The organism is Streptomyces sp. NPDC104226 (assembly GCF_055584085.1).
In genome coordinates this window covers 111,509-332,117 of sequence record NZ_JBVJMS010000011.1, presented here as the reverse complement: position 1 = coordinate 332,117, position 220,609 = coordinate 111,509, and the positions used below count along the sequence as shown (strand labels likewise).

At 72.3% G+C, this 220,609-nt stretch carries 199 protein-coding genes, 2 tRNA genes and 1 pseudogene (1 of these 202 only partly in view); 77 read left to right on the top strand and 125 right to left on the bottom strand.

Features of this window, described 5'->3' with window-relative positions; genetic code table 11:
• Together ACZ60J_RS32070 and trpS are read left to right on the top strand one after the other, a co-directional pair.
• The coding region (locus ACZ60J_RS32070) for a hypothetical protein (RefSeq protein ID WP_469687265.1) at positions 1 to 187 on the top strand (187 nt) is incomplete at its 5' end.
• Positions 188 to 718: 531 nt separating this feature from the next.
• Complete coding sequence (gene trpS / locus ACZ60J_RS32065; protein ID WP_469687263.1) at positions 719 to 1,717, top strand: tryptophan--tRNA ligase; 999 nt, start codon at positions 719 to 721, stop codon at positions 1,715 to 1,717.
• Positions 1,718 to 1,785: 68 nt separating this feature from the next.
• Here trpS and proC read toward each other — a convergent pair whose 3' ends face one another.
• The 5 genes from proC to ACZ60J_RS32040 form a co-directional block, all read right to left on the bottom strand.
• A complete protein-coding gene (gene proC / locus ACZ60J_RS32060; protein WP_469687261.1) occupies positions 1,786 to 2,595 on the bottom strand; it encodes a pyrroline-5-carboxylate reductase in 810 nt (269 codons plus the stop codon).
• A gap of 78 nt (positions 2,596 to 2,673) precedes the next feature.
• The gene (locus ACZ60J_RS32055; RefSeq protein WP_469687259.1) at positions 2,674 to 3,411 is read right to left on the bottom strand and encodes an ABC transporter permease; all 738 of its coding nucleotides are present in this window, start codon (positions 3,409 to 3,411) and stop codon (positions 2,674 to 2,676) included.
• Positions 3,408 to 4,229, bottom strand: coding sequence for an ABC transporter ATP-binding protein (locus ACZ60J_RS32050; RefSeq protein WP_469687257.1), 822 nt, complete (start codon positions 4,227 to 4,229; stop codon positions 3,408 to 3,410). The genes ACZ60J_RS32055 and ACZ60J_RS32050 overlap by 4 nt, the downstream gene beginning before the upstream one ends.
• 57 nt (positions 4,230 to 4,286) lie before the next feature.
• A complete protein-coding gene (locus ACZ60J_RS32045) occupies positions 4,287 to 4,829 on the bottom strand; it encodes a hypothetical protein (RefSeq protein ID WP_469687255.1) in 543 nt (180 codons plus the stop codon).
• A 77-nt stretch (positions 4,830 to 4,906) separates the two neighbouring features.
• The gene (locus ACZ60J_RS32040) at positions 4,907 to 5,209 is read right to left on the bottom strand and encodes a peptidase (protein WP_469687254.1); all 303 of its coding nucleotides are present in this window, start codon (positions 5,207 to 5,209) and stop codon (positions 4,907 to 4,909) included.
• A gap of 107 nt (positions 5,210 to 5,316) precedes the next feature.
• Here ACZ60J_RS32040 and ACZ60J_RS32035 point away from each other — a divergent pair, with 107 nt between their 5' ends.
• A complete protein-coding gene (locus ACZ60J_RS32035) occupies positions 5,317 to 7,431 on the top strand; it encodes a serine/threonine-protein kinase (protein WP_469687252.1) in 2,115 nt (704 codons plus the stop codon).
• A 70-nt stretch (positions 7,432 to 7,501) separates the two neighbouring features.
• On the opposite strand, the gene ilvD is transcribed toward ACZ60J_RS32035, so the two are convergent.
• The 4 genes from ilvD to ACZ60J_RS32015 all read right to left on the bottom strand — a co-directional run bounded on the left by ilvD (position 7,502) and on the right by ACZ60J_RS32015 (position 12,369).
• A complete protein-coding gene (ilvD, locus tag ACZ60J_RS32030; RefSeq protein WP_469687251.1) occupies positions 7,502 to 9,355 on the bottom strand; it encodes a dihydroxy-acid dehydratase in 1,854 nt (617 codons plus the stop codon).
• A gap of 179 nt (positions 9,356 to 9,534) precedes the next feature.
• On the bottom strand, positions 9,535 to 10,170 hold the full coding sequence (locus tag ACZ60J_RS32025) for a TetR/AcrR family transcriptional regulator (RefSeq protein WP_469687249.1): 636 nt from the start codon (positions 10,168 to 10,170) through the stop codon (positions 9,535 to 9,537).
• The gene (locus ACZ60J_RS32020; protein ID WP_469687248.1) at positions 10,167 to 11,000 is read right to left on the bottom strand and encodes a sugar phosphate isomerase/epimerase family protein; all 834 of its coding nucleotides are present in this window, start codon (positions 10,998 to 11,000) and stop codon (positions 10,167 to 10,169) included. The genes ACZ60J_RS32025 and ACZ60J_RS32020 overlap by 4 nt, the downstream gene beginning before the upstream one ends.
• 421 nt (positions 11,001 to 11,421) lie before the next feature.
• Complete coding sequence (locus tag ACZ60J_RS32015; RefSeq protein ID WP_469687246.1) at positions 11,422 to 12,369, bottom strand: Ppx/GppA family phosphatase; 948 nt, start codon at positions 12,367 to 12,369, stop codon at positions 11,422 to 11,424.
• A 63-nt stretch (positions 12,370 to 12,432) separates the two neighbouring features.
• Here ACZ60J_RS32015 and ACZ60J_RS32010 point away from each other — a divergent pair, with 63 nt between their 5' ends.
• Positions 12,433 to 13,275, top strand: coding sequence for a DUF3109 family protein (locus ACZ60J_RS32010; RefSeq protein ID WP_469687244.1), 843 nt, complete (start codon positions 12,433 to 12,435; stop codon positions 13,273 to 13,275).
• A gap of 6 nt (positions 13,276 to 13,281) precedes the next feature.
• Here ACZ60J_RS32010 and ACZ60J_RS32005 read toward each other — a convergent pair whose 3' ends face one another.
• Complete coding sequence (locus ACZ60J_RS32005; RefSeq protein WP_469687242.1) at positions 13,282 to 15,063, bottom strand: BACON domain-containing protein; 1,782 nt, start codon at positions 15,061 to 15,063, stop codon at positions 13,282 to 13,284.
• 220 nt (positions 15,064 to 15,283) lie between these two features.
• Here ACZ60J_RS32005 and radA point away from each other — a divergent pair, with 220 nt between their 5' ends.
• Positions 15,284 to 16,699 (top strand): DNA repair protein RadA, encoded by a 1,416-nt coding sequence (gene radA / locus ACZ60J_RS32000; RefSeq protein ID WP_469687241.1) that lies wholly within the window; start codon positions 15,284 to 15,286, stop codon positions 16,697 to 16,699.
• Between the two features lie 155 nt (positions 16,700 to 16,854).
• A complete protein-coding gene (gene disA, locus ACZ60J_RS31995; RefSeq protein WP_469687239.1) occupies positions 16,855 to 17,979 on the top strand; it encodes a DNA integrity scanning diadenylate cyclase DisA in 1,125 nt (374 codons plus the stop codon).
• Between the two features lie 269 nt (positions 17,980 to 18,248).
• On the opposite strand, the gene ACZ60J_RS31990 is transcribed toward disA, so the two are convergent.
• Entirely contained in the window at positions 18,249 to 19,088 is an 840-nt protein-coding gene (locus tag ACZ60J_RS31990) for a hypothetical protein (RefSeq protein WP_469687237.1), read from the bottom strand.
• A gap of 158 nt (positions 19,089 to 19,246) precedes the next feature.
• On the opposite strand from ACZ60J_RS31990, the gene ACZ60J_RS31985 reads away from it, so the two are divergent.
• The 7 genes from ACZ60J_RS31985 to ACZ60J_RS31955 all read left to right on the top strand — a co-directional run bounded on the left by ACZ60J_RS31985 (position 19,247) and on the right by ACZ60J_RS31955 (position 25,863).
• A complete protein-coding gene (locus tag ACZ60J_RS31985; protein ID WP_469687235.1) occupies positions 19,247 to 19,855 on the top strand; it encodes a phosphatase PAP2 family protein in 609 nt (202 codons plus the stop codon).
• A gap of 95 nt (positions 19,856 to 19,950) precedes the next feature.
• On the top strand, positions 19,951 to 20,868 hold the full coding sequence (locus ACZ60J_RS31980; protein ID WP_469687234.1) for an HhH-GPD family protein: 918 nt from the start codon (positions 19,951 to 19,953) through the stop codon (positions 20,866 to 20,868).
• A gap of 181 nt (positions 20,869 to 21,049) precedes the next feature.
• A complete protein-coding gene (locus tag ACZ60J_RS31975; protein WP_385331266.1) occupies positions 21,050 to 21,610 on the top strand; it encodes a SigE family RNA polymerase sigma factor in 561 nt (186 codons plus the stop codon).
• A 38-nt stretch (positions 21,611 to 21,648) separates the two neighbouring features.
• Positions 21,649 to 22,305, top strand: a complete 657-nt coding sequence (locus tag ACZ60J_RS31970; RefSeq protein ID WP_469687231.1) for a hypothetical protein — start codon at positions 21,649 to 21,651, stop codon at positions 22,303 to 22,305.
• A gap of 32 nt (positions 22,306 to 22,337) precedes the next feature.
• Positions 22,338 to 23,042: a two-component system response regulator CseB gene (gene cseB, locus ACZ60J_RS31965; RefSeq protein ID WP_469687230.1), complete on the top strand. Its 705-nt coding sequence runs from the start codon at positions 22,338 to 22,340 to the stop codon at positions 23,040 to 23,042.
• 64 nt (positions 23,043 to 23,106) lie between these two features.
• A complete protein-coding gene (gene cseC, locus ACZ60J_RS31960) occupies positions 23,107 to 24,420 on the top strand; it encodes a two-component system sensor histidine kinase CseC (protein WP_469687228.1) in 1,314 nt (437 codons plus the stop codon).
• Positions 24,421 to 24,504: 84 nt separating this feature from the next.
• A complete protein-coding gene (locus ACZ60J_RS31955) occupies positions 24,505 to 25,863 on the top strand; it encodes a LamG-like jellyroll fold domain-containing protein (RefSeq protein WP_469687226.1) in 1,359 nt (452 codons plus the stop codon).
• 23 nt (positions 25,864 to 25,886) lie between these two features.
• Here the strand turns inward: ACZ60J_RS31955 and ACZ60J_RS31950 are convergent, their stop codons facing one another.
• A complete protein-coding gene (locus ACZ60J_RS31950) occupies positions 25,887 to 26,501 on the bottom strand; it encodes a M23 family metallopeptidase (RefSeq protein WP_469687224.1) in 615 nt (204 codons plus the stop codon).
• Positions 26,502 to 26,882: 381 nt separating this feature from the next.
• Between ACZ60J_RS31950 and ACZ60J_RS31945 the strand changes: the two genes are divergently transcribed.
• Positions 26,883 to 29,873: an NACHT domain-containing protein gene (locus ACZ60J_RS31945; protein ID WP_469687222.1), complete on the top strand. Its 2,991-nt coding sequence runs from the start codon at positions 26,883 to 26,885 to the stop codon at positions 29,871 to 29,873.
• 85 nt (positions 29,874 to 29,958) lie between these two features.
• Here ACZ60J_RS31945 and ACZ60J_RS31940 read toward each other — a convergent pair whose 3' ends face one another.
• Positions 29,959 to 32,484 (bottom strand): ATP-dependent Clp protease ATP-binding subunit, encoded by a 2,526-nt coding sequence (locus tag ACZ60J_RS31940; RefSeq protein ID WP_469687220.1) that lies wholly within the window; start codon positions 32,482 to 32,484, stop codon positions 29,959 to 29,961.
• 487 nt (positions 32,485 to 32,971) lie between these two features.
• Here ACZ60J_RS31940 and ACZ60J_RS31935 point away from each other — a divergent pair, with 487 nt between their 5' ends.
• Positions 32,972 to 33,607 (top strand): SCO3374 family protein, encoded by a 636-nt coding sequence (locus ACZ60J_RS31935; protein WP_469687218.1) that lies wholly within the window; start codon positions 32,972 to 32,974, stop codon positions 33,605 to 33,607.
• Here the strand turns inward: ACZ60J_RS31935 and ACZ60J_RS31930 are convergent.
• The 11 genes from ACZ60J_RS31930 to ACZ60J_RS31880 form a co-directional block, all read right to left on the bottom strand.
• On the bottom strand, positions 33,589 to 33,927 hold the full coding sequence (locus ACZ60J_RS31930; protein ID WP_469687216.1) for a histone-like nucleoid-structuring protein Lsr2: 339 nt from the start codon (positions 33,925 to 33,927) through the stop codon (positions 33,589 to 33,591). The two genes, ACZ60J_RS31935 and ACZ60J_RS31930, sit on opposite strands and share 19 nt — an antisense overlap.
• Before the next feature lie 166 nt (positions 33,928 to 34,093).
• The gene (locus ACZ60J_RS31925; RefSeq protein ID WP_356514724.1) at positions 34,094 to 34,624 is read right to left on the bottom strand and encodes an amino-acid N-acetyltransferase; all 531 of its coding nucleotides are present in this window, start codon (positions 34,622 to 34,624) and stop codon (positions 34,094 to 34,096) included.
• Between the two features lie 9 nt (positions 34,625 to 34,633).
• The gene (locus ACZ60J_RS31920) at positions 34,634 to 35,089 is read right to left on the bottom strand and encodes a BlaI/MecI/CopY family transcriptional regulator (RefSeq protein WP_469687214.1); all 456 of its coding nucleotides are present in this window, start codon (positions 35,087 to 35,089) and stop codon (positions 34,634 to 34,636) included.
• Positions 35,090 to 35,202: 113 nt separating this feature from the next.
• Complete coding sequence (locus ACZ60J_RS31915; protein WP_250752807.1) at positions 35,203 to 35,376, bottom strand: hypothetical protein; 174 nt, start codon at positions 35,374 to 35,376, stop codon at positions 35,203 to 35,205.
• A gap of 13 nt (positions 35,377 to 35,389) precedes the next feature.
• Complete coding sequence (locus tag ACZ60J_RS31910; protein ID WP_469687212.1) at positions 35,390 to 36,028, bottom strand: hypothetical protein; 639 nt, start codon at positions 36,026 to 36,028, stop codon at positions 35,390 to 35,392.
• A gap of 48 nt (positions 36,029 to 36,076) precedes the next feature.
• Positions 36,077 to 36,286, bottom strand: coding sequence for a DUF397 domain-containing protein (locus ACZ60J_RS31905; protein WP_469687210.1), 210 nt, complete (start codon positions 36,284 to 36,286; stop codon positions 36,077 to 36,079).
• Between the two features lie 215 nt (positions 36,287 to 36,501).
• A complete protein-coding gene (locus ACZ60J_RS31900; protein WP_469687208.1) occupies positions 36,502 to 37,311 on the bottom strand; it encodes a type III pantothenate kinase in 810 nt (269 codons plus the stop codon).
• Positions 37,312 to 37,314: 3 nt separating this feature from the next.
• Positions 37,315 to 38,271, bottom strand: a complete 957-nt coding sequence (nadC, locus tag ACZ60J_RS31895; RefSeq protein ID WP_469687292.1) for a carboxylating nicotinate-nucleotide diphosphorylase — start codon at positions 38,269 to 38,271, stop codon at positions 37,315 to 37,317.
• A gap of 44 nt (positions 38,272 to 38,315) precedes the next feature.
• Complete coding sequence (locus ACZ60J_RS31890; protein WP_469687206.1) at positions 38,316 to 40,103, bottom strand: L-aspartate oxidase; 1,788 nt, start codon at positions 40,101 to 40,103, stop codon at positions 38,316 to 38,318.
• The gene (gene panC, locus ACZ60J_RS31885) at positions 40,100 to 41,122 is read right to left on the bottom strand and encodes a pantoate--beta-alanine ligase (protein WP_469687204.1); all 1,023 of its coding nucleotides are present in this window, start codon (positions 41,120 to 41,122) and stop codon (positions 40,100 to 40,102) included. Before panC ends, ACZ60J_RS31890 begins: the two co-directional genes overlap by 4 nt.
• Positions 41,119 to 42,129, bottom strand: a complete 1,011-nt coding sequence (locus ACZ60J_RS31880; RefSeq protein WP_469687202.1) for a Rossmann-like and DUF2520 domain-containing protein — start codon at positions 42,127 to 42,129, stop codon at positions 41,119 to 41,121. The genes panC and ACZ60J_RS31880 overlap by 4 nt, the downstream gene beginning before the upstream one ends.
• 479 nt (positions 42,130 to 42,608) lie before the next feature.
• Here ACZ60J_RS31880 and ACZ60J_RS31875 point away from each other — a divergent pair, with 479 nt between their 5' ends.
• The 3 genes from ACZ60J_RS31875 (at position 42,609) to ACZ60J_RS31865 (ending at position 47,506) form a co-directional block, all read left to right on the top strand.
• The gene (locus ACZ60J_RS31875; protein WP_469687290.1) at positions 42,609 to 43,703 is read left to right on the top strand and encodes a threonine aldolase family protein; all 1,095 of its coding nucleotides are present in this window, start codon (positions 42,609 to 42,611) and stop codon (positions 43,701 to 43,703) included.
• 786 nt (positions 43,704 to 44,489) lie between these two features.
• On the top strand, positions 44,490 to 45,614 hold the full coding sequence (locus tag ACZ60J_RS31870) for a DUF5937 family protein (RefSeq protein WP_469687201.1): 1,125 nt from the start codon (positions 44,490 to 44,492) through the stop codon (positions 45,612 to 45,614).
• 341 nt (positions 45,615 to 45,955) lie between these two features.
• A complete protein-coding gene (locus tag ACZ60J_RS31865) occupies positions 45,956 to 47,506 on the top strand; it encodes a M28 family metallopeptidase (RefSeq protein WP_469687200.1) in 1,551 nt (516 codons plus the stop codon).
• A gap of 77 nt (positions 47,507 to 47,583) precedes the next feature.
• Here ACZ60J_RS31865 and ACZ60J_RS31860 read toward each other — a convergent pair whose 3' ends face one another.
• On the bottom strand, positions 47,584 to 48,606 hold the full coding sequence (locus tag ACZ60J_RS31860; protein WP_469687199.1) for an SAM-dependent methyltransferase: 1,023 nt from the start codon (positions 48,604 to 48,606) through the stop codon (positions 47,584 to 47,586).
• A 106-nt stretch (positions 48,607 to 48,712) separates the two neighbouring features.
• Here ACZ60J_RS31860 and ACZ60J_RS31855 point away from each other — a divergent pair, with 106 nt between their 5' ends.
• A complete protein-coding gene (locus ACZ60J_RS31855; protein ID WP_469687197.1) occupies positions 48,713 to 49,915 on the top strand; it encodes a sensor histidine kinase in 1,203 nt (400 codons plus the stop codon).
• 2 nt (positions 49,916 to 49,917) lie between these two features.
• Entirely contained in the window at positions 49,918 to 50,622 is a 705-nt protein-coding gene (locus ACZ60J_RS31850) for a response regulator (protein ID WP_469687195.1), read from the top strand.
• Between the two features lie 47 nt (positions 50,623 to 50,669).
• On the opposite strand, the gene ACZ60J_RS31845 is transcribed toward ACZ60J_RS31850, so the two are convergent.
• Both ACZ60J_RS31845 and ACZ60J_RS31840 read right to left on the bottom strand, forming a co-directional pair.
• The gene (locus ACZ60J_RS31845; RefSeq protein WP_469687193.1) at positions 50,670 to 52,148 is read right to left on the bottom strand and encodes a PH domain-containing protein; all 1,479 of its coding nucleotides are present in this window, start codon (positions 52,146 to 52,148) and stop codon (positions 50,670 to 50,672) included.
• 152 nt (positions 52,149 to 52,300) lie between these two features.
• The gene (locus ACZ60J_RS31840; RefSeq protein ID WP_469687191.1) at positions 52,301 to 52,792 is read right to left on the bottom strand and encodes a PH domain-containing protein; all 492 of its coding nucleotides are present in this window, start codon (positions 52,790 to 52,792) and stop codon (positions 52,301 to 52,303) included.
• 100 nt (positions 52,793 to 52,892) lie between these two features.
• Between ACZ60J_RS31840 and ACZ60J_RS31835 the strand changes: the two genes are divergently transcribed.
• From ACZ60J_RS31835 to ACZ60J_RS31820, 4 genes are all read left to right on the top strand, one after another.
• Complete coding sequence (locus ACZ60J_RS31835; RefSeq protein WP_469687190.1) at positions 52,893 to 54,035, top strand: NADH-quinone oxidoreductase subunit D; 1,143 nt, start codon at positions 52,893 to 52,895, stop codon at positions 54,033 to 54,035.
• Positions 54,032 to 54,901, top strand: a complete 870-nt coding sequence (locus ACZ60J_RS31830; RefSeq protein WP_469687188.1) for an arylamine N-acetyltransferase family protein — start codon at positions 54,032 to 54,034, stop codon at positions 54,899 to 54,901. The genes ACZ60J_RS31835 and ACZ60J_RS31830 overlap by 4 nt, the downstream gene beginning before the upstream one ends.
• A gap of 65 nt (positions 54,902 to 54,966) precedes the next feature.
• Positions 54,967 to 55,191: a hypothetical protein gene (locus ACZ60J_RS31825; RefSeq protein WP_469687187.1), complete on the top strand. Its 225-nt coding sequence runs from the start codon at positions 54,967 to 54,969 to the stop codon at positions 55,189 to 55,191.
• 249 nt (positions 55,192 to 55,440) lie between these two features.
• On the top strand, positions 55,441 to 56,688 hold the full coding sequence (locus tag ACZ60J_RS31820; protein WP_469687185.1) for an alpha/beta hydrolase: 1,248 nt from the start codon (positions 55,441 to 55,443) through the stop codon (positions 56,686 to 56,688).
• Between the two features lie 12 nt (positions 56,689 to 56,700).
• On the opposite strand, the gene ACZ60J_RS31815 is transcribed toward ACZ60J_RS31820, so the two are convergent.
• The 4 genes from ACZ60J_RS31815 to ACZ60J_RS31800 form a co-directional block, all read right to left on the bottom strand.
• Positions 56,701 to 57,807 (bottom strand): hypothetical protein, encoded by a 1,107-nt coding sequence (locus ACZ60J_RS31815; protein ID WP_469687183.1) that lies wholly within the window; start codon positions 57,805 to 57,807, stop codon positions 56,701 to 56,703.
• 97 nt (positions 57,808 to 57,904) lie between these two features.
• Positions 57,905 to 58,897: an ABC transporter substrate-binding protein gene (locus tag ACZ60J_RS31810; protein WP_469687181.1), complete on the bottom strand. Its 993-nt coding sequence runs from the start codon at positions 58,895 to 58,897 to the stop codon at positions 57,905 to 57,907.
• A gap of 49 nt (positions 58,898 to 58,946) precedes the next feature.
• Positions 58,947 to 59,612, bottom strand: coding sequence for an ABC transporter permease (locus tag ACZ60J_RS31805; protein ID WP_469687179.1), 666 nt, complete (start codon positions 59,610 to 59,612; stop codon positions 58,947 to 58,949).
• Positions 59,612 to 60,346, bottom strand: a complete 735-nt coding sequence (locus ACZ60J_RS31800; protein ID WP_469687177.1) for an ABC transporter permease — start codon at positions 60,344 to 60,346, stop codon at positions 59,612 to 59,614. Before ACZ60J_RS31800 ends, ACZ60J_RS31805 begins: the two co-directional genes overlap by 1 nt.
• A 133-nt stretch (positions 60,347 to 60,479) precedes the next feature.
• On the opposite strand from ACZ60J_RS31800, the gene ACZ60J_RS31795 reads away from it, so the two are divergent.
• A complete protein-coding gene (locus ACZ60J_RS31795) occupies positions 60,480 to 61,460 on the top strand; it encodes an ABC transporter ATP-binding protein (RefSeq protein ID WP_469687176.1) in 981 nt (326 codons plus the stop codon).
• Positions 61,461 to 61,518: 58 nt separating this feature from the next.
• On the opposite strand, the gene ACZ60J_RS31790 is transcribed toward ACZ60J_RS31795, so the two are convergent.
• Positions 61,519 to 62,625 (bottom strand): alpha/beta hydrolase, encoded by a 1,107-nt coding sequence (locus tag ACZ60J_RS31790; protein ID WP_469687174.1) that lies wholly within the window; start codon positions 62,623 to 62,625, stop codon positions 61,519 to 61,521.
• A gap of 153 nt (positions 62,626 to 62,778) precedes the next feature.
• Here ACZ60J_RS31790 and ACZ60J_RS31785 point away from each other — a divergent pair, with 153 nt between their 5' ends.
• The 6 genes from ACZ60J_RS31785 to ACZ60J_RS31760 all read left to right on the top strand — a co-directional run bounded on the left by ACZ60J_RS31785 (position 62,779) and on the right by ACZ60J_RS31760 (position 67,669).
• On the top strand, positions 62,779 to 64,629 hold the full coding sequence (locus ACZ60J_RS31785; RefSeq protein ID WP_469687172.1) for a phosphatidylglycerol lysyltransferase domain-containing protein: 1,851 nt from the start codon (positions 62,779 to 62,781) through the stop codon (positions 64,627 to 64,629).
• Between the two features lie 26 nt (positions 64,630 to 64,655).
• On the top strand, positions 64,656 to 65,561 hold the full coding sequence (gene folP / locus ACZ60J_RS31780; protein ID WP_469687170.1) for a dihydropteroate synthase: 906 nt from the start codon (positions 64,656 to 64,658) through the stop codon (positions 65,559 to 65,561).
• Positions 65,558 to 66,001, top strand: a complete 444-nt coding sequence (locus ACZ60J_RS31775) for a nuclear transport factor 2 family protein (protein WP_469687168.1) — start codon at positions 65,558 to 65,560, stop codon at positions 65,999 to 66,001. Before folP ends, ACZ60J_RS31775 begins: the two co-directional genes overlap by 4 nt.
• Before the next feature lie 141 nt (positions 66,002 to 66,142).
• The gene (folB, locus tag ACZ60J_RS31770; RefSeq protein ID WP_469687167.1) at positions 66,143 to 66,502 is read left to right on the top strand and encodes a dihydroneopterin aldolase; all 360 of its coding nucleotides are present in this window, start codon (positions 66,143 to 66,145) and stop codon (positions 66,500 to 66,502) included.
• An 8-nt stretch (positions 66,503 to 66,510) separates the two neighbouring features.
• Positions 66,511 to 67,107 carry a 2-amino-4-hydroxy-6-hydroxymethyldihydropteridine diphosphokinase gene (folK, locus tag ACZ60J_RS31765; protein ID WP_469687288.1) on the top strand — a complete coding sequence of 199 codons (597 nt, stop codon included), beginning with the start codon at positions 66,511 to 66,513 and terminating at the stop codon, positions 67,105 to 67,107.
• Between the two features lie 76 nt (positions 67,108 to 67,183).
• A complete protein-coding gene (locus ACZ60J_RS31760) occupies positions 67,184 to 67,669 on the top strand; it encodes a DUF3180 domain-containing protein (protein WP_469687165.1) in 486 nt (161 codons plus the stop codon).
• A 35-nt stretch (positions 67,670 to 67,704) separates the two neighbouring features.
• On the opposite strand, the gene folE is transcribed toward ACZ60J_RS31760, so the two are convergent.
• From folE to dacB, 6 genes are all read right to left on the bottom strand, one after another.
• On the bottom strand, positions 67,705 to 68,313 hold the full coding sequence (folE, locus tag ACZ60J_RS31755; protein WP_469687164.1) for a GTP cyclohydrolase I FolE: 609 nt from the start codon (positions 68,311 to 68,313) through the stop codon (positions 67,705 to 67,707).
• A 94-nt stretch (positions 68,314 to 68,407) separates the two neighbouring features.
• Complete coding sequence (ftsH, locus tag ACZ60J_RS31750; protein ID WP_469687163.1) at positions 68,408 to 70,435, bottom strand: ATP-dependent zinc metalloprotease FtsH; 2,028 nt, start codon at positions 70,433 to 70,435, stop codon at positions 68,408 to 68,410.
• A 182-nt stretch (positions 70,436 to 70,617) separates the two neighbouring features.
• Positions 70,618 to 71,178, bottom strand: a complete 561-nt coding sequence (hpt, locus tag ACZ60J_RS31745; RefSeq protein ID WP_030158549.1) for a hypoxanthine phosphoribosyltransferase — start codon at positions 71,176 to 71,178, stop codon at positions 70,618 to 70,620.
• Between the two features lie 66 nt (positions 71,179 to 71,244).
• Positions 71,245 to 72,369: a tRNA lysidine(34) synthetase TilS gene (gene tilS, locus ACZ60J_RS31740; protein ID WP_469687161.1), complete on the bottom strand. Its 1,125-nt coding sequence runs from the start codon at positions 72,367 to 72,369 to the stop codon at positions 71,245 to 71,247.
• 233 nt (positions 72,370 to 72,602) lie between these two features.
• On the bottom strand, positions 72,603 to 73,754 hold the full coding sequence (locus ACZ60J_RS31735; RefSeq protein ID WP_469687159.1) for a zinc-dependent metalloprotease: 1,152 nt from the start codon (positions 73,752 to 73,754) through the stop codon (positions 72,603 to 72,605).
• Between the two features lie 57 nt (positions 73,755 to 73,811).
• Positions 73,812 to 75,314, bottom strand: coding sequence for a D-alanyl-D-alanine carboxypeptidase/D-alanyl-D-alanine endopeptidase (dacB, locus tag ACZ60J_RS31730; protein WP_469687157.1), 1,503 nt, complete (start codon positions 75,312 to 75,314; stop codon positions 73,812 to 73,814).
• A gap of 133 nt (positions 75,315 to 75,447) precedes the next feature.
• On the opposite strand from dacB, the gene ACZ60J_RS31725 reads away from it, so the two are divergent.
• Both ACZ60J_RS31725 and ACZ60J_RS31720 read left to right on the top strand, forming a co-directional pair.
• Entirely contained in the window at positions 75,448 to 75,942 is a 495-nt protein-coding gene (locus ACZ60J_RS31725) for an inorganic diphosphatase (RefSeq protein WP_266960167.1), read from the top strand.
• 193 nt (positions 75,943 to 76,135) lie between these two features.
• Positions 76,136 to 77,797 carry a threonine/serine exporter family protein gene (locus ACZ60J_RS31720; RefSeq protein WP_469687155.1) on the top strand — a complete coding sequence of 554 codons (1,662 nt, stop codon included), beginning with the start codon at positions 76,136 to 76,138 and terminating at the stop codon, positions 77,795 to 77,797.
• 103 nt (positions 77,798 to 77,900) lie between these two features.
• Here ACZ60J_RS31720 and ACZ60J_RS31715 read toward each other — a convergent pair whose 3' ends face one another.
• The 7 genes and pseudogenes from ACZ60J_RS31715 to ACZ60J_RS31685 form a co-directional block, all read right to left on the bottom strand.
• The gene (locus ACZ60J_RS31715; RefSeq protein ID WP_469687154.1) at positions 77,901 to 78,605 is read right to left on the bottom strand and encodes a DedA family protein; all 705 of its coding nucleotides are present in this window, start codon (positions 78,603 to 78,605) and stop codon (positions 77,901 to 77,903) included.
• An 80-nt stretch (positions 78,606 to 78,685) separates the two neighbouring features.
• On the bottom strand, positions 78,686 to 79,438 hold the full coding sequence (locus tag ACZ60J_RS31710; RefSeq protein ID WP_469687152.1) for a MerR family transcriptional regulator: 753 nt from the start codon (positions 79,436 to 79,438) through the stop codon (positions 78,686 to 78,688).
• A gap of 82 nt (positions 79,439 to 79,520) precedes the next feature.
• A complete protein-coding gene (locus ACZ60J_RS31705) occupies positions 79,521 to 80,120 on the bottom strand; it encodes a PadR family transcriptional regulator (RefSeq protein ID WP_469687150.1) in 600 nt (199 codons plus the stop codon).
• A gap of 226 nt (positions 80,121 to 80,346) precedes the next feature.
• A complete protein-coding gene (locus ACZ60J_RS31700; protein WP_469687148.1) occupies positions 80,347 to 80,850 on the bottom strand; it encodes a DinB family protein in 504 nt (167 codons plus the stop codon).
• Between the two features lie 108 nt (positions 80,851 to 80,958).
• Positions 80,959 to 83,031: pseudogene (gene mrdA, locus ACZ60J_RS31695) on the bottom strand (penicillin-binding protein 2); the annotation flags it as partial.
• A 52-nt stretch (positions 83,032 to 83,083) separates the two neighbouring features.
• A complete protein-coding gene (locus ACZ60J_RS31690) occupies positions 83,084 to 84,541 on the bottom strand; it encodes an aldehyde dehydrogenase family protein (protein WP_469687146.1) in 1,458 nt (485 codons plus the stop codon).
• A 101-nt stretch (positions 84,542 to 84,642) separates the two neighbouring features.
• On the bottom strand, positions 84,643 to 85,503 hold the full coding sequence (locus ACZ60J_RS31685; protein WP_405491550.1) for a helix-turn-helix domain-containing protein: 861 nt from the start codon (positions 85,501 to 85,503) through the stop codon (positions 84,643 to 84,645).
• A gap of 328 nt (positions 85,504 to 85,831) precedes the next feature.
• Between ACZ60J_RS31685 and ACZ60J_RS31680 the strand changes: the two genes are divergently transcribed.
• Complete coding sequence (locus ACZ60J_RS31680; RefSeq protein ID WP_469687144.1) at positions 85,832 to 86,320, top strand: ATP-binding protein; 489 nt, start codon at positions 85,832 to 85,834, stop codon at positions 86,318 to 86,320.
• 134 nt (positions 86,321 to 86,454) lie between these two features.
• Here the strand turns inward: ACZ60J_RS31680 and ACZ60J_RS31675 are convergent, their stop codons facing one another.
• Together ACZ60J_RS31675 and ACZ60J_RS31670 are read right to left on the bottom strand one after the other, a co-directional pair.
• Positions 86,455 to 86,691, bottom strand: coding sequence for a DUF397 domain-containing protein (locus tag ACZ60J_RS31675; RefSeq protein WP_328300083.1), 237 nt, complete (start codon positions 86,689 to 86,691; stop codon positions 86,455 to 86,457).
• A gap of 104 nt (positions 86,692 to 86,795) precedes the next feature.
• On the bottom strand, positions 86,796 to 88,877 hold the full coding sequence (locus ACZ60J_RS31670; protein ID WP_469687142.1) for an FUSC family protein: 2,082 nt from the start codon (positions 88,875 to 88,877) through the stop codon (positions 86,796 to 86,798).
• A 488-nt stretch (positions 88,878 to 89,365) separates the two neighbouring features.
• On the opposite strand from ACZ60J_RS31670, the gene tatA reads away from it, so the two are divergent.
• A complete protein-coding gene (gene tatA / locus ACZ60J_RS31665) occupies positions 89,366 to 89,563 on the top strand; it encodes a Sec-independent protein translocase subunit TatA (RefSeq protein ID WP_469687140.1) in 198 nt (65 codons plus the stop codon).
• A 44-nt stretch (positions 89,564 to 89,607) separates the two neighbouring features.
• Here the strand turns inward: tatA and ACZ60J_RS31660 are convergent, their stop codons facing one another.
• Positions 89,608 to 90,786, bottom strand: coding sequence for a DUF2786 domain-containing protein (locus ACZ60J_RS31660; RefSeq protein ID WP_469687139.1), 1,179 nt, complete (start codon positions 90,784 to 90,786; stop codon positions 89,608 to 89,610).
• A 298-nt stretch (positions 90,787 to 91,084) separates the two neighbouring features.
• Between ACZ60J_RS31660 and ACZ60J_RS31655 the strand changes: the two genes are divergently transcribed.
• Positions 91,085 to 92,743 carry a bifunctional 3'-5' exonuclease/DNA polymerase gene (locus tag ACZ60J_RS31655; protein ID WP_469687137.1) on the top strand — a complete coding sequence of 553 codons (1,659 nt, stop codon included), beginning with the start codon at positions 91,085 to 91,087 and terminating at the stop codon, positions 92,741 to 92,743.
• A gap of 81 nt (positions 92,744 to 92,824) precedes the next feature.
• On the opposite strand, the gene ACZ60J_RS31650 is transcribed toward ACZ60J_RS31655, so the two are convergent.
• The 3 genes from ACZ60J_RS31650 to ACZ60J_RS31640 form a co-directional block, all read right to left on the bottom strand.
• A complete protein-coding gene (locus ACZ60J_RS31650; protein WP_469687135.1) occupies positions 92,825 to 94,111 on the bottom strand; it encodes a hypothetical protein in 1,287 nt (428 codons plus the stop codon).
• Between the two features lie 99 nt (positions 94,112 to 94,210).
• Complete coding sequence (locus ACZ60J_RS31645) at positions 94,211 to 94,720, bottom strand: SigE family RNA polymerase sigma factor (RefSeq protein ID WP_469687133.1); 510 nt, start codon at positions 94,718 to 94,720, stop codon at positions 94,211 to 94,213.
• A gap of 76 nt (positions 94,721 to 94,796) precedes the next feature.
• Complete coding sequence (locus tag ACZ60J_RS31640; protein ID WP_469687132.1) at positions 94,797 to 95,375, bottom strand: GNAT family N-acetyltransferase; 579 nt, start codon at positions 95,373 to 95,375, stop codon at positions 94,797 to 94,799.
• A gap of 159 nt (positions 95,376 to 95,534) precedes the next feature.
• Between ACZ60J_RS31640 and ACZ60J_RS31635 the strand changes: the two genes are divergently transcribed.
• Both ACZ60J_RS31635 and ACZ60J_RS31630 read left to right on the top strand, forming a co-directional pair.
• Positions 95,535 to 96,452, top strand: coding sequence for a YhjD/YihY/BrkB family envelope integrity protein (locus tag ACZ60J_RS31635; protein ID WP_469687130.1), 918 nt, complete (start codon positions 95,535 to 95,537; stop codon positions 96,450 to 96,452).
• 38 nt (positions 96,453 to 96,490) lie between these two features.
• The gene (locus ACZ60J_RS31630; RefSeq protein WP_469687129.1) at positions 96,491 to 97,786 is read left to right on the top strand and encodes an LPXTG cell wall anchor domain-containing protein; all 1,296 of its coding nucleotides are present in this window, start codon (positions 96,491 to 96,493) and stop codon (positions 97,784 to 97,786) included.
• Here ACZ60J_RS31630 and ACZ60J_RS31625 read toward each other — a convergent pair.
• Both ACZ60J_RS31625 and ACZ60J_RS31620 read right to left on the bottom strand, forming a co-directional pair.
• On the bottom strand, positions 97,770 to 98,930 hold the full coding sequence (locus ACZ60J_RS31625; protein WP_469687286.1) for a serine hydrolase domain-containing protein: 1,161 nt from the start codon (positions 98,928 to 98,930) through the stop codon (positions 97,770 to 97,772). The genes ACZ60J_RS31630 and ACZ60J_RS31625 overlap by 17 nt on opposite strands.
• Before the next feature lie 131 nt (positions 98,931 to 99,061).
• The gene (locus ACZ60J_RS31620) at positions 99,062 to 99,751 is read right to left on the bottom strand and encodes a TetR/AcrR family transcriptional regulator (RefSeq protein WP_469687127.1); all 690 of its coding nucleotides are present in this window, start codon (positions 99,749 to 99,751) and stop codon (positions 99,062 to 99,064) included.
• A gap of 112 nt (positions 99,752 to 99,863) precedes the next feature.
• On the opposite strand from ACZ60J_RS31620, the gene ACZ60J_RS31615 reads away from it, so the two are divergent.
• The 7 genes from ACZ60J_RS31615 to ACZ60J_RS31585 all read left to right on the top strand — a co-directional run bounded on the left by ACZ60J_RS31615 (position 99,864) and on the right by ACZ60J_RS31585 (position 107,356).
• Positions 99,864 to 100,490, top strand: coding sequence for an NADPH-dependent FMN reductase (locus tag ACZ60J_RS31615; protein ID WP_469687125.1), 627 nt, complete (start codon positions 99,864 to 99,866; stop codon positions 100,488 to 100,490).
• Between the two features lie 14 nt (positions 100,491 to 100,504).
• Complete coding sequence (locus tag ACZ60J_RS31610) at positions 100,505 to 101,983, top strand: DHA2 family efflux MFS transporter permease subunit (RefSeq protein ID WP_469687123.1); 1,479 nt, start codon at positions 100,505 to 100,507, stop codon at positions 101,981 to 101,983.
• A 387-nt stretch (positions 101,984 to 102,370) separates the two neighbouring features.
• Positions 102,371 to 102,778, top strand: a complete 408-nt coding sequence (locus ACZ60J_RS31605) for a cobalamin B12-binding domain-containing protein (RefSeq protein ID WP_469687122.1) — start codon at positions 102,371 to 102,373, stop codon at positions 102,776 to 102,778.
• The gene (locus tag ACZ60J_RS31600) at positions 102,775 to 104,190 is read left to right on the top strand and encodes a methylaspartate mutase (protein WP_469687120.1); all 1,416 of its coding nucleotides are present in this window, start codon (positions 102,775 to 102,777) and stop codon (positions 104,188 to 104,190) included. Before ACZ60J_RS31605 ends, ACZ60J_RS31600 begins: the two co-directional genes overlap by 4 nt.
• Positions 104,191 to 104,202: 12 nt before the next feature.
• Complete coding sequence (locus ACZ60J_RS31595; RefSeq protein WP_469687118.1) at positions 104,203 to 105,234, top strand: DMT family transporter; 1,032 nt, start codon at positions 104,203 to 104,205, stop codon at positions 105,232 to 105,234.
• Positions 105,231 to 106,250 (top strand): aspartate-semialdehyde dehydrogenase, encoded by a 1,020-nt coding sequence (locus tag ACZ60J_RS31590; RefSeq protein WP_469687116.1) that lies wholly within the window; start codon positions 105,231 to 105,233, stop codon positions 106,248 to 106,250. The genes ACZ60J_RS31595 and ACZ60J_RS31590 overlap by 4 nt, the downstream gene beginning before the upstream one ends.
• Positions 106,247 to 107,356 (top strand): amino acid kinase family protein, encoded by a 1,110-nt coding sequence (locus tag ACZ60J_RS31585; RefSeq protein WP_469687114.1) that lies wholly within the window; start codon positions 106,247 to 106,249, stop codon positions 107,354 to 107,356. The genes ACZ60J_RS31590 and ACZ60J_RS31585 overlap by 4 nt, the downstream gene beginning before the upstream one ends.
• Positions 107,357 to 107,412: 56 nt before the next feature.
• Here ACZ60J_RS31585 and ACZ60J_RS31580 read toward each other — a convergent pair.
• From ACZ60J_RS31580 to bldG, 11 genes are all read right to left on the bottom strand, one after another.
• Positions 107,413 to 107,486: transfer RNA gene (locus ACZ60J_RS31580), tRNA-Thr, on the bottom strand.
• 117 nt (positions 107,487 to 107,603) lie between these two features.
• Entirely contained in the window at positions 107,604 to 109,175 is a 1,572-nt protein-coding gene (locus ACZ60J_RS31575; protein WP_469687112.1) for an alpha/beta hydrolase, read from the bottom strand.
• A gap of 173 nt (positions 109,176 to 109,348) precedes the next feature.
• Complete coding sequence (locus ACZ60J_RS31570) at positions 109,349 to 110,560, bottom strand: DNA polymerase III subunit delta' (protein WP_469687110.1); 1,212 nt, start codon at positions 110,558 to 110,560, stop codon at positions 109,349 to 109,351.
• 103 nt (positions 110,561 to 110,663) lie between these two features.
• Positions 110,664 to 114,017, bottom strand: a complete 3,354-nt coding sequence (gene tmk, locus ACZ60J_RS31565) for a dTMP kinase (protein ID WP_469687109.1) — start codon at positions 114,015 to 114,017, stop codon at positions 110,664 to 110,666.
• Between the two features lie 190 nt (positions 114,018 to 114,207).
• Positions 114,208 to 117,042 carry a type I DNA topoisomerase gene (gene topA / locus ACZ60J_RS31560; RefSeq protein ID WP_469687107.1) on the bottom strand — a complete coding sequence of 945 codons (2,835 nt, stop codon included), beginning with the start codon at positions 117,040 to 117,042 and terminating at the stop codon, positions 114,208 to 114,210.
• Between the two features lie 367 nt (positions 117,043 to 117,409).
• Positions 117,410 to 117,607 (bottom strand): hypothetical protein, encoded by a 198-nt coding sequence (locus ACZ60J_RS31555; RefSeq protein WP_469687105.1) that lies wholly within the window; start codon positions 117,605 to 117,607, stop codon positions 117,410 to 117,412.
• Between the two features lie 138 nt (positions 117,608 to 117,745).
• A complete protein-coding gene (locus tag ACZ60J_RS31550; protein ID WP_469687103.1) occupies positions 117,746 to 119,293 on the bottom strand; it encodes a DUF7059 domain-containing protein in 1,548 nt (515 codons plus the stop codon).
• A 310-nt stretch (positions 119,294 to 119,603) separates the two neighbouring features.
• Positions 119,604 to 120,170 carry a small secreted protein gene (locus ACZ60J_RS31545; protein WP_469687101.1) on the bottom strand — a complete coding sequence of 189 codons (567 nt, stop codon included), beginning with the start codon at positions 120,168 to 120,170 and terminating at the stop codon, positions 119,604 to 119,606.
• Positions 120,171 to 120,341: 171 nt separating this feature from the next.
• The gene (locus tag ACZ60J_RS31540) at positions 120,342 to 122,753 is read right to left on the bottom strand and encodes a sodium-translocating pyrophosphatase (protein WP_469687100.1); all 2,412 of its coding nucleotides are present in this window, start codon (positions 122,751 to 122,753) and stop codon (positions 120,342 to 120,344) included.
• 567 nt (positions 122,754 to 123,320) lie between these two features.
• Positions 123,321 to 123,761, bottom strand: a complete 441-nt coding sequence (locus tag ACZ60J_RS31535) for an ATP-binding protein (protein ID WP_469687098.1) — start codon at positions 123,759 to 123,761, stop codon at positions 123,321 to 123,323.
• 101 nt (positions 123,762 to 123,862) lie between these two features.
• A complete protein-coding gene (gene bldG / locus ACZ60J_RS31530) occupies positions 123,863 to 124,204 on the bottom strand; it encodes an anti-sigma factor antagonist BldG (protein ID WP_243339893.1) in 342 nt (113 codons plus the stop codon).
• A gap of 81 nt (positions 124,205 to 124,285) precedes the next feature.
• Here bldG and ACZ60J_RS31525 point away from each other — a divergent pair, with 81 nt between their 5' ends.
• A complete protein-coding gene (locus ACZ60J_RS31525; protein ID WP_469687096.1) occupies positions 124,286 to 126,757 on the top strand; it encodes a DEAD/DEAH box helicase in 2,472 nt (823 codons plus the stop codon).
• 324 nt (positions 126,758 to 127,081) lie between these two features.
• On the opposite strand, the gene ACZ60J_RS31520 is transcribed toward ACZ60J_RS31525, so the two are convergent.
• The 7 genes from ACZ60J_RS31520 to ssd form a co-directional block, all read right to left on the bottom strand.
• On the bottom strand, positions 127,082 to 127,474 hold the full coding sequence (locus ACZ60J_RS31520; RefSeq protein WP_469687094.1) for an Rv3654c family TadE-like protein: 393 nt from the start codon (positions 127,472 to 127,474) through the stop codon (positions 127,082 to 127,084).
• Positions 127,471 to 127,824, bottom strand: coding sequence for a TadE family type IV pilus minor pilin (locus ACZ60J_RS31515; RefSeq protein ID WP_469687093.1), 354 nt, complete (start codon positions 127,822 to 127,824; stop codon positions 127,471 to 127,473). The genes ACZ60J_RS31520 and ACZ60J_RS31515 overlap by 4 nt, the downstream gene beginning before the upstream one ends.
• Positions 127,811 to 128,002 (bottom strand): DUF4244 domain-containing protein, encoded by a 192-nt coding sequence (locus ACZ60J_RS31510; RefSeq protein ID WP_469687285.1) that lies wholly within the window; start codon positions 128,000 to 128,002, stop codon positions 127,811 to 127,813. Before ACZ60J_RS31510 ends, ACZ60J_RS31515 begins: the two co-directional genes overlap by 14 nt.
• A gap of 163 nt (positions 128,003 to 128,165) precedes the next feature.
• The gene (locus ACZ60J_RS31505; protein ID WP_469687091.1) at positions 128,166 to 128,942 is read right to left on the bottom strand and encodes a type II secretion system F family protein; all 777 of its coding nucleotides are present in this window, start codon (positions 128,940 to 128,942) and stop codon (positions 128,166 to 128,168) included.
• A complete protein-coding gene (locus ACZ60J_RS31500) occupies positions 128,942 to 129,826 on the bottom strand; it encodes a type II secretion system F family protein (protein ID WP_469687090.1) in 885 nt (294 codons plus the stop codon). The genes ACZ60J_RS31505 and ACZ60J_RS31500 overlap by 1 nt, the downstream gene beginning before the upstream one ends.
• A complete protein-coding gene (locus ACZ60J_RS31495) occupies positions 129,823 to 130,971 on the bottom strand; it encodes a TadA family conjugal transfer-associated ATPase (RefSeq protein WP_469687088.1) in 1,149 nt (382 codons plus the stop codon). Before ACZ60J_RS31495 ends, ACZ60J_RS31500 begins: the two co-directional genes overlap by 4 nt.
• Positions 130,968 to 132,194, bottom strand: a complete 1,227-nt coding sequence (gene ssd / locus ACZ60J_RS31490; protein WP_469687283.1) for a septum site-determining protein Ssd — start codon at positions 132,192 to 132,194, stop codon at positions 130,968 to 130,970. The genes ACZ60J_RS31495 and ssd overlap by 4 nt, the downstream gene beginning before the upstream one ends.
• A 491-nt stretch (positions 132,195 to 132,685) precedes the next feature.
• On the opposite strand from ssd, the gene ACZ60J_RS31485 reads away from it, so the two are divergent.
• Positions 132,686 to 133,555, top strand: a complete 870-nt coding sequence (locus tag ACZ60J_RS31485; RefSeq protein WP_469687086.1) for an HAD family hydrolase — start codon at positions 132,686 to 132,688, stop codon at positions 133,553 to 133,555.
• A gap of 449 nt (positions 133,556 to 134,004) precedes the next feature.
• On the opposite strand, the gene ACZ60J_RS31480 is transcribed toward ACZ60J_RS31485, so the two are convergent.
• On the bottom strand, positions 134,005 to 134,865 hold the full coding sequence (locus ACZ60J_RS31480) for a Fic family protein (RefSeq protein ID WP_469687084.1): 861 nt from the start codon (positions 134,863 to 134,865) through the stop codon (positions 134,005 to 134,007).
• Positions 134,866 to 134,974: 109 nt separating this feature from the next.
• Here ACZ60J_RS31480 and ACZ60J_RS31475 point away from each other — a divergent pair, with 109 nt between their 5' ends.
• Positions 134,975 to 135,985 carry an ATP-binding protein gene (locus ACZ60J_RS31475; protein WP_469687083.1) on the top strand — a complete coding sequence of 337 codons (1,011 nt, stop codon included), beginning with the start codon at positions 134,975 to 134,977 and terminating at the stop codon, positions 135,983 to 135,985.
• Here the strand turns inward: ACZ60J_RS31475 and ACZ60J_RS31470 are convergent.
• Positions 135,939 to 137,288 carry a polysaccharide deacetylase family protein gene (locus ACZ60J_RS31470; RefSeq protein ID WP_469687082.1) on the bottom strand — a complete coding sequence of 450 codons (1,350 nt, stop codon included), beginning with the start codon at positions 137,286 to 137,288 and terminating at the stop codon, positions 135,939 to 135,941. The genes ACZ60J_RS31475 and ACZ60J_RS31470 overlap by 47 nt on opposite strands.
• 246 nt (positions 137,289 to 137,534) lie before the next feature.
• Between ACZ60J_RS31470 and ACZ60J_RS31465 the strand changes: the two genes are divergently transcribed.
• From ACZ60J_RS31465 to ACZ60J_RS31445, 5 genes are all read left to right on the top strand, one after another.
• Positions 137,535 to 139,925, top strand: a complete 2,391-nt coding sequence (locus ACZ60J_RS31465) for a SulP family inorganic anion transporter (RefSeq protein ID WP_469687081.1) — start codon at positions 137,535 to 137,537, stop codon at positions 139,923 to 139,925.
• Between the two features lie 264 nt (positions 139,926 to 140,189).
• The gene (gene acs, locus ACZ60J_RS31460) at positions 140,190 to 142,145 is read left to right on the top strand and encodes an acetate--CoA ligase (protein ID WP_469687079.1); all 1,956 of its coding nucleotides are present in this window, start codon (positions 140,190 to 140,192) and stop codon (positions 142,143 to 142,145) included.
• Positions 142,146 to 142,362: 217 nt separating this feature from the next.
• Positions 142,363 to 143,796, top strand: coding sequence for a Na+/H+ antiporter NhaA (nhaA, locus tag ACZ60J_RS31455; protein WP_469687281.1), 1,434 nt, complete (start codon positions 142,363 to 142,365; stop codon positions 143,794 to 143,796).
• A gap of 57 nt (positions 143,797 to 143,853) precedes the next feature.
• On the top strand, positions 143,854 to 144,312 hold the full coding sequence (locus tag ACZ60J_RS31450; RefSeq protein WP_469687078.1) for a phage holin family protein: 459 nt from the start codon (positions 143,854 to 143,856) through the stop codon (positions 144,310 to 144,312).
• The gene (locus ACZ60J_RS31445) at positions 144,309 to 145,277 is read left to right on the top strand and encodes an alpha/beta fold hydrolase (RefSeq protein WP_469687076.1); all 969 of its coding nucleotides are present in this window, start codon (positions 144,309 to 144,311) and stop codon (positions 145,275 to 145,277) included. The genes ACZ60J_RS31450 and ACZ60J_RS31445 overlap by 4 nt, the downstream gene beginning before the upstream one ends.
• Positions 145,278 to 145,679: 402 nt before the next feature.
• On the opposite strand, the gene ACZ60J_RS31440 is transcribed toward ACZ60J_RS31445, so the two are convergent.
• From ACZ60J_RS31440 to nth, 3 genes are all read right to left on the bottom strand, one after another.
• Complete coding sequence (locus tag ACZ60J_RS31440) at positions 145,680 to 146,882, bottom strand: MarP family serine protease (RefSeq protein ID WP_469687074.1); 1,203 nt, start codon at positions 146,880 to 146,882, stop codon at positions 145,680 to 145,682.
• Positions 146,883 to 146,895: 13 nt separating this feature from the next.
• Positions 146,896 to 147,657, bottom strand: a complete 762-nt coding sequence (locus tag ACZ60J_RS31435) for an NUDIX hydrolase (RefSeq protein ID WP_469687073.1) — start codon at positions 147,655 to 147,657, stop codon at positions 146,896 to 146,898.
• Between the two features lie 95 nt (positions 147,658 to 147,752).
• Complete coding sequence (gene nth, locus ACZ60J_RS31430) at positions 147,753 to 148,547, bottom strand: endonuclease III (protein WP_469687071.1); 795 nt, start codon at positions 148,545 to 148,547, stop codon at positions 147,753 to 147,755.
• A 398-nt stretch (positions 148,548 to 148,945) separates the two neighbouring features.
• Between nth and ACZ60J_RS31425 the strand changes: the two genes are divergently transcribed.
• Positions 148,946 to 149,620 (top strand): Crp/Fnr family transcriptional regulator, encoded by a 675-nt coding sequence (locus ACZ60J_RS31425; protein WP_003981529.1) that lies wholly within the window; start codon positions 148,946 to 148,948, stop codon positions 149,618 to 149,620.
• A 140-nt stretch (positions 149,621 to 149,760) separates the two neighbouring features.
• Positions 149,761 to 150,618, top strand: a complete 858-nt coding sequence (locus ACZ60J_RS31420) for a nucleotidyltransferase domain-containing protein (protein ID WP_469687069.1) — start codon at positions 149,761 to 149,763, stop codon at positions 150,616 to 150,618.
• 19 nt (positions 150,619 to 150,637) lie between these two features.
• On the opposite strand, the gene ACZ60J_RS31415 is transcribed toward ACZ60J_RS31420, so the two are convergent.
• From ACZ60J_RS31415 to ACZ60J_RS31395, 5 genes are all read right to left on the bottom strand, one after another.
• On the bottom strand, positions 150,638 to 150,916 hold the full coding sequence (locus ACZ60J_RS31415; RefSeq protein ID WP_469687067.1) for a hypothetical protein: 279 nt from the start codon (positions 150,914 to 150,916) through the stop codon (positions 150,638 to 150,640).
• A complete protein-coding gene (locus tag ACZ60J_RS31410; RefSeq protein WP_469687065.1) occupies positions 150,913 to 151,758 on the bottom strand; it encodes an MBL fold metallo-hydrolase in 846 nt (281 codons plus the stop codon). Before ACZ60J_RS31410 ends, ACZ60J_RS31415 begins: the two co-directional genes overlap by 4 nt.
• Positions 151,755 to 152,711: an NUDIX hydrolase gene (locus tag ACZ60J_RS31405; protein ID WP_469687063.1), complete on the bottom strand. Its 957-nt coding sequence runs from the start codon at positions 152,709 to 152,711 to the stop codon at positions 151,755 to 151,757. The genes ACZ60J_RS31410 and ACZ60J_RS31405 overlap by 4 nt, the downstream gene beginning before the upstream one ends.
• Positions 152,712 to 153,031: 320 nt before the next feature.
• Complete coding sequence (locus ACZ60J_RS31400; protein ID WP_469687061.1) at positions 153,032 to 153,505, bottom strand: RidA family protein; 474 nt, start codon at positions 153,503 to 153,505, stop codon at positions 153,032 to 153,034.
• Complete coding sequence (locus tag ACZ60J_RS31395) at positions 153,502 to 153,666, bottom strand: DUF4177 domain-containing protein (protein WP_112447450.1); 165 nt, start codon at positions 153,664 to 153,666, stop codon at positions 153,502 to 153,504. The genes ACZ60J_RS31400 and ACZ60J_RS31395 overlap by 4 nt, the downstream gene beginning before the upstream one ends.
• 76 nt (positions 153,667 to 153,742) lie before the next feature.
• Between ACZ60J_RS31395 and bagA the strand changes: the two genes are divergently transcribed.
• Positions 153,743 to 154,720, top strand: coding sequence for an ATPase BagA (gene bagA, locus ACZ60J_RS31390; protein WP_469687059.1), 978 nt, complete (start codon positions 153,743 to 153,745; stop codon positions 154,718 to 154,720).
• Positions 154,717 to 156,069 carry an ATPase BagB gene (gene bagB, locus ACZ60J_RS31385; RefSeq protein WP_469687057.1) on the top strand — a complete coding sequence of 451 codons (1,353 nt, stop codon included), beginning with the start codon at positions 154,717 to 154,719 and terminating at the stop codon, positions 156,067 to 156,069. The genes bagA and bagB overlap by 4 nt, the downstream gene beginning before the upstream one ends.
• A 28-nt stretch (positions 156,070 to 156,097) precedes the next feature.
• Here bagB and ACZ60J_RS31380 read toward each other — a convergent pair whose 3' ends face one another.
• A complete protein-coding gene (locus tag ACZ60J_RS31380; protein WP_250745358.1) occupies positions 156,098 to 156,448 on the bottom strand; it encodes a WhiB family transcriptional regulator in 351 nt (116 codons plus the stop codon).
• A gap of 386 nt (positions 156,449 to 156,834) precedes the next feature.
• Here ACZ60J_RS31380 and ACZ60J_RS31375 point away from each other — a divergent pair, with 386 nt between their 5' ends.
• Entirely contained in the window at positions 156,835 to 159,099 is a 2,265-nt protein-coding gene (locus ACZ60J_RS31375; RefSeq protein ID WP_469687055.1) for a transglycosylase domain-containing protein, read from the top strand.
• A gap of 90 nt (positions 159,100 to 159,189) precedes the next feature.
• Here ACZ60J_RS31375 and ACZ60J_RS31370 read toward each other — a convergent pair whose 3' ends face one another.
• On the bottom strand, positions 159,190 to 159,654 hold the full coding sequence (locus tag ACZ60J_RS31370) for a GatB/YqeY domain-containing protein (RefSeq protein ID WP_469687053.1): 465 nt from the start codon (positions 159,652 to 159,654) through the stop codon (positions 159,190 to 159,192).
• Between the two features lie 79 nt (positions 159,655 to 159,733).
• Here ACZ60J_RS31370 and ACZ60J_RS31365 point away from each other — a divergent pair, with 79 nt between their 5' ends.
• The 3 genes from ACZ60J_RS31365 (at position 159,734) to ACZ60J_RS31355 (ending at position 161,503) form a co-directional block, all read left to right on the top strand.
• Positions 159,734 to 160,672 (top strand): metallophosphoesterase, encoded by a 939-nt coding sequence (locus tag ACZ60J_RS31365; RefSeq protein ID WP_469687051.1) that lies wholly within the window; start codon positions 159,734 to 159,736, stop codon positions 160,670 to 160,672.
• Positions 160,673 to 160,708: 36 nt separating this feature from the next.
• Positions 160,709 to 161,389 carry a Pr6Pr family membrane protein gene (locus ACZ60J_RS31360; RefSeq protein ID WP_469687049.1) on the top strand — a complete coding sequence of 227 codons (681 nt, stop codon included), beginning with the start codon at positions 160,709 to 160,711 and terminating at the stop codon, positions 161,387 to 161,389.
• A 40-nt stretch (positions 161,390 to 161,429) separates the two neighbouring features.
• Positions 161,430 to 161,503 (top strand) — tRNA-Pro (locus ACZ60J_RS31355).
• A 77-nt stretch (positions 161,504 to 161,580) separates the two neighbouring features.
• On the opposite strand, the gene ACZ60J_RS31350 is transcribed toward ACZ60J_RS31355, so the two are convergent.
• The 15 genes from ACZ60J_RS31350 to ACZ60J_RS31280 form a co-directional block, all read right to left on the bottom strand.
• Positions 161,581 to 162,747: a site-specific integrase gene (locus tag ACZ60J_RS31350; RefSeq protein WP_469687047.1), complete on the bottom strand. Its 1,167-nt coding sequence runs from the start codon at positions 162,745 to 162,747 to the stop codon at positions 161,581 to 161,583.
• Complete coding sequence (locus ACZ60J_RS31345; protein WP_469687045.1) at positions 162,744 to 162,956, bottom strand: helix-turn-helix domain-containing protein; 213 nt, start codon at positions 162,954 to 162,956, stop codon at positions 162,744 to 162,746. The genes ACZ60J_RS31350 and ACZ60J_RS31345 overlap by 4 nt, the downstream gene beginning before the upstream one ends.
• 503 nt (positions 162,957 to 163,459) lie before the next feature.
• Positions 163,460 to 164,935, bottom strand: coding sequence for an ATP-binding protein (locus tag ACZ60J_RS31340; protein ID WP_469687043.1), 1,476 nt, complete (start codon positions 164,933 to 164,935; stop codon positions 163,460 to 163,462).
• Positions 164,935 to 165,780, bottom strand: a complete 846-nt coding sequence (locus ACZ60J_RS31335) for a bifunctional DNA primase/polymerase (protein WP_469687041.1) — start codon at positions 165,778 to 165,780, stop codon at positions 164,935 to 164,937. The genes ACZ60J_RS31340 and ACZ60J_RS31335 overlap by 1 nt, the downstream gene beginning before the upstream one ends.
• Complete coding sequence (locus ACZ60J_RS31330; protein ID WP_469687039.1) at positions 165,777 to 166,505, bottom strand: DNA methylase; 729 nt, start codon at positions 166,503 to 166,505, stop codon at positions 165,777 to 165,779. Before ACZ60J_RS31330 ends, ACZ60J_RS31335 begins: the two co-directional genes overlap by 4 nt.
• Before the next feature lie 291 nt (positions 166,506 to 166,796).
• The gene (locus tag ACZ60J_RS31325) at positions 166,797 to 168,917 is read right to left on the bottom strand and encodes an FtsK/SpoIIIE domain-containing protein (RefSeq protein WP_469687037.1); all 2,121 of its coding nucleotides are present in this window, start codon (positions 168,915 to 168,917) and stop codon (positions 166,797 to 166,799) included.
• Between the two features lie 99 nt (positions 168,918 to 169,016).
• Complete coding sequence (locus ACZ60J_RS31320; RefSeq protein WP_469687035.1) at positions 169,017 to 169,262, bottom strand: DUF6257 family protein; 246 nt, start codon at positions 169,260 to 169,262, stop codon at positions 169,017 to 169,019.
• 77 nt (positions 169,263 to 169,339) lie between these two features.
• Positions 169,340 to 169,723 carry a DUF6251 family protein gene (locus ACZ60J_RS31315; RefSeq protein WP_469687033.1) on the bottom strand — a complete coding sequence of 128 codons (384 nt, stop codon included), beginning with the start codon at positions 169,721 to 169,723 and terminating at the stop codon, positions 169,340 to 169,342.
• Positions 169,720 to 169,974 carry a hypothetical protein gene (locus tag ACZ60J_RS31310; protein WP_469687031.1) on the bottom strand — a complete coding sequence of 85 codons (255 nt, stop codon included), beginning with the start codon at positions 169,972 to 169,974 and terminating at the stop codon, positions 169,720 to 169,722. Before ACZ60J_RS31310 ends, ACZ60J_RS31315 begins: the two co-directional genes overlap by 4 nt.
• Before the next feature lie 20 nt (positions 169,975 to 169,994).
• Entirely contained in the window at positions 169,995 to 170,387 is a 393-nt protein-coding gene (locus ACZ60J_RS31305) for a DUF3307 domain-containing protein (RefSeq protein WP_469687029.1), read from the bottom strand.
• A gap of 70 nt (positions 170,388 to 170,457) precedes the next feature.
• Positions 170,458 to 170,694 (bottom strand): hypothetical protein, encoded by a 237-nt coding sequence (locus ACZ60J_RS31300; protein ID WP_469687027.1) that lies wholly within the window; start codon positions 170,692 to 170,694, stop codon positions 170,458 to 170,460.
• Between the two features lie 11 nt (positions 170,695 to 170,705).
• Positions 170,706 to 171,074 (bottom strand): RRQRL motif-containing zinc-binding protein, encoded by a 369-nt coding sequence (locus ACZ60J_RS31295; RefSeq protein WP_469687025.1) that lies wholly within the window; start codon positions 171,072 to 171,074, stop codon positions 170,706 to 170,708.
• On the bottom strand, positions 171,071 to 172,153 hold the full coding sequence (locus tag ACZ60J_RS31290) for a conjugal transfer protein (protein ID WP_469687023.1): 1,083 nt from the start codon (positions 172,151 to 172,153) through the stop codon (positions 171,071 to 171,073). The genes ACZ60J_RS31295 and ACZ60J_RS31290 overlap by 4 nt, the downstream gene beginning before the upstream one ends.
• Complete coding sequence (locus ACZ60J_RS31285) at positions 172,150 to 172,644, bottom strand: hypothetical protein (protein WP_469687021.1); 495 nt, start codon at positions 172,642 to 172,644, stop codon at positions 172,150 to 172,152. Before ACZ60J_RS31285 ends, ACZ60J_RS31290 begins: the two co-directional genes overlap by 4 nt.
• A 98-nt stretch (positions 172,645 to 172,742) precedes the next feature.
• Complete coding sequence (locus ACZ60J_RS31280; RefSeq protein WP_469687019.1) at positions 172,743 to 173,009, bottom strand: DUF6284 family protein; 267 nt, start codon at positions 173,007 to 173,009, stop codon at positions 172,743 to 172,745.
• A 621-nt stretch (positions 173,010 to 173,630) separates the two neighbouring features.
• Between ACZ60J_RS31280 and ACZ60J_RS31275 the strand changes: the two genes are divergently transcribed.
• Complete coding sequence (locus ACZ60J_RS31275; RefSeq protein ID WP_469687017.1) at positions 173,631 to 174,059, top strand: GntR family transcriptional regulator; 429 nt, start codon at positions 173,631 to 173,633, stop codon at positions 174,057 to 174,059.
• Here ACZ60J_RS31275 and ACZ60J_RS31270 read toward each other — a convergent pair.
• Both ACZ60J_RS31270 and ACZ60J_RS31265 read right to left on the bottom strand, forming a co-directional pair.
• The gene (locus ACZ60J_RS31270) at positions 174,056 to 175,000 is read right to left on the bottom strand and encodes an NAD-dependent epimerase/dehydratase family protein (protein ID WP_469687015.1); all 945 of its coding nucleotides are present in this window, start codon (positions 174,998 to 175,000) and stop codon (positions 174,056 to 174,058) included. The genes ACZ60J_RS31275 and ACZ60J_RS31270 overlap by 4 nt on opposite strands.
• 11 nt (positions 175,001 to 175,011) lie before the next feature.
• Positions 175,012 to 176,418, bottom strand: a complete 1,407-nt coding sequence (locus ACZ60J_RS31265) for a helix-turn-helix domain-containing protein (RefSeq protein WP_469687013.1) — start codon at positions 176,416 to 176,418, stop codon at positions 175,012 to 175,014.
• Positions 176,419 to 176,929: 511 nt separating this feature from the next.
• Between ACZ60J_RS31265 and ACZ60J_RS31260 the strand changes: the two genes are divergently transcribed.
• A complete protein-coding gene (locus ACZ60J_RS31260) occupies positions 176,930 to 177,916 on the top strand; it encodes a GTP pyrophosphokinase (protein ID WP_469687011.1) in 987 nt (328 codons plus the stop codon).
• 314 nt (positions 177,917 to 178,230) lie between these two features.
• Positions 178,231 to 179,718: a SulP family inorganic anion transporter gene (locus tag ACZ60J_RS31255; protein WP_469687009.1), complete on the top strand. Its 1,488-nt coding sequence runs from the start codon at positions 178,231 to 178,233 to the stop codon at positions 179,716 to 179,718.
• A 10-nt stretch (positions 179,719 to 179,728) separates the two neighbouring features.
• On the opposite strand, the gene ACZ60J_RS31250 is transcribed toward ACZ60J_RS31255, so the two are convergent.
• From ACZ60J_RS31250 to ACZ60J_RS31225, 6 genes are all read right to left on the bottom strand, one after another.
• Positions 179,729 to 180,145: an SRPBCC family protein gene (locus tag ACZ60J_RS31250; protein WP_469687007.1), complete on the bottom strand. Its 417-nt coding sequence runs from the start codon at positions 180,143 to 180,145 to the stop codon at positions 179,729 to 179,731.
• A 115-nt stretch (positions 180,146 to 180,260) separates the two neighbouring features.
• Positions 180,261 to 181,784 (bottom strand): flotillin family protein, encoded by a 1,524-nt coding sequence (locus tag ACZ60J_RS31245; RefSeq protein WP_469687005.1) that lies wholly within the window; start codon positions 181,782 to 181,784, stop codon positions 180,261 to 180,263.
• A 143-nt stretch (positions 181,785 to 181,927) separates the two neighbouring features.
• Entirely contained in the window at positions 181,928 to 182,437 is a 510-nt protein-coding gene (locus ACZ60J_RS31240; protein WP_469687003.1) for a hypothetical protein, read from the bottom strand.
• A gap of 147 nt (positions 182,438 to 182,584) precedes the next feature.
• A complete protein-coding gene (locus ACZ60J_RS31235; RefSeq protein WP_469687001.1) occupies positions 182,585 to 183,637 on the bottom strand; it encodes a PucR family transcriptional regulator in 1,053 nt (350 codons plus the stop codon).
• A 63-nt stretch (positions 183,638 to 183,700) separates the two neighbouring features.
• Positions 183,701 to 184,237: a DM13 domain-containing protein gene (locus tag ACZ60J_RS31230; RefSeq protein ID WP_469687280.1), complete on the bottom strand. Its 537-nt coding sequence runs from the start codon at positions 184,235 to 184,237 to the stop codon at positions 183,701 to 183,703.
• A 179-nt stretch (positions 184,238 to 184,416) separates the two neighbouring features.
• Positions 184,417 to 185,874, bottom strand: coding sequence for a vanadium-dependent haloperoxidase (locus ACZ60J_RS31225; RefSeq protein WP_469686999.1), 1,458 nt, complete (start codon positions 185,872 to 185,874; stop codon positions 184,417 to 184,419).
• A gap of 280 nt (positions 185,875 to 186,154) precedes the next feature.
• On the opposite strand from ACZ60J_RS31225, the gene ACZ60J_RS31220 reads away from it, so the two are divergent.
• From ACZ60J_RS31220 to ACZ60J_RS31210, 3 genes are read left to right on the top strand one after another with little or no spacing between them, the layout of a single operon-like run.
• Complete coding sequence (locus ACZ60J_RS31220) at positions 186,155 to 186,778, top strand: metal ABC transporter ATP-binding protein (protein WP_469686997.1); 624 nt, start codon at positions 186,155 to 186,157, stop codon at positions 186,776 to 186,778.
• Positions 186,775 to 187,650, top strand: coding sequence for a metal ABC transporter permease (locus ACZ60J_RS31215; protein WP_469686995.1), 876 nt, complete (start codon positions 186,775 to 186,777; stop codon positions 187,648 to 187,650). The genes ACZ60J_RS31220 and ACZ60J_RS31215 overlap by 4 nt, the downstream gene beginning before the upstream one ends.
• On the top strand, positions 187,605 to 188,444 hold the full coding sequence (locus ACZ60J_RS31210; protein WP_469686993.1) for a metal ABC transporter solute-binding protein, Zn/Mn family: 840 nt from the start codon (positions 187,605 to 187,607) through the stop codon (positions 188,442 to 188,444). The genes ACZ60J_RS31215 and ACZ60J_RS31210 overlap by 46 nt, the downstream gene beginning before the upstream one ends.
• Positions 188,445 to 188,533: 89 nt before the next feature.
• On the opposite strand, the gene ACZ60J_RS31205 is transcribed toward ACZ60J_RS31210, so the two are convergent.
• Both ACZ60J_RS31205 and ACZ60J_RS31200 read right to left on the bottom strand, forming a co-directional pair.
• Entirely contained in the window at positions 188,534 to 190,261 is a 1,728-nt protein-coding gene (locus tag ACZ60J_RS31205) for a class I adenylate-forming enzyme family protein (protein WP_469686991.1), read from the bottom strand.
• Positions 190,258 to 192,099, bottom strand: coding sequence for a CoA transferase (locus tag ACZ60J_RS31200; RefSeq protein WP_469686989.1), 1,842 nt, complete (start codon positions 192,097 to 192,099; stop codon positions 190,258 to 190,260). The genes ACZ60J_RS31205 and ACZ60J_RS31200 overlap by 4 nt, the downstream gene beginning before the upstream one ends.
• A 242-nt stretch (positions 192,100 to 192,341) precedes the next feature.
• Here ACZ60J_RS31200 and ACZ60J_RS31195 point away from each other — a divergent pair, with 242 nt between their 5' ends.
• The gene (locus ACZ60J_RS31195) at positions 192,342 to 193,511 is read left to right on the top strand and encodes an acyl-CoA dehydrogenase family protein (protein ID WP_469686987.1); all 1,170 of its coding nucleotides are present in this window, start codon (positions 192,342 to 192,344) and stop codon (positions 193,509 to 193,511) included.
• A gap of 78 nt (positions 193,512 to 193,589) precedes the next feature.
• On the opposite strand, the gene ACZ60J_RS31190 is transcribed toward ACZ60J_RS31195, so the two are convergent.
• Both ACZ60J_RS31190 and ACZ60J_RS31185 read right to left on the bottom strand, forming a co-directional pair.
• On the bottom strand, positions 193,590 to 194,678 hold the full coding sequence (locus ACZ60J_RS31190; protein ID WP_469686985.1) for a sugar ABC transporter permease: 1,089 nt from the start codon (positions 194,676 to 194,678) through the stop codon (positions 193,590 to 193,592).
• The gene (locus ACZ60J_RS31185; RefSeq protein ID WP_469687278.1) at positions 194,675 to 195,790 is read right to left on the bottom strand and encodes an MFS transporter; all 1,116 of its coding nucleotides are present in this window, start codon (positions 195,788 to 195,790) and stop codon (positions 194,675 to 194,677) included. The genes ACZ60J_RS31190 and ACZ60J_RS31185 overlap by 4 nt, the downstream gene beginning before the upstream one ends.
• Positions 195,791 to 196,100: 310 nt before the next feature.
• Between ACZ60J_RS31185 and ACZ60J_RS31180 the strand changes: the two genes are divergently transcribed.
• Both ACZ60J_RS31180 and ACZ60J_RS31175 read left to right on the top strand, forming a co-directional pair.
• Positions 196,101 to 196,949 carry a hypothetical protein gene (locus tag ACZ60J_RS31180; RefSeq protein ID WP_469686983.1) on the top strand — a complete coding sequence of 283 codons (849 nt, stop codon included), beginning with the start codon at positions 196,101 to 196,103 and terminating at the stop codon, positions 196,947 to 196,949.
• A gap of 273 nt (positions 196,950 to 197,222) precedes the next feature.
• On the top strand, positions 197,223 to 197,873 hold the full coding sequence (locus ACZ60J_RS31175; RefSeq protein WP_469686981.1) for a sigma-70 family RNA polymerase sigma factor: 651 nt from the start codon (positions 197,223 to 197,225) through the stop codon (positions 197,871 to 197,873).
• Between the two features lie 62 nt (positions 197,874 to 197,935).
• Here the strand turns inward: ACZ60J_RS31175 and ACZ60J_RS31170 are convergent, their stop codons facing one another.
• On the bottom strand, positions 197,936 to 198,325 hold the full coding sequence (locus ACZ60J_RS31170) for an SHOCT domain-containing protein (protein WP_469686979.1): 390 nt from the start codon (positions 198,323 to 198,325) through the stop codon (positions 197,936 to 197,938).
• A 102-nt stretch (positions 198,326 to 198,427) separates the two neighbouring features.
• Between ACZ60J_RS31170 and ACZ60J_RS31165 the strand changes: the two genes are divergently transcribed.
• Both ACZ60J_RS31165 and ACZ60J_RS31160 read left to right on the top strand, forming a co-directional pair.
• Positions 198,428 to 199,531, top strand: coding sequence for a sulfite oxidase (locus tag ACZ60J_RS31165; RefSeq protein ID WP_469686977.1), 1,104 nt, complete (start codon positions 198,428 to 198,430; stop codon positions 199,529 to 199,531).
• Positions 199,532 to 199,676: 145 nt separating this feature from the next.
• On the top strand, positions 199,677 to 200,123 hold the full coding sequence (locus tag ACZ60J_RS31160) for a DoxX family membrane protein (RefSeq protein WP_469686975.1): 447 nt from the start codon (positions 199,677 to 199,679) through the stop codon (positions 200,121 to 200,123).
• Here ACZ60J_RS31160 and ACZ60J_RS31155 read toward each other — a convergent pair.
• Genes ACZ60J_RS31155 through ACZ60J_RS31145 form a run of 3 tightly spaced genes read right to left on the bottom strand, consistent with a single transcriptional unit; the run spans position 200,120 to position 202,236 of the window.
• Positions 200,120 to 200,719 (bottom strand): HD domain-containing protein, encoded by a 600-nt coding sequence (locus ACZ60J_RS31155; RefSeq protein ID WP_469686973.1) that lies wholly within the window; start codon positions 200,717 to 200,719, stop codon positions 200,120 to 200,122. The genes ACZ60J_RS31160 and ACZ60J_RS31155 overlap by 4 nt on opposite strands.
• A 6-nt stretch (positions 200,720 to 200,725) precedes the next feature.
• A complete protein-coding gene (codA, locus tag ACZ60J_RS31150; RefSeq protein WP_469686971.1) occupies positions 200,726 to 202,042 on the bottom strand; it encodes a cytosine deaminase in 1,317 nt (438 codons plus the stop codon).
• Between the two features lie 26 nt (positions 202,043 to 202,068).
• Entirely contained in the window at positions 202,069 to 202,236 is a 168-nt protein-coding gene (locus tag ACZ60J_RS31145) for a hypothetical protein (protein WP_250744890.1), read from the bottom strand.
• Positions 202,237 to 202,367: 131 nt separating this feature from the next.
• On the opposite strand from ACZ60J_RS31145, the gene ACZ60J_RS31140 reads away from it, so the two are divergent.
• Positions 202,368 to 204,185 carry a S9 family peptidase gene (locus ACZ60J_RS31140; protein WP_469686969.1) on the top strand — a complete coding sequence of 606 codons (1,818 nt, stop codon included), beginning with the start codon at positions 202,368 to 202,370 and terminating at the stop codon, positions 204,183 to 204,185.
• A 43-nt stretch (positions 204,186 to 204,228) separates the two neighbouring features.
• Positions 204,229 to 205,038: an SURF1 family protein gene (locus ACZ60J_RS31135; RefSeq protein ID WP_469686967.1), complete on the top strand. Its 810-nt coding sequence runs from the start codon at positions 204,229 to 204,231 to the stop codon at positions 205,036 to 205,038.
• Positions 205,039 to 205,080: 42 nt separating this feature from the next.
• Here ACZ60J_RS31135 and ACZ60J_RS31130 read toward each other — a convergent pair whose 3' ends face one another.
• The 7 genes from ACZ60J_RS31130 to ACZ60J_RS31100 all read right to left on the bottom strand — a co-directional run bounded on the left by ACZ60J_RS31130 (position 205,081) and on the right by ACZ60J_RS31100 (position 211,623).
• Positions 205,081 to 206,523 carry an eL24 family ribosomal protein gene (locus tag ACZ60J_RS31130; protein WP_469686965.1) on the bottom strand — a complete coding sequence of 481 codons (1,443 nt, stop codon included), beginning with the start codon at positions 206,521 to 206,523 and terminating at the stop codon, positions 205,081 to 205,083.
• Positions 206,520 to 207,302 carry a SigE family RNA polymerase sigma factor gene (locus ACZ60J_RS31125; RefSeq protein WP_469686963.1) on the bottom strand — a complete coding sequence of 261 codons (783 nt, stop codon included), beginning with the start codon at positions 207,300 to 207,302 and terminating at the stop codon, positions 206,520 to 206,522. The genes ACZ60J_RS31130 and ACZ60J_RS31125 overlap by 4 nt, the downstream gene beginning before the upstream one ends.
• A gap of 159 nt (positions 207,303 to 207,461) precedes the next feature.
• Positions 207,462 to 208,550, bottom strand: a complete 1,089-nt coding sequence (locus ACZ60J_RS31120) for an aspartate-semialdehyde dehydrogenase (protein ID WP_469686961.1) — start codon at positions 208,548 to 208,550, stop codon at positions 207,462 to 207,464.
• Positions 208,547 to 209,824 (bottom strand): aspartate kinase, encoded by a 1,278-nt coding sequence (locus tag ACZ60J_RS31115; protein WP_469686959.1) that lies wholly within the window; start codon positions 209,822 to 209,824, stop codon positions 208,547 to 208,549. The genes ACZ60J_RS31120 and ACZ60J_RS31115 overlap by 4 nt, the downstream gene beginning before the upstream one ends.
• A gap of 157 nt (positions 209,825 to 209,981) precedes the next feature.
• Positions 209,982 to 210,629, bottom strand: a complete 648-nt coding sequence (locus ACZ60J_RS31110) for a DUF5063 domain-containing protein (protein WP_382975100.1) — start codon at positions 210,627 to 210,629, stop codon at positions 209,982 to 209,984.
• On the bottom strand, positions 210,622 to 211,221 hold the full coding sequence (gene recR / locus ACZ60J_RS31105) for a recombination mediator RecR (RefSeq protein WP_469686957.1): 600 nt from the start codon (positions 211,219 to 211,221) through the stop codon (positions 210,622 to 210,624). The genes ACZ60J_RS31110 and recR overlap by 8 nt, the downstream gene beginning before the upstream one ends.
• Before the next feature lie 57 nt (positions 211,222 to 211,278).
• Positions 211,279 to 211,623 carry a YbaB/EbfC family nucleoid-associated protein gene (locus ACZ60J_RS31100; RefSeq protein ID WP_469686956.1) on the bottom strand — a complete coding sequence of 115 codons (345 nt, stop codon included), beginning with the start codon at positions 211,621 to 211,623 and terminating at the stop codon, positions 211,279 to 211,281.
• Positions 211,624 to 211,889: 266 nt separating this feature from the next.
• On the opposite strand from ACZ60J_RS31100, the gene ACZ60J_RS31095 reads away from it, so the two are divergent.
• On the top strand, positions 211,890 to 212,615 hold the full coding sequence (locus ACZ60J_RS31095) for an SLATT domain-containing protein (protein WP_469686954.1): 726 nt from the start codon (positions 211,890 to 211,892) through the stop codon (positions 212,613 to 212,615).
• 58 nt (positions 212,616 to 212,673) lie between these two features.
• On the opposite strand, the gene ACZ60J_RS31090 is transcribed toward ACZ60J_RS31095, so the two are convergent.
• The 4 genes from ACZ60J_RS31090 to ACZ60J_RS31075 form a co-directional block, all read right to left on the bottom strand.
• Positions 212,674 to 213,324 (bottom strand): hypothetical protein, encoded by a 651-nt coding sequence (locus tag ACZ60J_RS31090; RefSeq protein WP_469686952.1) that lies wholly within the window; start codon positions 213,322 to 213,324, stop codon positions 212,674 to 212,676.
• A gap of 187 nt (positions 213,325 to 213,511) precedes the next feature.
• Entirely contained in the window at positions 213,512 to 216,064 is a 2,553-nt protein-coding gene (locus ACZ60J_RS31085; RefSeq protein ID WP_469686951.1) for a glycosyltransferase 87 family protein, read from the bottom strand.
• Complete coding sequence (locus ACZ60J_RS31080) at positions 216,061 to 216,741, bottom strand: GntR family transcriptional regulator (protein ID WP_469686949.1); 681 nt, start codon at positions 216,739 to 216,741, stop codon at positions 216,061 to 216,063. Before ACZ60J_RS31080 ends, ACZ60J_RS31085 begins: the two co-directional genes overlap by 4 nt.
• A 309-nt stretch (positions 216,742 to 217,050) precedes the next feature.
• Positions 217,051 to 218,403 carry an aminotransferase class III-fold pyridoxal phosphate-dependent enzyme gene (locus ACZ60J_RS31075; RefSeq protein WP_469686948.1) on the bottom strand — a complete coding sequence of 451 codons (1,353 nt, stop codon included), beginning with the start codon at positions 218,401 to 218,403 and terminating at the stop codon, positions 217,051 to 217,053.
• 216 nt (positions 218,404 to 218,619) lie between these two features.
• Here ACZ60J_RS31075 and ACZ60J_RS31070 point away from each other — a divergent pair, with 216 nt between their 5' ends.
• Positions 218,620 to 219,318, top strand: a complete 699-nt coding sequence (locus ACZ60J_RS31070; protein WP_469687276.1) for a type 1 glutamine amidotransferase family protein — start codon at positions 218,620 to 218,622, stop codon at positions 219,316 to 219,318.
• Positions 219,319 to 220,174: 856 nt separating this feature from the next.
• Positions 220,175 to 220,609, top strand: partial view of a MarR family winged helix-turn-helix transcriptional regulator gene (locus tag ACZ60J_RS31065; protein WP_469687274.1) — the 5' portion only. It continues 3 nt past the right edge of the window; 435 of the gene's 438 nt are visible here — the first part of the coding sequence; it begins with the start codon at positions 220,175 to 220,177; its stop codon lies beyond the right edge, outside the window.

The following is a 220,609-nucleotide window of genomic DNA, read 5'->3' as shown; positions in this document are numbered from 1 at the left end:
TCAAGGAACGGACGCTTCCTTTGTACTCACCCTCTCGGGCTTTCCTCCGGGCTTTCGTTCTGTTTTGTTCTTGCGTTTCAGACTCTATCAGAGTCTGTCTCGCTTGTTTCCCGCCTTCCAGGTCATCCGCATTTCTGCGGTTTCCCTTTCCGGCGAGTTCGACTCTATCAGATCCTTTCGGGCCTGACTCCCAGTCAACGGGGTTTGTCGTTCGGGCTGTTGGGCCCTTGCGACGAGTGAGACAGTAGCGGATTCCTTGCCCCCGAACCTAATCGGCGGCTGCGTCCGTGGACGCGGATTCCTCATTCGCAAATACGCATGAAAACGGGACGACAAAGTGAGTCGTTCGTTCGAATGTGTAGTGCGGGATGGCTGTCCGGGGACCGACCGGGGTCGGCGCTCACTTCGGACAACTCGAAGAACCTTACGGATCGGGCACGGGTGTGTCAACCCCAGGCTGACCCGCCCCACCGAGCGCACAAACCTGACGCGGTCCTCACCCCTCAGGGTCTAGCCTCTCCCCCATGACTACGCGTGCGCTCATGCTCGACCTTCGCTGGTGGGCCGCCTGACGGCGGCCGACCATCCACGCGAGCACGCACGCGCTCGACGGCCGCCGATCACGGCGGCCGTTTCTGTTTCTCCCCTCCCGGGAGTGGCTCGGTCGCCCCGACGCGGTGGCGTCGACGCCCACACCGACACATCAGGGAGCAGGGACATGACGAGGATCTTCAGCGGGGTCAAGCCGACGGGGCATCTGACGCTGGGGAACTACCTGGGGGCCGTACGCCAGTGGGTCGCCGCCGAGCAGAAGCCCGACGACGCGCTGTTCTGCGTGGTCGACCTGCACGCACTGACCGTCGAGCACGATCCGGCCCGGGTGCGCCGGCTCAGTCGGCAGGCGGCGACGCTGTTGCTCGCCGCCGGGCTGACGCCCGAGAAGTGCACGCTCTTCGTCCAGAGCCACGTCGACGAGCACGCCCGGCTCTCCTATCTGCTGGAGTGCACGGCTTCGGACGGGGAGCTGCGGCGGATGGTCCAGTACAAGGAGAAGGCGGCTCAGGCGCAGGCCTCGGGGGACGGGGTGCGGCTGTCGCTGCTCACCTATCCCGTGCTGATGGCCGCCGACATCCTGGCCTACCGGACCGGTGAGGTGCCCGTCGGGGAGGACCAGCGGCAGCACGTCGAGCTGACCCGGGATCTGGCGGTGCGGTTCAACCAGCGGTACGGGTACACCTTCACCGTGCCCAAGGCCACGCATCCGGTGGTGGCGGCGCGGGTCATGGACCTGCAGGACCCGACCTCGAAGATGGGGAAGTCGGGGGACAGCGGGCCCGGGGTGGTGTTCATCCTCGACGAGCCCGAGGCGGTGCGGAAGAAGGTGATGCGGGCCGTCACCGACAGCGGCGACGGCGGGGTCGTCTACGACCGGGCCGCGCGCCCCGGGCTCGCGAACCTGCTGGACATCCTCGCGGCCTGCACCGGAGGTGATCCGGCCGCGCTCGCCGACGGGTACACCGGGTACGGGGCGCTCAAGCGGGACGTGGCCGACGCCGTCGTGGAGCTGCTGCGGCCGGTCCGCGTACGGCACGCGGAGCTGGCGGCCGATCCGGGGACGGTGGAGGCGGTGCTGCGGGCGGGAGCCGGGCGGGCTCGGGCGATCGCGCGGCCCGTCGTGGACGAGGCGTACCGGGCCATCGGGCTGCTGGAGCCCTGAGGGGACAGGGGCTGTGCGTCGTCGTCGCTACGGGGCTGCGCGCGCAGCCCCGTAGCGGACGGCGGATGTCAGCTGTTGCCGGAGGCGAGTTCGCGGCTGCGGTCGCGGGCCGCTTCGAGGGCGGCGATCAGGGCTGCTCGTACGCCGTGCTTCTCCAGCTCCACGATCGCGTTGATGGTGGTGCCGGCCGGGGAGGTGACGGCTTCGCGGAGCTTGACCGGGTGTTCGCCGCTGTCGCGGAGCATGACGGCCGATCCGATGGCGGCCTGGACGATGAGCTCGTGGGCCTGGGTGCGGGGCAGGCCCAGGAGGATGCCCGCGTCGACCATGGCCTCGACGAGGTAGTAGAAGTACGCGGGGCCGGAGCCGGAGAGGGCGGTGGCCGCGTCCTGCTGGGATTCCGGGACGCGCAGGGTCTTGCCGACGCCGCCGAAGATCTCCTCGGTGTGCGCGAGGTGCCCGGCGGTGGCGTGGCTGCCGGCCGAGATGACGGACATGGCCTCGTCGACGAGGGCCGGGGTGTTCGTCATGACGCGGACGACGGGGGTGCCCTGGGCCAGGCGCTCCTCGAAGAAGGAGGTCGGGATGCCGGCCGCGCCGCTGATGACCAGGCGGTCGGCGGGGACGTGCGGGGCGAGCTCTTCGAGGAGCTTGCCCATGTCCTGCGGCTTCACGGTGAGGATCAGCGTGTCGGCGCGCTTGGCGGCCTCGGCGTTGGTGACGGCCTCGACGCCGTAGCGGGTGCGGAGCTCCTCGGCGCGTTCCGGGCGGCGGGCCGTGACGAGGAGCTTGGAGGCGGGCCAGCCGCCGCGGATCATCCCGCTGAGCAGGGCCTCGCCGATCTTGCCGGTACCGAGGACTGCGACTGTCTGGGTCATGCCTTCATCTTTGCATCCGGGTGGGAAGGGGCGGTCCGGTGTCCGCAGTGCGGGCAGGGGGGTGCGGGCAGGACCCCGTCAGGGGGTGCGGCGGCGCAGGGTCACGGCGCCGAGGGCGAGGACCAGGAGGGCGCATCCGGCGACGATCCCGGCGTCGCGGACGAAGTCGGCGGTCATGTCGGTGTGGGTGAGGACCTGGTTCATGCCGTCGACGGCGTAGGACATGGGCAGGACGTTCGAGATCGCTTCGAGGACGGGCTGCATGGTGCCGCGGGCGGCGAAGAGGCCGCACAGGAGGAGCTGCGGGAAGATCACCGCCGGCATGAACTGGACGGCCTGGAACTCGGACGCCGCGAACGCGGAGACGAAGAGCCCGAGTGCGGTGCCGAGCAGGGCGTCGAGGAGGGCGACGAGCAGGAGCAGCCACGGGGAGCCGACGACGTCGAGGCCGAGCACCCAGAGGGCGACGCCGGTGGCGAGCAGGGACTGCACGACCGCCATGGCGCCGAAGGCGAGGGCGTAGCCGGCGATGAGGTCGCCCTTGCCGAGCGGCATGGCCAGGAGCCGTTCGAGGGTGCCGGAGGTGCGCTCGCGCAGGGTCGCGATGGAGGTGATCAGGAACATCGTGATGAGGGGGAAGATCCCGAGGAGGGACGCGCCGATGCCGTCGAAGGTCCGCGGGCTGCCGTCGAAGACGTAGCGGAGCAGGACCAGCATCAGTACGGGGACCAGCAGCATCAGCGCGATGGAGCGCGGGTCGTGGCGGAGCTGGCGCAGGACGCGGGCGGCGGTGGCGAGGGTGCGGGCGGTGCTCATCGGGTGCTCCCGTGGGGGGCGGCGGGGGTGGCGGCGGCGAGTCCGGCCTTGGCCTCGGCGTTGGCGGCGTCGACGAGGCGGAGGAAGCCCTCCTCGACGGTGTCCGCGTGGGTACGGGTGCGCAGCGCCTCGGGGGTGTCCTGAGCGAGGATGCGGCCCTCGCGCATGAGGAGGAGGTCGTGGCAGCGCTCGGCTTCGTCCATGACGTGGGAGGAGACGAGGAGGGTGGCGCCCCGGGTGGCGGCGAGGTCGTGGAAGAGGTTCCACAGGTCGCGGCGCAGGACCGGGTCGAGACCGACGGTCGGCTCGTCGAGGACGAGGAGCTCGGGGCTGCCGAGGAGGGCGACCGCGAGGGAGACCCTGTTGCGCTGGCCGCCGGAGAGGTTTCCGGCGAGGGCGGTGGCGTGGGTGGTGAGGTCGACGTCGGCGATGGCCCGGGTGACGGTCTCGCGGCGGCGCTCGGCGGCGGCGCGGCCGGGGTCGAGGATCGCGGCGAAGTAGTCGAGGTTCTGCCGGACGGTGAGGTCGTCGTAGACGGAGGGTGCCTGGGTGACGTAGCCGATGCGGGAGCGGAGTCCGGGGTGGCCGGCGGGGTGGCCGAGGACGTCGAGGGTGCCGGTGACGTGGGCCTGGGTGCCGACGACGGCGCGCATCAGGGTGGACTTTCCGCAGCCGGAGGGGCCGAGGAGGCCGGTGATGCGGCCGCGGGGGACGTCGAAGGAGAGGCCGTCGAGGACGGTGCGGGGGTTGCGGCCGGTGCCGCGGCGGACGGTGAGGCCGTCGGCGTGGACGGCGACGGCCGCTTGCTTATTCATCATGCGATGAATAATGCTCCTGGCGCTGCCCCGGCGCAAGGCTGGGGCGGTACCGGGGCGCTACTTCTTGCGCTTGGGACGGCGGGCGGCCGGGTTGCCGGTACGCGAGCTGCGCCGCCGGGTGAACTCGGCCGAGGCGCGCTCGTACTCGGTGCGGCGCAGCTTCTCGCCCGGGGCCTCGACGAAGCAGCGCAGGAAGTACGCGATGAGGCTGCCGATGAAACCGATCGCCTTCAGACCCTTGAGGGCGGTCTCGTCGGAGGACGGGGGCAGGCGGCGACTGAAGGACTCCCAGGTCTTCACGAAGGCGATGGAGCTGGCGATCGCGAAGAGGACGACGACCGAGATGCTGAGGAAGGGGCCGACGTTGCCGATCTCCAGACCCTCGTAGGAGAAGCGCAGCAGGAAGGCGCTGATGACGGCGAGGACCAGCGCACCGGCGGCCGCGCCGACGCGGCGCGCACCGTAGCCGCCGTCGTGGTTCACCCACGTGGTGCCGAAGAACCGGATCGGCTCGGGCTCGGGGCCGACGGGCTGCGCGGGGGCGGCGGGGGCCTCGGGCGCCGCCTCGGCGGGGGTCTGGTCTCGCTGGTCGTCGCTCACACCAGCGATTATCCCCCGCCGGGCGGCGCCGGCCCGGGGTGTCTCACGGGGCGGGCCGTGGGTTGGACCGGATGGCGTCAGCCGCAGCGGCTGGTGACGTAGCCGTCGCTGCCGGTCTTCACGTAGGCGTCGGAGATGAACTCGCCGTTGCCGATGCAGTCCCAGAGGTTCGACGTGCCGTACGGGCCGGAGACGTTCATCCCCGCGCACTGGCAGCGGATCCCGACGGTGGCGCCGAGCGGCAGGACCCGGACCACGCCGTAGTTGGTGCCGGGACCGCTGCGGACGTTCACGCGGTAGCCGGGCGCGACCGGGAACGTCGGATATCCCGACCCCGACGTCAGGCTCTGCACTTGGCTGGAATCGCTCTCGATGGCCATGTGAAAACTCCCCCCTACGAGCGTTGCCCTGCGCAACTCGCGCAGGGTAGCAGGATCTTGGAGAATCGCACGGACCATCGACTAGGCTCCGGCGGGGGTGGTGAGCGGTGCGTTCAGTGCGGGCGGACTACGCGGGCTTTCCGGAGTACGCCGGGCAGTACCGGCTCGAGTCCGTGCTCGGTTCCGGCGGCATGGGCGTCGTCCACCTGGCCACCTCCGAGTCGGGGCTGAAACTCGCCGTCAAGATCGTGCACCCGCAGCACGCCGTGGACCCGGAGTTCCGGGCCCGTTTCCGCCAGGAGGTCGCGGCCGCGCGGCGGGTGAGCGGAGCGTTCACCGCACCTGTCGTGGATGCGGACCCCGACGCCGAACGGCCGTGGATGGCCACGCTGTTCATCGACTCCCCGACGCTCTCCGAGCGGGTACGGGACCGCGTACTGGAACCCAAGGAGCTGACCCGGCTCGCCGCCGGGCTGGCCGAGGCCCTGCGGGACATCCACCGGGCCGGGGTCGTGCACCGCGATCTGAAGCCCAGCAACGTGCTGATGGCCCCGGACGGGGTGCGGGTCATCGACTTCGGGATCTCGCGGCCCGCCGACAGCGATCTGCGCACCGAGACGGGGAAGCTGATCGGGACCCCGCCCTTCATGGCGCCGGAGCAGTTCCAGCGGCCGCGGGAGGTCGGTACCGCGGCCGACGTGTTCGCCCTGGGGGCGGTGCTCGTGTACGCGGCGACCGGGCGGGGGCCGTTCGACTCCGACAGCCACTACCTCGTGGCGTACCAGGTGGTGCACAGCGAGCCCGACCTCACCGGACTCCCTGAGCGGCTCGTGCCGCTGGTCGCACAGTGCCTGGCGAAGGATCCGGCGGAGCGGCCGAGCGCGGACGCGCTGATCGTGGCGCTGCGGGCGGTGGCGTACCCGACCGATCTGGACACGCAGGCCTTCATCCCCCGGCCGCGCAAGCCCGCCGGGGCGGAGCAGGACACCCACCGGCGGGAACAGATCGTTCCGGCGGCCCCCCGGGACCCGCGGCGGAGCCGGAAGCTGACCGCCCTGGCCGCGGGGCTCGGGCTGCTCCTCGTGGCCGGGGCCGGCGTCTCCTACGCGCACTACGGCCTCGGGTCCGGCACGAGGCCTTCGACGAAGCCCGTGGCGGCGCGGACACCGGCGCCCTCGAAAACCGCCCCCTGGTCGGTGCCCCTGGGCGGGCGGGGGCAGGCCTGCTCCTGGCAAGCCCCGGCACTGTACTGCTCGGGACCCGGTGCAAGCCTGGCCCGGCTCGGCCCGGCGGACGGTGCCACGGTGTGGGCGGTACCGGCCACCGGGACGGACGGTCATCCCGCGCTCGGCGCCGCCCCGCTGCACGCGGGAGGGGTCGTCCTCGTGCGCGCCCCCGGGAGCAGGCTGCTGCAGGCCCGGGATCCGGCGACGGGCGCGGAGCGCTGGCACCGGACCTTGCCCAGTGGTACGCAACTCCTGGTCCTCGGCGGGAAGGTGCTGGCCACCACGGCAACCGGAACCGTCATCGCGCTGGACGCGGCGAGCGGCGCCGACGTCTGGACGAAGCCGCTGGGCAGGTTCGGTTCCTCGTGGTGGGGCGCCGAAGGCTCCGGCCGGCCGGAGCTGTACGGGGCCACGCCCGCGGGGGACAGCAGGTCGACGCAGGTGTCGGCGGTGGACCCCGCGACAGGCGCGGTGGGCTGGCAGACGCGTGCGGCCGGGCAGCTGCAGCCCGTGGGCGTGGCCGACGGCAGCCTCTTCCTGCTCGCGACCGCTGTGCAGGAGGGAAAGGCCGAAGCGGTCGTACGGATGGACCTGCGGACCCGGAAGGTGGAACGCGTACCGCTGACGACCCCCCTGTACCAGGCCCAGGCGACCGTCGGCCCGGACGGCGTCGTGTACGTCTTCGGGGCCCCGGGCGCGCTCGTGGCCGTTGGCAGGGCGAAGGAGGAGTGGCGGCTCGAAACGGGGCTGGCCCTGGCCTCCCCGCCGGTGTTCGGCGACGGGCGGGTGTACCTGGCTGCCCCGGACGGCCGGCTCCTGGCCGTGGACTCGGCGTCCGGGCAGCTACTGGGCCAGACCCGGCCGCGGATGGGCACCGGGAAGGGTGCCTTCACCGCAAGCCTGCCCGCACCGGTGATCGGGGACGGGCGGGTGTACGCGTCCGCGCCGGACGGGAGCGTGTTCGCCGTGCCGGCGGGGGATCCCGCGGGGTGGTGACGCCGGGGCGGGTCGGGAACGCGGACGGCCCCGCCCGAGGGTGTCGGACGGGGCCGGGATCCGTGCGGGGTCAGCGCTCCAGGAGGCTGACGTCGCGGACCGCGCCCTTGTCGGCGCTGGTGGCCATCGCCGCGTAGGCGCGCAGGGCCGCGGAGACCTTGCGCTCGCGGTTCTTCGGGGCGTAGACGCCGCCCAGGGCCGCGTGGCGGGCGGCCAGCGTGGCCTCGTCGACCAGGAGCTCGATGGAGCGGTTCGGGATGTCGATGCGGATGCGGTCGCCGTCCTCCACGACCGCGATGGACCCGCCCGCGGCCGCCTCCGGGGAGGCGTGGCCGATGGAGAGGCCCGAGGTGCCGCCGGAGAAGCGGCCGTCCGTGACCAGGGCGCAGAGCTTGCCGAGGCCGCGGCCCTTGAGGAAGGACGTCGGGTAGAGCATCTCCTGCATGCCGGGACCGCCGCGCGGGCCCTCGTAGCGGATGACGACCACGTCGCCGGCCTTGATCTCCTTGCGGAGGATCTTGTCGACGGCCTCGTCCTGCGACTCGCAGACCACGGCCGGGCCCTCGAAGGTCCAGATCGACTCGTCGACGCCGGCGGTCTTCACGACGCAGCCGTCGACCGCGATGTTGCCGCGCAGGACGGCGAGGCCGCCGTCCTTGGAGTACGCGTGCTGGACGGAGCGGATGCAGCCGCCCTCGGCGTCGAGGTCGAGGGTGTCCCAGCGCTCGGACTGGGAGAAGGCGGAGGCGGAGCGCTGGCAGCCGGGGCCCGCGTGCCACAGCTCCACGACCTCCGCGGGGGCCGTCCCGGAGCGGACGTCCCACTTCGCGAGCCATTCCTCCAGGTTGGCGGAGTGGACCGAGTTGACGTCCTTGTTGAGGAGTCCGCCGCGGTGCAGTTCGCCGAGGAGGGCGGGGATGCCGCCGGCCCGGTGGATGTCCTCCATGTAGTACGTGCCGCCGGGCGCCACGTTCGGCGCGACCTTGGCCAGGCAGGGAACCCGGCGGGAGACCTCGTCGATGTCGGTGAGGTCGTACTTCAGACCGGCTTCCTGCGCCGCGGCGAGGAGGTGCAGGATCGTGTTCGTCGAGCCGCCCATGGCGATGTCGAGGGCCATGGCGTTCTCGAAGGCCTCGCGGGTCGCGATGTTGCGGGGCAGGACCGACTCGTCGCCCTGCTCGTAGTACCGCTTGGTGATCTCGACGATCGTGCGGCCGGCGTCCTCGTACAGGGCGCGGCGGGCGGTGTGCGTCGCGAGGACCGAGCCGTTGCCGGGGAGGGCCAGGCCGATGGCCTCGGCGAGGCAGTTCATCGAGTTCGCGGTGAACATGCCGGAACAGCTGCCGCAGGTCGGACAGGCGTTCTCCTCGATGCGGAGCACGTCCTCGTCGGAGACGCTGTCGTTGGAGGCGTCCACCATCGCGTCGATCAGGTCGAGCTTGCGGACGGTGCCGTCCACCAGCGTCGCCTGGCCGGCCTCCATCGGGCCGCCGGAGACGAAGACGACGGGGATGTTGAGGCGCATGGCGGCCATCAGCATGCCGGGCGTGATCTTGTCGCAGTTCGAGATGCAGATCAGCGCGTCGGCGCAGTGCGCCTCCACCATGTACTCGACCGAGTCCGCGATCAGGTCGCGGGAGGGCAGGGAGTACAGCATGCCGCCGTGGCCCATGGCGATGCCGTCGTCGACCGCGATGGTGTTGAACTCGCGGGGAACGGCGCCGGCGGCCAGGATCGCGTCGGAGACGATGCGGCCGACCGGGGCCAGGTGGGTGTGGCCGGGGACGAACTCGGTGAAGGAGTTGGCGACCGCGATGATCGGCTTCCCGATGTCCGCGCTCGCTACGCCCGAGGCGCGCATCAGCGCACGCGCGCCTGCCATGTTGCGGCCGTGGGTGACGGTGCGGGACCTCAGCTCGGGCATCGGGTTCTCTCCCCATGTGTGCGGTGTGGCGCCAGCGCCTGCCGCGACTGTGGATATGGCTCGGTTACGAGGCTACGCCCCCTGCCCGCGATCCGGACGGCCTGTCCGGATCCCGGGACGGACGGCTCACCCATTGGGCAAGGCGGCGCCGTTCCCCGGTCCCCACCACTCCCCGCTCCTCACTCCTCGGTGAGGTAGCGCCGGAGGGTGGGGGCCACCAGCTCGATGATCGTCTCCGGGTCTGCCGATGCGAGGGGCTCGACCTGGACGACGTAGCGCAGGATCGCGATGCCGACCATGTGGGAGGCGGCGAGCTCGGCGCGGAAGGTCGGGTCGGGGACGTTGAGGTCGGCCGCGATCCGCTCCAGCAGCCGGTGCAGGATCAGCCGGCGGAGCACCTTCGCCGCGGCCTCGTGGGTGAGGGCCGAGCGGACGACCGCGAGGAGGGGGGTCCGGGTGACCGGGTTCTCCCAGACGCTGAGGAAGTAGCGGGCGAGGCGCTCGCCGATGCCGTCGGGGCCCGCACCGACGATCGCGGGCAGCACGAGGGCCGGCTCCATGCTGAGCTCGATCGCGGCGGCGAAGAGCTCGTCCTTGCTGCCGAAGTAGTGGTGCACCAGGGCCGGGTCCACGCCCGCGGCCTTGGCGATCCCGCGGACGGAGGTCTTGTCGTAGCCGCGCGCCGCGAACTCGGCGCGGGCCGCGAGGCGGATGCGCTCCGGGGCGCCGGGGCCGTCGTCGGCCTCGTCCTGCCGGGGGCGGCCGGGGCCGCGGCGGGGCTTGGCGGGGGCGGGGTCCGGCTGGGGCTCTGTCATCGGTGCGGGGTCCTGGGGGCCGGGCCGGGGGCGGTCGCGAGGTGCAGGCGGGTGAACGCCAGGGCCTCGGCGAGGTCGGCCTCGCGCTCGGCGGAGGACATCGCGCGGCGGGTGTTGACCTCGATGACGACGTGCCCGTCGAAGGAGGTGGCGGCGAGCCGCTCCAGCAGTTCGGCGCAGGGCTGGGTGCCGCGGCCGGGGACGAGGTGCTCGTCCTTCGCGGAACCGTTTCCGTCGGCAAGGTGGATGTGGGCGAGGCGGTCGCCCATCCGGTCGATCATCGCGGTGGCGTCCGTACGGGCGGTCGCGGTGTGCGAGAGGTCGACCGTGAAGTGGCGGTAGTCGTCCTTGGTGACGTCCCACTCGGGTGCGTAGGCGAGCATCTCGCGGTCGCGGTAGCGCCAGGGGTACATGTTCTCGACGGCGAAGCGGACGTCGGTCTCGTCCGCCATCCGCCAGATGCCGGTCACGAAGTCGCGGGAGTACTGGCGCTGCCAGCGGAACGGCGGGTGCACGACGACGGTGCTCGCGCCGAGCTTCTCGGCTGCCGCCTGGGCGCGCTGGAGCTTGGTCCACGGGTCCGTGGACCAGACGCGCTGCGTGATGAGCAGGCAGGGGGCGTGGATCGCCAGGATCGGAACCCGGTGGTGGTCCGAGAGGCGGCGCAGGGCGTCGATGTCCTGGCTGACCGGGTCCGTCCAGACCATGACCTCGACGCCGTCGTAGCCGAGGCGCGCGGCGATCTCGAAGGCGGTCGCCGTTGACTCCGGGTAGACGGAGGCGGTGGAGAGGGCGACTTTCGCGGTCGGGATCCGGACTGGTTCTGCCACGGGGACAGGGTATCGGGGTCCCCACGCTCCCCCACCCAGCCTCGACCCACCGGGCCCCAGCGCCCCGGGTCCCCCCAGCGCAGCCCTGCCCCGGCTGGGGCATCCGGCCCGGACCCCGGTCCTCAAACGCCGGACGGCTGAATAGACCCGGGGTCGGAGGGTTGCTGCGTGGGGCGGGGACGGGGACGGGGTGGGGTGTTGGTCTGGACGTAGAGCGTGATTTGTGGCGCGGAAACGGGCTTCGCCTTGGCGGAGTCCGGCAGAGGGCGCCTAAATCATGCAGTCCAGAGCGACACCCCACCCCGGCACCGACCCACCCCACGCAGCAACCCCGCGCCCAGGCCAACCCCAGCCCCGCCGGCGCTTGAGGCGCAGGGGCCCGGGGACCGGTCCCCGGCAACGGCGCCGCGTCGGAGCGGGCTCACGCGCCGAGCGGGGTGGACCTTCCGAGGTGGTCCAGCTTCCGGAGGATGACGCCTTCCCGCAGAGCCCAGGGGCAGATTTCCAGGGAGTCGACCCCGAGAAGGTCCATCGCCCCCTCCGCCACCAGCGCCCCCGCCAGCAGCTGGTTGGAGCGCCCCTCGGAGACGCCCGGAAGGGCGGCCCGCTGGGCGGTGGTCATCGCCGCCAGTCTCGGGACCCATTCCTCCAGGGACTTCCGCGTCAGGTCCCGCTGGATGTAGAGCCCGTCCGCGGAGCGGGCCGCGCCCGCGATCCTGGCGAGCTGCTTGAAGGTCTTCGAGGTGGCCACCACCCGGTCCGGCGCCCCGAAGCGGCTGAACTCGCCGACCGTCCGGGCGATCTGGGCCCGGACGTGGCGCCGCAGGGCGCGGACGTCCGCCTGGTCGGGCGGGTCCCCCGGGAGCCAGCCCGCCGTCAGGCGGCCCGCGCCCAGGGGGAGCGAGACGGCCGCGTCCGGGTCCTCGTCGATGCCGTACGCGATCTCCAGTGATCCCCCGCCGATGTCGAGCAGCAGCAGCTTGCCCGCCGACCAGCCGAACCAGCGGCGCGCGGCGAGGAACGTCAGGCGGGCCTCGTCGTCGCCGCTGAGGACGGGGAGGTCCACGCCCGTCTCCGCCTTGACCCGGGCCAGGACCTCGTCGGCGTTCGTGGCTTCCCGTACCGCGCTCGTCGCGAAGGGGAGTACGTCCTCGCACCCCTTGTCCTCGGCGGCCTGCACCGCCTCCCCGATGACGGAAACCAGCCGCTCGACGCCGTCCGGCGTCACCGCGCCGTACTCGTCGAGCAGCTCCGCCAGCCGCAGCTCCACCTTGTGCGAGTGCGCGGGCAGCGGGCGCGCACCGGGATGCGCGTCCACCACCAGCAGATGGATCGTGTTCGAACCCACATCGAGGACACCGAGTCTCATGAGGGGAAACGCTACTGGTCCAAAGGCGTAGGGGTGGAGTAAGGGGCGCTTAGGCTGGGGTTTGTGCCAAATACGAAGAAGGCCAACAAGTCCAAGGCCAAGGCCGGCAAGGTCGGCAAGGCCGCCAAGGGTGCCGGGGCAGCCGCCGAGGCGGACGAGAAGGGGCTCGACTTTCCGCGGGCCTGGGTGGAGTTCCCCGACCCCGCCGACGACGAGCAGGTCTTCCGCTGCGACCTGACCTGGCTCACGTCCCGCTGGACCTGCATCTTCGGCAGCGGGTGCCAGGGAATTCAGGCGGGCCGCGCGGACGACGGCTGCTGCACGCTCGGCGCGCACTTCTCGGACGAGGACGACGAGAAGCGGGTCGCCGAGAACGTGGCGCGGCTGACGCCGGAGCTGTGGCAGTTCCACGACGTGGGCAGCGAGACCGGATGGACGCAGCACGACGACGACGGGGAGAAGCAGACCCGCCGCTGGGACGGTGCCTGCATCTTCCTGAACCGGCCCGGTTTCCCGGCGGGGGCCGGCTGTTCCCTGCACATCCTGGCGGTGCGCGGCGGCCAGGAGCCGCTGGAGACCAAGCCGGACGTGTGCTGGCAGCTCCCCATCCGGCGGACCTACGAGTGGATCGACCGGCCCGACGACACCCGCGTCCTCCAGGTGTCGATCGGCGAGTACGACCGGCGCGGCTGGGGTCCGGGCGGCCACGACCTGCACTGGTGGTGCACGTCGGCCACGTCGGCGCACGGCGCCGGCAAGCCGGTGTACGAGTCGTACCGCCCCGAGCTGACGGAGCTGATGGGCAAGGAGGGGTACGAGGAGCTCGTACGGCTCTGCGAGGCGCGGCTCTCCTCGCTGCTGCCGATGGCCCCGCACCCGGCCGATCCCGAGCAGCAGCAGAAGTAGCCGGAGCTACGGCGCCGGCTCCGCGGTCGGGGTCGGCCCCGGCGTGGCTCCGTCCGTGGGGCTCGGGGTCGGCGTCGGGGTCGGTGTCGGGGTGGGCTCCGGGGTGGGGGTCGGCGTCGGAGTCGGGGTGGGGGTCGGCCGCGTCTCGGACGGGGTGGGTGTCGGCGTGGGATCGGGGCCGGGCGGGGTGGGGGCCGGGCGGCCCCGGCCGCGGATGGAGATCACCGCGCCGCCCGGGTCCACCCCGACCCGGGCGCTCCAGGCCCCTACGGGCTGGGCTTCGGAGTCCACGGTGATCCGCAGGGTGACCGATTCTCCTGGCGCCAGCCGGCCCGAGGTCGAACTGGCGCGCAGCCACGGGGCGTCGGACCACAGCCGCCAGTCGACCGGGGCGCCGCCCGACGCGGTGAGGGTGAGCAGGGTGGTCGCTCCGTGGGTGGAGGCGGCCGCGGTCAGCCGGCCCGGTGCGCCCGGGGCGTCCGGTGCGGAGCTCGGCGGCGCGCCGCTGCTGATGACCTCGACGGAGACGTCGGGGGTGGCCGCGGACGGGGCGAAGCCGGAGTCGTCGGTGGTGACGGCGGCGTTGCCCGCGTTCTCGTAGGCCGTCAGCGGGCGGCCGTCGGTACGGGCCAGCGGGAGCTCCGCCTCGCTCGCGGAGATGCGCGTGGAGCCGTTGCCGACGGGTTCCCCGGTGCTCGGGGCGCCTCGGTACGCGGCCCACAGCGCCAGCACCGGGGCCGCGACGACGGTGGCGACGACCGTGGTGGTCACGGCGCGGGCCCGCAGCCGGTCGCGGCGGGCCGCACGGTCCTTGGGGTCCATCGGGAAGCCGGTGCGGTCGAACCGCGGGCCGGTCCCGGCGCCGCGGCGCCCGCCGGAGCGGAGCATCGCGGCGTGCACGGCGGTGCGCGGGGCCGGGACCAGCGGGAGGGCGGCGGTGTTGATGCCGCCCGAGCCGGGCCAGGGGCCGCCGGCGCCCACGCGTTCGGCGACGCGTCGGCAGCGCGGGCAGTCGTCGACGTGGCGGACGAGTTCGGCGCGCAGGGAGGAGGAGAGCAGGAGGTTCCCGTCTCCTCCGCCGTCCCCGTCGTCGCCGGTGAGCCGGGACACGCTCGGGCAGTTGCCCGTCTCCACGACGGCGAGGGCGGCCCGGGTGCGCTCCACTTCGCAGGCGGCGCCGGTCAGCAGCTCGCGGGCGGCGGCCGGGGGCGTGCCGAGGACGGCGGCGAGTTCGGGGACGCCGAGGCGGTGGCGGACGGCGAGTTCGAGTGCCTCGCGCTGTTCGGGGGTGGTCCCGGCGGCCTCCGGCCAGGCGAGACGGGCGAGCTCGGTGCGGCGGTAGGCGCTCACGTCGAGACCACCGTGGCTCGCCACCGCCTTCGCGTCGGCGCTCGCCGTCGCGGGGCCCGGCGCACGGACGGCATCCGTGTGCTCCGGTGCACGCCGGGCGGAATGCGCTCCCCCGTGGCCGTAGCGCGTGCGCCGCCGCTCGGCGAGGCTGCGCAGGCAGGCCCAGCGGGCGAGGGCGTACAGCCAGGCCCGCCGGTCCCCCTCGTCGGGGCAGCGGCCGGGATGGCGGTCGGCGACGGCGAGGACGTCGCCGAGCACGTCGGTGGCGGTGTCGTGGTCGCACAGGACCGAGAGGCAGTACGTGAACAGCCCGTCCAGGTAGGGCTCGTACCGGAACGGTGGCGGCTGCTCCACCCCGGTCCCCTCGGGGGGCGTGCGCCCGTGCGCCCGGTGTGCGCCGGTGCGCGGTGCGGGGTGTCCCTGGTTGCTGCTGGTCACTCGGTGACCGTAGGCGGCGCGCCGGTGGCGCTCCGGAAGCCTTCACCAGTTTTAGTCCTTACGGGTGAACAGATCGGTGTTGCGCTGACAGGACCCCTGACGCCGCACGCCACGGCGTGCACGCCGGGGACAGCCGGAGGACCGACGGGAGGACCGGCGGACGGACCGACGGGAGGCCGCCGGGGAAGCGCTGTCGGTGGCGGCGGCTACCGTGGGCCGCATGGCTGCCCGTACATCTCGTTCATCCGCCAAGGACCGGCCGTCCTACCGCTGTACCGAGTGCGGGTACTCCACCGCCAAGTGGCTCGGCCGGTGCCCCGAGTGCCAGGCCTGGGGAACCGTCGAGGAGCTCGGCGGCGCCCCCGCCGTGCGCACCACCGCGGCCGGCCGGGTCACCACGGCCGCCGTGCCGATCGGGCAGGTCGACGTCCGGACCGCGACCGCGCGCAGCACCGGCGTGGACGAGCTGGACCGGGTGCTGGGCGGCGGACTGATCCCCGGGGCGGTCGTGCTGCTCGCGGGCGAGCCGGGCGTGGGCAAGTCGACGCTGCTGCTCGACGTCGCGGCGAAGGCCGCCTCCGACGAGCACCGCACCCTCTACGTCACCGGCGAGGAGTCGGCGAGCCAGGTGCGGCTGCGTGCCGAGCGGATCGGCGCGCTCAGCGAGCACCTCTACCTCGCCGCCGAGACCGACCTGTCGGCCGTGCTCGGGCACCTGGACGCCGTGAAGCCCTCGCTGCTGATCATGGACTCCGTACAGACGGTCGCCTCCCCCGAGATCGACGGCGCACCCGGCGGCATGGCGCAGGTCCGGGAGGTGGCCGGGGCACTGATCCGGGCCTCCAAGGAACGCGGGATGTCCACGCTCCTCGTCGGCCACGTCACCAAGGAGGGCGCCATCGCCGGTCCCCGCCTGCTGGAGCACCTGGTCGACGTGGTCCTGAACTTCGAGGGCGACCGGCACGCGCGGCTGCGCCTCGTGCGCGGGGTGAAGAACCGGTACGGCGCCACGGACGAGGTCGGCTGCTTCGAACTGCACGACGAGGGCATCACCGGCCTCGCCGACCCGAGCGGGCTGTTCCTGACCCGGCGGACCGAGGCCGTCCCCGGGACCTGCCTGACGGTGACCCTGGAGGGCAAGCGGCCCCTGGTCGCGGAGGTGCAGGCGCTGACGGTGGACTCGCAGATCCCCTCGCCGCGGCGCACCACCTCCGGGCTGGAGACCTCGCGCGTCTCGATGATGCTGGCGGTGCTGGAGCAGCGCGGGCGGATCACGGCGCTCGGCAAGCGGGACATCTACACCGCGACCGTGGGCGGTGTGAAGCTGACCGAGCCGGCCGCCGACCTGGCCGTCGCGCTGGCGCTGGCCTCGGCGGCCAGCGACGTACCGCTCCCGAAGAACCTGGTCGCCATCGGGGAGGTAGGCCTCGCGGGCGAGGTCCGGCGGGTGACGGGCGTGCAGCGGCGGCTCGCGGAGGCCTTCCGGCTGGGCTTCACGCACGCGCTGGTGCCGGTGGACCCGGGGAAGGTGCCGGCCGGCATGAAGGTGACCGAGGTCGCCGACATGGGCGACGCCCTGCGGGCCCTGCCGCGCGGGCGGTCGCGTACGCCGGCGAAGGAGCGGGCCGCCGACTAGCCGACGGCCCCGAACCGCAGGTCAGCGCGCCCGGACGAGGTGCTCCTCCGCCCGGCCGGGTCAAGGCACGGCGGGCGCCGGGGCCGCGCCGGTAGACTTCGGGATGGTCCGCCCGGCCGTACGCAGGCGGTACATCCCGCGACCGGAGGAGTGCAGTGGCAGCCAAGGACGGGGCAGCAGCATCCGGAAAGTCGGGCGCGAGCTCCAAGCAGGAGGCCATGATGCGCGCCTCGCTGAGCGCGGTCGCACCTGGTCAGCCCCTGCGTGACGGGCTCGAACGGATCGTTCGCGGCAACACCGGAGGGCTCATCGTCCTCGGCATGGACAAGTCCGTCGAGGCCATGTGCACGGGCGGCTTCGTCCTGGACGTGGAGTTCACGGCGACCCGGCTGCGCGAGCTGTGCAAGCTCGACGGCGCGCTGATCCTGGACAAGGACATCACCAAGATCCTGCGGGCGGGCGTCCAGCTGGTGCCCGACGCCTCGATCCACACGGAGGAGACGGGCACCCGGCACCGGACCGCGGACCGGGTCTCGAAGCAGTGCGGTTTCCCGGTGGTGTCGGTCTCGCAGTCGATGCGGCTGATCGCGCTGTACGTGGACGGCGAGCGGCGCGTGCTGGAGGAGTCCGGGGCGATCCTGTCGCGGGCGAACCAGGCGCTGGCCACGCTGGAGCGGTACAAGCTCCGCCTGGACGAGGTCGCCGGGACGCTGTCCGCGCTGGAGATCGAGGACCTGGTGACGGTCCGCGACGTCACGGCGGTGGCGCAGCGGCTGGAGATGGTGCGGCGCATCGCGACGGAGATCGCGGAGTACGTGGTGGAGCTCGGCACCGACGGCCGGCTGCTCTCCCTCCAGCTCGACGAGCTGACGGTCGGGATCGAGCAGGAGCGGGAGCTCGTCATCCGGGACTACGTGCCGGAGCCGACGGCGAAGCGTTCCCGCACGGTGGGCGAGGCGCTGCCCGCGCTGGACGCGCTGACGCATCCGGAGCTGTTGGAGCTGGCGATCGTGGCGCGGGCCCTGGGGTACACGGGCTCGCCGGAGACCCTGGACTCGGCGGTGTCCCCGCGCGGGTACCGGCTGCTGGCGAAGGTGCCGAGGCTGCCGGGGGCGATCATCGAGCGGCTCGTGGAGCACTTCGGCGGGCTGCAGAAGCTGCTGGCCGCCTCCGTCGACGACCTGCAGACCGTCGACGGTGTCGGCGAAGCCCGCGCGCGGAGCGTCCGCGAGGGCCTGTCCCGCCTGGCGGAGTCCTCCATCCTGGAGCGCTACGTCTAGCCTGCGGCCCCGCTCCGCGATGGCTCCGGGTGTACGGCTGCAGCGCCGCTGCCTGGGGCTCCGCCCCCGGACCCCCGCGCCTCAAGCGCCGGCGAGGCTGGATTTCCCGGCCCGCCGGCATTCACGTGCGGGCCGGCGGGATCTCCCGGCCCGGCGGTGTTCACGTGCGGGCCGGCGCCGGCCAGATCCAGCCCCTCCGGCGTTTGAGGAGCGGGGTCCGGGGCGGCGCCCCGGCAACGGCGCCGCGCCCCGTGCTCCGGCTACTCCGCTTACTCCGGCTTCAGGACGAACGAAGTGCGAGCCACCGGCATGCCGGGGGACTTGACCTCGACCACGTACGTGTCCGCCGCCGCCACCCCCGCCGGAGGCGACTGGCACTGGCTCGCCTCGCTGAAGTGCCGGTCCCATTCCAGGGCCTGCTTCGTCTCGCCCTGCGAAGGCACCCGGTAGAACACGTTGCCCGCGCCCGCCGGGCAGTCCGCCGAGGACCAGACCGGCTTCGCGTTGCTCGCCTGAGTGATCGTCAGCACCGCCTGCTTCGGGCCGAGATCGACCTTGCAGGTCGTGCCCGAGACATTGCGCGCGAGGAGTTCGAGGCGCGGCTTCTCGCCCGGCTCGTACTCGTTCTTCACGCTCTTGACCTCCCACTGCAGCGCACCGGGCGCGCACGTGGGCATCGGCGAGTCCGCCGGGACGACTTGGCCCGCTCCGGCTCCGCCGGATCCGCCGGAGCCGTCCGCCCCGCCCTGGCCGGCGGTGCCGGGCTCCGCGCCCGGTTCGCCGTTCTTGCCCGCGCCGGGGCTCGCACCGGGGCCGGAGCCCGTGCCGGTGCCGGCGCTCGTACCGCCGGAGGCGCCCGAGCCCGACTCGCCCCGCCCGCCCGGGGCCTGACTGATCGCCGGGCCGGAACCCGAGGGTCCGGGGGTGATTTGGGTGACGGGGCCGGAGCCGCCCTGGCCCTTGCCGTTGGTACTCGACTTGCCCGCACCGGAACTGACGGTCCATACGGCGAGCATCGCGAGGAGCGCGGCAACGGACGCCAGCACGGCCCTCCGTCGCCAGTAGATGGAGGAGGGGAGCGGCCCGACCGGATTGCGCAGAGATCCCACGGAGGGAACCTTACGAGAGTTCGGGGCCCGATCAGTGCCCACATGCCGCGCAGGCGGCTTGTTTTGCCGATGATCATCCTGCGGGGTGATCCGGGGCACCCGGAATCCGCCGGGAGACTGATGAGGACGTTATTCCGATTTAGGTACCTTCAGTCACCATGGACAGCTCCGGCCTCTACCTCGACGTCACCGACTTCGCCCACGCGACCCCCGCCTGGGTGCAATCGGCCTTCGAGGTCTTCACCGAGTACGGACTGCTCGTCTTCGGCGCCCTCTTCATAGCCGTGTGGTGGCGTGCGCGCGGCGCCCGCGACCCCCGCACGGTGGCCCTCGCGGTGCTCGCCCCCTTCGTCACCGCCCTGGCCTACGTCGCCTCCGAGCTGGTGAAGTCCAGCGTCGACGAGGAGCGCCCCTGCCGGGCCGTGGCCGGGGCGGCGGCCTCGCTGATCAAGTGCCCGGCCACCGGCGACTGGTCCTTCCCCAGCAACCACGCCACCATCGCGGGAGCCGCGGCCGTGGCCCTGGTCCTCGCCGTGCGCAGGCTGGCGCTGCTGGCCCTCCCGCTGGCCCTGCTGATGGCCTTCTCCCGCGTCTTCGTCGGCGTCCACTACCCGCACGACGTGGCCATGGGCCTGCTGCTCGGCGCGAGCCTCGCCGCGCTCGCCGTCGTCGCGCTCGCCGGCCCCGCGACCAGGGTCGTCGCCGCCGTGCGGACGAGCGGCGGCCGCACGGCCGTCCTGATCACCGGCGCCGGCCCCGCCCGCTGACACCCGCCCCGGCCCTGCCCGGACCCCGTCCCGGCGCCCTGCGCGGATCGACACGACACCCCGCGGGCCCGAAACGTGCCAGGATGCCGTCTGCCATGACTGCAACCACTCCCGCCACCGCGCTGCACTCCCCCGTCATCGCGTGGTTCGAAGCACACGCCCGCGACCTGCCCTGGCGCCGCCCCGAGGCCGGCCCCTGGGGGGTGATGGTCAGCGAGTTCATGCTCCAGCAGACCCCCGTCAACCGGGTCCTGCCGGTCTACGAGCAGTGGCTCGCCCGCTGGCCCCGGCCCGCCGACCTCGCCGCCGACGCCCCGGGCGAGGCCGTACGCGCCTGGGGCCGGCTCGGTTACCCGCGCCGGGCCCTGCGCCTGCACGGCGCGGCCACCGCCATAACGGAGCGTCACGGGGGCGACGTACCGCGCGAGCACGCCCAGCTGCTGGCCCTGCCCGGGATCGGCGAGTACACGGCAGCCGCCGTGGCCTCCTTCGCGTACGGGCAGCGGCACGCGGTGCTCGACACGAACGTGCGCCGGGTCTTCGCACGCACCAAGACCGGGGTCGAGTACCCGCCGAACGCCACGACCGCGGCCGAGCGGCGCCTTGCGCGGGACCTGCTGCCCGAGGACGAGGACACCGCGGCCCGCTGGGCCGCGGCCTCCATGGAGCTCGGGGCACTGGTGTGCACGGCCAAGAACCCGGACTGCGGGAGCTGCCCGGTGGCCGGGCTGTGCGCGTGGCGGCTGGCCGGGAAGCCCGCCCACGAGGGACCGCCGCGGCGCGGGCAGACGTACGCCGGGACGGACCGGCAGGTGCGCGGCCGGCTCCTCGCGGTGCTGCGGGAGGCGGTCGGCGCCGTGCCGCAGTCCGTCCTGGACACCGTCTGGGAGGAGCCCGTGCAGCGGGCCCGCGCGCTCGACGGGCTGGTCTCGGACGGGCTCGTGGAGCCGCTGCCCGGCCTCATGTACCGCCTGCCGGCCGGCCCCGCGAAGGACGGCGCCGACACCGCCTGAGGCTGACCCAGAGGTTCCGCTTGTTCATGGAAACCGCAGCTCACGGGCACTGTTACACAACGTATGGGTGTCCGTGCGCCCACCGAAGGCTGACCCGCACAGGGCCGTGACAACGCCTCCGTACCGTCGGATCCGTAAGGCAGCGGATGAGCGGTTGGTGTCGGAACGGAGGCGGTCTGAGATGGCGCACGGCGAGGTACTCGGATTCGAAGAGTACGTACGCACCCGGCAGGACGCGCTGCTGCGCAGTGCCCGTCGCCTGGTTCCGGACCCGACCGACGCACAGGACCTCCTGCAGACCGCGCTCGTCCGCACCTACGGCCGCTGGGACGGCATCGCCGACAAGTCCCTTGCCGACGCCTACCTGCGCCGTGTCATGATCAACACCCGCACCGAATGGTGGCGGGCCCGCAAGCTCGAAGAGGTTCCCACCGAGCAGCTCCCCGACGCCTCCGTCGAGGACGGTTCGGACCAGCGTGCCGACCGCGCCCTGCTGATGGACATCCTCAAGGTGCTCGCGCCCAAGCAGCGCAGCGTGGTGGTGCTGCGACACTGGGAGCAGATGAGCACCGAGGAGACGGCCGCGGCGCTCGGTATGTCGGCGGGAACCGTGAAGAGCACTCTGCACCGCGCACTGGCACGGCTCCGGCAGGAACTGGAGAGCCGGGACCTGGACATGCGCGCGCTGGAGCGCGGTGACCACACCATCCGGTACGAGGGGCGTGAGCGGTGCGCGGCCTGATTGGCCCAAGACTGAGCGGCAAGAGCTCGGTGGTACTGATGTCGGCGGGGACGATCGTCCTCGTCGGCACCGTGCTGTTCGCGGTCGGCTGCTCGACGGGGGGCACGGGGCTGCGGGACGGCGGCCCGGCCCGCACCGAGACCGTGGCCAAGACCGGAGCCCCCTCCTCCGCGCCCTCCGGACACGACGCGGGCTCCGCTGCCGCCGCGGTCCCGCAGGCCTCCGGAAAGCCGCCCGCCAAGGTCGACCCGATCGCCCTGGTCAAGGCGGACCCCAAGATCAGCGCCGAGATAAAGCGGGACCTGAAGCCCTGCTCGGGCAAGGAGTACCCGGTGGACGTCAGCTACGGGAAGGTCACCGGCGGCCCGGAGGTCGACATCGTGGTCAACGTCCTGTCCTGCGCCGACGCGCTGGGCCGCGGTTCGTTCGTGTACCGCGCGGAAGGGGCCTCGTACGAGAATGTCTTCTCGGACGAGCAGCCGCCCGTCTACGCCGAGATCGACCGGGGCGACCTGATCGTCACCAAGCCGGTCTACGGGAAGAGCGACGCGCTCTCCTACCCCTCGGGCGAGGACCTGATCACCTACCGCTGGAACGGGGAGCGGTTCACCGAGCAGGACCGGGTCCACACCGACTACAGCAACGTGGTCGACGGCGGGGCGATCCCCGCCCCGGCCGTCAGCCCGAAGAACTGAGCTACGAGTACCGAGGCGAGGCGAGGCTCCCGATGGCCGAGACCCATGTGCTGTTCGTGGAGGACGACGACGTCATCCGTGAGGCCACGACCCTGGCGCTGGAACGCGACGGGTTCGTGGTCACCGCCATGCCCGACGGGCTGTCCGGCCTGGAGTCCTTCCGGGCGGACCGGCCCGACATCGCACTGCTCGACGTGATGGTGCCCGGGATGGACGGGGTGAGCCTGTGCCGCCGCATCCGCGACGAGTCCACCGTCCCCGTCATCATGCTGTCCGCGCGCGCCGACTCCATCGACGTGGTGCTGGGCCTGGAGGCGGGTGCCGACGACTACGTCACCAAGCCCTTCGACGGCTCCGTCCTCGTCGCCCGCATCCGCGCGGTGCTCCGCCGCTTCGGCCACGCCGGCGGTCCGCAGGGCGGCGGGCCCGAGGAGGAGGACTCCGGCGAGCGCGGGGTGCTGGCCTTCGGTGACCTGGAGGTCGACACGGAGGGCATGGAGGTGCGCAAGGCGGGCGCCTCGGTGGCACTGACCCCCACCGAGATGCGGCTGCTGCTGGAGTTCTCCACCTCCCCCGGCACCGTGCTCTCGCGCGACCGGCTGCTGGAGCGGGTCTGGGACTACGACTGGGGCGGCGACACCCGCGTCGTGGACGTCCACGTCCAGCGACTGCGCACCAAGATCGGACAGGACCGGATCGAGACGGTCCGGGGATTCGGATACAAGCTCAAGGCCTGATGCCTTGAGGGGAACCAGCACGGGGGACGAGCGCGGGATGGACGAACGCGGGAATGACATCTGAATGAAGCGGTTCACCCTGCGGACCGGGATCCGCTGGAAGATCACGCTCGCCATCGCCTCCGTGGGCGCGCTGACCGCCATCGCCCTGAGCCTGGTGGTGCACAGCGCTGCCCGCGTCTCGATGCTGGAGAGCGCCCGCGAGGTGCAGCTCGACCGCGTGCAGTTCATCTCCCGCACCGCCGAGGGGGGCCGCAAGCCGCAGATGGGCGCCAAGCTCAACGACCCCGAGCTTCCCAGGGAGCTGCGCGACAAGGCCCATTCCGGCAGGCGCGGCACCTTCGTCCAGGAGAACCCGCACGGGCTCCCCGAGGTGTGGGCCGCCCTGCCGCTCGGCAACGGGCAGGTGCTCTCGCTGCACACCCCGTTCCGGGAGAGCGCCAACATGCTGCGCGACCTGGACCGGGCGCTGATCGTCGGCTCCGTCGCCGTGGTGGTCGGCGGGTCGGCGCTCGGCGTGCTGATCGGCGGCCAGATCTCGCGCCGGCTGCGCAAGGCCGCGGCCGCCGCGCAGCGCGTGGCGCACGGGGATCCCGAGGTACGGGTGCGGGACGCGGTCGGGGGCGTCGTACGCGACGAGACCGACGACCTCGCGCGGGCCGTCGACGCGATGGCGGACGCGCTCCAGCAGCGGCTGGAGGCGGAGCGGCGGGTGACCGCCGACATCGCGCACGAACTGCGCACTCCGGTGACGGGCCTGCTCACGGCGGCGGAGCTGCTGCCTCCGGGCCGGCCGACCGAACTCGTACGGGACCGCGCGCAGGCGCTGCGGGCGCTGGTCGAGGACGTGCTGGAGGTGGCCCGGCTGGACAGCGCGTCCGAGCGGGCCGAACTGCAGGAGGTGGCGCTGGGCGAGTTCGTGCAGCGCCGGGTGAACGCGCTGATGCCGGAGGCGAGCGTACGCATCGTCGCGGACGAGATCGTCAGCACCGATCCGCGCCGCCTGGAGCGGATCCTCGGCAACCTCCTCGCGAACGCCGCCAGGTACGGGCGGGCGCCGGTCCAGGTCGACGTCGAAGGTCGGGTCGTACGGGTCCGGGACCACGGGCCGGGCTTCCCCGAGGCCCTGCTCCGGGAGGGCCCGAGCCGCTTCCGGACCGGGTCCACGGACCGGGCCGGGGTCGGGCACGGGCTGGGGCTGACCATCGCGGAGGGGCAGGCCCGGGTCCTGGGCGCCCGGCTGACGTTCCGCAACGTGGCGGCGCCCGGCGGGTTCGTCCACAGCGGCGCGGCGGCCGGGGCGGTGGCGGTGCTGTGGCTGCCGGAGCACGCACCGACGGCGACGGGGAGCTTCCCGACCCTGCGCCGGGAGGACTGAGCGGCAACCGAGCGGGACCGATCGGTGTCGTATCGCGACCATCGGCTGTTCGCATGCGGACGGCGATGTTTTAGCATCCGAACCATGACTGACGGTACGGATCGCCCGCACAGCCCCCAGCCCGAGCCCGCACCGGAGAACGGTGGCTACGGGTTCCCGCCGGGCATACCCGCGCCGGGCGGCTACGGGTTCCCGCCCGGCCGGCCGGAACAGTACGACCAGCACGAGCAGCACGCACAACACGAGCAGCACCCGCAGAGCGATCCGTACGCGCAGCACGACCAGTACGGCGGGCGTGCGCCCGACGGCGGCTACGGCTACCCGTCCGGCCGGCCCGACCAGACCGCCTCGGGCGAGGGCCACGGCTACGGATACCCGCAGGGCGGTGGCTACGGCTACCCGCCGGGCCCGCCCGCGGCCGGCACCTTCGGCCCCCCGATGCCGTTCCCGGAGGACACCTCCCCGGCCGGACCGGCCGGACCGCCCGGACCCGGCCAGGGCATGCCCCCCGCGCCCTTCGAGCAGCCGGACTGGGAGGCGATGGCCGACCGGTCGGCGCGCGAGCGGCGCAAGAAGCGGCTGTGGATGGTGGGCGGAGCGGTGACCGTGCTCCTGCTCCTCGCCGGCGGCGGAACGTTCATGCTGCTGAAGGGCGACGAGCCGGGCGGGGACGGCAAGAAGGACGTCGCCGACAACGCGCCCTCCACCTCGCCCTCCGCGTCCGGTTCCCCCAGCCCCGGTGCGTCCCCGTCGAAGTCCTACTCCCCCACCGTCGCGAGCGACGCCACCCTGCTCCGCGACAGCGTCGGCAAGATCAACATCCGCATGGGCCCCGAGGCCACGGTGCCCAAGGTGGGCGCGCGCCACGAGCTCACGCTCAAGGGCAACGCGAACTCCTACGCCGAGGCCACCGACGCCGCCGTGGACACGGCCAAGAGCTTCTCCCTGTCGGTGCGCGTCAGGAACACGTCCGCGGCGAAGGGCTCGCACGTCATCCTGAGCCAGGGCAGCGGGGAGACGTTCTCGTTCGAGCTGGGCTCCGACACGGTGAACAACAAGCAGGCCTGGGTGTTCCGCGTAAGGACCAACCAGGAGGGCGCCACGCCCACGATGGTGACCGTGGCCGCCGAGGGGCACAAGACGGTCAAGGCCTGGACCGTGCTGTCGGCCGTCCACGACGCCGACATGAAGAAGATCTACCTCTACGTGGAGGGCAAGAAGATCGGCGAAGCCGCGGTCCCGGGGATCTGGCAGGGCTCGGGCCCCTTGCAGCTGGGCCGGGCCCGCCACCAGAACGCCTGGGCCGGTGCCTGGACCGGCTCGATCAACTACATCCGGTTCTACGCGACGCCCTTCACCCCCGAGCAGGCCGCGGCCTACCGCAAGGGTGAACTGGACGACGGTACGCGCGGCGCCGGGACCCACGCCTGGGTCACCGGCTGACGCCGGTCAGACGGTGACGCCGGTCAGACGGTGACGCCGACCGTCCGCAGGAAGGACACCGGGTTCACGGCCGAGCCGTAGTTCGGGGTGGTCCGGATCTCGAAGTGGAGGTGCGGACCGCTGGAGTTGCCGGTGTTGCCGGAGAGGGCGATCTGCTCGCCCTTGGAGACCTTCTCGCCGATCTTGACCTGGATCTTCGAGAGGTGCGCGTACTGGGAGTACGTGTTGTTCGCGTGCTTGATCACGATGGCGTTGCCGTAGGCCGGGCCGTCGCCGCCGCCGTTGGGGCCGGCCTTGACCACGGTGCCCGCGGACACGGCGTCCACCGGGGTGCCGACCGGGACGGCGAAGTCCTGGCCGGAGTGCTTGTGCGACCACATGCTGCCGCCCTTGCCGAAGGTCGCGGAGAGCGTGTACTTCGACACCGGCTTCTCCCACTGGACGGCCTTCGCCGTCAGGGCGGCGGCCTGGGCCTTGGCCTGCTCGGCGATGAGCTGGACCGTGCCGGTCAGCTCGGTCTGGGGCACCTCGTCGGCGAAGGCTGCGGTCGTCCCGGCCCCGAGTGCCAGGGCCGCGCCCAGGGCGGTGGCGCCGACGGCGATACGGGTACGACGGGTGGTGACGCGCTTCGCGGACATGAAGGAACCTCCGGGGCCGGGGACGGGGACGGTGCTGCGGGTGTTTCGGGTACTGCGGGTACTGCGGGTGCTTCGGGCAAGAAAGGACCCGGCACGCTGAGCGGGTGCCGGGCTGCTTGCTCATCCTTGGTAACCCGGGCGCCCCGGCTTCCCCAAACCTCTTCGTTACTACCCGGCCTCGTAGGTGCGGAGGGGGCTGTCAGCCCTGTTGACCGCCTCCCCACTGGCTCGACGGTGGGGCAAATCGGACGTCGATCTCTACGAATGCTCCTAGTAGGTCCGATTTGCCCTGTGCGGCTTGTCACCGCCCCGGGACCTCCGCCGCCCCGAGCGGGACCAAAGCCCTGCGACCCACGTCACGCCGGAGCTACGCTCCGCCTCGTGGACGCATCCGTGGTGGGGATCCGGTTGGCCTCGGGGGTCGTGACCCCCCTCGTGAAGAAGCTCTTCCGCGCAGAGGGGGCGGGCGCCGGCCTCGTCGACCGGCCCGTGCGGATCTCCTCGTACGTCTCCCTGCGCGAGCAGCGCGTCCTGTCCCGGGACGACCTCCGCGAGCTCGCGGAGGAGCTCGTCGCCGAGGCCTTACGGGCCCCCGGCGAACAGCCACTGCCGCCGGGCGAGGAGGCGGGCGTCGCGGCCGCGCTGGCCGTCACCCTGCACTCCCTCGGGGACCTGGCCATGGAGGACGCCCAGGCGGTCGGGATGGGCGCGCGCGCCTTCGCCGCCGCCCTGCGCGCCGCCGCGCCGCCCACGGGCCTGGGGCGGGACGCCGGGCTCTTCCACGACCGGCTGCTGGAAACCGCCTGCCTGCACATCCTGCACTTCTTCACGACCCGCTCCACCTACATCCCGGCGGCCCTGGTCGAACAGGCCCACCGCCTGGCCGAGACGATCGCCAAGATCGACGCCCTGCTCGCCCGGATCCCCCGCCAGGACGGCCGGGACGCGGAGTTCGAGCGCACGTACCTGGCCTATCTGGCCACCCGGCACAGCACTCTGACGATCTTCGGGATCGACTTGGCCCCCGGCTCCGCGCGCTGGCCGCTGGACCTGGCCTACGTCAGCCTGGAGGCGGCCCCCCGCCCCCGCCGCACCGGTGGCGAGGGCAGCCCCACGGTCCCGGCGCAGGGGCCCGCCCACACCAGCCCCACCCCCGTCAGCACCGACGCGCTGGTGTCCTACGAGCCCCGCATGCTGCTCCGCGGCGAGGCCGGCTCCGGCAAGACCACCCTGATCCAGTGGCTGGCCGTCTCCACGGCCCGGGACGAGCCCGAGGGCGGCCTCGTCCCCTTCGTCCTGCCCCTGCGGAACCTGACCCGCTACGGCGAACGGCTGCCCGCCCCCGAGGACTTCCTGGTCGCCACCGGGCTGAAGGGCCGGGCCCCCGACGGGTGGGAGAGCCGGGTGCTGGACGCCGGGCGGGGCCTGGTGCTGGTGGACGGCATCGACGAGATCCCGGAGGGGGAGCGGGAACGGGCCCGCGACTGGCTCACCGATCTGCTCGCCGCCTACCCCGGCAACCGCTGGCTGGTCACCTCCCGCCCCTCGGCGGTCCGCCAGGACTGGCTGGCTCCGGAGGAGTTCACCGAGCTCACCCTCTCCCCCATGAACCGGGCCGACGTGGCCGGCTTCGTCACCCGCTGGCACCGGGCGGCCGAGGCCGGGGAGGAACTCCGCGACCAGCTGCTGGCGTCACTGGCCACCAGACCGGAGCTGGCCCGGCTCGCCACCAACCCGCTGCTGTGCGGCCTGATCTGCGCCCTGCACCGCGAGCGGCACGGCTTCCTGCCCTCGGGCCGCAAGGAGCTCTACACGGCCGCACTGTCGATGCTGCTGTACCGCCGCGACCGCGAGCGGGACCTGCGCCTGACCGAACTCGCCGAGGAGCCCCAGCTCCAGCTCCTCCAGCGGCTCGCCTACTGGCTGATCCGCAACGGCCGCACGCAGATCTCCCGGAGGCGGGCCGAGGAGCTCATCGCCGGAGCGCTGCCCGCCGTACCGGCCGCACAGGTGCTCGGTGAGGCTCCGGCCGTACTGCGGCACTTCCTGGAGCGGACCGGGCTGCTGCGCGCACCCACGGAGGACACCCTGGAGTTCGTCCACCGCACCTTCCAGGACTTCCTCGGGGCCCGGGCCGCACTCGACGAGGGCGGCCTCGGGGAGCTGACCCGGCACGCGGACGACGACCAGTGGGAGGACGTCATCCGCATGGCGGTGGCTCAGGGCCGCCCGAATGACCGGGCGGCGATCATCGGCGACCTGCTGATCCGCGACTCCGACCGGTCGGTCCTGCTGGCCCTCGCCTCCCTGGAGTACGCGGCCGAGCTGGATCCCGGACTGCGCCAGGACGTCCGCAAGGCGGCCCTGCGGCTCATCCCCCTGAAGAACGAGGAGGCGGCACGCTCCCTCGGGCGGATCGGGCCGCTCGTCCTGGGGCTGCTGCCGACCGACGGGGCACCGACCCGCACGGCCCGCCTCTCGGTGATCGCCGCGGCGGAGACCGGCTCCGAAGAGGCCGTCGGCTACCTCGCCCACTACCGCAACGACCCCGACGAGGAGATCCGCGCGACCCTGACCAGGGTCTGGGACCGGTTCGACCCCCGTCAGTACGCGGCCGAGGTGCTCGCGCGCATGACCCCGCCGCCCGAGCACCTCGTCGTCGGCTCCGACGACGAACTCGCGGCGCTGACGGGCTTCACCGGCCCGCCCGGACTGTTCGTCGGCGCCGACGTCTCCAGAGCCGCCCTGACGCGCTTCCTGGCCCGGCAGCCGGTGTCGGGGCTGGCCCTGTGGTACTTCGACGGCGGGACCGACGTGGAGTTCCTGCGCGGGCACACCTCGCTGCGGCGGCTCCAGATCAACGGCTGGTCGGAGCTGGCCGACCTGAGCCCGCTGTACGGGCTGCCCCTGGAGGAGGTCACCCTCTACCTGAACAGCTCCACCCCGCTCGGCCCGGCCCTCGCGAGCTGGCCCCGGCTGCGCACACTCACCCTGACCGACAGGAACGGCCCCTGGTCCTTCCGGGACTTCTCCGAGGCGTCCCGGCCGGAGCGCCTCGACCTGACCGGTGTCCCCCCGGACCTGGCGGGCCTGGGCCGCCTGCAGAGCCTGCGGTTCCTGGGCCTGGGCTTCGGCTGGCGGCCCTCCGGAGCAGCCGCGTGGGCCGAGCTCTCGGCCCTGCGGGATCTGGAGGTCATCGAGGTGCACCCCGACGTGCTGGAGGGCCTCGCCGAGTACGCGGACCTGCCCGCGTTGCGGGAGCTGCGCTACTACGACGACGACAAGGAGCTCGATCCGGAGGTCGAGGACCGGGTGCTCCGCCGCTTCCCGCACGCACAGCTGCACTTCATGGCCACCATGTACGACATCTGACCGGAGGCCGGGCACGGCAAAGGGGCGGCCCCGGAACCTTTCGGTTCCGGGGCCGCCCCTTCGTACCGCTGAGAGCGGCTAGCGCTTACGCACCCTTGGTGAGGTCCGGGCCGGAGCCCGTCGCCTCGATGGGGGGAAGGTCCGAGATCGGAGTCTTCTCCTCACCGCGGAAGGTGAACTTGGCTTCGTCGCCCTCACCCTCCTTGCCGACGACCACGATGTGACCGGGGCGCAGCTCGCCGAAGAGGATCTTCTCCGAGAGCACGTCCTCGATCTCGCGCTGGATCGTGCGGCGCAGCGGGCGGGCACCCAGGATCGGGTCGTAGCCGCGCTTGGCGAGCAGGAGCTTCGCGTCACCGCTGAGCTCGATGCCCATGTCGCGGTCCTTCAGGCGGTCGTCCACCTTGGCGATCATGAGGTCGACGATCTGGATGATGTCTTCCTCGGTGAGCTGGTGGAAGACGACCGTGTCGTCGACACGGTTGAGGAACTCGGGCCGGAAGTGCTGCTTCAGCTCTTCGTTGACCTTCGCCTTCATCCGCTCGTAACCGGTCTTCTTGTCGCCCTGGGCCGCGAAGCCGAGGTTGAAGCCCTTCGAGATGTCCCGCGTACCCAGGTTGGTCGTCATGATGATGACCGTGTTCTTGAAGTCCACGACCCGGCCCTGGGAGTCGGTCAGGCGACCGTCTTCCAGGATCTGGAGAAGGGAATTGAAGATATCCGGGTGGGCCTTCTCGACCTCGTCGAAGAGGACGACGGAGAACGGCTTCCGGCGGACCTTCTCGGTCAGCTGGCCGCCCTCTTCGTAGCCCACGTAGCCGGGGGGCGAACCGAAGAGACGGGAAACCGTGTGCTTCTCGCTGAACTCCGACATGTCGAGGGAGATCAGCGCGTCCTCGTCGCCGAAGAGGAATTCGGCGAGCGTCTTGGAGAGCTCGGTCTTACCGACACCGGACGGGCCGGCGAAGATGAACGAGCCACCGGGACGCTTCGGGTCCTTCAGACCCGCACGGGTGCGGCGGATCGCCTGGGAGAGCGCCTTGATGGCGTCCTTCTGGCCGATGACGCGACGGTGGAGCTCGTCCTCCATGCGCAGGAGTCGCGAGGACTCCTCCTCGGTCAGCTTGAACACCGGAATGCCGGTCGCGGTCGCCAGGACTTCGGCGATGAGCTCGCCGTCGACCTCAGCGACGACGTCCATGTCGCCGGCCTTCCATTCCTTCTCGCGCTTGGCCTTCGCCGCCAGCAGCTGCTTCTCCGAATCACGGAGGGAAGCCGCCTTCTCGAAGTCCTGGGAGTCGATGGCCGACTCCTTGTCGCGACGCACGTTCGCGATCTTCTCGTCGAACTCGCGGAGGTCCGGCGGCGCGGTCATCCGGCGGATGCGCATCCGGGAGCCGGCCTCGTCGATCAGGTCGATCGCCTTGTCCGGGAGGAAGCGGTCCGAGATGTACCGGTCGGCCAGGGTGGCCGCCTGCACGAGGGCCTCGTCCGTGATGGAGACGCGGTGGTGGGCCTCGTAGCGGTCGCGCAGGCCCTTGAGGATCTCGATGGTGTGCTGGAGGGAAGGCTCCGCCACCTGGATCGGCTGGAAGCGGCGCTCGAGAGCGGCGTCCTTCTCAAGGTGCTTGCGGTACTCGTCCAGCGTCGTGGCACCGATGGTCTGGAGCTCACCACGGGCCAGCATGGGCTTCAGGATGCTGGCGGCGTCGATCGCGCCCTCGGCGGCACCCGCACCCACGAGGGTGTGGAGCTCGTCGATGAACAGGATGATGTCGCCGCGGGTGCGGATCTCCTTGAGCACCTTCTTGAGGCGCTCTTCGAAGTCACCGCGGTAGCGGGAACCGGCGACCAGGGCACCCAGGTCAAGCGTGTAGAGGTGCTTGTCCTTGAGGGTCTCGGGAACCTCGCCCTTGACGATCGCCTGGGCCAGGCCCTCGACGACGGCGGTCTTGCCGACGCCGGGCTCGCCGATGAGGACCGGGTTGTTCTTGGTCCGGCGGGAGAGCACCTGCATGACCCGCTCGATCTCCTTCTCGCGCCCGATGACCGGGTCGAGCTTGGATTCGCGAGCGGCCTGCGTCAGGTTGCGGCCGAACTGGTCCAGGACGAGCGAGGTCGAGGGCGTGCCCTCGGCCGGGCCGCCGGCCGTGGCCGACTCCTTGCCTCCGCCGGAGTAGCCGGAGAGCAGCTGGATGACCTGCTGCCGGACTCGGTTGAGATCGGCGCCCAGCTTCACCAGGACCTGGGCGGCGACGCCCTCGCCCTCGCGAATGAGGCCGAGCAGGATGTGCTCGGTGCCGATGTAGTTGTGGCCGAGCTGGAGGGCCTCTCGGAGCGAAAGCTCCAGGACCTTCTTCGCCCGCGGGGTGAAGGGGATGTGCCCGGACGGGGCCTGCTGGCCCTGACCGATGATCTCCTCAACCTGCTGGCGAACAGCCTCGAGCGAAATCCCGAGGCTCTCCAGGGCCTTAGCGGCGACACCCTCACCCTCGTGGATCAAGCCCAGGAGGATGTGCTCGGTGCCGATGTAGTTGTGGTTGAGCATCCGGGCTTCTTCCTGAGCCAGGACGACAACCCGCCGCGCGCGGTCGGTGAACCTCTCGAACATCGTTTATCGCTCCTCAGAGCGGTCGGGCAGTTCGGGGTCGGTCCCCGCCCTGTCCTTCCGCATGCTAGTCCCGCGGGGCGGGACAGCTCATTCCAACTGCCGACATCCGTCCGCGGCTCACCCTCACGTCCGTGGGAAAACCCGGCTGTAAGTGCCGACAACTGCTCCAACCCGATGGTGCGAGACGATGTTCCCGCAGGCCAGGCAGATACCCGTCACACGTGTACGCCGATGGCGAACGGAAGGCGGTCTCGGACCCTGCAAATCAGCGTGTCGCCCCGATCCACTAGGAATGTCTTACCCGTAAGAGCGGACAGTTCACGCTGGTGGACGACTGATCCCTCCGCTACGGGCGAACACGCTTCCGTCCTGAATGTGAGACTCCGGCCTCTCGGGCGTTTACGTTCCGCATTGACCCGAGTGCCCTGCGTCACATCACGTGCCCCGTCCCGCGTAACTCCGAAGCGTTTCCGCAGTTGCTCCGGGCATGGCCCTCACCGCGCCGCCCGCCACCGTCCCGCTCCCCCGTGCCCCGATCGGGACACTCGCGTCCTGGTACGAACGCGTGCTCGGCTGGCCCGTGGCCGGCGGTCCGCCCGCGCAGCTGGTGACCGGGGTGCGGTTCGACGTACTGGAGCTGCCGGCCGATGCCGGCGCCGCGGTGCTCCGCGGCCCCTGTGGCGCCTCCACGGGCCCCGTGGCGCTGATGGGGCGCAGGATGCGGTTCCTGGTGGCCCCGGGGAGCGCCGACGAGCTGGAGGGGCTGCTCGACTGGCTGGAGTGGGGCGGGGTGGCCCTGGATCTCGCCGCCCTGGGTACGGGTGGCCGGATCACCGCTCCGACGCCGCCGGGACACCTGGTGGGGCCCGGGGAAAGCCCTCAGGGGGCCGCCGTGTGGCTGCGGCCCCCCGAGCAGGGGTGTGAGGCACTGCTGCCCGCCCTGCCCGTTGCGGGGCAGGGCTCCGGGCCCGGTCGTGGCGCGGACGCCGCCGGGCCCGGTCTCGTACGCCTGGTCGCGGCGGCGGCGACGGAGTGCCACCGGGCGCGGCTGCGACGGCGTACGGCCGCTGCGCATCGCATCGGCACCGGGAGCCCGACCGGAGGTCAGCCCCGGTTCTCGTAAGCCTCGCGGATCTCCTGCGGCACGCGGCCGCGATCGTTGACGCTCATGCCCTGGGCCTTGGCCCAGGCGCGGATCTCGGCCGTGTCCGGGTTCCCGGACGTCGCGGCGACGCGGCCGCCCTTGGTACGGCCCGCCGCGGCACGGCCGCCGGTGCGGCGACCGCCCTTGGTGAACGGGTCGAGGAGACCGCGGAGCTTTTCAGCGTTGGCGGTGGTGAGGTCGATCTCGTAGGTCTTGCCATCCAGAGCGAACGTCACCGTCTCGTCCGCCTCGCCGCCGTCGAGGTCGTCGACAAGAAGGACCTGAACCTTCTGTGCCACCGGGATTTCCTTTCATCGAAAAGCAGTACGCGGAAAGGAAACCGCTTTTGCCTGGAAAACACAAACCCCCCGTCACGGGTTCGGGTCCGCAACGGGTCGGGAAACATGCGCGATTCGGACATAGGCCACGGAGCCGGGGGCACCCTGAAATCCTCGCCCTGATCGATCAGAGGTGCAGAAGCATCCGACTGTTGCCCAAGGTGTTCGGCTTCACTCGTTCGAGACCGAGGAACTCGGCGACACCCTCGTCATAGGAACGCAGCAGCTCCATGTACACATCGGTCTCGACCGGGGTCTCGCCGATCTCGGTGAAGCCGTGCTTCGCGAAGAAGTCCACTTCGAAGGTCAGGCAGAAAACCCGGCTGACACCTACCCTGCGGGCGGTCTCCAGCAACTTGTCGAGCACCAGATGACCGACTCCCACGCCCTTCAAGTCGCGGTCGACGGCAAGAGTGCGGACTTCGGCCAGGTCTTCCCACATCACGTGGAGCGCACCACAGCCGACCACCTGGCCGTCGGAGTCGCGTTCCGCGACCCAGAACTCCTGGATGTCCTCATAAAGGACGACCGGCGCTTTGTCCAGCAGGATCCGCTGCTGTACGTACTGGTCGAGCAGGCGGCGCAGCGCGGGAACATCACCGGTGCGCGCTCGGCGGATCGTCACTGTTTTTGCATGTGCAGCGGAAAACTCACCCATGCCCGGACGTTATCGCCCCGGCCCGGTGTCCGGTGCCGCGGAGTCGCCTTCGGCGGCGGGCGGCGCCGCCGGTGAGTCGGCGGACTCCGGGGAGGCTTCGGGTTCCGCCGGCTGCACGATGCGTACGGCGTCCCTGAGTGCCTCGCGCTGTTCCGCCGACATCATGCCGAAGAAGGCCACGAGGGCGGCTGCGGGGTTGTCGCTCGTCGACCAGGCTTCGTTCATCAGTGCGGCCGAGTAAGCGGCCCGGGTGGAGACCGCCGTATATCGATAGGCGCGGCCTTCCGCCTCACGGCGGACCCAGCCCTTCTGATGAAGATTGTCCATAACGGTCATGACCGTGGTGTACGCGATGGACCGTTCCTGCTGCAGGTCTTCCAGGACTTCGCGAACGGTGACCGGGCGGTTCCACTGCCACACCCGTGTCATGACTGCGTCTTCGAGTTCTCCCAAGGGGCGAGGCACAGCAGCACGATAGTGCGGGTTGTGGTGAATTGCGCGGCTATCCGGGCGGCAAGGCGCAACAAAATCGGGCGTACGGCTGCGGAAGCCGTACGCCCGTCCCCCGGCGAGGGGGGCTACTTCTGGGGCTGGGACTGCTGGGCGGCCTCGGCGCGGGCGAGCACGGCGTCGACGGCCGCGTCCTCCTTGGCCTTGTTGGCACCGCCCTGGCTCTTCACGATCGTCACGACGAGCGCGATGAAGAACACGGCCATCACGAAGGGGGGCACGAGCGCGGAAACGTAGTCCATGCCCCCAGCCTAGCTACCCGACCGCGCGCCCGGCCTCCGGGGGCGGGGTGGGCTTGCGGCGGGGCGGGAAGACCTCGCCCGGAGTCGGGACGGGCCGGCCCGGGCGGTCGTCGGGGCGCGGTTCGGGCTTCGGGCGCACGGGATCGGCCTCCTTGCCGGAGCCGGCCTTCTCGGCGCCGCTCCGCTCGGCGCCGCCGCTCCCGGTGCCGCCCGCGAGGCTCAGCAGCCGGGTGCGCGGTGCGGGCGCCGTGGACAGCCTGCGGCGTACGGAGCGCTCCGCGATGACCTGGGCCCGCTCCAGCAGGGCGCCGGCGACCGGGTTGGCGCGCAGCGCCCGGAGGGCCGCGAGATCGTCCGGGACCGGCTCGTAGCCGGCGGCCAGGGCGTCCTGCAGCAGCTCCAGGTAGCCGGTGAGGCTGCCGGGCAGCGCGGCTCTGTACCGCGCCAGGTCGGCCAGGAGGAACGCTCTGAGCCTTCCCGCCTCCTGGACCGCGTCGTCCACCGACGCCGCGAGGCGCAGGCAGTCCTGGACCTCGACGGCCGTCAGGGGGGCCGTCGAGGACTGAAGGGCGTGAGCGAGCGAGCGCCTGAGCACGTGAAGCTCATCGGCGCCGAACGCCATGCCGCCGCGGGATCCGTAGGGCGTGGGCATGGGCCGAAGATACGCGCTAATCGGACAAAATCCCTTGAGTGGACACGTTCAGGGCGCGTGTCGGGGAGCGGGCTGGTCCGGTTGCTTCACCACGCGCAGGAAATCGGTCCAGGCGGCCTGGGTGGTGGCCAGGACCAGGTGGGCCGGGTCGGCCCGGTCGGCCACGCGGACCAGGGTGCCGGGGGCGGCGCTGACGTACACGCAGTTGTCCCCCTCGCCGCAGAACGAGGACTTCTGCCAGGCGGGCCGAGCGGTCATGAGGTCTCCTCCGGTCACAGGCGCTGTGGCGCCGGGAACGGGCTCCCGGTATTTCTCGTGGGGCGAAGGTAACCCCGCGACGGCCGTGGTCCGGCCATTTCCGGGGAAATTGTCATGGCGGGCGTCAGGACGCGGTAAAGACCGTAACCGGCCCCCGCCCTCCGGAGGGAGGGCGGGGGCCGTCGGTGGCCGTCGGTGCGGCCGGTGCGCTCGGGTCAGCCGAAGGAGGGCGCGTTGCGCTCGTAGACCAGCCGCAGGCCGATCAGGGTGAGCCAGGGCTCGTGGTCGTCGATGGCCTCGGCCTCGCCGAGGACGATCGGGGCCAGGCCGCCCGTGGCGATGACGCGGACGTCGTCCGGGGCGCCGTTCGGGCCGGCCAGCTCCTTGGCCATGCGGTTCACGATCCCGTCGACCTGGCCCGCGAACCCGTAGACCACGCCCGACTGCATCGCCTCGACCGTGGACTTGCCGATCACGTTGCGCGGGCGGGCCAGCTCGATCTTGCGGAGCTGGGCGCCCCGTACGCCGAGGGCCTCCATGGAGATCTCGATGCCCGGGGAGATGACCCCGCCGACGTACTCGCCCTTGGCGGAGACGGCGTCGAAGGTGGTCGCCGTACCGAAGTCGACGACGATCGCGGGACCGCCGTAGAGCTCGGCGGCGGCGACGGCGTTGACGATGCGGTCCGCGCCGACCTCCTTCGGGTTGTCCATCAGGATCGGTACGCCCGTCTTGGTGCCGGGCTCCACGATCACCGCCGGGACGTCCCCGTAGTAGCGGCGGGTCACCTCGCGGAGCTCGTGGAGCACCGCCGGCACCGTCGAGCAGATCGCGATGCCGTGGATGCCGTCGCCCAGTTCGTTGCCGAGCATCGGGTGCATGCCCATCAGGCCCTGCATCAGCACGGCCATCTCGTCGGCCGTGCGGCGCGGGTCGGTCGAGACGCGCCAGTGCTCGACGATCTCGTCACCGTCGAACAGGCCAAGGACCGTATGGGAGTTGCCCACGTCGATGGTGAGGAGCATCGGTTACACCGCCTCGCGCAGATCGAGGCCGATGTCCAGGATCGGGGAGGAGTGGGTCAGCGCGCCGACCGCGAGGTAGTCCACGCCGGTCTCGGCGTAGGCGCGGGCGGTGTCCAGGGTCAGGCGGCCCGAGGACTCCAGGGTGGCGCGGCCCGCGACCAGGGCGACGGCCTGCGCGGTCTGCTCCACGGTGAAGTTGTCGAGCAGGATCAGGTCGGCCCCGGCCTCCAGGACCTCGCCGACCTGCTCCAGGGTGTCGACCTCGACCTCGATCGGGACCTCCGGGAAGGCCTCCCGCACGGCGGTGAACGCCTGCACGACCCCGCCGGCCGCGACCACGTGGTTGTCCTTGACCAGCGCCGCGTCCGACAGCGACATGCGGTGGTTGACCCCGCCGCCGCAGCGCACCGCGTACTTCTCCAGGGAGCGCAGGCCCGGGGTGGTCTTGCGGGTGTCGCGGACCTTGGCGCCGGTGCCCTCCAGGACCTCGGCCCAGCGGCGGGTGGCCGTCGCGACGCCGGACAGGCGGCACACGATGTTGAGGGCGCTGCGCTCGGCGGTCAGCAGGTCCCGGGTGCGCGAGCGCACCGACAGGAGCACGTCGCCGGCCTTGACGCTGTCGCCGTCCTCGGCGTGCCGCTCGACCTCGAAGGACTCGGTGCAGACGACCGAGAAGACGGCCTCCGCGATGCGCAGGCCGGCCACGACGCCGTCCTCGCGGGCGACGAAGTCGGCGATCGCCTCGGCCTCTTCGGGGACCGTGGCGACGGTGGTGACGTCGACCCCGCCGTCCAGGTCCTCGGAGAGCGCCATGTGCGCGATGTCCTCGACCTCGACGGGGTCCAGGCCGGCCTCCTCCAGCAGTTCGGCGAGGGCCGGGTCCAGGCCGGACTCCTCCCCGTCACCGCAGGCGCAGTCGTCGCCGCAGCCGCCGGCTTCGCTCTGCCCGACGAGGGGCAGCTCGGCGTGCTCGTGGGTGTGGTCGTGCTCGTGCGTGCTCACGGTTACGGCTCCAGGCTTTCGTCGCTGTCGGTGCTGGGGGTGTCTGTGCTGGGGGTGTCTGTGCTCAGGGGGACCCGTACGGACGGGAAGTCCGCCGAGTCCGTGGTGGTGACGACCAGGGCGCGCCGCTCGGTCTGCGACAGGCGGACAACCAGGTGGCGCCGCCAGTCGGTGTCGTCCCGGTCGGGGTGGTCCTCGCGCCAGTGGCAGCCGCGGGTCTCCGCACGCCGCTGGGCGGCGGCGACCAGCACCCGGGCGACGCACAGGAGGTTGGTGGCCTCCCAGGTCTCGGTGCCGGGGACGGCGGTCTTGCCCCGGGTCTCAAGCTCCGTCAGCGCCGTCGCGTACAGGGCTTCGAGCGCGTCGGCGGCCCGGGCGAGGGACTCGGCGGAGCGGAGCACGCCCGCGCCGTCGGTCATGATGCGCTGGATCTCGTACCGCGCCTCGGCGGGCTGGAGGGGGCCGGTGGCCGGGACGGGGATGCCGGGGCCGTTGCCCACGGGCGGGTTCCCGATGATGTCGTCGGCGATGCGCTCGGCGAAGACCAGGCCCTCCAGCAGGGAGTTGGAGGCCAGCCGGTTCGCGCCGTGCACTCCGGTGCAGGCGACCTCGCCGCAGGCGTACAGCCCCGGGACGGTGGTGCGGCCGTGCAGGTCGGTCCGTACGCCGCCGGAGGCGTAGTGCGCGGCCGGGGCGACCGGGATCGGCTCGGTGACCGGGTCGATGCCGTGCGAGCGGCAGGCGGCGAGGATGGTGGGGAAGCGCTGCTCCCACATCTCGGCGCCGAAGTGCCGGGCGTCCAGGTACATGTGCTGCGTGCCCTGCTCCTGCATGCGGCGCATGATGCCCTTGGCGACGATGTCGCGCGGGGCGAGCTCGGCCAGCTCGTGCTGCCCCTGCATGAAGCGCACGCCGTCCGCGTCTACGAGGTACGCGCCTTCGCCGCGGACCGCCTCCGACACCAGCGGCTGCTGGCCCTCGGCGTCGGCGCCCAGGAAGAGCACGGTGGGGTGGAACTGGACGAATTCGAGGTCGGAGACCTCGGCGCCGGCGCGCAGCGCGAGGGCCACCCCGTCGCCCGTGGAGACGGACGGGTTGGTGGTCGCGGAGAAGACCTGGCCCATGCCGCCGGTCGCGAGGATCACGGCGGGCGCGTGCACGGCGCCGACCCCGTCGTGCTGGCCCTCGCCCATGACGTGCAGGGTGACGCCCGCGGTACGGCCCTCGGCGTCCTGGAGCAGGTCCAGGACCAGGGCGTTCTCGACCGTCTCGATGCCCGCGGCCTGGACGGCCTCGACGAGCGCGCGGGAGATCTCGGCGCCGGTGGCGTCCCCGCCGGCGTGCGCGATGCGGCGCCGGTGGTGACCGCCCTCGCGGGTCAGCTCGATCTCGCCGGTCTCGGCGGAGGTGTCGAAGACGGCGCCGGTCGCGATGAGTCGGCGCACGGCGTCCGGGCCCTCGGTGACCAGGAGCCGGACGGCGGCCTCGTCGCACAGGCCGGCTCCGGCGACGAGCGTGTCGTCGAGGTGCTGCTCGGGGGTGTCCCCGTCGCCGAGGGCGGCGGCGATGCCGCCCTGGGCCCAGCGGGTGGAGCCGTCGTCGAGCCGGGCCTTGGTGACCACGACGGTACGGCGGCCCGCGGCCGCACAGCGCAGTGCGGCGGTCAGTCCGGCGACTCCGGACCCGACGACCACGACATCGGCGTCCACGGACCAGCCGGGCGCCGGGGCGTGGAGCCGTATGCCGGTGCTGGTGCCCGCGGTTGCGGGGCCTCTGCCTGGGGTGCTCACGGTTGTGCTCCGAACTCCAATGGGATGTTGTCGATCAGCCGGGTCGCGCCCACCTTCGCGGCGACGGCCAGCACGGCCTGACCGGTGAAGCCGTGGCCGGCCTCGGTGAAGTCCTGGGGATCCACCAGCGCCACGTAGTCCAGGACGAGCGGCGGATCGTGCCGGCCCGCCTCCTCCAGGACGTGCCGCGCGGCGGCCCGTACGGCCTCCGGCAGCCCGGCGCCCGCCGCGGCGACGGCGTGCGCGTCGGCGGAGGCGCGGATCTCGCCGAGCCGGGCCAGGCCGGTGGCCCGCTCGTCGCCGGCCGGGGGCGCCTGCGCCTCGGCGCGGGCGCGCAGCGCGGCCTGCGCGGCGAGGCGGTCGCGGCCCGCGAACAGGGCGCGGGACAGCGCGAGGGCGGTGCCGCGCTCCTTGGCGGAGAGGTAGCGGTTGCGGGAGGACAGCGCGAGCCCGTCGCCCTCGCGGACGGTCGGTACGCCGACCACCTCCACGGGGAAGTTCAGGTCGGTCACCATCCGCCGGATCAGCGCCAGTTGCTGCGCGTCCTTCTGGCCGAAGAAGGCCAGGTCGGGGCGGGTGAGGTGGAGCAGCTTGGCGACGACGGTCAGCATGCCGTCGAAGTGGCCGGGACGGGTGGCGCCTTCGAGGCGGCCGCCCATCGGCCCGGCGGTGATCCGGACCTGGGGGTCGCCGCCGGGGTAGACCTCGTCGGCGGCCGGGGCGAACACGGCGTCGGCGCCGGCCTCTTCGGCGATCAGGAGGTCGGCGTCGAGGGTGCGGGGGTAGCGGTCGAGGTCCTCGTTCGCCCCGAACTGGAGGGGGTTGACGAAGACCGTCACCACGACCTGGCCGCTGGGGCCCACGTGCTCGCGAGCCGTGCGGACCAGGGTGGCGTGGCCCTCGTGGAGGGCGCCCATGGTCATGACGACGGCGCGGCGGCCGGCGGCACCGGTGGCCCCGGCCGGGCCGGTGGCGCGGGGCAGGCGGTGCAGTGCGTCCGCGGTGTCGAGGAGGATCACAGGTCGCCGCCTTCTCTTCTCTCGGGGCCGGGTCCGGGGGCGGTCCCGGGTGCCGTCCCGTCGGCGAGTACGCCGAGGAGGTCCTCGGCCAGTTCGGGCTTGAGCAGGCCGTGCGCGAGGGCGCGGTCGGCGGTCGTACGGGCCATCGCGAGGTACCCGGCGACGGTACCCGGGGCGTGCTTGCGCAGCTCCGAGACGTGCGCGGCGACCGTACCGGCGTCACCGCGGGCCACCGGGCCCGTCAGGGCGGCGTCACCGGAGCGCAGGGCGTTGTCCAGGGCCGCGCCGAGGAGCGGGCCGAGCATCCGGTTCGGGTGCTCGACGCCCGCTTTGTCCAACAGCTCCATCGACTGGGCGACCAGGGTGACCAGGTGGTTCGCGCCGAGCGCGAGGGCCGCGTGGTACAGCGGGCGGTTCACCTCGGCGATCCACTCGGGCTCCCCGCCCATCTCGATGACCAGGGCCTCGGCGGCGAGCCGCAGCTCGTCCGGGGCGGTCACCCCGAAGGAGCAGCCCGCGAGGCGCTGCACGTCGACCTCGGTGCCGGTGAAGGTCATCGCCGGGTGCAGGGCCAGCGGGAGCGCACCCGCACGGCGCGCGGGGTCCAGCACGGAGACCCCGTACCGCCCGGAGGTGTGGACGAGGAGCTGTCCGGGACGGACCGCGCCGGTCTCGGCGAGACCCTCCACCAAGGACGGCAGGGCGTCGTCCGGGACGGTCAGGAGCACGAGGTCGGAGGCCTCCAGCACCTGTGCGGGAGACACGACGGGCACACCGGGCAGCATCCGCTCGGCCCGGCGCCGCGAGGCGTCGGAGACGCCCGACACGGCGACGGGACGGTGCCCGGTCTGCTGCAGGGCACGAGCCAGCGCGGGGCCGACCCGGCCGGCTCCGACGACACCGACGGAGAGCCGGGCGGGGCGCTCCGCCTGGGGGGCTGTGTTCACGCGGGGGAGGCCTTCCGTTCCGTTCCGGTCCGCGGGGGGTACCGGACGATACGCCGCCATGCTAGCTGCTGCCGTGTGGGCCGGTCGGCGATGATCGGGGGATGAACCAGGACACGGAGCGGCCGGCCACGGGGCCCGGCCCGAAGCCGGGCGGCCCCGGGGCGGGGCCGGGCAGGCACCCGGGCACGCGGCGGACGGCGGACCCGGACGCGGCAGCGGAGCGGGCCACGGGCGCGGGACGGGTCGCGGAACCGGACGCGGCGGCGGAGCGGGCCGCGGGCGCGGGACGGGCGCCGGACGGAACCGGGGAGCCCGCGGCCGGACGGGTGACGAGTTCTGACGGGGAACCGGCAGCGGAACGGGCTGCGGACACGGAACAGACCGCGGAACCGGACACGGCAGCCGAACGGACCTCCGGCGCCGAGCGGGCGCCGGAGGGCGCCGGAGAGCAGACGGCCGGGCGGGGGACGGACGGGGCCCCCGAGGCCGATCCGGATCCGGATCCGGAGCAGGTCGGGGCGGACGACCTGGCGGCGCGGATGGCGGTCGCAGGGAGGTCGGCCCGGCGGAAGCTCTCGGCCAGTCTGCGGGAGGCCACGCTCGGGGAGCTGCTGACGGAGCTGGGCGGGCTGGCCCCGGACCCCGACGAGCCGGGCGACATCTACGGCGACGGCGTCGTGGAACGGCTGGAACGGCGGGTGGCGGAGCTGCTCGGCACCGAGGACGCCGCGTTCTTCCCGACCGGGACCATGGCCCAGCAGATCGCGCTGCGCTGCTGGGCCGGCCGGACCGGGAACCCGGTGGTCGCCCTGCACCCGATGAGCCATCCGGAGCTGTGGGAGGGCGGCGCGCTGTCCGTCGTCTCGGGGCTGCGCACCGTCCACCCGACGGGCGAACCGCGCCAGCCCACCGCCTCCGAGGTCGCCGAGCTGCCGGAGCCGTTCGGGACGCTGATGCTGGAGCTTCCGCTGCGGCACGCGGGCTTCCTCCTCCCGACCTGGGAGGAGCTGTCGGCCCTGGTGGACGCCGCGCGCGACCGGGACGCGGTGGTGCACTTCGACGGCGCCCGGCTCTGGGAGTCGACGGTCCACTTCGGCCGGCCGCTGCCGGAGATCGCGGCGCTGGCGGACACGGTGTACGTCTCCTTCTACAAGTCCCTCGGCGGCCTCAGCGGGGCCGCCCTCGCCGGACCGGCGTCGCTCGTCGCCGAGTCGAAGGTCTGGCGGCACCGGTACGGGGGCCAGATCTTCCGCCAGTTCCCGGCCGCGCTGTCCGCCCTGGCCGGGCTGGAACGGGAGCTGCCGGCGCTCCCCTCCTACGTGGCCAAGGCGCGTGCGGTGGCGTCCGCGCTGTCCTCGGCGCTCGCCGCGGCTCCGGAGGTGCCCTGGTTCCGGATCCACCCGGAGGTGCCGCACACCCACCAGTTCCAGGTGTGGCTCCCGTACGACGCGGACCGGCTGACCGAGGCGGGCCTCCGCCTGGCGGAGGAGACGGGCACGGTCCTGTTCCGCCGCTGGTCCCCCGACGGGCCGCCGGGCCTCTCGGTGACGGAGATCGAGGTCACCCGGCCGGGCCTGGCCTGGACGGAGGCCGACGTGGCGACGGCGGTGGCGGACTTCGTATCCCGCCTTTAGCCGGGCCGGCGGTCAGGTGGGGTAGAGCCGCTCACCGGCCGGTGGAGGCCCGCGCACCAGGACTGGCCCCCCGGCCACGACTGTCCCGCTGCGCGGGGCGAAGTCCCCGCAGCAGGCCCGCTGCGACGGCTGCCGCTGCGCGGGGCGAGGTCCCCTACCCACCCTTCCACCGTTCCCCGGGCTCTGCCCGGACCCGCGCCTCAAACGCTGGCGAGGCTGGAGTTAGCCGGGGCCGGGAGAGGATCCCGGGCTGCGCCCGAACCCCCCGGGGCTCCACCCCAAACCCCGCGCCTCAAACCCCGCGCCTCAAACGCCGGCGAGGCTGGGGGGGGGTATCCCCGGCCGGGGCCAGGAGAGGGTCCCGGGCTGCGCCCGGACCTCCCGGGGCTCCGCCCCAGACCCCGGTCCTCAAACGCCGGACGGCTGACATGCCCCCAGGCGGCTGGACAACTCGGCGGGGCCGGATCGTCTCCCCGCCGGGGTCGGAGGGTTGCCGCGTGGGGCGGGGACGGGGACGGGGTGGGGTGTTGGTCTGGACGTAGAGCGTGATTTGTGGCGCGGAAACAGGCTTCGCCTTGGCGGAGTAGGGCAGGGGGCGCCTAAATCATGCAGTCCAGACCGACACCCCACCCCGGCCCCGGCACCGACCCCCACCCGCAGCACACCCCAGCCCCGCCGGCGCTTGAGGCGCAGGGGCCCGGGGACCGGTCCCCGGCGACGGCGCCGCACGGGTGAAGGGGGCGTGGCCTGGCGCCCGGCCGGGCCCCGCAGCGGCAGAATGATCCGATGAGCGTCACCATCGACATCACCGGGCTCCCCGCGCAGCGGATCGGCTTCGCGCCGTCCCCCCTCGCAGAGCTCTGCATGGCGTTGCACGCGCTCTCCCAGCCCGGCCACCACCCCGGCCTCGCCTCCTGGACCTCCACCACCACCGCCGCCCTGGATCCGGACCTCGCGGACCGGCTGCTGGAGGGCGATTTCATGTGGCGCAGCTCCTTCGCCGACCTGTTCATGCCCTTCGCCGGGATCCCCGGCGGGTCCGGCCTCCCCGCCCCCACCCTGGCCGCCGAGCTCGACGTACTCGACCGGCTGGACGACGAGCGGTTCGTGACGGCCGCCCTGGAGCACTGCCGGCTCGCCCTCTACAACGACGGCGACGGCCCGTCCCCGCTCTCGGATCCGCTGGCCAGGGCGAAGGCCCTGGAGACGGCCTCCGCCCGCGGGCCGCAGCAGCTGGCCTTCGCCGTGCGGGTGCTCGACGACACCGCCGGTGTCCGGGTCTGGCTGCGCCGCCTGATCGAGGACTGCGACGAGGCCTTCTTCGCGGAGACCTGGCGCCGCATCGAGCCCCGCCAGATCGCGGACGTCCGGCACAAGGCGGAGCTGCTGCGCCGCAAGGGGCTGCCGGCCGCCCTCAAGGAGGTCTCCTCGGCGCTGAGCGTCGACGAGGGGCTGTCCACCGTCACGGTGGACAAGATGGTCCACGGGTCGACGACCGCGACCGATCCCCGAATAGGCGACGGCCTGCTGTTCGTGCCCACGAACTTCGGCTGGCCCCACCTGCTGGTGCTGCACGCCCCCGGCTGGCGTCCGGTGATCCACTACCCGCTCGGCTCTCCCGAACTGGCCTCCTCCCCGGGGTCGGTGGAGCTTCTGCAGCGGCGCATGGAGGCACTGGCCCATCCGATGCGGATGATGCTGTGCCGCAACCTGGCGCGCGCCCCGTACACGACCGGCGAGTTGGCGGCCGCGCACGGGATCACCGCCCCGGAGGTATCCCGTCATCTGACGGTGCTGAAGAAGGCCGGACTGATCCAGACCCGCCGCCAAGGGCGGTACGTCCAGCACCAGCTGGACCTGGCGGCGGTCGCGCGGATCGGCTCCGACTTCATCGAGGGCATCCTCCGCTAGGGGCCCTGCGGCGACTCCGCGGCAGTCTTGCGGCAGTTCGGCGGACCACGCCGCGCACACACCACGGGCGAAAGCGGGCACTGGCCTGAATTCGACGGCTCAGATGCTCCGATATACGGATTTCACAAACCGGAATCAGTGAAAAGTCTGGCCATGGCCGCCACTTGATGTCTAACGTGCGTCCACCGCTCCCCACTCCCCGCTCCCTCACTCGGCGCAACGCACCCGACCTGTGTCCGCGTCTGCTTCTCCGCACCCTCGTACGCATGCGCCACACGCACGCGCCACACGCCCACGCCACACGCCGAAACGCCATACGCATCTGCCGTGGAAGGACTTTCATGCCCTCACGCCGTATAGCCGCAGCCACCGCCGCCCTGGCGGCCGCGGCCCTCGTCTCCCCGCTGCTCCTCGCCGGGCCGGCCGGCGCCACCGGCAGCCCGCAGAGCGACGCCGCGCGGGCCGACGCGCTGGCCCGAAAGCTGGTCAAGGACTCCACCGGCAAGGGTGCCAACAACCACCTGAAGGTCTTCCAGGCCATCGCCGACTACAACAAGGGCACCCGCGTGGCGGGTTCCAAGGGCCACGTCCAGTCGGCCCAGTACGTCGAGCTCGTCATGCGCGCGGCCGGGTACAAGGTCACCAAGAACGAGTTCGAGTTCGTGTACGTCGAGACGGTCGCCGAGACCCTGAAGGTCAACGGCCCGGCCGGCCGCGACGTCCCGATCAAGCTGATGACGTACACCGCCAGCGGCCCGGCGAACGGCGTGACGGCGCAGGTCGCCGTCGCCCCGGTCGACGCCGACGGCACCAACGGCTGCGAGCCCGCCGACTTCGCCGCGGGCGCCTTCACGGGCAAGGTCGCGCTGATCAAGCGCGGCGGCTGCGCCTTCGCGGTCAAGCAGGAGAACGCGGCGGCGGCCGGCGCGGTCGGCGCGGTGATCTACAACAACACCGAAGGCGCCCTGAACGGCACCATCGGCTCGGCCGACGCGGGCAAGATCCCGACCGGTGGCGTCACGCTGGCCGAGGGCGAGCGGCTCGCCGCCGACGCGGCCACGGGACCGGTCGAGGTCACCCTCGACATCCGCGAGTTCCGGGAGAACCGCAAGACGTACAACGTCGTCGCGGAGACCCGCGGCGGCGACGAGAACAACACCGTCTTCCTCGGCGCGCACCTCGACTCCGTCGCGGCGGGCCCGGGCATCAACGACAACGGCTCCGGCTCGGCCGGCATCCTGCAGGTCGCGCAGAAGCTCGCGAGCAGCCAGACGAAGATCAAGAACAAGGTCAAGTTCGCCTGGTGGTCGGCGGAGGAGTTCGGCCTGCTCGGCTCCGAGGCGTACGTCGACGGGCTGACGGAGGAGCAGAAGAAGAAGATCAAGCTCTACTTGAACTTCGACATGATCGCCTCGCCGAACGCCGCGTACTTCGTCTACGACGGCGACGACTCGGACAAGGTCGGCTCGGGCCCCGGCCCCGAGGGCTCGGCTCAGCTGGAGAAGGGGATCAACGACTTCCTCGACTCCAAGAAGATCCCGCGCGAGGGCACCGACTTCTCGGGCCGCTCCGACTACGGCCCGTTCATCGCGGTCGGCATCCCCTCGGGCGGTACGTTCACCGGAGCCGAGGGCATCAAGACGCCGGAGCAGGCGGCGAAGTTCGGCGGGCAGGCCGGGGTCGCGTACGACGTGAACTACCACGGCAAGGGCGACACCATCAAGAACATCGACCAGAAGGCGCTCGACATCAACGTCGACGTCATCGCGGACGCGGTGGGTCACTACGCCTACGACCTGGCTCCGCTGTCGAAGCCGGTGCCGGCGCAGCCGAGCAACGGTACGGGCAGCGGTGGCGGCCTCCACGAGGGCCACGAGCACGAGTCGGAGTAGTCGCCGAGGGGCGGGTAGGGGCCGGTGCGCTGCGCCGAGTCCCCTACCCGCCCTTCCGCCGTTCCCCGGGGGCCGACCTACCCCGGCCAGGGGCTGACGCCGACCGGCTGGACCAGCCAGCCGAAGTCGCCCAGACCGCCCCGCGCGGTGAGTTCCGCGGCCTCCCCCGCGCCCGACAGGGCCCGGACGTACGCCGCCGGGTCGGTGGAGGCAAGGGCCAGCGGGGGCCGGGCCCCCGAGACGCCGAGGGCGGCCAGCGCGTCCCGCTGGGTCAGCAGCACCGCCCCCGGCCCCGCGCACGCGTCGAGCGCCACGTGCGCGGTGACGTCGCAGCTCCCGTCCGGCACGGGGGCGGTCTCCCGCCCGGCGCGGAATCCGGTCAGCGTCCCGAAGGGCGGCCGGGCCTCCCGGGTGTGGGCGTAGTCCACCGCGACCGCGAGCCCGCGCTCCACGGTCGCGACGGCCGCCGCCCAGGCCTCGTCGCGCGGCCGACCGATCTCCGCCCGGCCCGCGCCCGCACCCGCCTCCGCGCCCGGCTCCGGCTGCACACCCGCACCCGGCCACCACCGATCCAGCCAGGCCCGGTCCGGCCCGTCCAGGGGGCCGCCCGGGCTCTCCGTACCGTCCCGCGCGACTTCCACGTAGCGCCCGTCCTCCGCGAGGTCCAGCGGTACGTTGTCGAGCCACTCGTTGGCGAAGAGCAGTCCCCGGGTCCCCCGGGGCGGCTCGCCCACCCACCGGATCCGCCCGTCGAGCCCGGCGGGCCGCTCCGCGCGTTCCACCCCGTACGGACGCACCCGCGCGGCCGTCTCCGGCGGCAGCGCCGCCAGCACCCCGGCCAGCAGCTCCCCCCGCCCGGCCCCCACGTCGACCAGGTCCAGCTCCTCCGGGCGGCCGAGCTCCGCGTCCACCCACAGCAGCAGCCGGGCCACGGCCCGCGCGTAGAGCGGCGAGGCATGCACGGAGGTGCGGAAATGCCCTGCGGGGCCGGGCCCGCCGGGGCGCACGTAGAACCCGTCGGGGCCGTACAGGGCCCGCTCCATCGCCGTCCGCCAGCGGACCGGACCCGCCTGTGCCGTGCCTTCACCCTGAGTGCTCATCGCTGAAAGGTTATGGTCGCCTCCACCTCCGGTAGTACTCGCGCGTCGAGCGGATCGCCCCTCTGGTTGACTCCAGCACCTATCGGCTGTCCCTACTCTGGGTTACGTGCAGCGCCTCTACGATTTCCTCCGCAGACACCCGACGGGCGTCGACAGCTTCTGGGCTGTCCTCCTCTTCGGGATCGGGATGCTGCAGGTCGTCGAAGACACGTCCCACGGCAGCCCCTCACGGGTGCTCGCCGTCCCCGTGGTGGTGGCGATGACCATCGTGGTGGCCCTGCGCCGCAGGTGGACCCGGGCGATGTTCTGGCTGGCCACCGCCACCGGCGTCTACCAGCTGATCGCCCACCTCGACGCGGTCGTGGCCGACCTCGCGATGCTGATCGTGCTGTACACGGTCGCCGCCTCCTCCGAGGTCTCGCGCCGGATGTCCCGTACCGCGTTCGCCATCGGCATCCTCGCCTCCCCGCTGTACGCCGTGCGCTTCGCGGCGGACCAGGGCAACCTGCGCGACAACATCCTCTATGTGCTCTTCGCGATCATCCCGTTTGCCCTCGCCTGGGTGCTCGGTGACTCCCTGCGCACCCGCCGGGCCTACTACGACCAGCTCGTCGAACGCAACCAGCGCCTGGAGAAGGAGCGCGCGACCCAGGCCCAGATGGCGGTCGCCGCCGAGCGGGCCCGGATCGCCCGCGAACTGCACGACGTCGTCGCGCACAACGTCTCGGTGATGGTGGTCCAGGCCGACGGCGCCGCCTACGTGATGGACGCGGCCCCCGAGCAGGCCAAGGAGGCCCTGCAGACCATCTCCGGCACCGGGCGCCTGGCCCTCGCCGAGATGCGCCGGCTGCTCGGCGTCCTGCGCACCGGCGAGCCGCAGGAGTCCGAGGACTACGTGCCGCAGCCCGACGTGGAGCAGATCGAGGTGCTGGTCGAGCAGGTACGGGCGGCCGGGCTCGCGGTGGACTTCGAGGTCGAGGGCGCCCCGCGCAAGCTGCCCAGCGGCGTGGAGCTGACCGCGTACCGGATCGTCCAGGAAGCGCTGACGAACACGCGCAAGCACGGCGGCCCGGCCGCGAAGGCCAGCGTCCGGCTCGTCTACTTCGACGACGGGCTCGGCCTGCTCGTCGAGGACGACGGCCGGGGCTCGGCCCACGAGTTGTACACGGACGGCGGCGCGGACGGCGCCGGACACGGGCTGATCGGCATGCGCGAACGCATCGGTATGGTCGGAGGCACCCTCGACGCGGGCCCCCGGCCCGGTGGCGGCTTCCGGATCAGCGCCCTGCTCCCCCTGAAGAAAAGGTGACCATGTCCTTCCCCACCGGCCCCTCCTCCGGCCCCTCCATCCGCGTGATGCTGGTCGACGACCAAGTGCTGCTGCGCACCGGTTTCCGGATGGTGCTCGCCGCGCAGCCCGACATGGAGGTCGTCGCCGAGGCCGGCGACGGCCTGGAGGCGCTGGAGGTGCTGCGGGCCACCAAGGTGGACGTGGTGCTGATGGACGTCCGCATGCCCCGGCTCGACGGGGTCGAGGCGACGCGCCGCATCTGCGAGCCCGAGGACCACCCCAAGGTCATCATCCTGACCACCTTCGACCTCGACGAGTACGCCTTCTCGGGCCTGAAGGCGGGCGCGAGCGGGTTCATGCTCAAGGACGTCCCGCCGGGCGAGCTGCTGGCCGCGATCCGCTCGGTGCACAGCGGCGACGCGGTCGTCGCCCCGTCCACGACGCGCCGACTGCTGGACCGGTTCGCGCCGATGCTGCCGTCGGCGTCGGAGGAGCCCCGGAACAAGGACGTCGAGCGGCTGACGGAGCGCGAGCGCGAGGTCATGATGCTGGTCGCCCAGGGCCTGTCGAACGGCGAGATCGCCGGCCGCCTGGTCCTGTCGGAGGCCACGGTCAAGACCCACGTGGGCCGCATCCTGACCAAGCTGAACCTGCGCGACCGCGTCCAGGTCGTGGTCCTGGCGTACGAGACCGGGCTGGTCCGCGCGGGCGGCGGGGCGGCGTAGCCCCCGCGGGCCGCGTAGCCCCGCGGCCCGCCGCCCCCCGCCCGGCCTCAGGTCATCCAGCGGTCCGGGCGGGCCTGCGCGCGGGAGGTGCGGGAGCGGGCCGCCTGGGCGCGGAGCAGTTCGGCGGCTTCGGCCGCCGCGCGCAGGCGGGCCGTGACCGTGCCGTTCGCGCCGGTGTCCACGCGGACGTCGGCCACCCCGCGGGCACGCTCCCAGGGGCCCTGGGACAGCCGGACGCTCTGCACCTTGGCGTGCGGCACGATCTCCGTACGCCGGCACAGGCGGCCGCGGCGGGCCGCGAACACGTCCGCGGAGACGGCCAGGCCGTACCCCTTCCACCACACCGGCACCACCCAGCGCGATCCGCTCCGGGGCGACGGCTCGAAGACGAGCCCCCCGAGGTCGACGCCGGGCAGCACCCGCGCGACGACGGCGTGGGCGGCGGCCCGGGTGGCCACCGGGACCAGGACGTTGTTCTTCGACCCGGCCACGGCCAGCTCCACCCGGACCCAGCCGCGCCGGCGCCACAGCAGCGGCTCGACGATCCGTACGGTCTGCACGCGCCCCGGCGGCACCGTCTCGTGGGCGCGGTCGAGCATGCCGTGGTCGAGCCGGAGCCCGTCGGGGGACTCGGCGACCCGCCAGTCGTACTCGGCGAGGAAACGGCCGGCGGTGCCCTTCCAGACCGCGCCGAGCATCGGGAGCAGGGTCACGACGGCCGCCCACGGGCTGGCGCTGAGCCACCACACCAGCAGCGGCCCGGCGAGCCCCGCGAGGAGTCCGGCCCAGACGGACAGCGTGAGCAGCATCGACACCGCCAGGTCGCGCGGCGCCACCCGCAGCAGCTCCCGGTCGGGGGCCTCCCCCAGGGAGACGGCCTCGGCCGGGGCGAAGCCCGCCGCGCGGGCCAGCAGTTCGGCGCGCAGCCCGACGGCGTCGTGCTCGGCGAGGAAGGCCAGCTCGTCCTTGTCGTCGGTGCCGATGACGTCGATGCGGAGCTTGGCCACGCCGGCGATGCGGGCCAGCAGCGGCCGGGTGACGTCGATCGCCTGGATCCGGTCCAGGCGGATGTGCGCGGTGCGGCGGAAGAGGAGCCCGCTGCGGATGCGCAGCTCGGTGTCGGTGACCGCGTAGTGCGTGAACCACCAGCTGAGGAAGCCGTACACGCCGAAGACGAGGACCAGCGCGGCCAGCGCGAGGACCCGCAGGGCGGTGGAGACGGCCGTGACCCACTCGGCGACGTTCTCGCCCTGCTGGGCGACGATGCCGATGGTCGCCGCGATCGGCACCCAGGCCCGCCGCAGCGGCGTCAGGAAGTGCAGCCGCCGCTCCTGCACGGACCCCCCGCCGCCCGCCTCCCCGGCGACCGCGCCGCCACCGGCCACACCAGCGGCGACCGCCCCGGGACCTGCCTCGCCGGCGGCGACCGCCTGGGAGCCGACCCTGTCGGTACCGGCCTCACCGAGGGCGGCCGCCTCGGGCGCGCCCGCGCCACCGGGGTCCCGACCGGCCCCGGGCCCGGTCACGCGCCCGGCATCCGGCACGGCGACCGGGACGCCGGCCGTGGGCCCGGCCCCGGCCTCAGGCCCGGCCACGCTCCCGGGCACAGCCATGCGCCCGGGCTCGACCCCGCACCCGGGCTCGGGCCCCGCCCCGGGCTCCGCACCCGCCGACGGGGTCACAGGCCCGCCGACCTTGCCTCGCCGAGCTCGGTCAGCCGGTCGCGCAGTCGTTCCGCCTCCGCGGGCACCAGCCCGGGGATCGTGGCGTCGGTCGCCGCCGCGGCCGTGTGGAGCTGCACGGTCGCCAGACCGAAGCGCCGCTCCAGGGGGCCCGAGGTCACCTCCACCAGCTGCATCCGCCCGTACGGGACCACGGTCTGCTCCCGCCACATCACGCCCCGGCTGATCAGCAGGTCGTCCGCGCGCTCCGCGTACCGCCAGGAGCGCCAGTTCCGCCCAAGCATCACCCAGCCCCAGGCCAGCACCACGAGCCAGAAGGCGCCGAAGGCCGCCCAGACGGGCCCGGCGGTCAGCCCCAGCACGACGGCCGTGACCACCGCGAACAAGGTCATCCACACAGTCAGCAGGAGGCGCCGCAGCGTCAGCAGCCCGCCCTCCAGCCCCACCCAGCCGGGTTGCCCCGTCTCACCCGCCGTCCCCGTTTCCATTCCCCCACCCTAGGGCGTGTCCTCCGGGACGGGGCGGGCCGCCGGATCCGCGATCCGGACCCGGCCGCACCCCACCCCCTCCGGCTGAGACAATGCCGCCATGACGGAGACCACGGTCGGCATCGGCGGCGCGGCGGAGAGCACCGACATGGTGCTCAACATCGGCCCCCAGCACCCTTCCACGCACGGCGTGCTGCGCCTGCGCCTCGTCCTGGACGGCGAGCGCATCGTCAGTGCCGAGCCCGTGGTCGGCTACATGCACCGCGGCGCCGAGAAGCTCTTCGAGGCCCGCGACTACCGCCAGATCGTGATGCTCGCGAACCGCCACGACTGGCTGTCCGCGTTCTCCAACGAGCTGGGCGTGGTCATGGCCGTCGAGCGGATGCTCGGCATGGAGGTGCCCGAGCGGGCCGTGTGGATGCGGACCCTGCTCGCCGAGCTGAACCGGGTCCTGAACCACCTGATGTTCCTCGGCTCGTACCCCCTGGAGCTGGGCGGGATCACCCCGATCTTCCACGCGTTCCGCGAGCGCGAGGAGCTCCAGGCCGTCATGGAGGAGATCTCCGGCGGCCGCATGCACTACATGTTCAACCGCGTCGGCGGCCTCAAGGAGGACCTGCCCGCCGGCTGGCTGGGCCGGGCCCGCGCCGCGATCGCCGACGTCAACACGCGCATGCACGTCTACGACGACCTGGTGCGCGGCAACGAGATCTTCCGCGCCCGCACCCGCGGCGTCGGCGTCCTGTCCGCCGAGTCCGTGCACGCGTACGGGGTCTCCGGCCCGATCGCCCGCGCCTCCGGCGTCGACTTCGACCTGCGCCGCGACGAGCCGTACCTCGCCTACGGCGAGCTCCAGGACGTCCTGAAGGTCGTCACCCGCACCGAGGGCGACTGCCTGGCCCGCTTCGAGGTCCTGCTGGAGCAGACCCACAACGCGCTGGACCTCGCGGTCGCCTGCCTCGACCGGATCGAACAGCTGGCGCCCGGACCGATCAACCAGCGGCTGCCGAAGGTGCTGAAGGCCCCCGAGGGCGAGACGTACGCGTGGACCGAGAACCCCCTCGGCATCAACGGCTACTACCTGGTCTCCAAGGGCGAGAAGACCCCGTACCGGCTCAAGCTGCGCTCGGCCTCCTACAACAACATCCAGGCGCTCGCGGTGCTGCTCCCCGGACAGCTGGTCGCGGACATGGTCTCGATCCTCGGCTCGCTGTTCTTCGTCGTCGGCGACATCGACAAGTGACCGGGCCGCACCCCATATACGCCGCCTACCTGCGGCGGCTCGGCATCGAGGAGCCCGGCGCGCCGTCCGTCGAGGGGCTGTTCGCCCTCCAGCGGGCGCACCTGGAGCGGGTCCCGTACGAGAACGTCGACATCCAGCTCGGCCGCGCCCCCGGCATCGACCCCGAGCTGTCGGCCCGCCGCTTCGCCGCAGGACGCGGCGGCTACTGCTTCCACCTCAACGGGGCCCTCGCCGCGCTCCTGGACCACCTCGGATACGAGGTCACCCGCCACGTGGGCGGCGTGTACAAGGAGTCCCAGTCCGAGGACGCCCTGCGGGGCGTGAGCGGAGACCACGTGGCGCTCACCGTCCGCGTGCCGGGCAGCGGGGCCGTGTTCTTCGTGGACGCCGGGCTCGGCGACGGCCCGTACGAGCCGCTGCCGCTGCGCGAAGGCACGTACCGCCAGGGCGCCTTCGCCTACTCCCTGGAGCGGCTCCCGGGAACGGGCTGGCTCTACCGGCATCCGGGGAGCTCGGCGCCGCTCGTGAACTTCCGCGCGGAGCCCGCCGGGACGGCGGCAGCGGCCGGCTTCGAGGCCGAGCACGTCCGGCTGTCGACCTCCGCGAACTCCGGTTTCGTACGGACCTTCGCGGCCCTGCGGCGCGATGCGGACGGCATCGACACCCTGCGCGGACGGGTGCTGAGCCGGATCGACCCGGTGCGGGGGAACACGGAGCGGGTGCTCGACGGCCCCGGGGAGTTCTACGCCGCGCTGGAGGGCGTCTTCGGCCGCGCGCTCGACGACCTGACCCCGGCGGACCGGACGGCCCTGTGGAGCCGGGTGGACCGGGCCCACGCGCGCTGGGCGGCCGGGCGCGAGGACTGACCCCGCAGCGGTCTGGCGGACCCGCCGGGCAGGCCGATGTCCGTGGGGCAGGGCAGACTTGGGGGATGTCCCTCTCACCCCGCCGGGCCTGCCCCTCCTGCGGCCGCGACTGCGCCGTCACCGCCGGCCGGATCGCCCGCCACGACCCGCCCGCCGGGCGGGGCAGCGGCGCCGCCGGGGGCATGGTTTCCTGCCCCGGCTCCCGCGCCCGCGTGACCCTCGGCGCCGCCGCCCCCACCCTGGACGGCTTCACCCTGTCCCCGATCCCGGGACAGCTGCCCCTCTTCTAGGGGGTGGGCCTAGGCCGTCTCTTTCGGATCTTGCCGGGCCCGCGGCGCCCGGCACCGCGCCTGGCCGCACTGCCGAGACGACCACGTACGCCCAGTACGCGAGCGCCCCGACAGCACGCCCAGGCACGGCACCAGACGCCGCAGGCTCGGCCGACAAGATCCGAAAGAGACGACCTAGGGGGTCAGCACCAGTAACCGCCGCAGGCTGGCCGGATGTTGGGGGCGCGCGCGGCTCCGTAGTTTCGGGGCATGACGACGCAGCAGAAGCACAGCAACCGCCAGTGGCTCCGGCGCGGGGCCGCCGCAGTGGTACTCGCCGCCGTTCTCGGCGGGCTCGCCGCGCCCGTGGCGCTCGCCGCCCCGGCCCCCGCGGCCCCCGCGGCCGCACAGGGCGGCCGCGGGCACCTGATCTCCGTCACCGCCCTGGAGCGCCTCGCCCCCGCGGAGGTCACCGCCCGTCTCGCACCCGAGGGCTTCGACGCGTCCACGGTCCGGTACGGGGTCTCCGCCTACCGCCTCACCTACGCCACCGTCGACCCCCAGGGCCGCCCGACCACCGCCACCGGCCTGCTCGTGCTCCCCCGCGGGGGCCCGCACCGGCTCGACCTGGTCTCCGACACCCACGGCACGGTCGCCACCCGCGACGACGCCCCGTCCGGGGGCGCGGGCTACAACAGGCTCACCCCGTACCTGCACGCCTCCGCCGGCCGCGCCGTGGCCGCCCCGGACTACCTGGGCCTGGGCGGCGGACCCGGCGCCCATCCGTACATGGACACCCGGTCCTCGGTCACCGCCTCCGTCGACATGCTGAAGGCCGCCCGGACGGCGGCCGACCGGCTGGGGCGCCCCGTCACCCGGGACGTGTACGCCACCGGCTTCTCCCAGGGAGCCCAGGTGGCGATGGCCCTGGGCCGCGAACTGTCCCGCCCGTCCAGCGGCTTCCGGCTGCGCGCGCTCGCACCGGTCGCCGGTCCGTACGACCTGGAGGGCTCCGAGCTGCCCGGCATCACCGACGGCCGGGTCGACCCGCACACCGCCGTCTTCTACCTCTCCTACTTCCTCACCGCCCAGAACCGGCTGCACCCGCTCTACGCCGATCCGGCCGAGGTGTTCCGCGCACCTTACGCACAGGCTGTGGAAACCCTGTTCGACGGGAACCACGGGTTCGAGGAGATCGTGGCCGGGCTCCCCACCTCACCGCAGGAGCTGCTCACCCCTGAGTGGTACGAGAACGTCCGGTCCCCGCGCGGGGCCCTGCGGACGGCGCTGAAGACCAACGACGGCTCCTGCGACTGGAAGCCCTCCGCGCCGGTCCGCCTCTACGCCGGCTCGGCCGACACGGACGTCCCCCTCGCCAACACCCGGGCGTGCGCGGCCGACCTGGCCCGCCACGGAGTCCGCGCGAAGGTCGTCGACCAGGGGCCGGACGCCGATCACGTCCTCTCGGTGATCCGCTCGGCCCCGCAGGCCGTCCGCTGGTTCGACTCGCTCGGCTAGGCCGTCTTCCGGCTAGGAGATCGCGGTGCGCAGCTGCACCACGTCGATCGGCTCGGTCTCGTCGTGGGCGGTCAGGTCGATGACCTGGCCCACGGCGCGGGTCTCGGCGGTGGCCGGCTTGAACTCCGGCTCGGCACCGTCCTGGGCGGACTCCGCCTTGTGGACGGCGAGGGCCTCCGCGCCGACGACGTCGGCGAGGTCCTCGTTCTGCACGGACTCGATGACCGCGCGGGCCTGCGCCGCGGTCTTCGTACCGAAGAAGTCGAAGCCGCCCTCGACGCGCGAGGCCGGCCGGCGCTGGGCGGCGTACGGGGCCACCGCGGCCGCGAGCCGGCGCGCGGGGACGGCTGCGGCCGTGCCCGTGGGGACCGGGCCGGTGAGGGCGGGGCGGCCGTGCCCCTCGGGCTCGGCGGGCTTCGCCGGGGCGGCGGGAGCGGCCTGGGCGGCGGGGAGCGCGGGAGAGGCGGGGGCCGCGGTCAGGGCGGCGGGGCCGGCCGGTACGTCCGCGGCGGTCTTGGCCTGCGCGGCGGTCTTGTCGGCCAGTGCCGCCAGCGCGGCGTGGGCGCGGGCGAAGCCGACCGAGGTGGCCGCGCCGGCGCTGGTGCGCTCCTCGGACACGGCGGGAAGCTGCTTGGGCTCCGGGGCGGCGGGAGCGGCCGGGGCCGCGGCCTCGATGGCCAGCAGCCGACGTCCCTCCAGGGCGCTCGCGCGCTCGGTCTCGGCGGTGGCGTACCGGCGCAGCAGCGACGCGTGCTCCCCGCGCAGGCCCGCGAGTTCGACCCGCTTGGCGCGCAGCTTGGCATCGAGCTTGGCGCGCAGCACCCGGGCCTCTTCGAGGTCGGATTCGAGCTCGGCTATCCGCTCGTCCGTGCGCCACTCGTCCTTGACCCGCTCGCGCCCGAGCTCGGAGACCTGGCGGCCGGCCGCCAGGTCCCACGAGCGCATGACGACGGCGCCGGCCAGCCCGGCGGCCGCGGTGAGCGCCACGAGCAGGCGCAGCGCCATCGGTTCCGCGAGCAGCCAGGCGCCGCCGGCGCCGGCAACGGACACACCGGCGACGGCCGTCGGCGTGAGCAGCCGGTGAAGAGGTTCGGGATTGCGGTGGCGTCCACGGGGCATGGCCTGAAATTTACAGGGCGTAGACAGGGTGTGGGGTAGCCGCCCGGGAATCTGTTTCCGAGCAGTTACCGCACGTGCCGCGCGAAAGGCACAACTCCTACTTCTTCAGAAGGCCCTTGGACTCCAGATAGGCCTTCGCGACATCCGCGGGCTTGGCGCGCTCGGCATCGACCTTGCGGTTCAACTCGACCAGATCGGCCGTGGTGAGCGCCTTGGTGATCTTGTCGAGGGCAGCCGCGACCTCGGGGGCGCCGGCGTCCTTGGCGTTGACCACCGGGAGCACGTTGTCGGCGTTCTGGAGCTTCTTGTCGTCCTCCAGCAGGACCAGGCCGAAGCTGTCGAGGGTGGCGTCCGTGGTGGTGGTGAGGACGAGCTGGTCCGCGCCGTCCTTGACCGCCTGCTTGGCCTGCGGGGTTCCGACGCCCTTGGGGTCGATACCGGAAACGTCGATTCCGTATGTCGTCTTCAATCCGGGTGCGCAGAACGGCCGTACCGCGCATTCGTCACCGGCCGCGATCTTCACCTTCAGGCCGGACTTGCCAAGATCGGAAAGGGTCTTGAGATTGTTCTTCGTGGCGAATTCCTTGCTCACCGCGAAGGCGTTCTGGTCGACCGCCGAGCCCGCGGGCAGCGCCTTCAGGCCCAGCGGGCCCGCCAGCTTCTCCAGGGCCGCCACCGTCGCCGTGACATCGCTCGACGCGACCGGCTTCTCCGTCGGCGCCTTGGCGCCGTTCACCTTGGCGTTGAGGAACTCCGCGAGGGTCGCCGCGTACTCCGGGACGACGTCGATCTCGCCCTTCTCCAGCGAGGGTTCGTACAGCTCGCGGTTGCTGACCGTGGTGATCGACGTGTCGTAGCCGGCGTCCTTGAGGACCTGCGCGTACAGCTCGGCCAGCACGTTGGACTCGGTGAAACCGGCGGCGCCGATCACCAGCTTGCCGCCCTTGCCGCCCTCGGACGACCCGGACGCGGCGGCGGAGGAGCCCCCGTCCTTGGTCTTCTCCAGGCTGTCGCCGCCGCACGCGGCGAGCGATGCGGTCAGGGCGACCGCGCCCAGGGCCGCGCCGAGGGCGCGCGTGGACTTGCTCATATCGATCTCCATTCGAGGGGTGGACGTGGAGGCCGGGCCCGGGCCCCGCTCAGCGGCCGGCCGCGCCCGGCAGCAGCCGGTCGGCCGCCACCAGCGCGCCCTCCACGAGCAGGGCCAGCGCGGCGACCAGCAGGGCGCCCGCGACGACCTGCGGGGTGTTGTACGTGTTGAAGCCGGCGGTGATGATCCGGCCGAGGCCGCCCTGGCCGACCATGGCGGCGATGGTGGCGGTGGCGATGACCTGGACGGCTCCCGAGCGCAGTCCCGTCATCACCAGGCCGCGCGCGAGCGGGAGTTCCACCCGCCAGAAGAGCTGGCGGCCGGACATGCCCATGCCCCGCGCGGCCTCCACCACCGAGCGGTCGACCTCGCGCATGCCGACGTAGGCGTTGGTCAGCAGGGGCGGGACGGCGAAGAGGACCAGAGCGGCGATGGTCGGCACGTACCCGGCGTTGCGCAGCGGGGAGACCATGAACAGCGCCAGTACCGCGAAGACCGGGACGGCCCGCCCGATGTTGGAGACGTTGACGGCGATCCCGCCGCCCTTGCCGAGGTGCCCCAGCCACAGTCCGACCGGGAGGGCGAGGGCGCAGGCCAGGGCCAGGGCGATCCCGCTGACGTACACGTGCTCGCCGAGCCGGTGCCAGACCCCGCTCTCCCCGGACCAGTTGGCCCCGTCGGCCAGCCAGTCCCAGGCCTGTCCCAGCACGCCCATCAGACCGCTCCCCCGCTGACGCCGGCGGTGCGCGCGGCGCGGTCGGCCCGGGTCGGACGCGCCGGACGGGTCGCGCGGGTCCAGGGCGTCAGCAGCCGCTGGAGGCCGAGCAGCGCCAGGTCCGCCACGAGCGCGAGGAGCACGCAGAGCACCGAGGCGGTGAGCACCTGGGCCTTGAAGGAGCTGTTCACGGCCGGTGCGATGAGATTGCCGAGGCCGCCCTTGCCCACGATGGAGCCCACGGTCGTCAGCGCCACCGTGGAGACGGTCGCGATCCGGACGCCGGCCAGCAGGGCGGGCAGCGCCAGCGGCAGCTCGACCTGCCACAGCAGCCGGCCCGGCCCGTACCCCATCCCGCGCGCGGCTTCCCGTACGTCCTCGGGCACGCCTTCGAGACCGGCCAGCACGTTGCGCACGAGGATGGTCAGCGAGTACAGCACCAGCCCGGTCACCACCAGCGCCGCCGAGAGTCCGAAGACCGGCAGCAGCAGCGAGAACATGGCGAGCGAGGGGACCGTGTAGAGCAGCGTGGTGATGCCCAGCACGGGGGCCGCCCAGCGGCGGCCGCGGCGGGCCAGCAGGGCGAGCGGAACGGACACGGCGATGCCGATCAGCACCGACACACCCGTGATCCAGACGTGTTCGAGGGTGGCGTCGGTGAGCTCCTGGGAGCGGGAGGTGACGTACTCCCAGCAGATCCAGTCGTTCGCCACCAGGCAGCTCTGCCCGGCCATCGCCCCTCACCCCCCGTCACCGAACGTACGTAGGAGCGACCATAACCCCCGGCACCGTCAATGGCCGGAATCCTTCGCACACGGGCAACACGCCCTTCACAAACGGACCCCGCGGGTAGGGAAAGATGGCGGGGTGATCCGATTCGAGCAAGTGACCAAGCGGTACCCCGACGGGACGACCGCCGTCGCGGACCTGTCCTTCGAGGTCGCCGAGGGCGAACTGGTCACCCTGGTGGGCCCGTCCGGCTGCGGCAAGACGACCACCATGAAGATGGTCAACCGGCTCATCGAGCCGACGTCCGGCCGGATCCTGCTGAACGGCGAGGACATCGCGGCCGCCGACCCGGTCGAACTGCGACGCCGCATCGGCTACGTCATCCAGCAGGTCGGGCTGTTCCCGCACAAGACGGTGCTGGAGAACACGGCGACCGTGCCGCAGCTCATCGGCACCCCGAAGGCCAAGGCCCGGGCGCGGGCCGCGGAACTCCTCGACCTGGTCGGACTGGACCCGGCCGTCTACGGGGGCCGCTACCCGGAGCAGCTCTCCGGCGGCCAGCGCCAGCGCGTCGGCGTGGCCCGGGCGCTCGCCGCCGACCCGCCGGTGCTGCTGATGGACGAGCCGTTCGGCGCGGTGGACCCGGTGGTGCGCGAGCGGCTGCAGAACGAGTTCCTGGCGCTCCAGCGGACCGTGCGCAAAACGATCCTGCTGGTCACGCACGACCTGGAGGAGGCCGTCCGGCTCGGGGACCGCATCGCGGTCTACGGCGCGGGCACCATCGAGCAGTTCGCCAGCCCCGCGCAGGTGCTGGGCGCCCCGGCGACCGACTACGTGGCCGGCTTCGTCGGCGCCGACCGCGGGCTGAAGCGGCTCGCGGTCACCGCCGTGGCCCGGGCCGACCTGGCCGACCCCTCCGAGCTCGCCCCCGCCGACGGAAAGGCCCCCACCGCCGAAGTGGCGCTGGGGGCCAGTCTGCGCGAGGCGCTCGCGCTGCTGCTCCAGGAGGACTCGGGCCGGATCGGGGTCACGGACCCCGAATCCGGCGCGCTGGTCGGCGTACTCACCCCGGAAGGGGTGCACCGGGCGCTGCGCCGGGCCCGGCTGCAGGAGGCCTGAGCCCCGGGGCCCGGGGCCTGAGGCCCGGGCCCCGTCCCGCTGCGCCGGGGTCCTGGCGCTACGCCTGGATCCTGCCGCTCATCCACACCAGCATCGGCGGGATCTCGCGGCGCCACGTGTTGAAGTTGTGGCCGCCGCTGTCGAGGATGATCGAGGAGACCCGGTCCGGGCCCTTGACCAGCTTGATGAACTTCTTCGTGCCGGCGAGGTTCGGCTCGCCCTTCTCGCTGCTGGTGACGAGGAAGGACGTACCGGTCGGCTGCTTCGCCTTGATGGCCTCCAGCAGGTTCGCGCGGGCCTTCAGCCGCTCGTCCCCCTGGAAGAGGTCGCCGGTCGTCGGGTCGTCCGCGGCCTCGTAGTACGCGGACAGGCCGGCGCCGGCCCCGAAGGTCTGCGGGTAGTGCGCGGTCATCTTCAGGGCGCAGTAGCCGCCCGTGGAGTTGCCGATGTAGCCCATGTTCTGCGGCTTCTTGCCGACCCGGAAGGTGCTCTGGATGGCCTGCGGGAGGTCCTGGCCGTAGAAGGTCTCGGTCTGCGGGCCACCGGGTATGTCCACGCACTCGGTGTCGCGCGCGCCCGGGGTCGGGCGCATCATGACCAGGATCATCGGCTTCATCTTGCCCGCCTTGGACAGGCTGAAGGCCTTCATCGGGTAGTCGAGCCCTTTGATCAGGTTCTCCGCCATGCCCGGGTAGCCCGTGAGGACGATGGAGGCCGGGAAGTTCTGCTCCTTGTACTGCGGCTGGAAGTACTCCGGCGGCAGCCACACGTACCCGGGGCTCGTTATCTTCGACTTCTGGCCCGTTATGGAGACCTTCAGGATCTGTCCGGCCACCGCGGGCTTGGCACCGCCGGGAACGTCGAGGTGCTGCTTGTCGACCACCTTGATGTCGTCACTGCTCATCGAGTGGTCGACGACCTTGCCGACCGAGGTCTCCTGGCCGAAGAGGTCGGCCCAGGACCCGTAGAAGAGGAACGACTTGTTCGCGGCGAGACCGATCGCCGCGAACATCGCCAGCTGCGTTGCCAGCAGGAGGCCGATCCGGCCGAGGACCGAGCGCCAGGAGCGGCCCGAGAGCTTCGGCCAGAACCACACCGTGGCCGCGAACAGCAGCACACCGGCGAGGATGGCCAGCGCCAGAACCGTATTACTGGTGAGACCCATGAGCAGTCAGTCGACTTTCTATGGCAGGACTAGTTTTTTCTCGACGGAAGAGTGAACCCGCTCCCCCTCGATGTCGTCCTAGTGGACGCACCACCCAGCGAAGGGCCCCAGCGGCCTTCGGCCACATGATCTCTCGCAGAGCAACGGGAAGCGATGTCTAGCAGGATAGATGGCGATAAGTCGGGACAGGTTCCGAAGCCTGTCAGCCGAATCCTCCGAGGCCCCCGACCGGAGTCCGTCCCCGGAGTCGTGGGCACCGCCGTCACGGTCGTCGGCTTGCTGGACATCGCCGCGGGAGTCTTCCCGCGCTTCCGGCACAGCCGCATCCACGCGGTCACCGAGGTGCTGCCCGGATCCGTCGGCCCCTTCGCCGCCGCCCTGGCCATCAGCGCCGGCGTCCTGCTCCTGCTGCTCGCCCACGGGCTCAAGCGCCGCAAGCGCCGCGCCTGGCGGGCGGCCGTGGTGCTGCTGCCGGCCGGCGCCGTCGCGCAGTTCACGTACCGGCACTCGATCATCGGCGTGGTCATCGCGGCGGTGCTCCTGGCCCTGCTGCTCCGCCATCAGAGTGAATTCAAGGCGCTGCCCGACCCGCGCAGCCGCTGGAAGGCGCTCGCCAACTTCGTGCTGATGAGCGCGGGCTCCATCGGCCTCGGGCTGGTCATCGTCAACTCGCACCCCGGCCGCGTCGTAGGCAATCCGGGTGTTTATGAACAGATCAGCCACGTCGTCTACGGGCTCTTCGGCTTCGAGGGCCCCGTCGACTACGCCGGCCGGGTGTCCTGGACCGTCGGCTACTCGCTCGGCGCCCTCGGCATGCTGACCGCCGTCACCACCATCTACCTGGCCTTCCGCCCCGAACACCCGGCCGCCCGGCTCACCGCCGACGACGAGGTCAAGCTCCGCGAGCTGCTCGCCCGGCACGGCGGCCGCGACTCGCTCGGCCACTTCGCGCTCCGCCGCGACAAGGCCGTCGTCTTCTCCCCCAGCGGCAAGGCCGCCGTCACCTACCGCGTCGTCTCCGGCGTGATGCTCGCCTCCGGCGACCCCGTCGGCGACGTCGAGGCCTGGCCCGGCGCCATCGAACGGTTCATGGAGGAGGCCAAGGCCCACTCCTGGACCCCCGCCGTCATGGGCTGCTCGGAGACCGGCGGCGAGGTCTGGACCCGCGAGACCGGCCTCGACGCCCTGGAGCTCGGCGACGAGGCGATCGTCGACGTCAAAGACTTCTCCCTCTCCGGCCGGGCGATGCGCAACGTCCGCCAGATGGTCAAGCGCATCGAGCGCAACGGCTACACCACCAAGGTCCGCCGGGTCAGCGAACTGACCGAGACCGAGCTGGAGCAGGTCCGCGGCGCCGCCGAGGCCTGGCGCGGCACCGACACCGAACGCGGCTTCTCCATGGCGCTGGGCCGCGTCGGCGACCCGGGCGACGGCGACTGCTACATCGCCACCGCACACCGCGTCGAGGAGGGCGACACCTCCCCCTTCGGCGACCTCAAGGCCGTCCTGCACTTCGTCCCCTGGGGCAAGGACGGCATGTCGCTGGAGCTGATGCGCCGCGACCGCGCCGCCGACCCCGGCATGAACGAGCTGCTGATCGTCGCCTCCCTGGAGGCCGCCCCGGCGCTCGGCATCGAGAAGGTCTCCCTGAACTTCGCGATGTTCCGCTCCGCCCTGGCCCGCGGCGAGAAGATCGGCGCCGGCCCGGTCCTGCGGATGTGGCGCAGCCTGCTGGTGTTCCTCTCGCGCTGGTTCCAGATCGAGTCGCTGTACAAGTTCAACGCGAAGTTCCGCCCCCGCTGGGAGCCCCGCTTCGTGGTCTTCCGCACCACCCGGGACCTGCCCCGCATCGGCTTCGCCGCGATGCAGGCCGAGGGCTTCGTCACGCTCGCCCTGCCCCGCCTGTTCGCCGGCCGGCGGCGTCCCAAGCCGGTCCGCACCTGCGCCCACCACCGCGTGCAGGCCGTCCCCGCCCAGGCGGAGCGGGAGGTCCGGGCGGCCTGAAGGGCTCGGGCCCTACCCTGGGAACCATGAACACGAACAGCGGTCCCGCCCCCAGAGGCCTGGTGACGGGCCTCCCCGACTGGGACCGCTGCGCGGTCATGGGCGTCGTCAACGTCACCCCCGACTCCTTCTCCGACGGCGGCCGCTGGTTCGACACCACCGCGGCCGTCAAGCGCGGCCTCGACCTCGTCGCCCAGGGCGCCGACCTCGTGGACGTCGGCGGCGAGTCCACCCGCCCCGGCGCCTCCCGCGTCGACGAGGAGGAGGAGCTGCGCCGGGTCGTCCCCGTCGTCCGCGGCCTCGCCTCCGAAGGCGTCGTCGTCTCCGTCGACACCATGCGCGCCTCCGTCGCCGCGCAGGCCGTCGCCGCCGGCGCCACCCTGGTCAACGACGTCAGCGGCGGCCTCGCCGACCCGGGCATGATCCCCGCCGTCGCCGCCGCCGAGGTGCCCTTCGTCGTCATGCACTGGCGCGGCTTCAGCGACGGAATGAACCGCCTCGCCGTCTACGGGGACGTCCTCGCCGAGGTCACCGCCGAACTCCGCACCCGCATCGACGCCGTCGTCGCCGGCGGCATCGCCCCCGAGCGGGTCCTGGTCGACCCGGGCCTCGGCTTCGCCAAGAACGCCGAGCACGACCTCGCCCTGGTCGCCCACCTCCCCGAGCTGCGCGCGCTGGGCTTCCCGCTGCTCGTTGCCGCCTCGCGGAAGCGTTTCCTCGGCCGGGTGCTGGCCGGCGCCGACGACGCCTCCCCGCCGCCCGCCCGCGAACGCGACGCCGCCACCGCCGCCGTCACCACCCTCGCGGCCGCCGGGGGCGCCTGGGCCGTACGCGTCCACGAGGTACGGGCGAGCGCCGACGCGGTTCGGGTGGCCCGTGCCGTGGAAGGGGCACTGCGTACGACCCGTAGCAACGAGGAAGGGGCCCGGTGAGCCGTACCGACATCGAATCCGTCGAAGAGGTCAACACGTCCTTCTACGAGGCCATGGAGCGGGGGGACTTCGACGCACTGTCGGCGCTCTGGCTCGAGGACGAGATCTCCTGCGTGCACCCGGGCTGGCCGGTGCTGTCCGGACGCGGAGAAGTGCTGCGCTCCTACGCGCTGATCATGTCGCACACCGAGTACATCCAGTTCTTCCTGACCGACACCAAGGTCACCGTCCTGGGCGACACCGCCCTGGTGACCTGTACCGAGAACATCCTCAGCGGCGGACCCGCCGAGGACGGCGGAGAGCTGGGTCCGCTCGTCGGTCAGCTCGTCGTCGCGACGAATGTGTTCCGACGCACACCGGAGGGCTGGCTCCTCTGGTCGCACCACGGTTCTCCCGTGCTCACGGACTCCGACGAGGACGACGAGGAGGAGTCCTCCTAGCCCCTCGGCCGGGGTGCTGTCGGGGTCCCAGGTATTTCGCAGGTAAATTCGAAGACGGACGACGCCGACCGCACTCGGCTCCGGCCATGGATCCGGGGAGTCCCGGACCGGAAGCACCTACGAAAAGCAGGAGTGATTCGCGTGGATCGTGTCTCGCTGCGCGGCCTCAAGGCTCGCGGGCACCACGGCGTCTTCCCCCGGGAACGCGAGGAAGGCCAGACCTTCATCGTCGACCTGGTGCTCCACCTCGACACCCGGCCCGCGGCGGCGGGCGACGACCTGGCTAAGACGGTGCACTACGGGGTAGTCGCGGAAGAAGTCGTCGACGTGGTCCAGGGCGAGCCCGTGGACCTGATCGAGACCCTCGCCGAGCGGATCGCCCAGCAGTGCCTCAAGCACGAGGCGGTCGCCCAGGTGGAGGTCGTCGTCCACAAACCGGACGCGCCGATCACCGTCCCCTTCGACGACGTGACCATCACGATCACACGGAGCCGCGCGTGAACAACGGAATGAACGCCCAGAGCGACCCCACCGTCCAGCCGGTACCCGCCTCCGTGGTCGAAGCCGTGGACGCGGCCGACGTCACCCTGTCCAACCCCAAGTGGGCCGTCGTCGCGCTGGGCGCGAACCTGGGCAACCGTCTGGAGACCCTCCAGGGCGCCATCGACGCCCTCGGGGACACCCCGGGCCTCCGGGTCAAGGCCGTCTCCCCCGTCTACGAGACGGAGCCCTGGGGCGTGGACGCGGACTCGCAGCCCTCGTACCTCAACGCCGTCATCGCGGTGAAGACCACCCTGCCCCCCAGCTCCCTGCTGGAGCGCGGCCACGCCATCGAGGAGGCCTTCGACCGCGTCCGCGAGGAGCGCTGGGGCCCCCGCACGATCGACGTCGACATCATCACCTACGCCGACGAGGTCTCCGGCGACCCCGTCCTCACCCTCCCGCACCCGCGGGCCCACCAGCGCGCCTTCGTACTGGCCCCCTGGAACGACATCGACGCCGAGGCGCAGATCCCGGGCCACGGGGCCGTGGCCTCGCTCCTGACGGCCGTCGGCCTCGCCGGGCTCACCCTGCGCGAGGACCTGGAACTGCGCCTCCCCGAGTGAGCCGCGCCCTGGGGGCGGGTCCGCCGACCACTTAGGATCACCGGGTACGCACGCACGGAGAGCGGGAGAGGCGCACGTGAAGCAACTGAGGCCGGCGGTCCTGGCAGGCATTTTCGCGATCGCCGCGGTGCTGTCCTGGGCCGGAGCCCGACTGTGGAACGCGTACGGCTCGCTCCCCGGCGTCCCGGTGGCCGCCCCGATCGTGCTCGGCGCCATCGCGGTGGTCCTCCTGGCGACGGCCCTGTCGCTGCGTTCCCGCCTCAAGGCCCAGCGCGAGCGCGTGCCCGGCGCCAAGGGCGTGGAGCCGCTCATGGCGGCCCGCGCGGTCGTCTTCGGCCAGGCCAGCGCCCTGGTGGCGGCCCTGGTCGCGGGCGCCTACGGCGGCGTCGGCGTCTTCCTGCTCACCACGTCCCTCGCAGACGTCCCCGCCCGCCAGGACCAGGCCTGGTACGCCGGCTTCTCGGTCCTGGCGGGCGCGGCGGTCATCGCCGCGGCCCTCTTCCTGGAACACGTCCTGAAACTCCCGGAAGACGAAGACCCCACCACAACCGCACCGGCCTAGCCTTCCCACGGCGCCCGGACGGCCCGGGGCGGGCCTCAGCGCGCCATGATGAGGCTCATCGCCTCGTTGCGGGTCGCGGGGTCGCGGAGCTGGCCGCGTACGGCCGAGGTGATGGTCTTGGCGCCGGGCTTGCGGACCCCGCGCATGGTCATGCACATGTGCTCGCACTCGATGACCACGATGACTCCGCGCGGGTCCAGGATCTCCATGACCGACTCGGCGATCTGGGTGGTCAGCCGCTCCTGCACCTGCGGGCGGCGGGCGAAGACGTCCACGAGGCGGGCGAGCTTCGACAGGCCGGTGATCTTGCCGTCGACGGACGGGATGTAGCCGACGTGGGCCAGGCCGTGGAAGGGGACCAGGTGGTGCTCACACGTGCTCTGGACTTCGATGTCCTTCACCAGGACCATCTCGTCGTGGCCGAGGTCGAACGTCGTCGTCAGGACGTCCTCGGGCCGCTGGTACAGGCCGGCGAATATCTCCTTGTACGCACGCGCCACCCGCCCCGGAGTCGCCAGGAGCCCCTCGCGGTCCGGGTCCTCGCCGACCGCGATCAGGAGCTCGCGGACGGCCGCCTCGGCGCGCTTCTCGTCGAACGCGCCGATCGTGCCCTCGCCACCGGTCAGGGTCACTGGGTCGGTCATCTGTTCCTCGTTCCTCTGTGCGGTCGCGGGCATGTGAAAGAGCCGCGCCCCCCAGGCTAGAACCTGGGGGGCGCGGCTTCCATTCCGGGAGGTACTAGGCCTCCGGGAGCTCCTCCGGGGAGGGCTCCGGGGACTTCTCCACGGACACGGCCGAGGCCGCGGACGTTCCGTTCGCCGCGTTCGTCAGCTGGAGCTCCTTGGGAGAGAGCACCGGCGGACGGGTGGACGGCGTGCGGTGCGAGGAGCCGGTCCACGCCGGGCGGGCCGGACGCTTCACGATCGTCGAGAAGATCTCGGCGATCTGCTCCTTGTTGAGCGTCTCCTTCTCGAGGAGCGCGAGGACCAGGTTGTCGAGGACGTCGCGGTTCTCGACCAGGATCTCCCAGGCCTCGTTGTGCGCGGTCTCGATGAGCTTCTTGACCTCTTCGTCGACCAGCGCCGCGACCTCTTCCGAGTAGTCCCGCGGGTGCGACATCTCGCGCCCGAGGAACGGCTCGGTGTTGTCCCCGCCGAACTTGATCGCGCCGAGACGCTCGGTCATGCCGTACTGGGTGACCATCGCGCGGGCCGTTGCCGTGGCCTTCTCGATGTCGTTCGCGGCGCCCGTGGTCGGGTCGTGGAAGACCAGCTCCTCGGCCGCGCGCCCGCCCAGCATGTACGCCAGCTGGTCGAGCATCTCGTTGCGCGTGGTCGAGTACTTGTCCTCGTCGGGCAGGACCATGGTGTAGCCCAGGGCCCGGCCGCGGGACAGGATCGTGATCTTGTGGACCGGGTCGGAGTTCGGGGAAGCCGCCGCGACCAGGGCGTGTCCGCCCTCGTGGTACGCGGTGATCTTCTTCTCCCGGTCCGACATGATCCGGGTCCGCTTCTGCGGACCCGCCACGACGCGGTCGATCGCCTCGTCCAGCGAGTGGTTGTCGATCAGCTTCTGGTCCGAGCGGGCCGTGAGCAGCGCGGCCTCGTTCAGGACGTTGGCGAGATCGGCACCCGTGAAGCCGGGGGTGCGGCGGGCGACGGCGCCCAGGTCCACGTCCGGAGCGACCGGCTTGCCCTTCTGGTGGACCTTGAGGATCTCCAGACGGCCCTGCATGTCCGGACGGTCGACCGCGATCTGGCGGTCGAAGCGGCCGGGGCGCAGGAGGGCCGGGTCGAGGATGTCGGGACGGTTCGTGGCGGCGATCAGGATGACCCCGCCCTTCACGTCGAATCCGTCCATCTCGACGAGCAGCTGGTTGAGGGTCTGCTCGCGCTCGTCGTGACCGCCGCCGAGGCCCGCACCGCGGTGCCGGCCGACGGCGTCGATCTCGTCGACGAAGACGATCGCCGGGGCGTTGGCCTTGGCCTGTTCGAACAGGTCGCGGACACGCGAGGCACCGACACCGACGAACATCTCGACGAAGTCGGAACCGGAGATCGAGTAGAAGGGCACACCGGCCTCGCCCGCGACGGCACGCGCGAGCAGGGTCTTACCGGTGCCGGGCGGGCCGTAGAGCAGCACGCCCTTGGGGATCTTGGCGCCGACGGCCTGGAACTTCGCCGGCTCCTGGAGGAACTCCTTGATCTCGTGGAGTTCCTCGACGGCCTCGTCGGAGCCCGCCACGTCGGCGAACGTCGTCTTCGGGGTGTCCTTGGTGATGAGCTTGGCCTTGGACTTCCCGAAGTTCATGACCCGGGAGCCGCCGCCCTGCATCTGGTTCATCAGGAACAGGAAGACCACGACGATCAGGACGAACGGCAGCAGCGAGAGCAGCACGCTCAGGAACGGGCTGGTCTTGTCCGGCGTGACGGAGTACCCGTCAGGGATCTGACCGGCTTCGTACTTGGTCTGGAGGTTCTGGGCGAGCTGTACGCCCTGGTCCCCGATGTAGTTGGCCTGGAACTTGGTGCCGTCGTTGTCGCCGAGCTTCTGGTCCTTCTTCAGCTCGATCTTGATCATCTGGCTGTCACCGGTGGTGAGCTTGGCGCTGTCCACCTGGCCACTGTTGATCGCCTTGATGACCTCGCTGGTCTCCACCGACTTGTAGCCGCCGCCGGAGCCGACGACGTTCATCAACACGACCACGGCGAGGACGGCCAGCACGATCCACATAACCGGCCCACGGAAGTATCGCTTCACGTCCATCCATACGGGGCGCCAGGCACCCCGTCCCTCCTGCCCGTAGGTAAATGCTGCTGTGAGTAAAGACTGTTCTTCGGAATGTACCCCTGCATTGTCACCCGTGGCCTCATGGGACGGCTGACAGACCCGCCTTTCCATGCTCCAACGGCGGGAAACGGTTCAGGGTTCCCCTGTCGGGCGCTGGATCAGCCGCCGTAGACGTGGGGAGCGAGGGTGCCGACGAACGGCAGGTTGCGGTACTTCTCCGCGTAGTCCAGGCCGTAGCCGACGACGAACTCGTTCGGGATGTCGAAGCCGACCCACTTCACGTCGATCGCGACCTTGGCGGCGTCGGGCTTGCGCAGCAGCGTGACGACCTCCAGGGAGGCCGGCTGGCGGGAGCCGAGGTTCGACAGCAGCCACGACAGGGTCAGGCCCGAGTCGATGATGTCCTCGACGATCAGGACGTGCTTGTCCTTGATGTCGGTGTCCAGGTCCTTGAGGATCCGCACCACGCCCGAGGACTGGGTCCCGGCGCCGTACGAGGACACCGCCATCCAGTCCATGGTGAGCGGGGTGGACAAGGCGCGCGCCAGGTCCGCCATCACCATCACCGCGCCCTTGAGGACGCCGACGATGAGCAGGTCCTTGCCCGCGTACTCCGCGTCGATCTTCGCGGCCAGCTCGGCCAGCTTCGCGTCGATCTCTTCCTTGGTGATGAGCACCGACTGGAGGTCGCTGCCCATGTCCTTCTCGTCCACCCGCATCACTTTCGTTGTCGGCTGGGGCTCCGGGGGGTGACCCCGGAGGACTCAGCCGTGTTTCAGCACCAATCAGCCCTGCCGGATGACCAGTCTGCCACCCTGCCGCTGCGCCTCGACCCGGCCGGGCAGGTTGATGGCTCCCTGACCGCGCCATCCGGTGATGAGCCGGTCGACTTCCTCGATGTGGCGGGCGAAGAGGGAGCCTGCGGGGGAACCGGCGGCGACGACCGCCCGGCGCAGTACGCGGCGGCGGACCGCAGGGGGAAGTGCGTACAGCTTGGCGCACTCCAGGCGGCCGTCCTCGTCGCGTACGCCGCTCTCGGCCTCGGCGGCCCAGGCGTCCAGGGCGTCGGCGTCGTCGCGGGAGAGCTGGGCGGTGCGGGCGAGCGCCTCCACGACCCCCTTGCCGAGCGCCTTCTCCAGGGCGGGCAGTCCCTCGTGGCGCAGCCGGGAGCGGGTGTAGGCGGGGTCGATGTTGTGCGGGTCGTCCCAGACGGCGAGGGACTGGACCATGCAGGCCTTGCGGGCGGTCTGCCGGTCCACCTGGAGGAACGGCCGGCGGTAGCGGTGGCTGCGGCCCCGGGCGCCGGGGTCTCCGGGGCCTCCGGAGACCTCCGCCATGCCGGAGAGCGAGCGGATGCCGGAGCCGCGGGCGAGGCCCAGCAGGACGGTTTCGGCTTGGTCGTCGCGGGTGTGGCCGAGCAGCACGGTGACGGCGCCCAGCCGGTCGGCGGCCTCGTCCAGGGCCGCGTAGCGGGCGTCGCGGGCGGCGGCTTCGGGGCCGCCGTCGCGGCCGACGCGCACGGCGACGGACAGGGCGGGGTCCAGGCCCAGCCCGGTCATGCGGGAGACGACCTCGGCGGCGCGCAGGGCGGAGCCGTCCTGGAGGCCGTGGTCGACGGTGATGCCGCCGGCCCGGATTCCGAGTTTGGGGGCCTCGAAGGCGAGGGCGGAGGCGAGCGCCATGGAGTCCGCGCCGCCGGAGCAGGCGACGAGGACGAGCGGAGCGGTGGCGGGGAGGGGGTCGTGGGGGGCGGCGCCGGCCGAGGACCCGACGGTGCGGCCGGGGCGGCCGACGCGGGGTGCGGGGGTGGGAGCGGGCCGGGCGCCCCCTTCGGTGAGGTCGGTGAGGACGTCGTGGAGTACGCGGCGGACCGCCAGGCGTATCGCCGCGACCGCAGGATGGGGACCCATGTCCGGTGCCCTTCGGTGGAGTTCGGATGCCTCGGAGGCGCTGGGGAGGCGTTGCGGGGGTGGTGTGACCGGTGTGCTGCCCGGCTCCCCCGCGAGGGGGTGTTGTCACTCAGAGTGCGTCGATGGTGACAGAGCCGAGCCGTTCTCCGAGCATCGCACGCCCTTCCACGCCCCACGGTCCCTCGGACGGGTGACGCTGTTTCCCCCAGAGGGGCATCTTCACGCCTCTTGGGTCACACCTCTTCGCTCGTCTCGCTCTGCTCGCTCCCCTTGCGGTGGACGCGGGCCACCCAGTCCGCGGGCCTGGCGATCTCGGACTTGGTCGGCAGTGTGTTCGGGGAGGTCCAGACCCGGTTGAAGCCGTCCATGCCGACCTGGCCGACGACGGCGCGCACGAAGCGCTCCCCGTCGCGGTACTGGCGCAGCTTGGCGTCGAGGCCGAGGAGCTTGCGCAGGGCGGCGTCGAGCCGGCCGGCTCCGCTGGCCCTGCGCTGCTGGAACTTCTCGCGGATCTCGGAGACCGAGGGCACGACCTCGGGTCCGACCCCGTCCATGACGAAGTCGGCGTGGCCCTCCAGGAGGGACATGACGGCGGTGAGCCGGGCCAGCACCTCGCGCTGCTCGGGGGTCTGGACGAGCTCGACGAGGGAGCGGCCCTCGTCGGCGCCCTCCCCCTCGGGGCGGGCTCCGGCGAAGGACTGGGCGGCCTCGCGCAGGCGCTCCAGCACGGTCGTCGGGTCCACTTCGGTGGCTCCGAGGAACGTCTGGATTTCGCCCTCCAGGTGCTCGCGGAGCCACGGGACGGCCGTGAACTGGGTACGGTGCGTCTCCTCGTGCAGGCAGACCCAGAGCCGGAAGTCGTGCGGGTCCACCTCCAGCTCCCGCTCCACGTGGACGATGTTCGGCGCGACGAGCAGCAGCCGGCCGCCGGTGGCGGAGCCCGGGAGGTCGAGGCCCGCGGGCGCGAAGGTCTCGTACTGGCCGAGCACGCGGGAGGCCAGGAAGCTGAGCAGCATGCCCAGCTCGACGCCGGTGACCTTGCCGCCGACCGCGCCGAGCACGGCGCCGCCGGGAGTGCCGGCGCGGCGGTCCTGCATCTTGCCGAGGAGCGGGGACAGGAGCTCGCGGAAGCCGGCCACGTTGGCCTTGACCCAGCCGGCCCGGTCCACGACGAGGACGGGCGTATCGGCCGGGGTCGTGCCTTCGGGCATCATCCGCGTGAACTCGCGCACGTGCCGTTCGGAGGTCTTCGCGTGCCTGCGCAGCTCCGCGACGACGGCCCGCGCCTCTTCCCGGCTCACCTCCGGACCGGGCCGCACGAGCCTGGTCGCGGTCGCCACCGCGAGGTTCCAGTCGACCATCTCCGCACCACCGAAGCTCGTCATGCGTCAACCGTACGTGGACCTGCGCGCGGGCGGGATCCCCAAGGGAGGCCGGGATCCTCAGGAAGCGTTGGCCACGGCCGCCGCGAGCTTGTCGAGGCCCTTCTCCGCGGCGCCGGGCTCCGGGGTGTTCGCGGTCAGGAAGGCGAAGGCGAGGAGTCGGCCGGTGGGGTCGACGACGGTGCCGGCGAGGGCGTTCACCCCGCTCAGGGTGCCCGTCTTGGCCCGCAGCAGGCCCGCCGCCGGGGAGTCGCCGGAGTTGCGGGCGCGCAGGGTGCCGGTGAAACCGGCGACGGGCAGTCCGGTGAGGACGGGCCGCAGTTCGGGCCGCTGCGGGTCGGCGGCCTTGGCGAGGAGGGCGGTGAGCAGGCCGGCGCTGACCTTGTCGGCGCGACCCAGGCCGCTGCCGTCGGCGAAGCGGGAGCCTGCGGTGTCGACGCCGAGGGCGGCGAGTTTGGCGCCGGTGGCCTGGGCGACGCCGTCGAAGCTCGCGGGCGCTCCGGAGGCGAGGGCGGTCTGGCGGGCGAGGGCTTCGGCGATGTCGTTGTCGCTGTGGGTCAGCATCCGCTCGACGAGCCCGGCGAGCGGCGGCGAGAGGGTGGCGGCGAGCGGGACGGCCCCGGTGGCGGCCTTGGCCCTGGCGGGCTCGCCGGTGACCTTGACCCCGCGTTCCTTGAGCAGGGCGGCGAAGGCCCGGGCCGTGTCGCGGGAGGGGTCCTGGCTGCGCTTGACGGGGCCGGAGAAGGATTCGTCGGGGCGTCCTTCGTCGGCGGTCAGGGCCGTGACGGGCGCCAGGTTGGGGTTCTCGCCGATCGGGTGGACGGCGGGGCCGGTGTAGAGCGAGTCGTCGTAGCCGAGGGCCACGGAGTCGGTGCCGGCTGCCTTGAGGGCCTGGGCGGTGTCCGCGGCGAGGGCGACGAGGCTGCCGCCGGAGCCGGCCGGGGCCTTCTTCTTGGCGGTGAGCGAGGGGTCGCCGCCGCCGACCAGGATGATCTGGCCGGGCCCGGCGCCGGGGGTGACGGTGGTGCGGATCCGGTGCTCGGGGCCGAGGGCCGCGAGGGAGGCCGCCGCGGTGGCGATCTTGACGGTGGAGGCGGGGGTCATGGCGTCCCGGGCCCCGGCTTCGAAGAGGACCTTCCCGGTGGCGGTGTCGATCACGGAGGCGCCGCGGGCGGTGCCGAGGGCGGGGTCGGCGAGCAGCGGCCGCAGGGCGGCGGCGAGGGCCCCGGAGTCCACGGCTCCGGCCTGGTCGCCCGAGCCCGTGCCGGACCCCGTGCCCGTGCCCGTGCCGGCTCCGGCGGGGCCTACCCCGGCGAGCACACCGGGGGCGCTGGGGGCCGCCTGCGGCAGCGCGCGGGCGGCGCCGTCACCGTGATCTGCGCCACCCGTACGGCCCCAGGAGGCGGCCTTGTCCCGCTCGGCCTTACGCTGGCCGGAGTCCCAGGGACCCGCGGCGGCCACCGTCGCGGCCGACAGGGCGAGGCCGGCAACGGCCGACACCGCGATGAGCTGCCAGGTCTTGACCAATGGCACCTCGGACCAGCCCCTTTCGCGATCACACATATGCGTGAGGGACACTTAACCATTGCGTCTTGCCGCGAGCATGGCACCCCACCCGGCAGGGCCGGGTCGGGCCGCGCACGCAGGTGAACGGCGCATCCCCGAAGCAATGAAGCTGATCATGGAGGAGCAGGACGTGGAGTTCGACGTCACCATCGAGATCCCCAAGGGTTCGCGGAACAAGTACGAGGTGGACCACGAGACCGGCCGGATCCGCCTGGACCGTCGCCTCTTCACCTCGACCAGCTACCCGGCCGACTACGGCTTCGTCGAGAACACCCTCGGCGAGGACGGCGACCCGCTGGACGCGCTGGTCATCCTGGACGAGCCGACCTTCCCGGGCTGCCTGATCAAGTGCCGCGCGATCGGCATGTTCAACATGACGGACGAGGCGGGCGGCGACGCCAAGCTGCTGTGCGTGCCGGCGTCCGACCCGCGCGTCGAGCACCTGCGCGACATCCACCACGTCTCCGAGTTCGACCGCCTGGAGATCCAGCACTTCTTCGAGGTCTACAAGGACCTGGAGCCGGGCAAGTCGGTCGAGGGCGCGAACTGGGTCGGCCGCACCGAGGCCGAGGCCGAGATCGAGGCCTCGTACAAGCGCCTCGAGGCCCAGGGCGGCCAGCACTGAGCTCCGCTCGGTGACGGAGCGGGCCTGGTGCCCCTCCAGCCCCTGTGACACCACGGGCGGCATCCCTTCGGGGGTGCCGCCCGCTGTCGTGTCCGGGGCGGGGTAGGAGCGGCCGGAGCGGCTGGTGCCCCTTTCGCCGCGGATCAAGGTGTTCCGCATACTGATACGGGCCGGGCCAGGGACTGGAGGACGCGTGGCGGAGGGCGAGGGATCCGGGAGCGACTCCCGGAAGCCGAAGTCGGACGAGGCGCGCAGTGCGTTCTCCGTGCCGGACGGGGTCGGCGTGGAGCCCGAGCCGGCCGAGGAGGACCAGCCGACGTCGGAGTTCGCCGTCCCCGACGGGCTCGTGCCGGTGCCCGCGGAGCCCGACGGCCCGGCGTCCGCGTTCGCCCCGCCGCACACCTACAGCGCCGCCCACTCCCCGCCGGCCTACACCGGCCCCACGGGCTTCCCCGTCACCCGGATGAAGGAGTCCCCCTGGCAGGACCGGATGCGCACGGTGCTGCGCATGCCGGTCGACGTCCGGCCGGTGCCGGAGCCCTCGCAGCGCCTCGCCGTGGAGACGGGGCCCGCCGTGGGGCGCGTGCTCGACCTGACGCTGCGCATCGGCGAGCTGCTGCTCTCGGGCGGCGAGGGCGCCGAGGACGTGGAGGCCGCGATGTTCGCCGTGGCCCGCAGCTACGGGCTGGACCGCTGCGAGCCCACCGTCACCTTCACCCTGCTGTCGATCACCCACCAGCCCTCCCTGGTGGACGACCCGGTGTCGGCGAACCGCACCGTCCGCCGCCGCGGCACGGACTACACCCGGCTCTCGGCCGTGTTCCGGCTCGTCAACGACATCACCGCGCACGAGGTCGAGATCTCGCTGGAGGACGCCTACCGCCGGCTCGCCGAGATCCGCCGCAACCGGCACCCGTACCCCGGCTGGGTGCTCACCGCCGCGGCCGGCCTGCTCGCCGGTGCGGCCTCCACGCTGGTCGGCGGTGGCGTACTGGTGTTCTTCGCAGCCGCACTCGGCGCGGTGCTCGGAGACCGGCTGGCCTGGCTGTGCGCCGGGCGCGGGCTGCCGGAGTTCTACCAGTTCGTGGTCGCCGCGATGCCGCCGGCCGCGATGGGCGTGGCCCTGAAGCTGGCCGAGATCGACGTGCGCTCCTCCGCCGTGATCACCGGCGGGCTGTTCGCGCTGCTGCCGGGGCGGGCCCTGGTCGCGGCCGTGCAGGACGGTCTGACCGGCTACTACATCACCGCCTCCGCCCGGCTGCTGGAGGTGATGTACCTCTTCATCGGCATCATCATGGGCGTGCTGGTGGTGCTCTTCGTCGGCGTCCAGTTCGGCTCCAATCCGCAGCCGGAGGACGTCCTCCAGATCGAGCAGCGGCCACTGCTCCAGATCGTGGCCTCGATGGTCCTGGTGTTCACGTTCGCGATCCTGCTCCAGCAGGAACGTTCCACCGTGTGGTTCGTGACCCTCAACGGCGGGATCGCCTGGGTGATCTACGGGGCCCTGCACTACGCCGCCAAGATGCCGCCGGTGCCGTCCACCGCGATCGCCGCCGGGCTCGTCGGCCTCTTCGGGCAGCTCCTCGCCCGGCACCGCTTCTCCTCGGCCCTCCCCTTCGTCACGGCCGCCATCGGCCCGCTGCTGCCCGGCTCGGCCACGTACTACGGGCTCCTGCTGATCGCCGAGGACCGGCTGAACGAGGGGCTGGGCTCGCTGACGAACGCCGCGGCCATCGCGCTGGCCATCGCGATCGGCGTCAACCTCGGCTCCGAGACCTCCCGCCTGTTCATGCGCATCCCCGGCGCGGCCAGCGCGGCCAAGCGCAGCGCGGCGAAGCGCACCCGCGGGTTCTAGGGCCTCGCTCCCGGCCCGGCCGGTGCACTCCCCCGGATACGCCGATGCCCCGCCGGCCCGGGAATCCGGGCGGCGGGGCATCGGCGTATCCGAAGGAGACGGCCTAGCGCTTGGCGTGGCGGCCGCTGCGCTGCTGGCCGGGGGCCTGCGGGTCCTCGCCGGCGCCGGACTGGCCGCCGTCCGCCGCCGCGGCCTTCTTCTCCTTGCGGGACTTGAGCACCTCGAAGATCACCGGGATGACGGAGATCAGGACGATGCCGATGAAGATCGGCTCGACGTTGTTCTTGATGACCTCGAACTGGCCGAGCTGGTAGCCCAGGATCGTGACGCCCGCGCCCCACAGGACGCCGCCGATGACGTTGAACGTCAGGAAGGTGCGGTACTTCATCGCGGTCGCGCCCGCGACCATCGGCGCGAAGGTGCGGATGATCGGCACGAACCGCGCGAGCACGATGGCCTTGGGGCCGTGCTTCTCCATGAAGTCGTGCGCCGCGTCGAGGTTCTCGCGCTTGAAGAGCTTGGAGTTCGGCTTGTTGAAGAGCTTCGGGCCGAAGACCTTGCCGATCATGTAGCCGACCTGGTCACCGAGGATGGCGGCGACCACGATCAGGGTGCACACCAGCCACAGCGGCTGCGTGACGGCGCCGCTCGCGACGAACAGCCCCATCGTGAAGAGCAGGGAGTCACCGGGCAGGAAGGCGAAGAGCCCCGATTCGGCGAACACGATGATCAGGGTGCCGACCAGACCGAATTGCCCGATCAGATACTCCGGGGAGATCCACTCGGGGCCGAGCGCAAGCGTATTCACGGGTTCCGGGCTCTCCTGGATCGGGGGGTGTCCGTCCCAGTATGAACGCACACCACCCCCACCCGGTTCCAGCCCCGGGGCTACACGTTGCGGACGGCGTTGGCGAGGATCGCGTCGCGCACGAACACCGCCAGCCCGGGCCGCACGGCCTCGTAGTACGCCGTGAACCGCTCGTCCGCCACGTACATCTCGCCGAGGCCGGTGTGGATCTCGTACGTGCAGAAGTAGTAGCTGCCGTTGATCCAGCCGCGGTGCTCCTCGGCCAGGTCCATGGCCTCCTCGGACTCCGCGGGCGTCCCGGAGTCCAGCAGGGCGGCGAACCGCCGGTTGATGTCCTCGGCCAGGGCCTGGATCCGCAGCCAGTCCTCCTTGGTGTACGAGGCGGTCCGGCGGGCGGACTCCCGGTACGTGTCGCCCCAGCGGCGCTCGGCCTCCTCGGCGTGCTCTTCGGGATCGAACTCCCCGAACACCTCGAACTTCTCCTCGGGGGTGAGGTTGATGCCCATCTTCTTCGCCTCCATGGCGTGCTCGACGGCCGCTGCCATCTGCTGGAGCCGGGCGATCCGGTCGGACAGGAGGGCGTGCTGCCGGCGCAGGTGCTCCTCCGGGTCCGATTCCGGGTCGTCCAGCAGGACCGCGACCTCTTCGAGCGGAAAGCCGAGCTCCCGGTAGAACAGGATCCGCTGCAGCCGGTCGAGGTCGGCGTCGTCGTACCGCCGGTGTCCCGCCCCGCTGCGGCCGCTCGGGGAGAGCAGCCCGATCTCGTCGTAGTGGTGCAGCGTGCGCACCGTCACTCCGGCGAATCCGGCGACCTGGCCCACGGAGTAGCCCATCGCTTCCGCTCCTCTTCTCGGGTACGCGCCCAGCCTGGTCCCTCACGTCGCGTGAGGTGCAAGCCCGCGACCGGGGCAGGGCTCAGGGGGACGGGGCGAGGACCCCGGCGAAGGCGTCGCCCGGGTCGTCGGCGAAGGAGTAGGCGCCGCCCTCGATCCGGGCGACCAGGCCCCGGGTCCAGTCCGCCTCGGCGTCCGCCGAGTGGATCCAGCGGTGCATGATCTCGCCGATGTGGCCCAGCGGCTCGGGACCCTCCTCGGGGACGTAGTGGTCCGTGACGGCGGAGCGCCAGGCGGCCAGCCGGCCCAGCCGCTCGCGGAGCAGGGCCAGGGCCTCGGCGCGGGGCAGGTCGACCATGAAGCCGAGGGCCGAGGCGAGGACGTCGGCCTTCTGGTCGGCGGAGGACAGCGCCTCGCGGAGCAGCTTGAAGTACTCCGCGCGGCCCGTCTCCGTCAGCTCGTACTCGGTCCGCGGCGGTCCGCCCGCCGCGGACGGGGCCACCTCGTGGGCCAGCAGGACGCCCTGCTTCGCCATCTGCTTGAGCGCGTGGTAGATCGACCCGGGTTTGGTGTTCGACCACTCGTGGGCGCCCCAGAACTCCAGATCGGCCCGGACCTGGTAGCCGTGGGCCCGCCCGTGCTGGCGGACTGCGCCGAGGACGAGGAGGCGGATCGCTGACATGGGGCCAGGCTACTGACCCGTTGCCGGCCCCGGCCCCGCCGCCGGCGCGGTAGCGCCGTGGCCAGGCCGTCTCTTTCGGATCTTGTCGGCCGAGCTCGCGGTGTCCGGTGCCGTGCCTGGGCGTGCTGTCGGGGCGCTCGCGTACGGGGCGTACGTGGTCGCCTCGGCAGTGCGGCCGGGCGCGGTGCCGGGCGCCGCGGGCCCGGCACGATCCGAAAGAGACGGCCTAGCCCATGGCGCGGGTGCCGTCGATGGATTCGCGGATGATGTCCGCGTGGCCCGCGTGCCGGGCGAACTCCTCCACCAGGTGCAGGAGCACCCAGCGCATCGAGACCTTGGCGTCCTGCGGGAACCACGGGGCCGGGGGCAGCGCGAAGCTGTCGTCGAGGCTGGGGACGGCGGCGATGAACGCCTCCGTCTCCTGCCTGATCCCGTCCCAGTAGGCCAGCACCGACGTCATCGTCTCGTCCCCGACCAGCCGGAAGCCGTCGGCCCAGTCGCCTCCCGGGTACTCGGTCTCGCCCTGCGCCATCCGCAGCCAGCCGAGCTCGCAGTTGGCCGCGTGCTTGAGCAGTCCGGACAGGGAGAGCTCGCTGACGCTGGGCTTGCTCGCCGCCTGCTCCTCGGTCAGCCCCTGCGCCGCCTCGCGCAGCGCCGCGCGCTGGGCCTCGACGAAGGCGAGGAGCGTGCCGCGCTCGTCACCGGGGACCTCCATGGAAATCTGAGCCATGACCGACCGCCTGCTTTCGCTGGGTTCTTCTCCTGCTGACAAGAACCACGGTACGGAGCCTTGCGGTCAGTTCCTGTCCTCAATCACCGCCGCCGCCGAAATTCACTGGCCTTCTTGCCGGACCGGCGGGAGTTCCTTCTGCGGCTTGGGGAGCAGGGCCTTCTTCAGGTCCTGGGCGCCCTTCTCGTCCAGGCCGTACATCGCCTCGTAGATCTTGCGGACGGCCGGGCCCGAGGCTCCGGAGCCGGTGCCGCCCTGGGAGATCGTCATCACGATCGCGTAGTCCTCGGTGTAGGACGCGAACCAGGAGGTGGTCTGCTTGCCCTGGACCTCGGCCGTACCGGTCTTCGCGTGCATCGGGATCTGCTTCTGCGGCCAGCCGCCGAACCGCCAGGCCGCGCTGCCGGTGGTGGCCACGTCGGCGAGGGCGCCGTCGATGTCGTTGCGGAGCTTGCTGTTCATCGGGAGCTTGCCCTGCTCCTTCGGGGCGATCTCCTGCACCGAGGCGCCGTCGGCGCTGACCACGGCCTTGCCGATGCTGGGCTGGTGGAGGGTGCCGCCGTTGGCGATGGCGGCGTAGATCGAGGCCATCTGGATCGGGGTGACGAGGGTGTCGCCCTGGCCGATGGAGTAGTTGATCGCGTCGCCCTCGCGGAGCTGGTTGCCCTGGCGGCAGTTCTCGTAGGCGATCTTCTCGGCGTACGAGCCGTCCTTCTTGCCGTCGCGGCACCAGGCGGCCTTGTTGGCCTCGAAGAAGTCCTTCTTCCACTGGCGGTCGGGGACCCGGCCCGGGACCTCGCTGGGCAGGTCGATGCCGGTGCGCTTGCCGAGGCCGAACTCGTGGGCGGTCTTGAAGAACCAGTCGCCGGGCTGCGCCTTGGGCTTGATGCCGCCGTCCTTCTTCCACTCCTTGTCGGCGATGGCGTAGTAGACGGTGTCGCAGGAGACTTCGAGGGCCTTGCCGATGGTGATGTCGCCGTAGCCCTGGGACTCGAAGTTGGTGAAGACCTGGCTGCCGACCGAGTAGGAGCTCGGGCAGCCGTAGAGCTTGTTGAAGGGGTAGCCGGCGTTGACCGCGGCCGTCGAGGAGACCACCTTGAAGATCGAGCCGGGGGCGGCCTGGCCCTGGATGGCGCGGTTCAGCAGCGGGTAGTTCGATTCCTTGTCGGTGAGGGAGGCGTAGTCCTTCGCGGAGATGCCGCCGACCCAGGCGTTCGGGTCGTAGGTCGGGTTGGAGGCCATCGCGACGACCCGGCCGGTCTTGGCCTCCATGACCACGACGGCGCCCGAGTCGGCCTCGTAGTGACGGCCCGTGTTGTTCTTGTCGATGCCCTTGCGGGCCTCGATCATCGCGTTGTTCAGCTCGCGCTCGGCCACGGCCTGCACCCGCGAGTCGATCGAGGTCACGATGTTCGCGCCGGCCTGCGGCTTGTCGCTCACGCCCTCGCCGATGATCCGGCCGAGGTTGTCCACCTCGTAGCGGGTGATGCCCGCCTTGCCGCGGAGCTCCTTGTCGTAGGTGCGCTCCAGGCCGCTGCGGCCCACCTGGTCGGAGCGCAGGTACGGGGAGTCGGAGCCCTTCGCCTTGGTGATCTCCTCGTCGGTGACCGGGGAGAGGTAGCCGAGCACCTGGGAGGTGTTGGCTCCGTCGGGGCCGGCGTAGCGGCGCAGGGCGGTGGGCTCGGCGGTGATGCCGGGGAACTGCTCGGCGTGCTCCCGTATCTCCAGGACCTGGTCGGTCGTCGCCTCGTCGGTGATGGGGATCGGCTGGTACGGGGAGCCGTTCCAGCAGGGCTTGGGGGTCTTGGCGTCGCACAGCCGGACGCCGTTGACCACGTCCTCGGGGTTGAGGCCCAGGACGCCGGCGAGGTGGGTCAGGACGCCCTTGCCGCGGTCCTTCATCTTGGAGAGGTCGGTGCGGCTGGCGGAGACCACCATGCGGGTCTCGTTGTCGGCGAGCGGGGTCCCGCGGGCGTCGAGGATCGACCCGCGCACGGCGGGCTGGACCACCTGCTGGGTGTTGTTGTTCTTCGCCTCGTCCGTGTACTCCTGGCCATTGCGTATCTGGAGGTACCAGAGCCGCCCGCCGAGGGTCAGCAGCAGCGAGAACACCACGATCTGGATCATGACGAGCCGGTTCTGGACCCGGGGTGTGCGCCCGGTCTCCGGTATGTTGCTCAACTCGGCTCTCCCCCGGACTGGTCCTCGCCTGACCAGCCCGAGTCTAGGGGGACTAGAACGGGAACTGCGTCCGGCCGTGCTGGACCGAGATCCATTTCTGGGTGGTGAAGGCCTCCACGGTGGCCTCGCCGTTGAGGCGGCCCATGCCGGAGGCCTTCTCCCCGCCGAACGCCGCGAGCGGCTCGTCGCCGATGGTGGAGTCGTTGACGTGGATCATGCCGGTCTCGATGCGCCGGGCGAAGCGGACCCCGCGCTCCACGTCCCGCGTGTGGACGGCGCCGCTGAGTCCGTACGGGGTCGCGTTGGTGAGGCGGACGGCCTCGTCCTCGCCGTCGAAGACCACGAGGAGGGCGACGGGGCCGAAGATCTCCTGGCCGAGCAGCGGGGAGTCCTCGGGGAGCCCGGCGAGCACGGTGGGCTCGACCAGGTTGCCGCGCGTGGAGCCCCGTACGAGCGCCTTCGCGCCGGAGTCGACGGCGCGGTCGACGAGGGCGGTGAGCGCGTCGGCCTGGAAGGAGTTGATCAGCGGGCCGATGTGGGTGTCGGCCTCGTGCGGGTCGCCGGTCTTCAGGGCGCGCACGCGGGTGGTGAACTTCTCGGTGAACTCCTCGGCGATCGAGGCGTCGACCAGGATCCGGTTGGCGGCCATGCAGACCTGGCCCTGGTAGACGAAGCGGCTGAAGACGGCCGCGTCCACCGCGTAGTCGAGGTCGGCGTCGTCGAGGACGACGAGCGCGCTGTTGCCGCTGAGCTCCAGGACGGTCCGCTTGAAGTGGCGGGCGGCGACCGCTCCGACGTGCCGGCCGACCCGGTCGGAGCCGGCGAAGGAGATGACCTTGGGGACGGGGTGGGTCAGGAGCGCGTCGCCTATCTCGGCGATGTCGGTGACCAGGACGTTGAGCAGGCCGGGCGGCAGACCCGCCTCCTCGAAGATCTTGGCGATGACCCCGCCGCCGACGACGGGCGCGTTCTGGTTGGGCTTGATGACGACGGCGTTGCCGAGGGCCAGGGCCGGGGCGACCGACTTCAGGGTGACCAGGAAGGGGAAGTTGAAGGGGCTGATCACGGCGACGACCCCGACGGGCAGGCGCTGGATCCGGTTCTCCTTGCCCTCGACCGGCGAGGGCAGGATGCGGCCCTCGGGGCGGACGGCCAGCTGCATGGCCTCGCGGATGAACTCCATCGCGAGGTGGACCTCGTACTCGGCCTTGGGACGGGTCCCGCCGAGTTCGTCGATCATCGCCTCGACGAGCTCCTTGCCGCGCTCCTCGGTGATCCGCAGGGCGCGTTCCAGGACGGCGCGTCTGGTGTAGGGGCTGGTGGCGGCCCATTGCTTCTGGGCCCGCTCGGCGGCCCGGTAGGCCTGGTCGACCTGCTCGACGGTGGCCACGGTGATGGCCGCGAGCTTCTCCCCGTTGTACGGGTTGACGTCGATGATGTCCCACGACCCGTTTCCGGCCAGCCATTCGCCGTCGATGTACTGGTGCGCCAGGTCCTCGAATATGGACATGCCATCCCTTACGTCGAACGCGCTTCCTTGCGCTGCACCGGAGACCCAGTGGTCATCTGGGTCATCGTCATGCTCTGATCAGGCGTCATAGTACGTGCGAATCAAGACAGTTGGAGCAGACCGCGCAGGAGATCCCGGGTCTGGTCCGGGTCCGGGCAGTCGTTCTGGAGGCGCAGCATCGCGCGCTCGTACTGACCCACTTCCTCGTCTTTGTCGAGGTAGAGGGCGCTGGTGAGCTGTTCCAGATAGACCACGTCCTGGAGGTCCGACTCGGGGAAGCGCAGCAGGGTGAACGCGCCGCTCTCGCCGGCGTGACCGCCGAAGGAGAAGGGCATGACCTGCAGGTGCACGTTCGGCCGCTGCGAGATCTCGATGAGGTGCTCCAGCTGGCCGCGCATCACGTCCCGGTCGCCGTACGGGCGGCGCAGCGCGGCCTCGTCGAGGACGGCGTGGAAGACGGGGGCGTTCTCGGAGACCAGCACCTTCTGGCGCTCCAGGCGCAGCGCGACCCGGCGGTCGATCTCGGCGCGGCCGGCGCCGGGCATGCCGCGGCTGACGACGGCCTGGGCGTAGGCCTCGGTCTGCAGCAGGCCGTGCACGAACTGCACTTCGTAGATGCGGATGAGCGAGGCGGCGCCTTCCAGGCCCACGTACGTCTGGAACCAGCCCGGCAGCACGTCGCCGTAGCTGTGCCACCAGCCGGCCACGTTGGCCTCGCGGACGAGCCCGAGGAGGGACTCCCGCTCGGCGCCGTCCGTGACTCCGTAGAGCGTGAGGAGGTCCTCGACGTCCCTTGCCTTGAAGCTCACCCTTCCCAACTCCAAGCGGCTGATCTTCGATTCGGATGCGCGGATCGAGTAACCGGCCGCCTCACGGGTGATGCCGCGGGATTCTCGGAGTCGCCTGAGCTGGGAGCCCAGGAGGATGCGGCGCACCACAGAACCACTGGCTTCTGCGGTCACGAGTCCTGCCCCTCCCCATGCGGTGGATGGATACGTACGGCTGCGTCGCAGGGGCCCCCGTGCCCCTCAAGGCCCGCAGTCTGCCACCAAAACGCATCTGCCCGTACTCGTTCTGTAACGGATTTGGCCGCGCTGTAAAAGAAGTCCGTAAGTATGCGTAGGAAGAAATGAGCAAGAACCGTCACGGGACCGGACAGGTCCGGCGCGTGCACGTGCATCTGCCCTTGCATCCGGCTCCGGCATTCGGAACCATGGTCCCGCGCACCTGCGTGCCCCGCAGTTCTTTCGAATCCCGGGAGTGCCTCGCATGGGGACGAATGGATCGACCATGCTCGAGCCGTTACGGCAGGGGCTTCCCCCGGTCGACCCCACGGCTGTCTCCGGGTCCGCGTCCTGCGCCCTCCCCGCCCGCCTCGAAGCGGTCCGCGGTGCACGCACCTTCACGCGTTCCACCTTGTCCCAGTGGGGCCTCGACGACCGGTTCGACGACGTGTCGCTGGTCGTCTCCGAACTGGTCACCAACGCGCTGCGCCACGCCCTCCCGGACGACTCCCGGCCGGCCCCGGGCGAGAGCGAGCCCCCGGTGCGCCTCCACCTGATGCGGTGGAGCACCCGGCTCGTGTGCGCGGTGCGGGATCCCAGCGAGGACCGGCCCGGCGGGTGCTTCGCGCCGGAGGCGACCGAGCGCAACAGCGACCTGGAGTCGGGGCGCGGGCTCTTCCTCGTCGACGCCTACAGCGACAGCTGGGGCTGGCACCCGCTCGCGGGGCGGCTGACCGGCAAGGTGGTCTGGGCACTGTTCTCGCTCCAGGACTGAACCGGGGACCGGACCGAGGACCGACCCGGGGACGGAACCGCGGCGCAATCACCCCATAGACAACAAGCGGCCGGGATCGATCATGACGATCAATCCCGGCCGCTGCACGTGCATGGCTGATCTTGAGCTGTTCTTCAGCTGATCAGATGGTCGAACTCGCCGTCCTTGACACCCAGCAGCAGCGCTTCTATCTCGGCCGGCGTGTACACGAGTGCCGGTCCGTCCGGAAACCGCGAGTTGCGCATGGCAACCTCGCCTCCGGGCAGTTTCGCGAACTCCACACAGGAACCTTGCGAGTTGCTGTGTCTGCTCTTCTGCCAGGTCACCCCGTCAAGCTCTGCAGCTGCCATCCCGTTGTACGCGTGGTCCACAGGAAGCCCCCGATAGTGCAGATGTCAACTGCACCGGATCATAGCTGTGTTCATGAACGCCTGCATGGGCAGATGCACGTGCACGAACGGAGGGCACTGCACCACTAAGCGTGACGGCCGTCCCCGGAATCCGGGCGGGGCGGGGTCCGCAGCGCCTCGGAGACCTCCTCCAGGGAGTCCAGCAACTGCCGCGCCGCACCGCGCAGCACGCCCGGATCGGGGGCGCCCCCGTCGGCCAGCGCCGTGCGGACCCCCTCCCAGTCGGGCACCCGCCGCTCCCGTACCGCCTTCGCGCCCGCCTCCGTCGCCTCGCGCAGCGCCCGGGCCAGCTCGGCCGCCCCCGGCACCGGCGGGCGGGAGCGGTCCGGGAAGTGCGCCTCCAGCAGCATCGCGTGACGGCCCATCGAGGCCAGGGCCCGGCCCGCGTCCTCGGCGGCCGCCCGGGAGATCCCGCGGTGGCGCACCGGCTCCCCGGCGGCCCGGTCCACCGCCTCCTGCCAGGCGACCCGGGCGTCGCGCACCGCCAGCAGCGCGCTGCGCACCTCCTCGCGGCGCGCACCGGCCGGATCCGCGTACTGCCCGAACACGGCCGCCGCGTACCGGCCGCCGGCCTCCACCCAGTCGGCCAGCCGGGTCCGCAGTCGCGGGGTCTCCCAGGCCGGGTAGACGGCGTAGGAGATCATCGCGAGGACCCCGCCGACCAGGGTGAGCATGACCCGGTCCGGGACGGTCTGGTCCCAGCGCAGGCCGCCCATGCCGAGCAGGAAGACCACGTAGGCGGAGACGAAGACCATCGAGACGGCGTACCCGGTCCGCATGAACGTGTACATCAGCCCCGCGCTGATCACGGCGAGCAGCCCGGACACGTACATCCCCGGCTGCGCCAGCTGGACGACGGCCGTCGCCAGGGCGACCCCGACCAGGGTGCCGCCGAACCGGGCGACGGCGCGGCTGTAGGTCTGCGTGAAATCGGGCCGCATGACCATGACGGAGGCCATCGGGGCCCAGTAGGCGTGCCCGAACGGCAGCGCGTGGCCGATGCCGTAGCCGGCGCAGGCGACGGCGGTGACCCGCACGGCGTGCCGCAGGATCGGCGACCCCGGACGCAGCTCGGCCCGTACGGCGGCCAGCACCATCGGCGCGAGCGCCGGCAGGGTGGGCCGCAGCATCGACTCCCCCGGATCGGCGGTGCGCCCCGAACCCGGCTCGGCCGTGTCGAGTACGTCGTCCAGCAGGGCGGCGAGCCTGCGCGCGGCCCGCAGCGCGGGGCCCTGGAACACCTCCTCGGTGTCGGGGGCCTTGAGCACCGCGAGGGCCGGTGCGGGCAGCCGCACCGCTTCCCCGTGCCGGATCGCGGACGCGGCGGCGTCCAGCACCGCGCCGGCCGCGGCGAGCAGTTCGCGGACCCGGTCCCGCGCCGGGCCCTCGGCCGGGGCCCCGACCGCCGGGTCGGCCAGCAGGGCCAGCACCGGCCGGATCCGCTCCGCGAGCCCCCGCGCACCGTGCAGCTCGGCGGGGCGGCGGCGGGCCTGACGCGCCGTCACGGTCGCGGCGTCGCGCGCCCTCATCAGCGGCTGCGGGTCGAAGGAGGCGACCGGGTCCTGGCGCAGCCGGCGCGCGTAGTCGGCCTCGGCGGCGAGGGCGTCCGCCAGGGCGTCGCGCTGGGCGCCCCACCGCCGGATCGGGAAGAGCACGATCAGCAGGGCCTGCACCACCCCGCCGGCGGCGATCATCGCGGCGTGCCCGGCCGCCTGCGGCACGGAGGTGGGCAGGGTGACGGTGACCAACATGATCGCGACGTTGCCGGAGGCGATGATGCCCGCGGTGGGGCCGGCCGCCCACATCAGGCCCGCCGCGAAGCTCCACACGGCGAGCAGCAGCAGGAAGGCCAGGGTGTGCGAGGAGCCGACGAGGTAGCCGACGAAGGTGGACACGGCCAGGGTCAGCCCGGCGGACAGCGCGAGCACCGGCCGGGGCCGCCAGCTCTTCTGGAAGGTGGCGACGGCCGCCATGTAGGCGCCGAAGGCGGAACTGGCGGCGGAGCCGGGGCCGAGGAAGGCGAGGCCCGCGCCGATCACGAGGGCCAGGCCGACGGCGGCGCGGAGCGCGATGAGGGGTTGCAGCCGGGTCCGCTCGATCCGCAGCCCGGACCGGGCGGTGTCCTTCAGCGCCCGGACCCAGCTCATGATCCCGAGCGTATCCCCGCCGCCCCCGGAACCCGGGAGCCCGAGACGCACCACCCCTACGCGTCGCCGCGCGCCGCTGCGCGGGCGGGGCCGGAGCCCGGCACGGGGGCGCGCTGCCGCTGCGCGGGGCGAGGTCCCCTACCCGCCCTTCGCCCGTTCCCCGGGGCTGTGCCCCGGACCCCCTGGGGCTCCGCCCCAGACCCCGCGCCTCAAACGCCGGCGAGGCTGGATTTATCCATCCCGTCCGGCGTTTGAGGACCGGGTCCGGGCAGCGCCCGGGGAACGGGCGAAGGGCGGGTAGAGGACAGCCCCGCAGGGCGGCCGGGGCGGGGCGCGGGCCGCCGGCCTTCAGGTGTTCTTCAGGCTTCGCGCGATCCATGGCGCCCGCGCCCCCGAGCACCGATGATCGGCTGGGCGGACCGCTCCCGGCCCCGCCCGGAAGGCCGCGCTGCTGCCTCCGGCCCTCGCCCCGGAAGGCGGACACACCCATGCTCAGGAACGGCCTGGAACCGTGGCACGTAGCCATCGTCGTACTCGTCTGCCTGATGCTGTTCGGCTCGAAGAAGCTCCCCGAGATGGCCCGCGGACTCGGCAGGTCCGCCCGCATCCTGAAGGCGGAGGCCCAGGCACTGCGCGAGGAGACCCCGACGGCCCCGGCACCGGCACCGGCACCGGCCGAGCGCTGATCCGGGCTTCCCGGCTCCCGGGCCGCTGCCCCGCAGGGCCCGGCTCAGCCCCGCAGGGAGGCGCGCCGCCCGTCCGCCATCTGCGCCCGGTCGGCGGCCGCCGTCCCGTCCTCCCACCCCGCGAGGTCCGTCGCTCCGCGCAGCCGGGTCGTCGTGGTCCGGGGGAACATCTCCTCCGCCCGCGAGGTGACCGCCACGTCCCGGGCGACCAGGGCCGGCAGGTTGTCGGGGGCCTCGGCCACGGTGTCGGCCACCGCGTGCTCGGCCGTCTCCGCGAGCCGCTGGCCGAGCCGGCTCGCGTAGGCCAGGAGGAAGGACTGCCGGAAGGTCTTGGTGCGCTTGCGCCCACCCGCCCGCTGCCCGGCCTCCGCGCGGGTCATCGCGGCGGTCCCCTGGACGAGCAGGGAGGTGTACAGCAGCTCCACCGCCTCCAGGTCGCTCTCGAAGCCGACGACGGTGGAGAACTCGTAGGCGCTGTTCCACACGGACCGGCACCGGTTCGCGCCCGCCACCGCGTCGAGCAGCACCGCCTTGGCCTCCTCGTACGGGGCTTCGACCCCGATCCGGCAGGCCCCGGGTATCTGCGCCGTGCCGGACTTCACCGCGAGCAGGGCCGCGTCCACGGTGTGCCGGGCCATGAGTTCCTGGGCTTTGGCGCTGAGCGCCTCGGCCTCCTCCGGGAAGGTGGTCGCTTCGGCCTTCGCGAGCAGCGCCCGGATCCGGCCGAGCATGCGGGGCTCGATGTGCGCGTGTTCGAGCACGTCGGCCGGGTCCCCCGGCAGCGGTCCGACGGGCTCGATCGACGGCAGCCGGATGAGCAGCCGGAAGACCTGCAGGACGGTCCCGGCCAGGCTGAAGCGGTCGGTGCGCTCCCGCTGGACCAGCCGTTCCCCGTAGGCGGTGTCGTCCCCCCACCACACCTCGGCCTCGCTCCACCGCTCGGGCAGCCGCGCGTACCGCCGCGCCTCGGCGGCGATCAGGTCCTCGGCGATCCGCAGGTGCGCCTGCTCCAGGTCCCGGCGTACGAGCCTCAGCACGTCGGCCGGCCGCCACCCGCGCTCCCAGGCCTGGCGCAGGTACTCCTCGCCGCGGGCGAGCAGTGCCTGCCCGACCCCGGCCCACCGGTCCCCCTCGGCGACGAGCACCGACGCGCCGGCGTCCAGCCCGGCGTCGTCCTGGTTGTACAGCGCGGCCTCGCAGGCCCGGTCGACGATGTCTCTCACCCCTTCAGCTTGGCATGCCCGCCTGCGGCGCCCTCTCCTCGTCCCATGCGGCACGGTCGGGCACCCGGTCCGCCGGACGGGTCCGTCGCGTTCCAGGCGTCGGCCCGGGAGCGGGGTCCGGGGCGGAGCCCCGGGGAACGGGCGAAGGGCGGGTAGGGGCCCCCCTCCCCCGGGCCGGACCGGACCGGCCCGGACCGGCCCGCCCGACCCCGCACACCCGGCCCCGCCCGCCCCGCACACCTGTGCCATCGCGCGCCGCGCCCCGGCACTGTCAGCCCCCGGTGGGACACTCGCACTCATGAGCGACCGCATCCCTCGGTGGGCCCTCGCCGAGGACGACGACGGCCGGTGGCACGCCATGCCGCTGGACGACCCCGCCGGCGGCGGCCGGATCACCACCACCGACCCCGCGGAAGCGATCCGCTCGGCCCCCACCGGCACCCGCTGGGTCTGGCGCTCCACCCAGGCCGTCTACCCCCGGCTCCTCGCCGCCGGCGTCCGCGTCGAGCGCTGCCACGACATCGAGGACGCCGAGCTGCTCCTGCTCGCCCACGAGGGCCGCCTCGGCGAACCCCGCTCGGCGGCCGCCGCCTGGGCCCGCCTGACGAACGCACCCGTACCGCCCGATCCCCCGCAGCGCGCGGCCGAGCCCGGCAGCCAGGACTCCCTCTTCGACCCCCGGCCCGCCCCCGTACCGCTCGACGCCCTCGTGGCCGTCCACGCCGACCAGGTGAAACGGCAGGACGCCACCGCCCACCCCGACCGGATGCGGCTGCTCGTGGCCTCCGAGTCGGCGGCCTTCCTCGTGGCCGCCGAGATGAACCGTGCGGGCCTGCCCTGGCGGGCCGACGTACACCGGGCCCTGCTCACCGAGCTGCTCGGCGAGCGGTACGCGGGGCGCGGCCAGCCCCGGCGGCTCGCGGAGCTGGCCGACGAGGTCTCGGCGGCGTTCGGGCGGCGCGTACGGCCCGAGCTGGCCGCCGACGTCATCAAGGCCTTCGCGGAGGCCGGGATCAAGCTCAAGTCCACCCGCCGCTGGGAGATCCAGGACCTGGAGCACCCGGCCGTGGAGCCCCTGATCGCCTTCAAGAAGCTGTACCGGATCTACACCGCCCACGGCTGGTCCTGGCTCGCGGACTGGGTCCACGACGGCCGTTTCCGCCCCGAGTTCATCCCCGGCGGCACGTACACCGGCCGCTGGGTCACCAACGGCGGCGGGGCCCTGCAGATCCCGAAGGTGATCCGCCGGGCCGTCGTCGCCGACCCGGGCTGGCGGCTCGTCGTGGCCGACGCCGACCAGATGGAGCCGCGGGTGCTCGCCGCGATCTCCCGCGACCCCGCCTTCATGGAGGTGGCCGGCCGCCCCGAGGACCTGTACACCTCCATCTCCCGCCAGGGCTTCTCCGGAGACCGCGACATGGCGAAGATCGCCGTGCTCGGCGCGGTGTACGGGCAGACCTCCGGGGACGGCCTGAAGAACCTGGCCGCGCTGCGCCGCCGCTTCCCACGGGCCGTGGCCTACGTGGACGACGCCGCGAAGGCGGGCGAGGAGGGGCGGCTCGTACGGACCTGGCTGGGCCGCACCTGCCCGCCGCCGGCCGATCCCGAGGACGCCGAGGAGCTCCCCGACGGCTACGTCCCGAGCTACGCCTCGACCGACGCCCGGGCCCGCGGCCGCTTCACCCGCAACTTCGTCGTGCAGGGCAGCGCCGCGGACTGGGCGCTGCTCCTGCTCGCGGCCCTGCGCCGGTCCCTCGCGGAGGCGGGGATGCGGGCCGAGCTGGTCTTCTTCCAGCACGACGAGGTCATCGTCCACTGCCCCGAGGAGGAGGCGCCCGCCGTGGTCGCGGCGATCCGCGCGGCGGGCGACCTGGCCGGCCGCATCACCTTCGGGGAGACCCCGGTCCGCTTCCCCTTCACCGCGGCCGTCGTGGAGTGCTACGCGGACGCGAAGTGAGGTAGGAGAAGCGCAGGTGCAGGCGGGGCAGCCGTCCCGGCGCTTCCTCGCCAGCTCGCCTCCTCGCTTCCGCACTCCCTCCTACAGCCCGTACTCCGATGCCCACTTCGGGCTCGTCACGAGCTCCTTCATCCGCTCCACGCTCAGCACGGGTGTCTTGCGGGTCGCATCCGACGACTGGTTCTCGGCGTTGAACGAGGACACGATCAGCCGGGTGCCGTTCGGCCGCAGTGCCTCGGCGCTCCACCAGAGCACTCCGGCACCGCCCTTCTCCCCGTCCTGCTGGCGGGTCAGGACCTTCGTTCCGTCCGGCAGCGTCTCGGCGCCCTCGAACAGGTCGGCCCACATTCCCGGGTGCTTCAGGTTGTCCGGCTGGATCTGGAGGCTGACGAGGGATTTGCCCTTGCCCTCGTCGAGCACCAGGTAGCCCAGATCGGCCCCGTCCTCGTCCCGGCGCACGACCGGGATCCCGTCCGTGCGCAGCAGCTCCTCCAGGATGGCCACCGCCGTCTTCCCCGAGCGGGGGACCAATACGGGCCGGTCCTCCTGATGGGCGGCGGGCAGATCGTTCAGGGCCGGGTGCCACAGCGGGGAGGTCACGAGGGCCTGCAACTGCGCGAGCGTGAGCGGCGGTGTCGGACGGCTGACGGGCGCGCCCTTCTCCGCCGCCGAGTTCTCCTCGTGGGCGTCCACCATGAACCCCTGGGGGGTCACCACGATGGCGCGCCACGACTTGACGTCGGCCCGCTTGTCGGGGAACACGTAGCCCTTGTAGAGGTGCAGCCGCGAACCGTCCTCAAGCGTCTCCGAGGTGCAACTGTCGTACTTGATCGTGGTCCTGGACGGGCACGTGAGCATGTCCTTGGCCATCTCGCCCTTCGGGTCGACCCGGGAGAGCGCGAAGCCGATGCTGCTCTTGCCCTCGCCGTCGTCGAAGACCGCGCTCACCATCGGGCCCAGTTCGTGGCCCGTCCCCCGTGCCTCGACGGTGCTGAGCGTGCCCTGCGGCAGGAGCTGCTTGAGCACCCCGGTCAGCTGCTCGGCGGTCACGGCGCCGGTTCCGACGCGGCTGTTGCGCAGCCCCTGCCCTTCCTGGAGCAACGGACCGAGCGCGGGCGGCTCCTGCGAGGAGGACACGTTCGCCCGTTCCCCGCCACCGCCGGCTCCCCCGAGCATCCCGTTCGCGTACGCCCCGACGGTGGCGATCAGTGCCAGGGCGAGCGCCGAGCCGCCGGCGACGGCGGCCCGGCGACGGGCCACCATCCGCCGGCCGCGCCGCTCCCCGCCGTCCACGAGGTCCCGGCCTTCGGACGTGAAGCCGTCACCCGTACGCCGGAGGGCCTCACCGAGCTCGTCTTCAAAGGGCATGCGGAATCAGACCTTCCGTCCAAAGGGATCACGGGAATCGCAGGAACCACGGGAGGGGAAAAGCGGAAACGATGTACGCACGAGCGGGCGACGGGCGGCTCAGCGGCCGACGAACTCGGCTAACGAGCCGCCCAGCTGCTCCCGCAGCCGGGTCAGCGCACGCGAGCTGCGGGTCCGTACGGCCGCCGAGCTGACGTTCATCACGTCGGCGGTCTCCTCTACGCTGCGGTCCTCCCAGTACCGCAGCACCAGGACCGCCCGGTCCTTCGGCGCCAGCCGCCCCAGCGCCTCCAGCAGCGTCAGCCGCAGCGCGGGATCGCCGCCGGCCGGCGCGCCCGCGTCGGGGAACTCCCCGACCGGACGCTCCCCCGCCGACCGGCGGCGCTGGTGCGTCAGGAAGGCACGCACCAGCACCGTCTGCGCGTACGCCGCCGGATTGTCGATCCGGGCGACGCGTGCCCAGAGCAGGTACATCCGCCCGAGGGTCTCCTGTACGAGATCCTCAGCGAGGTGGGTGTCGCCGCTCGTCAGGAGACAGGCCGACCGGTACAAATGCGCCGATCTGCCCACCGCGAACTCACGGAACCCATCTCTGCGTCCGTACCCCATCCGCTCCCCCTAGCGTCCGTCTCACCCCAATGACGCGACGGGGACCGGGAATGTTTCAGCAGATCCCGGACCGATCTCAGACCGATACGGAAACCGCCCCGGTGTCCGTTCCCGAGCCCGCGTCCGAGCCCGCGTCCGCGCCCGCCTCGGAGAGGTCGTGGAAGTACATGTGGAACTCCTCGCGGACGAACCCCTCCGCCTCGTACAGCCCCTGCGCGACGAGGTTGTCGTACGCCGTCTCCAGCTGCACGCCCGTCACCCCGGCCTCCCGCGCCCGGCGCAGCACCTCCCGCAGCAGCGCGCGGCCGGCGCCCGTACGGCGGCCGGCGGGTGCCACGTAGAGGTCGTTCAGCAGCCACGCGGGCTTCATGGCCAGCGAGGAGATCATCGGGTAGACCTGCGTGAAGCCGACCGTGCCCGCACCCGGGACCTCGGCGAGCAGGACGAAGGAGTCCCCGGCCGCCAGCCGCTCCGCCAGGAAGGCGCGCGGGCGCTCCGGGTCCTCGACCTCCACCTCGTAGAAGTCCAGGTAGCCGCGGAAGAGCTCGGCGGCGGTGTCCAGATCCGCCTCGCCCGCCTCGCGCACGACCACCTTGCCCCCGCTGCCGGCGGCCTCCGGGGTGCGGGCCTCGTCGTGCGTCGTCCGACCGTTCATGTCGTTCTCCCTCGTGGCGTCCCTGTCGCGCTCCCCAATTCTGCAACCGCGCGGGTCGCGACCCCCGCACCGGCTGCGGCCGCGGGGCCGCGACCGCCGAATCGCGACGCGACGGCGGACCGCCGATACTGCGGGAAACGGGCCCGGGCAGGAGACGGAATGCGGTGGAAGAGCCGGCTGGAGGGCCTGCGTTCCGGTGCTGAGCGGCGCTTCCCCGTCCTCACCGAGCTCACGGGCAGGCTGCTGTCCGCGAACCTCCTCGACTCGGGGACCCGCCTCGCGGCCCAGGTCTTCCTGGGCTCGGTGCCCCTGCTCTTCGCCTTCGCGGCCTTCGCCCCGACGAGCGTGCGCGACCAGCTCCGCGACTCCCTGCGCGCCATGTTCGGGCTCAGCGGGGCACCCGACGAGGAGCTGCAACAGGTCCTGTACGGGGCGGCCGGCGACGGCCTGCGGGAGACCACCGGCATCGTCGGCCTGCTGGTCGCACTCGTGTCGGCCACCAGCCTCAGCCGGGCTATGGCCCGGGTCTGCGAGCGCGCCTGGCTGCTGCCCAAGGCCGGGACCCGGATCGCGGCCTGGCGCTGGGTGGTGTGGCTCCTGGTGATGGTGCTGGTGCTCGTGCTGCAGGGCCCGATCCGCGACGGCTTCGGGGCCGGCCTCCTGGTCGGAACACCGCTCTTCTTCCTGGTGAGCACGGGTGTCTGGCTGTGGACGCAGCACCTCCTGCTCGCCAACCGCGTCACCTGGTCGGCGCTGCTGCCCGGCGCCCTGCTGGCGGGGGCCGCCACCAGCGCGCTCGGGCTGACGGCGCGCGTCTACATGCCGCCCGCGCTCAACCGGGCCATGGGCGAGTACGGCTCCCTCGGCCTCGTGCTCGTCGTGCTCTCGTGGCTGATCGCCGTATGCGCCTCGGTCGCCTTCGCGGTGACCATCGGCGCGGTACTGGCGCAGGAGCCGCCCCTGAACAGGTACGTGCGACCGCCCGGCAGCGGCCCGGCCCCCGTATCGCCCGTATCCCCCCTCTCCCCCGGACGGCCCAGCCCCGGTCGCCCGGAGGACCTCGACGGCCGAGGCTGACGAGGACGCACCGCGACCACCGCGGACGAGGAGGCACGGTGTCGGACGAAGGATCGACCGCACGGGACAGTGAGCTCCGGGAACTCCGCAGCCGGGTCGCGTCCCTCGAAGCGGAGCGGACGGCGCGGCCGCCCCGGCACCGCACGAAGTCCTTCCTGGCCGCCCTGCTGATCGTCCTCGGCTGCGTGCTCGCGCCCCTCGGAGTCGTCGCGGCCTGGGCGGCGGACGAGGTGGGCGACACCGACCGCTACGTGGCGACCGTCGCCCCGCTGGCCTCGGACCCGGCCGTCCAGGACGCCGTGGCCAACCGGGTCACCGACGCCCTCATGACCCGGATCGACCTGGCCTCCCTGCTGTCCGACGCGGCGCCGGAGGAACGGCCGCTCCTGGAGAAGGCACTGGGGAAGCTGGGGGACTCCCTCGAAGGAGCGGTCCGCAGCTTCGTACACGACAAGGCCCGGGCGGTCACCGGCTCGGACGCCTTCGCCACCATCTGGACCGAGGCCAACCGCAAGATCCACGCCTCCGTGGACAAGGCCCTCACGGGGAAGGGCGGCGGCGCGGTGAAGCTGGAGGGCGACACGGTCACCCTCGACCTCGCTCCCGTCGTCGACCTCGTGAAACAGCGTCTCGTGGACGAGGGCATGCAGGTCGCCGGACGGATCCCGGAGATCCACACCGACTTCACGCTCGTCCGCTCCGACGAGATCGGCAAGGTCAAGACATACGTCCGGCTCCTCCAGCTGACCGGCAACTGGCTGCCCGTCCTCGCTCTGCTCCTGGTCGCCGGCGGCGTCCTGCTCGCGCGGCGACGGCGCCGGGCCCTGGTCGCGGGAGCCCTGGGCGTGGCCGCCGCGACGGCGCTGCTCGGCATCGGACTCCGGGTCTTCCGCGCGGTCTACCTCGACCGGCTGCCCGCCGGGGTCTCCCCGCAAGCCGCCGCAGCCGTCTACGACACCCTGACCCACCTGATCACCACCATGATCAGAATGGTCGTCGCCCTGGGCCTGGTCCTCGCCCTGTCCGCCTGGCTCACCGGCCCCGGCCGCCGCGCCGGCCTGGTCAGGGGCCTGTGGACCTCGGGCATCGGCGCGGCGCGCACCACCGCCGACCGCGCGGGTCTGCGTACGGGCCCGGTGGGGCCCTTCGTCCGCCGCCACCGTTCCCGGATCGCCTGGGCCCTGACCGTGGCGGCACTCGCCGCCTACCTCCTCTGGTCCTACCCCACGGGCTGGGTGGTCGTGGGCCTGGCCCTCGCCCTGCTCTTCGCCCTGGCGGTGGTGGAGTTCCTGGGCGGCCCTCCCCGCGACGAGCGGGTCAGTCCTTCCCCGTGACGGGCTGGGCGGGCAGCGTGTAGACGTGCTGCGGGGTCACGATCTTGGTGATCGCCTCGCCGAACAGCGTGCTCGGCTCCTCGCCCTGGGCGGAGATGTCGGTGTTGAGCAGCACGACCAGGGTGGCATCGGACTGCTCGGGGTTGTAGACGGTCAGCGACTGGTAGCCGGGCAGCGAGCCGTTGTGCCCGATCCACCCCTGGACGTTGAAGATCCCCAGCCCGTAGCCGGTGCCCGGCAGGGCCGGTACGACGTCGAGGCGCTCGGCCTGGGTGGCGGGGGTGAGCAGCTCACCGGTGGCCAGCACCTTGGCCCACTGCCGCAGGTCCGTGAGGTCGGAGATCATCGCTCCGGCGGCCCAGCCCCAGGAGGGGTTCCAGTCGGCCGCGTCCTCGGTCTTCCCCGAGGCCGTCTGGTCCGTGTAGCCCTCCGCGTGCGGGGTCGGGAACTCGGCGCCGGTCGGGAAGACGGTGTGCTTCAGCCCGGCGGGCTCGCTGACCTCCTCGGTGATGTAGTCGGCGAGCGTCTGCCCGCTGATCTTCTCCACGACGAGCCCGATCAGGATCAGGTTGGTGTTGCAGTAGTCGAACTTCGCGTTCGGCTCGAAGAGCACCGGGTGCTTGAAGGAGTAGGCGAGCAGCTCCTGCGGGGTGAAGGGCCTGCGGGGATCGCTGGTCAGCGCCTTGAAGAAGTCCTCGTCGGCCGAGTAGTTGAACAGTCCGCTGCGCATGCCCGCCAGCTCGCGCAGGGTGATCCGGTCGCCGTTGGGCACGCCGTCGACGTACTTGCCGATGGGGTCGTCCAGCCCGATCTTGCCCTCGTCGACCAGCTTCAGCATCGCGGTCACGGTGAAGGTCTTGGTCTCGCTGCCGATCCGCATGTTGAGGCGGTCGGTCATGGGCGCCCCGGTCGCCTTGTCGGCCACGCCGAAGGCCCGTACGTACGTCCCCTTGCCCGGCGCCGACAGGGCCACTTGCACCCCGGGGATCTTCGCCTCGTCCATCACCTTCCGGATGGCGTCGTCCAACTGCCGCGCCACGGCGGGGGTGAGCTGCGGAAACTCATCGGATACGGCCGTACTGCTCGCCGCCGGTGGTGTCGGCACGTCCACGGCGTACCCGGCACCGGCCCCCACGGGCACCATCAGGAGCCCCACTGCGGCCGCTCCCACAGCCGCCCTGCGCAACCGTGTCGTGCTCACCCGTCCAACGTAGCCCCGCCCCGTGGGCCGGGCGACCGGAGGGGGCGGGGTGCCCGGCAGTACGACGTGCGGGCTCAACCGGCCCGGTAGGCCCGGAGGAAGGCGGCGACGCCGCCTGTGACCAGGTGGTCGGTCCGGTCCGCGGGGAGGGGCAGGACTCCGTAGTGCGAGAGCTGCACGATGGAGTGCGAGGTCAGTGCCATGAAGTGGGCGGCCGCCAGCATCGCGTCGCCGTGTACGTCGATCAGCCCGGCGCCGTCGAGGCCCGCCATCGCGTCCGCGAGCACGCGGGACACCGGGCCGGGGCCGGCGTTCGTCCAGGCCTCCAGCACCTCCGGGGGAACGTGGTCGGCTTCGGCGTGGATGTGGCGGACCAGCGCGAAGTGGTCGGCGTAGTCGGTCATGAGCCCGATGACCCGGTGGGCGAAGGCGACCAGGTCCCGCTCCAGGTCCTCGGGGCGGGGCGGGCGTTCGGGGTTCAGGGCGGCTTCGATCAGGGCGATCTGGGCGTCGCGCACCTGCCCCGAGGTCCAGGTGACGACGGTGGCGAAGAGCTCCGCCTTGCCTCCGGGGAAGTGGTTGTAGAGCGTGCGGGTCGAGACCTCGGCCGCGGCGGCGAGCGCGTCGACCGAGGCGCGGGCGTAGCCCTCGCGGCCGAAGACCCCGCAGGACGCGCTCGCGATGGCGATCTGCTTCCCCAGCTTCTTGGCACTCGTGCCGCTCCTGCTGCCGCTGCCGCTGCCCGCGCCGGTGCCGGTGCTCATTTCGCCTCCACACGATAACTACAACGACCGTTGCACTTTTTACAACGCTCGTTGTAGTTTACCGGAGGAGCGGCCGCACCGGCGGCCGCACCGCCAACGAGGGGAACCTGCCATGTCCACCGCCGTTTCCGGTCCCACCACCCCCCAGACGGACGCGCCGCTGCGCGTCGCCGTCATCCTCGGCAGCGTCCGCGAGGGCCGCCAGGGCCCCGCCGTCGCCGACTGGTTCCTCGGCGCGGCGGGCGCCGTCGGCGGCCTGGACCTCGACCTCATCGACCTCGCCGAGGTCGACCTGCCGCTGGCCATGCCCGGCTGGGGCGGTTCTCCGAGCCCGCAGGCGGCCGCCGCCCTCGCGGAGGTCAGCCCGCGGCTGGCCGCCGCCGAGGCCTTCGTCGTCATCACCCCCGAGTACAACCACAGCTTCCCGGCCGTGCTGAAGAACCTCATCGACTGGCACCGCGAGGAATGGCAGGCCAAGCCGGCCGGCTTCGTCTCCTACGGCGGCCTCGGCGGCGGCCTGCGCGCCGTCGAGCAGCTCCGGCAGGTCTTCGCCGAGCTGCACGCCGTGACCGTACGGGACTCCGTCAGCCTGCACGGGTCCTGGTCCGGACTCGGCCCGGACGGCGTTCCGCGCGACGCCGCCGTGACCGGGGGCGCCGTCAAGGGCATGCTCGGCCAGCTGACCTGGTGGGGACGCGCGCTGCGCGCCGCCCGCGCGAGCCACCCGTACCAGGGCTGAGGGGCGGCACGAGGATGCGTACGACCCGGGAACCCGGCGGTCCCGCATCGGCGCCGAGGCCGGCGGACCGCGCGACCGGCACAGTCACCCCCGACGCCACCGACGCCCCCACCCCCGCCGCGGCCCCGGCTTCCGCGGCGCTCCTGCGGCGTACCGCGGGCGTCGTCATCGTCGGCTCGGTCATGTCGGTGCTCGACATGACGATCGTCAACGTCGCCCTGCACCGCCTCTCCGAGGCCTTCCACGCCCCGCTGGCGACGATCCAGTGGGCCGCCAGCGCGTACACGCTCGCGCTCGCCGCCGTCATCCCGGCCTCGGCCTGGGCGATGGGCCGCTTCGGCGCCAAGCGCACCTACCTCGGCGCCCTCACCCTGTTCTCGCTCGGATCGCTGCTCGCCGCGTGCGCCTGGAGCGCCGGAAGCCTGATCGCCTTCCGCGCGGTACAGGGCCTCGGCGGCGGGCTGCTCATGCCCGTCGGCATGGCCATGGTGATGCGCACGGCGGACCCGGCCCGGCTCGGGCGGGTGATGGCCCTGCTCGGACTGCCCGTCATCGTCGGCCCGGTGGCCGGCCCGGTGCTGGGCGGCTGGCTGGTCGACTCGGCGTCCTGGCAGTGGATCTTCCTGGTCAACCTGCCCGTCGGGGCGGTCGCCCTGCTCCTCGCCGCGAAGCTGCTGCGCTCCGACCCGCCGGGCGACCCCTCCACCGCGCCCCGCCTGGACGTACCCGGCCTGCTGATGCTCTCCCCGGGCCTCGCCCTGCTCCTCTACGGCCTGGCCCGCGGCGGGGAGGGCGGCACCTTCACCGCACCCGACGCCCTGCTCCCGACCCTGGCCGGCGCCGCACTCGTGGCCGCCTTCGCCCGCCGGTCCGTGACCGCCCGCGAGCCCCTCCTCGACCTGACGCTCCTGCGCGACCGCACCTTCCGCGCGGGCATCGCCACGCTCACCCTCTTCACCTGCGGCTACTTCGGGTCCATGCTGCTCGGTCCGATGTACTGGCAGCAGGGCCGCGGCATGACCGCGACGGCTGCCGGGCTGCTGGGCGCCCCGGCCGGACTCACCGTCGGCCTGGTCATGCAGATCGCCTCCCGCCGCGTGGACAAGGTCTCCCCGCGCCGGCTGGTCCGGGCCGGGATCGCGGTGGGCGCACTGGGCATGGCCCTGACCGCACTCCAGGCCGGGTCCGCGGAGGCGGCGCCCTGGCGGTTCGTCACCGCTTCGGTCGTCATGGGCATCGGCGCCGGGATGGTCATGATGCCGACGATGACCACCGCGAGCCGGGCCCTGCCGAGGGCCCGCATGACAGCGGCGAGCACCCTCCTCAGCATCAACTCCCAGATCGGCGCATCGGTCGGCACCGCCCTCCTCTCGGTCACCCTGACCGCGACGACCACCACCCCCTCGGGCTTCCGCACCACCTACGCCCTCGCGGCCCTCCTCCTCGCCCTCGCCCTGATCCCCGCCTCCCACCTCCCCACCCGCCACCCCTGACCCGCCCTCCCGCAAGCCCCGTCACCGGACACGCGCGCACGTCCCGCCCGGACTCCTCGACCGCCACCAGGAGTCCGGGCTCCGTCGTATCGCCGGACCCGGAGCTCGGACGGGCCGTCGGGGCGTGGCCGACTAGGTCCTGGCCGGTGCGTGCCAACGTCACGAAAGCGCTGGTCGGTCGCGTGTGCGGGGGCGTGCGCGCGGCACCAAACGGCCCGGGCGTTTCATGCCAGCCGCAGGTCCTTACGCGTGGGGCGCACGGGGGGCGAAGCTCTCTCCGACGCCACCGGGACACGGTCTCCGGACAGACCGCTTGCCGGGCCGTCGACCCCCCACCCCCCATTCGTCGAGGAACACCGCCACCGAGCAGCAGGAGCCCCGCACGCCATGAGAGTCCTCATATCCAGTGTTTCGTCGGATTCACACACCTGGAACCTCGTCTACCTCCAGCTCCTGCTGGAGGAACTCGGTCACCAGACCGTCAATCTCGGTGCCTGTGTGCCGGAATCACTGCTTGTGCAGGAAGTCCTCAGCGAGCGGCCCGACCTGGTCGTCATCAGCAGCGTGAACGGTCACGGCCATCAGCAGGGCGGATCGTACGTCCGCGCCGTGCACGAGCACCTGCCCGGACTTCCGGTCGTCATCGGCGGCAAGTTGGGCACGCGGGGAGACGGGAACGCCGACTACATCGGCGACCTGCTCGACCAGGGCTTCTCCGGGGTCTTCGTCGGTGACGACGCGATTCCGGAGTTCATCCGGCACCTCGCACACCTCGACGCCCTGGTCGCGGCGTGACGACATCACCGGCGCCCACCGCCGGCCCCGACGCCATGGCAGGCCCCGCCGTCACCGCGGGCCCCGCCTTCACCGCCAACCCCGCCTTCACCCCTTTCACCGCCTTCCCCGACGCCACCGCCTTCCCCGCCTTCTCCGCCTACGTGGCCGAGCACCACGCCCAGGGCCGACTCGTGGTCCAGCCCCGGATGGGCTTCGGCACCATCCCCCGCATGCGTGACGGTCTGCGGGCCGTCGCCGGCGCACGGGCCGACACCGTCGGCACCCTCACCCTGGACAGCTACACCCGGGTCGGCGACCACGCGGCCGCCGACCTCGCCCTTCGCGACGGCCACGACCTGAACGGCTATCCCCTCGTCCTGCACGGGGCCGCCGACACCCGCGACATGGTCGCCGAAGCCGTCGGCACCCGCATTCCCGTCCAGGTACGGCACGGCTCCGCCCAGCCCCTGAAGATCTTCAGGACCCTGCTGGACGCGGGACTGGACGCCACCGAGGGCGGCCCCGTCTCCTACTGCCTGCCCTACAGCCGGGTTCCGCTCGCCAAGGCCGTCGAGGCCTGGGCCGAGTGCTGCGAGGTCCTCGCGCCGGGCCCCGGCGACGGCAGGCCCGGACACCTGGAGAGCTTCGCGGGCTGCATGCTGGGCCAGCTGTGTCCGCCCTCGCTGACGGTCGCGCTCAGCGTCCTGGAGGGGCTCTTCTTCCGGCAGCACGGGCTGCGCAGCATCTCGCTGAGCTACGCCCAGCAGGTGCACGCCGGCCAGGACCTCGAAGCCATCCGGGCACTTCGCCGGCTCGTCGGCGAGTTCCTGCCCGGCCTGGACACCCACATCGTCGTCTACACGTTCATGGGGCTCTTCCCCAGCACTCCCGAGGGCGCCGCGGCGATCTCCCGCGACAGCGTGGAACTGGCCATGGCGGCCGGCGCGCACCGGCTGATCGTCAAGACCGCCGTCGAGTCCTCGCGCATCCCCACGGTCGCGGAGAACGTCGAGGCGCTGGAACTCGCAGCCGGCCACGCGGCCCGCTTCGGTCCGCGGGCCGCCCTCATCGCCCGTACGGGGCACGGCGGCGGGGACACCGACGAGGACAGCGAGACCTACCTGGAGGCCCGCGCCCTGATCGATGCGGTCCTCGGGCTCCGCCACGACATCGGTGACGCCCTGGTCACCGCGTTCCGTACGGGCGTGCTGGACCTGCCGTACTGCCTCCACCCGGACAACGCCGGGCGGACACGGACCGCCTTCACCCCCGAGGGGCGGCTCACCTGGGCCGACACCGGCCGGATGCCCCTGCCTCCGCGCAGCACGCGCACGGCCCCCCGCGCGGGCGGATCGGCCGAGTTGCTCCGGATGCTCAGCGAGAACCAGAGGCGCTACGACCTCCGGCCCGCTCCCCCCGTCCTTCGATAGAAGAGGTTCACCATGAGCGCAGCCCCGACCGGAGCGGCCCTGGAACGCAAGGGCACTCTCCAGCTGTCCCTGGCGATGGCCCTCTCGGGCACGATCGGCGTCTTCGTCGTCGAGTCCGGAGCCACTCCGTTCAACGTGGTCTTCTTCCGCTGCGTGTTCGGCGCGGTCGCCCTCGGCCTGTACTGCCTGGCCCGCGGATTCTTCCGCGACCACGGCTTCACCCGCCACAAGGTCCTCCTGACCTGCCTGGGCGGTGTGTTCATCGTCTTCAACTGGGTGCTGCTCTTCGAGTCGTACCGGTCCACGTCCATCTCCGTGGCCACGGTCGTCTACCACACGCAGCCGTTCTACGTGGTCCTGCTCGGCGCGCTCTTCTTCCGCGACAAGCTGACGGTCTCGAAGTTCGCCTGGCTGGCCGTCGCCTTCGGCGGACTCGTCCTGGTGGCCGGGGTGTCCCCCGCCGACCTCGTCGGAGGCGGCAGCTACCTGCTCGGACTGGGCGAGGCGCTGCTCGCGGCCCTCTTCTACGCGCTCTCCACCATCTTCACCAAGCGCGTGACCGGCGTGAAGCCGCATCTGGTCGCCCTGATGCAGGTCCTCGTGGGCATCCCGCTGCTGCTCCCGTTCACCCGCCTGGCGGAGACCGCGGGCCTGGGCGCCGGCTGGGCCTGGCTCGTCGGCCTCGGGGTCATCCACACCTGTGTGATGTACGCCCTCATGTACTCCTCGTACCAGAAGCTGCCCACGTCCAAGATCGCCGTGCTGGCCTTCATCTACCCGGCGGTGGCGATGTTCTGCGACTGGGCCGTCTACGGACACCGCGTAAGCCTCCTCCAGGCCCTGGGCATCCCGCTGATCGCCGCCGCGACCCTGGGCATCAACCTCGGCTGGCGCCTCGGTCCGCCCCGCCCGGCCGCCCCCCTCACTTCCGTCGCGACTCCCGCGGCCCCTTCCGTCGCCACACCTGCCGCCACCCCTGCCGCCCCTGTGGCAGTCCACGCCGCCGGTCCCGTACCGGCCCTCCCTTCCCGGAGCACCACGTGAGCCGTTCGCGTCCACCCCGCATCGCCGTCGTCGGCGGCACCGGAGCCGTAGGCCAGACCCTGCTCGGCCTGATCGAGCAGCGCGGATTCGCCCACGACTCCGTGCGGCTGATCGCTTCGGAGCGGTCCGCCGGCCGTACCGTGTCCGTCCTCGGCCGGACCGTCGTCGTCGAGGACCTGCGCACCGCGGACTTCTCCGACGTCGACATCGCCTTCTTCTCCGCGGGTACCCCCGTCAGCGCCGAATGGGCGGGCAAGGCCGCCGGGGCGGGCGCCCTGGTGATCGACAACACCAACGCCTTCCGGATGGACCCCGCATCGCAGCTCGTCGTTCCGCAGGTCAACGGCGCACTGCTGGCCGAGCGCCCGATCTCCGGGATCGTCGCCAACCCCAACTGCTCGACCATTCCGCTGGTTCGCCTGCTGCGCCCGGTCCACGAGGCCTTCGGGCTGCGGAGCGTCTACGTCTCCACCTACCAGGCCGCCTCCGGCGGTGGCCAGAACGGCATCGACGAGCTGTACGACGGCGCGCGCAGCATCCTGGCCGGCGACACCGCCGAGGCCCGGCGCTTCGCCCAGCCGCTGGCCTTCGACGTCCTGCCGGCCATCGACGTCCTGCAGGCCGACGGATTCACCCTCGAAGAGCGCAAGATGCGGCAGGAGTCCCGCCGCATCCTCGACCTGCCCGGTCTGGACCTCGTCGCGACCTGCGTACGGGTCCCCGTGGAGAACGGGCACAGCGAGGCCGTCACCCTCGAATGCGACGGCCCGGTGGACGCGGCCGAGCTGGCCCGGCTGCTGGACGCCCAGGACGAGGTCAAGGTGTGGCACGAGGGCTGGCCCACGCCCCGCACCATCGTCGACGCGCCCGACCTGGTGCACGTCGGCCGCATCCGGATCGACCCCGAGCGCCCGAACCGCGCCCTGCTGTGGCTCGTCGCGGACAACCTGCGGATCGGCGCCGCACTCAACGCACTGCAGATCGCCGAACGAGCCGTCCAGGAGGGCATCGCATGAACAGCACCACCGACCACCGCCCCACGGGCGTCCTGAAGTTCGGCGGGTCCAGCTTCGCCTCCGCCGCCCACTACCGTGACGTGGCCGCGCACATCAGCGCCCGGGTCAAAGCCGGGGAACGGCTCGTCGTGGTCGTCAGCGGCATGCCCGGCGCGACCGAGAACCTGCGCGAGATCGCCCTGTCCATCGACCCCGGCGCCTCCGTGGAAGCGCTCCACGGCGTGCTGCCCCTCGCGGACACCATCGGAGCGGGCCTACTGCGGATAGCCCTGCGGGGCGAGGGCATCGACGCGGCGATGCTGCACGGCGACCGCACCGGCCTGCACTCCGACGGCACCCGGCACAAGGCGGCCGCGCTCACCGGCTTCGACCCGGGCCCGCTGGAGGTGGCCTTCTCGCACGCCCCCGTCGTCGTGGTGCCCGGCGGCCAGGCCGACGACGGCGGCGGCAGCCCGGCCTGGCTCGGGAAGAACAGCTCCGACCTCAGCGCCACGGCCCTGGCCGGCGCCCTGGGGCTGAAGAGCTGCGAAATCTACTCCGACGTCAACGGCGTGTACGACGCCGATCCCCGCCTCGTCCCGGAAGCCCGGCGCATCCCCGCCCTCTCCTACGAGGACGTCGTGCTGCTCGGCCACCACGGCGCGAAGGTCCTGCACCCGGAGGCGGTACGCACCGCCCAGCGCCACTCCGTCCGGATCGTCTGCCGGCTCAACACCGGCGACTTCGAGGCGGGTTCGGTGATCGACGGCATCGGCGACGGCATCGGGGTGGACTCCGTGATCATCGACGCCCGCTCGGTCGTCACCGAGTTCAGGACCTCGTCCGAGGCGGAACTCGCCTTCGCGGCACTCGAATCCGCCGGGGTTCCCGTGAGCGTCCCGGACTGGCCCGGCCGCCATCTGGTGGTGGTGAACGGCGGCTTCTTCGACGTGCGCCGCTGCCTCGACGAGAACGGCCTCACCGGCGAGATCACCGACGAACGCATGGTGACCGAAGTGATCGCCGGACACCCGGTGCTCCACGTGGCCCCCACCCCGGACACCGCCCTGTACTGGGGCCTCCGCCTCCACACCGACCTCCGCACCAGGAACTCCGTAGCGGCCTGACCCCGGAAAAAGCAAAACCCCCAGGTCACGGCGAGTGAGTCCTGGGGGTCCTACAGAGCCGCCTTCGGGATTCGAACCCGAGACCTACGCATTACGAGTGCGTTGCTCTGGCCAGCTGAGCTAAGGCGGCACCGCTGGGAAGACAAGAATTTCCCTGGTGGGAGGCTCTCATCAGCAGCGGCGCCAAGTCTACAGGGTTAAACGGGGTGCCTCGAACAGGGTCCCTCGGCGGTGGCGTCGGCGGGGGTCAGCACTTCTTCCCGTCCTGCGGAGCGGTGCCTTCCAGGAGGTAGCGGTTGATCGCCGTGTCGATGCAGTCGCTGCCGCGGCCGTACGCGGTGTGGCCGTCGCCGTCGTAGGTCAGCAGGACGCCCGAGTCGAGCTGGCCCGCCAGGGACCGGGCCCACTTGTACGGGGTCGCCGGGTCGCGGGTGGTGCCGACCACCACGATCGGCGGGGCGCCCTTCGCGTGCAGCTCCCGGGCCGTGCCGGTGGCCTTGGTCGGCCAGTACGCGCAGTTCAGCGAGGCCCAGGCCAGGCCGGCGCCGAAGACCGGAGAGGCCTTCTCGAAGGAGGGCAGCGCCTTGTCGACCGCTTCGGGCCCGGCGAAGGCCGGGGGCTGGTCGAGGCAGTTGACGGCGGCGTTCGCCGACATGAGGTTGGCGTACTTGCCGTCCTGCCCGCGCTCGTAGTAGCTGTCGGCGAGCGCCAGCAGCCCGTTGCCGTCGTCGCCGTCGATGGCGGCCGTGAGCGCCTCGCGCAGCTGCGGCCAGGCGTTCTCGTCGTACAGGGCGGCGATCACCCCGGTCGTCGCCAGCGCCTCGCCGAGCGCGCCGCGCGCCCGGTCGGTGGTGGGGACCGGCTGGGCGTCGACCTTGCGGAAGAACTCCTTCAGGCGCTCCGCGATCTGCTCCGGGCTGCCCTTGCCGAGCGGGCAGTCGGTCTGCTTCGCGCAGTCCGCCGCGAAGGCCCGGAAGGCGGTCTCGAAGCCCTCCGTCTGGTCCCGGTTCAGGTCGATCGCCGGCCGGGAGGGGTCCATCGCCCCGTCCAGCACCAGCCGGCCGGTCCGGCCCGGGAAGAGGTCGGCGTACGTAGCCCCGAGGAAGGTGCCGTACGAGGCTCCGACGTAGTTCAGCTTCTCGTCGCCCAGCACCGCCCGCAGGACGTCCATGTCGCGGGCGGCATCGACCGTGGAGACGTGGGGCAGGACCCGCTGCGAGTGCGTCTGGCAGGCGGCCGCGAACTCCTTGAAGGCGGCCACCAGCAGGGCCTGCTCCGCCGGCGTGTCCGGCGTCTGGTCCACCTGGGTGTACTTGTCCATGGCCGGGCCGTTCAGGCATTCCACGGGGCTGCTGCGGTCCACGCCGCGCGGGTCGAAGGAGACCATGTCGTACGCGGCACGCACCGGGGCCGGGTAGCCGATGCCCGCGTACGCCTGGAGGTAGCCGATGCCGGATCCGCCCGGGCCGCCCGGGTTCACCACGAGCGAGCCGAGCCGCTTGGAGGGGTCCGTGGCCTTGCGGCGGGACACCGCGATGTCGATGTCCCCGGCCCCGGGGCTCTCGTAGTCCAGCGGAACCTTCATGGTGGTGCACTCGAAGCCGGGCACACCGCACTCGCGCCAGGTCAGCTTCTGGTCGTAGTACGGGCGCAGCGCGGCCGGGACGGCGGACGGCTCGGCCGACGGCGCCTCGGAGGCCCCGCCGGACGACGCGGCGGCACGGGGTGTTCCCGAACCGCCCGAGGTGCACCCGGAGAGCAGCAGCCCCGCAGCGGCGATCACGGTCCCGGTGGTGCGCAGCAGGCGACTGGTGTCCATTCCCGGAGCCTACGGCCTGCGGCGGTGGCAGGCGCGGTCGTGGCCGCGCCGGGCGGCGGGCGGCCGCCCGGGCGCGGGGCGCCGCCCCGCACGGACCGGGGGCGTCTCCGCCCCGCCCCACGGAACCCTCGAACGGGTGAGGCCGTCAACCGCACGCACGGTGCAGGCGCGTGTCAGCCCGCGCGCAGCGACATCGTCATGGCCTCGACGGCGAGCAGCGGGGCGACGTTGCGGTCCAGCGCCTGCCGGCAGGCGATGATCGCCTCGATCCGCCGCAAGGTGCGCTCCGGACCCGACTCCCGGGCGATCCGGTCCAGGTCCTGCCGTATCTCCTCGTTCGCGATGGCCAGCGCGGAGCCGAGCTGCAGGGCCAGCACGTCCCGGTAGAAGCCGGTGAGGTCGGTCAGGGCCAGGTCGAGGCTGTCGCGCTGGGTACGCGTGCGCCGGCGCTTCTGCCGGTCCTCCAGCTCCTTCATCACGCCCGCCGTACCGCGCGGCATCCGTCCGCCCGTGCCCGCTCCGGCGCCGAGCGCGGCCCGCAGCTCCTCGGTCTCCTTGCTGTCGACCTCCTCCGCGACCACCTTGGCGTCCTCGGCAGCGGCGTCCACCAGCTCCTGCGCCGCCTTCAGGCAGTCGCCGACGTCGGCCACGCGCATCGGCAGCCGCAGGACGGTGGCGCGCCGCGAGCGGGCCGCCTCGTCGGTGGCGAGCCGGCGGGCCCGGCCGATGTGCCCCTGGGTCGCGCGGGCGGCGGCCTGCGCCACGGCCGGCTCGATGCCGTCGCGCCGCACGAGCACGTCGGCGACGGCGGACACCGGCGGGGTGCGCAGCGACAGGTGCCGGCAGCGGGAGCGGATGGTGGGCAGCACGTCCTCCAGCGAGGGGGCGCACAGCAGCCACACGGTCCGCGGAGCGGGCTCCTCCACGGCCTTGAGCAGGACGTTGCCCGCGCCTTCCGTCAGCCGGTCGGCGTCCTCCAGGACGATGACCTGCCAGCGTCCGACGGCCGGGGAGAGCTGCGCGCGGCGCACCAGCGCCCGGGTGTCCTTCACGCCGATGGACAGCTGGTCGGTACGGACGATCTCCACGTCGGCGTGGGTACCGATCACGGTGGTGTGGCAGCCGTCGCAGAACCCGCAGCCCGGCTCGCCGCCGAGGGCGCGGTCCGGGCTGGTGCACTGGAGCGCGGCCGCGAAGGCGCGGGCGGCGGTGGACCGCCCCGAGCCGGGCGGACCGGTGAACAGCCAGGCGTGCGTCATCTTGGAGCCGGGCGGCGGCGGGTCCCCCGACTCGATGGCGGTGACCAGGGCGTCGGCGTCGACCGCGGCGGCGGCCAGCTGGGTCTGGATGCGCTCCTGTCCCACCAGGTCGTCCCATACGGGCATCCCGCCCACCGCCTTTCCCTCGCGTACCGTCCGTGCCGTCTGCTCACCCAGTGTGGCGGCTCCCGCTGACAATCCCGGTCAGCCGGTCCCGCCACCGCCGCGGTCAGCGGCGGCGCGGCCCCCGGCCCTGGTCGTCCTCGTCGTCCCGGCGCGGTCCCAGCAGCTCGTCCGCCAGCGTCGGCAGATCGTCCAGCGGAGTCTCCTCCGCCCAGTCCGAGCGGGGCCTGCTGCGCGGGCGCCCGTCCTCGGTGGCGTTGCCGGGCAGCGGCAGCTCACGGGTGGCGTCGTTGCCCGAGTCGCGGAAGATGCCCGGCGGGACCCGGTCGGCCGGGTTCTCCTCGGGGCGCTGGGCCGTCGGCCGCGTGGTGGAGTACGAGTCCCTGGGCGCTGCCGGCCGCGTCGGCGCCGCCCCGCCCGTGCCCGTGGGGCGTACGGGCGGCAGCACGGCCGTCTCGTCCGCCGGACCCGTGGGGCGTACGGGCGGCAGGACGGCGGTCTCGTCCGCCGGACCCGTCGCGCGGACGGGCGGCAGCACCGCCGTCTCGTCCGCCGGACCCGTCGCGCGGACGGGCGGCAGCACCGCCGTCTCGTCCGCCGGACGCGCCGCCGGATCGGCCTTCGGCACCGGGACCGTCTGGGTGACGTCGTCCGGCTGCACGACCCGCTTGACGACCGGCGTCTCGATCGTGACGGCCTCGTCGCGGTGCGGTTCCTTGCGCAGGTCGGCCTTGGGAGCAGCCTCCCCGGCGGCAGCAGCGGCAGGAGCCGCGGCAGGGGCAGCCGGCACGGACGCCGAAGCAGCCGCCACCGAGGCGGCCGCAGCCGCGGCGGCAGCGGACTTCGCCGCCGCCTCCGCCGCCGAGGCCTCGGCCAGCCGCCGCGCCTCCTCGGCCTTCAGCAGGGCCTCCTCGGCCCGCCGCTGCTTCTCCAGCCGGCGCTCCTCGGCCTCGGCGTGCAGCCGGGCCTCCTCCTCCGCCTGCTTGCGCAGCCGCTCCTGCTCCACCGCGCGGGCCTTCTCCTCGGCCTCCAGCCGCAGCCGCTCGGCCTCGGCCCGTCGACGGGCCTCCTCCTCGGCCAGCAGCCGGGCTTCCTCCGCCTGGCGGGCGGCCTCGGCCTCGGCCGCGATCCGGGCCTCTTCGGCCTCGCGGGCCTTGCGGGCCTCCTCCTCGGCACGCAGCCGGGCTTCCTCCGCCTTGCGCGCGGCCTCTTCCTCGGCCTTGCGCGCGGCCTCCTCGATGGCGAGCCGGCGGGCTTCCGCCTGCGCGGCCACCTCGGCCTCCGACAGCGGGAGCATCCGGTCCAGGCGGTGGCGCACGACGGTGCTGACCGACTCCGGGTCCTGGCCCGCGTCGACCACCAGGTAGCGACCGGGGTCGGCCGCGGCCAGGGTCAGGAATCCGGCCCGCACCCGCTGGTGGAACTCCGCCGGCTCCGATTCCAGCCGGTCGGGCGCCTCCGTGAACCGCTCCCGGGCCGTCTCGGGCGAGACGTCGAGCAGCACGGTCAGGTTCGGTACGAGTCCGTCCGTGGCCCAGCGGGAGATACGGGCGATCTCGGTCGGGGACAGATCCCGGCCGGCGCCCTGGTAGGCCACCGAGGAGTCGACGTAGCGGTCGGTGATGACCACCGCGCCGCGCTCCAGGGCGGGCCGGACGACGGTGTCCACGTGCTCGGCGCGGTCGGCCGCGTACAGCAGGGCCTCGGCGCGGTTGGACAGACCGGCGGAGGACACGTCGAGCAGGATCGAACGCAGCCGCTTGCCGACCGGGGTGGCCCCGGGCTCGCGCGTGACGACGACCTCGTGGCCCTTGGCCCGTATCCAGTCGGCCATGGCCTGCACCTGGGTGGACTTGCCGGCGCCGTCGCCGCCCTCCAGGGCGATGAAGAACCCGGCGTCGGACGCGGCCTGGACCGGCTCCCCGCCGCGCAGCGCCTCGCGCAGGTCGCGGCGCAGCGGTACGCCGCTGCGGTCGTCGGCCTTGGCCAGGACGATGACGGCGACCGGCAGCAGCAGGGCGCCGACCAGCATCAGCGTGAAGGCCGCGCCGCCGTGGGCGAAGACGACCTCGCCGGCGGCCAGCCGGTGCGGGCCGATCAGGGCGGCCAGCAGCGGGGCGGCCACGGCGCCGACGGCCACGGCGACCCGGACGACGGCCTGCAGGTGCTCGGTGACCCGGGCCCGGCGGAACTCCTCGGTCTCCTGGTCGAGCAGCGTGTGCCCGGTGTTCGCGGCGACGCCCGCGGCGGTGCCGGCGAGCAGCGAGAGGAACACCACCGTGGCGGTGTCCGGAACCAGCCCGGTCAGCAGCAGCGCCAGCCCGGCCACCCCGACGGCCAGCGCCAGCAGGCGGCGCCGGGACAGGGACGGGAGCACCTTGCCGGCCTGGGTGGCGCGGATGCCGAGGGCGGTACCGCCCAGCAGGGCCAGTACGAGCAGCGAGAACGCGGCCGCTCCGCCCCCCAGGTCGGTGGCGTGCAGGACGGCCACGGCAGCGGCGGAGGCCACGGCTCCGGCGACGGCGGCGCAGACGAGGACGAACAGCGGGATGGACCCGGTCCGCCCCTTCTCCGGCCGGTCCCCCGCCTTGGGGGCGCGCAGGCCCTCCAGCGGGGAGCGCGGACGCGGGGTCTTCGTCGCGGGCAGCACCAGCGGGAGCAGCAGCGACACGGAGGCCGCGAAGAGACCGGAGGCCACGTACGAGCCGAGGGCGGCCTGGTTCTCGGCGAACCAGCCGATGCCGAGGCCGAGGGCCTTGCCGATCAGCGTCGCGGCGAGCAGCGCGGCCGCGGCGACCGGCAGGGCGGCGAAGGCGGTGCGCAGGTTCAGCCGGCGCAGGGCGTCGAGGTGGTCGGGCAGCGGCCGTACGGTCGCCCCCTCCGGCGGCGGCGCCGGCAGCAGGCCGGGCGCGGCGCTGTCCTTGGCCAGCCCCCACACCCGCTCGGCGGCGCCGGAGACGAAGACGGTGGCGAGCAGCGCGGTCAGCGCGTGCGGGCCGATCCAGTCGAGCCACAGCGGGGCGACGACGAAGAGGCCGAGCCGGAGCCCGTCGGCGCCGATCATCGTCCAGCGGCGGTCCAGCTTGCCGCCGGGGGCGGTGAGCTGGGCCAGGGGCCCGAGGAGGACCGCACCGAAGAGGACGGTGGACACCACGCGGACCCCGAAGACGGCGGCCACGGCGAGGGCCCAGCCGGTGTAACCACCGCCGAAGGGCTCCTGGTCCACGGCCGCCTGGAAGACCAGCAGCACCAGGACCAGCAGGGCGAGGGCATCGCCGATGCCGCTCACCAGCTGCGCGCTCCACAGACGGCGCAGCCCGGGGGTGCGCAGCAGGGCGCGCACCGCGCGCTCGCGGGAGTCCGCGGCGAGGGCTTCGTCGTAGGTGGGGGCGTCGGTGGCGTTGGTGTCGGCGGTGTCGGTGGCGGCGGTCACGACCGTTGGCTGCTCGGCTCGCGTCATCCGCCCAGCCTATCCGCTGCGCTGGGCGGCTGCGGAGGGCTGTGGACAAGGTCCGATGTGACCCCCGACCCACCTCCCGACCCACCTACCGACCCGTCTCCGGGACGCCGCCCGGACCCCGGTCCTCAAGCGCCGGCCGGCTGAACGGCGCGGGGCCCGCACGCAGTGCGTGCGGGCCCCGTTACCGCGACTACTCGTCCGCCGAAGCGGCCGCCGCCGTCTTCTTCGCGGCCGTCTTCTTGGCGGTGGCGGTGGTCTTCTTCGCCGCCGTCGTCTTCTTCGCGGCAGTGGTCTTCGCCGCCGCGGTCTTCGTCGCCGCCGCCTTCTTGGCCGGGGCCTTCTTCGCGGGCGCCTTCTTGACCGCCTTCTTCGCGGTCTTCTTCGCCGGGCCCTTGGCGCGCTTCTCGGCGAGCAGCTCGTAGCCCCGCTCCGGCGTGATCGTCTCGACGTCGTCGTCCCGCCGCAGCGTCGCGTTCGTCTCGCCGTCCGTCACGTACGGGCCGAACCGGCCGTCCTTGACGACCACCGGCTTCTCGCTGACCGGGTCCGTGCCCAGCTCCTTCAGCGGCGGCTTCGCGGCCGCGCGCCCCCGCTGCTTCGGCTGCGCGTAGATCGCGAGCGCCTGCTCCAGGGTGATGGCGAACAGCTGGTCCTCGGTCTCCAGCGACCGCGAGTCCGTGCCCTTCTTCAGGTACGGGCCGTAGCGGCCGTTCTGCGCGGTGATCTCCACGCCCTCCGCGTCCGCGCCGACGACCCGGGGAAGGGACATCAGACGCAGCGCGTCCTCGAGGGTGACCGTGTCCAGGCTCATCGACTGGAACAGCGAGGCCGTCCGCGGCTTCACCGCGTTCTTGCCCGTCTTCGGCGTGCCCTCGGGCAGGATCTCCGTCACGTACGGCCCGTAGCGGCCGTCCTTCGCGACGATGTCGTTCCCGCTGACCGGGTCCTTGCCCAGCTGGAACTCGCCGCTGGGCTTCGCGAAGAGCTCCTCCGCGAACTCGACCGTCAGCTCGTCGGGAGCCAGGTCCTCCGGGACGTCCGCCCGCTGGTGGCCCTCGGCGTCCTTCTCGCCGCGCTCCACGTACGGCCCGTAGCGGCCGACGCGCAGCACGATGTCCTGGCCGACGGGGAAGGAGGAGATCTCCCGGGCGTCGATCGCGCCCAGGTCGGTCACCAGCTCCTTCAGACCGCCGAGCGCGTCTCCGTCGGCCGGCACGACCTCGGTCGCGTCCTCCGAGCCGAAGTAGAAGCGCTTGAGCCACGGCACGGACTGGGCCTCGCCCCGCGCGATGCGGTCGAGGTCGTCCTCCATCTTGGCGGTGAAGTCGTAGTCGACGAGCCGGCCGAAGTGCGTCTCCAGCAGGTTGACCACGGCGAACGACAGGAAGGACGGCACGAGCGCCGTGCCCTTCTTGAAGACGTACCCGCGGTCCAGGATCGTGCCGATGATCGACGCGTACGTCGACGGACGGCCGATCTCCCGCTCTTCCAGCTCCTTGACCAGCGAGGCCTCGGTGTAGCGGGCCGGCGGCTTGGTCGCGTGGCCGTCGACCGTGATCTCCTCGGCCGACAGCGCGTCGCCCTCGGCGACCTGCGGGAGCCGCTTCTCGCGGTCGTCGAGCTCGGCGTTCGGGTCGTCCGCGCCCTCGACGTAGGCCTTCATGAAGCCGTGGAAGGTGATCGTCTTGCCGGACGCCGAGAACTCGGCGTCGCGGCCGTCGGAGGACCGGCCGCCGATCTTCACGGTGACCGAGTTGCCGACCGCGTCCTTCATCTGGGAGGCGACCGTGCGCTTCCAGATGAGCTCGTACAGACGGAACTGGTCGCCGGTCAGACCGGTCTCGGCCGGAGTGCGGAAACGATCACCCGAGGGACGGATCGCCTCGTGCGCCTCCTGCGCGTTCTTGACCTTGCCCGCGTAGGTGCGCGGCTTCTCCGGCAGGTACTCGGCCCCGTAGAGCTGCGTGACCTGCGCACGAGCCGCCGACACCGCGGTGTCGGAGAGCGTCGTGGAGTCGGTACGCATATAGGTGATGAAGCCGTTCTCGTACAGCTTCTGCGCCACCTGCATCGTCGCCTTCGCACCGAAGCCGAGCTTGCGCGAGGCCTCCTGCTGGAGCGTCGTCGTACGGAACGGCGCGTACGGGGAGCGGCGGTACGGCTTGGACTCGACGGACCTGACGGCGAACGAGGTCTCCGCCAGCGCGGCGGCCAGCGCCCGCGCGTTCGTCTCGTCGAGGTGCAGCACCTCGCTCTTGAGCTGCCCGGTCGAGCTGAAGTCGCGGCCCTGCGCGATCCGCTTGCCGTCCACCGTGTTCAGGCGGGCGACCAGCGTGGAGGGGTCGGAGGCGTCACCGGCGCGGCCGGTGGCGAAGGTGCCGGTCAGGTCCCAGTACTCGGCCGAGCGGAAGGCGATGCGCTCGCGCTCCTTCTCGACCACCATGCGGGTGGCCACCGACTGGACGCGGCCCGCCGACAGCTTCGGCATGACCTTCTTCCACAGGACCGGCGAGACCTCGTAGCCGTAGAGGCGGTCGAGGATGCGGCGGGTCTCCTGGGCGTCGACCATGCGCTGGTTGAGCTCGCGCGGGTTGGCGACGGCGTCGCGGATCGCGTCCTTGGTGATCTCGTGGAAGACCATCCGGTGGACGGGGACCTTGGGCTTGAGGACTTCCTGCAGGTGCCACGCGATGGCTTCGCCCTCGCGGTCCTCATCGGTGGCGAGGAAGAGTTCGTCGGACTCGGCCAGCAGCTCCTTGAGCTTCCTGACCTGGGCCTTCTTATCGGCGTTGACGACGTAGATCGGCGCGAAGTCGTGCTCGACGTCCACCCCGAGACGGCGGACCTCACCGGTGTACTTGTCGGGAACCTCGGCCGCGCCGCTCGGGAGGTCGCGGATGTGCCCGACGCTCGCCTCGACGACGTATCCCGGGCCGAGATAGCCCTTGATCGTCTTCGCCTTGGCAGGGGACTCGACGATGACGAGTCGGCGGCCGCCCTTTGCGGTCTCGCTAGTCGGGGACAACTTGGCTCTTCTCTCCGGTCGGCACTCGGTCGCAGTACGGCGACGCTGCGGAGTGTGACGGTACAACCCGCCCCCGTGTCAAACGGCAGAAGCCCGCAACGGCCACTCGAACGGTAACCCGACAAGTGCCATTTCTGCCGCCCGGATGCCGCGCCCGGCCCTGCGCACTCACCGGGCAGAGTGGCCGAAGGGCCGTCTGGCCCCGCCCCGGGACCCCGCTTCACGTCGCGCTTTACGGTCCTGCGCGCATTCCGGACGAGCGGAGGAAACCCGGCGCGCCGCCGGGCCGGAGCGACATCCGGCCGAATCCGCGGCCCCGACTCCCGAGCCCGCCCCCGGCCTCAGCGCCTCGGGGCTCGGCGGCGGCTCACAGCCGTGCGAGGCACCAGACCCCGAGGGCGAGCGAGGCCCCGCCGGCGAGCAGCACCAGTGGTACGGCCACGACGGGGCGCACGCCCTCGGCCACCGGCGCACCACGCGGGGCGCGCGCTCCCGTCCAGGCCAGCAGAGCGGCCCCGAACAGCAGGAACACGGCCGCCGCGAAGATCGCCGGACCGTGCTCCATGCCGTTCACCTCATCCCCCGGGCCGCTCCCGAGATCCCCCCGGATCCCGCTGACGGGAGCATTTCAGCCGGGGGGAGACTGCGGGCGAACCCGGGGTTACATCCAGGCTCCGACTGCGCGGCCGCACGGGACGCCGCCCTACTCCCCCGCGGCTTCCGCCGAGGTCACCGGCTCCAGGAACCCCTGCTCCACCAGCATCCGGATCGCCTCGGGCGTCCGGTCCCGCAGGACCACCGGGTCCTCCTCCACCAGCTGGGCGATGGCGTCCAGAATCCGCCCCGCCGTCAGTGATCCGTCACACACCCCGGCGAAGCCGGCCCCGACCGTGTCGACCTTGGTGGCGCGCCGCATGCCCCGGTTCTGCCGGAGCACGACGTGTTCCGGATCCTCCGCGCCGGGCGCGCCGACCTGCTCCTGCACGACCTCCTCGGTCAGCCGGAAGTAGCCCGCGAGCAGGGCCGCGTCATCGTGGTCGCGCAGGTAGTCCTGGCGTGCGAAGTGCTCCAGGACGGCTTCGCCGAGCGGCTGCTCCACCGAGTGCGGCCACTCCTCGACCACGATCGACGGCTCGGCCGCGTCGCTGCGCCGCAGCGTGATCCAGCCGAAGCCGACCGCCTTGGTCTTGCGGGCTTCGAACTCGTCCAGCCAGTCCTCGTACCGCTGTTCGTACTCGGCCGGGTCGGTGCGGTGATCGCCCGCGTCGCGCAGCCACAGCTCCGCGTACTGCGTCACGTCCTGCACGTCCCGCTGCACGATCCAGGCGTCGCAGCCGCGCGGCACCCAGGCCCGTACCCGGTCGTGCCAGTCCTCGCCGTCCACGTGCTGCCAGTTGCCCAGGAACTGTGCGTATCCGCCCGGGTTGAGCCGGGCTCCGGCCTCCTGGACCAGGGTCCGGCACAGGTCGTCGCCGCCCATCCCGCCGTCCCGGTACGTCAGCCGGGCCCCGGGGGAGATCACGAAGGGCGGATTCGACACGATCAGGTCGTACGTGGCCTCGCCGACCGGCTCGAACAGCGACCCGGCGAGCAGCTCGGCCTCCGGGGCCCCCGACAGCGCCAGCGTCAAACGGGTGAACTCCAGGGCCCGGGGGTTGACGTCGGTCGCCGTGACCCGGGTCGCGTGCTGGGCGGCGTGCAGTGCCTGGATTCCGGATCCGGTGCCGACGTCGAGCGCCGAGCCGACCGGGGTGCGGACGGTGATCCCGGCCAGCGTCGTGGAGGCGCCGCCGACACCGAGCACGACGCCCTCCTCGCGGCTGCCGATCCCGCCGGCCCCGCCGACGGCGCAGCCGAGGTCGGAGACGATGAACCAGTCCTCGCCGTCCGGACCGCCGTACGGGCGCACGTCCACGGTGGCGTGCACCTCGTCTCCCTCGCGCCGCAGCCACCCGTCGGCCAGCGCCGCGTCCACGGGCAGGGCCGCCGCGGCGTGCACGTACGGCACCGGCTGCCGCAGCAGGAACAGCCGGGTCAGGCTCGCGAGCGGCCCGTCGCCGCGGCTCCGCGTGGCGCGCAGGGCGGGGACCGTCTCGCTGCGGGCCAGCGCGGCGTACGCCGGGGCACCGAGCAGGTCGAGCAGGCCGTCGGCGGTGAAGCCCGCGGCGAGCAACGCGGCGCGCAGCTCGGCCGCGCGGGCCGACGAGGGGAGGCGGGCGGGCAGACCGGGAGGAAGGCTGGTGGTACTCACCCGCCCATTGTGGCCGCTGCCGCCGCCTTTGCCCGCGCCACACGGCCTTCGGCGCGGGCGCCCGTCGCCATCGGGAGCTCCCCGCCGGGGGGCGCACCCCGGAACGGGTCCCGGCCGGGCGGAGCTTCGTACGGCTCGGTCCTTCCCGGCCCGGCCCGTCGCGGCCCGTCGCGGCCCGGCCCCGACATGCGCCGGGGCGGCCGGGTCCCGAAGGATCCCGGCCGCCCCGGTGGTGGCGGCGCCGCCGCCAAAGCGGCGGCCCGCGCCGCAACTTCTAGGACTTCGCCCAGAACTCCGCCCAGAACTCCGCCTAGGACTTCGCCGGCGACGGGGTCGTCACCTGGCAGCCCTTCTGGCTGTTCATCGCCTTGTCCAGGCCGCCCGCCTTGAGCTGGTCGAGGGCTTCCTTGCCGCCCTTGGTCGCTTCCTCCAGGCCGCCCGCCACGTCCTTGAGGCCCTCGGCGAACTTGCCCTGGTCCTTGGCGTCGAGGGCGTCCATCTTCGTCTTCAGGGCGGTGTAGCCCGCCGACGTCGACTCGAAGCCCATGACCGCGGCGGCCTGGGTCTTCTCGCCGTCCTTGACGGGCGGAACTCCCGCGCCCGTGAGGGCGGTACCCATCGCCTTGTACGACTCGGACATGGTCCCGAAGGCCGCCGAGTCGGTCGACTGGACCTCCTCGGGCTTGCTGCTCTCGGTCGCCACCCGCTTGATGTCGGCGTTCGCCTTCTCGATCTTCTCGAGTTCGGGCTGCCAGCTGTCGCAGACCTTCTTGGCCCAGGCGTCGGTCTTCTTGTCGCCGTCGTCCCCGCCGCAGCCGGACAGGACGAGCATCAGCACCGCAGCGCCCGATACCGCGGCCGCAAGCTTCTTGTTCACCGGATTGGTCCCTTCGAAGGCTCTCGGCCCGGAAGATACACGTCCACCATCCGGGAAACGCAAAGGCGGACGGACGGCGCGTCAGTACGCGCCCCCCGTCCGCCGTTCGGGCGTACGGTCGAGCCGGGCCGGGTCAGCCCCGCGAGAGCCGTCTCGGGAGGAGACCGGCGCTCAGGAGGAGACCGCCGCCGGGTCGCCCTGCTGGCACACCCGTTCCGCGGTCGCGCCCTCGCCCTCGCCGTCGTCGCCCACGGTGATGCCGCGGCGCTTGGAGACGTACACCGCACCGACGATGACGCCGATCGCGAGGATCGCGACGATCGCCCGTACGGTCGGGCTGGCGTCGGTGCCGTAGCTGAACTGCACGATCGCGGGGGCGATCAGCAGTGCCACCAGGTTCATGACCTTGAGCAGCGGGTTGATGGCGGGACCGGCGGTGTCCTTGAACGGGTCGCCGACGGTGTCGCCGATGACGACGGCCTCGTGGGCCTCGCTGCCCTTGCCGCCGTGGTGCCCGTCCTCGACGAGCTTCTTCGCGTTGTCCCACGCACCACCGGAGTTGGCGAGGAAGACCGCCATCAGGGTGCCGCAGCCGATCGCGCCGGCGAGGAAGGAACCGAGCGCCCCGACGCCGAGCGTGAACCCGACGGCGATCGGGGTGAGGACGGCGAGCAGCCCGGGCGTGGCGAGTTCGCGCAGCGCGTCCTTGGTGCAGATGTCCACCACGCGCCCGTACTCGGGCTTCTCGGTGTAGTCCATGATTCCGGGGTGCTCCCGGAACTGGCGGCGCACCTCGTAGACCACCGCGCCGGCCGAACGGGACACCGCGTTGATGGCGAGGCCCGAGAACAGGAAGACGACGGCCGCGCCCAGGATCAGCCCGACCAGGTTGTTGGGCTGGGCGATGTCCAGGCTGAGGTTCATCTCCTGCGTCTTGACGCCGACTTCCTTCACCGCGCCCGCGATGGCGTCGTTGTACGAGCCGAAGAGCGCGGCCGCGGCGAGCACGGCGGTGGCGATGGCGATGCCCTTGGTGATGGCCTTGGTGGTGTTGCCCACCGCGTCCAGGTCGGTCAGCACCTGCGCGCCGGCGCCCTCGACGTCCCCGGACATCTCCGCGATGCCCTGGGCGTTGTCGGAGACCGGGCCGAAGGTGTCCATGGCGACGATGACGCCGACCGTGGTGAGCAGGCCGGTGCCGGCCAGCGCCACGGCGAAGAGCGCCAGCATGATCGAAGTGCCGCCGAGCAGGAACGCCCCGTACACGCCGAGGCCGATGAGCAGCGCCGTGTAGACGGCGGATTCCAGGCCGACCGAGATGCCGGCGAGCACGACCGTGGCGGCGCCCGTCAGGGAGGACTTGCCGATGTCCCGGACGGGTCGGCGGTTGGTCTCGGTGAAGTAGCCGGTGAGCTGCTGGATCAGGGCCGCGAGCACGATGCCGATGGCGACGGCGACCAGCGCCAGGATCCGCGGGTCGCCGGAGTGCCCGGAGATCGCGGCGTCGTCGACGCCGACGAGCTCCTTGTAGGTGCCCGGCAGGTACGCGAAGACGGCAATGGCGACGAGGACCAGCGAGATGGCCGCGGAGATGAAGAACCCGCGGTTGATGGCGGTCATTCCGCTGCGGTCGGTACGGCGCGGGGAGACCGCGAAGATGCCGATCATCGCGGTGACGACCCCGATGGCGGGGACGATCAGCGGGAAGGCCAGGCCCAGGTCGCCGAAGGCTGCCTTGCCGAGGATGAGGGCCGCCACGAGGGTGACGGCGTACGACTCGAAGAGGTCGGCGGCCATTCCCGCGCAGTCTCCGACGTTGTCGCCCACGTTGTCGGCGATGGTCGCGGCATTGCGCGGGTCGTCCTCCGGAATGCCCTGCTCGACCTTGCCGACCAGGTCGGCGCCGACGTCGGCGGCCTTGGTGAAGATGCCGCCTCCGACACGCATGAACATCGCGATGAGCGCGGCGCCGAGGCCGAAGCCCTCCAGGACCTTGGGTGCATCGGCGGCGTAGACGAGCACGACGCAGGACGCGCCGAGCAGGCCGAGGCCGACGGTGAACATGCCCACCACGCCGCCGGTGCGGAACGCGATCCGCATGGCCTTGTGGGAGACGTCGGTCAGGTCCTTGGCGGGCTCGCCCTCTCGGGGCGTGGCCTCGCGCGCGGCGGCGGCGACGCGGACGTTGGCCCGGACCGCGAGGCGCATGCCGATGTAGCCGGTGGCGGCCGAGAAGATGGCGCCGACGAGGAAGAAGGCGGAACGTCCCGACCGCTGCGTCCAGTCGTCCGCGGGAAGCAGGAACAGCAGGAAGAACACGACGACGGCGAAGATGCCGAGCGTGCGGAGCTGCCGGCCGAGGTAGGCGTTGGCGCCTTCCTGGACGGCGGCGGCGATCTTCTTCATGGAGTCGGTTCCCTCGTCGGCGGCGAGGACCTGGCGGACCAGGATCTGCGCGACGACGAGCGCGGCGATGGCCACGGCCGCAATGACGATCACGATGAGTCGATTGTCATCCGTGAGTACTGCGGATGCCAGATCCGTGGTGCGACCCGGCGCGATAGGGGTGAAGAGCCCCGTCATTCGTCCTCCTTGACGTGATGAGCTCAAGATGTGGACGGATTGTAGGGAGCGGGACCAGATCAAAACAGTACGCAGGAAACGGAATTGGCGCGCACTTGCTCCTCACCAATAGATCTGGTCACTCCATTACCCTCGAAAGCGGTAACGGGGCAAAAGCATTGACGCTTGATCACCCTTTGAAAAGCCCGCCGGAGAACGATCACGGAATGGATCTAGGGGCACACAAAAGGCCCTGCTCGGCAGGGCCTTCAATAAGATCGGAAGATACGTCGGCACGCGCGGCGGAACATCATCGGCGCCCCCGCCAAGCCGCCTCCGACGCCTTATCGGCACCCTCCCGGTCTCCCGTCGCCAGACGACCGGACGCCGAGAACCGCCCGCCACAGAGCCCGACCGGGACCCGAAACAGACGGGAAGGCGCCAAACCCGCGGGGCAGCACGAAAACCCCCCGGTCGGCACAGGGCCACCCCGGCGGGTGCGTAGCGGTCGGTCAGCGCCCCGTGCCCGACGGCGGTCGAGCCGCGAGGCGGGGCCGGGAGCGGGGGCAGGGGCCGGGCAACCGCCGGCTACGGCAGTTCGGAGGTCCCCGACACGGGCCAGCTCATCCGGATGGTCCCGCCGGTTTCCCCGCTGATGACCTCGACGTCGTCGACCAGGCCGCTGATCACGGCAAGGCCCATCTCGTCCTCGCCCTCGGTGTCGGGGTCCAGGACGGCGTCCATGCCGGGCACGGCGGCAGCCGGGCCGCCGGCCGGTCCGGGTACTTCGTCGCCGACCTCGATGGAGAACACCTTCTCCTCCTCGGTCAGCACCACCCGGACGGGCGCGGTCAGTCCGTTGGTGCGATGCAGTCCGACGGCACGCGAACAGGCCTCGCCCACGGCGAGGCGGACCTCGTCGAGGACGGCTTCCTCCACACCGGCCCGGCGCGCCACGGCGGCCGCGACCAGGCGGGCCGTCCGGACGTGTTCGGGCTGGGCGCTGAAGCGCAGTTCAACGGTGGCCATGCGCGTCCCCCTCGGACTACGGGCGTGCCTTACAGGGGCCCGGACCGCTTGTGGCCCGGTACCCCCCGCTCCATCATCGGCCGTTTCGCCGCCGAGCGCCGTCAGTCGGTGGCGTTGACGGCGTCTTCCACCGAGTTGTGGATCGGAAACACCTTGGTCAGGCCGGTGATTCGGAAGATCTTCAGGATGCGCTCCTGGTTGCACACCAGACGCAGCGAGCCCTCGTGCGCGCGGACGCGCTTGAGGCCTCCCACGAGCACACCAAGTCCGGTGGAGTCGAGGAAGTCCACTCGCTCCATGTCGACAACCAGGTGGTAGCTGCCGTCGTTCACCAACTCGACCAACTGCTCGCGCAGCTTGGGCGCGGTATACACATCAATCTCGCCACCGACCTCCACGACCGTACGGTCGCCGACAGTGCGAGTCGACAGGGACAGGTCCACGGATCCTCCAGCACCTTGCTATCGAGCGGCGCCCCCCAGGGGCCTCCCCACCCGGAGGTGGGAGAGGGATTGGCTGCCGCGATGGCATTCAATCACTTACCGGCAGGCGCGCACGACGCCTTCCGACCATTGTCCCGCACGCCGGTGACACACTCGGTTCCAATGGCCAACACTCACCGTCCCGGTCCGCCCACGGCACCCGAGGACGTCAGACCCACCCCCGGCACGGTCCTGGACCGGCTGTCACGGGGGCCTTCGCGTGCTGCACGCATCACCCATACGGAGCACTTGCCCCCTCGGGAGGGTCGTCATGCGGTCTGGCCCGATCGCATCCGAACTGATGTCGTAGCTGCAATTCAGGCCGCCGGGATCGACCATCCGTGGGAACACCAGGCCGCGGCAGCCGAGCACGCCCTCGACGGGGAGTCCGTGGTCGTCGCCACGGGCACCGCCTCGGGCAAATCGCTGGCCTACCTCGCGCCCGTGCTCTCCGCCCTCGCCGACGGGGCCGAGGCGCCCAACGGCCGGGGCGCGACCGCCCTGTACCTGGCCCCGACCAAGGCCCTGGCCGCCGACCAGCGCCGCGCCGTACGGGAACTGGCCGGACCGCTCGGAAACGCCGTCCGGCCCGCCGTCTACGACGGAGACACCCCGGTCGAGGAACGCGAATGGGTGCGCCAGTACGCGAACCTCGTCCTCACCAATCCCGACATGCTGCACCGCGGGATCCTCCCGGCCCACCCGCGCTGGTCCTCCTTCCTGCGGGCCCTGCGCTACGTGGTCATCGACGAGTGCCACACCTACCGGGGCGTCTTCGGCTCCCACGTCGCCCAGGTCCTGCGGCGGCTGCGGCGGCTCTGCGCCCGCTACGGCTCCGATCCCGTGTTCCTCCTGGCCTCCGCCACCGCGAGCGACCCGGCGACCGCCGCGTCCCGGCTGACGGGCCTGCCGGTGCTGGAGGTGTCCGACGACGCCTCCCCGCGCGGCGAGGTGGTCTTCGCCCTGTGGGAGCCGCCCCTGACCGAGCTCAAGGGCGAGCGGGACGCCCCCGTACGCCGTACGGCCACCGCCGAGACCGCCGATCTCCTCACCGACCTGGTCGTCCAGGGCGTCCGCACGGTCGCCTTCGTCCGTTCCCGGCGCGGCGCCGAGCTGATCGCCGTGATCGCCCAGGAGAAGCTGGCCGCCGTGGACCGCTCCCTGCCCCGGCGGGTCGCGGCCTACCGCGGCGGCTACCTGCCCGAGGAGCGCCGGGTCCTGGAGCGGGCCCTGCACTCCGGCGACCTGCTCGGCCTGGCCGCGACGACCGCCCTGGAGCTGGGCGTGGACGTCTCCGGCCTGGACGCCGTCCTGATCACCGGCTACCCGGGCACCCGCGCCTCGCTGTGGCAGCAGGCCGGCCGGGCCGGACGCTCGGGCCAGGGCGCGCTGGCCGTCCTGGTCGCCCGCGACGACCCGCTGGACACCTACCTGGTCCACCACCCCGAGGCCCTGTTCCGGCAGCCCGTGGAGGCCACGGTCCTGGACCCCGACAACCCGTACGTCCTGGCCCCGCACCTGTGCGCGGCCGCGGCCGAGCTGCCCCTCACGGAGCCCGACCTGGAACTCTTCGGCCCGGCGGCGCGCGACCTCCTCCCCCAGCTCGAAGCGGCGAAACTGCTGCGCCGCCGGGCCACGGCCTGGCACTGGACCCGCCGGGAACGGGCCTCGGACCTGACCGACATCCGGGGCGGCGGCGGCCGCCCGGTCCAGATCGTGGAGGCCGCCACGGGCCGCCTGCTGGGCACGGTCGACGAGGAGGCCTCCCACACCGCTGTCCACGACGGGGCGGTCCACCTCCACCAGGGCCGCACCTACCTGGTGAAGCACCTGGATCTGGAGGATTCGGTCGCGCTGGTCGAGGAGGCGAACCCGCCGTTCTCCACGACGGCCCGCGACACGACCGCCATCGCCGTCCTGGAGACCGAGACGGAGATCGCCTGGGGCCGGGGCCGGCTCTGCTTCGGGTCGGTGGAGGTCACCAACCAGGTGGTCTCCTACCTGCGCCGCAAACTGATCACCGGCGAGGTGCTCGGCGAAGCCAAACTGGACCTGCCGCCCCGCACCCTGCGCACCCGGGCCGTGTGGTGGACGGTCACCGAGGACCAGCTCGACGAGGCCCGGATCAACCCGGAGATCCTCGGCGGCGCCCTGCACGCCGCCGAGCACGCCTCCATCGGCCTGCTCCCGCTCTTCGCCACCTGCGACCGCTGGGACATCGGCGGGGTCTCCGTCCCGCTGCATCCCGACACCCTCCTCCCGACGGTCTTCGTCTACGACGGCCACCCCGGCGGAGCCGGGTTCGCGGAGCGCGCCTTCCACACGGCCAGCGCCTGGCTGACGGCGACCCGTGACGCGATCGCCGCCTGCGAGTGCGAGGCCGGCTGCCCTTCCTGCATCCAGTCCCCCAAGTGCGGCAACGGCAACGACCCCCTGCACAAGCGCGGCGCCGTCCGCCTCCTCACCCACCTCCTCTCGGAATCCCCGCCCGCCACCCCACCGGCAACCCCCTGAGCCCTCCGCCCCCGGGACCGGAGGGCGGCCGGCGGGGCCGACCGGGCGAAACCCGGCACTTCACGGCCCCACCACCGATTGGCTGAATATCGCCCCTGCCACCCCCCAAACCGAGACAGCCACCCCAGCCCCCTCCCGCACCCCCAACCTGCTCCCAGGCACCCTCAGCACCTCCCAGCCACTCCTCCAGCCCCCCCTCAGCCCCTCCCGGGCATCGCGGAGGACGGCCTCCTCAGCCGCTCCCGAGGACGGCGAGCCTTCGGGCCCCTCCCGGACGCCGGGGCGGAGGGCGAGGCCCCGGGCCCGGCCGCGGGGAGGGGCCCCTCATCGGGGCTCCCCGGGCAGTGGTGGGCCCGCGCGGGAGCGCAGCTCGGGTCGGAAGGGGCCCGTCGGGGTACGGGCGGTGACCTCCGCGACCTCACCCGTCACCACACACCCGGTGACCTGCGTGCCCTGCGCCACCGCCACCCGGACCGCCGTGGCGCAGGCGGCCTCCGGGCCGTGGGCCCAGCTCGCGGCCGCGGCGAGGGCGGCCAGATCGGCGGCGGCCGCGGCACGGTGCCGGGAGACCAGCGCCTGCCCGAGCAGGAGCACCCCGCCGAACACCGCCATCAGCACGGTCACCACCACGACCCCCCACACGGTGGCCGCCCCCCGGTCCCGGTCCCGGGGCCGCAGGCGGCGGCGCTCGCCCAGACGACCCCCGCGGCGGCTCACGGCGGCGGCCCGACGGTGTCCTCGGCCAGGGCGGCGGCCACGGCGGTGAGGCGGACCGGCAGCGCGGCCGGGCCCGGGGCCGGCGCCGAGACGCGGACCCGCCACAGGTCACCCGTCCGCGAAAGGTCCACCCGCGCCCCGGGCGGGGCCGCCGCCTCGGCCGCAGCAACCGCCGCGCCCGCCGGCTCCGACCGGGCCGCCACCCGGGCACCGGCCCGAGCCGCGTCCACACACCGGATCTGTGCGGCGGCCGCCATCAGCGCCCACACCAGCAGCCCCGCGAACAGCACCAGCGCCGGAATCACCAGGGCCGCCTCCGCCGTCACGAATCCGCTGTCAGAACGGCGCATCGAGTGCCTTCCCGATGGTCGACTGAAGTGCCGTGGAAACCAGTTCACTCGTCACCACCTTGTACAGAACCGCCGCGAACGCACACGCCGCGATCGTGCCCATGGCGTATTCGGACGTGGACATCCCCGCATCGCCTCCACGACCCTTCCGTCGCGCGCGTCCCACCAGTCCCGCCATTACCGTCCGCACGCGAATCCAGATGACCGACATGACAACCTCCCGTTTATCCAGCCTTTTGACGTGTTCTCAGATTTCGGATGTCGGATAGCCATCTGGACATCTCATCCAGGCAGCCATTCAGACGGATCTTCAGATGTCACCGGGAACGCCCCGGCTGCCCTCAGTTCCCGGAGAGGAGACCGGAGGCCATTCCGATCACCACCGGCGCCACTCCCAGCGCGAGAAAGGCGGGGAGGAAGCACAGACCCACCGGCGCGGTGACGAGGACCGCCGCCCGCTGCGCCCGGGCCCCCGCCCGGCGCGCACGGTCCGCCCGGAGCGTGGCGGCGAGCCTGGCGACCGGTTCCGCGGCGGGCGCCCCCGTACGCGCGGAGCGCTCCAGGCATTCGGCCAGGGCGCGGGCTCCCGGTATCTCCGCCAACCTCCCCCACGCGGCGCCCGGTTCGCCGCCGAGCCGCAGCTCCGCCCCGGCCGTCGCCAGCCGTCCGCCCACCGGGCCGCCCAGCGACTCCCCCACCGCCTCGGCGGCGTCCACCGGCCCGGCTCCGGCTGCCAGGCAGGCGGCCAACAGGTCGGCGGCGAAGGGGAGCTGACGCTCGGCCTCCCCGAGGTCCGTCCCCGCGGCCGGCCGTCGCCGCGCGAGCCACCTGCGGACCGCGAAGCCCGCCGCGCAGCCGGCGGCCACACCCGCGAGCCCGCCGATCAGTACCCAGGCCGCCGTCAGCACCCCGGCCGGCCCGGCCCAGGCCTTCAGCGCCGCCCGCAGCCGGGGTACGGGCAGTGGTCGCCTGCGCGCCGCCTCCGCGGCGAGCAGCCGGGTGAGCCGGCGCCTGGCCGCCCGCGCCCTGATCCGGGCCGCCACCATCGACGCCGCGCACAGTGCCGCCGCGGCGAGGCCAAGGGCCGTCCCCAGCCTGTGGACGGCGAAGCCGCCCATCACCGCTCCCCCGCCCGTACGATCCGCCGGCACCACAGCAGCCCCAGCGCCTCCAGTACCGCGCCCGCCAGCAGGCAGCCCCATCCCACCGGCGTGTGCAGGAGCACCCGCAGCGGATCGGCGCCCAGTGCGGTGCCGATCAGCAGGCCGATCACCGGGAGCAGGGCCAGCACCGCCGTCGTCGATCTGGCTCCCGTGAGCTGGGCGCGCAGTGACTCCTCCCGGTCCCGCTCGGCCCGCAGGGCACCTTCCAGCCGGTCCAGTCCGGCGGCAAGCCCGGCTCCGCCGTCGACCGAGACCCGCCAGCAGGCCGCCATCGCCGCCAGCCCCTCCGCGCCGGGCTCCCGGGCCGCCTGCCGCAGTGCTGCGGCGACGTCCCCGCCGAAGGCCGCGGCCGCCAGGACCCCGGTCTCCGCGGCTCCCGGCCCGCCGGGGCCCGACACCGTGCGGCGCATCGCCTCGGTCAGTGCCCGGCCCGGCTGCGCCCCGGCGCGGAGCTCGCCCACCACCGCCCCGCACAGGGCCACCACTTCGGCGGCCCGCGCCGTCCTGGTCCGCGCCCGCTGCCGGGCCCGCAGCCACCGGCGCACCAGCGGTACCGCCGCCGCACCCGCGAGCAGCGGGATCACCGACCCGCCCAGCAGCGCGAGCACCAGCCCGGCCCCCGCGCAGGCCCACTCCCGGCCCTGCGCGGCCCGGATCCGGATTCCGGCCGCCAGCCGCTCCCACGGCGCCGGCCCCGCCACTGCCGGCCGACCCGGCCCGGCCAGCACCGCCCTGGCCCGCCGGGACACCCCGTCGGCCCCGGCCAGCGCCCAGGCCGCCGCTCCGGCGCACAGCACGCCGGCGAGCACCGGCAGCGGCGCCACCGCCCCGGCGTTCACCGGGCACCTGCGAGCAGCGGGCGCAGCCGCTCCCAGCCCCGGTCCCGGACGAACCCCCGGGCGCCCCAGCGCAGCGCCGGCACGGTGACCACGAGCCCGGCGGGGTCCCGCTCCAGGACGTGCACCTCGGCGACCCGGCGCCGGCCGGCCCGGTCCCGTACGAGGTGGACCACCAGGGTCAGGGCTGCCGCCAACTGGCTGTGCAGGGCGGCCCGGTCCAGCCCGGCGGCCGTTCCGAGGGCTTCCAGCCGGGCCGGTACATGGGCGGCGGCATTCGCGTGGACCGTGCCGCATCCGCCCTCGTGGCCCGTGTTGAGGGCCGCCAGCAGGTCCGCGACCTCGGCGCCCCGGACTTCGCCGACGACGAGCCGGTCCGGCCGCATCCGCAGTGCCTGGCGGACCAGGTCGGCGAGGGTGACGTGGCCCGCGCCCTCCTGGTTGGCGGGCCGGGTCTCCAGCCGCACCACGTGCGGATGGTCGGGCCGCAGCTCGGCCGAGTCCTCGGCGAGCACGATCCGCTCCCCGGGGCCGACGAGCCCGAGCAGGGCGCTGAGCAGCGTGGTCTTGCCGGTGCCCGTCCCGCCCGAGACCAGGAAGGACAGCCGGGCCCGCACCATGTCCGTGAGCAGCCGCTGCCCGCCGGGCGGCAGCGTCCCCGCCGCGACCAGCTCCTCCAGCGTGAAGGCGCGCGGCCGCACCACCCGCAGGGACAGGCATGCCGATCCGACGGCCACCGGGGGCAGTACGGCGTGCAGGCGGGTGCCGTCGGGCATCCGGGCGTCCACCCAGGGACGGGCGTCGTCGAGGCGGCGCCCGGCGACGGCGGCGAGCCGCTGGGCGAGCCTGCGCACGGCGGCCGCGTCGGTGAAGGTCACCCCGGTCAGCTCCAGCCCGCCGCCGCGGTCCACCCACACCCGGTCGGGGGCCGCCACCAGGACGTCGGTGACCTCGGGGTCGGCGAGCAGGGCCTCCAGCGGGCCCGCGCCGACCAGTTCGGACCTCAGCTCGGCGGCGACGCCGAGCACCTCCGCGTCGCCCAGCAGCCGACCCTGGGCCCGCAGGGCCGCGGCCACCCGCGCCGGGGTGGGCTCCGCCCCGCTCTCGGCGAGCCGCTGGCGCACCGCGTCGAGGAGTACGGCGCTCATACCGCCACCCCGTGGGCGGAGCCGAGCGCACGCTGCCAGAAGCCGTCGCAGAAGCGGGCGAGGGCGCCCCGCCCGTGCGCTCCCGGGGGCTCGCCCTCGGCCACCCGGCCCGGTAGCCCCACCTCGACCGGTACTTCGCCGGCCAGGGGCACCCCCAGGAGTCCGGCAACGGCTTCCGCGTCGAGTCCGCCGGGGGCGGGGCCCCGTACGACCACGCGGACATCGCGGGCCACCATCCGGACTCCGGCGGCCACCCGGCCGGCCGCGGCCACCGCCCGCAGCTCGCCCCGCACCACCATGAGCACCAGGTCCAGCTGCGCGAGCACCTCGGCGACGGCTTCGTCGACCCGGCGCGGCAGGTCGACCACGACGACCCCGCCCCGGCGCCGCGCGGCGGCCACCACCGAGCGCATCGCGGCGGGCGGCACCACCACGCGGTCCCCGCGGTCCCAGCTGAGCACCCGCAGGGCGTGCAGTTCGGGCAGGGATTCCGCCAGGGCTCCGGCGCCGACGCGGCCGCGGGAGGCGGCGAAGTCGGGCCAGCGCAGTCCTTCGGCGGATTCGCCGCCGAGGAGGACGTCCATGCCGCCGCCGAGGGGGTCGCCGTCGATGAGGATGGTCCGCTCCCCGGCCCGGGCGGCCCGCAGGGCCAGCGCACAGGCGAGGGTGGAGGCTCCGGCTCCGCCGCTGCCCCCGATCACCCCGACCGTGAGGGCGGGCCGTCCGGCCCCCTCCACGACATCGGCGATCCGGTCGACGAGCCGGCCTTCGGCGTCGGGGAGGGTCAGCACCTCCTCGGCGCCGATCTCCAGGGCCCGCTGCCATACGTGGGGGTCGTCCAGATCCCGGCCGACGAGGAAGACCCCGTCCCGCCGGGGTGCGCCGCGGACCCGCCGCGCGGCGTCGTCGCCGACCAGGACGAGCGGTGCCGACTCCCAGCCGACCCCCGCAACCCCCGCAACCCCCGCAACGCCCCCGACACCAGCGCCACCCGCGACCCCGACGGCGCCCCCACCGCCCCCGCTGCTCCCGTCGTCCCTCGCGTCACCACCGGCTCCGCTTTGCTCGGGCACCGCGTGGTGCACATGCGGCTCGGCCCCCGCGGCGGCGCACAGCCGCAGCAGGTCGTCGAGGAGCAAGGGGTCCTCGGTGATGATCAGCGGCCGTCCGCCGGCGGCCACAGGCCCTCCGGCCCCGGGATTCGGCCCGTCCCCGCCCGCCATCGCGAGATCCCGGACTTCACACGACTTCGATCCAGCCACGATCTCCGCCTCCTTCTCACAGCAAATCCAGCGCCGCGGACTTCGCGGCCGGAATCACCGTGCCGGGATCGGGAAAAAGAAGTGGATCTTGCTCGAAAACCGTGGACGCCCGCCCCATTGTGAATAACTCGCTCACCCCAACAGGTGAGTTTCGGAGCGCGCCGGTACGACTACGCACCGTGACGAGTTCGAGGGGGTGAGGGCCTTCGCCGCGCAGGCCCCTCGAAGACGAGGAGACCCGAGGAGTGATCACTTGAGGTCGAAGGCAGGGACGCAAACCGCGTCCGGACATGCGACGACCCCCGCCGGGGGGGAGAGCGGGGGTCGTCCCCACGGTCCGACTCGGGGGGGGAGGAGCCAGACCGGGTTAGCACGGTCGCGAACGATCCGTGACTTCCATGGTGTACCCGAGAGGCTTCTCAGGCAAACCCACGCGCCGCACTTTACGCCGAATGGTGGGCGCATATGCTCGGGTCGTGGAAAATCAGCCCTTGCCGCACTCCTTGCCTCGCACCGCAGCCTTCTTCGACCTGGACAAGACGGTCATTGCGAAGTCGAGCACTCTGACGTTCAGCAAGTCCTTCTACCAGGGCGGCCTGATCAACCGAAGGGCCGTGCTGCGCACCGCCTACACCCAGTTCATCTATCTGGCCGGCGGCGCCGACCACGACCAGATGGAGCGGATGCGGGAGTACCTGTCCGCCCTCTGCAAGGGGTGGAACGTGCAGCAGGTCCGGGAGATCGTCGCCGAGACCCTGCACGACCTCATCGACCCGCTGATCTACGACGAGGCCGCCTCCCTCATCGAGGCCCACCACACGGCGGGCCGCGACGTGGTGATCGTGTCCACCTCCGGAGCCGAAGTCGTCGAGCCCATCGGCGAGATGCTCGGCGCGGACCGCGTCGTCGCCACCCGGATGGTCGTGGGCGAGGACGGCTGCTTCACCGGTGAGATCGAGTACTACGCCTACGGCCCGACCAAGGCGGAGGCCGTGCGCGAACTCGCCGAGTCCGAGGGGTACGACCTCTCGCGCTGCTACGCGTACAGCGACTCGGTGACCGACATCCCGATGCTGGAGGCGGTCGGGCACCCGCACGCGGTCAACCCCGACCGGGCCCTGCGGCGGGAGGCCGTGACGCGCGAGTGGCCGGTGCTGGTGTTCAACCGGCCGGTCCGGCTGAAGCAGCGGCTGCCCGGACTGTCGATGCCCGCACGGCCGGCGCTGGTCGCCGCCGCCGCGGTGGGCGCGGCCGCGGCCACCGCCGGACTGGTCTGGTACGCGAGCCGACGACGCGCCCTGGCCTCCGCCGCGCCCCGCTGACCTGCACGAACACCGGGTGTCCGATACACCCTGATTCGGACCGGAAAGCAAAGAAATGCGGCCAGGGGTTTCGCTCCACCCGGAAGCGGAGTACAAAGGAGTCAAGGCCCGCGAGACCAAAGAACATCCGAGAGGATCATCTTTAAAACGCAGTATGGCCCACGGACCGAAGCAAGATCGCATGAGCGCCGAGCACCCACGCGACGTCGACCCGTCGATTACGGGCCAGCCGCACCAGGTGACGGGCAAAGTTCCCGACCTGATGGGCAAACTTCGAGGACGCTTGGTAACTGGGCGTAAATGCCAGCGGCGACACCAGAGCAGTACGGTGTCGCCGCAACCCATGTCCGGCCCCTGTCAGGCCACACGGATCCTGTCAGGCCACACGGCCCCTGCCAGGCCACACGGCCCCGCCGGACCCCGCCGGGCCACGCGCCGGGCAGACCCCGTCAGGCCGCGCCGCGCTGGAGCGCCTCGCAGACCGCGGTCGATTCGCGGACACCGAGCTCGATCGCGCGGCCGCAGTGCGCGATCCACGCCGACATCCCCTCCGCTGTCCCGGAGACGTAGCCCTCGAAGGCCTCCACGTAGGCATCCCGGCCCTGCTCGGCGTGCCCGACCTCCGCCGGACAGATCGCCTTCGGGTCCAGGCCGCTGTTGATCAGCACGATGCGCTCCGCGGTCCGCGCCACCAGGCCGTTGTACGAACCGAACGGACGCAGCGCGAGCAGCTCGCCGTGCACCACCGCGGCCGTGATCAGCGCCGGAGCGGAGCCGCCCGCGATGATCAGGCCGGACAGCCCCTCCAGCCGGCCCGCCACTTCCTGCGCGTCGGGCAGGGGCAGGTCGATCAGCGGCTCGTCCACCGGCTCGCCGGCCAGGCGGGGCCGGCCCACCACGTCGCCGTCGGCCGTGGAGCCCGAGGCCACCAGGTGGAGCCGCGCCAGGACCCGTAGCGGCGACTGGCGCCAGATGCTCAGCAGCTGGCCCGCCTCGGCCGTCAGGCGCAGGGCGGCGCCCACCGTGCGGGCCTCCGGCTCGGAGCCGAAGTCGCTCCGGCGGCGGACCTCCTCCAGCGCCCAGTCGGCCCCGGACAGCGCCGCGCTCCCGCGCGCTCCGCGCAGCGCGGCCTCCGAGGCGACCGCCACGGCGCGGCGGCGCATGACGCGGTGGCCGTAGACCCGGTCCACGGCCTTGCGTACGGATTCCACGGACTCGGAGACCCCCGGCAGAGCGGCCAGCGGGGCGAGCGGGTCGGCGGAAGCGGGAGAGGCGGCCGAAGAGGCGGCGGAAGCAGAGGCGCTACTCATAAGTAAGGAGCCTACGCACTGCTCCCCCATAGCACCGACCCCTCCTTGGAGTGGTCTTCTTCACTCAGGCATACAACACAAAGCCACCGACCCACTACGCTTCGTGAACATGAAGATCGCTTTCGTGGGGAAGGGCGGCAGCGGCAAGACCACGCTGTCCTCCCTTTTCATCCGCCACCTCGCCTCCAATGAAGCCCGTGTCGTCGCGGTGGACGCCGACATCAACCAGCACCTGGGCACCGCGCTCGGACTCAGCGAGGACGACGCGGCCTCGTTGCCCGCGATGGGCGCGCACCTGCCCCTCATCAAGGAGTACCTGCGGGGCTCCAACCCGCGCATCGCCTCCGCCGACACGATGATCAAGACCACTCCGCCCGGCACCGGCTCCCGGCTGCTGCGCGTCGACGAGGACAACCCCGTCTACGACGCCTGCGCGCGCACCGTGACGCTCGACGGCGAGCCCGTACGGCTGATGGCGACGGGGCCGTTCACCGAGTCCGATCTGGGCGTGGCCTGCTACCACTCCAAGGTCGGCGCGGTCGAGCTCTGCCTCAACCACCTCGCCGACGGCCCGGACGAGTACGTCGTCGTCGACATGACGGCCGGTTCGGACTCCTTCGCCTCCGGCATGTTCACCCGCTTCGACGTGACCTTCCTGGTCGCCGAGCCGACCCGCAAGGGCATCTCCGTCTACCGCCAGTACAAGGAGTACGCGCGGGACTTCGGGATCACGCTCAAGGTCGTCGGCAACAAGGTGCAGGGGCCGGAGGACATCGAGTTCCTCCAGGACGAGGCGGGCGAGGACCTGCTGGTCACCGTCGGGCAGTCGGACTGGGTACGGGCGATGGAGAAGGGCCGCCCGGCCGCCTTCGAGCTGCTGGAGGCCACCAACCGGCTGGCCCTGCAGGCGCTGCAGGACGCCGCCGACGACTCCTACGCGCACCGCGACTGGGAGCGGTACACCCAGCAGATGGTCCACTTCCACCTGCGGAACGCCGAGAGCTGGGGCAACGCGAAGACCGGGATCGACCTGGCGGACCAGATCGACCCCGGTTTCGTCCTACGGGAACTGCTCACTCCTCGTTCTGACCCGCGTCTGCCGGCTCCGCAGCCGGCTTGACCCCGGCGGGGGCGGCCGGCTTGGCCGGCGGCCCCGCCGTCAGGAACTTGTTCCAGCCCTCCTTCGGCGCCTCGCCGACGTCGAGGGTGCGCATCCACTCCAGGGTCTTCGGGTCCTGGGCGTCCAGCCAGTCCACCAGCTCGCGGAACGGCACGCAGCGGACCTCCTTCTGCGTGCACATGGTCTTGATGGAGTCCTCGACGGCACGCATGTAGGTGCCTCCGTTCCAGGACTCGAAGTGGTTGCCGATGATCAGCGGCGCACGGTTGCCCTGGTAGGTCCGCTCGAAGGCCTTGGCCAGGCCGTCGCGCATCTGCTCACCCCAGTACGCGTGCTGCGAGGGGTCGCCCTGCGTGGTCGTACCGGACTGGTTGACCAGGTAGTTGTAGTCCATGCTGAGCGTTTCGAAGGCGCGGCCGGGCATGGGGACCAGCTGGAGCGGGATGTCCCAGAGGCCGTCCGTCTTCTTCGGCCAGATCTGCTTGCTGATGCCGCTGGAGTCGTAGCGGAAGCCGCCCATCTCCTTCGCGGCCAGCATGAAGTTCTTCTGGCCTTCGAGGCAGGGGGTGCGGGCCCCGATCATCTCCTTGTCGTAGTCGAACGGGAGCGCCTCCATGTCCTTGAGGGCCGGCGAGTTCGTCTTCCAGCCCTTGACGAACGACTTCGCCTGGTTGATCTCGCTCTTCCACTCGTCCACGGACCAGGTCCCGACGCCGCCCTCGGGTCCGCAGAAGTGGCCGTTGAAGTGGGTGCCGATCTCATTGCCCTCCAGCCAGGCCTCGCGCACCTGGACAGCGGTGTCCTTGATGCCCTGGGGGTCGCCGAAGCCGATGTCGGAGCGGCCCGGGGAGTGCTGGGGCGCGGTGTAGAGGGAACGCTTCTCCTCCGGGAGCATGTACACGCCGCTGAGGAAGTACGTCATACGGGCGTTGTACTTCTTGCCCACCTCACGGAAATGCGAGAAGAGCTTCTGGCTGTCTTCGCCCGCCCCGTCCCACGAATAGACGACGAACTGCGGCGGCTTTTCGCCGGGCTTCAGCTTCTCCGCCTTCTGTACGTTCGGCTGCAGCCCCGTGTACGAGGTCGAGCCGTCGCCGATGAGCCGCTTGACGCTGCCCGGAGCCGGGCCCTCCGGCGCGGCCGCGCCCTTCTTGGCCGCCTGACCTCCCTGGGCCGGGCGGCCCGCGGGCTCCGAGGTGCTGCACCCGGCCACTCCCAGGACCAGCGCCGTGGCGACGATGCCGCCGGCGATCCTCTTCTTGGCGGCCTTCTTCGTGGCGGGCCTCTTCGTGGTGGCAGTCATCCGCCGCACCCCTTCCCTCGCTGTTCCGTCGCAGTTCCGTCGCAGGACTTCCGCGCCGCAACGTCCCATGCGGTCCGTTTTAAGGAAGGTGTGACAAGCCGGACTAAATGGTTAATCACTCGTGAGCGCTAATTCCTAGGCCGTTTGCCCGTATTACTCACCACAGAGCTTTACTCTCCATTACCGTTCATTTACCGAGTGTTGAGAATCCCGCCGCTTCACCCCTCCCCCGAGGAGACGGGACCTATGACCGCCAGCCCCTCCCCCCTTTCCCCTCCCCCCACCAAAGGCCTCCCGGCCGGCTTCCAGGCCGACCTCTCCGCCTCCGTCGCCGTCTTCCTGATCTCCCTGCCGCTCTCCCTCGGCATCGCCCTGGCCACCGGCGCCCCGCTCCAGGCGGGGCTCGTCGCCGCGGCGGCCGGCGGGATCGTGGCCGCACGGCTCGGCGGGACACCGCTCCAGGTGAGCGGCCCCGCGACCGGACTCACCGTCGTCACCGCCGAGTTGATCCAGCACTACGGCTGGCGCACCACCTGCGCCATCACCGTGCTGGCCGGGCTGTGCCAGCTCGGGCTGGCCGCACTGCGGACCGCCCGGTCCGCACTGATGGTGAGCCCCGCGATCGTCCACGGGATGCTCGCCGGTGTCGGCGTGACCATCGCGCTGGCCCAGCTGCACATCGTGCTCGGCGGCACCCCGCAGAGCTCCGCCCTGGCCAATGTCCGCGGACTTCCCGACCAGTTGGCCGATCTGCATCCGGCCGCGCTCGGCGTCAGCGTGCTGACCCTGGCCGTCCTGCTCTGCTGGCCGCGGCTGCCGGGACGCACCGGACGGCGCCTGCGCAAGGTGCCCGCCGCACTGGCCGCCGTCGCCGTCGCCACGGCCGCCGCCTCCCTCGCCGGGCTCAGCCTGCCGCGCGTGGACCTGCCGTCCTGGCGCAGCCACGCGCTGCCCGAACTGCCCGAGGGCCCGGTCCTCGGCATCATCGCCGCCGTCCTGACCATCACCCTGGTCGGCAGCGTGGAATCCCTCCTCTCGGCGGTGGCCACCGACAAGCTGATCGCCGCCCAGCGGGGTACGGAACGGCGTCCCGCACGGGCCGACCTCAACCGCGAACTGCGCGGCCAGGGCGCGGCGAACATCGTCTCCGGGGCACTGGGCGGGCTGCCCGTGGCCGGCGGCGCCGTCCGCAGCATGGCGAACGTCAAGGCCGGTGCCGTCAGCCGCCGTTCGGTCATGCTGCACGGGCTCTGGATCCTGCTCGCCGCCGGACTGCTCGTCCCCGCCCTCGACCTGATCCCGCTCGCCGCACTCGCCGCGCTCGTGATGGCGGTGGGCATCCAGATGGTGAGCGCCACGCACCTGCGCACCGTCACCCGGCACGGCGAGATCCTCGTCTACGCCACGACCATCGTGGCCGTGGTGCTCGGCGGAGTCCTCGAAGGCGTCGCCGTCGGCATCGCGATGGCCGTCGCCCTGGCCCTGCACCGCCTGGCCCGGACCCGGATCACCGTCGAGCAGCTCGACAGCGGGGTCCACCGGGTGTGGGCCCGCGGGCAGTTGACCTTCCTCGCGGTGCCGCGGCTGAGCCGGGTGCTGAGCCAGATCCCGCACCACGGGCACGCCGTCATCGAGCTGGACGGCTCGTTCATGGACCACGCCGCCTACGAGACCCTCCAGGACTGGCAGGACTCCCACCTGGCCCACGGCGGCTCACTGGAGGTCACCGGCCGGTCGGGAGCCAGGATCGCCGAAGCCGACAAGGCCCAGCGGGCCGGGAGTGCCCAGCGAGGTGCGCAGCGCGGGGACCACCAGTGCTGCAGGCCCTGGACGCCGTGGCAGAACCACTGCGACCACCGCGGCACGGCGGACCGTACGGACCTGACGGCGGACGAGACTCCGGCCGCGCCCACCACCCCGGCCCCCGCTCCCGCCCCCGCGGCCGGGCTCCGCGGGCGCGGCGCGGGTCAACTGGCCAACGGGATCGGCGCCTTCCAGCGGGACACGGCTCCGCACGTGCGCGAGGAGCTGGCCCGGCTGGCCCGGGAGGGGCAGCGGCCCTCGCAGCTCTTCCTCACCTGCGCGGACTCCCGACTGGTGACGAGCATGATCACGGCGAGCGGCCCCGGGGACCTGTTCACGGTCCGCAACGTCGGCAACCTCGTCCCGCTCCCGGGGGCCGAGTCCACGGACGATTCGGTCGCGGCGGCCATCGAGTACGCCGTGGACGTCCTCCAGGTGGACAGCATCACGGTGTGCGGGCATTCGGGGTGCGGGGCCATGCAGGCCCTGCTCAACTCCGCGCCGGGGATGCCGATGACCCCGTTGCGGCGCTGGCTGCGGCACGGGCTGCCGAGCCTGGAGCGGATGGGCAGCCGCCATCACGCCTGGGCCCGGATCTCCGGCAGGCTGCCGGCGGACGCCGTGGAGCAGCTGTGCCTGACCAATGTGGTGCAGCAGCTGGAGCACCTGAAGGCCCACGAATCGGTGGCCCGCCGGCTCGCCGAGGGCACCCTGGAGCTGCACGGGATGTACTTCCACGTCGGTGAGGCGCAGGCGTACCTGCTGTCGGAGGGGCAGGACTTCTTCGACTGCCGGGTCTTCGACACCGTCGGCTCGGGGTCGCTGCGCGGCTGAACGAGCGGGGCCCGGCGGGCGGCCGACCCGGTCGCGCTCCCGGGCCCGGGGGGCTTTGAACCGATACCCTCCGTTATCCGTGCCACTGAGTGGCCCCTTCCCGCGCCCTGCTGCGGGAGGGGGCCACTCGTGCGTGGGTCCGGACCGGTAATAGGTCTACACCAATTCCCGGCAACCTCTTGTCACCCGGGCCATTGACTGATGAGCTATGCCCGGGGACACAACCGGGGACACAACGGACACCCTGGGAAAGGGAGATGCGTCGTGAGCAATGAAAGCCTGGCCAATCTGCTCAAGGAGGAGCGGCGGTTCGCACCGCCTGCCGATCTGGCCGCCGCCGCCAATGTGACTGAGGCTGCGTACGCACAGGCCGACGCGGACCGGCTGGGCTTCTGGGCCGAGCAGGCGCGCCGTCTGAGCTGGGACACCGAGCCGACGGAGACGCTCGACTGGAGCAACCCGCCCTTCGCGAAGTGGTTCGCGGACGGCAAGCTGAACGTCGCCTACAACTGCGTGGACCGCCACGTCGAGGCCGGCAACGGCGACCGCGTCGCCATCCACTTCGAGGGCGAGCCCGGCGACAGCCGCTCGATCACCTACGCCGAGCTCAAGGACGAGGTCTCCAAGGCCGCGAACGCCCTGACCGAGCTGGGCGTACAGGCCGGCGACCGGGTCGCCGTCTACCTGCCGATGATCCCCGAGGCGGTCGTCGCGATGCTGGCGTGCGCCCGCGTCGGCGCCGCGCACTCCGTGGTCTTCGGCGGCTTCTCCGCCGACGCCGTCGCCTCCCGCATCCAGGACGCCGACGCGAAGCTGGTCATCACCTCCGACGGCGGCTACCGCCGCGGCAAGCCCTCCGCCCTGAAGCCCGCCATCGACGAGGCCGTCGCCAAGTGCCCGCAGGTCGAGCACGTCCTCGTGGTGCGCCGCACCGGCCAGGACACCGCCTTCACCGAGGGCCGGGACGTGTGGTGGCACGAGATCGTCGAGCGGCAGAGCACCGAGCACGCGCCGCAGGCCTTCGACGCCGAGCACCCGCTCTTCATCCTCTACACCTCGGGGACCACGGGTAAGCCCAAGGGCATCCTGCACACCTCCGGCGGCTACCTCACGCAGGCCTCGTACACCCACCACGCGGTGTTCGACCTGAAGCCGGAGAGCGACGTCTACTGGTGCACCGCCGACATCGGCTGGGTGACCGGGCACTCCTACATCGTCTACGGGCCGCTCGCCAACGGCGCCACCCAGGTGATGTACGAGGGCACGCCGGACACCCCGCACCAGGGCCGGTTCTGGGAGGTCGTGCAGAAGTACGGCGTCACCATCCTCTACACCGCGCCCACCGCGATCCGGACGTTCATGAAGTGGGGCGACGACATCCCCGCGAAGTTCGACCTGTCGAGCCTGCGCGTGCTGGGCTCGGTCGGCGAGCCGATCAACCCCGAGGCCTGGGTCTGGTACCGCAAGCACATCGGCGGCGACCGCTGCCCGATCGTGGACACGTGGTGGCAGACCGAGACCGGCGCGATGATGATCTCCCCGCTGCCCGGCGTCACCGAGACCAAGCCCGGTTCGGCGCAGCGCGCGCTGCCCGGAATCGCCGCCACCGTCGTGGACGACGAGGCGAACGAGGTCCCGAACGGCGGAGGCGGCTACCTGGTCCTCACCGAGCCGTGGCCGTCGATGCTGCGCACCATCTGGGGCGACGACCAGCGGTTCATCGACACCTACTGGTCCCGCTTCGAGGGCAAGTACTTCGCGGGCGACGGCGCCAAGAAGGACGAGGACGGCGACATCTGGCTGCTCGGCCGGGTGGACGACGTCATGCTGGTCTCCGGCCACAACATCTCGACCACCGAGGTGGAGTCGGCGCTCGTCTCGCACCCCTCGGTCGCCGAGGCGGCGGTCGTCGGTGCGAACGACGAGACCACCGGCCAGGCCATCGTGGCCTTCGTGATCCTGCGCGGCAGTGCCTCGGAGACGGACGGCCTGGTCGCGGAGCTGCGCAACCACGTGGGTGCCACGCTCGGCCCGATCGCCAAGCCGAAGCGGATCCTGCCCGTGCAGGAGCTGCCGAAGACCCGCTCGGGCAAGATCATGCGCCGTCTGCTGCGCGACGTGGCCGAGAACCGCGCGGTCGGTGACGTCACCACGCTCGCGGACTCCTCGGTCATGGACCTGATCCAGAGCAAGCTGCCGGCCGCCGGCAGCGAGGACTGAGGACGCCGGCCGACATCGGCCGGCACGGTCCGACACGACGGGAGGGGCATTCGGCGCGCCGCGCCGGATGCCCTTTTCGCACATAAAGTGACGATCGCCGGATACGCCCACGCGTACACCCTGTAAAGTATTAGATGCTTAAAGAGCTGCTCCACAGGGTGCGCCGGGAAGTCTGGTCGGCAACGTGCTTCGCCATGCCGTCCAACCCACCCCGGAGGTGCCCCCCGTGGCCGCGCCCAGCCCCACCGACAACCAGAGCCGCAAGCTCCTCGGCCGCCTCTCGCTGCCGGAGCGCCGCTTCGTGGCCGACGCCCTGCGCGCCGAGACGGTCGGCGGCGTCCTGCTCCTCGTGGCCGCGATCGCCGCCCTCGTCTGGGCGAACGTGCCCGCCATCTCCGCGAGCTACGACAGCGTCCGCTCCTTCCACATCGGCCCCGCCTCCCTCGGCCTGGACCTGTCGCTCCAGCACTGGGCGGCCGACGGCCTGCTCGCCATCTTCTTCTTCGTCGCGGGCATCGAGCTCAAGCGCGAGCTCGTCGCGGGCGACCTGCGCGACGCGAAGGCGGCCGCGCTCCCGGTGATCGCCGCGATCTGCGGCATGGCCGTGCCCGCGCTGGTCTACGTACTGACCAACGTGCTCGGCAACGGTTCGACGGACGGCTGGGCGGTCCCGACCGCCACCGACATCGCCTTCGCCCTGGCCGTCCTCGCCGTCATCGGCACCTCGCTGCCGTCCGCCCTGCGCGCGTTCCTGCTGACCCTGGCCGTCGTCGACGACCTGTTCGCCATCATGATCATCGCGGTGTTCTTCACCAGCGAGATCAACTTCCTGGCGCTCGGCGGAGCGGTCGCGGGCCTGGTCCTCTTCTGGTTCCTGCTCCGCGCAGGAGTGCGCGGCTGGTACGTCTACGTCCCGCTCGCCCTGGTCATCTGGGGCCTGATGTACAACAGCGGCGTCCACGCCACCATCGCCGGCGTCGCCATGGGCCTGATGCTGCGCTGCCACCGCAAGGAGGGCGAGCAGCACTCCCCCGGCGAGCACATCGAGCACATCGTCCGGCCCGTCTCGGCCGGTCTGGCCGTCCCGCTCTTCGCGCTGTTCTCGGCCGGGGTCTCCCTGTCCGACGAGGCCATCGGACAGGTCTTCACCCGCCCCGAGACCCTCGGCGTGGTGCTCGGCCTCGTCGTCGGCAAGACGCTCGGCATCTTCGGCGGCACCTGGCTCGCCGCCCGCTTCACCAAGGCGGAACTCAACGAGGACCTCGCCTGGCCGGACGTGTTCGCCGTCGCCTCGCTCGCCGGGATCGGCTTCACCGTCTCGCTCCTGATCGGCGAGCTCGCCTTCACGGACGACCCCGTCCTCACCGACGAGATCAAGGCCGCCGTCCTGATCGGCTCGCTCATCGCCGCGGCCGTGGCGTGCGTCCTGCTGAAGATGCGCAACCGGAAGTACAAGAAGCTCATCGAGGACGAGGAACGCGACGAGGACCTCGACGGCATCCCCGACATCTACGAGCAGCACAACCCCGACTACCACCTGCGGATGGCGAAGATCTACGAGGCCAAGGCGGCGGAGCACCTGCGCAGGGCCGAGGAGGCCGCGGCCGAAGCGGCGGGCGGGTCCAGCGCCGACGGCGGCCGTCCGGCATGATCTGACCTGACGACAGGACAGCCGTCGCAGTCGGACGAACGACAGAGGGAGAGAGCGATGAGCGCAGTGGACCAAGGATCCCCAGGAGCCGAGCGCACACTCGGCCAGCTGGTCGCCTCGGCCACCGCCGAGATGTCCGCCCTGGTGCACGACGAGATCGCCCTCGCCAAGGTGGAGATCAAGCAGGACGTCAAGCGCGCGGGCATCGGCAGCGGCGCCGCGATCGCCGCGGGCGTGCTCCTCCTCTTCTCGCTGCCGGTGCTGAGCTTCGCGGCGGCGTACGGGATCCACAACCTCGGGCTCGGGCTGGCCTGGTCCTTCCTGATCGTCGGCGTGGCGTTCTGGCTGCTCGCGGCCGTGGTCGGGCTGATCGCCATGGCGAAGTTCAAGAAGATCAAGCCGCCGGTGAAGACCATCGCCTCGGTCAAGGAGACGGCGGCCCTCGTCGGCACGGTCAAGCCCCACGCCCGGTCGGTCAGTGACAACGCCGTGGGTGTGGCACGCTCGTCCTCATGACAGCCCCCTCGTCGGATTCCGGCACTTCCGGTACTGCCCCCACCGCCGCCACGGCGGTCCGGATCGCCATCCCCGGCGGGCGGGAAGTGACACACCGGGACGTGGCGGCCAACGGGGCCCGGTTCCACGTCGCCGAGCTCGGCGACGGACCGCTGGTGCTGCTCCTGCACGGCTTCCCGCAGTTCTGGTGGACGTGGCGGCACCAGATGACCGCGCTGGCCGACGCGGGCTACCGGGCGGTCGCGATGGACCTGCGCGGGGTGGGCGGCAGCGACCGCACCCCGCGGGGCTACGACCCGGCCAACCTCGCGCTCGACATCACCGGGGTCGTACGGTCCCTCGGCGAGCCCGACGCCGCCCTCGTCGGGCACGACCTGGGCGGCTACCTCGCCTGGACGGCGGCGGTGATGCGGCCGAAGCTGGTGCGCCGGCTGGTGGTGTCGTCGATGCCGCACCCGCGCCGCTGGCGGTCCGCGATGCTGTCCGACTTCGGGCAGACCCGCGCCAGCTCGCACATCTGGGGCTTCCAGCGGCCGTTCGTGCCCGAGCGGCAGCTCGTCGCCGACGACGGGGCGCTCGTCGGCGAACTGATCCGGGACTGGTCGGGTCCGCGGCTCCCCGAGGAGGACGACGTCGCGGTGTACCAGCGCGCGATGTGCATCCCCTCCACGGCGCACTGCTCGATCGAGCCGTACCGCTGGATGATGCGCTCCATGGCCCGTCCCGACGGGCTGCAGTTCAACCGGCGCATGAAGCGGCCGGTGCGGGTGCCGACGCTGCACCTGCACGGCTCGCTCGATCCCGTGATGCGCACGCGGAGTGCGGCCGGGTCCGGGCAGTACGTCGAAGCCCCGTACCGCTGGCGGCTCTTCGACGGGCTCGGGCACTTCCCCCACGAGGAGGACCCGGCGGCGTTCTCCACCGAACTGGTCAACTGGCTGAAGGATCCCGAGCCCGACCGCTGAGCCGGACGCCCAGCCGACCGCCCAGCCGGACCGCCGAGTCGACGGTCGCTTATATGACAAACATTCAATTGCCTGGCGCATAGGCCAATTGGCCGCCCTCAAAGCGATTACGGACCTTGGGCCCCGGGCACAGCTCGGAGTATGGGCTGGACGCACGACTACGGTGACACCGCACACGAACGCCGCTCGACGGTCACGCCGGGCACGCACAGGGGGCAGGGCCGCGAAGGCCACGACGACCCCCGCCTCGGGATTCCGCGCATCCTGCGCCGGCGGGCCCGCTGGGTCTCCGCCCGGCTCAGGCACCAGCGTACGTAGGCAGGGGCCCGCGAGGGCTCCGGAAGCCGACGGAGCCACAGGGCCCGACGGCGCTACGGGGGCCCCTCAAGGCTCCCGCAGGGCTCAGAGGGCGCAGCCCTGGCTGCCGACCCGCCGGTCCGCCGTCGCTCCGGAGCGGATGTCGTCGCGGATCTCGTCCACGGTCAGGGCGTAGCCGGTGTTGGGGTCGTCGAGGGACTTCGCGAAGACGACCCCGTACACCTTGCCCTCGGGCGTCAGCAGCGGGCCGCCGGAGTTGCCCTGGCGGACGGTCGCGTAGAGGGAGTAGACGTCCCGTCGCACCGTTCCCCGGTGGTAGATGTCCGGGCCCTTGGCGTTGATCCGGCCGCGGACGCGCGCCGCGCGGACGTCGTACGAGCCGTTCTCCGGGAAGCCCGCGACGATGGCGTCGGTGCCGCTCGCCGCGCCCTTGTCGGTGAACTCCAGCGCCGGCGCCTTCAGCTTGGGCACGTCCAGGACGGCGATGTCGCGCTCCCAGTCGTAGAGCACGACCTTGCCGTCGTAGAGCCTGCCTTCGCCGCCGACCTGCACGGTCGGTTCGGCGACCCCGCCGACGACGTGTGCGTTGGTCATCACCTTGCCCGGCGCGAAGACGAAGCCGGTGCCCTCCAGCACCTTGCTGCACGAGGGCGCCGTGCCGACCACCTTCACGATGGACTGCTTGGCGTTCTCGGCCACGGGGCTGCTCGCGAGCAGCGGGTCCGGCGGCTTGACCTCGGTGATCGGCTCGTTGGAGAACGGGCTGAAGACCTGGGGGAAGCCGTTGCGGGCGAGGGTGGACCTGAAGTCCTGGAACCAGGTGTCCGCCTGCGTGGGAAGGACCCGCTGGACGCCGAAGAGCACCTTGGAGTTGCGGACTTCCTTGCCCAGCGTGGGAATCGACGTGCCGGCGACCATGGAACCGATCAGCCAGGCCACCAGCAGCATCGCCACCACGTTCACCAGGGCGCCGCCCGTCGCGTCGAGCGCGCGGGCCGGGGACCAGGTGATGGAGCGCCGGAGCTTGTTGCCCAGGTGGGTGGTCAGTGCCTGGCCGATCGAGGCGCAGATGATGATCACGACCACGGCGATGACGACGACCGTGGTGGACACCTGGGTGCCGTTGTCGGTGACCCGGTCCCAGATCAGGGGCAGCAGGGACACGGCGACGAGACCACCGCCGAGGAAGCCGATCACCGACAGGATGCCGACGACGAACCCCTGGCGGTAGCCGACGATCGCGAACCATACGGCGGCGAGCAGCAACAGGATGTCCAGCACGTTCACAGGGCCCACCGTCTCATGAGCGCCAGTCGAGCGGGACTTCCCGGGACCGGTCCCAGGGGCGCTCCCAGCCGGCGAAGTGCAGGATCCGGTCGATCACTCCGGCGGTGAAACCCCAGACCAGAGCCGATTCCACGGTGAAGGCCGGGCCGTGGAAGCCGCCGGGGTGGACGACGGTGACGCGGTGCTCGGGGTCCGTGAGATCGGCCACGGGCACCGTGAAGACGCGGGCGGTCTCGGCCGGGTCGACCACGCCGACCGGGCTGGGGGTGCGCCACCAGCCGAGCACCGGGGTCACGACGAACTCGCTGACGGGGATGTAGAGCCGGGGCAGCACCCCGAAGAGCTGGACCCCGGCCGGGTCGAGGCCGGTCTCCTCCTCCGCCTCGCGCAGTGCGGCGCGCAGCGGGCCGGTGGTGCGCGGGTCGCCGTCCTCGGGGTCGAGGGCGCCGCCGGGGAAGGAGGGCTGGCCGGGATGCGAGCGCAGGGTGCCGGCGCGCTCCATCAGCAGCAGCTCGGGGCCGCGCGGGCCCTCGCCGAAGAGGATCAGGACGGCCGACTGGCGGCCGCGGCCGTCCTCCGGCGGCAGGAACCGGCTGAGCTGGGTGGGCCGGACCGTCCGGGCCGCCTCGACGACGGGGTCCAGCCAGTCGGGCAGGCCGTGGGTGTGCAGGTCGATGCTTCCGCGCCGGCCGCCCTGGTCGTACGGACCCCCGCGCGCGGGGGCTGCGCCGGGCCGGGCGGCGCCCGCCCGGCGGTTCTGCGTGGCCTCGGTCATAGGCACCCCTGTCCGTGCTTCTGCGTTCCCCACGCACCGCAGAACGCGGGGCGGGTACCGATTCGTTCCTTGCGGGTGCGGCTCCGGCGGCCGGCTCAGGCGCGGGCGGGCGCCGGGAGGCCCGGGTAGTCCGGGGGCGGGCTCAGGCGCTGGCCGGGCTGGCCGCCCTTCTCGTACTTCAGGAGCTTCGCCGCCTTCTCCGGGTCGGTCTCGCCCTCCCCGTAGGCCGGGCAGAGCGGTGCGATCGGGCAGGCCCCGCAGGCGGGCTTGCGGGAATGGCAGATCCGGCGGCCGTGGAAGACGACGCGGTGCGAGAGCATCGTCCACTCGCTCTTCGGGAAGATCGCGCAGATCTCCGCCTCGACCTTCTCCGGGTCCTCCTGCTCGGTCCACTTGAAGCGCCGCACCAGCCGGCCGAAGTGGGTGTCGACGGTGATCCCGGGGACTCCGAAGGCGTTGCCGAGGACCACGTTCGCCGTCTTGCGGCCCACGCCGGGGAGCGTCACCAGGTCCTCGATGCGGCCCGGCACCTCGCCGCCGAAGTTGTCGCGCAGCGCCTGCGAGAGGCCGAGCAGGGACTTGGCCTTGGCCCGGAAGAAGCCGGTCGGCCGGATGATCTCCTCCAGCGCCTCCGGATCGGCACCGGCCATGTCCTCGGGGGTCGGGTACGCGGCGAAGAGGGCCGGTGTCGTCTGGTTCACCCGCAGGTCGGTGGTCTGCGCGGAGAGGACGGTGGCGACCAGCAGCTCGAAGGGGTTGCGGAAGTCGAGCTCCGGGTGCGCGTACGGGTAGACCTCCGCCAGCTCACGGTTGATCCTGCGCGCCCGCCGCACCATCGCCAGATGGCTTTCCGGCTTCGCCCCGGCCTTCTTGACCTTGCTCTCTGCCATCCCCGAAGGCTACGCCGCACAGCCCTCCGCCCGTGGCCGGACGTGACCTCTGCCCGGCCGGGGTTTCTTGGCCCAAGTTTTGCCCTGAAACGGGGGTGACTGCTCCGGGAGGGCCCTCACCGGGGTATGTTCGCCCACGGCTGAATTTACTGTGGTCGTCACTCCCCCGGACCCCTTGGCCTGTGCTCTCACCGGCCTGTTGGACACCCGGCCGGTCCGTGACACGGGGGCGGCGACGGCCCCGGACCTCAGGTAACACCACCCCGATCCGCCTCTCGCCGCACAGCACACCCGTACGTCCGGCATCCTTGTGATGAACGTGATTGATCGCACTGTTTGAGCCGTCCGGCAAAATGGGGGAGCGATCCCCATGGCCGGTCGACATAGGAGAGAAACTCGTGGACGACGTACTGCGGCGTGCCCCGCTCTTCGCGGCGCTCGATGACGAGCAGGCCGCGGAGCTCCGCGCCTCCATGGGCGAGGTGACCCTCGCACGTGGTGACGCCCTGTTCCACGAGGGCGACCCCGGTGACCGGCTCTACGTCGTCACCGAGGGCAAGGTGAAGCTGCACCGCACCTCCCCCGACGGCCGCGAGAACATGCTGGCCGTCCTCGGCCCCGGAGAGCTGATCGGCGAGCTGTCGCTGTTCGACCCGGGCCCGCGCACCGCCACCGCCACCGCGCTGACCGAGGTCAAGCTGCTCGGTCTGGGTCACGGAGACCTCCAGCCCTGGCTGAACGCCCGGCCCGAGGTCGCGACCGCGCTGCTGCGCGCCGTCGCCCGGCGCCTGCGCAAGACCAACGACCAGATGTCCGACCTGGTCTTCTCCGACGTCCCGGGCCGCGTGGCCCGTGCGCTCCTCGACCTGTCGCGCCGCTTCGGCGTGCAGTCGGAAGAGGGCATCCACGTCGTGCACGACCTCACGCAGGAAGAGCTGGCCCAGCTCGTCGGCGCGTCGCGCGAGACCGTGAACAAGGCCCTGGCCGACTTCGCGGGCCGCGGATGGCTCCGCCTGGAGGCGCGTGCGGTGATCCTCCTGGACGTGGAGCGGCTCGCGAAGCGGTCCCGCTGACCTCCACCGTCTCCGTCAAGGGGTCCTGCCCGGCCGGGCGGGGCCCCTTTTCGCGTGCCTGCGGCGCCGTTGCGGGGGCTCCGCACCCGAACCCCCGCGCCTCTTCCGCCGACGGGGCCGGCATTGTGCACAGTGGACCCATGGAGCACAGAGGCCTCGACGCGTACGGCTACTTCGAGCGTGAAGGCTCGCTCGGGCAGGTGCAGACCGAGTTCCGGGAACTCGTCGCCGCCGCGCGGGAGCGGATCGCGGAGGCGTACGGCCGACGGCTGCACAGCGCCTACCTGTACGGGTCCGTGCCGCGCGGCACGGCCCGGCCCGGGCGGTCCGATCTCGACCTGCTCATCGCCCTGCACCACGCACCCGGCGAGGAGGACCGCGACACCACCGAGGCGCTGGCGCACGCCCTCGACGAGGAGTTCGCGGAGATCGACGGTGTCGGGATCCTGCTGTACGGCAAGGACCGGCTGCTGAGCGAGCAGGAACGATACGACCTGGGCTGGTTCCTCGCCTGCCTGTGCACCCCGCTGCTCGGCGCGGACCTGGCCGAGCACCTGCCCCGCTACCGGCCGGACGGCCTGCTCGCCCGCGAGACCAACGGCGACCTCGCCGAGCTGCTGCCCCGGGTGCGCGAGCGGATCCGGGCGGCGGCCACCCCGGAGGAGTACCGCAGGCTGTGCCGGGGCGTCTCCCGCCACCTCGTGCGGACCGGATTCACCCTCGTCATGCCGCGGTGGGGCGGCTGGACCAGCGACCTGACCGAGTCGGCGGAGGTGTTCGCGCAGTACTACCCCGAGCGCGCCGACCAGATGCGCGCCGCGGCCGCCGCCGCGCTGGACCCGGTCGCCGACCCGGCCGTGCTGCGCGCCTACGTCGAGGACCTCGGGCCGTGGCTCGCGGACGAGTACGCGGCCCGTCACGGCACGAAGTCGCCCCGCCCGGCGGCGCCCCGACCCGAGGCCTGCAGCGGGTCCCAGGGGCGCACGGGCCGGGCCTAGGCCGTCTCTTTCGGACCCCCTAGAGGGCCTCGACCGCCCGCTTCGCCTCCACCAGGCTCGCTCCGGTTGCTTCGCGGTAGGCCTTGATCGCCTCCACGGTGCGCCCCTCGGCGGCCAGCGCCCGTACGCCGTCCATCCCGGCCGGCTCCGGCTCCACGATGCCGAAGTGGTCCAGGAGGAGCCCGAGGCGCCGCTCCAGCCGGTCCGTCGCGCGCTCCATCTCCCTGATCCGCAAGGTCACCGCCGGAACGATCCAGCCGACGGCGGCGATCAGTGCGAAGAGCAGGACGAGCGTCATTCGGGGCCCCCTGGGATCAGTCCGTGATCTTGAAGGTACTCGAGCTGCGCCCGCACGGACCATTCGGCGGCCGGCCACAGCGACCGGTCCACGTCCGCGTAGACGTGGGCGACGACGGCCTCGGGGGTGGTCAGGCCGTTCTCCACCGCCGTCTCGACCTGCGCGAGGCGGTGGGCCCGGTGGGCGAGGTAGAACTCCACCGCGCCCTGCGCGTCGTCCAGGACCGGCCCGTGGCCCGGGAGCACCGTGTGGACCCCGTCGTCGACCGTCAGCGAGCGCAGCCGGCGCAGGGAGTCCAGGTAGTCGCCGAGCCGCCCGTCGGGGTGCGCGACCACGGTGGTGCCGCGCCCCAGGATGGTGTCCCCGGTCAGGACCGCACGGTCGGCCGGCAGGTGGAAGCAGAGCGAGTCCGAGGTGTGTCCGGGTGTCGGCACCACGCGCAGTTCCAGACCGCCCGTGCGGATGACGTCCCCGGCCGCCAGGCCCTCGTCGCCCAGGCGCAGGGCCGGGTCCAGGGCGCGCACCTTCGTCCGGGTCAGCTCGGCGAAGCGGGCCGCGCCCTCCGCGTGGTCGGGGTGTCCGTGGGTGAGGAGGGTGAGCGCGACCCGCTTGCCCTCCTTCTCGGCGGCGTCGATCACCGCGCGCAGGTGTACGTCGTCCAGCGGGCCCGGGTCGATCACCACGGCCAGGTCGGAGCCGGGCTCGGAGACCAGCCAGGTGTTGGTGCCGTCGAGGGTCATCGCGGAGGCGTTCGGGGCCAGGACGTTCACCGCACGGGCGGTGGCGGGCCCGGAGACGACCACTCCGCGGGGCTGGCCGGGCAGGGCGGCGGCGTCGGTCATGCGGAGGCTCCTCCCGGGTTCGCGGGGCCGGGCTCCGCGGGGCCGGGCTCCGCCGCGCCCGGCTGCGTCAGGCGGACCCGCTTGGTGAACTCGTCGTGGCCCGGCCAGCTGAGCACGAGCTCCCCGCCCTCCAGGGCGGCCCGGGCGAGCACCGGGGTCAGGTCCTGGGACCCGGCCGCGGCGAGGGCCTCGGCGGGGCTCCCGTACGGCTCCAGGGAGCGCAGGGTGGTGATGGTGGGCGGCATCATCAGCAGCTCGCCCTTGTCGTAGCCGGCGGCGGCGTCGGCGGGGCGGATCCAGACCGTGCGGTCGGCCTCGGTGGAGGCGTTGCGGGTGCGCTGGCCTTCGGGGAGGGCCGCGACGAAGAACCAGGTGTCGTACCGGCGCGGCTCGAACTCCGGGGTGATCCAGCGGGCCCACGCGCCGAGCAGATCCGAGCGCAGGACCAGGCCCCGGCGGTCGAGGAACTCGGCGAAGGACAGCTCACGGGCGACCAGGGCCGCGCGGGCGGCCTCCCAGTCCTCGCCGGTGGTGTCCCCGACGACGGTGTCCGCGGACTCGCCCGCGAGCAGGACCCCGGCCTCCTCGAAGGTCTCGCGGACGGCTCCGCAGACGATCGCCTGGGCGGTGGCGGGGTCGGTGCCCATCCGCTCGGCCCACTCGGCGCGGCTCGGGCCGGCCCAGCCGATGCGGTGGTCCTCGTCGCGGGGGTCCACGCCGCCGCCGGGGTACGCGTAGGCGCCTCCGGCGAAGGCCATCTCGGCCCGGCGGCGCAGCATGTGCACGGCGGGGCCGTCGGGGGTGTCGCGCAGCAGCATCACGGTGGCGGCGCGCCGGGGTTCCGTCGGGACGAGGGCGCCGTCCGCGAGGGCGCGGATCCGGTCGGGCCACTCCGGCGGGTACCACTGACCTCCGGCGGAGGTCTCTTGCTGACCGTACTGACCATTCGGCATGGCGGGATGCTACGGCCATCCGGGCCGATGTTCGAGGGGTGTCCTTGTTGCACGCGCTGCGGGGGGGGCGGGCCCGGCTGCGGATGTGCCGCTGCGCGGCGCGGAGTCCCCTACCCGCCCTTCCACCGTTCCCCGGGCGCCGCCCGGACCCCGGTCCTCAAGCGCCGGACGGGCTGGAGGGGGGTACCGGGCTGCGCCCGGACCCCCCTGGGGCTCCGCCCCGGACCCCGGTCCTCGAACGCCGGACGGCTGAAAGACCGGGCCCCGGTCCTCGAACGCCGGACGGCTGGAGAGGCTCCGGAGCGGGGCGGACCGGAGGATCAGGCTCCCGGGACCAGTTCGACCTGGATCTCGACCTCGACCGGGGCGTCCAGCGGGAGGACCGCCACGCCGACCGCGCTGCGGGCGTGGACGCCCTTGTCGCCGAGGACGGCGCCCAGCAGCTCGCTCGCGCCGTTCAGCACGCCCGGCTGGGCGGTGAAGTCGGGGGCGGAGGCGACGAAGCCCACCACCTTCACGACGCGCGCGATCTTGTCGAGGTCGCCGACGACGGACTTCACCGCGGCGAGCGCGTTCAGCGCGCAGGTCGCGGCCAGTTCCTTGGCCTGCTCTGCCGAGACCTCGGCGCCGACCTTGCCGGTGACCGGCAGGTTGCCCTTGACCATCGGGAGCTGGCCCGCGGTGTACACGTAGGCACCCGACCGCACGGCCGGCTGGTACGTGGCCAGCGGCGGGACGACCTCGGGCAGGGTCAGGCCGAGTTCGGCCAGCCGCGCCTCGACGACTCCGCTCATGCCGCCTTCTCCCGCTTCAGGTAGGCCACGAGCTGCTCGGGGTTGTTCGGTCCGGGGACGACCTGGACGAGCTCCCAGCCGTCCTCGCCCCAGGTGTCGAGGATCTGCTTGGTGGCGTGGACCAGCAGCGGGACGGTCGCGTATTCGAACTTCTTGGTCATGGGAGCGAGCGTAGTGCCTGCCGTGCGGGGCCCCGCCACCACCGCCGCCGCCCGGGAGGAATTAGGCTCGGGCCCTGTGAGCAGGCTCCAGGTGGTCAGCGGCAAGGGCGGCACCGGCAAGACCACGGTCGCCGCGGCACTCGCGCTCGCCCTCGCACGCGAGGGCAGGCGGACTCTTCTGGTGGAGGTCGAGGGCAGGCAGGGCCTCGCCCAGGTCTTCGGGGCGGAGGCGCTCCCCTACGAGGACCGGAAGATCGCGGTCGCCTCGGGCGGCGGGGAGGTCTACGCGCTCGCCATCGACGCGGAGCGGGCGCTCCTGGACTACCTCCAGATGTTCTACAAGCTCGGCTCGGCCGGACGCGCCCTCAAGAAGCTCGGCGCCATCGACTTCGCGACGACCATCGCGCCGGGCCTGCGGGACGTCCTCCTGACGGGCAAGGCCTGCGAGGCGGTCCGGCGCAAGGACAAGGCCGGCCGGTTCGTCTACGACCACGTGGTCATGGACGCTCCGCCGACCGGCCGGATCACCCGCTTCCTGAACGTCAACGACGAGGTGGCGGGCCTGGCCCGGTTCGGGCCGATCCACAACCAGGCGCAGGCCGTCATGAAGGTGCTCAAGTCCCCCGAGACGGCCGTGCACCTGGTCACCCTGCTGGAGGAGATGCCGGTCCAGGAGACCGCCGACGGGATCGCCGAGCTCCGGCAGGCGGGTCTGCCGGTGGGCCGGGTCATCGTGAACATGGTCCGGCCGCACCACCTCGACGAGGACGCCCTGCGCGCCGCCGGCGAGAGCCGCTCCGAGGTCTCCCGGGCGCTGTCCCGGGCCGGCCTCGGCAGCGCCCGGCGCGGCGGACCGGCCGAACGGCTCGTGGACCCCCTGCTCGCGCAGGCCTCGGAGCACGCGAGCCGGGTGGAGCTGGAGCGCGCCCAGCGCACCGTACTGGCGGGGCTGGACGTGCCGACGTACGAACTCCCCCTGCTCGGCGCGGGGATGGATCTGGCCGGGCTCTACGGGCTCGCCGCGGAGCTGCGGAAGCAGGTGGGCGAGGAATGAGCGAGGCCCGGACCATGGAGGCGACGATGGACGCTCCCCCGCGGCTGGACGTCGACCGGCTGCTGGACGACCGGCAGACCCGGATCATCGTGTGCTGCGGGGCGGGCGGGGTCGGCAAGACCACCACCGCCGCGGCGCTCGGGGTACGGGCGGCCGAGCGCGGGCGCAAGGTGGTCGTGCTGACCATCGACCCGGCACGCAGGCTGGCCCAGTCGATGGGGATCGACTCGCTCGACAACACCCCGCGCGAGGTCAAGGGGGTCGAGGGCTCCGGGGGCGGCGAACTGCACGCCATGATGCTCGACATGAAGCGGACCTTCGACGAGATCGTCGAGGGCCACTCCGACCCCGAGCGGGCGCAGGCCATCCTCGCCAACCCCTTCTACCAGTCCCTGTCGGCCGGCTTCGCGGGCACGCAGGAGTACATGGCGATGGAGAAGCTGGGGCAGCTGCGGGCCCGGGACGACTGGGACCTGATCGTGGTGGACACCCCGCCGAGCCGGTCCGCGCTGGACTTCCTGGACGCGCCGGGGCGCCTGGGGTCCTTCCTGGACGGGAAGTTCATCCGGGTGCTGATGGCTCCGGCGAAGGTGGGCGGCCGGGCTGGGATGAAGTTCCTCAATGTCGGCATGTCGATGATGACGGGCACGCTGAGCAAGCTGATGGGTGCCTCGCTGCTGAAGGACGTGCAGACCTTCGTGGCCGCCATGGACACCATGTTCGGCGGCTTCCGCACCCGCGCGGACGCGACCTTCCAGCTCCTCCAGGCTCCCGGTACGGCCTTCCTCGTGGTCTCCGCGCCCGAACCGGACGCGCTGCGCGAGGCCGCGTACTTCGTGGAGCGGCTGGCCGCGGAGCGGATGCCGCTGGCCGGGCTCGTACTGAACCGGGTGCACGGCAGTGACGCCGGACAGCTCTCCGCGGAGCGGGCGTTGGCCGCTGCGGAGAATCTTGAAGAGGGCGGCATTGTGGATCAGGAGTCCGGGAAAGCTGGACTTCGTGACTCCACGGAGACCACCCCCGAAGCGGAGACCGACCCCGACCCGGAGACCGATGGCGACCCGGAGACCGACCCCGATGCCCGCGCGGAGCGAGAGACCGGCGCCGACACCGTAGACGCCGCCGGCGCGGACGCCGACGTGGACGTGATCACTGCAGGACTGCTGCGCCTGCATGCGGAGCGCATGCAGGTCATCGCGCGCGAACAGCGCACGCGCGACCGCTTCACCTCGCTGCATCCCGAGGTGGCGGTGACCGAAGTGGCCGCCCTGCCCGGCGACGTACACGACCTCGCCGGGCTGCGGGCCATCGGAGAGCGACTCGCGGCCGGGGTTCCGGCCGGAGCGTAGGCGTTCCTACGACGGGTGCCCAGGTGGTCTACCCGGCTGCCGCGTACGTCTCGTACGGAACACCGATCTCCTCGTCGTCATCCATGGTGAGGATGCCCGTACTGCGTTCGTACTCCGTGCGTGCGGTTTCGAGCAGTCGCCTCCACGAGGTGACGGTGGGACGCCGGCGCAGCAGCGCACGTCGTTCCCGCTCGGTCATTCCGCCCCACACGCCGAACTCGACACGATTGTCGAGCGCGTCGGCCAGGCACTCGGTCCGCACCGGACATCCGGTGCACACCGCCTTGGCCCTGTTCTGTGCCGCTCCTTGAACGAACAGTTCATCCGGATCGGTAGTGCGGCAGGCTGCCTGCGCACTCCAGTCGGTAACCCAGCCCATCCCGGCGCCGTCCTCTCCCGAATCGAGGCTCCCCCACGGCGGTAGCGGCATATTCACCGCTGCCAGTTGAGGACGTTACGGAAGGTGGGCACAGTGCAACACCCCCGACGGGCCCAATCTTGAATGGTCCGAACGGACTATGGGTAAGCGGCAGATCACCCGACGGAGTGATCGTGCGACATGCCCGACCATTCCGGCGATTTGGGTGAAATCGGCGGGGCATGCTGATCACAGGAGGCGAGATTCGGACATGCGTCCACCCCATTCGGGAAGGGTGAAAAACAAGCCGAGGGGTTGATGTCCCACCGCACTGCTGTGACAGTTGGGGACAGCTTAGGCCAAGGCATTCGCGCGTGTCCGGCGAATGAGAACGTAGGCTGCCCTCTATGGGAAAGAAGCGCTCGGGCGGCGGGCTCACGGGGCCACAGCAGGCCGCCAAGTTCCTCGGTGTGTCCGTTCTCTCCGGAGTTGTCCTCGCGGGCATCGCGATCCCGGGCGCCGGCGCCCTGGGGCTCGCGGCCAAGGGCACGGTCGAAGGGTTCGATGAGATCCCGGCCAATCTCAAGACACCTCCGTTGAGCCAGCGCACCACGATCCTGGACTCAGAGGGTGGCTTGATCGCCACGGTCTATTCGCGTGACCGGCAGGTGGTCCCGATCACGGCCATCTCCCCGTACATGCAGAAGGCCATCGTCGCGATCGAGGACTCCCGTTTCTACGAGCACGGCGCGGTCGACCTCAAGGGCATCCTGCGTGCGGTCAACCGCAATGCCCAGGAGGGCGGCGCGGCCCAGGGCGCCTCGACGCTGACGCAGCAGTACGTGAAGAACGTCTTCGTCGAGGAAGCCGGCGACGACGAGACGAAGGTGCGCGAGGCACAGGAGAAGAGCCTCGGACGCAAGATCCGCGAGCTGAAGTACTCGATCCAGGTCGAGGAGGAGCTCGGGAAACAGAAGATCCTCGAGAACTACCTCAACATCACGTACTTCGGCCAGCAGGCGTACGGAATCGAATCCGCGGCCCAGCGCTACTTCAGCAAGCCCGCCAAGGACCTGACCCTGGACGAGGCGGCGATGCTGGCGGGCGTGGTGCAGTCGCCGAGCCGGTACGACCCGGTGAACGACTCGCAGGAAGCGACGAAGCGCCGCAACATCGTCCTCCAGCGCATGGCCGACGTGAAGAACATTTCGCAGGCCGAGGCGGATGCGGCGAAGGCGAAGCCGCTCCAGCTGAAGGTGACCAAGCCGAAGAACGGCTGCATCACCGCGGTCAAGGGCGCCGGCTTCTTCTGCGACTTCGTGCGCAACACCTTCCTCGACGACACCGCCTTCGGAAAGACCCGCGAGGAGCGGGCCAAGGTCTGGAACCAGGGCGGCCTCACGGTCCGCACGACCCTGGACCCGCAGTCGCAGGACTCCGTCAACGAGTCCATCAAGGACCACGTGGACCAGGACGACAAGGTCGCGACGGCCGTCACCCTCGTCCAGCCCGGCACCGGGCGGGTCCTCGCCATGGGCCAGTCCAAGCCGTACGGCTTCGGCAAGAACGAGACCCAGATCAACTTCTCGGTGGACAAGAAGATGGGCGGCTCGAACTTCGGCTTCCCGACCGGCTCCACCTTCAAGGCGTTCGTCGCGGCCGCCGCCCTCGAAGGCGGCCTGCCGCCTACGAAGATGTACCAGTCCCCGTACGACATGGACTACCCGAGCCCCGTGCGGACCTGCGGCGACAAGCCCTGGGTCAACACCGACCGGGCCAAGGTGGAGAACGAGACCGAGTCCGAGGTCGGCCCGTACGGGATGAAGGAGGCGATGGCCAAGTCGGTCAACACCTACTTCGTGGAGATGATCTCCGAGGTGGGCCTGTGCCCCGTCACCGAGATGACCACCAAGCTCGGCGTGATCCCGGCCAACGGCGCCAAGCTCCCCGAGGTCCCGGCCATCGCCCTCGGCAGTGAGGGCATGTCCCCGCTGACCATGGCCAACGCCTACGCCACCTTCGCCAACCGCGGCGTCTACTGCACCCCGGTCTCCATCGAGTCGATCACCGACGCGCACGGCAAGGCGCTGACCGTCCCGAAGTCCAAGTGCGGCCGCGCGATGAGCGAGCGGACCGCCGACACCATCAACACGCTGCTGCTCGGCGTGGTCGACTCCGGTACGGGCCAGCAGTCGGGTCTGACCGACCGGCAGAGCGCGGGCAAGACGGGTACCACCGACAGCCGCTACAACGCCTGGTTCGTCGGCTACACCCCGAACATGTCCGGCGCGACCTGGGTCGGCTCCGGCGGCGCCAAGCAGGTGTCGATGGAGAACATCACCATCGGCGGCCAGTACTACGACAAGGTCTTCGGCGGTGGCCTGCCCGGCCCGATCTGGAAGCAGGCGGTCTCCGGGGCGCTCTCCGGCCGCGAGGCCCCCAGCTTCAGCACCGTGAACATCCCCGACACCCCGAGCCCGACCCCCGGCGCCAAGCCCAGCGGCAAGCCCAACAAGCCCAACAAGCCCGGCCGCGACGGCAAGCCCGGCGACGGGCGGCCCAACGGCGGCACCGCGGCCGGCCCGACCGGCGGGAACACGGGCGGCACGGGCGGGGACGACCCGCTCGCCGGGATCACGATCCCGCCGGGGATCATCGGCGGCCGCGACTAGGCGGCGTAGCGACACAGAAGAGAAGAGGGCCCCCGCCAGATCCGCATCCGGATCCGGCGGGGGCCCTCCCCGTTTCCCGTACGGGACCGTCTACTGGGACAGCTGCTTCTTGACGGAGGCGGCGACGCGCCCGCCGTCCGCCAGACCGGCGACCTTCGGGTTCACGATCTTCATCACGGCGCCCATGGCCCGCGGCCCCTCGGCACCCGCCGCCCTGGCCTCCTCGACGGCCTGCGCCACGATCGCGTCGAGCTCGGCCTCGCCGAGCTGCTTCGGAAGGTAGGTGTCGAGGAACTCGCCCTCGGCGGTCTCCCGCGCGGCCTGCTCGGCACGGCCACCCCGCGCGAAGGCATCAGCGGCCTCGCGGCGCTTCTTCGCCTCCTTGGCGATCACCTTGAGGACTTCCTCGTCGGAGAGCACACGGGCTTCCTCGCCCGCGACCTCCTGGTTGGTGATGGCGGAGAGGGTCAGGCGCAGCGTGGACGAGGCGAGCTCGTTGCGCGCGCGGATGGCGGTGGTGAGGTCTTCCTGGAGCTTGGCCTTGAGCGTGGTCATGCCCCGAGTCTGCCAGGTAGGGGCCCTTCGGCGCCCGCCGGTTTCCCGGCGGGCTTGCCGGGTCTGCGAACATATGGGCATGCGTGCGCGTTACGGAGTACCCCTGAAGGTCACCGCCGGTATCGCCGCGGCCGGGGCCGCCGGTCTGGCCTATGCCGCCGGTTTCGAAGCGCGGTCCTTCCGCCTGCGCCGGGTCACGGTCCCCGTGCTCCCGCAAGGAATGCGCCCGTTGCGCGTCCTGCAGGTCTCGGACATCCACATGGTCGGCGGGCAGCGCAAGAAGCGAGCCTGGCTGCAGTCGCTCGCCGGGCTGCGCCCCGACCTCGTGGTGAACACGGGCGACAACCTCTCCGACACGGAGGGCGTGCCGGAAGTACTCGACGCGCTCGGCCCGTTGATGGACTTCCCCGGCGTGTACGTCTTCGGCTCGAACGACTACTACGGCCCCCGGCTGCGCAATCCCGGCCGCTACCTGCTGGAGAAGGCCCAGGGCCGGCACGGGCTGAACGGCAACGCACCGGTCGTCGGGGCCGTCCACAACCCGTGGGAGGGAATGCGGGACGCCTTCGACGCGGCCGGCTGGCTCAACCTCACCAACACCCGCGGCCGGCTGAAGCTCGACGGGCTGGAGCTGGCCTTCACCGGCCTGGACGACCCGCACATCAAGCGCGACCGGTACGCGAAGGTCGCGGGCGGGCCGGAGGCGGACGCGGACTTCTCGATGGCCGTCGTCCACGCCCCGTACCTGCGCGTCCTCGAATCCTTCACCGCCGACCGGTACCCGCTGATCCTGGCCGGGCACACGCACGGCGGGCAGCTGTGCATCCCCTTCTACGGGGCGCTCGTCACCAACTGCGACCTGGACACCAAGCGGGTGAAGGGCCTCTCCACCCACGAGACGCAGGGCCACCGCTCCTACCTCCACGTATCGGCGGGCTGCGGCACCAACCGCTACACCCCGGTGCGCTTCGCGTGCCCGCCCGAGGCGACACTGCTGACACTGACCCCGAAGGCCTGACGGCACGGCGCGCCCGGCGTCCAGTACGTTGACCGGATGATCACATCCGCCCCGGTTCGTGCCGCCTTCCGCGCGCTGATCGCACTCGCGGCCCTCACCGGCGTCGTCATCGACTGCACCCTGGGCAACCCGCTCGTGGCCCTGAGCTTCTTCACGATCTGGACGAACATCCTGGTGGCGGTCGCCTACGGGATCTCGGCCGCCCGAGCCTGGCAGCGCCGCCCGGACCTCGACCCGCTGGTGCGGGGCGGGGTCCTGCTGTTCATCCTGATCACCGGCCTGGTCTTCCACCTCCTCCTCGCCAACCCGGCCAGCCCCTTCAACGTGGTCGACGCGCTGAACGACCTGACCGGCGCCCGAGCGGTCTCCAACCAGCTCCTCCACACGGTCACCCCGATCGGCGCGGCGCTGGACTTCCTCTTCCTCACACCCCCGCGCACCCTGCGCCCGCGACACGCCGCGCAGTGGCTGGCGTACCCCCTGCTCTACGTGACCTTCGCGCTGGTCCGCGGCGCCCTGCTCTCCCCCGACGTCCCGACCCGGTACACGTACCCCTTCATCGACGCCGCCCAGTACGGCTACGCCCGGGTCGCCCTGAACGCGGTGGTCCTGGGCCTGGCCTTCTACGCCCTGGGCCTCGCCCTGGTCGCGGCGGACCGCTACCGCCCGCCCCGCGAAAACCGGATTTCGTCTCCGGCCGAGGGTCCGCTAAAGTAATCGATGTCGCCAGGGCAGCAAGCGCTGCAAGGGTGGACATCGGGGTGTAGCGCAGCTTGGCAGCGCGCTTCGTTCGGGACGAAGAGGTCGTGGGTTCAAATCCCGCCACCCCGACTTCGTAAGACCAGGTGAGAGCCGGTACAGAGCAATCTGTACCGGCTCTCTCTGCGTCTGGGTGACTAACTGAGTGACTACGGCTTCCGAGCGTCCTTGAAGATCTCGTCCATGGCCGTCGCTCCGGTCTGGATCACGGGCCGGATCTGCTTCCGGTAGACCGCCTCGGTGACGGCCGTCCCGGAGTGCCCGACGAGCCGGGAGATCTCTTCGAGCGGGACCCCGCTGTCGGAGAGCAGGGACACAAAGCTGTGCCGCAGCTCCCTCGGCGTCCACTCCTTCGCGTCGACCCCCTCGGCACCGGTGATCGCCTGCCGGAAGGCGCGCCGGACGTTGGTCGAGTCCAGCTCGGTCCCGGTCGCGGAGGAGAAGACGAGCCCCTTCTCCGTCCACTGCTCACCCGCGGCGAGCCGGTCCCAGCCCTGCGCCTCGAACTGCTGCCAGAGCGCATCCACGCACCGCGCCGGCAGGGCGATCGTCCGGCGCGACTTCTTGGTCTTCGTGTCCCCCGTGGACCGGACCGACCTCCACACCGCAATGTGCGGCGGCACGGGCGGCACCGCGGTGAGGTCCCCCTTCAGGAAGACGTGGTCCCAGGTGAGCGCCCGCATCTCCTCCGTCCGAGCACCGGTAAGCAGGGCCACCACGATGTACGCGTAGGCGGACGTCCCCTCGGCGGCCTTGAGCACAGCCTCAGCCTCGGCGAGGCGGAGAGCTTTCGATGGCCGACCGGGCTGGCCCGTCGGGATGGCGCACAGCTCCACGATGTTCCGCTTCACCTTGTCCCGGACCATGGCCCGCTTCACGGATCGGTTCAGGCACGAGTGGATCGCCTGAAGGGTCCGGGTGCTCAGCGTCTTGGCCTTCGTCGCCAACCACTTGTCGACGTCCTCCCCGCTCAGCTCCCGAAGCTTCCGGGCTCCGAGTGCGGGGATCACGTGCGTCCGGCTCAGCGAGGTGCACGCGGCCACGGTCCTCACGTCGCGGCCGGCCAACCCGTACATAAGCCAGTCGTCCACCGCGTTCGCCACGGTGTAGTTGGTCGGCGCGACGGCCAACCCGTCCTCGTGGTCGCGGAGCACCTCCTTGAGCTTGTTCTTGGCCTCGGTCTTGGTCTTGCCGCTCCCCTTCCGCACGACGCGCTTCCCGCTCGCGTCGAAGCCCAGGGTCACGGTGGCGATCCACCGCTGCCGCGACTCGTCCCAGTGGAGACCACCGTCTCCCCTGCTGCGGCGCTTGGTCACTTACTCTCTCCTGCCTCGCGCTCCAGGAGCGCGACGTACTCGTTGATGGCGGATCGGGTGATTCGTCGTGCCCGGCCTTCGTTGACGCTGCGGAGACGGCCGGAGCGGATCAGTTCGTAGATGACGGAGCGGCTCATGCTCAGGGCCTGCACGGCGGCTTCGACCTTGAGCAGTACCGGCTCCACCGGCGGGGTGATCGTGGCGCTCACTCGTGCTCCTCCGAGTCTTGAGGGTGGCGGTGTCCTGCGGGCCTCGGGCGTAGCGGTGCCGGGGCAGGGCCCGCGTGTGTCCGAGGTGGGGATTTCTGCGTCACCGCGTCGCCTATGTCATTCGCGGCGCTGACCTGCGGGTTTCGGTGACGGTGGGGGCCGGTCGTGTGTCACCGGGCTGTGTCACCGTCACCGGGGTGACGCGGGGGCGGTGACGTGGGTGACGCGTGATGACGTAGCCGTTGGCCGTTGCGTCACCGGTGTTGCCACAGGTCACGGGCGGTTTGGGGGCCGTGGGTGACATTGGTGACGCAGGTTCTCTTCTCTTAGGAAAAAGAAGGGGTGGTGTCTGTTGTGGTGCGGTGCATCTTCGAACGCGAAGGAGGGGCCGCTGCGCGGCACGTTCCTTGCAGCGGCGGCAAGCCGCCGGAACAGCAAGAGGAGCACCCCGCGCCCGGGGGGTGCTCCTCTTGCTCGTACCAAGCCGGTCGCGGTGGCGCCGGTTAGAACGCGGCCTGCTGCTGGCTGGCCGGTGCGGCGGCCGGGCGGGTCATCTCGATGTAGCGGGCCGTTTTGGTGCGGCCCCAGTCGACGAGGACACCGCGCGCGGCCAGGGTGGGCTGGAGGCGCTTAAGGCGGTCGGAGAACACCTTCCCGGTGGTGGGCCACCCCTTGGGCAGGGGGCGGAACTCCTCGCCGGCGTAGAGCTGGGTGAGGGCGTGCAGCCATTCCGACGATGTCATCCGCGCCTCGGTGCCGGGGTCGAGGCCGGCGGCGTGCTTGAGGACGGTCTGCGCGAGGAGGTCGCCTTCGATGACGTCGTCGTTGAGTTCGTCCAGGCTCGCCCGGTAGGCGGTGAGCGCTCCGAGGCCGGTGGCCGCGTCGAGCTGGGCGCACAGGTGGGCGAAGTCGGCCATGCGCAGGTCGGTCGGGATCGGTGCGTCGGTCGCCCGGACGGTGACGGTGAGGTCCAGCAGCGAGCCCAGGATGACGGGCAGCACCTGCCCGAACTCCGCCCACAACTCCGCCTCCGTCCGCCGCACCCGAGGCCGCTCCAGCCGCAGCGGGAGAAGCCGTTCGGCAAGGTCGGGGCGGATGACGCCAACATCGATTCCGGTCAGCAGCAGCGGCCGGCGGTAGCGGGAGCGGTAGACGTCGCCGTCGCTGAACAGCGCGCGCTTGATGCTCTCGGCGCCCGTCACGATGCAGCACATCAGGTCGGACAAGTCCGGCGGCAGGTGGGAAAGGTTGTCGAGAGCGGTGATCCATCCGGCGGCAACGGCCGTGATCAGGTTCTCTTCGTCCTTCGGGGCGCGGCGCAGGTCACCGGTCATTCCCTCGATGATCCGCACGAGCATCCGTCCGCCGGTGGACTTGCCGGCGCCCTGGGGGCCGGTGAGGAACGGAGCGGGGACGGGGACGGACGGCTCCAGGCAGCCGATCAGCCACGCGACGGCCAGGCACTCGCTCTCGGCGTTGGCGAAGTTGCACAGCCTCAGCAACAGGTCGATGCCCTTCCCGTCGGTGCCCTTCTCTGGGAAGGGCAGTTCGCCGGTGAGCTGGGTGCGCCGCCAGCAGACTTCGCGCGGGTCAGGGACGCGGATGTCCCAGCCGGTGGGGTGGATGCGCACGGACTGGCCGTCGTCGCGGCCTAGGTCGAGCCAGGTCGCGCCGTCGAATCCCGGTGCGACCCGGATGTGGTTGGCCTGCACGTCCTTGCTGAGGGCGAGTGCTTCGATCAGGTCCAACGCCTCTTTGAGGGCAGTGCCGTTGAACACGCCGTGCCCGTCGTTGTAGAGGCCGACCATGAGTTCCTGGCGGTGACTCCCGGTCGCGCCCTGGGAGCGGATCGGCCGGGCGACGGGGTGGCCGTTCTTCTGCGCGTACACGGTGCCCTCCGTGGTGCGGAAGTACCGGAAGTGGGCCTGCGCATAGTCGGTGATGATCTGCCGCGCCGGGTTCTTTTCGTCGTCAGCCATCACAACCCCAATGCGGTGCGCGCGTTGGACCAGGCGACGGTGCAGTGCCGCGGGGATTCGCCCTTGGCGTGCGCGGCGGTGAACAGCCGCTGGACGTGGGTCTCGGTGAGGCAGCCGCACCGGCCGTGCGTGGACAGGACCGCGAGGAAGACCCGGTAGACGCTGCTGTGGATCGCGCTCTGCGCGCCGGCGATGGACTGCTCAGCCATCGCGATGCCGCGTTCCAAGAAGTCGGGAGTGCGGTGACGGCACTCCCCGCCCCCGGTCGCCGTGGGGACGCTAACCGTGTGGGCGACGCGGCGTGAGGACGGCTTCCTCACGATCAGGGCCCGTACCGCGTCCGGCAGAACGGTGACGGGTCCGGTCCCGGTGCCACGCCACACGGCGTAGGACATGCGGGACTTGATGTCGACGCCGGGCCGCACGTTGTTGGAGGACTGCATGGCGCCCCGGTAGATCCAGTGCTCACCCCGAGTGGTCGCCACGGTCTTCGTCGCAGGCAGGGTTCGGCGGGCCCAGGCGACCGCGTCGGCGTTGTCGAGATCCACGACGGTGAGGCGGGCGCCGCCGGGGTGGTAGGCGACCGATCCGGCCTGGTTCCAGGCGGTGGACCAGGCCGGTGAGGTGAGGACGTCGGGGGCGGTGGTGGCGGCGGCCCAGCCGTGGCACGGGGCCGGGCACTGGCAGGGGCCGGCGGCCAGCATGTGGGGGCGGTCCCCGCAGACGCTGCGGGTGCAGGCGGGGCAGTTCCCGAAGGGGAGCTTGCCCTCCCGCAGCGGCAGTACAGGGATGCCGAGTTCAGCGAGCCAGAGGGCGGTCCGCAGGTGGCCGGTCTCAGTCCTCATGCGGCCACCGCCGACGCCGGAGTACGGGCCAGGAAGGTTCGGCCGAGCCATTCGGTGTAGGCGGGCGGGATGGCTTCGGTGAGTTCCTCGCGGACGTCGGTCCAGTCGATCCCCATCGCTGCCTGCATCTCCGGGACGGTGGCCTTGCCGCCGCCCTGGCCGTAGGCGGCGACGTACGGGCCGTCGCGGTATTCACCGTGCCGCCAGCCCCTTACGTACCCCCGGTGCCGTACGTGCTGGGGCTGTACGGCGCTCCAGCGGCCCAGTTCGAAGTTGCGGTGGCGGAGCACCCCAAGGCCGAACTGTTCGCCGCACAGGGTGATGTCCTTGCGGACGTCAGCCTTACCGTCGGGCTGCTCGATCACGTACGGGAGGCCGGACGCGTTGAGGAGTTCGCGGGTCGGGGCGACGAGGTCGATGTGGGTGCCGCCCCAGCCTCGGGAGGTGTTCGTCCCCACGGTCAGGGCGCAACCCTTCTGGCAGGGCGGGGACGCGTGAACGATCTCGAACCGTCGGATCTCCCCGGACGCGATCAGGTCGGCGAGGACGGTGAGGGCGTCGCCCTGGTGGAAGGTGAAGGGGTAGTTGGGGCGGGGGCGGATGTCGACGCCGGTCACGTCGAACCCTGCCTGGTGGTAGCCGGTGGCGGCGCCGCCGGCGCAGGAGAACAGATCCAGTAAGGCGGGCCGGTGGCCCTCTCGCCGGATGTCGGTCGTCTGGGTCATGCTGGTCTCTCCAGTTCGCGTTCTGGACGAGAGCGGCCCCAACCATTGGCGTGAGGGGGGCCGCTCTCGGCATGTTCGGACGGGTGAAACGGAATCCCTGCCGCCGAGCGGTCAGGGAGGTTTGGGGACCCCCTGCCGGGAGGCGTGTGGAGGTGGTTTCGGGGGTCTGACCTGCGGCGCCTCCCTGCCTCCCTGGCAGATCATTTCCGCTGGTCAAGGCCAGGGAGGAGGGTCAGGGAGGCGGTCAGGGAGTTCTCCCTGCCTCCCTGACCGTTCGGGGGCCGCCTCCCTCTACTCGGCGGCGGAAGCGGAACTCTCGTCGGGGCGGTTGGCGAGGACGCGGGCGATGCGGTCGCGGCCGATGACCATGCGGCCGTCGGACTTGTAGGGCTCGGCGCCGGTGTGGTCGAGGACGCGCTTGAGGTCGATGAACGACCACCCGCCGTACGCCTTCTCGTTCAGCGTGGCGAGCCGCTTGAGGACGTCCTGCGTCAGTACCCGCGCCTCGGTGCCGAGGACGGACAGGATGTCCGCGAGCGGGTCGACGGCCGGTCCGTGGTCGACGGTGTGCGCGGTGGTGACGCCGTTGCGCAGGGCCTTGGCTCGGTCGGCGATCAGGTCGGCGGTGTCGGTGTCGATGTAGTGGGTGCGAACGGTGATGGACGCCTGCCCGGCCGGGATGGCGATGCCGTCGGACGCGACGACGACGGTGCCCTTGTCGAGGCCCTGGCGCAGCAGGTGCGGGGCGGCGCCGCCGTCTACGGCCTTGTCGCCCAGCGCCATACGGGCCTGCGACTCGGTACCCAGAGCGAGGGAGATGCGGGTGTGGGCGCCTTCGCGGACGAGCTTGGGGAGGTTCTGGTCGGTCGGGTCCTGCGTGCCCTCCTGGAGGATCACGTCCACAGCGCGGCCCTGGTTGTGGATCTTCCGGACGGCCATGAAGTAGCGGGAGGTGGCCTTCGACCCGCCGTACGGTCGCTTGTCCGGGCCGACGGCCGGGCACATGAACGCGACCTGCGCTTCGTCCACGATGCCGACGAGCGGGGTGAACACGGTTCCGGGCGGTGCCTGAATCCGGCGCTCCATCTCCGCGACCATGCCTTCGACCATCTCGGTCGCGGCGATGACGTGGTCGTCGGTCGGCCCCTGGATCAGGGTGGTGGCCAGGCCGTCGAACATGGCCCAGTCGCCCACACCCTTGAGGTCGGCGATCCGGAACTCGACTGTCTTGTCGAGGGCCAGCCACAGGGCGAGTGCGCGCAGGGCGGCGGTCTTGCCCTGGTTCGACAGACCCGTGATGAGGAGGTGGCGCTGGTAGAGGCTCAGAGTTGCCGCGTCGCCGCGCAGGTCCTGACCCCAGGGGGCCTTGCCGGTCTTGTAGTTCGCGGTCATCGTCTCGTCGGTGACCAGCGGGGACGGGCCGATGGGCTGGTCGAGGGCGCCGGAGTCGGCGATCCACAGCCGGACCGTGCGAGCGGCGGCCGGCAGGGTGATGAAGACTTCGTGCTCGTGGCGGGCGAGGTTCTCGGCGAGCTTGCGGCGCCGGCCTTGGACTTCGGCGGTGGAGACGCCGGAGGGGAGGGTGACGTCGACTTCCACGCCGCATCCGGCGATCCGGATCGGGCCGAGCATCGCGGCCCCGGCATCTCCCATGTCCTTGATGGCGCCTCGGAGCGGGGCGATACCGAGGTCGCGTAGGGCGGTGACGACGATGGAGGGGGTGATGGGTGCTCCGACGTCGTCGCGCTGCTTGGCGGGGAGCGCCCACTGCGGTGCTGTCTGCTGCCGACGGCCAACACCCCACAGGGCCAGCAGTGCCAGCCACGGCCCGGCAACGAGGGCGGGGCCCCAGACGACGGTGGCCACGACCACGACCATGCGGATGGCTTCGATGACCGAGCCGATCGGGGCGAGGACCCAGGAGATGTCCTTGTTGGCTATGGCCAGCACGATGCCGAGCAGGAGCAGACCGCCGACGGTGAGGCCGGTGCCGACCGCGAAGCTTTTGGCGAGGTCGGGGGCGGAGCGGAGCAGGTCCATGCGGCGGTGGTGGCGGCCGGAGCGGAAGCGCTGCAGCCGGTCCTCCCACTCCTTGGCCTCCTCGAAGCTCCCGCCCGCCTCAGCGGCGCGGATCATCCGCTCGTACCGGGACGCGGTCCGGCCGTCCCACGTCCGCTTCGCCGTGATCCTCGTGCCACCGATCACGTACATGCCGTGGCGGGCGACCAGCCGTGCGGCGGTGCGGGTCTGCTCGCTGGTCACGGCGGTGCGCACACCGGATGCGGTGCGCTTCCACCGCCGGACCGGCCTCACCGTTTCGGCGGTGGCCGGGGTCGTGGTGGGGGGAGCCGCGGTGAGCGTGTCGGTCGCACTCTCAGGGGTCTTGAACAGGGGGACGACGTTGTCGGTCATGCTGGGAACTCCTGCTCTCACTGACTGGCTCAGGCGGGGGTAGGGGTCCGGGGCGGCCGGCGTTCTTTGGCGAGAAGGGGCGGCCGCCCCGGGGCACAGCTACTTCGTCTTGACGTTCTTGGCGCGGGCCTTGGCCTTCGCCTTGCGGGCGGCCTTCTCGGCCTCGGCGAGGTCGGCGGCCTCCTGGGCTTCGCGTTCGCGGGCGCGCTCGATGACCCGCTCGAACTTGCGCTCCAGGTCGCCCTGGTAGACGGTCTGGCTGGCGATGCCGCGCTTGGCCATCCGGGCGGTGAGCCAGGCCATCTTGGCGATCTCGCCAGCGGTGTACTTCGGGTCCTTCGCCATCACGGGCTCCACTTCTGGGGCCGGTCTGTCCGGCTCCCCTCACCACCCGGCACGGGTCCGGGTGGATCGGGCAGCCGTCAGCGCCGGCGGCGGGCCTTGCGCACGTTCTTCACGGCCTGCGTGCCGCTGGGGCTGCCCACGGCTTTCACGACGGTGTGGACGGCCCAGCCGAGGACCAGCGCGAGGAACGCGAGCATTGCGAGGTTCGCGGCGATGGCGGTCAGGGCGGCGATCAGGAGCGGGCCGAAGTACACGCCGGCCGCGACGGCTCCGGCGCCGACGCCGGAGCCGAGCGCGATGCGCTGGACGGTGCGGTCGGGCGGGGCCTGGTGGATGTGCTGGTGGACGACCTGCGGCCCGGCGTACGCGGCCGGAAGTTGGTCGGGGGTGGCGTAGACGTGGGTGCCGTCCGGGAGTCGGACGACGCTGGCGTGCGGGGGGAGTTCGGGGAGCTGGTTCACTGTGTGCTCCCTGCGGTCGGCGTCGGCCGGGGGATGGCTCGGCAGGTCTCGGCGTGGTTCTGGGCGCCGGTGTGGATGGTGCGGGTGTCGCCGCTGGTGCTTCCGGCGCCGCAGCCTCGGCAGTCGTAGCTGTGGCCGTAGTCGCGGTTCTGGCGGACGTCGACGGTGGCTTCGTGGTCGCCGGTGATCTCGGCGGCCTTGGTGAGGTAGCGGGCGATGACGCCGGTGGGCCATGCGGTCTGGCTGGTCACGAGCGGACTCCTTCAAGGGTTCAGGCAGCGAGGAACAGGGCCGCGAGGGTCAGGGCGAGGACGTGTGCGGTCTGGTCGACGTGAGCGGCGCCGCCGTGGGCGGCCCAGCCGGACTGCCGGGCGATGCGCATCCACGCGGCGACGGGCCACCGTCGGTCGATGAACCCGTGCGTGCTCCCGATCCACAGCACCGCCAGAGCGGCGGGCAGCAGGGGCAGCTGCCATCCCAGCAGTGCTGATCCGACGGCCAGGAGCAGGGCGCAGGTCAGGACGTGGGTGGCGGCGTGGGAGATGTTGGCGGCCCAGCCGGTCCGGCCGCATCCGGCCTTGTGGGCGGCCTGGTGATCGGTCTGGAACGGGTAGTCGGCCAGCAGATGACCGAGGTAGAGCAGGAACGCGATCTCAGCGAACACGAGGAGCCCCTTCCGGGCAGATGCGGTGGGCGTTCGAGATGGGGTTAGGTCCGGAGTCGAATCCCGGTAGTCAGCGCTTGCGCTTGTCGTCGGTGCGGAAGGTGGCGTACTCGCCGTCGTGGGCCCTGGGGGTGTGCATGACGGTGTCGACGGCCGCGAAGAGCGCGGCTCCGGCAGCCGCGGCTACGGCGAGGCCGGGGTGTCCGGTGTCGGTGGCGAGGCGGGCGGCGCCCTGCGCGGCGGAGTTCACCTTCAGGACGGCCGTCGGGTCGTTGGTGGCGCGCATGATCCGGTCGTACAGGCCCATGACGGGTCCCTTCAGGCTTCGGGGTAGGCGCAGGGGACGCACATGCCGAGCGAGGCCGGTATGACGTATCCGGCGTCGCGGCGGCATTCGGGGCAGGTGCGGCGGGCGGTGTTGGCCTTCGCGAGCGCGGTGGTCTTGGCTGGGGTCATGGGCCGGACGGGCTTGGCCCGGTCGATGCGGTACAGGAACGCGATCAGCGGGCCGCGCCGGAAGCGCGAGCGCAGGACCTGTCCGGCGATGTCCTGCCCGCCGGGCCGCAGCCCGAGGGCGCGGAGCTGGCGTCGGGTGGCAAGGCCTTCGGGGGCCAGGCGCCAGGGGAAGGACGGGAGGCCGTGGACTCTTCCCGTCGGGTCGTGGCAGTCGGCGAACGTCAGGCTCATCCGGCCACCGCCGCAGCCGCGTCCCGCGCCCGCTCGGTCCTCAAGGCCTCCCGCACGATCCGAGCCTTGGCCGGGGAGGTCCGCAGGGCCTTGCGGATCCCTTCACCGGTCAGCTTCTCGATCGGCCACGACTCCGTCAGGCTCCGGGCCTCACCGAGAAGATCGGCGTCGGTGCGGGTCGGTCGGGGCGATCGGGCTGCCGCGGGGACCCGGCCGGTTGCCCGACGCGCCGGCACCCGCTCAGCGGCCACCGCAACGGGCAGCCGCACCGCGACCGGTGCCGGGGCGAGGGCTGGTACGGGCAGGTCAGAGGTAGACCGTTCCATGTTGGTCTGGTGTAGTTTCTCCGCATCTGTCGGGTGGATTGATCGGGTCGATCGATCTACCTTCAGCTCCACGTTTGTCTCGACTGGCCGGGGGGTCCGGTCGGCAGTGGCGGGGAGGTCGAACATGTCGGCGAGGGCGGCATCGGCACCGGCGGTGACCCGCTGACGCTGGACGTCGAGCAGTCGATCGGCCAGGGCGAGGTCACCCGCGCCGACTTTCCGTGCGAGCTTCCACGACTTCAGATCCGACTTGCGCCGGACCTTCTCGTCGGGGTGATTCGCGGCACGGCCCCGGTGATAGGCCAGGGCCTGTACGACGGCCGCCGCATGCGCCTCTGCCTCGGCGTCGCGGCCGTCGCGGTAGACGACGATCCGGCGGGCGAGGAACGCGGCGCCCTCTGCAGAGGCGGTCATGCCCATCGGCGTGAGCCCGTAGATGACCATCTCGCCGACTGTGGTGGCAGCGGTCGCGGACATGGCCGATGCGGCGGCGGGAAGAACCCACAGCCCCGCCCGGATCACCCGCGGCGAGGACTGCCCCAGCATCGTCAGCCCGAGCAGCACGATCGCCAGCACGGCCGTCGCACCTTCACCGGCCGCGACCGCGCCCACCGCCGTGCCCGGCCCGAACACGGCCTTGATGTTCGTGTACGTTCCGAACCCGCCCGCGATGCCGGTACCGAGCATCGGCATGAATGCCGTGCTCAGTACGACCTTTTGCGCCCGGCTCAGGGGCTTGCTGACGGCGCTCACGACTCACCCCTCAGGGGGGCGTTGACCAGACCGGTCATGGCGGCGATCTCGTCGCCGGTGAGCTTGTCGTGCTCGCTCATGGCGTGGGCCACGGTGCGGATCTCGCGCCACAGGTAGCCGATCTTGCGGCGGGCCATCCCGCGCACCATCCCCCAGGACTTGCCGCCTTCGGGCACGTGGTCGCGGCCGAGGCGGTAGCCGAAGTCGGCGAGGACGTCGATGGCCTGCTCTCGGTCGTGGTCGGCGGTGCAGGCGTAGGCCCTCTCCGGCGTCCACAGGCCGTAGGCCATCAGGTACTGCACGCTGGCGATCTCACCGGCCGCGCACTGGACGGCGAACTTCCATGGGTTGACGTTGTCCGCCTGGAACGCGGTGTTGCCGGTCATCGACCAGCCGTGCTCACCATTCGGCCAGACGATGACCTCACTGGTCACCACGTGCACGCCGCCGGCCACGGCGAGAACTGCGTGGCCCGCCTCATGGAAGGCCATGTGGAGGCGGGCCGCCTCGCAGTCGAGGGGCATATCGAAGCGAGCGCGAGGGTTGCCTCGATGGTCCGCCAGGGTTTCCGGAGCGGGGGCGGCGGCCATCATGCCGCACCCTGCGGCATGGAGAAGATGTCCTGGTTGCTCAGCGCCCGGCGGGCCGCGAGGACCCTGCGACGCGCCCGGCGGATCCGACGCTCGTCCAGCTCGGCCGGCACCCGGTCCAGTACGGCGATCTCCGCGTCGAGCAGGTCGATCTCCGCCAGGATCACCGGCATCTCCGGCTCGATCGCGTCCAGCTCCGCATCCGACGGCTCCAAGCCATCCGACCACGGGGTAACGAGGTCCTGAAGTGCTGCGATGAACTCCACGGGTCTTGCTCCTTCGGTAGAGGAACGGGACCCAACAGCAGCCCCGGCGTTCCAGCGCCGGGGCTGCACTGTGTTGGGGTGAAGCAGGAAACCTTCCGGCTCCCCTCAACCCCGCCCGTACGACCCAAGAGGCCGGACGGGCAGAGGAGGCAACCGGCCGCAGCACGTGCTGCGGGAGTTGAGCGCGCGGACCTTTGCCGCGCTGACCGCCTTTTCAGCTAAAGGAGGCGGTGACCACACTGTTGAGTTCTCAAGGAAGTGCCGGTGGCTCTCCGACGGGCTCGGTAGCCCCGAAGGGCTCCCGCAAGAGCGGGACCGCCTGACGCCAAGGGGTACTGCGGGTACTCCGAGCAGCCCAAAGAAGGCCCCTCATGAGTCGGTTGTCAGCACCTGAGTCGCCGTTTGCGGCGGCCCTGTTGCTTGAGACAAGCCTGTCCGCGTGGGGCTCCGGAATCGAATGACGGCTTGTCATATGAGGTCTGCCGCTTGCTCGCCGCCCTCTGAACAACATGGTGCACCTAGTGCACCATGTTGGCAAGTGGCTTGGCCCACGTCTGTCGGGAATGGATGTGGAGAGACTGGTGTACTAGGTACAACACCTGCGAGCGGAGGAGCACCCCGATGGCCGAGTTTCCAGGGCAGCCGGCATACCTTCAGTTGGCTGATGACCTGCGGGAACGCATCCGGAGCGGGGACCTTGCGCACGGCTCCGCACTGCCGTCCGCGCAGGACCTGATGAACAGCTCCGGCGCATCGAGCACCGTCGTGAAGAACGCGGTATCCCTACTGCGCGCCGAGGGCTACGTGGTCGGCCACCAGGGCAAGGGGGTCTTCGCCCAGTTCCCACCCCGGCTCTCGGAGCAGTCCCGCGGAGCCGCCGATTGGGTGCTCCCGCTGCTGCGGGCCGGCGTGGAAGTCGAAGCGGCCCTGCGCGATGCGCTGGATCGGGCTGGTAGCGGCTCAGCAAGCAGCGAGGCGGCCCTTGAGCGCTGGCATGCGGCATTTGCCGACCTGCCGGAGAGCGTCAAGGGCCGCTTGGAGAAGCCCTAGTTGGTGTCAGTGGACACGACCGACCAGGCGTCGCCGATCAACTCCGCCAGGCTGGAACGCTCCGGCTTCCAGCCGAGCTCGTTGGTGATCCGGGAGATGTCTGCCACCAGCCGCGGCGGTTCGGGCTGAGGGGGGCGGTGCACGACGGGTACCGCCCGCCCGGTCACCCGCTCAACCGTGGCCACGATCTCCCGCATGCTGGCCGCGGTAGCGCCTACGTTGTAGACGCGGTACGGGATCGAAGTGTCCGCTTCAAGGGCCAACACGTAGGCGCGTGCCAGGTCGTCTACGTGCACGAAGTCCCGGACCGCGTCGCCGTCTCCGTTCATCTCAAGGTGCGGGTAGCGGCCGGCCGCCACGGCGACCGCCTTCGGAATGATGCGGCTGTCGTCCGCGTCCCCTACGCCGCCGACTGCACCCGAGATGTTGAAGCACCGCAGGCTCACGGCCCTGATCCCTCCGGCCGCCGCTCGGGCTCGGAGGGTTTCGTCTGCAGCGAGCTTCGAAGTCCCGTAGGGATTGCTCGGAGCGGGCACGGTGTCCTCGCCGATGGGCTGCCGCTCGGGTGCTCCGTAGACCGCCGCAGTCGAACCGAGGATGACCAATGGGGGCTCCGAGCCCGCCGCGGTGGCAGCCAGCGCATCCAGCAGCGTCACCGTGCCGCCGGCGTTGACGGCCTGGTACTCCTCCGGCCGTTCGAAGGACTCGCGGACCCGGGTCAGCGCCGCGAGGTGGCAGACACCCTGGACGCCGGCGAGGGCTGTTCGCAGGGCCGCGGCGTCCCGTATGTCGCCGTGGAAGACCCCGGCCACTGGCAGCTCCGGCCGCGGGGCATCAGCCGGCCGATGCGTGAGCACCACGGGGTCGTGGCCCGCCTCGGCGAGCCGTCGCACCACCGCGTTGCCCACGAATCCGTAGGCGCCGGTCACAAGTACGCGCACTGATCTGCCTCTCAGCCCAGGATGAGCCCGCGATGCTGCCACGCCAGGTCGAGGCACGCGGCTGCGGCGGATGCCAGGGGTTCATTGTCCAGCAGGCGCCGGACGTTGGCCTCGGTGAACTCGATTCCGGCACTGCCGTCACCAGACCGCCCCGCGACGACCGTGCCCTCGGAGTTCCGGGAGACCATGCCGGAGAAGACGGAGTCGTACACGTCCGAGTCGATGACCACCACGCTGAGGATCTCGCCGGCCAGCGTGAGCGGGTCCAGACCGATCCCGAAGCAGTACGGGCGCACCTTGCCGTCTCGGCGGGCCTGGTTGAGGGTCCGGAACGGCTCGGTGGCGTCGTAGTCGATCGGCTCGCCGCTGCTGCCGTCGGCCTCTGGATCCCCGAGGAACTCCTCCGCGTACTCCCGGAGCACGTTGCGCCAGAGGTTGAAGTCGTTCGACTGGTCCCAGGGCATGACCGACGAGGGCTGGAAGACCCCGGCCGGCATGACGTGGTACGTCCCGCCGGCCAGCGCGACGTTGCTGGCGGACCGGTGGTGCAGCGGGAACGAAGCGCCCTCGGGGCCGACCCGGATGGTCAGGGTGTCGATGGACGGGAGCAGCGGCCTGTGGGCGAGGTCAAAGGGATCTCCGACCAAGCCGCGGAACGGGAGCTCCGCCCAGCTCGGATCGTCGATCCACCCCGGGTTGCTACCCGCCCTTAGCCAGGCGCTCGCCAACTCGTGCGCTACCCCTTCGCAGATGTCCGCCATGTCGAAGTAGGTCGTGTAGCCGAAGGACAGCTTCGGGCGCCCCTCGGCCTGGGAGACGTCGAGCAGTCGGAAGCTCGGTCGGTTCACGAACAAGGACGGGCGGTCGATCATCCGGATCGCCTGGGTGTAGCGATCGAACTTGGTGCCCTGGGGCGCGAGAGGCCTGACGCCCTCGGACTCCTTCTCCCGCCCGGTGATCTCCGGAGGGCTGGTCTGGGTCAGCCAGGCCAGGTCGATGTCCGCGAAGTCGACCGGCGCGGGCCACATCCAGGACTCGCGGGTGAGCACCAGGCTGTTGCCGGCGCGGGCGACGTCGGGGTACAGCCGGGCGGCGGCCTGCGTGAGATCCGCCCGGTGCCGGTTGAGCTCCCGGCGGGTCATCCGCCAGCGCCGTTGGTCGTCCACTGCGGCGAGCGGGCCGTCTTGGGCCGGGTCGCCGGCGGGGATCGCGACCGTGACGACTACCTCGGCAGACGGGAGCAGCCCGAGTTCGTCCTCCGGCAGCGCCAGCCCACGGGCCAGCCTGCGGAGCTCGTCCATGTCCCGGATGCTCCGCTTGCCGCGTTCGAGCAGGGACACGTAGGACTGGTCGTAGCCGAGCAGATCAGCAAGATCCTGCTGCTTCAGCTTATGGAGTGCTCGGTACGCCTTGAGCACGTCGGCCAGGTTCGAACCGTCGGGAGGGGTGGCCCGTTCGACATCTCCGGTGAGCCAGTGCGACGACGGGGTGGCCGGTACCGCACGCGCAGGGCTACCTGAGGCGCCGGGACCGATGGCCCGACGGCAGGGGCTGCACACAGTGTCGGTGTTGCTTCGACCCAGCTTCGTGCCGCACCTGGCGCAGAGGGTCAGTGCGGGCGGGGCAACAGTCATGAGCTTCTGGTCCCTTCGGGGGAAGGCGGTGGCTCCAACGGTTTGACTGAGCAGCTTGATTGAACGTTCACGGCGCGGCCAGACCGCCCGCAAGGCTACGGACTGGCGATGCAGACGGCAGCAGTTCGCAAACGTCCAGGCGCGCTCAACTGCCTGGCATTGCATTGCGTCCTGAGCCACTCCATCCGCAGGACACAGTGGCCACGGGCAAGCGTGGGGCGGGGCCAGAGGCAAACCGGTGCAGATTCTTGGGAAACCATCGCGGCCCGGTCCGTCGATCCCTACGATGGCCGCCATGGCGACAGACCATGCGGAGATCCGACAGGAATTCCTCAACAACGCGTCCAACTATGAGGGCCTCAAAACCGAGGCCGTCCACTCGATCGAGAAGGCGCTCTCGAACACCAAAGAACTAAAAATCCACTCCGTAACCTCCAGAGTCAAATCCGTCGAGAGCTTCCTAGAAAAGATCGAACGGAAATCTTACACCGACCCATTCGAGCAATCCGAGGACCTCGTAGGAATCCGCATCGTCTGCCTCTTCCTGACCGACCTCCTCAAATTGAAAGATCTAATCACTCACACCTTCGAGGTCATATCAGAAGAGGATAAGGTCAATCAGGGCGACGCATCCTCTTTCGGATACATGTCACATCACTACGTTTGCCGGCTGTCCGCCGCACACTCGGGCCCCAGATACGACGAAATCAAACAAATCAAATTCGAAGTACAGGCTCGCACGATCCTAATGGATGCATGGGCAAACATTTCCCACCACCTAGCTTACAAAAATGAGGAAAGCATCCCCGCCGACCTGGTGAGAGATTTCCACGCATTGAGCGGCCTCTTGTACGTAGCCGACAGGCAATTCCAGACACTAAATCGAGATGCAGCACATTCCGCCGCCCGCGCCGAAAGGGATGTTCTCGAAAGTACCGAGATCCTCGACACGGCCATCAATACCGATACAGTCCGAGCCTTGTTTCAACGTCAATATCCCGACCGTAAGCACAGCGACGCGGTCGCAGTCTCGGAATTTATCTCCGAGCTGGCATGGATTAGCGTAAACAATCTTCGAGAGCTGGCAGATATCCTGCGCGACAACCACAATGGAGCACTGTCACACGAAAAGGAAACCCGCCGAAAGTCAACTCGATTCTCCGACGTTGGACTGGCTCGAACTGCGCTAGCAATCCATAGCGCAGACTACGCCAGACGCAAATACGGTTCTACGAAAAATTACTACTTGTTTCGCCATTCGCCGGTGAGCCCTACCGAATAGGACACAACCTCAGGAGTGGACACCAGGTGAGTGTCTACGTGAGTGACAACCGGTACGAGGGCTGGCGGACGTCCGTGGACGGTCACGGACCTTCTCCGCAGGTCAGCAGCGTAGGATGGGCAGCTCGCTCCTTGACCCGAAATGCTTCGGGACGAAGAGGTCGTGGGTTCAAATCCCGCCACCCCGACTTCGTAAGACCAGGTCAAGGGTCTGATCCGCATCGCGGGTCAGGCCCTTTCTGTGTGTCTGGAGACGTTCTCCGCCGACCCGTCCGGCTGGTTCGGGTTCATTCGCCGAACCAGAGGTCCGTCACCGTGTCTTCCGCTCCTGCTCCCCTGTCCGTGCGGTCGGTCTGGGGGGCTCCGAAGGTGTTGCGAACCGAGGTGCTCGGCGGGCTGGTCGTCGCGCTGGCGCTGATACCCGAGGCGATCTCCTTCTCGGTCATCGCCGGGGTGGATCCGGCGATCGGGCTGTTCTCCTCCTTCACCATGGCCGTCGTGATCTCGGTCGTCGGCGGGCGGCCCGCGATGATCTCCGCCGCCACGGGGGCCGTGGCGCTCGTGATCGCACCGCTGAACCGGGAGCACGGGCTGGGGTACCTGGTCGCGGCGGTGGTGCTCGGCGGTGTGTTCCAGATCGTGCTCGGGGCCCTCGGGGTGGCGAAGCTGGTCCGGTTCGTGCCGCGTTCGGTGATGGTCGGCTTCGTCAACTCCCTCGCCATCCTCGTGTTCATGGCCCAGGTCCCCGAGCTGCGGGACGTGCCGTGGGCCGTGTACGCGCTGTTCGCCGGCGGGCTGGGGCTGATGGTGTTCCTGCCGAAGGTCACGAAGGCGGTGCCGGCCCCGCTCGTGTCCATCGTCGTCCTCACCGCCGTCACCGTGGCCGCGGGCATCGCGGTGCCGACCGTCGGGGACAAGGGGGCGCTGCCGTCCGCGCTGCCGGTGCCGGGTCTGCCGGACGTGCCGTTCACCGTGGACACCCTCGTGCTCGTCGCCCCGTACGCGCTGGCCATGGCCGTGGTCGGGCTGATGGAGTCGCTGATGACGGCGAAGCTCGTCGACGAGATCACCGACACGCGGTCGAGCAAGACGCGCGAGTCCGTGGGGCAGGGCGTCGCGAACATCGTCACGGGGTTCTTCGGCGGCATGGGCGGCTGCGCCATGATCGGCCAGACGATGATCAACGTGAAGGTGTCGGGGGCCCGGACGCGGCTGTCGACCTTCCTCGCGGGCGTGTTCCTGATGGTGTTGTGCATCGTCTTCGGGCCGGTGGTCTCCGAGATTCCGATGGCGGCCCTCGTCGCGGTCATGGTGATGGTCTGCTTCGCCACCTTCGACTGGCACTCCATCGCCCCGAAGACGCTGAGGCGGATGCCGACCGGAGAGATCACCGTCATGGCGGTGACCGTCGTGTGCGTGGTCGTCAGCCACAACCTGGCCGTCGGCGTCGTCGCCGGGTCGGTCACCGCGATCGTCGTCTTCGCCAAGCGGGTCGCGCACCTCGCCGACGTCACCTCCGTGACCGACCCCGACGGGGGCGTGGTGGTCTACGCCGTCACCGGCGAGCTGTTCTTCGCCTCGTCCAACGACCTGGTCGGGCGGTTCGACTACGCGGGCGACCCCGCCAAGGTCGTCATCGACCTCTCCCGCGCCCACATCTGGGACGCCTCCTCCGTCGCCGCGCTCGACGCCGTCGAGGAGAGGTACCGCCGGCGCGGCAAGAGCGTCGAGATCACCGGGCTGAACGAGCACAGCGCCCGCCTGCACGGAACCCTCAGCGGGCAGTTGTCGCCCGGGCACTGACCGGGGCGGGTCAGCGTCCGGGGTGCCGGGGCCAGGGGTCCGGGCCGGGGTCGGCGCCCTCGGCACGGAGCGCGAGGCGGTCGACGTAGTGCTGCCAGGCCTCCGCGTGGACCTCGCAGGCCTCCGGCGGAAGGCCGCTGTGGACGAGGTGGAGGACGGTCCCGTCGGCGGCCGGTTCGAGGGTGACGTCCACCCGGGTGGGGCCGGCCGCCAGGGGCGTGTCGGCCCAGGCGAGGACGAGGTGGCCGGGCGGCTCGGCCGTCGGGGCCGAGAGGGTGGGCTCCCCGGCCATCCAGGACGTCCGCTTCTCCCGGTCCGCGAAGAAGGGGAAGAGGGCTTCGGGGCGGGCCGCGATGCGCCGCTCCAGCGTGACGGTGTCCATCGGGGTCTCGGAGGAGGGCATCGGGGGTGGTGTGAGGGGGGTCATGGCGGCCATCCTCCCGTGACGGGGCCGCGGACGCGGGCCCGGACACGGGGCCCGGCACGGAGGTGCCCGCGGGGTGCGCCGTCCGGCAGCGGCCCCGCGGGCTGGTCACCGGGGGTCAGCCGGTGATCTCGACCTTTCCGTTGCGGGCGGGGGTCTCCGGTACGGCCGGGGCCTTGGAGGCGGCGAGACCTCCCAGGAGCTGGGACAGGTCGACGCCGGTGGTGGAGCTCAGGAGCTCCATGCCCTGGGCGACGTTGTCGGTGACCGTACGGGAGAGCTTGCTCGCGCCGTCCGTGGAGATGACGGTCATCTTGTCGATGGCGGAGAGCGGTTCGGCGGCCTTGCCGACGACCTGCGGCAGCGCCTCGACCATCATCTGGATCATCGCCGCGTCACCGTACGCCTCGAAGGCCTCCGCCTTCTTCTGCATCGCCTCCGCCTCCGCCGAGCCCTTCGCCAGGATCGCCGCGGCCTCCGCGTCTCCTTCCAGGCGGACCGCCTCCGCGATCGCCGCGCGGCGGGCGCGCTCGGCCTCGCCCCGCTTGGCGCCCTCGATGGCCTCGGCCTCGGCCAGGGCGGAGCGGCGCTGCTTCTCGCCCTCACCCGTCAGCCGGGCGCGCTCCGCCTCGGCCTGGGCTGCGGCGATGGCCGCGAGGCGCTCGGCCTCGGCCTGCTTGACGCGGGCCACCCGCTTGGCCTCGGCCTCCTGCTCGGCCTCGTAGCGGCGGGCGTCGGCGGGCTTGCGGACCTGGGTGTCGAGCTGGCGGTCGGTCAGGGCGGCCTGACGCTGCGCCACCTTCTCCTGCTCGCCGAGGATCTGCTGCTGGCGGTCGGCCTCGGCCAGCGGGCCGGCGGCGTTGGCCTGGGCGGCGGCCGCATCGGTCTCGGCCTTGATCTCCGCCTGGCGGAGGTACAGGGTGCGCTCGGCGACCGCGATCTCCTCCTCCGCCTTCAGGCGGGCCTGTTCGGCCGCCCGGCGGGAGTTGGCCTCGGCGATGTCGGCCTCCTGCTTGGCGCGGGCGGCTTCGGGACGGCCGAGGTCTTCCAGGTAGGAGCCCTCGGTGGTGATGTCCTGGATCTGGAAGGCGTCCAGGACCAGGCCCTGGCCGGAGAGGCTGGCCTCCGCCTCCTCCGCGACCTGCCCGGCGAAGGCGGCCCGGTCCCGGATGATGTCCTCCACCGACATGCGGCCCACGATGGCGCGCAGGGCGCCCGAGAGCACCTCCTGGGTGAAGCCGACGATGCCGTCCTGCTGCTGGAGGAAGCGCTGGGCGGCGGCCCGGATGGCGTCCTCGTTGCCGCCGACCTTGACGATCGCGACGCCTTCGAGGTTGGCCTTGATGCCGCGCAGGGTGACCGCACCGCGCACGGCGATGGGGATGTGCCGGCTGGAGAGGTCGAGGCTGTAGCGCTGCTGCACGAAGGGGACGACGAAGACCCCGCCGCCGACCACGACCTTCTGGCCGGTGGTGTCGGTGGAAATCCGGCCGGTCTCCGGGTCGGTGGACTTCTTGCCGCGCCGGCCGGTGATGATGAACGCCTCGCTGGGCCCGGCGACCTTGTAGCGCGTGACGACGACCAGGGCGAGCAGGACGAGGAGTACGGCGACTCCGACGACCGCGGTGACGACTGGACTCATGGCGGATCCCTCCTGCGTCCCCCGTGGGAGCAGATCGGTGATGGTGGGTCATGGGGTCGACCGGGCGGGCCCGGTGGACGGACCTGGTGGGCGGGCCCGGTGGACGGACCGGTTGGACGGGCCCGGTGGACGGGCCGGGTGCTTCAGTGCTCGACGGGGCGGACGGTGACCGAGGTCGACGACGGAGCCGCCGTCACCCACACCTCCGCGCCACGGGCCAGCGGGCCCTCGGCGCGCGCCGCGTACTTCACGGGCTGGCCGGCCAGGCGCAGCAGCACCTCGCCGTAGCCGGCGGCCGGGATCGCGGTGACCACGGTCCCGGTCGAGCCGATGAGCGCGTCGTGGTGCGGGGCGGCCCCGCTGCGGTCGCGCATCAGGGCGCGGCTCAGCCGGTACGTCGCCCAGCCCGCGCCGGCCCCCGCGAGGGTGCCCGCGGCCGTCGCCGTCGCCGGGCCGGAGCCCGTGGTCCCGAGCACGATCGCCCCGGTGAACCCGAGCATCGACACGAAGCCCGCGAGCACCGGAAGCGACAGCCAGCCGTCGAGCAGTCCGTCGAGCGCACCGCCGAAGACACCTTCGAGGAGGCCGTCGAGGACCAGGGAGAGGCCCAGCAGCACGATGCCTGCCATGCCGAGACCGAGAAACAAGGTCATGAACGTGCCTCCCCCACCCGTGTCGTGTTCTCCCCGGACACGGGCATCGTGTCACCGGAGGGGTGCTGCGCACATTGCCTGCCGTCGGCAGTCTTTACGCTTCTTTGACGCACGGGGCGTGCGGGGCGTACGGCCCCCGGTGCGCGGCTACGCGTCGTTGCCCGGCCAGTCCAGCAGGCGGGCTCCGATCACCGCGGTCTGGAGCGTGTAGCGGTTCAGCGGGTCGGCCGGATCGGCCCGGGTCAGGGTGTGGATGCGCTGCAGCCGGTACGTCAGCGCGCGCACGCTCAGCGAGAGCCGTCGGGCCGCCTCCGTGGAGACGCAGCCGCTGTCGAAGTACGCGGTGAGGGTGTCGAGGAGCGGCTGCGCGCCGCCGCGGGCCGAACGCAGCGGGCCGAGGGTGCTCTCCACCAGATCGGCCATGGCCTGCCGGTCCCGGGTCAGGACGGGGAAGACGAGCAGGTCGGAGGCGTGCAGGACCGGACCCTCCAGATCCATCCGGAGTGCGAGGTCGAGCGCGCCCAGGGCCTCCTCGTAGGAGTGGACGACCCCGCCCGGACCCGGGTGCGAGCGGCCGATCGCGACACGGCCCCCGTCGGTGGCGGCGTACGCGCTCTTGGCGAAGTGGGCGAGGATCTCGGGCTGGTCCCCGGGGGCCACGCAGATCAGCAGCCCGTCCTTCGTGGTCAGCAGGACCTGCCGGCCCGGGAACCGGGTCAGGACCGCCGACTCGATCCCGCGCGCCACGGGGTAGCCGTCACCGTACGGTTCGGGGCCGGTGGCGACGGCGACGGCGTGCGACCGCGACAGGCGCAGCCCGAAGCGTTCGGCGCGCTCCGCCAGCCGGCCCAGGTCGCTGCCGCCGTAGAGGAGGTCGTCGATGAACTCCCGGCGGGCCGCCTCCTCCTGGCGGACCGCCTGGTGCTGGGCGCGTTCGTAGCCCTCGACGAAGGCGTCCACCGCCTGCTCGACGGCCGCCAGGAGCGGGCCCGGCGCGGGGAGGGGCCGTACGAGCTGCGCGGCGGCCAGGTGGTCGCGTATCAGCGCCCGGAGCGGAAGTCCGGCCTCGGCGGCCCGCTCCCCCTCGGTACGGCGCGACTCCAGCTCCGCGCGCGTCATGCGGCGTCCCGTGGCACAGGCGTCCACGAGCAGGTCGGCGTACCCCGAGAGGTGGCCCTCCGGTGCCTGCGGTCCCGCCACGCTCTTCCCCCGCTCCTGCCTCGCCCGCCTCCGCGTCCGCGGTACGGGGTCAAGGGTCAAGGGTCACACGGTGGTGAGGGTCGCCGCTCCGAAGGAGACGTCGAAGCGGTCGCACCAGATGGTGATGCTGGTGTACGCGGACGGGTCCACGTCGGCCGGGATCGCGTAGTTCTGGTCTCCCTTGTTGCCCTTGAGCTTGCCCAGGCTGACGTATCTGCCGTCGTCGAAGACCCGCCAGCCCGCCGTGCCCTCCTTCACCGGGGCGTCCGTCAGCCAGACCCGCAGGTCCGGGCCGTTGCTGGTGTCGAGGTTCTCCAGGCGCAGGGTGTGGGAGCCGTCGGGGAGGCGGATGAGCTTCGCGGTGCCCGTGGTGGTGTGTTCGTGGCTGATCAGTGTGCCCTCGGCGAGGGTCCGCGGAGCGGCCGGGGAGTCCGGGGAAGCCTGGGCGGAAGGCTCGGAGGGGGAGGCGGAGGACGGGGCCGAGGGGGCCGCGGCCGGGAGGGACTCCTTCACCGTCGTGTCCTCCCAGAGCTTCCAGGGCTGGAACCAGTACAGGCCCAGGCCCAGGAGGAGGGCCGCCGGGAGGGCGAGGACGGTCAGGAGCTTGCGCGCCCTCGTCGTCCTCGACCGGTCGTGGGGGTGGTTCTGCGGGTGGTTCACCGGCGTGCCCTTCCTCGTGTGCGGCCGTCCGGCCCTCACGGACAGTCAACGTCCCGACGGGGGCCGGGACCAGGCCCGGCCGGATGACGAAAGGCTTACGGCATCCGGCCGGGAGGGGCTCAGAGGGTGCGGAGCCTGGTGGTGAAGACCTGGTTCGCGACCTTGTCGCCGAGGACGAGGCCGTCCGTGGCGTCCCACGGGTAGTGGACGCCGAGCCAGATGCGGCTGTCGGCGTCCTCCTTGCCGGCCGCGCTGAAGCTGGTGAAGTGGCGGGTCTTGACCAGGGCCTGCGGTTCGTCGGTGGTGAGGTCGAAGGAGATGTCGTCGCTGCCGAAGTACCGCTTCATGACCCCGGCCCAGGCGCCGCCGAAGGAGGCGTGGCCGGAGACGTACGCGGGGAAGCAGGGGCTGACGTTGACGCCCGTCGCGCTCTTCAGCAGCGGCTTCCACTGGGGGTCGAGGCCGCCCTCGCGGATCGCCGAGACGGGCCGCCACAGGTCGATGGGGGTGGCGAACTTGGCGTCGCGGACCGCGATTCCGGTGTCGGCCATGGCGAGGGAGACGAGGGCGAAGAGGCGGGCGTTGGCGTAGACCCCGAGGCCGCGGGCCTTGGCGACCTCGCGGGTGGCCTGGAGCATGTGGCCCGGCGGCTTGTAGGTGCCGTTGTTGTCGTTGGCCCAGAACCAGGCCGCGGCCAGCTGGTCCGGGGTCCGGTTGATCACCGGGGTGGCCGCGGTGGGCTTGTCGGCGCCGGCCGCGCGGACCGCCGCGACCTGCTGCTTGTACGCGTCGCTCGCCACCAGCGCCTCGTACGAGCCGTACTGGGTCAGGGTGGTGGGGCGGAACTGGGAGCCGGAGGACAGCGAGAACGGCTTGACCTGGCCGTAGAACGGGCTGATCGCGTCGCTGTCCTCGTCGCAGGAGGCGTCGGGCATGTCCGGGTAGCTCGTCGGCCGCCAGGCGCCCGGCTTGTTGTCCCCCACGTAGACCTGGGGGTTGTCGGAGCCGTCGCCGGTGCGGGCGTCGGTCATCTGCTTGACCATCGGGCCGACCACGGTGAGGTCGAGCAGGTCGCCGGCGGTGGGCTCGGTGCCGAATCGCTCGCGGAAGCGCGCGTCGAGGTACTGCGTCTGGTCCGCGTAGCGGCTCTGCTTGTTGCCGTAGAGGCCCAGGAGGATGTTGTACGCCGTCCGGCCGATGACGCGTTCCTCCTCGTCCGGGCCCTCGACCCAGCCCGCGTAGTTCTCCGCCTTGATGTACGGCTCCGAAGTGATCCTGCCCTTCCACTTCAACTGGTACGAGGACTCCGCGTCGTAGATCGCGGCGTTCATCATCGCGGCCGAGCGGGCCATCGGGACGGGCCCGCCGCCGGTCCGGCGGAAGACGTTCTGCAGCACGTCGTTCCAGTAGTGCACGGGGTCGGCTATCGACCGCGCCGGCAGCGCGGCGCGGGCGGGCTGAGGGGCGGCGGCGAGGACGGTTCCGGTCGCCGCCAGGACGATCGCGGTCGCCAGGGCGCGGTGTCGGAGGGCGGCCCGGCGGGCGGCGCGGCGAGGGGTGGGTGCGTTCTTGGGCATGGCTCGGCTCCCTTTGGTCACAACCGTGTTGATCACCACGGGAGGTGGCGGCGCGATCCTCGCCCGGGGCGGTTGCGGGCGCTTGTAGAAAGCGGAACGCCCGTGCGGAATGGCCGGTCCCGCCCCGCTGGACGGCGTGAACCCGGCACCGCAGTAGCGCCGTTGCGCACCCACGCCGCCGGCCCGCCGCCGGCAGATCGGGGATCGGCGGAACTGGCGGGGGGTTCCGGCCGACCAACTCCACGCGGAGGGACGGCCGGTGACAGCGGAGGGACGTGGGATGGGCGGGCTGGACGTGCGGATGGAGGGGGTGGGCTGCCGGCACGGGCGGGTCGAGGCCGTGGCCGGCGTCGACCTGGAGATCGCCGCCGGCGAGCGGGTCGCGCTGACCGGCACCAACGGATCGGGCAAGACCACCCTGCTGCGCGCCGTACTCGGTCTGCACCCGCAGTTCAGCGGGAAGATCCTGGTCGGCGGCCGTTCGGGCGATCCGGCCTGGCGGCGGCGGGCCTGCGCGTGGATCCCGCAGAAGCCCGCCGCCGGACGCTTCCCGCTCCTGGGCGGCGAGCTCCTCGCCAGCAGCGGGGACTCCCGCGCGGCCGCCGAGGCCGCCGACCGGCTGGGGGTGGGGCCGTTGACCGGAAGGCCGCTGCACACCCTGTCCGGCGGGCAGTTGCAGCGGATGTACCTGGCCCGGGCGATCGGCTGCGTGGCCGCGGGGGCCGGCGTACTGCTCGCCGACGAGCCGACCGCCGCCCTGGACTTCGCCGGGCAGGACGAGGCAGCCGACGTGCTGGCGGCCCTGCCGGTGACGCTGGTCGTCGTCACGCACGACCGGGCCCTCGCGGAACGCTGCGACCGGGTCCTGGAGATGGCCGCCGGACGGCTGAGGGAGGTCGCGTGAGCACCGCCCTCGCCGCCGCCGACCTCGGCACGCTGCTGCAACTGGCCCCCGTACAGCGGGCCGGCTTCGCCCTGCTGCTGGCCGCCGTCGGGCTGCCCGTGATCGGTGTGGTCATCGTCGGGCTGGACATCATGCCGGTGCGCTTCGCGATGATGCACGTCGCACTGCTGGGCATCGCCGTCGGGCTGCTCACCGGGCTGGATCCCATGCTGTGCGCGCTGGTGGCGTGCGCGCTGGCCGGAGCCGGAGTCGCGCCGCTGGCCCGGACCCCGGACGGGCTGTCCGGGGCGATGGGGCTGCTGATGAGCCTGGCGATCGCCGCCGCGCTGCTGCTCCTCGCGGTGTCGGGGGTGAACGCCTCGGGCGCCTTCGCGTTGCTGTGGGGCTCGATCCTGTCCGTCGGCGGCGCCGATCTCGTGGTGCTCGGCGTGCTGGCCGTGTTCGTGCCCGGCCTGTTCTGGTGGCGGCGGCGCGAGGTGGCGCTGCTGCTGTACGACCGTGAGCTCGCGCAGTGTTCCGGCGTGCCGGTGCGGGCGCTGACCACGGTCCTGCTGGTGCTCGTCGCGGTCGCGGTCGCCGGGGCCATCAAGCTCACCGGCGCCCTGCTGGTCGACGCGCTGACCCTGCTGCCCGCCCTGGCCGCGCGCCGGCTGGGCTCCTCGCTGAAATCGATCACCGGGTGGGCGGTGGGCATCGGCGTCTTCGTGAACCTGACCGGTTTCCTCATCGCCCTTCGGCTGGACTGGCCCCCCGGCCCCGTCCTCGTCCTGACCGCGGGGGCGCTCGTCCTCGCGGTGCACCTCGTACCCGAACGGAGAATCAGCTCATGGCGCCGCGAACCCGCGTCCGCAGCACTTCCCTCCTCGCACTGAGCACGGCGCTGGGCCTGTCACTGGTCCTGGTGACCGGCTGCGGCGACAGCGACGGCAGCACCGACGACGGCGCGCGCGGCGGAACCGTCAAGGAAGGCCCTCCCGTCGTCGTCGTGACGACCACCTGGGAGGGCGCCTTCGCCAAGGCCGCGGGCGCGCAGGACGTCAAGGTGATCGTGCCGCAGTCCGTGCACCACGCTCCGGACTACGATCCCAAGCCCTCCGACCTCGCCGCGGTCGCCGGGGCCGACTTCGTGCTCTACGCGCCGTTCGAGCCGTACGCCGCGAAGATCAAGGAGGCCGCCGGGTCGAAGGCGAAGCTGGTGGAGGTGAACCTCGACAACGACGCCGACAAGGTCAAGGCCGAAGTCGCCCGGCTGGGCGCACTGTTCGGCACGTCGGGCGCCGCCGCGAAGTGGGCCTCGGACTTCGACGCCGAGTACGGGCGGGTCGCGAAGGACGTGCAGGCCGCCTGGCCCGGAGGCAAGAGCCCGGCGGTCGTGAGCCAGGTGTTCACCGCATGGTCCGCGAAGCTGGCGGGCGCCGCCACGGTGGGTACCTACGGCCCCGAGGCGGTGACCCCGGCGCAGCTGGCCGAGCTGTCGGCGAAGAAGCCGGCGCTGGTCCTGGACAACGCGCACATGTCGACCGGCACCGTCCTGCCGGACTCCGGGGCGCACCAGGTGGAGATCGTCAACTACCCCGGGAACGACCTGGACCTGCTGCCCGTCTACCGCAACGCGGGGGCCGAGCTGAAGAAGGCCATGGCCAAGGCGGGCGGCTCCGCCGGGTAGCGCGGAGCGGGGCGCCGGCGCCGGTGCGCCGGGAGGGCGGGGCGGTCCCACCGGGGCCGCCCCGCCCTCGTCCACGCGCCCGCCCTCGTCTACGCGCCCACCCCGGCCGCCGCGGCGGCAGGGGCCGGCTCGGGGCGGGGCCCGGTGGCCTCCGGGCCGGGGGCGCCGTTCGCGAGGCGGGCGCGCAGGGCCGCCCGGTCGGGCTTGCCGGCCGGGGTGAGCGGGAGCTCCGCCAGCAGCAGCAGGCGCTCGGGGTGCTTGCGGCGGTCGAGGCCGCGCAGGGCGAGGTGTCCGGCCAGGGAGTCGAGGGTGGGGGGCTGTGCGCCGCGGGGGACGACGCAGGCGGCGAGGCGTTCGCCCATCACCTCGTCCGGGACTCCGACGCAGACGACGTCGCGGACCAGGGGGTGGGAGGAGAGCTCCCGTTCCACCTCGGCGGGGCTGATGTTGGCGCCGCCGCGGATGACGATGTCCTTGAGGCGTCCGACGACGTGGAGGACCCCGTCCTCGTCGATGAAGCCGAGGTCGCCGGTACGGACCCAGCCCTCGGGCGTGCGGTACCGGGCGTCCAGGTCCGGGGAGGCGACGTAGCACATGGGGGTCATGGGGCCGCAGGCGATGATCTCCCCGATCGCGCCGTCGGGGAGCCGTTCGTGGGTCTCGGTGTCGGTGATCCGGATCTCGGCGACCCGGGGGTCGGGGCGGCCGGCGGCGATGCCCGTGCCCTCGGACTCGGGCGCCGACGCACCCAGTCCGGTGTGGCAGTTGACCCCGTCGGCCGAGCCGTAGAGGTTGACGACCGGGCAGCCGAAGGCGCGGCTCGCACTCTCGGCCGTGGTCTCGTCGAGGGGGGCGCCGCCGAGGATCAGGGCGGTGGGTGCGGGCAGCGGCGGGGCGTCGCCCGCGGCTGCCTCGGCTTCCAGGCGGTCGAGCATCATGCGGATCATCGTGGGCACTCCGAGGACGTGCGTGGGCCGGTGCTCGCGGACCGCCGCGAGGGCCGTCTCGGGCGTGAAGTGGTCGAGGACGATCAGGGTTCCGCCGTGCCGGGCGAGGGTGACCGCGGTGCCGCTGGAGCCGAAGGCGGACGCGAGCGGTACGAGGAACAGGCAGCGCGGCGGGGTCCCGTCGGGCATCAGGGAGGCGAGGAAGTTGCCGCGGCCGCCGGCGAGGGCGTTGTGGGAGTAGGCGATCATCTTCGGCTCCGCTTCGGAGCCGGAGGACACCAGGATGCGGGCGGCTCTGTCGGGGTCGGGACGGGCGGGGACGAAGGCGGCCGGGTCGGAGCGCATCAGCGCCGCGAGCCGAATCGTTCCCTCGGGCTCCGTGCCCGCCGGTCCGCCGGCTGCGATGACATGGCGCAGCGCGGGCAGTTCGGCGGCCAGGTCCCGCAGGTCGGCGGCGTGCCGGTGGCCCCGGTGCTCCACGGCGGCGATCACCGCGACGGCCTCGGCGCGGCGGAGCAGGCCGCGGGCCTCCTGGCCGCCCCGGCCCACGGGGAAGGGCAGGGCCACCGCTCCGAGGGCGGCCAGCGCCAGGTCGGCGATGACCGCGTTGCGGCCGTTGGGGAGCTGGACGCCGACCACGTCGCCGGGCCGTACGCCGAGCTCCGCGAGGCCGGTGGCCAGACATCGCACCTTGCGGTCGAGCGCGGTGTAGCAGAGCGTGCCCTTGGAGTCGACGACCGCGGTGCGGTGCAGGTCGGAGATCTGGCGGGCCCGGAAGAGGCTGTAGAGGTCGAGGTCGGGGCAGGTTCCGTCGACCGCCCACGAGCGGCGCAGGCCCACGGGCAGCAGATCGTGCAGTGCGACGGTCATACGAAGCTCCAGGGGTCGGGAACGGCAGGGGCACCGTGCGCATCCCGGCTGATCGAGCCGGCGAAGCGCGGGTCGTGGTGCAGGTCGGCGAGGTCGGTGGTGACGGCGGTCGCGGTGAGCCCGCGCCTCCGCAGGGCCCGGAGGGCGGCCCCGGTGGACAGGTCCGCGAGTGTGGGGGCGAGGTCCGCCGCCGCCCGGGCGTCAGCGTCGGCCGGGGCGATCCAGCCGTCGGCGGTGCGCAGGGGCGTACGGAATCCCGCGGGTCGGCGGCTGCGCTCCCCGCGCCGGGCGCGGTGCAGGGCCGGGGCGGTGAGCAGGTCGGCGGCGCCGAGCAGCGAGGAGTCCACCCGGACCCCGCGTCCGGTGCGCTCGCGCAGCAGCAGGCCGGCGAGGACGGCCTCGGCGCCGAGCAGCCCGCCCAGGACGTCGAGCAGGGTCATCAGGGAGGGCGCGGGGACTTCGCCCTCGGGCCGGGCGGCCTCGCCGACGCCGGTGCGGGCCTGGACCATGAAGTCGGTGCCCATCGGCGGGTCGGCGATCCGGCCCGTGCCCCAGCCGCCGGTGTACGCGTACACGAGCGCCGGGTTCGCCCGCGCGAGGTCGGCGGAGTCCAGGCCCAGCTCGGCGGCCTTCCCAGGGGCCCAGTTGTGCAGGAACACGTCGGCGCCGGAGACCAGTTCGGCCAGCCGCAGCCGGTCGCCGGGGGACTTGATGTCGATCTCCACGGCACGCTTGCCCCGGTTGAGGGCCAGCCAGCGTGCGGAGATCCCCGAGCAGGCGGGCGGCATGCCGCGCAGCGGGTCGCCGCCCGGCGGCTCGATCCGGACGACCTCGGCGCCGAGCAGCCCGAGCAGGTGGGCCGCGAGCGGCGCCTGCACGCGACGGCCCGCCTCCAGGACGGTCATCCCGGCGAGCGGGCCGGGCCCGGGGGGCGCCCCCTGCGGGCGGACACGGCCGCCGGGGCCGTACGGGGCCAGGGCCCAGGGGGCGGCTCCGTCGTCCTCGGCGGCGCGTTCCGCCAGGCTCCGCAGCCGGCAGACTTCGGCACCCGACACGGCCGCCGCCTCGCGGATCCGCTGCCAGCCGTGCGTCCGGGCGGTGGCGTGCAGGGCTGCGGGGAAGGGTGCGCAGGCGGTGGCGTACCGGAACTGGAAGGGCCGCCAGCCGGCCCGTACCGCGTCGGCGGGGGCGTCCAGGGCCCGCCAGAACCCGGCCCAGGCGCCCGGATCCAGGGTCTCCAGCTCGAAGAGCGTGCCGTCGGCCGCGGTGAAGGGCGGCCCGCCCGGCGCCAGTTCGGCGGCTTCGCCCTCGTCGGCGCCGCTCGCGGCGAGGTACTGGGACACCACCAGCAGCCCGGCCCGGTCCACGTACGTGTGCGGCTGCGCGGCGGCGCCGTGGCACCCCCTGGCCCGGGCCAGCAGGGCGGCGAGCAGCCCCTGCGTGGTGAGGACGGCCGTCGCGGCGGTGGCGTAGTCGACGGCGAGCCCCCGCGGCAGGCCGTCCCGGCGGCCGTGCACGGCCATGACCCCGGTCGCGGCCTGCGCGGTCGCCTCGTCGGTGACGCCCCCGCGGGCCGCCTCCGGCGAGGCCCAGGCGACGGTGGCGCGGGCGGGCAGACCCGGACCGCAGTCCGCGAGGGTGACGCGGGCCGCCTCGGGGTCGCCCGGGTCGCGCCCCTCGGAGTCGCCCGGGGCGCTCCCGGGGGCCGGCTCCGCGGCGACCGCTCCCAGCAGCCGCAGGTGCTCGGCCACCGGGCCGGCGAGCGCGGGCGGTCCCGAGGCGGTGAAGTGCAGCCCGTCGAGCGGCCGAGCGGTCTGGGTGACGGTGGGTGACGCCATGCCTCTCCTCTTCTCCCGGCCCGGCGATCGGCCGGCGCCGCAGGTGACCCGTGGATCCCGGAGATCCCGTAGATCCGTAGATCCGTAGATCCGTAGATCCGTAGATCCCGTACGCGGGAACCAAGGGGCGGGCCCGCCCGACCAGTTCCACGGGAAGGCAGTCGGACTGCCGTTCCCACGGGTTCCCGGTGTGCCGGAGGAAAGTGAGGGAGAGCCGAGTGGCGGACGAAGAGGGGGCTGCGATGCGCGCACCACACGAACCTGCATGCGGTGAAGAGGAGTTGGGACAACGCGTCGCAGACTTCGTCCGCACGCACGTCATGCCCCAGGAGCCCGTCCTCGACGCGGGCGGACCCGCCGCGGCCGCGGCCCTGCGGAAGCTCCAGGCCGGGGCCAGGGAGGCGGGCCTCTGGGCCCTCCCGCTCCCCGGTGAACTGGGCGGCCAGGGACTCGGTCTGGCGCGCTACGCCCGCCTCGCGGAAGCCGAAGGGGCCAGCGACCACGGACCGGCGGCGCTGGGATCGGCGCCGCTGCTGGACGCGACGATGCTGTGGCGGCACGGCACCGAGCGGGTGCGCACCCTGTACCCGCACCGGCTGACGTCCGGCGAACTGCGCGCCTGCTACGCCATGACCGAACCGGAGACCCCGGGCACCGACCCGCACCTCACCGCCACGCGCGCGGTCGAGGCAACGGACGGCGGCTGGACCGTCAGCGGCCGCAAGTGGTTCACCTCGCACGCCGCCGAAGCCGATCTGGTCACCGTCCTGGCCCGCACCGACGGGCAGCCGGGGGACCGGACGGGCCTGTCCCTGCTCGTCGTTCCCACCACGGCGCCGGGCTTCCGGGTGGTACGCGAGCTACCGGTGCTGGGCGGATCCGGCCAGTGGGAGATCGAGTTCGACCGGGTGCACGTGGCCGCCGACCACCTCCTCGGCGAACGCGGCCGGGCCCTGTCCATCGCCGCGGAGCGGCTCCAGCTGGGCCGCACCCTGCGCTGCCTGCGCTGGCTCGGGCAGGCGCAGCGCGCCTTCGACCTCATGTGCGAGCGCGTGAACTCCCGCACCGGGTCGCGCGGTCCGCTCGGCAGCCACCAGCTGGTGCAGAGCCACGTCTTCGAGTCGCTCCTGGCGCTGCGCACCACCCGGCCGCTCGTCCACGAGGCGGTGGCCGCGATCAGCGCCGGACGGGACGCGCACGTGGAGGTGGGCCTGGCCAAGGTGGCCGCCGCCCGCATGCTCCAGCAGGTCACGGACGCGGCCGTCCAGATCCACGGCGCGGCCGGCCTGGGCCCCGACACCCCCCTCCCCGCCCTCTACCGCACGGGCCGCACGGCCCGGATCCTGGACGGCCCGGACGAACTGCACATCACGGGGGTGGCCCGGAGGGTGCTCGGCGGATACGGGAGGTAGGCGCATCACATGAACGGCGCCGCCACCGCGGCCCCGGGGGTCGTACGCGGAGCGAGCACGGATCCGTCTCCGTTCCCGTCAGACGTCGCGCAGGTCGGCCAGGACTGGCAGGCCCGCCAGGCCTGCCAGGCCCAGCGCCAAGAAGAAGTCTCCCCAGACCAGTTGGTGGCGGACGGCGATTCCCTTGGCCCCGTCGTAGCAGCCGTTCAGGAGTCGGCCCCGGACGGCATGGCGGTCGACCAGGTGGCTCAGGATCTCCTCCGCGCGGCGCGCGTACGCCTCGGCCCGGGGCCCGGGGAGCAGTGACAGTTTCAGCAGCGCGACGGCCGTGACGGCGGCGGCCGAGGTGTCCACGGGCCCGTCCGGCCGGGCCGCGTCCGCAGCCGGTACGAGGGGCGCGCCCGGCCCCGTCCACGCGTCGGCGAGCCGCTCCGCCAACCCCCGCGGATCCCCCGGCACGCACGCGGCGACGGCGGGCCGGTGCAGTACGTCGGCCAGCGCGAGCAGCAGCCAGGCCGGCCCCCGGCTCCAGCCCGGACCCGGCTCCGCGCACGCCCGCCAGCCCGTCTCCGCCTCGTGGGACCAGGCCGGTACGAGGTCACGGGCGCGGCGGAGCTGCGTCCCGGAGCCGGGGAGGCACAGGGACAGGTGGCTCTGCAGATGCGCGGCTGCGGCAGCCGGGCGCACCTCGCCGAGCAGCTGCACCGTGCCCGGCAGCCCGTCCACCCGGGCCAGCAGCCGGGGCCCGCCGAAGGCCGATCCCCAGGGCAGGAGCCCCAGTTCCTCGTCCAGCGCGGCCGCGCAGGCCGCGGCGGCCCGCCCGCGGAGCTCCTGCGCGCCGGCGTCCTCGACGGCCAGGGCGGTCCCGTACCAGAGGATCAGCCCGCGCGTGGCGGTGTCGGCGTCCACCCAGCCGGCCAGCCGCCCGGTGCACGCGGAGGCGGCGGCCCGGTCGGCTCCGGCGCCCGTGTGCCGGGCCCGCAGCCAGAGCAGCCCCGCCCAGAAACCGCCGGCCCAGGAGCCCCGGCCGGTCGTCGTCCACTCCCCCGTGTCCGGGTCCGCGTACAGCGGGAACCGGCCCTCGCCGACCGCGGCAGCCGTACGGGCCACCCCGTCGAGGACCTCCGCCAACGCCCGCCCGGCCCACCCGGCCCCCGGAACCGTCACCGCCCCCGCCTCCGTTCCCGGACCGCCCACGTCACCCCGACCGCGCACGCCGCCCCGAACTCGGCCGCCACCAGCAGCCAGCCCGTCCCGTACCGGCCGGCGTTCGCGAGGGAGCCGAAGAGGAGGGGGCCGACGGCGAAGCCGGCGAAGAACCCGGCGGCCACGAGGGCGGAATCCTGACCGGCCCGGCCGGCGGCGCCGCGCTGCATGACCAGGACCATCGAGACGGCGTTGGCCGCCACCGCGAACACCCCGACGGCCACCGCAGCCACCCACACCAGCGGACCCGCGCCCGGCGCCGCGACCAGCAGGACGGCTGCCCCCACCGCGCCCGCGGCGAGGCCTCCCGGCAGCCACTCGGCCCGTCCCGGCCGGGCCGCCCTGGACCAGCCGAGCCGCCCCGCGATGCCCGCGACGCCGAGCACCGCGACCAGGGCGCCGGCCGCCGTGGGCCCCATGCCGAGCCGCTGCGCACCGAAGAGGGCCACGTACGTGTTGACCGAGGCGATCCCGCAGCCCAGGAACAGGGAGAACACCGCCAGCCAGGCGATGGCGCCGCGCGGGACGAGCGAGGCGCGCGGCCCGGCCGGGGCCGCCTGCGGGTCCGCGGGCAGGGCACGCAACGCCCACACCGCCGCCAGTGCGGCCGTGGCGGCGGCCGTCCACACCGCCCCGCGCCAGCCGACCCCGCCGGCCAGTGCCGTGAGCGGCAGCCCGGCGGCGAAGGCTCCGAGCTGGACGCCCGACTGCTTCATGCCGGTCACCGGCCCGCGGCGGGCGGGGGGCACCGCGGCGAGGATCGCCTTGTTGGTGGCGGGATTGGCCAGGGCCTGGGGCAGCCCGCCCAGGCCGACGGCGGCGAGCAGGAATCCGGGGCCGGGCGCGGCCCCGATCAGCGCGAGCGCCGCCGCGGACACCGACAGCAGGAGTACGAGGGACCGGCGCGGCCCGATCCGGTCCACGAGCCTGCCGCCGAGCGGGGACAGCACGGCCGCCGTTCCGAAGCCGACGGTGGTGGTCCAGCCGAGCACGGCGGGCGAGACCCCCAACTCCCCGACCAGGCGCGGCCCGAGCGCGCCGAGCAGGAAGAGCTGGAGCATCGAGAAGGCCATGGCGCCGGTGAGCAGGGCGGTGAGCCCGCCCGTCGGCGCCTCGGCCACTCCCGACGCTCCGGGCGCCTTCGCCGCCCCGGTCGTCGCCCCAGCCCTCTCCACCACCGCTCACCCACTCCGTGCTCACCGCGCGCCCCCGGGCCGTAGCGCTCGGCCCGCTGTCCGGGACAGCAGTCGGACCGGTGAACACCCGGGTTCCCAGGGCCTGTTGTGGCGTGCACCACACCGCCACAGGACGCGGTTTCCGGCCGATGGGAAAACCTGATGCCCTCTGTCCTCCCCGCCTGGCCGGTGCAACGATGGCCCCGCCATGACACCCGGTCGATGTTGCCGAGCCGTACGGGCCGCGATGTTCGCGGCCACCTGCGTGCTGCTCTCGGCCCTCGGCCACATCCTCATGTCGGGCAGCTCCGTCCCCTGGTGGGGGATGGCCGCGGCGTTCGCCGGAACTTCGGCGACGGGCTGGATCCTCGCCGGGCGGGAGCGCGGCCTCGCGGCCGTCGTCGCCGCGACCGTCGGCACCCAGGCGGCCTTGCACGGCGGGTTCTCGCTCGCCCAGGCCGCGGCGGCCCGACCCCGGGAACCCGGCGCCACGGCCTGGGCCTCGCTGGCCTCGCTGGGCCGCCGCTGGACCCGGTACCTGCTCTGCGACACCCCCTCCGCCCTCCTCCCGCGGCCGACTCCGGCGCCGGGCGCCGGGCGCACCCTGCGGGACGACGTGCACGCCATCGCCGCGACGGCCGCGACGGCCGGAGCACACGGCACGCACGGCACACACGGCACGTACGAGACCCACGGCATGCACGGCATGCACGGCATGGCCGATGCCTCCGCGTCGCTCGCGGCGGCGGCCCTGCCGGCGCCGAGCGCGCACGCCATGGGCTCCATGTCACCGACGGGCATGCTCGCGGGCCACCTCCTGGCCGCCCTGATCTGCGGCCTCTGGCTCGCACACGGCGAACGCGGCGCCTTCCGGGTCCTGCGCGCCGTCGCCGCCCGGGTCCTCGTACCGCTGCGCCTGATCTTCCGGCTCCCCGCGCCCGCGCACCGGCCGCGCGTCCGCCGCGCCCGGAACCACCGGGTCCGTACGCCCCGCAGGCTGCTGCTCGCCGACGCCCTCACCTCACGGGGTCCACCTCACGGGATCGCTGTCGTCTGACAGCCGGCTCCCCGACGCGCCACGGACGGACCCGTCCGTACCCGTACCGCGCCTCGGGCATCGGTCATGCCGTCCGGCAGGCCGTACCACCCGTTCCCGGCCGCACGATGCCGCGCTCCAGGGTCTCCGGGCGCACTCGGGTCACAGCTGTCACTGCCGACACCCCGGGCGCTCCCTTCACTCCTGGCACCGAAGGCACCGCCCTGCCCGCGCTCCCGCGACCCACGCGCCGCGGCATCGGATCCGGCCGGATTCCCCGAAGGACACCAGTCGATGACCACCGCCCTGCTCACGCGCCCGGCCACCGCCCCCGCCACACTCCCCACCCTCTCCGCCCCCGCCCGCGCCCGCCGCGCCGGCGGCCCCGACGAGGCCGTTACCCTCCTCGCGCTGGCCGCCCGCGACGGCGATCCCGCCGCGGTGGACCAGTTCGTACGCGCCCTGCACCGCGACGTGCGCCGCTACGTCGCCTACCTCAGCGCGGACCCGCAGTCCGCCGAGGACCTGACCCAGGAGACCTTCCTGCGCGCCCTCGGCAGCCTCCACCGCTTCGAGGGCCGTTCCTCCGCCCGCACCTGGCTGCTCTCCATCGCGCGGCGCACCGTGGTGGACAGCCTGCGCCACAAGGCGGCCCGCCCCAAGATCGCCGACAGAGACGACTGGCAGACCGCGGCCGAGCAGAGCCAGCCCCGCGACGTGCCCGGCTTCGAGGACGGCGTGGCGCTCGCGGAGCTCCTGGCGGCGATCCCCGCCGAGCGCCGCGAGGTCTTCGTCCTCACCCAGCTCATGGGCCTGCCGTACGCGGAGGCGGCGCTCATGCTCGGCTGCCCGATAGGCACGGTCCGCTCCCGCGTGGCCCGGGCCCGCTCGTCCCTGATCGACCTGCTGGAGGACACGGACGCCACGGGCGCCACCGCGGCCTGATCCGGAGCGCGCCTAAGGGGGACCCGGCCGGGTCCCCCTTAGGCAGGTACGGCTGCCTGCCCTCAGGTCAGGAGCTTCTGCTTGGCCTTGTCGAACTCCTCCTGGGTCAGGTGTCCCTGCTCCTTGAGGGAGGACAGCTTCGAGAGTTCCTCGGCCGGGCTGCTGTGGGAACCGGCGGCCTTCTGGACGTAGTCCTGGAAGGCCTTCTCGTTCGCCTGCGCCTGTTTCACGTCGCGTTGGCTCATGCCCTTGCCACGGACGATCACGTAGATGAGGACGCCGATGTAGGGCAGCAGGATGACCAGGATCAGCCAGCCCGCCTTGCCCCAGCCGTGCAGCTCGTGGTCCCTGAAGATGTCAGTGATCACCTTGAACAGCAGGAAGAACCACATGACCCACAGGAAGAGCCACAGCATCGTCCAGAACAGGTTGAGCAGTGGATAGTCGTCCACGCGTCACTCCGATCACATAAGGGACAGATCAATTCATACCGCCCACTTCGGTGATCCGCACGCGGAGTAGCCGGTCCGCCGCCGCCGCGGGACCATGAGCCCATGGAGGAGCGCCCCCTCACCGGGATCAGCCCCCCTGGCCGGATCGCCGCCCCCGGAGAGGGCATCGGCCAGGACGAACTGGCGCTCGCCGCACGCAACCACGGGCTCCCGCTGGAGGCCCTGCGCTACGAGGTCACCCCGGCCGGCCTGCACTACGTCCTCGTGCACTACGACATCCCGGACACAGGTGACCCCGACACCTGGCGCCTGACCCTCCGCGGCCGCCTCCGGACCCCCCTGGAGCTGAGCCTGAGCGAGCTCCGGGCCCTCCCCTCCGTGACCCGCCGGGTCACCATGGAGTGCGCCGGCAACGGGCGGGCCCGGCTGCACCCGCGGCCGGTCAGCCAGCCCTGGCTGGTGGAGGCGGTCGGGACGGCCGAGTGGACGGGGGTGCCGCTGCGCGCGGTGCTCGCGGAGGCCGGGGTGGCGCCGGACGCCGTGGAGGCGGTGTTCACGGGCGCCGACCACGGGGTGGAGCGGGGCGTCGAGCAGGAATACCGGCGCAGCCTGCCGCTGCCCGTCGGCGAGGACGCGCTGCTCGCCCACACGATGAACGGCGGCCCCCTGCCGCCGCAGCACGGGCATCCGCTCCGGCTGGTCGTACCGGGCTGGTACGGCATGGCCCACGTGAAGTGGCTGCGCGACATCGAGCTCGTCGACACCGCCTTCGGCGGCTACCAGCAGGCTACGGCCTACCGGTACAAGCAGAGCGCGGAGGATCCCGGCGAGCCCGTCACCCGGATCGCCCCGCGCGCCCTGCTGAACCCGCCCGGATTCCCCGATTTCATGTCCCGCACCCGGGTCGTCCGCCCCGGCCCCGTACGGCTCGCCGGGCGCGCCTGGTCGGGCTACGGGCCGGTGGTGCGGGTGGAGTTGAGCACCGACGGGGGCGCCGGATGGGCCGACGCCGAGGTGCAGCAGCAGGGCGGCCACCCGTACGCGTGGCAGGGCTGGCACGCCGACTGGACGGCACTCCCGGGCAGCCACACCCTCCTGGTCCGCGCCACGGACGCCTCGGGACGCACGCAGCCGCTCGAACAGCCCTGGAACCGCGGGGGCTTCGGCAACAACCAGGTCCAGGCCGTCTCCGTCGTGTGCCGCTGAACGGCACATGTCGCCGAACGCCGTGCGCCGCTGAACGGCTCGCACCGCCGAACCCTGTCGGCCAACCCCTTGCCACACCCCTCCCCTTCCCTCGAAACTGACACATCGTCAGATCTTTGTGAGGGAACGAGGAAGGGAACCGAGGATGCAGACCATCTGGCTCGGCGGGCCCGAATGGGTCGCCGTTCTGCGGATCGGGCTCGGGCTGTGGTGGCTGGAGAGCTGGCGGCACAAGGACAAGAAGGACTGGTTCGGCGGAGGCGGCATCCGCTGGGCGGCCGGCGTCGCCGAGAAGCACCGCTGGGGGTTCGTCACGCGCGGCTTCGACCTCGTCGTGAAGCCCTACCCGCGCTTCATGGCCTACCTCGTCGCCTACGCCGAACTCGCCCTGGGCCTCGGCCTCATCGTCGGGTTCCTGACCCCGATAGCCCTGCTCGCCGGGCTGCTGCTCAACCTGGTCTACCTGATCCTGATGATCCACGACTGGGGCGAGCAGGGGCAGAACCTGATGATGGCCCTGATCTCCGGGGTCGCCTTCTTCGCCATGGGCTGGCAGGTCTGGTCCCTCGACAACACCCTCGGGCTCTTCTAGCCCCGCCGGTCCAGCGGGTTCGCCGCGATGCGCTCCTTCGCGCCGCTCGCCACATAGGCCGCCGCCGCGCACTGCGGCTTGCGCGCGGCCTGGTCGCTGACCAGCGCGAAGAAGGCGTCGCCGAAGCCGAGGCGCGGGTACTCCGTGAGCAGCGCGGCCGTGAAGACGGGGTCGGCGTCGCCGACGCCGACCCCGGAGACGTCAGCGGTCGTACCGATCTGGAGCAGGTGGCTCTCCACGTCCTCGGCTGCCGTGACGTCCTCGCGCATGTGCCGCACGATGATCTCCTCGGCGCGCGCCCGCCGCGCCCGGGGCCAGCCCAGCCCCGCCGTCAGCACCCGCGCGACGTGGCCGCCGGCCTCCTCGAAGGGCAGGGTGTGGCTGTCGAAGGGCGCGGTCAGCCCGAGATCGTGCACCAGCGCGCTGACGTAGAACAGCTCGCGGTCGTACGAGAGCCCGTGCCGGTCCGCGTACTCGGCCCCGAAGGCGTACGACCGGACGGAGTGGTTCAGCAGCGCCGCGTCCGTGTACTCGGAGGCGATCTCCAGCGCGGCCCGGCCGGACGGGGTGTCAAGGGTCCATGTCACGAAGCTCATGGCAGGTCAGCGTAGGCGGGGTCGGAAGTCCACCTCCGAGGGCCCCGCCTCCCCGGGCCAGGCCAGCAGCCGGGGCGGAGCCGCCGGGGTCTCGGCGAGGACGGTGCCGCGCGAGACGACGTAGCGGGGGCGGACCTGGCGGCGGACGGCCTCGGTGGGCGATTCGGCCGGCAGCAGCACGAAGGAGGCCGGGTTGCCCTGGCGGATCCCGTACTCCGAGGGCGAGAGCCCGAGGACGCGTGCCGCGCGCTCGGTCACCATCTCGAAGGCCACCGGGATCTCGTCCGCTCCCGTGAGCTGGGCGGCGTAGATCCCGACGAGGGCGGTCTGCAGCGGGTTCCCGGTGCCGAGCGCGTTCCAGGGGTCCATCACGTCGTCGTGGCCGAAGGCCACGTTCACCCCCGCCGCCAGCATCTCCTTGACCTGGGTGAGGCCGCGGCGCTTGGGGTAGGCGTCGAAACGGCCCTGGAGGTTCAGGTTGGCGAAGGGGTTCGAGACGAGGTTGATCCCGGAGCGCGACAGCAGTCTCTGGAGTTTGAAGCTGTACGCGCCGCCGTAGGAGCCCATCGCCGTCGTGTGCGAGGCGGTCACGTGCCCGCGCAGCCCCGAGCGCAGCGCGTGGGCGGCCAAGACCTCCACGAAACGGGACTGCTCGTCGTCGATCTCGTCGCAGTGCGCGTCCACCCGCAGTCCCTGCTCCTCGGCGAGCCGGAAGGCGACGGCCAGCGAGGCCACCCCGTCCTCCCGGGTGTCCTCGAAGTGCGGGATCGCGCCGACCACGTCGGCCCCGCGCCGGACGGCCTCGCGCAGCAGCTTCTCGCCGCCGGGGAAGGAGACGATGCCCTCCTGCGGGAAGGCGACGATCTGCAGGGTCATCACGTCCCGGACCCGGTCGCGCACCTCCAGCAGCGCGTCGAGCGCGGTCAGCTCCGGGTCGGTGACGTCGCAGTGGGTGCGGACGTGCAGGACGCCCTGCGCGGCCTGCCAGCGGAGCACCTCGGTGGCCCGCGCGATCACGTCCTCGCGGGTCAGGGTCTTCTTGCGCTCGCTCCAGCAGGCGATGCCCTCCCAGAGGGTCCCGGAGACGTTGGGGCGCGGGTCTCCGGCCGTCAGGGCCGTGTCGAGGTGGATGTGCGGCTCGACGAAGGGCGCGCTGAGCAGCCCGCCGTGCGCCTCGATCAGCACCCCTGTCGCCGGAGGCTCCTTCTGGTCGTCGTACGGGAGCACGCGCGCGATCCGCCCGTCCTCCGCGACCTCGACGTCGTGCAGTCCCGACGTGTACGGGCCGTGCAGCAGCCGGGCGCCCCGGACGATCATCCGCATCGCGTCAGCCTACGCCCGGATCCGGTTCAGCCCCGCTTGGCCTGGGCCTTCTGCTGCATGCCACGGGTCTTCGCGGCGACCGACTGCACATCGCGGACGGCGGCCTTCGCGCGCGCCTCGGCCGCGGTGTTCTTCGCCATCGCACGCTCGGAGTCCTGGTGGGCGTGCTGCCCCTTATGCGCCTTCTTCGCCATGACCGCTGCTCCTCGTCCGGAACGGACAGAACGATGAAACGACAAACCCCGTACGCAGACCACCCTGCGCCCGTTCGGCCCCGTCGGCATCTCGGGGGACGGGCCGCGGCCGATCCGGTTACATGGGGTGCATGACTGACGCCAGCGCCGACACCACCGCAACCAACACCGACCAGCCCGACTGGGAGAAGCGCTTCCGGGCCCCGCGCGTGGGACTGCCCGAATGGGCCGAGGACGCGCCCGACCGCTCGCTCTTCGTCTCCAACGCCACCGGAACCTACGAGCTCTACGCCTGGAACCGCGCCACCGGCGTCCAGCGGCAGGCCACGGACCGGCCCAACGGGACCACCGACGGCACCCTCTCCCCCGACGGCGAGTGGGTCTGGTGGTTCTCCGACACCGACGGCGACGAGTTCGGCACCTGGGTCCGGCAGCCCTTCGCGGGCGGCCCCGACGAGCCGGCCACCCCCGGGCTGGAGGCCTCCTACCCCGCCGGGCTGGCCATCGGGCGGGACGGGACGGCCGTCGTGGGGCGCTCCACCGACGAGGACGGCACCACGATCCACGTGGTCCGGGCCGACGGGACCGAGCCTGCCGTCGTCTACCGGCACCGCGAGTCGGCCGGCGTCGGCGACCTGTCCCGTGACGGGACCCTGCTCGCCGTCGAGCACACCGAGCACGGCGACGCGATGCACTCGGCCCTGCGGGTGATCACCCTGGACGGCGCCACCGTCGCCGAGCTGGACGACTCCCGGGGCGGCACCGAGGAGCTGGGCCTCATGGTGCTCGGCTTCGCACCCGTCGCGGGAGACACCCGGCTGCTGGTCGGCCACCAGCGGCGCGGCCGGTGGGAGCCGATGGTGTGGGACGTGGCCGCGGGCACCGAGGAGGGGCTGGCCGTCGACCTGCCGGGCGACGTCGGCGCCGAGTGGTATCCCGACGGGTCCGCGCTGCTGATCGAGCACGGCTACGAGGCGCGCAGCGAACTCTTCCGCTACGACCTGGCCGCGCGGGAGCTCGTACGGCTGGACACGCCGCCCGGGACCGTGTCGGGTGCGACGGCGCGGCCCGACGGGTCGGTGGAGTACCAGTGGTCCTCCGCGGCCGAGCCCTCCGTCATCCGGTCGACCGCGGGCGGGGTCGTGCTCGACCCTCCCGGCTTCCGGCCGCCCGGCTCCGTACCGGTCGAGGACGTGTGGGTGGAAGGCCCCGGCGGGCGGATCCACGCCCTCGCCCAGCGGCCGGCCGGCCACGGCGACGGCCCCTTCCCCACGGTGTTCGAGATCCACGGCGGGCCCACCTGGCACGACAGCGACGCCTTCGCCGCGACCCCGGCGGCCTGGCTCGACCACGGTTTCGCGGTCGTCCGGGTCAACTACCGCGGCTCGACCGGCTACGGACGCGAGTGGACCGACGCCCTCAAGCACCGGGTCGGCCTGATCGAGCTGGAGGACGTCGAAGCCGTACGGGAATGGGCGGTGGGCTCCGGCCTCGCGGACCCGGCGCGCCTCGTGCTGTCCGGCGGCTCCTGGGGCGGCTACCTGACGCTGCTGGGCCTCGGCACGCAGCCGGAGGCCTGGGCGGTGGGGCTGGCGGCCGTGCCGGTCGCCGACTACGTGACGGCGTACCACGACGAGATGGAGGCGCTGAAGTCCCTGGACCGCACCCTCTTCGGCGGCACCCCGGAGGAGGTCCCGGAGCGCTTCGAGGCCTCCTCGCCGCTGACGTACGTGGACGCCGTGAAGGCTCCCGTGCACATCGCGGCCGGACTCAACGACCCGCGCTGCCCCATCCGGCAGATCGAGAACTACGTGGACCGGCTGGTGGCGCGCGGCGCGGAGCACGAGGTGTACCGCTACGACGCCGGACACGGCTCGCTCGTCGTGGAGGAGCGGATCAAGCAGGTCCGGATGGAGATCGACTTCGCGCTGAAGCACCTGCCGCGCTAGCCCCGGCAACGGCGGACCGGTGCGCCCCCCGTACGGTGGAGGGGTGCACCGGTTTCTCCTGACCCCGCGCTGGTGGGGGATCAACGTCTTCGTCGCGCTCGGCGTCCCCTTCTGCCTGTTCATGGGCACCTGGCAGCTCGGCCGGTTCGAGGACCGCGTCGACACCCACAAGGAGGCGACCAGCGCACGCCCCGCCGAACAGGGGGCCGCGCCGCTGGACTCGCTGCTCCCGGTGGACAAGAAGACCTCCGGACGGCTCGCCTCGGTCTCCGGCGAGTACGCCGACCAGCTGCTGGTCCCCGAGCGGCGGCTCGACGGGAAGTCGGGCTTCTACGTCCTGACCCTGCTCAAGACCGACACCGGCAAGGCCGTCCCCGTGGTCCGGGGCTGGCTGCCCGGGGCCGCCGACGCGGGCCGGGCCCCGGCCCCGCCGACCGGGCGGGTCGAGGTGACGGGGGCGCTCCAGGCCTCGGAGAACTCCACCAGCAAGGGCGTGTACTCCGCGGGCGGGCTGCCGGCCGGGCAGCTCGGCGTGATCGGGGCCGCCTCGCTCGTCAACATCGTGCCGTACGGCCTGTACGACGCCTGGCTGACCGTGCAGACCCCCGCCGACGGGATGACTCCGGTGCCGGCCAAGGCTCCGGCCAACACCGGGCTGGACCTGAAGGCCTTCCAGAACCTCGGCTACACCGGCGAGTGGTTCGTCTTCGCCGCGTTCGTGCTCTTCATGTGGTTCCGGCTGTACCGGCGCGAGGTGGAGACCCTGCGCGACGCGGAGGCCGGCCTGCTCACCGGGACCCCGGCGGAGCAGGACCCGGCGGAGCCCGCCCCGGCCGGGGCCGGCTCCGCGTAACGTCCGTCCGTCCGTCCGGTCGGAGGGCTTGACCGGACAGGGCTACTTGAGCGGGATGACGCCCGTCCGGTAGACGGTTCCGCCGCACGCGTCCGCGATCGTCAGCTGCGTCGTCGGGCCGTCGGGACCGTCCGGATTGGGAGTGTGGGCCACCAGGGCGCCGAGCGGCGGGGCAGCCGCCTGCCCCTGGCCCGTGTCGGTGCCCGTCCCCGAGCCGTCCCCGGAGCCCTCGGGCGGGTTGCCCCCGTTCGCGCTGGGGCAACCGCCCTCCGGCGGCACCCACGCGAACCGGACCTCGTACTGCGCGTTCGGCGCGAGCACCAGCCGCAGGGTCTCCACCGACGGGTCGGGCAGCAGGCCGGTCGCCGCATCGCCCGTGACGTGGTTGACGACGGTCACCGGCGCGCCGCCCTGGAAGGCCGGGCCCGCCGCCAGCGACTCCGGACCGCGGACGGTGCAGCTGCGCCCCGACACGTTGGTGACCTTGAAGCTGCCGGCGACCTTGCCGCCGGACGACGGGGACTTGAGACTGCCCGACACGGAGATCTGGCTCTGGGCGCAGTTGGGCACGACCACGGAGACGGGCGGCAGAGCGCCGCCGCCCACGGAGCCGGTGGCGCCGGGGGTGGCCGCGGGGGCGCGGGGCGGGACGTTCGGGCCGCCGATGCTCGGGTAGGCGCCGCCGTCCGGCAGGGGCGGCATCGTACTGGCGTCCCCGTCGTCCGACTTGTCCTTGCCGTCCTTGTCCTTGCCGGTGGTCTTCTTGGGCTTCGGGCGGGAGCCGGAGCCGTTCTGGTGCAGGCCCGACCCGTCCTTCGAGTCCCCGCCCTTCTGGCCGTGGCCCGCCACGGTGGAACGGTCGGAGCTTCCGCCCGTCCCGGAGGCCAGGAGCAGGCTCACCGGGATCCCACCGCCCAGCACCACGACGGCCGCCGCCGCGGCGACGAGGATCCGCCGGTTGCGGACCCGGCGCGCGGGGACCGCGTACCGCAGCCGCTCCAGCGCGTTGCCGGAGGGTTCGATCCCGCCGACGACCCCGTGCAGCAGACCGCGCAGCACGTCCTCCTCGGGCACGGGCGCGGAGCCGGCGGGCTTGACGACGTCGGGCTTGACGAGGGCGAGCTTGGGGGCGGCGGGTTCGGCGACGGCGGGTTCGGCAGCGGACTCCGCGGTGGCGGCCTGCTCGGAACCGGCGTCCTCCGCCGTGTCCTGAGCCTCCGCCGTGTCCTGAGCCTCGGCCGTGTCCTGAGCCGCGGTCAGGTCCTGAGCCTCAGCCGTCTCGGGAGCCTCAGCCGTGTCGGAGGCCTCAGCCGTGTCGGAAGCCTCGGCCGTCTCCTGGGCCTCGGCCGTGTCCGGCGTGCTCGCCTTGCCCAGCACGAGCGCCCGCAGGGCCTCCGGGCCGCCGGAGGCGGACGCACCGGACAGGCCGGGCAGCTCGCCGTCCCGGGCGTCGTTGGCCTCGTTGTTCTTCCGGTCCTCACTCATGACTGCGCAGCCTCCATCGCCACCCGCAGCGCGGCAATGCCCCGCGACCCGTACGCCTTGACCGAACCGAGCGACAGTCCCAGGGTGTCGGCAACCTGAACTTCCGTCATGTCCGCGAAGTAGCGCAGCACCAGCACCTCGCGCTGGCGTCGCTGGAGCCCGCGCATCGCCTTGATGAGATCGTCCCGTTCCAGGAGGTCGTACGCGCCTTCCTCGGCGCTCGCCATGTCCGGCATCGGCTTCGACAGAAGCTTCAGGCCGAGGATGCGGCGGCGCAGGGTGGAGCGCGAGAGGTTGACGACGGTCTGGCGCAGGTAGGCCAGGGTCTTGTCCCGGTCCCGGACCCGGTTGCGGGCCGAGTGGACGCGGATGAAGGCCTCCTGGACGACGTCCTCGCAGGAGGCGGTGTCGTCGAGGAGCAGCGCGGCGAGGCCCAGCAGCGAGCGGTAGTGCGCCTGGTAGGTCTCCGTCAGGTAGTCGACGGTGGTCCCCGCGACCACCTCGACGACCTCGGGCAGCTCGGCCGACCGGGTGCTCGTGGTGCCCTCCGCGCTGCTGCGCGGGCCGGGCACACGGCCGTCCTCGGCCGGTGCGGCCGGGTGGACGCCGGGCGCTGCGGGCACCCCGGGAAGCAGGGGGGCTCCGGTCGCCGTATCGGCGGGCGGAACGGGAACGATCACCGGGAGCCCACCGGGCGTGCGGGGGCGCCGACGCAGCGGGACCGGGATCTTCCCGGCGCGCGTCGGTATGACGGGGAGTTCGAGCAATGCTTCTGCCACGCCAGTTGGACTCGCGTCCCCCTGTGAGGGTTGTACGCGCACGGCAGATTCATCGGCGGGATTCTCATCGTCTTCTTGCGTAGCCGCACACCCGGACGCGCGTCGTCGTACGACGACAGCCGTCGGGCCATCCACTCGATCAAGGGATTAACGATGATCCTACAAAGTGAAGGACCCAAAATCAGCCGCGATCAGCTCCGCAGTTTGTGTGGCATTGAGCGCAGCACCCTGGCGGAGGTTGTCCGCGCAGACGAAGAACTCCAGCGCCCGCGGGTCGTCGAGCGAGCGCCGCACCCGTCCCACCCAGGCCGGATCCGTTCCCGCGGCGTCCGACGGGGTCGGGAACTCCCCCGCGGCCGGGTCGTCGACGAGGACCACCCCGGGCGCCGATTCCAGGATCTCCCGGGCGCGCACCGCCTCGACGGCGCCCTCGAAACGGGCCCGTACGGTCAGCGAGTGCCCGGTCAGTACGGGTACCTGTACGCAGGTCACGGACACCGGCAGCTCCGCCAGGTCCAGGATCCGGCGTACTTGCGCCCGTACGGCCAGCTCGTGCGAGGACCAGCCGTCCTCGCGGAGCTCACCGGACCACGGCAGCACGTTGAGCGCGAGCGGACCCGCGAAGGGCCCGGTCTCCTCGCCCACGGCCCGGCGCACGTCCCCGGGGTGCTCCCCCAGGGAGGTGCCGGCGACGAGCGACAGCTGGCGGCGCAGCGCCTCCGAGCCGGCCCGGCCGGCCGCGCTCGCGGCCTGGTACGTGGAGACGGCCAGCTCGGCCAGGGCGTACTCGGCGTGCAGCGCGCCCAGGGCCGCGATCATCGCGGCGGTCACGCAGTCGGGCCCGGCGACGATCCCGCGCGGCCGGATCCGGGCGGCGTGGCCGTTCACCTCGGGCAGCACCATCGGGACGTCGGGGTCCTCGCGGAAGGCCGAGGACTGGTCGACCACGACGGCGCCGCGCGCGGTGACGACGGGAGCCCACCGGGCGGACACCTCGGCCGGGGTCAGGAAGAGCGCGATGTCGCCCGCCCCGAGCCCGTCGAAGGCGTCTTCGGTGAGGGCGAGCACCTCGGCCTCCGTACCGCGCACGGTCAGCCTGCGGCCGGCCGAGCGCGAGGAGGCGATCAGGCGTACGTCGCCCCAGACGTCGGCCCGCTGGGACAACATCTGGAGCAGGACGGAGCCGACGGCTCCGGTCGCCCCGACCACGGCGAGTGCCGGAGCCGGGGCCGACCGGGCCCCGGTCAACGTCCCGTGCCTCCGTAGACGACGGCTTCGTCGCCGCTGTCGGAGTCGAGCCCGAAGGCCGTGTGCACGGCGCGGACGGCCTCGTTGACGTCGTCCTGGCGGGTCACGACCGAGATGCGGATCTCCGAGGTGGAGATCAGCTCGATGTTGACGCCCGCGTCGGACAGCGCCTGGAAGAACGAGGCGGTGACGCCCGGGTTGGTCTTCATGCCCGCGCCGACCAGGGAGATCTTGCCGATCTGGTCGTCGTAGCGCAGGGAGTCGAAGCCGATCGTGCCCTTCGCCTTCTCCAGGGCGTCGATGGCCTTGTGGCCCTCGGCCTTGGGGAGGGTGAAGGAGATGTCCGTCAGGCCCGTGGAGGCCGCGGACACGTTCTGCACGATCATGTCGATGTTGATCTCGGCGTCCGCGATGGCGCGGAAGATCGCCGCGGCCTCACCCGGCTTGTCCGGGACGCCGACGACCGTGATCTTGGCTTCGGAGACGTCGTGAGCGACTCCGGAGATGATGGCGTGCTCCACCGGCTCGTCCCCTTGCGGATTCTCGTTGCTGACCCAGGTGCCCGGCAGTCCGGAGAAGGACGAGCGGACGTGGATCGGGATGTTGTAGCGGCGCGCGTACTCGACGCAGCGGTGCAGCAGCACCTTGGAGCCGGAGGCCGCGAGCTCCAGCATGTCCTCGGAGTTGATCCAGTCGATCTTCTTGGCCTTCTTCACGACGCGGGGGTCCGCGGTGAAGACGCCGTCGACGTCGGTGTAGATCTCGCAGACCTCGGCGTCCAGCGCCGCGGCGAGCGCGACGGCGGTCGTGTCCGAGCCGCCCCGGCCGAGGGTGGTGATGTCCTTGCTGTCCGCCGACACGCCCTGGAAGCCGGCGACGATGGCGATGTTGCCCTCGTCCAGCGCAGTGCGGATCCGGCCCGGCGTGACATCGATGATGCGCGCTTTGTTGTGGACCGAGTCGGTGATGACGCCTGCCTGGCTGCCGGTGAACGACTGGGCCTCGTGGCCCAGGTTTTTGATCGCCATGGCCAGCAGGGCCATGGAGATCCGCTCTCCCGCGGTCAGCAGCATGTCGAATTCGCGCCCGGCAGGCATCGGGGACACCTGCTCGGCGAGATCGATCAGCTCGTCCGTCGTGTCGCCCATCGCGGAAACCACGACGACCACTTGGTGGCCGTTCTTCTTGGCATCCACGATCCGCTTGGCAACACGCTTGATGCCTTCGGCATCGGCTACGGAGGAGCCTCCGTACTTCTGCACGACAAGGCCCACGTGCGCTCCTCGCTCAGTCCGTCTCATTGCTGGTGCAGTCTAACGAGCGGCCGCAATACGACCGCCTCGTACCACATCATGAGATGAAAAGATCACAGCAGACGTTCCCTCGCCGGAGCGTCGGCTTCTGCGTGTCCTTCTGCGTGTCCTTCTGCGCTCACTTACGGCCGAGTCCGCCGAGCTCCTCGGCCATGACCTGTCCGGCCACCTCCGCGAGCTCGTCCTCCGCGAGGTCCTCGTCCGTGTCCAGCCCGTCCAGCGCGGCCAGCGGCTGGTCCAGGCGGACGTGCGCGATCAGCGACTGGAGGGCGCGCAGCGTGGCCGACGCCGTGGGGCCCCAGTTGGTGAAGTACGAGAACTGCCACCACCACAGCGCCTCGGTGATCCGGCCCGCCTGGTGGTGGATGAGCCCGTGCCGCAGGTCGGCGACCACGTCGGCCAGGTCATCGGAGATCCGGTGCGGGACCGGGGCCTTGCGCGGCTCGTAGGGGTCGAAGACCTCCGAGTAGACGTCGACGGGCTCCAGCATCACGGCGAACCGCTCGCGCAGGTCGTCCACGTCCGGCTCCGGGCCCAGGTCGGGCTCGTAGCGCTCGTCGGGCAGGACGTCCTGGTACGCGCCCAGCCGGCCGCCCGCCAGCAGCAGCTGGGACACCTCCAGGAGGAGGAAGGGCACGGCGCTGTCCGGGTCCTCGCCCTTGGCCACCTCGGTGACCGCGACGATGAAGGACTCGATCTGGTCCGCGATCGAAGCCGCGAAGTCGTCCGGATCCAGTCCCAGGGCGTGCAGCGTTGCGTCAGACATCGAGAAGTCGCCTTCCTTCAAAGGCCCGCCCGAGCGTGACCTCGTCCGCGTACTCCAGATCTCCCCCGACGGGGAGCCCGCTGGCCAGGCGGGTCACCTTGAGGCCCATGGGCTTCATCATGCGGGCGAGGTAGGTGGCGGTCGCCTCGCCTTCCAGATTCGGGTCGGTCGCGATGATCAGCTCGGTGACCGTCCCGTCCGCGAGCCGCGCCAGCAGCTCCCGGATGCGCAGATCGTCCGGGCCGACGCCCTCGATCGGGCTGATCGCGCCGCCGAGGACGTGGTACCGGCCCCGGAACTCGCGGGTCCGCTCGATCGCGACGACGTCCTTCGACTCCTCGACCACGCAGATGACCGACAGGTCGCGGCGCTGGTCGCGGCAGATGTTGCACCGCACCTCCTGCGCCACGTTCCCGCACACCTCGCAGAACCGGACCTTGTCCTTGACCTCCAGCAGCGCGTGCGCGAGGCGGCGGACGTCGGTGGGCTCGGCCTGCAGGATGTGGAAGGCGATCCGCTGCGCGCTCTTGGGCCCGACGCCGGGCAGCCTGCCCAGTTCGTCGATCAGGTCCTGGACCACGCCTTCGTACAACGGACTGCCTTCTTTCGGGACGGGAGGGACACCGGGCCGGGGAGGCCCGGGGAGGGACTAGAACGGAAGGCCGGGGATACCGCTGCCGCCGCCCAGGCCCTGCGCCAGCGGGCCCAGCTTCTGCTGCTGGAGCGCCTGCGCATTCTCGTTGGCCGCCTGGACCGCCGCGACCACCAGGTCCGCGAGCGTCTCGGTGTCCTCGGGGTCCACGGCCTTCGGGTCGATCACCAGCGCACGCAGTTCACCGGAACCGGTGACGGTCGCCGTCACCAGGCCGCCGCCGGCCTGACCCTCGACCTCGGTGCGCGCCAGCTCGTCCTGCGCCACGGCGAGGTCCTGCTGCATCTTCTGGGCCTGCTGGAGCAGCTGCTGCATGTCGGGCATGCCACCACCGGGAATCACAGGTACTCACTCCGTCGCGTCGGGCCAAGCGCCGGCGGCTTGGTCAATCCGAGCCTACGTGCTCCCCGGGCGCCGCGCCCTACGCCGTGAGGACCAACTCTTTCGAGTGAGAGACGAGGCGTGCGCGTACCTGATGACGCCCCCCTTGCGGGCGGAAATCCCGGGAATCGTTGCCCACCGCGTCTCATTCGAAGGTAGGAAGAGCATGCGCACCATTGCGCACACGCGCACCATCACACGTTCAGCGCAGGCAGGGGAGTGCCCGGGTGAGTCAGCCGGAGATGCAGCCCGAGGGGCCACCCCGGGATCCCGCTGAGGACGGCGACCTGACCGGCCGGCCGTTCCCTCTCGGGGACTGGGGCGAGCCCGCGGAGCGGCTCGACGAGCTCTACCGACGGGTCGAGGCCGATGCGCTGCGCACCGCCGAGTGGTACCTGTCGGACCGGGCGTGGAAGCGCCGGGGGGCCCGGATCCTGCGGATCGGGGCCGCCGTCGGCGCGGTCGCGGGCGCCTCGATGCCGCTGCTGGAGCTGACCGGCTCGGTGCCCGGAGCGGCCTCCTACGGCTATCTCGCGCTGCTCCTGGGCGCGGCCTGCCTGGGCTGCGACCGGTTCTTCGGCCTGACCTCGGGCTGGATGCGGGACGTGGCGACGGCGCAGGCCGTGCAGCGGCGACTGCAGACCCTGCAGTTCGACTGGGCCACGGAGAACGTGCGCGAGATCCTGGGACCGACCGAGGGCACCGCCAGCGAGGCCGCGGAGCGCTGCCTGACCGTGCTGCGCCGCTTCTCGGAGGACGTGACCGAGCTCGTGCGCTCGGAGACCGCGGAGTGGATGGTCGAGTTCAGCTCCGGCCACGCCCCGCTGGTCATGCAGTCCCTGGGCGCGGGCGGATCCCGCTCGGAGGCGTACGTCCCGCCGGCCCGCTTCCCGCTCCCCCCGGGCACCCGCCCCAACATGCCCCGGCAGCGACCGCCGGAGCAGCCGCGCTGAACGGGGCGGGGCCGGTTCCGCCGTGCGGAACCGGCCCCGCCCGTGCGTACGGGCCGTCTCAGCTGAAGATGATCATCGAGCCCTGGCCGAGGCTCCGGGTCGCCGCCGCGTGCAGGCCCAGCCACACGTGCCGCTCCCGCGCGAAGGGGCTGTCGTCGTACGGGATCGGCCCGGCGGGCTCTTCCAGCGACGTCGGCCGCCCCGGGGGCGCCGGGGCCAGCGGCGGGTTCATCGGGTCTATCCCGATCACGGGCGCCACCAGCGCCAGCTCGCGCAGCAGGCCCTGCGCGGACCCCAGCGGCCCGCCCCCGGCCAGCAGCTCCTCGTTGGCCAGCGGGTAGGCGAAGTCCACGGGGACGTAGGCCCCCGCGTGGTCGTAGTGCCACACCAGGTGCGACTGCTGGGCCGTCGGCTCGAACATCTCCAGCAGCTGCTCGTAGTCCCCGCCCAGCTCGTCCACCGGGGTCACCGGCAGCCCGCAGATCTGGAGCAGGTAGGCCCGCCTCAGGAAGTGCAGGGCGTCGTAGTCGAAGCCGGCCACCGGGGCGACGTCCCCGGACAGCCCCGGCATGTAGGCGAACACCGGCACGGACGGCAGTCCGGCCTCGCCCAGCGCCTTGTCGTACGAGGCGATCTCTTCCGCGAAGGGGTTGTCGGGGCTGTGGCACAGCACGTCGACAAGGGGGACCAGCCACAGGTCACAGGCCACTCGGCCTCCGATCAGTCGTTGCCGCCGATCGGGCCAGCGTAGTGCGCCGGACACGCTCAGCGAAGGGGTGAGCAGAACCTTGGGACGGGAACCCGCGCGGGATCGTCGCCGGACCCGCGCAGGATCTTCGCCGGATCAGCGCCGGACCGTACGCCGGACCCGCGCCGGACCGACGCCGGATCCGTGCCTACGGCTCCCCCGGGCCCACCCTCCAGACCCACACGTCGCGCACCTGCTCCGGATCCCGGCCCAGGAGCCCGGTGAGCAGGTCCCGCAGCTCGGTGTCCCGGTCCTGGAAGGGCAGGACGACCGCGCCGGCCTTCCAGTACTCCAGGTCCTGGCGGGCCTGCAGCCGCCAGGAGGCGGTGACCTCGGGCGGCTGCGCGCCGTAGCGGACGTCGCGCAGGAGGTTCGAGAGGTGCCGCGGGGTGGCCCCGTAGATGCCGATCCGGTCGGGGCCCCACGGGCCGTTGAAGTAGCCGCCGGCCAGCCGGAAGCCGAAGTCCGCCTCCACCTGCCAGTGCAGCGCGTCCGCCTGGCCAGGGTCCGGCAGCGGTACCGGAACGAGTGCCTCCCCGTCCTTGACGTAGCCCTTCCAGTCCCCGGAGGTGATGAACGCGGGCACCGGCGCGCGGTCCCGTACGGTCAGCGGCAGCGGCAGGACCGGGATCAGCGCGGCCGCCGCCCCCAGCAGGCCCAGGGTGCGCAGTTCGCGGGTGCGCAGCCGGAGGATCCGGTCGAGCGCGAGGGCGAGCAGGATGCCGAGGACCGGGGCGCACACCATCGCCACGCGCCCCTCGATCACCGACTCGAAGAGCGGGAGCTTGATCATCAGCCGCCAGGGTCCCGGCAGCACGATCTCCGTGCGGGGTACGGGCACCCACGGCCCGAGGGACAGCAGGAGCGCGGCGAAGCCGGTGAGCGCGAGGGCCCGTACGGCCTTGCTCCGCCACAGCCACACGCACACGGCGACGCCGAAGGCGAGCAGGGGCCAGCCGTAGAAGGCGTTCTGCTCGGTGGTGTTCAGGGAGAGCTTGCCGGCCGTCTCGGGGTCGCCGAAGAGGGACCGGGAGGCGTACTCGATCAGGGCGCGCGGGCTGTTCCCGGCGTTGTCCCCGTGCAGGACCGAGTGGTAGCTCTGCGGGCCGAAGAACTGCCAGTACAGCGGTACGGCCACCAGCGGCAGGCACACGGCGAGCGCGACGGCCAGACCGGAGCCCAGCGGCCGCGCGGCCGCGAGGGCGCGGCGGCGGTCGACGAGGAGGTAGGCCACGCAGAAGACCAGCATGCCGAGCGCGGCGATGAGCAGCGGCTCTTCGCCGATGAAGATCTGGTACGTCGCGAAGAGCCCGAGCAGCACCCCGTCACGCGTCACGCTGCGACGTTCCCGGTGGGCCTCGCACAGGCGCAGGGCCCGGTCGATGATCAGCGGGATCATGAAGAGGACGACGAAGTTCGGATGGCCGTTGGCGTGCGAGACCATCGGCGGCGCGAAGGCGGCGAGCGCCCCGCCCGCGGCGGCCGCCCAGCGGCTGCGCACGAACCGGCGGCGGATCAGCCAGTACCAGGTCCAGGCGCTCGCGGCCATGCCGAGCGTGAGGACCAGCGCGAAGGTGACGGTCTCACCGAAGAGCAGCGTGACCGGGATCAGCGGGACGTTCAGGCCGAGCATCGTGGCGTTGGCCATCAGGTTCACGCCGTCGGGCATGCCCTGGGAGAGGGTGAAGAGCGGGTTGCGGAAGTGGGTGACGTTGTCGGTGGTGACACCGACGAACCACTCCCACTGGTTCTGGTCCTGGAGCGCGTCGGCGAGGTAGGCGCCGTCGAGGTCCGCCCACAGTCCCTGGAAGACGTAGAGGGAGAGCAGGAGGAAGACGCCGGCCACGGCGAGGCCGCCGGCGTTGAGGCGGAACAGGTCGCCGAGGGCCTGGCGGCGGTCGGGGCGCGCGGCCGGAGTCGGGGTGGGGGCGTGCGGGGCTCCGGCCCGGCGGGCCGGGAGCTCGACCTCCGCCACGTGCCAGCCCTGGCGGCGGACCCAGCGCAGGACCTCGGCGTCGATGGCCGGTCCGTCGAGGGTGGAAGCCCCGAAGGCGGCGCGGGCGCGGTCGCCGTCGAAGAGGGCGAAGGCGCAGGTGTCCGCACGGAATCCCGGTATGCCGGGGATGCCGACGGCACGGGCCAGGCGGCCCCGGGAGCGGCCGAGGACCACGGCGGGCGGCGCCTCGTCCGGCTGCGCAGTGCCCGGGGCCAGGACTTCTTCGAGGCGGGCCAGCTCGTCGAGCGGGGTGCCCGGCGCGGCTTCGGTGAGCAGCACCCGGTCGCCCGCGGAGGCGAGCACTCCGGCGCGGAGGGCCGCGCCCTTGCCGTGCCCGTCGGCGGCGTCGAGGCGGATCAGCCGGATCCGGGGGTCCTCGGTGGCGTCTGCGTCCGCCGTGGCGGTCGCGGCGTCGGCGGTCGCGGCGTCGGTGGTCGCGGCGTCGGTGGTCGCGGCGTCGGTGACCAGGAGGAGTTCCCAGGCGCCCGGACCCGTGCCGCAGTGCGCGTCGAGGTGCTCGCGCAGGCTGGTGAGGGTGGGCTCCGGGACCGGAGCGGGGACGACGACGGACAGGCCGACGGCGCCGAGCCAGCGCGCACCGGCGGAGGCCCTCTTCCCCTGGTCGGCGCCGACGGCGCTCTCGGCGCTCCCAGTGCTCTCGGCGGTCTCGGTGCTCTCCGCGCCCACGGCGCTCTCGCCGCTCACGCGGCGGCCGCCTTCAGGCCGTCGGCCCAGTCCAGACCGTGCTGGTTGTACGCGTGCACGAGGCGCCGTACCTCCTCGGCGTCCGCGCGGGTCACCGCGTCGATCAGTTCGTTGTGGCCGGACCAGAGGCCGGCGCGCAGGTCCGGCTCCGCCTTCAGGTAGGGCACGGAGAACACCCAGCACTGCACCCGGATCCGGTGCAGGAACTCGGAGATGTAGATGTTGCCGACCAGCCCGCTCAGCTCCCTCCAGAAGCGCAGGTCGTAGCCGATCAGCACTTCGAGCGAGCCGTTCAGCGCCGCCCGTCGCGCCTCTTCCGCCCGGCGGCGCACCGAGACCAGCCGTTCCCCGGAGCCGGGGGCGGTGCCGCGTTCCACGAGCCTGCGGAAGATGCCTTCCACGATCAACGTACGAGCCTCGATCATGCCCCGGAAATCGTCCACGGTGAAGACTCGGACGCGGAAGCCGCGGTGCTGGATCGAGTCGAGCAGGCCCTGCGCGGAGAGGTCGACGAGGGCCTCGCGGACGGGGGTCGCGGAGACCTCGTACTTCTCGGCGATCTGTTTGACGGTGAACTCGCTCCCGGCCGCCAGGCGCCCCGCCAGCACCTCGTCACGCAGCGCGTCCGCGATCTGCTGGCGAAGTGTGTTGCGGGTGACAGCTCCGCTGCCTGGCATAGGGGTCCGTCTCCATCTGTGGGCTTCGGACACCTTAGGCCAGGCAGCACGGCCGAAACCGATCGCTCGATGGCCGCTATGTGGATTTAGCGCTCGTTATCCGGACGGACCGCGCTTCCCTTCTTGATCATCCGGCCCTGCGCGGGGGCCCACCCGGGGCACCCGCGCAGGGCCGTCCTTGCTGCTAGGAGCCTGTTCGGGGCCCGCTCGGAGGGCGTTCGCGGCCCGTCCGGGCCTCCCCTCCCACCTCGGTCCCGGGGGTGCGCTCCAGGCTCGCGCACCCCCCGGCAGCCGTCGACGCGGCCCGGGTCAGGCCGAAACGTGACGGTCGGCGACGGTCAGCGCGTCGTCCAGCAGGGCCAGGCCCTCCTTCGCGTCCGCTTCCGTGATGTTGCACGGGGGGACGACGTGGGTGCGGTTCATATTGACGAACGGCCACAGCCCGGACGCCTTGCAGGCCGCGGCGAACTCGGCCATCGGCGCGTTGTCGGCGCCCGCGGCGTTGTAGGGAACGAGCGGCTCGCGCGTCTCCTTGTCCCGTACGAGTTCCAGGGCCCAGAAGGTGCCCAGTCCGCGCACCTCCCCGACCGAGGGGTGGCGCTCCGCGAGCTCGGCGAGGGCCGGGCCGATCACGTTCTCGCCGAGGTGGGCGGAGTGCTCGACGACGCCCTCCTCCTCCATCGCGTTCATCGTCGCGACGGCGGCGGCGCAGGCGAGGGGGTGACCGGAGTAGGTCAGCCCGCCCGGGTAGGGGCGGGTGGCGAAGGTCTCGGCGATCGCGCCGGAGATCGCGACGCCGCCGAGCGGGACGTAGCCGCTGTTGACGCCCTTGGCGAAGGTGATCAGGTCGGGGGTGACGTCGAAGTGCTCGGCGGCGAACCACTTGCCGGTCCGGCCGAAGCCCGACATGACCTCGTCCAGGATGAAGACGATGCCGTAGCGGTCGCAGAGCTCGCGGACGCCGGCCAGGTAGCCGGGGGGCGGGGTCATGATCCCGGCCGTGCCGGGGACCGACTCCAGGATGATCGCGGCGATCGTCGCCGGGCCCTCGAAGGCGATGGTGTCGGCGAGGTGGGTGAGGGCGCGCGCGCACTCCTCGGCCTCGGTGGCCGCGTGGAAGGGCGAGCGGTAGAGGAACGGCCCCCAGAAGTGCACGACGCCGGCGGCGGCCGTGTCGGAGGGCCAGCGGCGCGGGTCGCCGGTCAGGTTGATCGCGGCGGCGGTGGCGCCGTGGTACGAGCGGTAGGTGGACATCACCTTCTGCCGGCCGGTGTGCAGACGGGCCATGCGGACGGCGTTCTCCACGGCCTCGGCGCCGCCGTTGGTGAAGAAGATCTTGTCGAGGTCGCCGGGGGTCCGCTGCGCGATGAGGCGTGCGGCCTCGGAGCGGACGTCCACGGCGAAACCGGGGGCCAGGGTGCAGAGCCTGGCCGCCTGCTCCTGGATGGCGGCGACGACCTTGGGGTGCTGGTGACCGATGTTGGTGTTGACCAGCTGGGAGGCGAAGTCGAGGTACCGGTTGCCGTCGTAGTCCCAGAAGTGCGACCCCTCGGCTTTGGCCACGGCGAGCGGGTCGATCAGGGCCTGGGCGGACCAGGAGTGGAAGACGTGAGCGCGGTCGGCGGCCTTGACGGAGGCGCCCGAGGTGACGTGAGGGGTCATGGCCGCAACCGTAGAAGTGTGCAGGTGGGGAGGGATATCGGCGGTCTGTATGCGGGTGGGGGGCGGGTCTCGGCAGTCTGTCTGGGGAATGATTGACAGCACGCTGTCATGATGGCAGCATGCTGTCATAGGCAGCAGCGGTGACGGCGACACTCACTGGAGGCGAGCACGATGAGCGAGACCCGGACGAAGACGCAGGCGGAGACTCGGACGGAGATGCGGGCCGAGACGGCGACCGGGGCGGAGGCTCGCTCCGCGGAGTCCGCGGGCTCCACCGTGCGCACGGTCCACGTCGCGGTCTACGACACCTACGCCGACTGGGAGACGGGCCACACCACCGCACACCTGACCCAGCACGGCTACGAGGTCCGCACCGTCGGCGTCGCCGCCGGCCGGCCCGTCACCACGATGGGCGGCCTCCGCATCCAGCCCGACCTGGCCCTCGCGGACCTGCGCCCCGAGGAGTCCGCGCTCCTCATCCTGACCGGCGCCGGACTGTGGGACGCGGGCGACGAGCTGGCCCCCTTCGCGGCGAAGGCCGAGGAGTTCCTCGCGGCCGGCGTCCCGGTCGCGGCGATCTGCGGAGCCACGGCCGGCCTCGCCCGCGCGGGAGTCCTGGACGGACGTACGCACACCAGCGCGGCCCCCTTCTACCTCGGCGGCCAGCCGGGCTACGCGGGCGCGGAGCGCTACGTCGACGCCGACGCGGTCACCGACGGGGACCTGATCACGGCCGGACCCACGGAACCGGTGGCGTTCGCGCGCGAGGTCTTCGCCCGCCTGGGGGTGTACGAGCCGCACGTGCTCGACGCCTGGTACCGGCTGTTCCACGACTCCGACGAGAGCGCGTACCCGGTCCTGATGGCGGCGGCCCAGTCCGAGCCGGAGCAGAACCAGGACCCCGGCGATGCGTAACGAGCCCACCCCACACCCCACCGCCCAGCCCTCCCCGACACCGGCCGGAGGCACCGCCTCCACCCCGTCGACACCGGCCGCGGCCGCCACTTCCGCCCCGCTGACACCCCCCACGGCCGCGGAGCCCGCCGGGGCCGCCGAGGCCGCGCAGCCCGCATGGGCCGCCGAAACCGCGCAGCCCTCCGCGGCAGCCCGGACGACCCCGGCACTGTCCGAAGCCACCGCTTCCGCCCCGCTGACATCCCCCGCGGCCGAAGAGCCCGTGGAGCCCGCCGCGGCGACCTCGACGAACCCGACGCCGCCCGGAGGCGCGTCCTCCACCCCGCCGGCAGCGGCCGCAGCCGCGGAGCCCGCATGGGCCGCCGCGACCGCGCTGCCCGCCGAGTCGGCCCCGACGACCCCGGCACCGCCCGAAGCCACCGCCTCCAACCCACCGGCACCGTCCGAAGCCGCCACTTCCGCCCCGCTGACACCCCCCGCCGCCGAGGCCGCGGAGGCCGCCGAGGCGCCCTCGACGAACCCGACGCCGCCCGGAGGCGCCGCCTCCTTCCCGCCAGCACCGGCTGCGGCCGCGCTGCCCGCCGAGTCGGCCCCGACGACCCCGGCACCGTCCGAAGCCACCGCTTCCGCCCCGCCGGCACCGGCCGCGGCCGCGGAGCCTGCCGGGGCCGCGGAGCTCACACCGACAGGGGCCGCCGAACCTTCCGCAGCGGTCTCGGCGACCCCGACGCCGCCCGGAGTCGCGGCCTCCGCCCCGACGGGACCGCCCGTCGGGGCGGCCGGTGCCGCCTCGGCGTCCGCGGGCTCGCGTGCCGAGGGGCCGCGGGACGACGGCCTCCGTGCCCGGCAGGACCTCCTGAGCCGTACGGCCCTCGGGGTGTTCCGGCTCAACGGCCAGTTCCTCTCCGTATCGGAGGAGCTGGCCCGCCCGGCGGGGCTGACCGCAGCCTGGTGGCAGGTGATCGGGGCCGTACTCCGCGAGCCGCTGCCCGTCGCCGGCATCGCCCGGGCCATGGGCATCACCCGGCAGAGCGTGCAGCGCATCGCCGACCTGCTGGCCGCCAAGGGCCTCGCCGAGTACGTCCCGAACCCGGCCCACCGACGGGCGAAGCTGCTGCGGCCCACGGAGGCGGGCCGCGCCGCCATCGCCAGGATCGGCCCGGGCCACGCGGCCCTGGCCACCCGGCTCGCGGAGGCCCTCGGCGAGGACGGCTTCGCCGAAACGGTCCGCGTCCTGGAACGCCTGTCGGCCGCCCTGGACACCCTGCCGCCCCCACCCGACGCGCCGGCC

Coding starts and splice junctions, on each gene's coding strand:
- trpS (WP_469687263.1), top strand. CDS start 719: ATGACGAGGATCTTCAGCGGGGTCAAGCCGACGGGGCATCTGACGCTG.
- proC (WP_469687261.1), bottom strand. CDS start 2,595: ATGACCCAGACAGTCGCAGTCCTCGGTACCGGCAAGATCGGCGAGGCC.
- ACZ60J_RS32055 (WP_469687259.1), bottom strand. CDS start 3,411: ATGAGCACCGCCCGCACCCTCGCCACCGCCGCCCGCGTCCTGCGCCAG.
- ACZ60J_RS32050 (WP_469687257.1), bottom strand. CDS start 4,229: ATGATGAATAAGCAAGCGGCCGTCGCCGTCCACGCCGACGGCCTCACC.
- ACZ60J_RS32040 (WP_469687254.1), bottom strand. CDS start 5,209: ATGGCCATCGAGAGCGATTCCAGCCAAGTGCAGAGCCTGACGTCGGGG.
- ilvD (WP_469687251.1), bottom strand. CDS start 9,355: ATGCCCGAGCTGAGGTCCCGCACCGTCACCCACGGCCGCAACATGGCA.
- ACZ60J_RS32025 (WP_469687249.1), bottom strand. CDS start 10,170: ATGACAGAGCCCCAGCCGGACCCCGCCCCCGCCAAGCCCCGCCGCGGC.
- ACZ60J_RS32015 (WP_469687246.1), bottom strand. CDS start 12,369: ATGAGACTCGGTGTCCTCGATGTGGGTTCGAACACGATCCATCTGCTG.
- radA (WP_469687241.1), top strand. CDS start 15,284: ATGGCTGCCCGTACATCTCGTTCATCCGCCAAGGACCGGCCGTCCTAC.
- ACZ60J_RS31985 (WP_469687235.1), top strand. CDS start 19,247: ATGGACAGCTCCGGCCTCTACCTCGACGTCACCGACTTCGCCCACGCG.
- ACZ60J_RS31980 (WP_469687234.1), top strand. CDS start 19,951: ATGACTGCAACCACTCCCGCCACCGCGCTGCACTCCCCCGTCATCGCG.
- ACZ60J_RS31975 (WP_385331266.1), top strand. CDS start 21,050: ATGGCGCACGGCGAGGTACTCGGATTCGAAGAGTACGTACGCACCCGG.
- ACZ60J_RS31970 (WP_469687231.1), top strand. CDS start 21,649: ATGTCGGCGGGGACGATCGTCCTCGTCGGCACCGTGCTGTTCGCGGTC.
- cseB (WP_469687230.1), top strand. CDS start 22,338: ATGGCCGAGACCCATGTGCTGTTCGTGGAGGACGACGACGTCATCCGT.
- cseC (WP_469687228.1), top strand. CDS start 23,107: ATGAAGCGGTTCACCCTGCGGACCGGGATCCGCTGGAAGATCACGCTC.
- ACZ60J_RS31955 (WP_469687226.1), top strand. CDS start 24,505: ATGACTGACGGTACGGATCGCCCGCACAGCCCCCAGCCCGAGCCCGCA.
- ACZ60J_RS31950 (WP_469687224.1), bottom strand. CDS start 26,501: ATGTCCGCGAAGCGCGTCACCACCCGTCGTACCCGTATCGCCGTCGGC.
- ACZ60J_RS31940 (WP_469687220.1), bottom strand. CDS start 32,484: ATGTTCGAGAGGTTCACCGACCGCGCGCGGCGGGTTGTCGTCCTGGCT.
- ACZ60J_RS31935 (WP_469687218.1), top strand. CDS start 32,972: ATGGCCCTCACCGCGCCGCCCGCCACCGTCCCGCTCCCCCGTGCCCCG.
- ACZ60J_RS31925 (WP_356514724.1), bottom strand. CDS start 34,624: ATGGGTGAGTTTTCCGCTGCACATGCAAAAACAGTGACGATCCGCCGA.
- ACZ60J_RS31915 (WP_250752807.1), bottom strand. CDS start 35,376: ATGGACTACGTTTCCGCGCTCGTGCCCCCCTTCGTGATGGCCGTGTTC.
- ACZ60J_RS31910 (WP_469687212.1), bottom strand. CDS start 36,028: ATGCCCACGCCCTACGGATCCCGCGGCGGCATGGCGTTCGGCGCCGAT.
- ACZ60J_RS31905 (WP_469687210.1), bottom strand. CDS start 36,286: ATGACCGCTCGGCCCGCCTGGCAGAAGTCCTCGTTCTGCGGCGAGGGG.
- ACZ60J_RS31900 (WP_469687208.1), bottom strand. CDS start 37,311: ATGCTCCTCACCATCGACGTGGGCAACTCCCATACGGTCCTTGGCCTG.
- ACZ60J_RS31880 (WP_469687202.1), bottom strand. CDS start 42,129: ATGGCGGCGTATCGTCCGGTACCCCCCGCGGACCGGAACGGAACGGAA.
- ACZ60J_RS31875 (WP_469687290.1), top strand. CDS start 42,609: ATGGCGGTCGCAGGGAGGTCGGCCCGGCGGAAGCTCTCGGCCAGTCTG.
- ACZ60J_RS31870 (WP_469687201.1), top strand. CDS start 44,490: ATGAGCGTCACCATCGACATCACCGGGCTCCCCGCGCAGCGGATCGGC.
- ACZ60J_RS31865 (WP_469687200.1), top strand. CDS start 45,956: ATGCCCTCACGCCGTATAGCCGCAGCCACCGCCGCCCTGGCGGCCGCG.
- ACZ60J_RS31860 (WP_469687199.1), bottom strand. CDS start 48,606: ATGAGCACTCAGGGTGAAGGCACGGCACAGGCGGGTCCGGTCCGCTGG.
- ACZ60J_RS31850 (WP_469687195.1), top strand. CDS start 49,918: ATGTCCTTCCCCACCGGCCCCTCCTCCGGCCCCTCCATCCGCGTGATG.
- ACZ60J_RS31840 (WP_469687191.1), bottom strand. CDS start 52,792: ATGGAAACGGGGACGGCGGGTGAGACGGGGCAACCCGGCTGGGTGGGG.
- ACZ60J_RS31835 (WP_469687190.1), top strand. CDS start 52,893: ATGACGGAGACCACGGTCGGCATCGGCGGCGCGGCGGAGAGCACCGAC.
- ACZ60J_RS31825 (WP_469687187.1), top strand. CDS start 54,967: ATGTCCCTCTCACCCCGCCGGGCCTGCCCCTCCTGCGGCCGCGACTGC.
- ACZ60J_RS31820 (WP_469687185.1), top strand. CDS start 55,441: ATGACGACGCAGCAGAAGCACAGCAACCGCCAGTGGCTCCGGCGCGGG.
- ACZ60J_RS31815 (WP_469687183.1), bottom strand. CDS start 57,807: ATGCCCCGTGGACGCCACCGCAATCCCGAACCTCTTCACCGGCTGCTC.
- ACZ60J_RS31810 (WP_469687181.1), bottom strand. CDS start 58,897: ATGAGCAAGTCCACGCGCGCCCTCGGCGCGGCCCTGGGCGCGGTCGCC.
- ACZ60J_RS31805 (WP_469687179.1), bottom strand. CDS start 59,612: ATGGGCGTGCTGGGACAGGCCTGGGACTGGCTGGCCGACGGGGCCAAC.
- ACZ60J_RS31800 (WP_469687177.1), bottom strand. CDS start 60,346: ATGGCCGGGCAGAGCTGCCTGGTGGCGAACGACTGGATCTGCTGGGAG.
- ACZ60J_RS31790 (WP_469687174.1), bottom strand. CDS start 62,625: ATGGGTCTCACCAGTAATACGGTTCTGGCGCTGGCCATCCTCGCCGGT.
- ACZ60J_RS31785 (WP_469687172.1), top strand. CDS start 62,779: ATGTCTAGCAGGATAGATGGCGATAAGTCGGGACAGGTTCCGAAGCCT.
- folP (WP_469687170.1), top strand. CDS start 64,656: ATGAACACGAACAGCGGTCCCGCCCCCAGAGGCCTGGTGACGGGCCTC.
- folK (WP_469687288.1), top strand. CDS start 66,511: ATGAACGCCCAGAGCGACCCCACCGTCCAGCCGGTACCCGCCTCCGTG.
- folE (WP_469687164.1), bottom strand. CDS start 68,313: ATGACCGACCCAGTGACCCTGACCGGTGGCGAGGGCACGATCGGCGCG.
- ftsH (WP_469687163.1), bottom strand. CDS start 70,435: ATGGACGTGAAGCGATACTTCCGTGGGCCGGTTATGTGGATCGTGCTG.
- hpt (WP_030158549.1), bottom strand. CDS start 71,178: ATGCGGGTGGACGAGAAGGACATGGGCAGCGACCTCCAGTCGGTGCTC.
- tilS (WP_469687161.1), bottom strand. CDS start 72,369: ATGGGTCCCCATCCTGCGGTCGCGGCGATACGCCTGGCGGTCCGCCGC.
- ACZ60J_RS31735 (WP_469687159.1), bottom strand. CDS start 73,754: ATGACGAGCTTCGGTGGTGCGGAGATGGTCGACTGGAACCTCGCGGTG.
- dacB (WP_469687157.1), bottom strand. CDS start 75,314: ATGTGTGATCGCGAAAGGGGCTGGTCCGAGGTGCCATTGGTCAAGACC.
- ACZ60J_RS31710 (WP_469687152.1), bottom strand. CDS start 79,438: ATGGGCTACTCCGTGGGCCAGGTCGCCGGATTCGCCGGAGTGACGGTG.
- ACZ60J_RS31705 (WP_469687150.1), bottom strand. CDS start 80,120: ATGTCAGCGATCCGCCTCCTCGTCCTCGGCGCAGTCCGCCAGCACGGG.
- ACZ60J_RS31700 (WP_469687148.1), bottom strand. CDS start 80,850: ATGGCTCAGATTTCCATGGAGGTCCCCGGTGACGAGCGCGGCACGCTC.
- ACZ60J_RS31690 (WP_469687146.1), bottom strand. CDS start 84,541: ATGTCCATATTCGAGGACCTGGCGCACCAGTACATCGACGGCGAATGG.
- ACZ60J_RS31680 (WP_469687144.1), top strand. CDS start 85,832: ATGCTCGAGCCGTTACGGCAGGGGCTTCCCCCGGTCGACCCCACGGCT.
- ACZ60J_RS31670 (WP_469687142.1), bottom strand. CDS start 88,877: ATGAGCTGGGTCCGGGCGCTGAAGGACACCGCCCGGTCCGGGCTGCGG.
- tatA (WP_469687140.1), top strand. CDS start 89,366: ATGCTCAGGAACGGCCTGGAACCGTGGCACGTAGCCATCGTCGTACTC.
- ACZ60J_RS31655 (WP_469687137.1), top strand. CDS start 91,085: ATGAGCGACCGCATCCCTCGGTGGGCCCTCGCCGAGGACGACGACGGC.
- ACZ60J_RS31650 (WP_469687135.1), bottom strand. CDS start 94,111: ATGCCCTTTGAAGACGAGCTCGGTGAGGCCCTCCGGCGTACGGGTGAC.
- ACZ60J_RS31645 (WP_469687133.1), bottom strand. CDS start 94,720: ATGGGGTACGGACGCAGAGATGGGTTCCGTGAGTTCGCGGTGGGCAGA.
- ACZ60J_RS31640 (WP_469687132.1), bottom strand. CDS start 95,375: ATGAACGGTCGGACGACGCACGACGAGGCCCGCACCCCGGAGGCCGCC.
- ACZ60J_RS31635 (WP_469687130.1), top strand. CDS start 95,535: ATGCGGTGGAAGAGCCGGCTGGAGGGCCTGCGTTCCGGTGCTGAGCGG.
- ACZ60J_RS31625 (WP_469687286.1), bottom strand. CDS start 98,930: ATGGTGCCCGTGGGGGCCGGTGCCGGGTACGCCGTGGACGTGCCGACA.
- ACZ60J_RS31620 (WP_469687127.1), bottom strand. CDS start 99,751: ATGAGCACCGGCACCGGCGCGGGCAGCGGCAGCGGCAGCAGGAGCGGC.
- ACZ60J_RS31615 (WP_469687125.1), top strand. CDS start 99,864: ATGTCCACCGCCGTTTCCGGTCCCACCACCCCCCAGACGGACGCGCCG.
- ACZ60J_RS31610 (WP_469687123.1), top strand. CDS start 100,505: ATGCGTACGACCCGGGAACCCGGCGGTCCCGCATCGGCGCCGAGGCCG.
- ACZ60J_RS31605 (WP_469687122.1), top strand. CDS start 102,371: ATGAGAGTCCTCATATCCAGTGTTTCGTCGGATTCACACACCTGGAAC.
- ACZ60J_RS31595 (WP_469687118.1), top strand. CDS start 104,203: ATGAGCGCAGCCCCGACCGGAGCGGCCCTGGAACGCAAGGGCACTCTC.
- ACZ60J_RS31585 (WP_469687114.1), top strand. CDS start 106,247: ATGAACAGCACCACCGACCACCGCCCCACGGGCGTCCTGAAGTTCGGC.
- ACZ60J_RS31575 (WP_469687112.1), bottom strand. CDS start 109,175: ATGGACACCAGTCGCCTGCTGCGCACCACCGGGACCGTGATCGCCGCT.
- ACZ60J_RS31570 (WP_469687110.1), bottom strand. CDS start 110,560: ATGCCCGTATGGGACGACCTGGTGGGACAGGAGCGCATCCAGACCCAG.
- tmk (WP_469687109.1), bottom strand. CDS start 114,017: ATGACGCGAGCCGAGCAGCCAACGGTCGTGACCGCCGCCACCGACACC.
- ACZ60J_RS31555 (WP_469687105.1), bottom strand. CDS start 117,607: ATGGAGCACGGTCCGGCGATCTTCGCGGCGGCCGTGTTCCTGCTGTTC.
- ACZ60J_RS31540 (WP_469687100.1), bottom strand. CDS start 122,753: ATGACGGGGCTCTTCACCCCTATCGCGCCGGGTCGCACCACGGATCTG.
- ACZ60J_RS31535 (WP_469687098.1), bottom strand. CDS start 123,761: ATGGCCACCGTTGAACTGCGCTTCAGCGCCCAGCCCGAACACGTCCGG.
- ACZ60J_RS31525 (WP_469687096.1), top strand. CDS start 124,286: ATGGCATTCAATCACTTACCGGCAGGCGCGCACGACGCCTTCCGACCA.
- ACZ60J_RS31515 (WP_469687093.1), bottom strand. CDS start 127,824: ATGCGCCGTTCTGACAGCGGATTCGTGACGGCGGAGGCGGCCCTGGTG.
- ACZ60J_RS31510 (WP_469687285.1), bottom strand. CDS start 128,002: ATGGCGGGACTGGTGGGACGCGCGCGACGGAAGGGTCGTGGAGGCGAT.
- ACZ60J_RS31505 (WP_469687091.1), bottom strand. CDS start 128,942: ATGGGCGGCTTCGCCGTCCACAGGCTGGGGACGGCCCTTGGCCTCGCC.
- ACZ60J_RS31495 (WP_469687088.1), bottom strand. CDS start 130,971: ATGAGCGCCGTACTCCTCGACGCGGTGCGCCAGCGGCTCGCCGAGAGC.
- ssd (WP_469687283.1), bottom strand. CDS start 132,194: ATGGCGGGCGGGGACGGGCCGAATCCCGGGGCCGGAGGGCCTGTGGCC.
- ACZ60J_RS31485 (WP_469687086.1), top strand. CDS start 132,686: ATGGTGGGCGCATATGCTCGGGTCGTGGAAAATCAGCCCTTGCCGCAC.
- ACZ60J_RS31480 (WP_469687084.1), bottom strand. CDS start 134,865: ATGAGTAGCGCCTCTGCTTCCGCCGCCTCTTCGGCCGCCTCTCCCGCT.
- ACZ60J_RS31475 (WP_469687083.1), top strand. CDS start 134,975: ATGAAGATCGCTTTCGTGGGGAAGGGCGGCAGCGGCAAGACCACGCTG.
- ACZ60J_RS31470 (WP_469687082.1), bottom strand. CDS start 137,288: ATGACTGCCACCACGAAGAGGCCCGCCACGAAGAAGGCCGCCAAGAAG.
- ACZ60J_RS31465 (WP_469687081.1), top strand. CDS start 137,535: ATGACCGCCAGCCCCTCCCCCCTTTCCCCTCCCCCCACCAAAGGCCTC.
- ACZ60J_RS31450 (WP_469687078.1), top strand. CDS start 143,854: ATGAGCGCAGTGGACCAAGGATCCCCAGGAGCCGAGCGCACACTCGGC.
- ACZ60J_RS31445 (WP_469687076.1), top strand. CDS start 144,309: ATGACAGCCCCCTCGTCGGATTCCGGCACTTCCGGTACTGCCCCCACC.
- ACZ60J_RS31435 (WP_469687073.1), bottom strand. CDS start 147,657: ATGACCGAGGCCACGCAGAACCGCCGGGCGGGCGCCGCCCGGCCCGGC.
- nth (WP_469687071.1), bottom strand. CDS start 148,547: ATGGCAGAGAGCAAGGTCAAGAAGGCCGGGGCGAAGCCGGAAAGCCAT.
- ACZ60J_RS31420 (WP_469687069.1), top strand. CDS start 149,761: ATGGAGCACAGAGGCCTCGACGCGTACGGCTACTTCGAGCGTGAAGGC.
- ACZ60J_RS31415 (WP_469687067.1), bottom strand. CDS start 150,916: ATGACGCTCGTCCTGCTCTTCGCACTGATCGCCGCCGTCGGCTGGATC.
- ACZ60J_RS31410 (WP_469687065.1), bottom strand. CDS start 151,758: ATGACCGACGCCGCCGCCCTGCCCGGCCAGCCCCGCGGAGTGGTCGTC.
- ACZ60J_RS31405 (WP_469687063.1), bottom strand. CDS start 152,711: ATGCCGAATGGTCAGTACGGTCAGCAAGAGACCTCCGCCGGAGGTCAG.
- ACZ60J_RS31400 (WP_469687061.1), bottom strand. CDS start 153,505: ATGAGCGGAGTCGTCGAGGCGCGGCTGGCCGAACTCGGCCTGACCCTG.
- ACZ60J_RS31395 (WP_112447450.1), bottom strand. CDS start 153,666: ATGACCAAGAAGTTCGAATACGCGACCGTCCCGCTGCTGGTCCACGCC.
- bagB (WP_469687057.1), top strand. CDS start 154,717: ATGAGCGAGGCCCGGACCATGGAGGCGACGATGGACGCTCCCCCGCGG.
- ACZ60J_RS31380 (WP_250745358.1), bottom strand. CDS start 156,448: ATGGGCTGGGTTACCGACTGGAGTGCGCAGGCAGCCTGCCGCACTACC.
- ACZ60J_RS31375 (WP_469687055.1), top strand. CDS start 156,835: ATGGGAAAGAAGCGCTCGGGCGGCGGGCTCACGGGGCCACAGCAGGCC.
- ACZ60J_RS31370 (WP_469687053.1), bottom strand. CDS start 159,654: ATGACCACGCTCAAGGCCAAGCTCCAGGAAGACCTCACCACCGCCATC.
- ACZ60J_RS31365 (WP_469687051.1), top strand. CDS start 159,734: ATGCGTGCGCGTTACGGAGTACCCCTGAAGGTCACCGCCGGTATCGCC.
- ACZ60J_RS31360 (WP_469687049.1), top strand. CDS start 160,709: ATGATCACATCCGCCCCGGTTCGTGCCGCCTTCCGCGCGCTGATCGCA.
- ACZ60J_RS31340 (WP_469687043.1), bottom strand. CDS start 164,935: ATGGCTGACGACGAAAAGAACCCGGCGCGGCAGATCATCACCGACTAT.
- ACZ60J_RS31335 (WP_469687041.1), bottom strand. CDS start 165,780: ATGAGGACTGAGACCGGCCACCTGCGGACCGCCCTCTGGCTCGCTGAA.
- ACZ60J_RS31330 (WP_469687039.1), bottom strand. CDS start 166,505: ATGACCCAGACGACCGACATCCGGCGAGAGGGCCACCGGCCCGCCTTA.
- ACZ60J_RS31325 (WP_469687037.1), bottom strand. CDS start 168,917: ATGACCGACAACGTCGTCCCCCTGTTCAAGACCCCTGAGAGTGCGACC.
- ACZ60J_RS31320 (WP_469687035.1), bottom strand. CDS start 169,262: ATGGCGAAGGACCCGAAGTACACCGCTGGCGAGATCGCCAAGATGGCC.
- ACZ60J_RS31300 (WP_469687027.1), bottom strand. CDS start 170,694: ATGGGCCTGTACGACCGGATCATGCGCGCCACCAACGACCCGACGGCC.
- ACZ60J_RS31295 (WP_469687025.1), bottom strand. CDS start 171,074: ATGAGCCTGACGTTCGCCGACTGCCACGACCCGACGGGAAGAGTCCAC.
- ACZ60J_RS31285 (WP_469687021.1), bottom strand. CDS start 172,644: ATGGCCTTCCATGAGGCGGGCCACGCAGTTCTCGCCGTGGCCGGCGGC.
- ACZ60J_RS31275 (WP_469687017.1), top strand. CDS start 173,631: ATGGCCGAGTTTCCAGGGCAGCCGGCATACCTTCAGTTGGCTGATGAC.
- ACZ60J_RS31260 (WP_469687011.1), top strand. CDS start 176,930: ATGGCGACAGACCATGCGGAGATCCGACAGGAATTCCTCAACAACGCG.
- ACZ60J_RS31250 (WP_469687007.1), bottom strand. CDS start 180,145: ATGACCCCCCTCACACCACCCCCGATGCCCTCCTCCGAGACCCCGATG.
- ACZ60J_RS31245 (WP_469687005.1), bottom strand. CDS start 181,784: ATGAGTCCAGTCGTCACCGCGGTCGTCGGAGTCGCCGTACTCCTCGTC.
- ACZ60J_RS31240 (WP_469687003.1), bottom strand. CDS start 182,437: ATGACCTTGTTTCTCGGTCTCGGCATGGCAGGCATCGTGCTGCTGGGC.
- ACZ60J_RS31225 (WP_469686999.1), bottom strand. CDS start 185,874: ATGCCCAAGAACGCACCCACCCCTCGCCGCGCCGCCCGCCGGGCCGCC.
- ACZ60J_RS31220 (WP_469686997.1), top strand. CDS start 186,155: ATGGGCGGGCTGGACGTGCGGATGGAGGGGGTGGGCTGCCGGCACGGG.
- ACZ60J_RS31210 (WP_469686993.1), top strand. CDS start 187,605: ATGGCGCCGCGAACCCGCGTCCGCAGCACTTCCCTCCTCGCACTGAGC.
- ACZ60J_RS31205 (WP_469686991.1), bottom strand. CDS start 190,261: ATGACCGTCGCACTGCACGATCTGCTGCCCGTGGGCCTGCGCCGCTCG.
- ACZ60J_RS31200 (WP_469686989.1), bottom strand. CDS start 192,099: ATGGCGTCACCCACCGTCACCCAGACCGCTCGGCCGCTCGACGGGCTG.
- ACZ60J_RS31195 (WP_469686987.1), top strand. CDS start 192,342: ATGCGCGCACCACACGAACCTGCATGCGGTGAAGAGGAGTTGGGACAA.
- ACZ60J_RS31185 (WP_469687278.1), bottom strand. CDS start 195,790: ATGGCCTTCTCGATGCTCCAGCTCTTCCTGCTCGGCGCGCTCGGGCCG.
- ACZ60J_RS31180 (WP_469686983.1), top strand. CDS start 196,101: ATGACACCCGGTCGATGTTGCCGAGCCGTACGGGCCGCGATGTTCGCG.
- ACZ60J_RS31175 (WP_469686981.1), top strand. CDS start 197,223: ATGACCACCGCCCTGCTCACGCGCCCGGCCACCGCCCCCGCCACACTC.
- ACZ60J_RS31165 (WP_469686977.1), top strand. CDS start 198,428: ATGGAGGAGCGCCCCCTCACCGGGATCAGCCCCCCTGGCCGGATCGCC.
- ACZ60J_RS31160 (WP_469686975.1), top strand. CDS start 199,677: ATGCAGACCATCTGGCTCGGCGGGCCCGAATGGGTCGCCGTTCTGCGG.
- ACZ60J_RS31155 (WP_469686973.1), bottom strand. CDS start 200,719: ATGAGCTTCGTGACATGGACCCTTGACACCCCGTCCGGCCGGGCCGCG.
- codA (WP_469686971.1), bottom strand. CDS start 202,042: ATGCGGATGATCGTCCGGGGCGCCCGGCTGCTGCACGGCCCGTACACG.
- ACZ60J_RS31145 (WP_250744890.1), bottom strand. CDS start 202,236: ATGGCGAAGAAGGCGCATAAGGGGCAGCACGCCCACCAGGACTCCGAG.
- ACZ60J_RS31140 (WP_469686969.1), top strand. CDS start 202,368: ATGACTGACGCCAGCGCCGACACCACCGCAACCAACACCGACCAGCCC.
- ACZ60J_RS31130 (WP_469686965.1), bottom strand. CDS start 206,523: ATGAGTGAGGACCGGAAGAACAACGAGGCCAACGACGCCCGGGACGGC.
- ACZ60J_RS31110 (WP_382975100.1), bottom strand. CDS start 210,629: ATGTCTGACGCAACGCTGCACGCCCTGGGACTGGATCCGGACGACTTC.
- ACZ60J_RS31080 (WP_469686949.1), bottom strand. CDS start 216,741: ATGCCAGGCAGCGGAGCTGTCACCCGCAACACACTTCGCCAGCAGATC.
- ACZ60J_RS31075 (WP_469686948.1), bottom strand. CDS start 218,403: ATGACCCCTCACGTCACCTCGGGCGCCTCCGTCAAGGCCGCCGACCGC.
- ACZ60J_RS31070 (WP_469687276.1), top strand. CDS start 218,620: ATGCGGGCCGAGACGGCGACCGGGGCGGAGGCTCGCTCCGCGGAGTCC.